The sequence below is a fragment of the Chryseobacterium formosense genome, assembly GCF_900116415.1.
Classification (GTDB): domain Bacteria; phylum Bacteroidota; class Bacteroidia; order Flavobacteriales; family Weeksellaceae; genus Chryseobacterium; species Chryseobacterium formosense.
In genome coordinates, this window is sequence record NZ_FPAP01000003.1 from 230687 (window position 1) to 461372 (window position 230686).

Sequence of the window (230686 nt, forward strand, 5' to 3'; positions counted from 1 at the left end):
AAACGGCTTCGTTATTTCCTTCTCACACAAACCAAATGGGTTACGGAATTCTGAATTTTGGGAATTTCTATAATTCAACTTTAAATACTTCTGAGCTTGTCAAAAAGAAAAACATAGCAATCTTCCCAAATCCCGTAAAAAACATTTTGAATATTGCTACTGAGGCGCAAGTTAATTCTGTTGAAGTGTACGACAATCTGGGAAGACTGATTCTAAAATCCGCGCTAAAATCAATCAAAGTAGAAGATTTTGCCAATGGAACTTATTACCTTAAAATTCAAACGAAGGACAAAGCTTACTATGAAAAATTCTTGAAAGAATAATCTGCTTACTTTTTCATAAATTCTAAAATATCCTGATTGAGTTGCCCGGCATTTTCAAAAGGAATCATGTGTGTGGCTTCTTTGTAAATTTTCAATTCAGAATTGGGCATTTGCTTGGCCATAAATTTGGTATGTTCCTCAGTAATTACATCCTTTTCTCCGGCAATCACCAAAACTTTATTTTGAATTTTATTTAATTGCTTTTCAGTGATTTCCGGTTCTTTCAGCATTAATTTAAGTAATCTGCCTTCATTGAAACTCTCAGGTTTGTTTTCCAACTGCGAAACTTTATATTTTATTGTAAAATTATCAATCAAATCTTTATCAACCCCTTCTGGAAAAGCATTTGCGCCAATTGTAATGAGTTTATTTAAACTTTCCGGATATTTTATGGCAAATTCCAGTCCTGTGTTTCCGCCATCACTCCAACCTACAATATTGATTTTTTGTAACCCTAAATGATTTGCCAAAGCTTTCACATCATCTGCAAAAATCTTGTAATTGAAATCCTTTTTAGTTTCATCAACACTTTTTCCCTGTGCTCTTGTATCCATCACAATCACCCGGTATTGTTTTGAAAGCACCGGAATCTGCTGATAAAAATCTTTGATGCTTCCTGAATTTCCATGTAGTAAGAAAACCGGCTCACCTTCGCCATAAACTTCATAATAAAGATTGGCATCTTTCAATTTTAAAAATTTCCCTGCCATTTCATTTTTTCCATAAATCTCTTTGTTTGATTCCTCAATATATTTACTTACATCCCCGAAATCATAGGCAAGGGCTTTATCATCAACTTCTTCCTGATTATTATCGTCTTTAGCATTTTTATCTACTTTTACATCGATATTAATAGCAGGAGCAGCAATTTTCATCTTTTGCCAATCTCCATAAAACTTTCTCAAATATCCCGTTCTGAAAAGTGCGGCACTAATATTTAAACGTCCTTCAAACTCTTTTAAAAACTGAATACCGACAAAAAAGTTACCCTGAACCCAAATATTTTTATCATTCACATCCAAAGAAAATGTCTGGTCAATAATTTTATCTTTCGTTAATTCAATTGTAATTTCTTCATCCAGAATACTTTCGTTCGGGAAACCATTTTTTTCGTTATAAATCGTGTAACGCATTACCACAGGCCGGTCTGCCGTGATGCTTGCAATATTAAGATTGATGGCTTTAATCTTCGACTTTTTACTTGCTTTAAATGCTAAAGCCGTTTCACCCAAAAAATCTTCTTTTTTAAAGGCAGGATTTACCGAATACATCACGCTTTTTGTTTTCGTATTCACGCCCCAGTTTTTATCAACTAATTTTTTAGGTTTAAGCTTAACTTCCTGAATATTTTTAATCTTTTCTTTCAGATAAATCTTTTGAGAACTTTGTTTGATGAAATCAGAAATATTTTCAGTAAAAGGCTCATAACCCGCGACTTCAACTTTAATTTTTCCTGAAGCAGTCGCCTTAGAAAGGTCAATACTGAATTTTCCATTTTCATCAGTGATTACACCGATATTCTCCTTGTCAACACCGATTTTAGCATACGCAACCGGCTGATTTTCATCTTTAGAAAGAATAGTCCCAGAAATGGTTTGAGAATAGTAAAAACCTGCGATAAAAACACACAAAAGAAGATTAAGTTTTTTCATGATTATAATTTTAGCAAAATTCAAGAATCTCTATATAAAACGCTCTTAAAATCCTATTAAATTTAAATTCGATATCGTTAAATATTATCTAAAAAATCACAATAACGTGAACCGAATCTTAATTTATTTAAAAGGTTTTCTCTGCAACCACTCTACTTTAGGATTTAGTGAAGAAAAAATCTTTTCTATAAAAGTATTAATTGCCTTATTGTTGTGTTTGATTAATCCGAAAATCTCAACAGGCTCTGCTCCAATGGTCGATTTTATTTCTAAAGCGGTTCTTCCGAAAATAATTCGCTTAAACTGGTTGGTAATTCCGAACTCGGTCATATCAAAAAGCATATTCAGGTAAATCTGTTTTTCTTTCTGAATTTCTTTGTTGTAGCCTAAAAAGTAAGTATCAATATCCTGATTATTAATAATTAAAGTATAAAAACCGATAAGTTTATCATCAGAAAAATATCCAAAAACTTTAAAATTTTCCTGAAGATTCTGTTTTATATTTTCAAAATGATGGTTTGTAAGAAAAAAAGTATTGAATGGCGCATTTTCAGCGACATTTTGATACAACACATTCATTTCTTTCTGATGCATTTTTACTGCTTCAAAATCCAATTCAATTTTCTGAATTCCTTCCAGTTTTTTCTTGGCCGATTTCAGTCTTGCCCTGTATTTTTTAGAAAAATCATCAGCATAATTTTCGAAAGCTTTCCATTCCGGTTTTATATTTAAAATCATATTAGGCTGAACCGAAAACCTAAAGAATCGTTTGAACTTTCTTTCATCAAAATTCTTTAAAAATGGTTTCTGATAATCTTTAAAAATAATCAAAGAAGATCTCCTGTATTTGCTTTGTAAAGTTGTAGATGCATCATTTAACAAAGACATTGCTTTATCTGTATGGATTTTTGAGGTATCAAAATAAAATCCGTTTTGGCCCGTCAACATATTATTTCCCAGAATCATCACGTCTTTAGTGAATTTCTTTGCTAAAAAATTTCTGACACTGCACAAAACTTCATCCTTCTGAAACGTTTTATGTTCAATGAAGTTCAGATATTGAAATAAAGCTCCTCCGATCAGAGTTTCATTAGCAAAAAAACCGACAAAAAAACATTTCATATTCTCAGGTTTTGACTCTTCTAAAACATGAAAATATTCTTCTGACAACATAATGTTCTGTTGCCCGATAATTTCATTCCAATCTGTCGGAAGTTCTTTTACAGAACCAAAAATTTGAAAAGTATAAGACATAAAAAAGGCCACAAATGTAGCCTTATAATTTATAATGTAAAATTATTTCTGAGTTACCCAGTTGAATCCGTCCATTGCATACCAACCGCAGATAATACCGCCCATTAAAGTTATGGTGATTGTCCAGTAACCAGTATTGATAAAAACATATTTCCAGGATTTTCTTTCGAACATCGCATTGATTGCAATTAAAGGAAACACAAAAAAGATTCCTGTCATAAAAGAATGTAAAGCACCATGACCAAAAGAACGGTAAGCATTTCCGTAATCATGCATAAAAGCTGTATAAGAAGGCTTTGCTAAGGTTTCATCACCTCCGATCATTCCTAAAGCTCCAAACTGATGAATCGTCACAAATTGAAGAAACATCCCGATCAAAACAGATAAAATAATCGACAAAACAAAGACAACACCCATGTTTGCAGATTTCATTTTTTCTTGAGTCAAACCGGATTCTTTCATCCAAACATTCCCGAAAAGTTTAGGATTATACCAGATAAATCCCATGACCAAAGGAATCAAAGCGGCAAAAAGTATTGCCAGAAAATTAATTTGCACCATAGTATTTGTAATTAGTTTAGTTTCTCAAATCTACATTAAAAATTAATGTTGGCAAATTGATAAATCATTATGTAAATTTTAGCTAAAAAATATTCCGCAACGCAGACATCAGCATTTCTACATTTTTTACAATATCTTCAGGAAATATGATGTAGTAATGGATAATTTGAGGAATAGACGATAAGAGACTTAAAACAACGGCAAACACAGGAATCGCTAAGTATAATAAAATTGGGAATTTTAGCTTCACAGAAAACTTTTTTACCATTGCATTCCAAATTATTTTTACTCTTTCTCTGTCATTCCACAAAATCAAAAAACATAGAAAAAAGTAGAAAATAAATCTATAAGTAAATGCAGTTCCCATAGCACTATCCATAAAGCTAATGTCCATCAGTACAATATTTGCAGCAACAGGAATAAAGAAAACTACACCCAAAATAGCGGTCGCTTCAAACAGCAAAAGTATCCCTGTAATAATTTGAAGTATTCCTACAACTGTTTTAAATGGTTCATGGTCAAATAAAAACCACATTATCTTAAACAAAGATGAGTCTTTTAAAGGAATCAGTAAATCATCAGCTGAAACTCCAAACTGATTACCGTCAAGTTTACTATAACCATAGCCTATAAAAGTATAAGCCAATAAAAATCTTGAGACTAAAATAAAATAATCCCAATATCTTTTTTTAGAAATCGCACGTAATTTTGCTATCATATTTTTAAGGTTTAAATTTTGTACTTTTGCGGCTCACTTGAAATTTCAATCAAAAGCTTCACTCTAAAATGAATTACGTTTCTGTCGAAAACCTTACCAAATCATATGGCATCAAAACTTTATTTAAAAATGTCTCATTTCATGTAAATGAAGGTGACAAAATTGCCATCGTTGCCAAAAACGGCAGCGGAAAATCTACCCTTCTGAAAATTTTGATGGGGAAAGAAATCGCAGACAGCGGAACAGTTATTATTAATAAAGATATCCAGGTGGTTTTGTTTGATCAGGAAATTGATTTCGAATCTGATCTTACGATTGACGAATTTATGATGACTTTGGATTCTGCACCGATTTTAGCATTAAAAAAGTACCATCACGCTTTACTTTCCGGAAATCCGGATGAAATGGAAACAGCACTGGCTGAAATGGAAATTCACAAAGCCTGGGATTTGGAAAACGAAATGAGCCAGATTCTTTCCCAGCTGAAAATTACAGATTTGACTGCCAAAATGGGAATGCTTTCCGGTGGACAAATAAAACGTGTTGCCTTGGCAAAATTGCTAACGGAAACAAGAGCCGAACATCGTCATACGCTTTTGATTATGGATGAGCCGACCAACCACTTGGATGTGGAAATGGTAGAATGGCTTGAAAATTATTTAAATAAAGCAAAAATTACGCTTCTTCTCGTAACGCACGACCGTTATTTTTTGGATGCGGTTTGCGGAATTATTTGGGAAATGGAAGATCAGAATCTATATTTTCATAACGGATCGTATGCAACTTATCTTGAAAATAAGATGATTCGTGAAGATAATTTGAATTCAACCATTGACAAAGCGCAAAACCTCTACAGAAAGGAATTAGAATGGATGCGAAGACAGCCCAAAGCGAGAACGACGAAGTCAAAATCCAGACAGGACGATTTTTATGAAACGGAAAAAATAGCAAAAACAGATACCCGAAAGGAATCTTTAGAGCTTGATTTCGAAATGAAAAGGCTTGGAAATAAAATTTTGGAACTGAAAGATATTTCAAAAAGCTACGGCGATAAATTATTGCTAAAAGATTTTAGTTATTCGTTTCAACGTGGCGAAAAAGTAGGAATTGTAGGAAAAAACGGAGCCGGAAAATCTACTTTATTAAATATTATTCAAGGTTTTGAGCCAAAAGATTCCGGGGAAATTGAAACCGGGGAAACCATCAAATTCGGATATTTCTCCCAAAAAGGTTTACAATATAAAGAAGACGAAAGAGTAATCGATTTTATCAGAGAAATTTCGGAAAACTTTCCTTTAGCTAATGGAAGAACCATCTCTGCATCGCAGTTTTTAAGGTTATTTTTATTCGACGACCAAACTCAATATTCTCCAATATCAAAACTTTCCGGTGGGGAAAAAAGAAGATTGCATTTGATGTATATTTTATATCAAAATCCAAACTTTTTGATTTTTGATGAGCCAACGAATGATTTAGATCTTCCTACGCTAACAGTTTTGGAAAATTTTCTTTTAAATTTTCAGGGAAGTTTGATTATCGTTTCCCACGACCGTTATTTTATGGATAGGATTGTTGACCACATTCTGGCTTTCGAAGGCGAAGGAAAGATTAAAGACTTTATCGGAAACTTCTCTGAATATAGAGAGCATAAAAAGTTGGAAGATGGAAGTCTTAAGCAGGAAGATAAAAAAGTGAAAGCAGAGGAAAAAATAGTTGAAAAACCTGTAGAAATTGAGATTTCAAAACCACAGGCTCCAAAAAAGAAGCTTTCTTTTAAAGAGCAACGGGAATTGGAAACAATTGAGAAAGAAATACCTGATTTTGAAGAAAAAAGGGCAAAAATATTAGACCAATTGAATGATGAAGCGGATTATGAAAAAATCTCAAAGCTTTCTGCCGAACTTGAAAGTATCTCTGAAAAATTGGAAATGCACGAAATGAGATGGCTGGAAATTCAGGAAATCATGGGAGAAGCCTAAGTCATTAGGATTTAAGATAAATAAAAGAGCTATTCAGTAATTGGATAGCTCTTTTTTTTAATAAATTGAATACTTATTTCCTCCTGATTATCGTAAAAATGCTGTAGAAAAGAAACGCAGTTCCCACAATTAGAAATCCGTATCTCAAATATATATTATCTTCAACCAAAGTCATTGTGATTCCTATAAACAGCAAACCTATAATGATAAAACTTGAACTTCTCTTCTGCATTTTTAGGTTTTAATTTAAATCAATAATTTTTCCTTTATCTGAACTTTCAAGGGCAGCTTCGATGATTTTCATATTTTGAACCACCTCATTTCCAAGCGAAGGTAAAGCATATCCGAAAACAATATGTTCATAAATCTGCTGATAGTAATTCATGTAATTTCCGGGCTCACTTGAAGTTAAAATTCTTTCTGTCACTGAATTTTCATTAAAATAATTTAAGATTCCGTCGGCTTCTTTCAAAGGTTTCATCCAGTTTTCACCGTAGGTTGGAATTGCTCCTGCAACCAGTTCGTTTTCCTGATCATCAGTTCTTTCCTGTAAAAAGCTTCCGTTGCTGCCATGAATTTTGTAAGCATAATGATCTTCTTTGGTAAATACCGAAGATTTTAGTCTTACTCTTAATTTATCTTTATAGTAAAGAATAATTTCAAAATAATCATTGGCAAAATTTTCACCTTTCATAGAGAAAACGTCGGCAAAAAGCTTTTCAGGATAGCCAAAAAACTGTGTTGCCTGATCTACAAGATGCGAACCTAGATCATGCACAGAACCCGAACCGCTTAACTCAGGATTTTCTTTGTGCTCTTTTGCACTAGGTTCAGTTCTGAATCGGTCAAAACGGATTTCTACCTCTTTTATATTCCCTAGTTTTCCTTCAGCCAAAATTTTCTGTACCTGAAGATAATCACGATCGAATCTTCTGTTTTGATAAACACTTAGAAATAGATTTTTGCTTTCAGCTAAATTAACCAGTTCCTGAGCTTCAGAAACAGTTACCGTGAATGGTTTTTCAACAATAACATTTTTTCCTGCCTCCAAAGCCATTTTCACATATTCATGATGAGTTTGAACCGGAGTATTTACCACCACAACTTCTAGATCTGCATTTTTCAGCATTTCTTCTACCGAACGATAGATTGTTGCATCCGGATAATCAATTTTAGATTCTTCTTTTGAACGTTCTACGATTGCTGTGAGAAAAAATCCTGGATGTTGCTTTAAAAATGGTGCGTGAAATACTTTACCACTCATTCCAAAAGCACAAAGACCTACTTTTACCAATTGCATAAGATTTATTTTTAACAAAGATATTTAAATTAAAAACAAATAATTTGACGAATTTTTATACTGATGTGGTATGATAAAAATCAGAAATTTATTTTGAATTATTCTAAACAACAATCATACATTTGCGCATTATTTAAAATCACTCTAAATAACTAATGAAAAAACAAATTACCACATTAGGTTTTCTGATTATTTCGATAACAATCGGTGCACAACTAAAAAACACAGAAAGAGACACAATCAGAATAGAAAACATTGAAAATGTAAATATCTATAAAACCGGGAATCCTAATAAGATTACCCCAACCTCTACTAAAACCAATTTTACGGTAATGGAAACTCCGCAGCCAATTGCCATAGTTTCCCATGATATTATTGAGCAGCAACAGGCAAAACAGCTAAGTGATGTACTGCAAAATGTAAACGGAATGTATGTTACTTCTTCCAGAGGAAATTCTCAGGATAGTTTCGGAGGACGTGGTTTCATTTTGGGTAATGATAATATGTTTAAAAACGGATCAAGAATCAACAGTGGTGTTTTTCCGGAAGTAAGCGGATTAGAAAGAGTGGAAGTTTTAAAAGGTGCGAATGCCATGCTTTACGGAAATACTGCTGCAGGAGGCGTGATCAACATGGTTACCAAAAAGCCGAAGTTTGATTTCGGAGGAAGCATTGGTTTGAATGCTGGAAGCTGGAACTCTTATAAACCAACCGTTGATATTTACGGACCGTTAACAAAAAATATTGCATTCAGAGTAAATGGAGCTTACGAATATGCTGAAAGTTTCAGAGACGTTGTACAATCTGAGAAATATTATTTTAATCCTTCTTTTCTTTTTAACTTGAGTGCGAAATCGCAATTAATTGTTGAAGCAGATTATCTTAAAAATAATTTCACACCCGATTTCGGAATCGGTGCAGTTGAAAACAAAGATAAAAGCTATTCCCTGAATACGGGATTAGGAAGAAATGTATTTCTGGGAACAGACTGGCAATACCAAGATGTTGAGCAGGTTTCTACCAACGTAACATTTAATCATCAGTTCGACGAAAAATGGTCGTTGAATTCTACCGTTTCTTATCAGAATTATACAAAAGATTATTTTTCTACAGAAAGAGTTCAGTGGGGTTACACGGCAAATCCTAACCGACTTTCATGGAACAGACCGTTAAACAGAACTTATAATGAGCAAAATTATACTTCAGCACAGGTGAACTTGAATGGTGAATTCAATACCGGAAGCATTAACCATAAAGTTTTGATCGGAGCTGATGCAGATTATGGTGTTGCTGATTCTTACACTTATTTTAATCCTGCCAATAATAAAAATTACGGTACTAATTATTTTTATGGAACAAACGGAGGAACAGATCTTCTTTATTTAGACAATCCTGCAACCTGGGCAAGCGGAAGTATGCCTGATTCTCAGAAATTGGAAAAAACACGAGTTAATACCAGAAGAATCGGAGTTTACGCTCAGGATTTTGTAAGTCTTACCAAAGAATTTAAAGTAATTGCAGGATTGCGTTGGTCTTACATTGAAAATATGCCGACATTAAATACCAAATTCAAAACAGGAGTAAAAAGCGAAGTAAACAATTCGGCAACTTCTGATCAGGCTGTTTCACCGAAAGTAGGTATTGTTTATAATCCTAATGAAAATCTTTCGGTATTTGCAACGTATACCAATTCTTTTGCAGCCAATACAGGATTAGATGCTTTCACCCTACAATCTTTAAAGCCATCAATGATAGACCAGTATGAAGTTGGTGCAAAGAAAAATATATGGAACAATGCACTTGCTGTAAACCTTTCTGTTTATCAGATTTCATATAGAGATTTTTATCAGGCATATGTAGATCCTGCAACCAATTTAGCATCCACCGACCCAAGAAATTTAAAAGAATTTGTCGGTAAAATGAGAAGCCGAGGAGTAGAACTGGATATTACAGGAAATCCTACAACTAATTTGTCTATTATCGGAGGATTTTCTTACAACAATTCTGTGTATTTAGATACTCCTGAAAAAGTTGGCTATGTTGAAAAACAGAGATTGGTAAGAACACCTGCAACAACTGCAAACCTATCTGTATTTTATACATTTACGAGAGGAATAAAAGGATTAAAAATCGGAGCCGGAGCTTATTATATCGGTGACAGACTTGCAGGTTGGAATGATACAAAAACCGGAGCCAACAGTTTAGCGACCAGAAACGGAGTCAGCAGATCTTTTGAGTTAAAAGATTTTACGACAGTTTCTATATCGGCAGGTTACGAATGGAAGAAATTCATGATTCAGGCGAAAGTCGGAAATTTATTTGATGTCGAAAATTACAATGTTCACGAAAACTATTCAGTAAATCCTATCACACCAAGAAATTACTATTTCACATTAACATACAAGCTTTAAATTATTATTAAAATAATTTTTCAGTTCAGAGTGGAAGTTGCAATTTTGCAGCTTTCACTTTTGAATTTTTACAACCTTTATTAAATATGGATAAAATTAAAGATACAAGAAGTTTCATGAGGATTACCCACCGTTATCTGGGGTATTTCATGGCAGGAATAATGGTAATCTATGCTTTGAGCGGAGTTTTACTGATCTACAGAGATACAGATTTTTTGAAGAGAGAAAAGATTTATGACAAAATAATCGCCAAAAACCTGTCTGAAAAAGAGCTTGAAAAAGAACTGAAGATCAAGAATTTTGAAATCATTAAAACTGAAAATAATATGGTTCAGTTCAAAGAAGGATCTTACAATTCTCTTACAGGAAAAGCACACTACACAAAAAAAGAACTTCCACTTTTTTTAGATAAAATGACCAAGCTTCATAAAGCAAAATCTGCTGATCGCTTGTCTCCGTTAAATGCATTTTTCGGGATCTGTTTATTTTTCTTTGTACTATCAAGTTTCTGGATGTTCAATCCTAAAAGTAAGCCTTTTAAAAGAGGAATTAAATTTGCCATTGCTGGTTTAGTGATATCTATCATACTTCTGTTGGTATAAATGTACTTCCTGATAATTATAACTGTACTTTTTATTTTTTTAATAATAAACTTATCTCAAATAAATGAAAAAATCTCCCTGAAATTAACTGAGTGGCACATTAATTGGATTTCAGTTTTCATCAAAAATAATAAACATTAATTATTAAAATTATAAATTATGAAAAAGTTAATCTTTACAGGAATATTAGCTATCGCAGGTTTAGCTACTACAGCAAATGCACAGATCCAAAAAGGTAACTGGATGGTAGGAAGTAGCTTGCTTTCAAGTAATTTCGGTTTAAATACAGGAGCTGGATATGATATTAAACTTCAACCGAGAGCAGCTTATTTTGTAGAAGATAATGTTGCTGTTGGGGGATATGTTACTTTAGGATTTTCAAAACCGGGAGCAGGACAATCTACACAGTTTGATTACGGAGTTGGAGCTTTAGGTCGTTACTTCCTTTCTCCGGGTGAAAAAGGAGTTGATAATTTATTAAACCATGGTCGTTGGTTCTTCGAAGGTAACGTAGGTGTTGGAGGTTTCAATGTTGAAAACGGTATTTCTACTACAGGTTTAGATTTCGGAGTGGGTCCTGGTTATTCATACTTCATCACACCAAATATCGGTGTTGAAGGATTGGTAAAATATAATGGGGTAACAGGTTTTGGTAATGAAGGACTTACTTCAAGAATCAGTTTTAATGTTGGTTTCAGTATTTACTTGCCAACTTCAAAAGCTAAAGACGTTGCAAACGACGTAAGATAAGGATAAACTATTATCATAATAAACTACAAAAGCGGTTCAGAAAATTTCTGAGCCGCTTTTTCAATTAAAACTAAACTATATATAATAAATAAAAAATCTAAGCCTATTTATTGGGTTGCGGTGTATATCGCAAATAAGGTTTTATTTCGGTAACCCCTTTCGGGAAAATATTTTTGGCATCTTCTGTAGAAATTGCAGGTGGAATAATGACGTCATCACCATCATTCCAGTTTACGGGAGTTGCGATTTTATGAGAATCTACCAATTGTAATGAGTCTAAAACTCTATTGATCTCATTAAAATTTCTTCCTGTAGAAGCAGGATAAGTAATGATTAATCTAACTTTTTTCTCAGGATCAATAATCAATAAAGAACGAACAGTTGCCGTTGCAGAAGCATTTGGGTGAATAAAATCATAAAGCTCTGAAACTTTTCTGTCTTTATCTGCAATGATCGGAAATTTCACTTCCGTGTTCTGAGTTTCATTAATATCTTCAATCCATTTTTTATGATCTTCTACTCCATCTACACTCAAAGCAATCACTTTCGTATTCTTCTTTTCAAAATCAGCCTGTAATTTTGAAGTAAAACCTAACTCTGTCGTACAAACCGGAGTAAAATCTGCAGGATGAGAAAACAAAATTCCCCAGGAGTTTCCTAAATATTCATAAAAATCAATATTTCCTATTGTTGAATCTGCCTGAAAGTTGGGTGCGGTATCTCCTAGTTTGATTGACATAATATTTTGTTTTATTAGTCTACAAATTTAATAGACTTTTTGTAACTGGCAAAATTTTTGCTTAAAAAAAATCTTAAAATAAAAATTTATTTCACATTTATGGAAAATGGCTGGAGTTATATTGATACGGTTTACAAAGTATTAGAAAACTGGTATTTTGCTTTTGCGAAGATTACCCCAAAACTTGTAGTAGGAATTCTGGTTTTCAGTTTTTTCTTAATAACAAGTAAATACCTGAGTAAGCTTGCAGTGAAAATCATGCACAAAGTATTTCCCAAGAGCAGAAATGAAGGTTCGGTTTTAACGATAATCGGTGTTTTCAGATTTATCATTATTCTGATGGGAACTTTTATCGCCCTTGAAATTATGGGATTCAGCGGTTTTCTGTGGAAATTTATCGGAAGTTTAGGAGTTGCAGGGGTTATTGCGGGAGTCGCTTTGAAAGATCTTGTTTCCAGTATTTTTTCAGGAATGTTGATTGGCATTGATAAAGCTTTTAAAGTAGGTGATTATATTATTCTCGGAAACAACTCAGGAACAGTGATGGATATTGGTTTTCTGACAACAAAAATTATCAGTGATGACGGAAAGAAGGTATATATTCCGAACCAGGTGATTTTTAATGCTCCGTTCTCAAATATTACAGCATCACCGCAAAGAAAAATCATTTTAGACTTTGAAATACCGGCAGATGAAGATATTGCAAAAGCACAAGAGGGAATTTTAGATGTAATTAAAAATCTTGACAATATTGATCGCATAGAAACTTCTGAAGTAATTTTCACAAGCTTAAAGCAGGGAATTTTCACCCTACAGGCAAAATTCTGGATTGCTGTAGGTTCTAATATGGTTCATATAAAAAGTGAAGCATTGATGAAAATAAAACAACGGCTGGATAAAGACGGAATTCCTTTGGTAACACCGACCAGCATAAATTTGATTAGTCAAAATAATGATCAGCAAATTGCTAAGGATTAGTTCGAAAGTTAAAAATCCGTCTCAGCTTTGGCCGAGACGGATTTTTTTATGTTGTTTAATTTTTTAAGCCGAATTTCTGCTTGCGTTGATATTTCCAAACAATGACCGTGTCACCAGTTTTTCATACGCTTCTTTGTTACCTTCGCCCTTCTGAATCTTCATCAAAGCATATTGCTGAATACTCAATAAAGGCAAAACAATGCGCTCACGGATCTTAACAGATTTTCTGGAAAGCGGATCTTCCTGCTGAAGTAATTTAAATCCGGTCAATTCCAACATAATATCTTTAGAAAGTGAATATTCATCAAATAAAACATTCCAGAAAGCCCCGAATTTCGGATTATCCTTTATATAATAGGTCAGCGGAAAATACGTTTTATTCATACTCATCATCGAGTTTAAAACAAGTGTTTTAAAGAAGTCTGAACCTTTGTAAAGTTCTCTTACTTCTTCAAATCTTCCCTGCTCTTTCATCTCCTGCATTGCAAATCCGAAACCGAAAAAACCGGGAACATTTTGCTTCAACTGAGACCATGACCCCACAAATGGAATTGCACGGAGATCTTCAAACTTCAGCTCATTACCACCTCCTCTTTTTGAAGGGCGGCTTCCGATATTTGTTTTTCCGTAATATTCGAGGGTACTCATTTCCTGAAGATAAGGAACGAACATCGGATGCGCTTTTAAATCTGAATATTTCTGATAGCTGATTTCAGCTAATTCTATGATTAAAGCTCTTTCTTTTTCCGTTAAATCTTTTTTGGAATTTTTGAAAACATCATTTTCTATTCCGGCCGTCAGAAGCTGTTCAAAATTGTATTTCGCCTGTTCTTTATTTCCGAAAATACTTGTAATCGTTTGCCCCTGAATGGTAAGTTCAATTTTATTATTGGCAATTGTTTTTCCCTGGGAAGCGTAGAAATCATGGGTTTTCCCACCACCTCTTGCAGGCGGACCGCCTCTTCCGTCAAAGAAAATGACTTTAATTCCGTTTTCTTCTGATAATTTGGTTAAAACTTCTTTTGCTTTATAAATTTCCCAGTTCGCCTTCAGATAACCGCCATCTTTTGTCCCGTCTGAGAAGCCAAGCATAATGGTCTGTTGATTTCCTCTTCTTTCCAAATGTTTTTTGTAAATAGGATTCTGATATAATTCGTTCATTACATTTTCAGCATTTGCAAGACCTTCCATTGTTTCAAAGAGCGGAACAATATCCATATTGATTTCCTCGTCATGATAACCGCAAATTTTAAAAAATGCATACACATTCATCACATCTTTTACCGCATCGGAATTGGAGATAATGTAACGATTCATACCTCTCAATCCGTTCAGTTGCTGAATTTCTGAAACCTGAGAAACCGTCAGTAAAGTATCTTTTACAATATCTTCAAAATCATCAGGATTCACTTTTTCTGAGGTTTGAATTAATTGGTTAAATTTATCTTCAAAAGATGAATTGCTATTCCCATTAAGCTTTTCAAAAACCGTATCGATCACTTTCTGATGAATTCTGCTGTCTTGTCTTACATCTAAAGTTGCAAAGTGAGTTCCGAAGATTTTCACACGATCCTTAAAATCAAGCAACACCTCGATAAATAATGAATTATGCTGTTCTACTAGAATCTTCTCTGCTTCTTCAATTCTATTTATGATATCGTCTGCTGTTATTTTTTCACTTCTGAAAATAGCCGAATACAGCTCATTGCTTAGCTTGGTTAAAACATCAGAAACCCCTCTGAAACTCAATCTTCTTCTAACCGATTTCAAATGGTTATAATATGCTTTCAAAATGGCCGAATGAAGCTCTTCTGCCACTCTTTTTGTAACATCTGCCGTTACAAACGGGTTTCCGTCGCGGTCACCTCCCGGCCAGAATCCAAGCTGGATCAGATCTTCATGCAGACGAAAGTGATCATTATTGAATGTTGATTTTATTTTGGTGAAAAGTTCACCAATCGAATCATAATACACATATCTCAGATAATAAATGATGCTCATTGCTTCATCAATCGGAGTGGGTTTTTCTTTATTAACAAAAGGAGTTTTTCCCAACTGTTGTAAAAGTGCATCAATGTTCGTAATTGAATCGGTCGTTATTGCATTTCTCAGATCATGCAAAATTCTCTGAACGGAATTCGGATAAAACTGAGTAGGATGTGCCGTAAAAACAACTTTCACAGAGAAATCCTTCAGTTTTTCACGTACTTTCTCAAGCTTGTGGTCGTGATATGATCTTTCGTAAAGATTGATAACCGTTCCGCTGTCACTTTCTGAATGGAGATTAGGAAATGCCGCATCTTCAATACTATCAAACAAAACTACCTGTCTTTCAATATATTGAATAATTTTAAAAAGCAATTCAAGCTTTTGCTCCTCAGTTTCTAAATCAGTGTGATTTTTAAAAAATTCTTCGACAATTTCTACCGGAGTTTTTCCCTGATCGTAACCAATTTTACTTTCTTCACAGAGAAACGGAAGCAACATCCCGATATTCGTCATTTTATCATAAGGAAGGCTCATAAATAATGAATTGTAGATCTGGAACTTATTTTCCACGATCTGCCTGAATTTTTCTGCGCGTTTGTCGTGTATCATATAACAAATGTGGGAATTTTACAGGTAAATAACAATAAGAATTTAAAACAAATATTAAATTATTGCATTAATATTAATTAATTTTGGGAATAACTCTCGTTAGCAATCATATAATAAAGCATCAATCCTATGAAAAAAATATTTGCTTTCTTTTTAATCACTATTCTTCTCACTGCTTGTGGCACAGAATGCTACAATCCACCACTACCAATCGTTTTCGAGTTTGTTGATTCTAATGGTGAAAATCTTATCACAAACGGAACACTTACCACTTATACCATTAATGAAGAAAATCAGACAGGAGTACAGCTCAGCAAAACTGATGATGATAAAGTTCTTCTGGAAAACGTGGGCGCTTACAATGGTACAAAAAATTATAACTTCTTTTCTAATATCAAAAATTTTGACTTTTCAATAGAATCGTCAGAATTTAAAGGAGGTTGCGATGGCTATCAAATCAATAAACTGACATTTACCGGGATTGCCATTGATGTGATTGATTCAAACGGATATTATAAGATTGTACTGCAATAATTTTATTTATGAAATAATTTATACCTTAATAAGAGCGATTTAATAACAAAATAAGATCAATATTTTTTCAATATTAAGGGAATTTTAATTTAAAAATTCCCTTATTTTTTTGTATTTTCGTAAGATTCAAATACAAAATATCCAGATTATGCTCAAGAAAGTCATGCTGTTGCTGTGTTTTTTCTTATTTTTTATTTCATGCAAGAAAGATTGCTACACTGCTCCGGAAAAGGTTGTTTTTGAATTTGTGAATAGTTCTGGAGAAAATCTTATTGAAAACAATCAGCTTGGTAGTTTTGCCATACAGGAAGATGCAGGAAACGGGAATTATACCGGGATACCTCTTACAAAAACAGCTGATTATAAGGTAATTGTTGAAAAAATAGGATCTTACAACGGAACCAAACATTATCAATTTGCTTCAGGCATCAAATTATTTGATTTTTCAGTTCAATCTTCGTCTGTGACAACAGATTGCGACGGCTTTCAGATTGATGAGATTTATTTTGAAAATGTAACAGCTACAAAAGAAAACGGATATTATAGAATTGTATTGGATTAAAATGATGAAAGCAAATAAATTATCAGAACGAAGTTTGGAAGAGTTAGAATCTAAGAAAAAAATGATTCAGGGTGCAGCAATAGGAATTGGTATCGTAATGCTCATTGCCTGTTTCATACTTTTTTATTTTGCGGTAATTACAGGTAATTTTGCGCTGATTGCTGTAGCGTTTGGCAGCTTTTTTACTTTGATGCCCACCTTGATGATTCTCAACCAAATCAATGCTGAAATTAAATCCCGAAAATCTAAATATTTGTAAATAAAAATTCATTCACCATGAAAAAACTTATTTTATTTTCCATTTTCGCATTCTTTACATCCCAAATGAATGCTCAGTATAAAAAGATTTACTCGTATGGTGATTATAAAGAAAACTGGGCTTTGGTAAAAACAGATTCAGGAAATTATGGTTTTGTCGATCAAAACAAAAAGCAGATTGTATCTCCGATCTATTCAAAAATTGAAAAGTTTGGAAAAATTCACCCTGATTTTGCAGTTGTGAAATCAGTTACCGGACTCTATGGTTTAATTGATAAATCCGGTAATTTGGTAACACCCGCAGAATATGATAAAATAGAAGTTTTTGGCAATATTCATCCTAACTTGGCAGTTGTAAAATCAATTGCAGGGCTTTACGGATTCATTGATAACAAAGGGAAGGAAATCGCCCGCCCGCTTTATCTTAAAATCGGAAAATTTGGTGAAATCACAAAAGATTTAGCCTTGGTAGAAAATTATACACATGGTTTCGGGATGATCGACACCAACGGAAAAGAGGTTTTGCCAACTACTTATACTTTAAATGAAATCAAAGCAAAATATCAATAGTTTGCATAAAATTAAATCATTCAAATTTTAAAATTTTATTAACTCAGATTTTGTGAATGTCTTCTTACATTTGATAAAAATAAATTAGACAATGCTTAATTTCGAGTTTAAAAATCCGACAAAAATACTTTTCGGAAAAGGTGAAATTGCTAAAATTTCAAAAGAAATCCCAACTGATGCAAAAATTCTAATGATCTATGGCGGCGGAAGTATTAAGAGCAACGGCGTTTATGATCAGGTAAAAGAAGCTTTAAAAGATCATCAGTTATATGAATTTGGTGGAGTTCCTGCCAATCCTGAATATGAGGTTCTTATCGATGCTTTACGGTACATTAAAGAAAATAATATAACTTATCTTCTTGCCGTAGGAGGCGGATCTGTGATTGACGGCGTAAAATTTCTTTCAGCAGCAGCAAATTACGATGGAGAACCATGGGAAATTCTTAAAAAATCTGTAAGAACTTTTGAAGGAGAAGGAATGCCTTTCGGAACGGTTTTAACCTTACCGGCTACAGGTTCTGAGATGAATTCCGGATATGTAATTTCTAGAAGAGAAACTAATGAAAAGTTATCTTCTGGCGGACCCGGATTGTTTCCGCAGTTTTCAGTTTTGGATCCGGAGGTTATAAGATCAATTCCTAAAAAACAAATTGCCAATGGAATTGCTGATGCTTACACTCATGTTTTGGAACAGTATATGACCGCACCTTCTTCTGCTGATCTTCAGGAAAGAATTGCCGAAAGTATTTTGATAAGTCTTGAGAATGCCGCTCCAAAAGTGATGGCTGAAGAATTTGATTATGATGCCGCAGCCAATTTCATGTGGTGTTGTACAATGGCTTTAAACGGATTGATTCAGAAAGGAGTAATCACCGATTGGGCTGTTCATGCAATGGGACACGAATTAACCGCCTATTACGGAATCGATCATGCAAGAACTTTAGCCGTGATTGCACCATCGCATTACCGTTATAATTTTGAAACAAAAAAAGGTAAACTGGCGCAATATGCAGAAAGAGTCTGGGGAATTTCGGAAGGCAGCACAGAAGATAAAGCAGAACAGGCGATTACAAAGCTGGAAGAATTCTTCCATAGTTTAAATATTCAAACTAAGCTTTCAGATTACACCAAAGATTTTACAGGAACAGCTGAACGCGTTGAAAAAGCCTTCACAGAAAGAAATTGGGTTGGTTTGGGTGAATATAAAAAACTTACCCCGCAAGATGCTTATAAAATTGTTGAAATGAGTTATTAGTCGACAGATGATGCTTGATAAATGTTAAATTACAGAGTTTACAAACAATATCTGATGTTAATCTTCCTACATCAAACAGAAATTTATCTTTTATCTAAAATTTAGCTTAAAAAACCTCAATTTCATTACTGATATTACAAATTTATTTATATTTTAGCACATTCTTAAATTTGTGAAAATGAAAAAACACCTACTTTTATTTGCCTTTTCTGCATTAGCATTAACATCATGTGAAGATGACGACGTTCAGGGATATGAATTGGATATGCTAAAAGGTGAATGGAAAACTGTAAAAACTGAAGTAATTTCCGGAGCTGACAATAAAACGGTTATCAATACCATGATTCCATCAGGTTGCGAAACAAAAAACACTGTCGAGTTCAGAACAGATTATTATCTTTCTTACAACGCTTTTACAGGAGTGGGTGCAAACTGCAACAGTACAAAAACTGAAGGTACATACAGCTATGACAGCGAAAAGAAAGTGCTTGTAACGAAATTCGATAATGATAACGAAAGACCTTACCAAGTAATTATCCTAAGCAATTCTGAACTGAAAACAATGACGATGAGCGACAATATCGATCAGGACGGAGATCTGGTAATAGATTACACGTACACAACGTACAAAAGATAAACGAGACTCCCGGTAATTCCGGGAGTTTTTTATTATCTTTATTCCTTTAAAATTTAGAAACAATGAAGAAGATTTTTTCAGTATTATTACTGATTTTCGCATGTACCCTGATTTTCTCTCAGGAAAAAAAGCCAATGTTCTGGCAAGATATTCAGGATTTCAAAAAACTTGATCAGGAAACTCCACCACCACAAAACTCAATTCTTTTATTAGGAAGTTCATCTTTCACCAAATGGCAGGATGTTTCAGATTATTTTCCAGGTAAAGTTATTATCAACAGAGGATTTGGAGGTTCAAGATTAACGGATCTTAATTACTTTTCAGAAGATCTGCTAAAACCTTATCAGCCCAAACAGATTATTGTCTATTGCGGGGAAAACGATTTTGCTGATGATGCCAAACTCAAAGCAGATGTTGTCGTAGAACGATTCAAAACATTCTACAAAAAAATCCGTGAGAAGTTTCCGAATATTCAGGTGGACTATATTTCGATAAAATATTCTCCGAGCAGAGAACATCTTTGGCCACAGATGAAAGAAGCCAACAAAAAGATCGCAAAGTTTATGAAAAAAGAAAAAAATGCTGATTTCATAGACATTACCAAAGTGATGAACGATGCAAACGGAAATATCAGAAAAGATCTTTTCGTAGAAGATATGCTGCATATGACTCCTGAAGGTTATCAACTTTGGACTTCAGTGATGAATCCATATATGAAATAAAATATGGATCGCCCCTCGAGAAATACCCCCATTTTTAAAAAAGCTGAAGAAATTTACAAAGCTTTAAAAACCATTACTGATCTCATTCCTGAAGACAATGAGTATTTGAAAGATGTAAAAATGAATCTTTTAGGAGACAGCATGGTGATGATGGCTAAAATTTCCGGTGCCGAAGCCGTAAAGCTTTATGATATTAAAATGGAAAATGCAGCTATTATAAGAAAAGCGGCACGAGATATTTTGGTAGGTGGAAATACTCTGGAAATGTTTGGTTTTGAAGATGCCAAATATTATACAATTGTGCGTGATCTGGTAGAAGAATTTAAAATACTTTTTGCTGAATGGGTGGAAGGTTTTAATCCCAAACATTTTATTGTAGACGGTTGGGGACTTTTTAATCCACCTGGAATTTCAAGAGATTATATACAGCGCGACGATGAACTTAATTTTCTTTACGAAGATGATGATGAATAATTAAAAATTCACATTTATTGGATAAAATTTCATTTATTTGTACTTCAAAAAATTTATTATGAAAAAGTTTTTTTTATTTGCCATTATTTCTTCAGGATTTGTTTTTAATTCTTGTTCCAATGATGATGACGATCAAACTGAAGAGTTTTCAATCGTAGGAGTATGGCATCCTTCAAGGGAAATCGTAGTTTCGGGAAATAACGGAGTTACACTATCAAATACATCTTATTCAGGATGTTATTCAACAAGTACATTTGATTTTAAATCGAATAATACTTTGGTTTCGAACATATTTGAATTAAATACAAGTGATAATTGTGTAAGCACAGGTATAGATACGGTTCCTTATACTTATGATCATAATGCAAAAAAATTAGTGATTGAGGGTGAAGATATTGAAATCGTAAGCCGTACAGTAAATGAACTACAAATAGTGAGTGAATATGACGACAGAAATGGTGACGGTATAGATGATAAAGTCATTTTTGTTTTAGCAAGATAAAAAAAACACTTCCAAATGGAAGTGTTTTTTGTTTATTTTTTTCTCTTAGATTTCGAAATCGCTTTTTGTTGCGCTCTGTTGGCTCCGAATTTCTTAGGAGCTTTTCTTTTAGAAGGGCCACCCCAGTTTTCTTTTTTGTTTTTATCCTTTTTCTCATGGAAAGCACCGCCTCCATCAAAAAGTTTTACCTGAGCCGGATTTTTCATCACGATCTGATCTTCTTCAGCTGCGATTTTCTTAGGATTAATTTTCACTGTTTCAGGGAAGTTAACATAAGCCAATTCCTTATCCATCAATAATTCTATATCCAGTGCTAAAGTTTCTTCTTTCTTTGTCACGAAAGTGATTGCTTTACCATCTTTATCTGCTCTACCTGTTCTACCGATTCTGTGAATGTACTGTTCCGGAACTTCAGGTGTTTCGAAGTTGACTACGTGTGTAATATCTGAAATATCCAAACCTCTCGCCATTACATCAGTGGTAATCAAACCTTTGATTTCTTCATTTTCAAAGCGTTTCATTGCTTTTAAACGATAATTCTGAGACTTGTTGGAGTGAATCACATCAAACTGTTCAGGAAAGATCTCATCGATTTTGGTAAATAAAAGATCTGCATGTTTTTTATTATTCGCAAAAATCAAAACCTTCGACATCTCTTCATTGCTCTTCAGTAAATGCTCAAGCAAATTAATCTTAGTATTAAAATTCTCAACTTTTATAGCAGTCTGCTCAATTTTCTCAAGTGGAGTTCCCGATTTTGCGAGTGAAATTTCAATAGGTCCTGCAAAATATTGATCGAGCATATCATCAACAGCTTCCGTCATCGTTGCCGAGAAAAGAATATTTTGTCTTTTATCTCGCATCATTTCGAAAATATGTGTTAACTGCGGTCTGAAGCCCAGATTCAACATTTCGTCAAACTCATCGATGATTAATTTCTGAACTTCTTTTAACGAAATTGCGTTATCAATCGCCAAATCCATGATTCTACCGGGAGTTCCTACCAAAATATCGCAGCCATTATTAAATAATAATTTTTGTGTGTTGATATTTTTTCCACCATAGATCCCTATTACTCTTGCAGTAAGATTTTCTGTAAGTTTTTCTACGATTTCAGTTACCTGAACCACTAATTCTCTTGTAGGAACTAAAACAACAACCGTAGGATTTCCACTTTTGTTGTACTTCCAGGTCTTTAAAACCGGTAATAAATACGCTAATGTTTTACCCGTTCCCGTCTGTGCAATTCCCATTACATCTCTGCCCGAAAGAATCGGACCAATACTTTTTTCCTGAATCGGTGTAGGCTCAAATAAATTTAAATCTGCTAAAACATCAAGAACTTTAACCGGAAGGTCAAAATCTGCAAAAGTGAGTTTTTCCATTTTGCAAAGATAGGTAATTAAATTTTGTGTTTTAAGCAGGAAGATGGATGTAAGGAGATGGAAGTCTTTACAGATGTTTTAATTTTAAGTTTGTCATTCCGTAGGAATCTAAGCTAACCTCTCTCTTGTAAACTTATAAAGAAGATTTTACAAATTTCATTTGCGCGAAACTCTCAACAAAATAATTATTAAAAGTATAATCGAAAACAAAAACCCTAAAACCGCCACCAAAGACATTTCGCCAATTCTCGGCCCCGATTCCGAAACAAAAACAATTGCCGTTGCAATCATATTTGCTCCCAAAACCATTGCTAAAATCAGATTCACAATACTTGACTTGATTAACTGATTGGTCTTTTCAATATTTTTAATTTCACTGGAAATCGTAAAACTGTTATCATCCAGCTTCTGCAGAACAGAACGTAATTCTTTGGGAATTTCATCAACGTTATCCGTGAAAGCCAACACCTTTTCCATTCCTGTTTTTAGGAGTTTTTTAGGGCTGATTTTCTTGGTAAACATTTTTTTCGTGTACGGATGAAGGCTTTTTACAATGTCTAAATCCGGATTAATGGTTCTACCTACACCTTCGATTAAGCCGATTCCTTTAAATAGAAGATAAAAATAATCAGGCATATACAGTCTGTTATCTTTCAGAACGTCTTTCATTTTATTGATAATCACATTCGGATCAATATCTTTTAAAGAAGTGCTGTGAACGAAATTTAAAACTTCTTCCACATCATTTTCAAATCTTCTTTCATCCGGAATTTCATAGCTTACTGCCATTTTTTTCAGATAACGAACAATTTTATTGGAATTTTTTGCAACAAAAGCCACAATCAGACTTTCAAGAATTTCTTTATCATTTGGCTGAATTTTTCCAACTGCACCGAAATCGATAAAAACTACTTTTCCATCTTTTTTAACCAAAATATTTCCGGCATGCGGATCTGCATGGAAAAATCCGTAGTCCAAAATCTGAGAAACAAACAATTGTAAACCTCTTTCAGAAATCACAACAGGATCGATACCGTGTTTCAGCAGTTCTTCTTTATCGGTTACTTTTATTCCGTCGATAAATTCCATGCACAACACATTGTTGTTGGAAAATTCATCGTAGATTTTCGGAACGTAAGTTTCTTTATTGTTTTTAAAATTTAAAGCAAACTGATGGATGTTGTTTCTCTCATTAACCAAAGAAACTTCTTCAAGCAAAGACTTTTCAAAGGTTGAAATTGCCTGTTTTAAATTTAATTTAGAACCAATTTCAGAATAGGTTGAAATCAATTTAACCAGATCTTTGATCAGCAACAAATCATCCTCAATCACCGATAAAACATCAGGTTTTTTAATTTTTAAAATAATTTCATCGCCGTTAATCAAAGTAGCTTTGTAAACCTGCGCAATGGATGCGGTCGCCAAAGGTTTTGGGTTGATTTCTAAAAAATGTTCTTTTGGAATAATATTGAATTCATTTTCAAGAATTTCTTCAACATTCATTTCCACCACTTCTACTCTATCCTGCAGCTTTTGAAGTTCCTGAATCAGTTCCGGTGGAAGCAGATCTTCACGATTGCTGAATGTCTGTCCGAGCTTCACAAAAGTTGGCCCCAATTCTTCCAAAGCAAGACGGATGCGTTCGTAAACAGTTCCTTTTGAAATAATTTCATCAGATTGCACAAAATTTTCTTCCGGTTTTTTGCCCATTCTGGCAATCATATCTTTGAAACCGTATTTACTTAAAACGGAAATCAGTTTTGCCGATCTTTTTAGTTTTCGTTGCTGCTTGTCGAACATATTTTATAAGAGTAAATTGAACTGCAAAGTACGCTCAAAAATCATTCCTATTGAAATTTTTAGTATTGGATTCCGATATTTTAATCAATGCGTTTGTATATTTTTAAAGATGTTTTAAGCGAACGATAGTTGTTCTTTGTTATGTGAAATCGGAAAGTAAAACATAGTCAAATTCCATTATTAATCTTAAAAAAGAATCTATCTAAAAACTTTGTCTTTCTTAACGATTAAAAAAACGCAAGGACAAACAAAGGTTCTGTAATCTATTTTCTGAATTAAGTTAAACAAAGGCGTTTCACTTATCTCCGAAATACAAAATTTAAAATTATAACGAGTTTCAATCGATCTATATCACTTTAAAAACTGTCAACAACAAAATCAAAGTTTGCCAACCCAAAATCAAATAGAAAAATAGTCTGCTTGGTTCGGAAATATCTTTTAGTTTATCAATGATTTTATTCTTCAAAATCTCAGTAAAACTAACATTTTCATTTCTAAAATCAATTTCATCAAGTTCAACTTTCTTGAAACCGTAACTGATGATTTTCTTGAACCATTTATTTTCTTTAGAATCTCTTATTTCCTGTAAAATTTTTAACTGAAGCTTAGCTTTATCTGTCCCTTTCTGAAATAGTTGTGGCTGATTGGCTTTTACTTTATTTAAAATCCTGTCAATCATCGGGAAAAGTAATTGTTCCCCTTTATCAGCAATCAGTCTGTTGATGGTACGAAACATTACATATTTATTTCCCAATGTAAATAAAAGAAATGGACCACCTAAGATTGTGATGAGGCTTAACCCAAAAGAAATTGGTCGTGCTGCAAACAGTACTAAAACAGCAGCTTGTCCGTTTGTATGAACAGGGCCGCCTCCATTATTAAAAGTCTTGCTGATGATTACAACAATTGTTATAATGCATAAAATAGCTATTGCAATCTGACCGAAAAGGTTGATTTTCAGAAAACTCAATGTCGCACGACTCAGAAGTTTGGCAGCATATTTTACTTCATCACTTATTGTATTTTTTGATTTTAATTTATCTATCATCTGTGAAAATTTAGAAGATGTAAATTAAAAAAAATTTAGCAATTATCGCATATTGAGCCACTCTAAATTACTCTGAGAAAGCATATTCATTATAATGACCTAAAAATTTCACATTAGAACCCAACGAAATAATCTCATCGATGGCATTTTGTGACAGAACATGATGCCATTCACTGGCAACGTTGATAAAGAAAAAGTAATTTCCTAAACCGGTTTTCAGAGTGCGGCTTTCAATTTTTGAGAGGTTCATTTTTCGCCATGCAAATACAGATAAAACCTGATGAAGACCTCCCGCATGATCTTCGGGAAGTGTGATAATTAAAGAGGTTTTCTCAGAAGTTTTTGGTAAATCGAGATTTAAATTTTCCTTACTTTTTGAAATCACAATAAATTTGGTGTGATTCTGCTCAAAATCCTGAATGTTTTCATGAATGATTTTCAAACCATATAGTTTTGCAGAATATCGATTCGCAATTGCCGCCCATTTTTCTTGTGGGTTTTCAGAAACCAACTTCGCTGAAGCTGCTGTAGAACTGAAATCCTGAGACGGAATATCTTTAAAATGATCATATCTGAAATGGAAAGTCTGCGCCAAAGCTTGTGGGTGCGAAATGACTTTTTCGAAAGTTTCGTTATCAGGGTGAATCATTAAATGATGTGCAATCGGCATAATTAACTCTGTTTCAATAAATACCTCAAAATCATAGAGATAATCGAGTGTCATCGAAACCGTTCCTTCAATAGAATTTTCTAAAGGAACAACGGCTTTATCAACTTCATTGTTTTTCACTGCATTGAAACAATCTAAGATACTCGACTGAGGAACCAATTCTTCATTCGGAAAAATCTGAGATGCTGCCAATTGCGTGAAACTTGCTTTTGGACCGAGGTATGCTATTTTCATAAGGCAAATGTAGAAAATATTTAACATTTAACATGAAAACAAAAAATCCCGCCAAAGGCAGGATTTTATATTTAAAATTCAAAGGCAAAATTATTCCCACTCAATCGTTGCAGGTGGTTTGCTTGAAATATCGTATGCTACTCTGTTGATACCTCTTACTTCGTTGATGATTCTGCTTGAAACCGTATCTAAAAACTCATAAGGAAGTCTGCTCCATGTTGCTGTCATGAAGTCGATGGTATTTGCAGAACGAACTACCGCTGTGTATTCGTACGTTCTTTCGTCACCCATTACTCCTACAGATTTTACCGGAAGTAAAACTACGAAAGCCTGAGAAACTTTTTCATACAAATCGTTTTTGTACAATTCTTCAATGAAAATATCGTCAGCTTCCTGTAAAATTCTCACTTTTTCAGCATCAACTGCACCCAAAACTCTGATTCCTAAACCTGGACCAGGGAAAGGATGTCTGTGTACCAAATGATGAGGAATACCTAGTTCTTCACCTACTTTTCTTACTTCATCCTTGAATAATTCTCTCAAAGGCTCAAGCAACTCGAATTCCATATCTTCAGGAAGTCCACCTACGTTGTGGTGAGATTTGATTACTGCTGAAGGTCCGTTTACCGACTGACTTTCAATTACATCAGGATAAATTGTTCCTTGTGCTAAGAATTTTGCTCCTTCAATTTTATGAGATTCTTCATCAAAAACATGAATGAATTCGTTTCCGATAATTTTTCTTTTTGTTTCGGGATCATCAACTCCGGCTAATTTTGAAAGGAATCTCTCTTTAGCATCAACCAGTTTAATGTTCATATGGAAATGTTCTCCATAATTATTCATCACTTTTTTATCTTCGTCTTTTCTTAAAAGTCCAGTATCAACGAAAATACAAGTCAATTGATCACCAATCGCCTTATGAATTAAAACGGCAGCTACAGAAGAATCTACTCCTCCTGAAAGTCCTAGGATTACTTTTTGATCACCTACTCTTTCACGGATTTCTTCAACTGTTTTTTCGATATAGTTGGTCAGTTTCCAGTTTTTCTCTGCATCACAAATTCCGAAAACGAAATTCTCCAACATTTTGCCTCCTTCTTCAGTATGAGAAACTTCCGGGTGAAACTGTACACAATAGATTTTTTTATCTTCATTTGACATCGAAGCGATAACTCCCGATGTTGCGTTTAATTCAAAACCTGCAGGTAATTCTCCCACTTCATCGAAGTGGCTCATCCAGACAATAGAATTGTTGGTAACACCTTTTAATAAAGAAGATTCTTTTACGATTTCTAAGTGTGCCTTTCCGTATTCTCCTTTTACTCCTTTATGTACTTTACCGCCTAAAAGGTGTGCTGTGAGCTGCATTCCGTAACAAATTCCCAACACAGGAATTCCCTGTTCGTATAATTCTTTTTGAACTAAGTGAGCGTTTTCTGCATTTACAGAACTTGGCCCACCAGAAAGGATAATTCCTCTCGGTTGTTTCTCTAAAATTGTTTCTAAAGGTGTATTGAAAGGCAAAATTTCGGAATATACCCCCATCTCGCGGATTCTTCTTCCGATAAGCTGGTTGTACTGTGAACCGAAATCTAATATGATAATACCGTTGTTCATTTTTATTATTGATAAATGATGATTGATAATTGATGAGTTTTTTTTAATGATTTTAAAGAGTTAGTTTTCAAGCGTTTTGTCATTCCGTAGGAATCCAAGCTCTTCAAATTTTATCATCACTGCAAAGATTTCTACGGAGTGAAAAAATTGTGTTTATTAAAATCAAGTCAACTCAAATATATTTTAAATTAATCTTAAGTTTTGGCTAAAGCCAAATTTGTGTCACTTTTTTTGAAATCGGGCTAAAGCCCGATCCTATTGATGAAACCTTTATAAAAAAAGACCTGGATTGCTCCAAATCTTTTTTCGTGATTTATATTAAAACTTTCCGATGTCTTCTCTGTAGAAGCCGTAGTCAAAATGTACGTGACTTGCATCTTCATACACTTTTTTACGAGCATCGTCATAAGTTGCTCCTGTTGCAACGATATTCAGAACTCTACCACCGTTTGAAACTACTTTATCGCCTTTTTTGATTGCTCCTGCATATAAAAGCTGACTGTGTCTTACTTTTTCTTCGCCAGTAATCTCAAAACCAATTTCGATGTTTCTTGGATAACCTCCTGAACACATTACCAGACAAACTGCTTTTTCGTCCTTGAATTTGAGTTCGATGTCTTTTCCGTTCATACAGTCGGTGATAACATCCAACAGATTATTTTCCATCAATGCCATTAAAACCTGAGTTTCAGGATCACCGAATCTCATGTTGTATTCTAAAAGATAGGTGCCGTTTTTGGTAATCATCAAACCAAAGAATATCATTCCTTTGAATGTGAATCCTTCAGCTTTTAGACCTTTTACGGTTGGCTCAAGAATATTTTTTTCGAAATCTGCGTAATGCTCTGAATTAAATTCAGGACTTGGAGCTACTGAACCCATACCTCCTGTATTTGGTCCTGTATCGCCATTACCTACTTTTTTATAATCTTTTGCAGCAATACACGGGAAAAGTTTTTCACCGTTAGAGAATGCAATAATTGATGCTTCAAAACCTTCAAGATGTTCTTCGATAACCAAACGGATTCCTGCATCACCATAGATTCTTCTGATCATGAAATCGTGTACCGTAGCTTCTGCTTCTTCTAAAGTTTCGCAGATGACAACACCTTTTCCGCCTGCAAGACCGCTCGCTTTGATCACCAAAGGATATTCCTGAGTCTGGATGTATTCTTTAGCTTCAGGATAAGAATCAAATACTACAGCTTTTGCTGTTTTAATATCATAGGTTTGCATAAATTTCTTAGAGAAAGCCTTACTTCCTTCAAGACTTGCCACTTTCTGGTTTGGCCCGAAAACTTTAAGATCATGTTTCTTAAATTCGTCTTTCAAACCTGCAACAAGCGGAGCTTCAGGACCTACGATCGTAAGATCTACCTTCTCCTTAATTGCAAAATCTCTCAGTTCTTTAATCTCTGATAAATGAACATTTTTCCCAATCTTGTCGGTAGTCGCATTTCCGTTAGCAAAAAACATATGACTCACTCTTGAATCTTTTTGAAGTTTCGCTGCCAAAGCAGATTCTCTTCCACCTTCACCTATGATTAATATTCTCATACTTTATTTATTATCTAGTCTAACTCTACAAATATATAATTTTGAATGCTATAAATACAATCTCTAATTATTTTTTAATTCTATTTTAATTAGTGGAAGAAATGTCTGATCCCGGTAAACATCATCGGAATCTTGTGCTCATTAGCAGCTTCAATGCTGTCCTGATCTTTTACACTTCCACCCGGCTGAATAATCGCCGTAATACCTTCCTGAGCGCAAAAATCTACCACATCACGGAAAGGAAAAAATGCGTCTGAAGCCAAAACCAAATCTCCTGAAAATTTTTCTTTTGCTCTTTCGATCGCCTGTTGAGTAGCCCAGATTCTGTTTACCTGGCCACCTCCGATTCCGAAAGCCTGAATTCCGTTGGAAACTACAATTGCATTAGATTTTACATATTTTACTACTCTCTGAGAGAATAACAATGCTTTTTTCTGCTCTTCTGTAGGCTGAGTTTCAGTTACGACTTTAATATCGTCTGAGAAGATGCTGTCGTTGTCCTGAACTAAGATTCCACCATCAACTTTTACCCAAGTTTGCTTATCTGAAACAGGGTTAACGATTTTTATAATTCTTAAATTCTTTTTCTTTCTTAAAATTTCTAAAGCTTCCTCATCAAAGTCAGGAGCCATAACGATTTCCAGGAAAGTTTTGTTTAGTTCTTCAGCTGTTGCAGCATCGATTTTGTAGTTCATTGCAACAATTCCGCCAAAGATAGATACAGGATCACACTCGAAAGTTTTTGTGTATGTTTCCAATGCTGAAGTTCCGATCGCAACTCCACAAGGTGTAGAGTGTTTTACTGCACAACAAGCCATTTCTTCTTTGAATTCAGTTACCACTTTCCAGCAAAGATCCATATCACGAAGATTATTGAAAGACAATTCTTTACCTCCCAACTGTTCGAAATCTTTCATTGCCCCGTTTTCGAAAGTTGAAGCATAATAAGCTGCCGTCTGATGAGGGTTTTCACCGTATCTAAGGTCAGCTACTTTTTTGTAAGAAGCACTTAAATATGTCGGATATTCTTCATCCAAAAGCATTCTTGAAATCGCTGCATCATAAGCAGAAGTAAGATTGAATACTTTTCCTGCCAATCTTTTACGGGTTTCGATGAATGTGTCACCGTTTTGCTCCATTTCGATTTTTACTTTTGCATAATCTTCCACATCCGTAATTACCGTCACAGAATCAAAGTTTTTCGCTGCAGAACGAAGCATTGAAGGACCTCCGATGTCGATAAATTCTACCTTTTCGTGAAGAGAAATGTCTTTGTTTACATTTTCAAAGAAAGGGTAAAGATTTACAATTACCATGTCAATCAGACCAATTCCGTGTTCCTGAACTGTTTTCATGTGCTCTTCGTTTGAACGAACTGCCAACAATCCACCGTGAACTTTCGGGTGTAATGTTTTCACTCTTCCGTCCAACATCTCAGGGAAATTGGTAACCTCATCAATCTGAATTGGATTTAAACCAGCGTCTTTCAAATGTTTGAACGTCCCTCCTGTAGAAATCAATTCATAGTTCTGGGCTTCCAAAAACTGTGCGAATTCGATCAATCCGCTCTTGTCAGAAACACTGATTAAAGCTCTCTTTTTGCTCATTTTACTTTCGATTTTTTTACTTTTTACAGCTATTTCAAACTGTAGACCGGGTCTTTCACCTCCGGCCTTACTTTATTTTTACTTAGATTTTTCTTGTTTTCGAAATAATTAAAATCTAAATGTGTTTTGTTAATTACTATTTTTAACGCAAAGGGCGCTAATTTTTTTTAATTTCTTGCTGAATATTTTCGTTCGCAAAGGCGTTTCACTCAGCAAAGATTGGATGCTTTATTAACTACCCCGTCAAAAATTCTTTGAATTTTTGCCACCCCTCCAAGGGAGGGGAATTTTCTTATTGCTAATAATTGGGAGCTAATTATTATTCAATACTTTATTTATTGCTATTGGGAAAATTTCATATTCAACTAAATGAACTTTTTCCGCAACGGTTTCGGGAGTGTCTTCTTCTGTGACTTCGAATGATTTTTGAAGAATAGCCTCTCCTTCATCGATTCCTGAAGTTACAAAATGTACGGTTGCCCCGCTTTCTTTTTCTTTTGCTTCAATCACCGCGCTATGAACGTGATATCCCCACATTCCTTTTCCTCCGAATTTCGGAAGCAACGCCGGATGAATATTGATGATTTTTCCGACCCAATTTTCACAAAACTCAGGTTTTAAGATTGATAAAAATCCTGCCAATACGATTAAATCTGTATTTTCCGGGATTATTTTGCTCAATTCGTTGCTGAAGTTTTTTCCTCTCGGAATCAGAACATTATCTATGTTATGATTTTTTGCTCTTTCCAATCCGAAACATTCTCTGTCGGCAACCACTAAAGATACTTTTGCATTCTGGATTTCTCCGTTATCAATAGTATCAATGATTCTCTGAAGATTGGTTCCTGAACCTGAAACTAAAATGACAATATTTTTCATTTTTATTTTGTGAGCCTTGTCAAGGTTTAAAACCTTGACAAGGCTTTCTCTGTTATTAACTAGCCCCGATTGCAACGGCATCCTTTTTCTGAATGGCTTTGTAAAAAAGCGCTGGCGAAAAAGATATAGTGGAAAGCGGGATTAAGCTCCTAAAATTTTAAATCTATTTTTTCGCTTCCTTCTGTAATTTCTCCGATTTCGTAAGCATCATCTAAAAGGTGCAATACTTTTTCAGCGTGTTCTGCATCTACAACCACGATCATTCCGACACCCATATTGAATGTTCCGAACATTTCTTCGTGAGCTACACCACCTCTTTTTTCCAATTCTACCATGATGCTTGGAATCTGGATTTTTGAAGCATCAATCGTCGCACAAAGTCCTTCACCGATAATTCTTGGGATGTTTTCGTACAATCCGCCACCCGTAATATGAGCAATACCCGCAACCTGAACTTCTTCAATTACTTTATGAATATCTTTATAATATAATCTCGTAGGAACTAAAAGCGTCTCGTACAAAGGCTTTCCTTCAAATTCTTCATTGAAATCAGGGAAAACTTTTCTTACCAAAGAGAATCCGTTTGAGTGGAATCCTGAACTTGGAAGAGCGATGATTTTATCACCTGTCTTAATTTTTGAACCGTCAATAATCTGGTCTTTTTCAACGATTCCTACACAGAATCCTGCAACATCGTAATCTCCAGGCTGATACATTCCCGGCATTTCGGCAGTTTCTCCACCAATTAATGCGCAGTTGTTGTCTTTACAAGCTTCTACCATTCCTAAAACGATTTCTGCAGCGATTTCAGAATCTAATTTTCCGCAAGCCAGATAATCAAGGAAAAATAATGGTTTCGCCCCGTGACAAAGGATGTCATTCGCACACATTGCGAAGCAGTCTACCCCAATAGAATCGTATTTTTTTGAATCTAAAGCTACTTTCAGCTTCGTTCCTACACCGTCTGTTCCGGAAACCAAAACAGGGTTTTTGTAACCTCCGATTTCGTAAAAAGCTCCAAAACTTCCCAAATGATTCAATACATTGGAATTGTGAGTTTCGCCTACCGCTTTCTTGATCTTGTCAACGGTTTTGTATCCTTCTTCTTTGTCTACTCCAGCTGATTTGTACGTGTTGCTCATGCTTTTATTTAGGTTTTCAGATTCAAGATTCAAGATTTCAGATTTCGCAAATCATCTATTTCAAATCTATCTGTCTTTTGTATATTAAATTTAAATTTCGAAAATAAAAAAGCCGACAATCTTGGTAGATTATCGGCCGTTATTTTATCTCAGAATTTCAGAGTCCACAGTTTTCCCTTTTTTGAAGGAATATTCTTTAAAAGTGGTCTGAATTTTCATTTCTAATTCTTTTTGCAAAGATATTAATTTTATGTTAATATTCAAATGCTATTTTTCTAAGATTGTTTCAACAGCAGAAATCTTCTGAATTTTTTCTTTTAACTCATTGTCTTTCTCCACATTAGATACTTTATTGGCTTCTTTATCGAAATTATCATTAAAGAATGGAAGCGTGAAAGTGTCAATAATATTTCCTCCATGCAAAGGAAAACGTTTTTCTGCCGCCTCCAAAACTCCTAAACCACCTCTTCCACCAGGAGCTGTAGCCATCAACAACATTGGTTTTTCATTCCAAACTGCTCTTTCTTTAATTCTTGACGTCCAGTCGAAAACATTTTTAAATGCTGTAGAATATGTTCCGTTATGTTCTGATAATGAAATTAAAAGTATATCTGCTGAATCTATTTTTGACGCAAAATCTACTGCTTGTTGCGGAACCCCGCTTTCTACTTCTCTTTGATGCTTATAAATCGGCATTTCAAAATCGTTCATGTCTACGACTTCTACTTCTGCATTTTCGATTAATGATGCTGAGTAAGAAACTAAGAGTTTATTGATTGATGTCTCGGAATTGCTTCCGGCGATTGCTAAAATTTTCATTGTATAATTTGAATTTGTCTGATTTTTATGTTATTTATATTTTTTTGACCACCCCGTCAAAAATTCTATCGAATTTTCGCCACCCCTCCAAGGGAGGGGAATTTTTAATGAGGCAAAATTAGGGATTATTTCAGGTAAGAAGGCAATTCCATCGGAACTTCCATTAAAAGGATTTCTGTATCTTCCGTTGCTTCGATGTTGAAACTTTGGGTGTCCCAAATTCCTAAACCGTCTCTTTCATTCAGAATTCTATCGCCCACTTTTGCACTTCCTTTTAATACAAAAGCGTACACCCCATTTCCTTTTTTGTTCAGTGTATAATTTTTACCATTTCCTTTGGTAAAATTAGCCAGATTAAACCATGCATCCTGATGAATCCAAACTCCGTCATCGTTTTTATTGGGTGATAAAATCTGTTGGAATCCGTTAATTTTTTCGCCTTCTTTAATGCTCTTTTGATCGTATCTTGGTTCAACACCAACCTCTCTCGGGAAAATCCAGATCTGTAAGAATTTTACTTCTTCATCTTTATTTTTGTTGTACTCGCTGTGCTGAACTCCGGTTCCGGCACTCATTACCTGAATCTCACCTTTTTTGATTACCGCAGCAGTTCCCATCGAATCTTTATGCTCCAGATCACCTTCTAATGGAATGGAAATAATTTCCATATCTCTATGAGGATGCGTCCCGAAACCCATTCCCTGAGAAACAGTGTCGTCATTCAACACTCTCAAGACTCCGAAATTCTGTCTTTCTCTATTTTGATAGCCTGCAAAACTGAATGTATGGTAAGAATTCAGCCATCCATGATTGGCGTGACCTCTTGAATCTGCTTTGTGATATACTGTTTTCATATCCTTTATTTGTCATTTAATTATTATTGCTATTAATTATGATACAAAGGTACCGCTTACAGGATTTAGAGTTGTTGATCTAAGGTAAGAAAGGATTTTTGTCAATTGTGAATGGCTAATTTTCTTAGAAGTGAATTTTAAACCTTTTAGATTTGATGTAAGTTTTGGCTAAAGCCTTTATTCCTTCAAAATAAGAAAGCGGACTAAAGTCCGCTCCTATTGATGATTTTACTAATTCTTTCAATGCTGTTTTATTTTTTAGAAGACTTTAATTCCTGTAACAAAACATCTTCCAAAGCTGACTTTTCAGCAACTACTTTATCGACCACATCGTTTGGAACTGTTACCGAAAGTACATACTGTTTTACTTTCCATTGTCCATTGATTTTTTCTAAAACCCCGGAACCTCGGCAAATTTTCATTTGTGTATCTAATAATTCATCAAACCAAGCCATTTTTCCATCTTTGCTGAAATAGACATTTCTTTTAACCGATGTAAAATTCCAGGTCTTTTTTTTATCAAAATGGGGTTTTGCCCAGGTTTTAAATTCTTGTTTATTCCAGATTTCCGTTGCATCGGTTCCGATAAACGTAGATTCATCAGCAAAAAAACTGAAGTATTTTTCAAATTCCGCATTCGCTGCAGCAACGTTGAAATCATCAAGCATTTTTGAAATGGCTGTTTTTTCATTTTCAAATTTTGCGTCTTTAGATTGCGCTGAAAACTTTGAAAAAGTAAATAGAAAGATTGTTAAAGCAAAGAATAATTTTATTCTATTCATAATCATAATTTTCTTTAAATATAATCAAATTTAAAATTCGACCAATTCCATACGTTTTGCAATTCTGTTTGCCAACCAACTTACATAAAACAACTGGAAACTGTGATAAACCATTACAGGAAGCAGAAACAACACTTTTTGTTCATCCGGAATTCCTAAAACCAACAGAAACAAACTTCCGTGAACCAGTGATTTTTTTGAACCGCAAAATGTTGTTGTAATAACATCTTTTGCTTTAAAATTTAATCTTTCAGCGAAAAATTTAAGGATATAATAGACTGAAAAGAACAGGAAAACCACGCTGAAAGCCAAAATAACAAACACCAAAGAATGAACCGAAGCAAAAATATTTTCTATAAATGCACTCGAAAAACTTTCATACACAATCAATAAAATAATCAGTCGGTCAAATTCTGCGATAATATTTGAATATTTTGTTACCCATTTTTTCAGTAATGGATTTAATAAAACCCCTAAAATAATCGGCAATAAGACTTTGATTAAAAGCTGCTCGATAATTTGCGTCTGATTTCCTGAAGATGCATTCGAAACTAAGAAAAAACTCATCAGAAGCGGTGTCATAATAATTCCAATCAAGCCTGAAATTGACGCATTAAAAATCGCTGAAGTCACATTTCCTTTAGCAATCGAGACCATGACAACAGACGAAGAAACCGTTGAGGGTAAACTCGCCAGGAAAAATACAGAAAGCCAGATATTGTAATATTCTGAATCTTTGATGAATGGATAAAAAATCAAAACCAATAAAGGAAATAAGAGGAAAGTTCCAGACTGAATCAACAAATGCAATTTCCAGTTGGAAACATCTTTTACAACTTCTTTTAAATTTAATTTTAAACCATATAAAAGAAAAATTCCGGCAATTCCCCAATCGATAAATCCGGAAAGATTAAAATACTGGTTGTAAGATTGTTCGAATGGAAAGATTTTCGCAAGTAAAACCATGGCAACAAGCAGAAAAAGAAAAATGTTCTGTTTGGTAAAAATTTTAGTCATCAGCTTCATTAAATATCATTTAAAATAAAATTTTTGGTGTCTGACAAAAACTTAAAATGTCTTTTTAACCGCAAAAGAATCAAAAGTAATAATTGAAAAAATTTAGAATTTCAAAAATTTACAAAATGTAAAGGTTTCATTTATGTTTTGTTTTGTTAGCTTTTGAATAACTTATTTCATTATAAATCTTTTGTGACTTTTGCGGTTAAAAAATATCATGCACTAGAAAGAAAAATCCTTAAAGTTTTTGGCTTTAAGGACTATAAAATTATGAATTATTTATTTTATTGGTTTTATAGAAACGGCAAAACCTCCACTTCGAGCCAATTTGAAATTGATTTTGGATTTGTTTGTAATCTGTTTTTTGTAGATGTTATAACTCTGAGGATTGTCGATATAATCTGCATCTTTTCCGTCTTCATAGATTATTGCTACATACTTTTTTCCTTTGTCTAAAAATGAAAAATCTACGGTATAATCTCGTTTATTCTCATCGGTAATCCCGCCGACAAACCAATTTTCGGTTCCTTTCGCTTTTCTTGCCGTGATTACATAATCTCCCGGTTCTGCCGAAAGAATTTTTGTATCATCCCAGTCTGCCGCCACATCTTTGATGAACTGAAACGCATCCATGTGTTTTTTATAGTTTTCAGGTAGATCTGCAGCCATCTGCAAAGGCATATACATCGTCACGTACAACGCTAACTGTTTTGCCAAAGTTGTTTTCACAAAACGTTGATCTCCCGGAAAATAATAATCTAATTTCGTTTGGAAAATTCCCGGTGTGTAATCCATCGAACCACCTATCCATCGTGTGAACGGAAGAATTGTCTGATGGTCGGGATTGTTTCCTGCAAAAGCTTCATATTCAGTTCCACGGGCGGCTTCTGCTGAAATATAATTCGGATAGGTACGGCTTTCTCCTCCCGGACGAACCGATTCATGAGAATTGACCATGATTTTATACTGATTTGCTTTTTCTATAATTCTGTAATAATGATTGATCGTCCACTGCGAATAATGATGCTCTCCTCTCGGAATAATATCGCCCACATAGCCTGTTTTCACAGAGGTATAACCATATTTATTCATCAACTGAAAAGCTTGGTCTGCCCATCTTTCGTAATTGGTTGCCGAACCGGAAGTTTCATGATGCATGATTAATTTTAAACCTTTAGATTGAGCATATTCATTCAACATTTTAATATCAAAATCAGGATAAGGCGTCAGAAAATCAAAAACAAATTCTTTCGAATGACCAAACCAGTCTTCCCAACCAACATTCCAACCTTCAATCAACAATCCCTGAAAACCATTTTCAGCGGCAAAATCAATATATTCTTTAACTTTTGTATTATTGGCTCCATGTTTTCCGTTGGGTGTTAATTTAGAAAAATCAGTTGTTCCAAGATGCACATTATCTGCTGTAGAATAAGCCCACTGCGATTTCCCGATAATCATTTCCCACCAAACTCCCATGTATTTTGTAGGTTTGATGTAAGAAGTGTCGGTGTATTTTGTAGGTTCATTCAGATTGAAAAGCATTTTTGAATCCATCAACTCTTCTGCTTTTGGTGAAACGATAATGGTTCTCCAAGGCGTCACAGAAGGCGTCTGAATGTACCCTTTTGCGCCTTGCCGGTCCGCCGTAAGATGGGTTTTAAATTTAAAATTCTGAGCATCAACTTCAAGATGGGAAGCTGCATAATTGAGAACCGCCGCTTCTGCAATATTGATGTACAAAGGTTCTTTTCCGTTCTTTTTTAACATTAACGGAGACTGAACCGCATTTTTAATTAATTTCTGAGAAGCATTAGAATCAAAAGCCTTATCCCATTTTTGTGGAATTTCAGAGATGTTGGTTTCCTGATATTTGTATTCCTGAGAATCGTAATCGGCAACCATCCACCAGGCTTTCATATCCGTCGGAAAATCAAATTCCGTATCTTCTTCTCTGATGACAAAATAATTCAGGTTTTTCTGCTGCGGAAATTCATATCTGAAACCAAGACCATCATTAAACAATCGAAATTTAACCACAATACTTCGGTCGGTTAAATTTTGATTCAGCGTAACCGCCAATTCATTATAATGGTTGATATAATTTTTCTTTTCGCCTAAAACCGGTTGCCAAGTTTCATTTTTTGAGTCTCTTTTCTCAGAGGTTTTAACGAAATCATTATTTAAATCAAATTTCGCATCTTCAGTTTTAGCAATTTCTGAAGCAAATGTTACCGAAGTATCTTTAAAAAGCCTTAATCCTAATTTGGAATCTTCAACAACCGTAGATCCGTTATATTTTAAATTGTAAAAAGGAACTCCATTTTTCAGCTGGAAATTCATTTCAAATTTTCCGTCAGGAGATTTCAACGACTGCGCATTTGCACCTGCAAACATCATCGTAAGTAAAACTGCGCCAATTGTAATTTTCATCTTATTGAATTTTATAAAGTTTAAAAGTAAAAAAATACCGTCAAGAAATAGCAATATTTACAAAAGATTCTTTTCACAGGTTTAAGTTACAAACAACACAATTATTTAAACGCAGTGAGCGCAAAGATCTTTTCAAATCAAATTGCATATTTCCGTCCGAAAAGGCGTTTCACTCAGCGAAAAACGCAATTGGCTTTTGCTGAAAGGTGCCTTAGCGAACGGAAGATAAACTACTTCATTTAAACAAAACTTTGCGAATGTTACGTTTAAGACAATACCTAAATATTATAACGTAATCTATTAAACATATTTAGATATAATAGCCTTAAATCGAAGAATTTTGGCAGATTATCTTTATCTTTGCAGACTTAAAACTATACTATAAATGTCAAACAGAAAGATGATTACGGCGGCTTTGCCATATGCAAACGGACCGGTTCATATTGGGCATTTGGCGGGAGTTTACATTCCTGCAGATGTTTATGCAAGATTTCAGAGAAGATCGGGAAAAGATGTTGCTTTTATCTGTGGATCAGATGAGCACGGAATTCCTATCACCATAAGAGCTAAAAAAGAAGGAGTTACCCCACAGGATATAGTCGATAAATATCATGAAATCATCAAAAAATCTTTTGCAGATTTAGGGATTTCATTTGATGAATATTCGAGAACAACATCGGCTAACCATCGCGAAACAAGTCAGGATTTCTTTAAAGTGCTTTACGAAAAAGGAAAGTTTACAGAAGAAATGTCTGAGCAGTATTTTGACGAACAGGCAAATGAATTCTTAGCTGACCGATATATCGTAGGAACTTGCCCGAACTGTGGTAACGAAAACGCTTACGGAGATCAGTGCGAGAGATGTGGTTCTACCCTTTCTCCGTCTGAACTGATCAATCCAAAATCAATGTTGAGCGGAAATGTTCCTATTTTAAAAGAGACTAAAAACTGGTATTTACCATTAAACGAATATGAAGATTTCTTAAACGAATGGATTATTGAAGGTCACAAAGACGACTGGAAACCCAATGTTTACGGACAGGTAAAATCTTGGTTGACTGACGGTTTAAAGCCTCGTGCAATGACCAGAGATTTGAATTGGGGAGTTCCTGTTCCACTTCCTAATGCAGAAGGAAAAGTTTTGTATGTTTGGTTTGATGCACCTATTGGATATATTTCTTTCACAAAAGAATGGGCTGAGAAAAACGGAAAAGACTGGAAAGATTACTGGCAAAGTGAAGAATCTGATTTGGTTCATTTTATCGGAAAAGATAATATTGTATTCCATTGTATTATTTTCCCGGCGATGATGAAGGCTCACGGAGATTTCAAAATGCCGAAAAACGTTCCCGCTTTTGAATTTTTAAATCTTGAAAACGATAAAATTTCAACTTCAAGAAACTGGGCAGTCTGGGCACACGAATATGTGGAAGAATTCCCGGGACAGCAGGATGTTTTGCGTTACGCATTGCTTTCTTCAGCTCCAGAAACCAAGGATAACAATTTTACATGGAAGGATTTCCAGACTAAAAACAATTCTGAGTTAGTGGGAATTTTTGGGAACTTTATCAACAGAGTTGCGGTTTTAATTCATAAATATTATGATGGAATTGTTCCTCAAGGCGACGTTAATGCTCCGGAACTACAGGAAATCAATAAATCAGCAAAAGAAATTTCAGGATTCTTGGAAAATTATGAATTCAGAAATTCTTTGACCGCCTTGATGAATTTAGCACGTTTCGGAAACCAATATCTTCAGGCTGAAGAACCTTGGAAAACCATTAAAGATAATCCTGAAAAGGCGGCACAGTCATTATTTGTTGGAGCTCAGATTGCAGTTGGTTTAGCGCAGTTATGCGAACCATTTATGCCTTTCAGTTCTGAGAAATTATTGAACATGTTCAACGTTGAAAAATCGAACTGGAGCGATGTTGAAACGAAGTCTGTCTTAATTGAAACAGGTCATAAAATTAATGAATCATCTCTTCTTTTCTCAAAAATTGAAGATGATGTAATCGAAGCTCAAATCCAAAAACTGGAAAATACAAAACAAAGCAATAAAAAAACAAACCCTAACGCCAACCCAATGAAAGACGAAATACAGTTTGATGATTTCACAAAAATCGACTTGAGAACAGCAACCATTCTTGAAGCTGAAAAAGTAGAAAAAGCAGATAAATTATTAAAACTGACTGTTGATACCGGTGTTGATGTAAGAACTGTGGTTTCAGGAATTGCAGAAAGTTTCACTCCGGAAGAAGTAATTGGAAAGCAGGTGATGATTTTATTAAATCTTGCTCCAAGAAAAATCAGAGGAATTGAATCTCAGGGAATGTTGTTATTGACAACAAAAGCTGACGGAAAATTATCTTTTGTGACGCCGGATGAAACGGTGGAAAATGGTATTGAGATAGGATAATTTAATATTTAGATAAACGAAACGACGCAAATTTTTTGCGTCGTTTTCTATTTATTTTTACTCAAAATCACTTTACTTTTTTCGCCATATAATCGCTCTCATTTCCTAAACGGTCTATTGCTTTGATCGCAACTGCATTTAACGTTTTACCATCTTTAAACTTAAGAATTTCTTTTGAAAGTGTTTCTAAAGTCAAAATTTCAGTTTCCCAAATTCCGTTGTATTGTGTGAAGAGAACCCATTGAAAGACGTTTGCTATTTTCTTCGAACTCCAACTTGTCTGTATAAAATTCCCGTTGTCATTTATAAATAAACTTGGTTTTTCTAAAGGAATCGTTTTAATCCATGGACTTTTCGGGGTTAAAGCCTTTTCTTTATACGGTCCGTTTTTCAAAGTCGGAAGCATGTTTGAATTTTTCGTCAAGCCTGCAATGCTCCAATGAATTTCTCCAGCATCATTATTTAAGATTTGTCTGGAAAGCTCAACCTGATTTTTAATTTCGGTTGGTCGGTCAGCAGTTTTTATCTCAACCGTATTTAATCCGGGCCAAAGATGACGGTTCATTGTGTTTTCAGATTTCCACCAGTTTAATAAAGACGCAAAACCCTGTCCTTTTGAATCAATCGGCCAGTACAATTGCGGTGAAAAATAATCAACCCACCCCTTATTTAACCATAATTTAGCATCAGCAAACAATTCGTCATATTGTGAAGAACCGACAATTCCTTCAGGATAACCGGGTTTCCAGATTCCGAACGGACTGATCCCGAATTTCACATGATTTTTCTCTGCATGGATTTCCTTGTAAATTCTTTCAACAAATTTATTCACATTATCTCTTCTCCAATCTCCTCTCGATAATGTTCCGCCTGAACTTTGGTAAGCTGCCCAAGTTTTGTGATCTGGGAAATCTGCACCTCTGTTGTAGGTTGCATAAGGATAAAAATAATCATCAAAATGTACTGCGTCGATATCATACCTTTTCACAATATCTTTTACAACATTCGAAACGTGCCCCTGAGTTTTCGGATCTGCAGGATCAAACCAATACATCCCGTTTTTTAATCTGATCGTAATATCAGAAAGCTTACTCGCCATCGATTGACTGGTTACTGCCCCACCGTTAGAATGATGCGCTCTGTAAGGATTTAACCAAACATGAAGTTCCAAACCTCTTTTATGAGATTCTTCAATCCAGAATTGTAAAGGGTCGTAATTCGGGTATGGCGGTTCACCTGTTTTTCCTGTTAAAAAATACGACCATGGTTCTAATTCACTGGTGTACAATGCATCTGCAGAAGGTCGAACCTGAAAAATTACCGCATTAAAATTATTTTCCTGAAGCATATTCAACATATTGATCGCTTCCGCTTTTTGTTGCTCTACAGAAAGATTATTTCTTGATGGCCAGTTGATATTGGCAACACTCGCAATCCAGACTCCGCGAAATTCGCGGTTAATCGCCGGAAGATTTACTTTAAAATCTTCTTCAACAGGTATTGCTGCAATTGGCGGAACAGATTTCGGATCTGGTTTTTTAACCGTACTTTTTGAATTGTTTGTCGTTTTTCCAGACTTGTTTTTTGGAGCATTTTCTCTTACAGCACATGATGTAGTGAAAGAAGCGAACAAACCTAGTATACAGATTAATTTTATTTTAGTGATTTTCATATTTTATTCTAAGAAAGAATTTCAAAGTTGCTAAAAGACAAAACTAATGATATAAAGGTAATTTCGGAAATCTCATACTGTAAAATTTAGTTAAAACAATAATATACACGAGTTTAAAATTGTGGCTAATAAAAAAAGCCCCGAAAAATCGAGGCTTTAGATATATTATTAGAGTTAAAATTAAGCTTTCGCTCCTCTTTCTACTCTTTTTCTTTCTTCTTCAGAAAGTAATTTCTTTCTCATACGGATGAAATTCGGAGTTACCTCGATTGCTTCATCAGCCTGAATGTATTCCATACATTCTTCAAGAGAGAATAAGATTTTTGGTGCAACACCTGTATCTTTATCTTTCCCTGAAGCTCTCATGTTATTCAACTGTTTTGCTTCAACAATGTTTACAACCAAATCTCCCGGCTTGTTTTGCTCACCGATAACCATCCCTGCATAGATTTCCTCGCCCGGATCAACATAGAACTTACCTCTATCCTGTAATTTAGCAATAGAATATTCAGTTGCAGGACCTTGAGTTTTAGAAATCAATACGCCATTACTTCTTCCAGGAATCGCACCTTTGAAAGGCTTGTATTCTGTGAAACGGTGTGCCATGATAGCTTCACCAGCAGTAGCAGTCAACATTTGAGAACGCAATCCGATCAAGCCTCTTGAAGGAATTTCGAATTCCATGTGCTGCATTTCTCCCTTAGTTTCCATGATGTGAAGATCTCCTTTTCTCTGAGTGGCCAAATCGATAACTCTAGAAGCAAATTCTTCAGGAACGTCTACAACCAAAGATTCATAAGGCTCTAATTTTTGTCCGTTTTCATCTTCTCTCAAGATAACTTGTGGCTGTCCGATCGTCATTTCGTAACCTTCTCTTCTCATTGTTTCAATAAGAACCGACAAGTGAAGAATACCTCTACCGAATACCAGGAATGTGTTGGCATCATCAGTCTGCTGAACTCTTAGTGCCAAGTTTTTCTCTAATTCTTTGTAAAGTCTTTCTTTCAGGTGGTTTGATGTAACATATTTACCGTCTTTACCGAAGAAAGGTGAATTGTTGATTGAGAAAGTCATGTTCAGAGTAGGCTCATCAATAGCCGTTCTCTCCAATGGCTCAGGATTTTCAAGATCTACGAAAGAATCTCCGATCTGGAAAGCATCGAAACCTACTACAGCGCAGATATCACCTGCCTGAACTTCAGTTACTTTTTTCTTTCCTAAACCTTCGAAAACATATAGTTCTTTTACTTTTCCTTTCACAATTTTTCCGTCTGCCTGGGCAAGACCGATCCACTGAGATTCTTTAAGCTCACCTCTCGTTACTTTACCGATTGCAATTCTTCCTAAGAAAGAAGAGAAATCTAATGAAGTAATCTGCATCTGAAGATTTCCTTCAGTTACTTTCGGTTCAGGAACGTATTGTAAAATACCATCTAATAATGGCATAATGTTGTCAGTTTGCTCTAATGAAGTATTGAACCATCCTTGTTTTGAAGATCCGTAGAACGTTGGGAAATCCAACTGCTCTTCAGTTGCTTCAAGATTGAAGAACAAATCAAATACCTGATCGTGAACTTCATCAGGACGACAGTTTGGCTTATCAACTTTATTGATGACAACCAAAGGTCTAAGACCTAATTCTAAAGCTTTTTGCAGTACGAATCTTGTCTGCGGCATAGGTCCTTCGAACGCATCTACCAACAAGATAACACCGTCTGCCATTTTCAATACTCTTTCTACTTCCCCACCAAAATCGGCGTGACCAGGAGTATCGATAACGTTAATTTTTGTATCTTTATAAGTAACAGAAATATTTTTTGATAAAATGGTAATTCCTCTTTCTCTTTCAAGATCGTTGTTATCCATTATTAATTCTCCACTTTCCTGATTTTCTCTGAAAATGTTTGTAGCATGAATAATCTTATCAACCAAAGTCGTTTTACCGTGGTCAACGTGTGCGATAATCGCAATATTTCTAATGTTTTGCATGAATGATTTTTACGGGTGCAAAATTAATGATTTTTAATGAATTAACCATCATCAATATTAATTAATTAACAAATTCATAATGAGAGATTTGCCTTCAACGGAATTGTCTGAATTTGAAAATCATTAATTTAAGATAAAAAATACTTTAGTTTATTGAGAGTTTATCCTATTCTCAATTTATTAAAACTTAAATAATTAAATCAATTCTTATGGAAACTTATAATGTAATAACAACGGTTTAGTATAAATCATATGTAAATTAAAAACGAAAGTGTTATTTAATCATAAAATTGAATATTGGTAACCTCTTTTTCACTAATTTGCGCACTCATAATGCCGTAGATCATGAAAAGAATAATTATATTCTGTTTTGCTCTGGCTTCTTATAGCCATGTTTATTCACAACAATCTGCCGATAAGGCTCTTCAATATTTAAACGAAAACTTCTCACAGGAGAATATTTATGTACTCACTGATAAAGATTTGTATCTTTCGGGAGAAACGGTCTGGTTTAATGCAATGGTTCTCAGAAACTTCAGCATATCAGACATTTCAACAAATTTCTTTATTGAGCTGTACGACCGAAATAAAAAGCAGGTTTTAAGAAAGAGATTTCCAGTTTTCAATGGCTCTGTTCAGGGCAGCTTTCAACTTGCGGAAAACCTTAATGAAGACATCTATTTTGTACGAGCTTATACTCCGATGATGAGTAATCTGAGCGAAGAATTTCAATATCTGAAACAAATTCCGGTTTACAATCCGTCTTCAACGAAAAAACTGATAAAAGATAAAACCTCATCGTGGTCTGTAACATTACACCCGGAAGCAAATACCTTTATACAGGGCAACCCATCCAAAATTGCTGTAAGACTTCACAGTAAAGGTATTCCACCTTCTCAGTGGGAAGGTTATGTTATTGAAAAAGATCATCCTGAAAAGAAAATTACAACCTTCAAAGGATTAGACGGAAATGTCGGTGTTTTCTCATTTACACCTGAAAAAGACAAAATTTACGAAGCTGTAGTGACCGACAACAATGGATTACAGAAATCCGCAGTACTTCCCAAAGCCTCCGAAAAAGGAGTAAGTCTACAGGTGATCAGTGAAAAAGACAATATTAAGTACAAAATAAAAAACTCCGGAGAAGCGTATCCTTATCTTACAGTAATTGCAAATATTGGAGAACAGGTTGTCTATAAGGCTAAAGTGAATCAGCTGAAAGATGCATTCCAGTCTATACCAACAGATCAGCTCATCAATAGCGTTATGCAAATCACGGTTTTTGACGATAACGAAAATCCTTTAGTAAGCAGAATGTGCTTTGTGATGCCACAAAATTTACATATTGCCGCTCCTGAAGTAAAGCCCGAAAAATTAAGCACCGAAAAAAGAGCTTTGAATTCTTTTGACGTTAAACCTTTAAAGGATGTTCCGAGTTATTCTATAGCTGTATTTGATCCTGAATATAAAAAATCATTACAGGACGAAAACTTTTTGAGTTCTTTATGGCTGACCAGCGTCATTAAATCTAAAATAGACCGTCCCGCACAATATTTTTCCGACAAGATGAACCCGGAAGCTTTGGATGCGCTTTTGATTTCCGAACAGTGGAAAATGTTTGACTGGAAAGAGATCATATCGGGGAAATATCCTGAAATTATTAATAATTCATCAAAATATATTTCTTACAAGGGAAAAGTTACCATCAATGCAAAACCGGCTCCACAGCAAACCCTTATTATGTTTGTGGAGGGAAACAAATCTGACCGCGAAATTCTTCAGGCAGAAACAGACAGCAACGGAGAGTTTTTCTTTGACAATATGATTTTTGAAAAACCAATAAAAGTCACTTATCAACTAAATGGCGCAAATGCTTCGTTGAAAAGCAGAACGAACGTATTTGTAAATCCACTTAATACATTTATCCCTTTGAAAAAAGATTTACCTGAAGTAGAAGGATATGAACTTGTGGAAAGAAATACAACATCGGAAACTTCTCAGCCCGCCGAATTGACAAAAATCATTGAGGCGAAAAAGTCTAAAAAAGAATATGACGAGAAAATCATCAATATTGAAGAGGTAAAACTAAAAGCCAAAAGAAAAAATCTTACGGAAGATCTTAACAAAAAACTCAGCAGTCCGCTTTATCAAAGCATGAATGAAGTTGTTTTCGATTTTGTAAATGATAATCAGTCTGCAGCAAGTTCACCGAATATTTTGCAATGGCTTCAGGGACGTGTTGCAGGATTAACAATTAACAATGAAAACGGAAATCCAACTCCTTACATTAGACAAAGCAAAGCAAACATTTATCTGGATGAAATGTTAGTGGATGCTAGTTCTCTCAACGGAATAGCTGTTGCCAATATTGCTATGGTTAAAATCATAAAAGATGGTGGTCTTGGGATGAGCGGCGGCGGAAATGGCGGTGTGCTAATTTACACTAAGCGTGGAGATACCCAGAGTCCCATTGAAAATAAACTTTCTACGATGGTCGATTTAAATTTTTTCGTGATGGAAGGTTATAATGAATCTGAGAAATATCCTGATTCCGATTATGGTAATTCTGAGCTCTCAAAAATCAGCACCGATTATCGCCCTGTATTGTTTTGGAATCCTACTCTTGAAATTGATGAATCCGCTCCTGCCATAATTAACTTTTACAATAATGATTCAGCGAAAAAATACCGATTTATGATTATGGGATTCGATGCTGAAAAATATATACCGGTTTATTATGATAAATTGATGCCTTGATGATCAACGCATGAAATATTGCCAATCATTTTGTGAATTTAAGATGCTTTCATTTTTGAGTATCTTTGAGATATTACACAACTCTCCATCTGGTATATAATCATACTGAACAGTTGTGAATTGCTTTCATTTTTGAGTATCTTTGAGATATTACACAACGAGTGATAGTATTCTAATCCTAACGGTATAGTTGTGAATTGCTTTCATTTTTGAGTATCTTTGAGATATTACACAACAGAAAAGGAGGTTTGAAAAACTTCATTCAAGTTGTGAATTGCTTTCATTTTTGAGTATCTTTGAGATATTACACAACTGTGTAGCTAAATACACACAGTTTGCTAGAGTTGTGAATTGCTTTCATTTTTGAGTATCTTTGAGATATTACACAACAAAGATGCTAATATTAATCCTCACTTAGCGGTTGTGAATTGCTTTCATTTTTGAGTATCTTTGAGATATTACACAACCGTAAACAAGAATGATATTTCCGATAATCAGTTGTGAATTGCTTTCATTTTTGAGTATCTTTGAGATATTACACAACGACGATAAATATTATATCTCTACAGACCCTGTTGTGAATTGCTTTCATTTTTGAGTATCTTTGAGATATTACACAACCAACGAAAGAAGATGAAGCGCCATTTAGCAGTTGTGAATTGCTTTCATTTTTGAGTATCTTTGAGATATTACACAACGCAATGACATTTCAACATAATCAATCATCAGTTGTGAATTGCTTTCATTTTTGAGTATCTTTGAGATATTACACAACTTTTACTTCTTTTGTCGCCATAATTTTTTAGTTGTGAATTGCTTTCATTTTTGAGTATCTTTGAGATATTACACAACTAATGACTGCTCCAGGAAACACAAGCTTTAGTTGTGAATTGCTTTCATTTTTGAGTATCTTTGAGATATTACACAACAAAATAATAATTTACTACACAAGCGATACAGTTGTGAATTGCTTTCATTTTTGAGTATCTTTGAGATATTACACAACGACCTTGAATGTTGCTCCACTGCAATGTTAGTTGTGAATTGCTTTCATTTTTGAGTATCTTTGAGATATTACACAACTTAATTAAAAATGAGCATGGTGTTTACATGGTTGTGAATTGCTTTCATTTTTGAGTATCTTTGAGATATTACACAACTTATTCTACTACCTATTGACACGTCACCAAGTTGTGAATTGCTTTCATTTTTGAGTATCTTTGAGATATTACACAACAGTCATGCGGAGATCTTCTTCATTACCACAGTTGTGAATTGCTTTCATTTTTGAGTATCTTTGAGATATTACACAACTTCTGCAAGTTTATTAATCACTGCTCTTGAGTTGTGAATTGCTTTCATTTTTGAGTATCTTTGAGATATTACACAACTCTTTTATTCTGGATAATGAATGTTTGATAGTTGTGAATTGCTTTCATTTTTGAGTATCTTTGAGATATTACACAACAGAGCTTTGTATTACAAACTTGAAAATTGGGTTGTGAATTGCTTTCATTTTTGAGTATCTTTGAGATATTACACAACAAATACCAGATAAAAAACAACCTAAAAAAGGTTGTGAATTGCTTTCATTTTTGAGTATCTTTGAGATATTACACAACATTCCAATTTTGAAAGGTTTTGAAATTCAAGTTGTGAATTGCTTTCATTTTTGAGTATCTTTGAGATATTACACAACGACCCACTAAATGCCTGCATAAGATTTATAGTTGTGAATTGCTTTCATTTTTGAGTATCTTTGAGATATTACACAACTGAGTTCCTGCCAAGATTTTGCGACAGTGAGTTGTGAATTGCTTTCATTTTTGAGTATCTTTGAGATATTACACAACTATAACCATATTTCTATATATGCAAATAAAGTTGTGAATTGCTTTCATTTTTGAGTATCTTTGAGATATTACACAACACCCGTTGTCTATATGTCTGCTAGGATCAAGTTGTGAATTGCTTTCATTTTTGAGTATCTTTGAGATATTACACAACCACCAGTGTTAATTCAACTCCTTGTTGACAGTTGTGAATTGCTTTCATTTTTGAGTATCTTTGAGATATTACACAACCATAGCTAACGGAACAGATGACTCTATATTGTTGTGAATTGCTTTCATTTTTGAGTATCTTTGAGATATTACACAACTATAAGTAAATTTGAAAGTTTAAGTAAACCGTTGTGAATTGCTTTCATTTTTGAGTATCTTTGAGATATTACACAACTCAGCGGATAATATACCTTGATTTTGGATTGTTGTGAATTGCTTTCATTTTTGAGTATCTTTGAGATATTACACAACTATAAGTAAATTTGAAAGTTTAAGTAAACCGTTGTGAATTGCTTTCATTTTTGAGTATCTTTGAGATATTACACAACATTTTTAATCTAAATTCTTTATGTTTTTCAGTTGTGAATTGCTTTCATTTTTGAGTATCTTTGAGATATTACACAACAATATTTTTGTGCTTAAACTTTTCATGCTAGTTGTGAATTGCTTTCATTTTTGAGTATCTTTGAGATATTACACAACATTCAATCTCCATGGTACGCTATGAATACTGTTGTGAATTGCTTTCATTTTTGAGTATCTTTGAGATATTACACAACAATAGTATTGAATTACCATCAGCATACATAGTTGTGAATTGCTTTCATTTTTGAGTATCTTTGAGATATTACACAACACCAAGCAAGACGAGTTATCGAAAAAATTAGTTGTGAATTGCTTTCATTTTTGAGTATCTTTGAGATATTACACAACAAATTTGCATATATAAATTTTCTTCATCCAGTTGTGAATTGCTTTCATTTTTGAGTATCTTTGAGATATTACACAACGAAACAGATATAGAAGACATTAACGAGATAGTTGTGAATTGCTTTCATTTTTGAGTATCTTTGAGATATTACACAACTTGCATATAACTTGCCAATTCTTTTCTCTAGTTGTGAATTGCTTTCATTTTTGAGTATCTTTGAGATATTACACAACTTTATATAATAAAAGTATTTTGGATGCACAGTTGTGAATTGCTTTCATTTTTGAGTATCTTTGAGATATTACACAACAATTCATTAGATATTTCGTCAAGCCATCCAGTTGTGAATTGCTTTCATTTTTGAGTATCTTTGAGATATTACACAACTCTTGGGTTACACTCTATGAATTCTGGCGAGTTGTGAATTGCTTTCATTTTTGAGTATCTTTGAGATATTACACAACCTCAAAATTTAATCCGTTGATTATCAACGGATTTTTTATTTATTTAGGATTCAAAATTTAGAATAATTCAAGTTGTTGGAAGGTCGGTGGTGGTTCTTCTTTATTCCTGGCAAAGAAAATTTCAATATCCCCAAACTGCTTATCCGTAATGCACATAATGGCAACTTTACCCGCTTTAGGAAGCATAAACTTGACTCTTTTAATATGAACCTCAGCATTTTCACGGCTTGGACAATGCCGAACATACATTGAAAACTGAAATAAAGTAAAACCATCATCCAACAAAGATTTACGAAAGCGGTTGGCATCTTTCATATTGGCTTTAGTTTCTGTCGGCAAATCATATAATACTAAAACCCACATAATTCGGTACGCATTAAACCTTTCGGCGTTCATATCAGCTCTGGATAAGAAATCAGTCGTTTTTCTCCTGTGTAACATTTATAAAGCGAAGTAGCAGTTGTTTTTACGGCTACCAACAATGGTCTTGTTTTACTTTCTATCAATACATCTTTTGTTGCGATTTGTAGAATGTGTGATTTGAATTCTTTCGTCAGTTCCTCAATATTTGGATTCTTTGTCAGCCAATCCATTACCAACAAATCTACAAATGGTCGATAGGGTTCCATCAAATCATCTGCGAGACAATAAGGATTGTATTTATTTTTATGGAAAATTCCGAGTACTGGAAGCAATCCTGTCTCAACAATTGCTCTCGCTACAATACTTCTGAGAACGGAGTAACCGAAATTAAAAAACTGATTGGGTGAATCTCCAAAACGCTGTCTCAGAAAATCGAGGCTGATGAGGTATTTCCAGTAATGTTGGGCTGCAATACCTTCCATATTGGTAATATCTCCACTTTTAACGTTGTTTTGATAATCAATCATCGGTTCATAATAGTTTCCTAATCTTCTTAATAATTCTTTCTGATTTTCAATTTTGCATTCGATGGTTTGTTTCCAAAGTTGTTTTTTCAAAGGTTCACTGGCTTCCAATTGATCTTTTACCCTATCAGAATGTTCAGTATGGCCATAAAGCGGTAACATCATTCCGTGTGGCAAATGATGATTGTCACAACTGACCACAACCACATTATTTCCCATCATTTTTTGAATGAGCTGATGTGAAATGGTAATCTGAAAATGATCTAACATCAGCAAACCCAAATCTTCCACAGGAACCTTTCCTTTCATCTCGTTTGAGGAAGGTTCCATAATGCACATTTGCTCGTCTTTGAGTTTGAGATAAGCGGGATTGCCGATGTAGATGGAGCGGGTAATCATAATTAATATTCTCCTATTTTAGTGATTTCTCCTAAATGATTTAACCTAACTTTTACAGGGTTTAAATCAATAAGTCCTTTTGTGCTTAATCTAAAGTATCTTTTGCTTTCTTTTGCACCATTGGTTTTCTTTAACTCTGTATTTTTTGTTTCCAAATGATGTCTAAACCAATAATCTCCTTCTGCAATACTCCAAACTAAATACAAGTATTTACTCAATAAAGATTTATCATTATCTTTTATTGCTTTATCAAATTCTTCTTCTAATAAACCAAGAATAAACATTTCATTTTGTTGCATACTGAATTTTAAATTGAGCTTATCAGCAGGTAATCTATTCAAAAATGATTCTGGAAGTTTTTTGTCTAATACTTGATTCCAAACTTCCGATGAGTTTTTGATGACAGTAGGAATATTATATTTTTTCCTTTCTACAGCGTGCCAAAATGTACAACTATACTGTATAAGTTTTCCGTCGTTATCTTCGTATATTGCAATATGATGATTATTACCTGTTTTTACCAATGTTATAACTTCATTTTTTTCATTCAAACGAAGTGGTACTACCGAATCTTTCAAACCTGTTTTTAATTTTATTGACAAAATTTTTATTCCTTTACTTTCATTATACCACAATGGGTCTTCATCAAGATTTTTAAAATTATTTAATGCTTTTTTGACATCTATTCTGTAATCTTCCTCATTATTAAATCCTCTATTTAGTCTATTAAGAACTACTTCTTTAACTTTGTTATCTACTATACTGTCTAAAACTATTTTTATTTTATCATCAACTTTTTCATTCCCATTTTTATCTTTTTTTACTGAATAAGTTTCTTTTCCTGTAAATATGTGGTCTTGTGCAGAAACCCCTACTTTATATTTTTTAATAATATGTTTCTCTGCAATTCCTCCTTTAGAATATATCGTTCTTATACCATAAAGTCCAGCTTCGTGCAATGCTCCTCTTGGAACAATTACTCCAGTGTCTTTATTTTTTCCGGTAGCTTTAAATTTAGTTATTGTCGCAACTTTTTTACCTGCTTTAAAAGAAACTAAAACCTTGTCAGCCTCTTGCTCCACATACTTTGTATCGAATTTAACAGGTTTCTGCAAACGCAAATAATCATCTAATTGAGATAGTCTTTCTTTGTGATTTTTAACAAACTCATTATCATTTTCAAATTCTTTTTCGTTATAATTTTCTCCTAAGAGTTTTTTTGCTTCTTTAATTTCTCTTTGCATCAAATCTTTAGTATCACTAGAATTCAAAGTATTTATCCGTTGAATAAAACCTTGCTTTGTACAAGCAACAACTAAAGCATCAATGGCGTGATGGCGGTGGTCATCTCTTTTTGTCCAGTTTTCTATTTCTTCTTTTTGGTGCTTTCTTTTTCCGTGTTCGCTTGTCCATTCTTTGATTACGGTTTGTCCTAATTCTTTGTATTTAGGCATTTGCAGATTCATCAAGACATCGTCCCACCCCCAAAGATTACGAAGTTTTGCAGTAACTCCACCTTCTGTTGTTGTCACATTATTGCATACTTTCTGTAAAATTTCTCTTGCCTTTCGAGAAATATATTGAGTATCTCTCAATTGTCTGTCGATAAAGTTTTCCCAAAGTTTTTTATCGGTCTCTGTTTCTTTTCCTAGTTTTTTCCTTTCCAAATATTCTTTGTGCGAAACTTTTAACCTTTGCATTTTACTGTAAGAAATAATTCCTCTTTTGAACCAATCATCTATTCGCTCAGAATATACCCTAACTTGCTCCTCTCCTTTTGTACCAATATAATCGTACGCAGTTTGATTGGTTTTTGTTGAATTACATTTTCTGTGAACCAAAACTTTATTGGTTTGAGAATCATCAAATAACAGAGCTTTCGGCACTATGTGGTCAACATCAAAAGCATCGCCGCTCAAAGCTTCTGTTAAATTAAATGTTTCACCACAATAAATACATTGATTATTGACGTGAGCATCTTTCAGATTTTTGCTAAGCGACGGGAAAATGAATTTATATTTCTGAATATATCGCTTGGTTACAGGTAATCCCAGTTCAGCTAATCGTTTTCCAATTTCCTCATTGAGTTTTTTATTTTTTGAATTTTGCAAATCGGCATCATTTCGTTCGTCTTTACTTTGTTTAAGTTCTCGTGCAAGCTCGACTCTTATTTCAGATAGTTTTCCATATTGTTCAAGGATTGCGTTGACCACATTAATCATCTGATTCAGAATTTTCTCGACAATAGGTTGTCTCAAACTATTTTTAGAAAGAAGTTCTAATCTATCTAAAGTAATTTGTTGTTCTCTTTCATCCTTCGTCAACGAATTAGAATGATTGTAACCAGCCAAACTACAGGATTGGGAATAATCATAGCCTTCCATCAGAAAAGGCAGAATTTTCCGCATCGATTTGTTTGATTTATTCCCGAAAGCCTGTTTATTAAAATCAATGTGAGATAACTTTTCAGCAGTTTCATCATCAAAACCAAACCTTTTGATTAAAGCATTTTTACATTCATCCAAATCTTTTAGAGAATAAATGGTGTGCCACAATTGATACAAAGGTTCTTTCTCCAATGAAGCATCCAACTCTAAACCAGCTCTTTCTTCCAGAATTTCTCCAGTCTTTTTATCGACCAACATTGAAGTATGATTTGATGGAATAATGGAAACATCAAAATTCAAAAGTTCATTATCACCTAAAACCGTATGAAGAGTTGAAAAAGTTTCATTTCCTTTAATGCCTTTTAGGATTTGCTTATTCACATAAACATCATTTTTATTTAAGTCTAAAATTTCAAGAAGCTTAGTAAAACTTAAACTATCATTTTTAAATAAATAATCTGCTAATATTTGTTTCTCCTTTAAATTGGGAATTTTTTCGCCCCACTTATATTTGCTTCCTTCTGGATTTTTTATTTTTAAACTAATCGTGTTGACAACTTCCCAAATCCGACAGAGCTGAAATAAAGGAGAAGTTTTCGGCGCAACTTTCGGTCCTACAAAAACCACTTTATCTTTATTTTTTTCTTTATCGAAAACAGTTTTCTCAAAACCTTCAAATTCACAAATACTGACTAACCCTTTTTGAGATTTTAGTTTTCTTTGAAAATAAATAATTTCATTCCTTAATTGATGAACAACTTCATCCGTAAGAAAATCGTGTTTATTTTTTTGAGCATTAATGATAGTATCAAACTCTTCTGTATAAGCTTCTCGTGGATAAACTTCTTCTTTGATTCTGAAATAAGAATTGTTTGTGTTTGCATTGTATAATTCTTCATAAAAATACTGTCCAATAGTTTGATTTCTCTCTTTCAACTGAGCATAACGACCTTTTACGGCCTGAACATAGTCGGTATCTTTTTTATCAGCATTGGCTTCACTTCTTGCAGATTTATAACCTCTTTTCTGATTAAGCATATATAAAATACGCCCTAATTGTTCAGCAGAAATATTTTCATTAGGATTAGCTGAATCACTTCTAAGCTTCCACAAATCGAGCATTGGGAGCTTTAATAATTCCTCCGATGGAAAAATATTGTATTTATTTAGGATTTTTTTTAAATCACTTTTCTTTAGTTGCTTTCTGTCATATCCTTTTCTCTGAGTACGGCTTACCGTTCTGCTTTGATTCTTTGTAATTGACAAACCTCTTTGAAATTCTTCTTTATCACTGGTGGATAATGGAATTATTCTAGAGCCCATTGCAATAATGCGAATAGGGGTATTGTTTTCGTCAACTTCTATTAATGCCCAACCAATAGAGTTCGTGCCTAAGTCTAATCCAAGTATATTTTTAGTCATAGCTATTTTAGTTTTGATAAAGCATAAAAATAAAGAGAAAAAAAATAATTATTTTACGGAAAACCATAAAACGTTTAAAAAAATAATTTATAGATTTGTAACCGAAAGCAATTCACAATAAGGATTATTCCGTTGTGAAAACATTTAGCGCCTCGCCTATCTGCGGGGCATTTTTAATTAAAAAAATATTTCGAATACAATATACCTATCAATATTTGGGGTTGGAATTCAAAACGTTCTATCAATCAAAAAGCTCCCATTTCTGAGAGCTCTTTTTGTTAAATTATGAATTGTTTGATTATTCTTCTTTGATAAACTTCTTCTGTACTTTTCCTTTTACATCTTCTATATCAATAATATAAACTCCACTAATGAGTACACTTACGTCAATTTTATTGTTAACAATAAATCCGCTTGAAATTAATCTTCCAGCTGCACTGTAAATTTTATAGCTCGCCTTTTCACTGATATTCTTTACATTCAGTATCGATTTTACAGGATTCGGATAAATCATTATAGAAGTCTGATCTAATGAATTTGGTGCCGGAACTTTTGAAATTCTAACGGTATAATCCTCTACTTCCCCATCAGCAAAACTAATACAGTTTACAGGAATTGCATCTTTTGCCATTGCCACTCTCATAACCACATATTTATGATCTGTCATGCTGATAAATGCATCAGAAGGTACATTAAATACTGCACTTGCAGTTGCATTTGTATTCGGCCCGTCTGCCAGAATTCTCTCATCAAGATCGAAAGTTCCGTTTCTATCGAAATCTATCCAGACAGCTACACCAGCTTTTCCTCCTGAACTCAGGTTTTTATCAATAATAATCTGATTTCCTGCAGAGCCTTGAACCATTTCAATAAATTTCTTAGGATCTCCCGTAAAGTCAGAATAAGTAGTTCCTGTGGATTCATTGATCATTTCAGGCTTACCGGTTGGCTTAGCAGTAACTTTTGAAATAAATTCATTAGCAGAATTTGCAGACTGCATAGGACAATATATTACTGTAGGAGTTACGAAATAATACAATGGTGTGAAATTTCCCGGTTCACCGTTACAAATATTAGCTACCTGCATTTCATACTTGGTGACTTCTAATAATCCTGTAATGGTGTACGTATTTGTATTTACCGAAATATTTGTCCAGCTCGGAATCCCAACTTTTCTGTATCTTAAAATATACGTTGCACCCGGGAACGGATCCCACACAACTTCAACGCTTGTAGGGTTCAGCTGAGTAATTGTAAATCCTGGAGGAGGAACTTCACACACTCTTTCTGTTGTAAATACCTGAGTATTTGACCAGGGGTTTGGTGTAGTTTCACCATTACAGATACTTGCTACTACAACTTCGTATGTTTTATAAGAATCAAGATTCGGAATCGTATAAGTATTAATTGGCGGCGGCGGTAATGCAGGAGTATTCCAAAGTATAGTTCCTTGCTCACGCCACTGTAAAACATAGGTTGCATTCGGTACAATCGGATTCCAGGTTACCAATGCAGAATTTGATGTAATGTTGGTTACCGTCACGTTTGGCGGAGTCGGATCACATCTTGTTGTAAAGGTAGTAGTTGGAGTAAAAATTCCAATTCCGCCGGCTCCACAAGTTGCAGCTACTCTTACTTCATATGTAGTAGCCGGAGTGAGTGCATTCACCGGTACAGGCGGATTACCTGCTAAAGTGGAAACATTCAGTGTAGTCCATGCAGAAGCTGGGTTTGTCACAGGTCTGTATTCTAAAACAAATGCAGTATTATTAGTAGCAGAAACCCAATTAATAATCGCTGAATTATGGGTTATCGTATTAAATGTTGGTGTAGCCGGAGTATCATTGCTGCACGGTCTAAGTTTCACAGCATAATCCTCCACTTCACCATTTACCGGATCTACACACATTACCGGAGCACTTCCTCTTTTCAGCACTACTCTCATGGTCGTCGTATTTGGCCCGGTATATACTCCGGTTGCCGGAACATCGAACGATAATGTAACGGGACTTAAAGTATTAGAAGCAGTACTCATGATTCTTTCTGAATCAGTAAATATACCATCTCTGTTCCAGTCAATCCAGGCATGTACCGCATCTCCAAATGTAGTTCCTACCCATCCTTTAGAAACAGAAAGCTGATTTCCTATTGATCCTATTTCTAAATTGATCAATGTTGCAGCTGTCGTATAATTTGTATAGTTATCCTGCAAAGTCGTATTAGTCATCACCGGAAAGTTTACCGGAGTTACCGTAACATTTGATATGTAGTCATTAGTTCCGGTACCTATCATACTACAATAAGTAACAGGTGGCGTTGTAAAATTAAGTGATGGAGAAAAAGCACCCTGATTACCTCCGCATATTGTAGCGATCTGTACCTGATAAGCAGTTTGTTCAGTAAGATTTGGTATTGTATAAAAACTTTGTCCTACAGGAAGTGTTAATCCTGCTGCACTTGGTAACCACGCTCCTGTAGTTCCTTCTCTCCATCTGATAACATAGGTCGCATTTGCAGTTGGCATCCACGAAACATAGGCTGAAGTATGTGTCATATTACTCACCGCAATGTTTGTTGGAGGATTCGTAGTACATGGCTGAAGATCAATAAATTTAATTTGATAATCCTCAACTTCTCCGTTACTCGTAAGGTTTGCACATGCATCCGCAGGAGTTACCCAGTACACAATAACACGCATTTTTATTTTACTTGTTCCAACATAAGCGTTTGCAGGAACATCAAAATTTCCTGTGACAGGAGTTGTGTTTGAAAGCCCCATACCCATTATTCTCTCTCCACCAGGTGTAGTAGAAGGATTATTGTTAAAAATACCGTCTCCGTTAAAATCAATCCATGCGTACGTTGTATAAGTACTCGATGCAATTGTTCTTCCTACAGAAAGTGTATTATTAACTGAGTTTCTAAGAAGTGTAATGGTTTTGGTAGGATCATTGGAATAATCCGTATAGGTACTCGCTCCAGAATTATTACTTGTCATCGGAACGTTGGTTCCTATCATAGTCACATTATTAATAAAACCATTGGTAACCGTTGCAGTTCCCGAACTACAATAAGTAAGCGCTGGTGTGGTGAAAGTAACTGGCGGAGAAAATACTCCCTGTGTTCCACATATTGTCGCAATTTCTACTTCGTATTGTGTTTGCTCTGTAAGCCCCGGAAGAGAAATATTATTCGTAAAAGGGGTTGTTACATTAATGGTTTGCCATGTTCCCGAAGGCAATACTCTGTACCTTACGACATAAGTTGCATTCTGAGACGCCGTCCATGTTACCGAAGCTGAAGTAGCCGTAATATTATTTACCGTAATATTTGAAGGAGGTACATTTGTACACGGAGGAAGTACAGTTCCTACAAGTTGAAGACGCGGCAATACCGCATATCTGCTTGTAGCAGTAGGAGGATTAAGAGGATCCGGATTTGTTGTCGTATTATAATAAATCATTCCTCTGTTTGCTCCCGCAGAATAACTGCCCCAGTTTGCGGTACAAGATGTTCCCGGTGTATTTTCATCTACAGCAATCACTACATTACTCGTCCCATCCCAAAGGAAAGGTGTTGAAAGCGGAATTTCCACCCATGTTCCGGCCGTCATTGCAGGCAAAGTCCCGGAGTAAACCTGAGTTAAAGATCCTGCAGGAATCCAGCTTGTTGTGGTGGCAAAATCAGTCTGAGAAGTATTCCCCATATACACTACCCATTGATTATAATTTGCCTGAGTAGCTGCTGTACTTGATACAAAATATCTAATGGAAGTAATTAAATTATTCGTTCCTACGGCACCTGCAATTTCAGCATTAGTATAAATCATCTGAGAATAATTATATCCCGAGCATGAATATACCGGTAAAAATCCGTGCGTTGCTGTTCCACCTCCAATTTGTCCCGGTATAAAGCTGTCACCTTCCACCCACTGAGATTTATCTGAAGCAGAACATACGGAACGTACCCACCAGTAATAAGTAGTTCCAGATACTAAAGGCGAAATATTTGCTGAAGTTCCCGGTATAATAGTACCGACAGTTGCCGCAGTCGGAGGCGTGTTGGTCGTACTATAATAATATTCATAACCACCTGCCGGTGCAGGAGCTGGTGAAAGAGGAGGCGACCAGTTAAGCGTTGCCGAAGTTGGTGCAATATTAGTTGCCGGAGAAACCAAAGGCACAAAACACGTTGGAGCCTGAATTACCTGTACTTCATCCAGCAAAACATCATCATAGAAATTTCCATTGTCAGCAACATCTTTATCAACAGTAAATTTAAGCTGAATTGTTGCGCCGATATAACTCGCTGCCAAAGGAATACCTACAGTTCTCCATTCAGAACTGTTGCTATTGTCTGTCCAGATCTGAACCCATCCACTCCCGTTATTTACAGCAAGCTTTAATACATTATGCTCAAAAGCAGGAACGGTTCCTGTTGCTGAAGTAAGGTGATTTTTAAACCACTCAAATTTCACATATGGGTTCGTAAGTCCTGTAAGATTAATCTGAGGACTTATTAATTCTACATTATTTTCATCCTCGTAAGGAGCACTTGCATCCACCCAGGCAAAAGTTCCTGCGGGTTTTCCACCGTTTCCTGTAGCTCCATAACCCGCTGAGCCAGAAAATTTCCATTTTACATTAACGTTCGTAGATGTTGTTGTAGGATTTTGATTGGTCCAGCAAGTGGGCACTGCTCCCGTACTAAATGATTGTAAAAACGGTACGGGAACCGCATTACACGTTTGCGCCGAGACATTTATCTGTATACACAGCAAAAGTCCCAGAACCATTAAAAGTCTGTTCATATAATCGGAATTTGGTAAGTTAATAAAATTGTGAGTGTATCTTTTTCTCAAAAAAAGATTAAAATTTGAAATGATAAAATAGATAGAATAAGTAGAGTTTTTCCTCATAGGCATAAAATATTTTGGTTTGAATAACAAATATAGTTTTTTTATTTAAAAAGACAATATGATTACAGAAATTAAAACTAACACAAGTTATAATTAAAAATTAAACACGAAATCAGCCTATTTCATATTCAAACAATAATTACTATTTTCTACATATAAAATCCATAATTCAAAAATTTATTACAAATTCCTATTAAAATGATCTGAAAAAAGTCAGTATTTTAGCCATTCTAAAAATGCCGCATGACCATAACAGAATTTGTAAACAAAGAATTAAATATATCCGCTAAAAGCATCAATGCTACTTTAAAATTATTGTCTGAAGACTGCACCATTCCGTTTATTTCCCGCTACCGAAAAGATGCAACCGGAAATTTAGATGAAATTCAGATTGAACAAATATTTAAACTCAATAAACAGTTTGAAGAGCTCATAAAACGAAAAGAAAGCATTTTGAAATCGATTGAGGAACAAAATGCCTTACATCCTGAATTGAAACAGAAAATTGAAGCCAGTTTTGATATTCAAGAGTTGGAAGATTTATATCTACCCTTCAAAAAAAGAAAAAAAACGAAGGCAGATGCTGCAAAAGAAAAAGGACTTGAACCTTTAGCAAAAATTATCATGAGTCAGAAAGCTCAGGATATTCAGTTTTTAGCTTCTAAATATTTAAATGATCAGGTTTCTTCTGAAGAAGATGCTTTGCAGGGCGCAAGAGACATCATGGCAGAATGGATTAACGAAAATATGTATGTCCGTAAAAATCTGCGTCGCCTTTTTCAACGTAAAGCATTAATTACCTCAAAAGTTGTAAAGGCTAAAAAAGACGAAGAAGACGCACAGAAATTTTCACAATATTTTGAGTGGGAAGAAAGTCTGAACCGAACACCCTCTCACAGACTTTTGGCAATGCTCAGAGCAGAAGCCGAAGGTTTCGTAAAAACAAACATCGGAATTGATAAAGATGAAGCCTTAGATTTTATTGAAAATGCTATTATTAAATCTAAAAATGAAAGTTCAGAGCAAATCATTTTAGCCATAAAAGATTCCTACAAAAGACTTCTCGAACCCGCTATCTCCAACGAAACTTTACAGGAAGCAAAGGAAAAAGCCGATAAGAAAGCCATCGAAATATTCTCTGAAAACTTAAGTCAACTTTTACTCGCACCACCTTTGGGAGAAAAAAGAATTCTGGCGATTGATCCGGGTTTTAAAAGTGGTTGTAAGGTAGTTTGTCTTGACGAAAAAGGAGATTTGCTGCACAACGAAACCATTTATCCTCATGCTCCGCAAAACGAAAGCGGAATGGCGATGAAGAAAATCCGATCGATGGTGAATGCTTACAACATCCAGGCAATTTCTATCGGTAACGGTACAGCAAGTCGCGAGACCGAATTTTTCATAAAAAAAATTGCTTTTGATAAGCCTTTGCAGGTTTTTGTGGTTTCTGAAGCCGGAGCGTCGGTGTATTCTGCAAGTAAAATTGCAAGAGATGAATTTCCGAGTTTTGATGTGACTGTTCGTGGTGCGGTTTCTATCGGGAGACGACTTTCGGATCCATTGGCTGAGTTGGTTAAAATTGATGCAAAATCCATCGGTGTCGGACAATATCAACATGATGTCGATCAAACCCAGCTGAAAAATGAGCTGGATTCTACCGTTATGAAATGCGTAAATTCAGTCGGAATTAATTTAAATACCGCTAGCAAATCACTTTTAAGCTACGTTTCGGGAATCGGTGAAAAGATGGCCGAAAATATAGTGAATTACCGCGCTGAAAACGGAGCTTTTGAAAACAGAAAACAATTGAAAAAAGTTCCAAGATTGGGTGAAAAAGCCTATCAACAGGCTGCAGCCTTTATCAGAATTACCAACGGAGAAAATCCTTTAGACAACTCGGCAGTTCATCCCGAAGCATATGGAATTGTTGAGAAAATGGCAAAAGATTTAGGCATAAAAACCAATGATTTAATTGCCAACAAAGAGAAAATCAATCTAATTCAACCTGAAAAGTATATAACCGAAACCATCGGAATTTTAAGTATTAAAGATATCTTGAAAGAATTGGAAAAACCTGGACTAGACCCAAGAAAAGCTGCCAAAGTTTTTGAATTTGATCCAAATGTAAAAAAGATTACCGACTTAAAAACAGGAATGATCCTTCCCGGAATTGTTAACAACATTACCGCTTTCGGATGTTTTGTAGACTTAGGAATTAAAGAAAGCGGACTGGTTCATATTTCTCAGCTGAAAGATGGTTTTGTTTCTGATGTGAATGAAGTGGTGAAGTTGCATCAACATGTTCAGGTAAGAGTAACGGAAGTGGATGAACAGAGGAAAAGAATTCAATTGAGTATGATTTTGTAATTTTCTCTTGTACTACTAAGCCAAACTGAAATGAAAAAAATATCGGAGCTTAAAATAAAGAAAATTATTCATAGACCGACTCAAAATTTTGATGAGGAAGGAAAACGTATTTATAATGCTTTTGAATATGATTTATCCTACAATCCCACTCATATAGGAAATGAAAGAGAACGTTTGTATGCTAAGATAATTGATTTGCTTCCTTTTTTCTTATTATTTCAGCTTGGATTTCACATGATTTTTTTCGCTTCATTGCTTCTGTCAATTTTAAGCGTACTTGTAATAGGAACGATTACAGAATCAACCTTAGGAACTACTGTCGGTAAGAAATTTTTTAAATTGAAAGTGATTGATGATTTTGGTAAAAATCCTAAAATTCTAAAATCAGCATTAAGAAATTTTTTATCTTTCATTAATTTCTTTCCTGTTTTTTCTGACTTTGAACCCGGACCAAATGAATACTGGGCAAAATCTGGAACTAGACTCAATTTCAGCATGCATCTCAACAATCAAATTGCTAAAACTTTTATTGTTAAAGAAGATAAGATTCCTGAAATCAAAAAACTGTTAGCAGAAAAAAAGTAGCCTGAAAATCAGGCTACTTTTACTTTTATTTAAAATCTTTAGAATCTCTTCTCGGCTCTTTCAATTCAGGCCATTTTGCGACTTCGCCTTTGTCATTTTCAGGCATTGTTCTGCGCTCTCTGCTTGTAAATTCAGGATCTTCAGAAGCCATGTATGCTAAAGTTGCGGTAAGAATCACGTTGTTTTTCACCTCATCAAAAACAATTTTATCATACGTGTCTTTCGTGGTATGCCATGTGTAACCGAAATATCCCCAGTTTAATGAACTCAAAGAAAATCCGGGAACTCCTGCTGCAACAAATGAAGCATGATCTGAACCGCCTCCACCCGGCATTCCGGGAAAATCGGTCTTGATGTGATCTCTTACATTTTTTGGTACAGCATTCAGCCATTTTCCGATGTAATCATAAGATTTTACAAAACCTTGTCCGGCAATATTCACTACTCTACCCGTTCCGTTATCTTGGTTGAAAACCGCCTGCGTTCCTTTGATGATTTCCGGATTATCTGCTACAAAACCTCTTGAACCGTTAAGTCCCTGCTCTTCACTTCCCCAAAGTCCGACAACGATGGTACGTTTAGGATTCGGATAATATTTTTTTAGAATTCGCATCGTTTCAAGCATTGTTAAAACTCCCGTTCCATTATCTGTTGCACCTTGAGCGCCATCCCAGGAATCCAAATGGGCAGAAAGAATCACATATTCATTCGGTTTTCCAGTACCTTTAATCATTCCTACGGTGTTGAAAGTTTTTGCTTCCGGAAGGATTTTAGACTGTGCATCAACCTTAATTCTTGGTTTTGAACCTTTTTCAGCCATTCTGTACAGCATTCCGTAATCTTCTACATCAATGTCAAACATTGGGATTTTTGAAGTTTTAGCTCCGAAAATACGGTTGGCTCCCATAATTCCTGTCCAGTTTGAAATCGCAATTCCTGCCGCATCTGCTTTTTCTAAAGCTTCAGGAAGGGTGTTGTTATCATAACCGATGTTTTTCACATAGTCACGGAAATCTTTTGAAGCCTGCTCTTTTTCTGCCTTTAATTTTTCGTATAATTCAGGGGTAGCAAATTCTTTGATCTGTTCATCGGAACGACCAATTTTCTGGTATTGCGCCATCAAAACGATTTTACCTTTTGAAGAAGGAAGCCATTGATCAAACTCCGCTTTAGTAGAAACTTTAGGCAGAATAATCACTTCAGCTTCGACTGCTTTTTTCGTTGACGGACTCCAAGCCAATTGCGTTGCGGAAAGAGATTTCACTCTCGGATGAACCATATCGACATGTGTTGTTCCTCTTTGCCAACCTTTCCAAGTTCCAAACTGTTGAAGATTAGCTTCAATTCCCCATGATTTTAATTTATTGACCGTCCATTCATTAGATTTCAGCATTTCAGGAGTTCCGACAAGACGAGGGCCGATTCCGTCTAATAATTCGAATGCCATATCTTCCAACTGAGAATGGTTATTCGTTTCATTAACAAAATTCTGAACAATAGGATTTAATTTCTGTTCCGTGGATTGTGCATTGACAAACTGACTCGCCAAAACCACTGCAGGAACTGCAAAAAACGTGTTTATCTTCATACTTTTTATTGATTGGCATAAAGATAAAGTTTATTAGTGAAATTAAAATTTTGATCTGTAATTAAAATTTTCAAACCATTAAGAATATTGAGTTTTCAAGATTAAATAAGCTAAATATCTTTTAAGATTAATCAAGATTAATGATTTAGCAGAACGCTTTTTAATCAATTTCATCAATCATTAAAAGAACTTAAAATTTCAATATCCTTAATGGTAAAAAAACTTGGAACAATTTTTATGTTTTTTTTATAAAATTTCACTAAAAAAATCTGTGTAATCCTTAGGCAAAATTTTATCCCACGGATTTCACAGATTTACACAGATGTCATTTGGTATTTTCTCTTTTACCTTTTTACTTATTTCTTGTTTCTTTTTATAACGGATACTTTATCGCCTTATCCAGCTCAATCGGATTATTATACTTTCTGATATTTTCTTTGAGCCTTTCATTCACTTCGCGAGAATTGTTTTGTCCGACTTTCGTCCCGTCATTAAGATAAAATTCGTCACTTGAACGGGTTTGCTGGGTTGCATTTCTCAAATAACCAACCGGAGAATCATAATATTTCAGCTTGGAGTCTCTGTATTTTTTATCATCAACCGAAATACTGTTTTCAATCATATAATCGATATACATATTGTTTTTAGGCTTTTCAATTTTCTGCGATTTTACCAGTTCAAATTTGTAATCTTTTTTATCATCAGAAAGTTCCACAATTAAGCCGGGAAGTCCGTGAAATTTGTAAGGCCCTTCCTGAAAAGGAATATCAGTCGTAAACCACGCCGTCCATTTTCTTCCGCCCCAATTCGTTGTGGCTTTTTGTAAATTTAAATATTTAACCTTTCTTTTCTCATTGGTCAGTTTCCAGTTCTGAGAATCTTTTGAAGAAAGTTTCAGAACAACATTTTCCAGAACATCATGATAATCATAATCTGCAGAACCTGGTTTATGGGTTACAATATGAGAAGTATTAAATTTTGAGCCATCTGTAACAGGCAAATTGTTTGTAACCAAAGAATCTCCGATATAAAAATCGCGCGGATAGTATTTTACTAATTTAGGTTCGATATCAAGATGATAATTTTCTTTTGTTGTGATATTTTGCGTAGAATCTTTTTTATATTCCACATCATAGATAAAACGATGAGTTTGGGACTTTGCTACAAAACCGGCAATTAGAAAAGTTGATAATAGTATATTTTTCATGTATTAATTATATCTGATTATTTTTCGTTAACAAATTCCTGTTCCTCCTTCGAAAGTAAAATTGTAGTTTCTTTTTCATCCTTAACGGGAATACCCTGCCAAATACTTTTAGTAAAATCAACTTTTGGGTCTAAACCTTTTTCATCAGCTTTTGTAAATGTGTTGTAAACAATTTCTCGCATCGATTTTTTTACGTGCGTTTCATCTTTATAAAAATAGGTGAATTTATCGCTTTCCACCCGCGAAACTGCTGGAATATATACTCCGTCTTTCTTATAAAATTCATAGGTGTAGGTCGCAATTCCGCCTTTTACCGTATACTCTTTTCCATCTGCAGATATTTTTTTTTCTGCTGCCAGATCTTCCTGATTGTATATAATCTGGTAAGACGTGATGACTTTATCAATCTTATTATATCTCAGGTTTCCGTCTAATGTTACGCCGTAAGAAGTCTTTAGCTTAAAGTTTATCAATTGGTCATCCTCTTCTTCACCGACTATTGTTCCTGAAAATTTAGCATTAGAAGTTTTCATAAACCGCAATACTCTATCGACTTCATGATTAAAAAAATAACTTCCGATGTAGTCGTGATTAACCTCTTTCGTTTTTGCAGAGAATACGCTGTCGGTAGCATTTCTCTTCAGATATTTAACATTGTTCAGCTGTAGCTGGATAATGTCGTCGTATCTTTTGTTGTATCCGTCTTTGAAATTATACCAGTTGGTTTTGCTCCAAAGTTTGGCTTCAGAAATTGCCATAAAATACAGTTTATCATTATTAGAATATTTATTTTTCATGACAACATCATAGACGGAAGGCTTATCATAATATCTTTTCTCGTAATTTTTAAATACATCCTGAAAAAGCTTTTTAATGTCGATACTTACAATTTTCACTTCTTCAATTTCTTTAAAAACAGGTTGAAGTTTAATTACAGAACTGAAGTTTTTAATTTTTTCTTTTTTAAAACCCGAAGCAGAAACCTCAAAGTCTTTTGAAGTTGCATCAACAGGAGCAAAACCATCCTCATTGGTATAAACAAGCTGTTCCGGTAAAACAATTCTTGCGTTTGAAACAGGTTTTTCCGTTTCGGAATCAATAACCTGTAATTTTTGTGCATTTAAGCAAACTGATAATAAAACAAACAGAAAGTAAAAATGTTTCATAAAAATTATTTTACATTAATAAACTCCTGCTCTTCTTTGGAAAGTAATACAGTCGATTCCTTGTCGTCTTTTACAGGCACATTCAGCCAAATGCTTTTATTGAAATCTACCTTCGGATCGAGACCTTTTTTATCAGATTTTGTAAAAGTATTATAGATAATTTCGCGCATAGATTTTTTCACATGTGTTTCGTCTTTGTAAAACATAGTGTAATTATCACTCTCAAACCGTGTTAAAGCAGGAACATACACCCCGTCTTTTTTATAAAAATCATACGTTAGCGTCGCCTGTCCGTATTTATAATCAAATTCCCTTCCGTCAGTTGAAACCTTTTTTTCAACCGGTAAATCATCCATGATGTAATTCGCCTGAAAAAATGTAATGACTTTATCAGCTTTATTATATTTGATATTTCCTTCTACATTCGTACCTCTTTCTGTTTTAATTTTAAAGCTGATTGATTGCTCATCTCCTTCTTCAGAAATAAGCGTTCCGGAATATTTAGTCTTATGGAATTTTATGTTTTGAATATTTCGGTTTAGCTCGTAATTGAAAAAATAATTTCCCAATTCTTCATGTGAGAATTCTGCAGTCTTAGCAAAAAATATACTGTCTGAGTTATTCTTTTTCAAATATTTTACGTTATTAAGCTGCATCTGGAGAATATCATCGTATCTTTTGTTATAACCATCCTTGTAATCGTACCAGTTTTTTCTGCTCCATAGTTTGACTTCAGTAATAGCCATAAAATGGAGTTTATTATTATCAAAATACTTATGCTTCATCACCACATCGTATAAAGAAGGTTCGTCGTAATATCTTTTATGATAGTTTTTAGACACATCTTCAAATAGCTTTTTAATATCTACACTCACGATTTTCACTTCTTCAATATCCTTAAAAACAGGTTGAAGCTTAATTACAGAACTGAAGTTTTTAATTTTTTCTTTTTTAAAACCTGTAGCCGAAATTTCAAAGTCTTTATAAGTATTATCTACAGGTGCAAAACCATCTTCATTGGTATAAACGAGTTGATCTGATAAAATAATTCTTGCATTTGCAATAGGTTTTCCCGTTTCGGAATCAACAACCTGTAATTTTTGTGCGCTTAGAAAAGCTGATAATAAAACAAATAAAATAGAAAGATGTTTCATAATAAAAGTTCCGCTATTGGTTATTAGCGGAACAAATATAGATTCAAAAAACAATACAATTCTACATGAAATGATTTATTTAATATTATTTGTGAATATTTTACTTTTTTTAAGGATATTTTCTGAAAAATTGCTTCTGTAATCATCATCTGATTCAGAGAATTCATTAATAACAAGATTGGTTTCTTACTGAATGTGTATTATAAATATAAAAAAAGCCGACTGAATCAGTCGGCTTTATCTGTTTTTATTTTTTTGATTCTTCAACAGAAACTTTTCTGAAGTCTTTGAACAATTTGCTTAGTTCCAAAGCTGCTTTACGAGCTCTTGTTCCAGCTGCTTTGTTTCCTTTTTCTACTTGTTGGTTTGCTTCAGTTGTAAAAGCTTCGAATTCCGCGTTGATTTTTTCAATAAGTTCTTTCATGTCTATAAAATTTAGGCTGCAAATATATGTTTTCAGACAATTCCAGCCTAATGGTTGAGGTTTTTTTTAAGCCAATACATGAAAATATAACATTAAAAACAAAAATATAACGAGAAAATGCTGCTCTCAGGCAAATATTAACATAATAATTCACTTTTCAAGTATAATTTATTAACATTTAAATTTAACTCAAAATAAGTTCGTGTGCCTTTTTCCCTGCTTTTTCAATTAAAACGAGACTTTCAGAATTCAAATAATCAGAAAACACAACTCTGAAACAATGTTGATATTCATTCGTCACAGAAAAAGTTGTTCCCGGAGTAAAATGAATCTTCTCAGCTTCACAATAATTGTAAAATTCTGTCATATTTATTTCTTTCGGTAATTCGCACCAGATACTATAACCGCCTTTTGGCTGATGAAAATAAGATGTTTCAGGGAAATACTTCTTTAAAGCTGATAATAAAAGCATAGCTTGCTGATTAAGTTTCTTTCTAAACGAGCGAAGATGACGGCCATAGCTATTATTTAGTAAAAGTTTTACGATTAATTCCTGATAAATTGGCGAAACAGATCTTCCTAAAGAAAATTTTATCTTTTCTACCTGCTGAAAAAACTTTCCCGCATTTAACCAACCCAAGCGAATTCCCGGTGCAAGGCTTTTAGAAAAAGACGAAAAAGTCATTACATTTTCATCATCATCAAAATTCTTGAGACAAGTTGGTCTTTGTTCGGTAAAATAAAGGTCGCCATAAATATCATTTTCAATAATCGGAATTTTATGCTTTGCTGAAGTAGCCACCAAATTCTTTTTATCAGAATCGCTCATTAATTTTCCTGTAGGATTATGAAAATTCGGAGTAATGACTAATGCTTTTATGGTATGTTCATCACAAATTTTTTCAAAATAATTGATATCAAAACCATTTTGAATATCCATCGGAATTTCAATAATTTTAAGCTTTAAACTTGCTACAACTTCAAGCACAGAAAATACACACGGACTTTCTATTGCAATCACATCACCTTCATTCGTTATCGAACGAAGAGCAATATATAATGCCTGTAATGCACCGTCTGTGATTATAATTTCATCCGGATGAATGTTGGTTCCAAACTTTCGCATTCTGTCAGAAATAAGATTTCTCAATTCTTCTAAACCATTTGAAGGATAATACCGAAGTAAGGAAGCGCCTTTTTCTCTGATGATATTCTGCATGGTCCGAAGAATCAGTTTTTGCGGAATCAAAACATCTCCTGGAACTGCATTGTTGAAAGAGTTAGCTTCCGAAGATTTATTCCTCGCTGAAGTCAGTTCAAGATTATGGATAAAATCTACATCTCTGGATATTGGAAAAAAGGTTTTTGGCGATGCCTGAATACTATATTCAAAATCTTTATCAACAAAATATCCTCGTTTCGGAATACTTTTCACAAGACCTTTCATGATAAGACTTTCATATCCGCTCTGTATCGATACAATGCTTAGACCGAATTCTTTTTTAATTTCGCGGATTGATGGTAATCGCTCCCCTTTCAGCAAAACTCCTTTATTGACTTTATCTTCTATAACCGAAGTGAAAATTTCATATTTATATGAAAACATTTTTAAAATCTATACTGCACAAATTTATAAAATTAAAATCTGTACTGATTATTTTTAAAGAATCTGTATCTATATAATAAATCATATTCTATTTACTTTTGATAAAAAATAGGAAATGAAAATAATTTCAAAATTTGTAATCGGTTCTGATCAGGGTGTTTCTGATTTTTTATCTGTAAAAAAACAGGCTTTCAGTTATCTTCATAAAAATTTCATTGATAAGCAACAAATTGATGATTATACTGAAAAGCAATTTGATGAAAGAAAAGTAATTACACAACTGAATGATCTATCGAATCAGCTTATCATAACTTATAAGGATGATTTACCCATTGCATATTGCCTCTTAAAAAGCGGTTCAAATAATTCTGCAGTTTCTGAAAATAAAAGAACAACAGAAATAGATTTCGTTATTCTTGAGGATCACGACTCAGAAGAGGTAAGAAATTCACTTTACAATAAGTTTATGACAGCTGCAAAATTCACGGATATTGTGTGGATTAATATTTTACAGCAAAATACGCTTAATGATTTCCTGAAAAATAAAGGCTTTATACATATTGAAAATTCATTAAGCCAAGAATTTGGTCTTCCAACTTACATTTTAAGCCTCGATATAAAAGCTTTGCATTGATAAAAAATCAGATAATCAGCTTTAATTCTTGACTAATTTCAAACATATCACTTTATCTATTAAATATAATAGAAAATATTATCAATATTAACATTATTTATGATTAGTAAATGTATTACATTTGACAAATAAAACTATTACTAATATCCCTCATAATTAAATGTATCAAGTAACTGATGAATTAAAGAAAAATGGCTTTAGCATTAATCTTGTTTCAAAAATAATCGAACGAAATAATTTTTCGAAAAAGTTTAATACAGCAGACTATTTTTGTATTTATCTGGTCACCGAAGAATTCAATATTATAGTTGAAAACGAAAAATATGACGTTCCGCCCGGCAATGCCGTTTTTATCGGTCCACAAAAAAACGTGGAGTTTGGAAATATTTTGGGAAAAGAAATTTATGTAATTGCATTTTCAAAAGAATTTTTCGATAAAACTTCCAAAGACAGCATATATCTCAATTCAAATATTTTTTTCAATTACAGATCTCATATTTTTGTTGCTCCTTATTTTGGAACAAATGAATACAACAAAATAATTCTTGTTGAGAGATTAAAAAGGTTTGCGGAAACAGGTAATCACAATCTTTACATTTCTGCTGCACATAATGCCATTGAAAGTTTAATTTTAGACGCCCACCTCTATATTGACCATAAGAATGATCAGAAAGAAGAACATCTTGAATCTGTAAGTTTAGTAAACCGATTTACCGTAATTCTGCAAAGAGATTACAAAACACAAAAAAAAGTTTCCTACTACGCAAGTGAATTGAGAGTTTCTGCGAGAAAACTGACAGAAATGACAGAATTCGTTTATGGGAAATCTGCAAAGCAAATGATTATTGAAAAGGTTGCATTCGAATGCGAAAAAGCAATTAAATTTTCAAAGAATACATTATCGGAGATTGCATTCGAACTTGGGTTTAATGATGAAGGAAATTTCACAAATTTTGTAAAAAAACACACCGGCAAAAAACCATCAGATATGAGAGAAGTTGCTGTATAATCTAAAATTTTCACTTAAAACACATACAAGAAACCACTCTATCTAAAGAGTGGTTTTATTTTTTATAACAACTATCAATCAATTGATAACCAATTATATAAATTTTATTTTTACGTAAAAATTTATAAATTTTTACGTAAAAATTATTAAATCAAACCCACAGTAAATTGCACTACGTATTTATACTGATTAGATTTGCAGTATAAGATTAGAACAACAGATAAAAATATTTCATTATAAGAAAATAAAAGAACACCAAATCACAAAGTTTTTATTAGTATTTATTTATTCTTTTCAATCAATACATTCAAATAATATTAATAAACTTTTCATCATCAGTTTTTAGAGGTAACAGGATTCAATATTAATTTAATAATGAGTCCTGTTACCGATTTTTTATTAAACACAAATATTATTCAACAAATATCCAATTTTAACGATATTTTTACATGAAATTGGAAATTATAATTAAAAATATACTTTAATTATTCAAAACACAACACCTCACACCCATTTCTGTAAAAATTCACAAAAATTAAACACATTTTTGCAAATCCCAATCTCTAATTGTTGTATAAATTTGCATCCGAAAAGAATAGATAAACATCTACATTAAAACTGATTGAAATGAAACAATTTTTATTGACAGCATTAGCTCTTGTAGCTTTTGCAACATCGAAGGCTCAACAAGTTAAGCTGAATGTAATCTTAAAGCCTATCCAGACTCTTGTAGTAAACGATGAGCAGAAAACTGTGAATCTTGAGTACACTACTGCGAATGATTACCTGAATGGAGTTGGTAAGACCAACCAAGATCACTTAACAATTTACAGTACCGGAGGTTTTCAGGTAAAAGTAAAAGCAAACAATGCAAACATGCAACTTTCCGGGAAAACTATGGCTGTAAATACAGTAAAACTTACTGCTTCTGCAGGTTCACAAGCATTGATTAATGCCACATACCAGCAAGATATGGAGCTTACTGGGGGTGAAACTACTTTAGTTTCTTCTGGTAATGGTGCTGTAAACAAAAACGTTACCGTAAAATACCAAGGTGCAGGAGCTAATACATATATTGATAATTATGTACCAAACCAAAACCCTTCTACCTATACTGCTGATTTGACTTACACTATCATTAGTGCATAAAAATAATTGAAAACTGATTTGATGAGGAGTGTTACAATATTATGTTGTAGCACTTTTTATCGTAAATAATTAGCTATGAAAAAAGTTGCTTTGGTATTCTGCTTTTTGATGATTCAAATCAGTGCTCAAACCGGAATTTCTGTTTCTCCGCCGAGGGTTTACTTTGATACTACTCCCGGAAGCAGCAGCACCCAAAAAGTTACAGTAACAAATGTAAGCGCCAAACATTCTCTTGATCTTGCAGTAAACTTAGGAGATTGGGAATATGACGAACGAGGTGAAAATGTAATGCATCCCGCAAATACACTCGAAAATTCGTGCGCTCAATGGATTAGTATCAATAAAGAAGACACTTATTTTACACTGGCTCCCGGAGAAAGAAAAGACATCAATGTAACACTTACCACTCCCACTCTTGAAAAAGATAAGCTTGCAGCACATACAGCCTTACTTTTTGTTAGCCAGATGAATCCGGTAGACGGAACCGATAGTAAAGGAGCAAAAATAAAAGTAAGTGTGAAATCGGGAATTAAAATATTCCATAAAAAACCGGAAACAACAGCCCGAAAAATTGAAATTCAGGATCTGAAGTTTGACACTGCTAAAAAAATACTAAATCTTCAATTTGCAAATCACTCTGAATTGTGGACTGACGGTAAAATCAGCACAGATCTTATCAACACTACAACAGGAAAAAAAATATCAATCGACCCGACTGTATTTTATACACTTCCGGGAGATGTCAGAAAATTAAGCATTCCGGTAAATGCTCTTGAAGAAAAAGGATCATACAATTTATCAGTCTTAATCGATTATGGTGATGATAGTGTTTTGGAAATGGCTGAACTGAATTTTAACTATGAATAAATACTGCATTCTTTTTTTCATCATCTTTAATTTTGCTTTTAAAGCTCAGGTTTCTGTAAGTTCGTGGACAAATTCGTATATGCAAATCAACAATTACAACGGAAATACTAATCCGGATTCATATACAGTGACTTTCGCAGGAAACGGAATTTTTAATGTTTCTCACTGGAGACTTTCTGCACGTCTGCAACAAAATATAGTCTCCGAAAACGGACAATATACCATTCCGGGAAATAAAGTTTCTTTCCAGCCGGTGTCAACAACCGGGCAAGCTACTCCGGGACCAATACCTTCTATGGCACAGATCGGTGCAGTATCAAATGTTTTTTTGCAGGAAAATGTTGAAGCTTTTTTAGTTCCGCAATCCAATGCAGCCATTTACAACAATCCGTCGAGTCCGAACGGATATTACAGTTTATCATTAAAATATGCCATCACTTTAATGGGCGGTGCATATCTCGGAACTTATCCCGCATGGACGAGATTCAACGCAACCGTAGAATTTACAGCGTATGACCAATACAATAATGTGATCGGAAGAATACCGCATACATTCCAGTTTCACATTGCAACGCTTTCGGGAACTCCACCCGTAACTCAGGAAATGTCTATGATATTAGATTCGAATGCATCAAACGGAACACTTGTCTTCGATAGTATGCAGGACTACAGCAACGGAAACAGCATTACTTATTCCAATGGTCTTAAAGTAAATACCAATACTAACTTTCAGGTAAAAGTACGATCTGTACAAAGTAATATGACTTCAACGCTGGGTTACACTCTTCCGGTATCTGCTATTCGGGTAAGATTGCAGCCGTTATCACAGGGAAATCAGACCATTTATCCGGTTACACTTTCTACAACGAGCCAGATTTTGGCTAAAGGAAATGCTACCCAATCGACATCCTATAACTATGATTTGATCTACTACTCTGTCGCCCAGGATCCTAATCTGATTAATGCAAAACCCGGAGAATATTCTACGACTTTGCAATATGAAATTACGCCTCAATAAATTATCTGATGAGCCTTAACTGCAGAAATAAATTTCTGTTTTTTATCTTATTTGTAGTGTCTTTTATAAAAATTGGCGCACAGTTCAGTCAGTTTCCTGTAACAATGGAGATTGAAGAAGATCATAATCCCTCAAAATCACGGCTCATCAATATTGTTATTGCGTTTCAGAATAATGGCTCTGAGACATTTACCGGAAAACTTCATACCATTTTACCTCAAGTTTACAAAGTAATCTCAGGGACTGATATTCCAATTAATCTGCAAAAAGGAGAAAAAAAATATATTCCGATAAGACTGATTGCCGAAACCAATGCAAAAGCAGGAAGTTCGGAACTTAGGATTCAGCTGTTAAGTAATTCCGGCGTTATTCTGTCTGAAAAAATCACCACCCATACGATCGAAGTAGATAATAATCTGACCATGACTTCATTGTCACCCATTATTTTCAGAAGTGCAGATAATGAGCCTGTTTCAGTAAAAATACGAATTGCCAACACGGGAAATATTCCTCAAAGTATAAGTTTAGTATGTAAATTTCCTGATGCAGACAAAGGAAACGTTTTCGTTGAGCAGCAAGCCAAAATTGGTGTAAAGCGAGATTCTGTGTTTACATTTACGTATCAACCATCAAAAAGTCTTTCAGGTACAGCAAACTATGTAATCAATATTTCAGGATTTAGAAATCCGGAAAAGGAAATTTTTAATACAACCAGCATTACCGTACAAAATATCGCCAGCAAACAGCGTTATCAGGAACCTCAATACAGCAGTATTACTGATCCTTTTAAAAATGAAATCACAACATCTTTCAGAAGAGTCGGGCAAAATCTGAATATGTATCAGATCTACGGAAACGGAGGTTTTAATCTTCCTTCCGGTTATCTTTTTTTGAGAGGAAATGCTTCCATCTTCAGCAATCAGCAGCTTCCTGTTATTACCAATACCAACATCAGTATGTTTCAGGGAAATAACGAATATCATGTAGGTTCTGTAAATAAAATGTTTGAAACAACGCTTTCCGGAAGAGGTGCAGAGTACATCCGTCATTTTGGTACCGGTAAAAAAATAGAAATCGCCTTTGTAGACCAAAATTTTAATCTGATCGAGAAAAATGCTTTTTTAAAAAACGGCTACGGATTTTTTGCAAAAGGAAGCCTGAATACGAATAATGATGATAGAAATGCATCTGCAGCCTACATTTACAGATATGACCCTTTTGAAAAAGCGAAACATCATATTTTGGGAACTGAAGGCAATTATGCTTTTAATAAAAAATGGAAGCTTAACGGGAAACTCAATACAGGATTGAGCTCATACGAAGAACAGGATGTTCTGAAACCTTCTTTGGCGTTTGAAACCAATTATAAAGGTGCTATAGATGAATATGGCATCAATGGTAATTATTTTTACAGTTCTGCTTATTTTCCGGGGAACCGTAGAGGAAGTATGCAGATACAACAGAATATTACCAAAAATTTTGGCGATTATAATATTTTTACAAGCTTTAATTACTCTAATTTTTCTCCAAAGTTTTACTTCTTTACCCGAAGTCAGATTTCGGATAATACCAGATTTGATTTAGGTTTAAAGTTTCCCAGTGTAAAGAAGCTCAATTTTGGCTTGATTTATCAATATCAAAACGAATCTTCAAACAGTTTCAATAATTTTTTTGGAAACTGGATGAGCGAGGAAACTAAACAGATGAGCGCACACCGATTAATAGAATCTTTAACGTGGTCCGACAATAAAACAAGACAATCTGCAGTGCTTTCTCTTGAAAACGGATTTGTGCAGTACCCGCTTCAGGATTCTCCACAGTTCCAGCTGAGATTTAATGCAAATTATAACTTCAGGAAGCTGAACTTTAATGCAATTTATCAGAAAGGAAGCTATTATCTTTCCGAGTATGCATTTACATACCGCATCAATAAAGATGTAGAGTACAAAAAATTGGCACTTTCTCTGTTTTACAACGAACAGTTTTTAGAACGTAGACTAAGTATAAGCACCGGAGCTTCTTATGCAGATGACATCATTTACGGAAAAGCACCGTCTGCTTTTATCAATGCAAAATATAATGCGAAAAAATTCGGAGCGTTTTTCAATTCGTCGTGGTATAATTATTCTGTAGGAAGTTTATCAAACAATATTCTGACACTGGAAATCGGAATTACGATAAACCTTAAGAAAGCCGTACTCGATCCCGGAAAAAAAGGAAAAATTCAGATTTTTACTTTCTATGACGAAAACAATAACAATATTTACGATCCTGAAGAAAAACCTGCGAATGATTATATCGTAAGCATCAATAATGTTGTGCTTAAAACGGATGCGTTGGGAACAGCATTGTACAAAGATGTTCCTTTCGGAAGTTTTGAACTCAAACAATTGATACAGCAAGGTTGGTATTATGATGAGCAGAAACTGGATCTTGATAAATACAATTACCCACTGCAAATTCCGCTTCACCAAAACGGAACAATGACCGGAAAATTATTTCTGGATTATAATGCTGCAACATCTTTGGAATTTGATATTAAAACCTCCTCTATTTATTTTAACATCCTGAAAGACAACCGACTTATTGAGAGATTCAGTGCAGATGATGAAGGTAAATTTACATCATTCCTTCCGACAGGAAATTATACCGTCATTATCGACGAGGCTTCTCTTCCGAACAATGTTTATTGTGAACAAAAAATCAAAGAAGTTAACATTAAAGCCGGTGAAATAACAAAAATCCCTGATTTTGTCATTAAGGTTAAAGAAAAAAGAGTTAATAAGAAAACCTTCAGCAATTAAGCCCATCTAAATTTTACTTAAAAAAAAATTCATTAAAAATTTGCGTAGCTAAATAACTACATATAAATTTGTAGTCAAATAACTTCATAATGAATTTAAGAAGAGATGTATTTCAGGCAATCGCAGATCCTACAAGAAGGGCAATTCTGCTTTTGGTAGCTTCACAATCGATGACTGCAGGTGCAATAGCCTCTAATTTCGATACGGCAAGACCTACCGTGTCTAAACATTTGCAAATACTTTCAGAATGCGAACTCCTGACTCCCGAACAGAACGGAAGAGAAATCATTTATCATTTGAACCCAAAAAAAATGAAAGAAATAGCTGATTTTATAGAACCTTTCCGCCAAATGTGGGATGAAAGATTCAATAAACTGGAGTCGATCATGAAGAACTACAAAAACAAAGATTAATATGGAACTGAAAACAAAAATTAAAGCTGAAGAAAATTCACAGGAACTTTTCATTACAAGAGAATTTGACCTTCCATTGGAATTGCTTTTTAAAGCTTATGAAGATGCTGAAATCGTAGAGCAATGGATGGGAACAAAGGTGATCAAGCTCGAAAACCAAAAACACGGAAGCTGGAGATTCGAAACCTCTCACGATGGGCAGGTTGTATTTTCTGCAACAGGCGTGATTCTGGAATTCTTTCCCAATGAAAAAATCACTCGGACTTTCGAAATGGAGAACAGTCCTTTTCCTGTACAGCTGGAATTCCTGACTTTTGAATCAACAGATGAAAATAAAAGTAAACTGACGATTCAGCAAATCTTTAAATCAATTGATTACAGAAATCAGCTTCTGAAAATGCCTTTTGCAAAAGGTTTAAGCATGGCGCACGACAGACTTCAGGAAATTTTTAACCCCTCAAAATAATTCAAAATGCAAAAGAGAAATAAAATCATCTATTGGATTTTAACCCTATTTTTATCTGTTGGAATGTTGGCCGGAGGAATTCAGCAAATGTTACAAATCGGCGGTTACAACGAAATTATCACTAAGTTACATTATCCGCTATATCTTTTAACGATTTTGGGAGTATGGAAAATTTTAGGAGTTATCGCCATTTTAATCCCTAAATTTCCGTTGTTGAAAGAATGGGCTTATGCAGGATTTTTCTTTGCCATGTCCGGAGCTGTAATTTCACATTTGGCAGTAGGACAGAATTTTACAGAGACAATTCCTGCTCTAATTTTATTGACAGTAACCGTTTTGTCATGGTATTTCAGACCAGAAGACAGAAAAATAACAAATTATAAAAATAATCTATCATGAACGAGCAGGCAGAATTATTTTTCGGAAAAGCTAAAAAATGGAAAGAAGAATTTCTATTCCTGAGAGAAATCGTTTCTGAAAACAAATTTTTGGAAGAAGACTACAAATGGATGCATCCTTGCTACACTTTGGAAGGAAAAAACGTAGTGCTTATTCACGGTTTTAAAAAATATTGTGCTTTACTTTTTCATAAAGGCGCTTTGATGAAAGATCCTGAAAATATTTTAATTCAGCAAACCGAAAATGTACAGTCAGCAAGACAATTGAGATTTACCAATATTCAGCAGATTATTGACCTTAAATCGGTCATCAAAAGTTACATCAAAGAAGCTGTAGAAATTGAGAAATCCGGGAAGAAAATAGAAATGAAAGCGGTTTCAGACTACCCTATTCCGTCAGAATTTCAACATGCATTAGATGAAGATAAAAATTTGAATGAAGCGTTCTATTCATTGACTCCCGGAAGACAAAAAGCTTATCTTTTTTATTTCAATCAAGCTAAGCAAGCTAAAACAAGAGAATCAAGAATTGAGAAATATTACCAGCAGATTTTAGCTGGAAAAGGGATTGATGATTAAACAAACTATCATGCATTTTGAAACGTAGTTTTTTTTAACTTAAATATATTAGAGATTCAAAATGCAAATTGAATTAAGGTATTTGCAGCTTAAAAGGTCCTTCAAAATACGTCTGATAAGAATCGATTAACTTCCCTTTCATGTCATAAACTCCAATCGTAATATTTTGTTTAGACAAATTCATTTCCGATTCTGGGAAACTGATATTGATCGTTCCTTTTGAGATTTTATCCCGATCAACGGTGATTTTGCTTACTGTACTGTAATTTATTTCTGCATGAGCAGGTTCAATCACTTTTATCGTCACTATTTTTTTCTCATTGGTTTTATTTAAAAAAGTATAGTTATACGTATTCGTAATTTTTCCCTCTCTTACGAAGAACGTACTTCCTGCCGGTTTGATGAATTTTGCTTCCATCTCGCCACGGCTGTAGAGCAGAAATCCTAAAAACCCTACTAATAAAAACAAAATCACAGCAAAACCTTTCATCTTTCCGGTAAATTTATATGGAGCTCCGGTTTCAATTTCTTTTTCGGAGGCATAACGGATTAAGCCTTTCGGAAGTCCTACTTTCTCCATTACTTCATCACAGGCGTCAATACAAGCGGTGCAGTTTACACATTCCAATTGTTGGCCGTCTCTGATGTCGATTCCGGTCGGACAAACCACTACACACTGATAACAATCGATGCAATCACCTTTTCCAACCGCTTTTCGATCTTCATTATTTCGCCATTTTGAGCGGTTTTCACCTCTTTTAAAATCATAAAAAACATTAATGGTTTCTTTATCAATTAAAACGCCCTGCAATCTTCCGTACGGACAAACCAGCGTACAAACCTGCTCTCTGAACCACGCAAAAACAAAGTAAAATGCTGCAGTAAAAAGAATCATCACAATAAAGTTGGTAAGTTTAGCAAACGGGCCTTGAGAAATAATATTAAAAACTTCTTCATATCCAACAATATACATGAACATAAAGTGAGTGATAATCAAAGAAATTACAATATAAACCGACCATTTCAAGCTTCTTTTCCAGATTTTTTCAGAATCCCATTCCTGTCGGTCGAGTCTCATTTGTTTGTTTCGGTCGCCTTCAATCATGTATTCAATTTTACGAAAAACAGATTCCATAAAAATGGTTTGTGGGCAAATCCAGCCACAAAAAATTCTCCCAAAAGCAATGGTAAAGACGATAATAAAAATAAGCGAAGCGATCGCTCCCAACGTAAGAATGAAAAAATCCTGCGGGTAAAAAGGCTGCCCTGCAATGAAATATTCGCCATCGATAACATTAAACCTAAAAAAAGGATTTCCATTGATTTTAATAAACGGAATTGCAAAATAGACCAAAAGCAAAACATAACTTACAAGTTCTCTTTTATTGGTATATTTTCCTTTTGGCTTTCTTGGAAAAACCCATTTTCTTTTCCCGGATTGCTCCATTGTACCAATAGAATCTCTGTAAGTTTCAGGGTCTAAAACCTGTCCTTGTCCGCCACGTGCGATTTCTTCGTCTACTTTTGACATTAATTTTTCAGTTTTCAAATATTTATGGAAGAGTACATTTTGAATTATACCTTTAACAGAATTCCAGATCTTACCTTTCTTATGTAAGAAAAATTTAATGATTAATTTTAAAATTCTGATAAAGGGATAAGATTAAAAAGAAAATTCGCGGGTGATAGCCAATTTTTTGTACTTCCATATTTCATTTTTCTAAAAGAAATTCTCATATTTATATTTATACCGCTCTATTTTTCAGATTAAACTTTAGAATAAAGAGGATTTTATTGAATTAAGAGACTATTAAAAATTAATAAATATAAATTTCAGATTGGTTTTTCGCAAAGACGCAAAAATTGTTTAACTATAGTTTGTTTTAAGGCGCAAGGATTTTATCTTCGATAAAATTGATCATCAGCATTATAAAAGAAAATCTATGATTTTCTCCTTGCGCCTAAAAAAAACAAAGAATTATGTCAAACCTAGCGTCTTTGCGTTTTTCCAATAAATTTAAACAGGCTCTTAAAAAAATAAATTATTTTAGCATGAAAATTTAACTTTTCAAATCTAAAACAGCTATACTTAGTATTTATGGTATTTTTCATTGAAAAAATAGTCATTTTGATGACTGCAAATTATTATTGAATTTAAAAATGAAAGATTTATATCCTACGTTTGACATCAACACTTTGTCGACCTGCAATTCAATCAACGAAATCTTCAGTATTGATCGGTTTTCCGAGTATCTTGAAGGCAATCCGAAAACAACGAAAGTTCACCGTCATGCTTTCTATCATCTGACCTATTTCGTGAAAGGGACTGGGGAAAATATCATGGATTTTAAATCATATGAAGTTGTTCCCGGAAGTATTTTTCTGATGCGTCCCGAACAGGTTCACAACTGGATTTTAGATGAAAGCGTTGAAGGATATGTTGTCAATTTTTCATCCACTTTTTTTGATCAGCTGCAAATTAGTTCTTCTCTGATTGATCAGTTTCCCTTCTTTAATCTTTTTCCGAGTGACCAGATGATTGTTTTATCTGAAAATAATACGGATAAAATGAAAACTTATTTTGAAGATATCATTTCAGAATCTTCCAATCCGAAAGGAAGTTCGCAGATTATGATTGCTGCTATTTTACTGCAGATTTTTGCGCTCGCCGATAAAGAAATTGATTCTAAAGCTGCCTTTAACAAAACAAATTATAATTCTCTTATTTTCAAAAAGTTTACAGAATTAATTGAAGCCAATTTTCAGGAGATTAAATTACCGAAAGATTATGCAGCTTTATTAAACATAACTCCTAATCAGCTGAATTTCATCTGTAAACAGCAAATCGATTTATCTGCCGGAGAAATTATCCGAAACAGAATCATTCTAGAATCAAAAAGGCTTCTGGTTAATTTTGATTTATCCATTGCCGCTATTGCAGAAAAAATGAATTATTTTGATACTTCCAATTTCGTAAAGTTTTTCAAAAAATATACAGGATTTACTCCCGAAGCTTTCAGAAAGCAGTATTATAATAAATCTAATTAACAATTTGAGCAGATTACTCATCAAAATATAAACGAGTAAATTTGTAAATTCTTAATTGAAAAATCAACAGTATTCATGAAACTCTTTTTTGGTTTTTTATTCTTTTTCTCGGCTTTATTTTATTCTCAGAGCAATCCGGAGCTTCTGAAAACATTGACCAAAGAGATCAGTCAGAAGAAAATGTACAGTGATAAAAAAGAAGCTGCTATTGAAGATTTAAAAAGAAATAAATCTCAGAATCCGAATCAGGAATATATTAATAATGAAAATATTTACAGACTGTACAAGCAATATCAGATTGATTCTGCGGTGCATTATGTGAAGAAAAATATGGCAATTTCGGAACAGCTAAATAATCTGAAAATGAAAGCTGAATCGAGTCTTCAACTGGCACATCTCTACTCTACTTTAGGGAAATATAAAGAGTCTGAAAGGCTTTTAAAAAGCATTAATAAAAATACGTTAGACAACGAAACCAAAGCAAATTATTACGATACGTACAGTAAATTTTATGAACATTACACCACAAATATTAATGATGTGAATGGCATTAAAAATATTGAATTGTATCGGGATTCGCTATTGATGGTGCTTCCCACATCTGCTGTTCAGTATAAAATCAATCTTTCACAAAAATTTATTCACGAAGGAAAACTGGATAATGCTGAAAAACTTCTGCACAATCTGATAAATATAGCCAAGAAAAAAAATCTCGATTATGCAATGTCGGCTTATCTTTTGGGAGATGTCTACAAACTGAAAAATAAAAAAGATGAAGAGCTGAAATATTACCTTATTTCAGCGATTACCGATACCCAAAATGCCATTAAAGACAATGCTTCTTATCAAAATTTGGCGCTTATTTTTTATCATAACGGAGATATAGACAATGCTTATCTTTTCACAAAATCTGCCATTGAAGACGCTATTTTTTGTAATGTGAAATTCAGAACGCTGAATATTTCTGAAATGTATTCCATCATCAATAAAGCCTATGTTGATAAAGAAACGAAATCAAAAAGTCAGCTTAAATTATATCTTATTTTCATTAGTTTGTTATCAGTAATTCTTGTTGGATTGATTATTTACATTTATCGACAAATGAAAAAGGTAACGAGAATTAAAGAGCAGCTTTCAAAAACGACTGAACAATTAGAGCTTTCCAATTCTGAGATTACAAAAACCAACGAAAAACTACAGCTTCTCAACCATCAATTATCAGAATCAAACCTTATTAAAGAAGAATATATTGCCTATTTTTTTGATACCTGTTCGTCTTATATCAATAAATTAGAAGATTACCGAAAAAATTTAAATAAAAAGGCGAAAGACAATCAGCTTGATGAACTTTTCAAAACATTACGTTCAAATACATTAATTGAAAATGAGCTGGAGGAATTGTACCGAAATTTCGACCAGATTTTCCTGAATCTTTATCCGAGCTTCGTCACCGATTTTAATTCTTTATTAATTCCGGAAGAAAAAATTGTTTTGAAAAAAGGCGAACTTCTAAATACCGAACTGAGGATTTTTGCGCTCATCAGATTGGGAATTACCGACAGCGTAAAAATTGCAGCCTTCCTTAGATATTCTTTAAGCACGATTTACAATTACAGAACCAAGACCAGAAATAAGGCCGCTGAGTCCAGAGATTTGTTCGAAAATAGGGTTGCAAACATCGGAGAAATCGCCTCAAAATAGCTCATTTTTTTATATTTTCGCTACATTTTCTATCTTATTTAAAATTGCAAATAATTAATTATCAATTATTTAATTTTTAAAACCACTACTTTTTAGCTTTCCAATCCAAATCCGCTTCTATTAAATTTTAGTTTTGCCTTAAACGGTTCAATTAACATTTAATTTAAATTATTTTACTCATGAAAAGGATGGTTATCGCAGCTTGTATGGCGGCAAGTATTTCTCAAATCAATGCGCAGACAGTTGCTCAATATGAAAAGGTAAAAATGGATAAATTCATCACGGAACTGATGAGCAAAATGACGGTTGAAGAAAAAATCGGTCAGCTCAATTTTCCGGGAGGCGGAGATGTCACGACAGGACAGGCAAAAAACAGCAACATCGCAGATAAAGTAAGGAAAGGAAATGTAGGAGCAATTCTTAATCTTAAAGGTGTTGAAAAAATAAAAGAAATCCAAAAAGTTGCCGTTGAAGAAAGTCGTCTGAAAATTCCTTTATTTTTTGCTTTGGATGTGATTCACGGTTACGAAACCGGCTTTCCGATTCCTTTAGGTTTGGCTGCAACCTGGAATCCGAAAATGATCGAACAATCTGCGAGAATTGCTGCAAAAGAAGTAAGCGCAGACGGAATTAGTCTGACTTTCAGTCCGATGGTCGATGTTTCAAGAGATCCGCGTTGGGGAAGAGTTTCTGAAGGAAATGGCGAAGACCCGTTTTTGGGTGGAGAAATTGCAAAAGCTTTGGTAAAAGGTTATCAGGGAGACAATACCTATAAAACCAATTCCCAGATTATGGCGAATGTGAAACATTACGCTTTATACGGAGCGAGTGAAGGCGGAAGAGATTACAACACGGTTGATATGAGCCGCCAGAGAATGTTCAATGAATATATGTATCCTTACAAAGCGGCTGTAGATGCGGGAGTTGGAAGTGTGATGACTTCATTCAACGATATCGACGGATTGCCTGCTTCAGCCAACAAATGGCTTTTGGATGATGTATTAAGAAAACAATGGGGTTTTACAGGTTTTATTATGACCGATTACACTGGTATGAGCGAAATGGTTGATCACGGAATTGGAGACCTTCAAACCGTTTCTGCAAGAGCCTTGAAAGCCGGAGTCGATTTGGATATGGTCAGTGAAAGTTATTTGGCTACTCTGAAAAAATCGCTTGACGAAGGAAAAATAACGATTGCTGATATCGATAAATCTTGCCGTTACATTTTGGAAGCTAAATATAAAATGGGCTTATTTAAGGACCCTTACAAATATATTGATGTTAAAAGACCTGCAAAGGAAATTTATACCAAGGAAAATAGAGAGTTCGCAAGAAAAATTGCGGCTGAAAGTTTTGTTTTGCTTAAAAATGAGAATGTTTTACCCTTAAAAAAACAAGGAACTATAGGTGTTGTCGGTCCATTGGCAAATACAAAATCGAATATGCCCGGAACGTGGAGCGTTTCTGTGGATTTGAAAAAACCATCGACTTTGATAGAGGGAATTCAATCTGTTGCAGGGAAAAACACGAAAGTTCTTTACGCAAAAGGAAGTCATTTGACCTCTGATCAGGAATTAGAGAAAAGAGCTACAATGTTTGAGCGCGGATTGGGAAGAGAAAACGAAAAACGCAGCGATGAAGAAATGATCAAAGAAGCTTTAGAAGTCGCTTCAAAATCTGATGTGATTGTTGCTGCTTTGGGAGAATCTTCAGAATTCAGTGGAGAATCGAGCAGTAGAACTGATCTTAATATCCCTGATGTCCAGCAGAAATTATTAGCGGAATTATTAAAAACCGGAAAACCCCTGGTTTTGGTTGTTTTTAACGGAAGACCTTTGACTTTAAACTGGGAACAGAAAAACGTTCCGGCGATTCTGAATGTTTGGTTTGGAGGTTCAGAAGCCGGTCCTGCTATTGCAGATGTTTTATTTGGAGATGTAAATCCAAGTGGAAAATTACCGATGACTTTCCCGCAAAATGTTGGTCAAATTCCGATTTATTACAATCATAAAAATACAGGAAGACCTTTGGCGGAAGGAAAATGGTTTGAAAAATTCAGGTCAAATTATATTGATGTGAGCAATGACCCACTCTATCCTTTCGGATATGGTTTGAGTTACACAAAGTTTGACTACGGAAGTATTAAATTAAGCTCAAATCAATTAAACCAAAACGGACAAATCTCAGCAAGTGTAGAGGTTACCAATAAAGGTTCTCTGGAAGGTCAGGAAGTTGTGCAATTGTACATTCGTGATATTGTAGGAAGTATTACCCGTCCCGTAAAAGAGCTGAAAGGTTTTGAGAAAATTTCTTTAAAACCAGGCGAAACGAAAACTGTTACTTTCAAAATCACTCCTGAACTATTGAAATTTTACAATTATGATTTGGAGTATGTTGTAGAACCGGGAGATTTTGATCTGATGATCGGAACCAACAGTAAGGATGTTGAAAAAGTAAAATTTACTTTTAAATAATCGCTTTAATAAGCTTTAAGCTTATCTATTTTGATATTTACAGTCTGATACTGACTTAAATATATTCTATACAGTTTTTTGAGACGCAGAAAGTTAATTACTTTTCTTCGTCTCTTTTTTTATATTTATTGACCACGGGATTTGCATACATCGCCAGAAAACTCTCTTTTAAAACAGTTTCAGAGCTGTCGATTCTCATTTCAAGACGACGTTCGAAGAGCTGCTTTTCTTCTTCTGTATAAAATTCAGAATATTGATTGGATTCATTCAGCAAATCAAACGCAATATAATTCGTTGGCCAAAGTTTGTAATTTTCGATGATAGAATCGTCAATAATCTGTGCGATTGCCTGAAGCTGTTTGTTTTTATTATCGGTGGTCAAAGCCACTTCATCAAGCTCATGTTCCAATACTTTTCCTGCATGAAGATGAATTCGTTTTTTCTGTCCCAGAACTCCGCTCAGAATGGTTTTAAAATCTTCATTTTCATCTTTTATATAGACTTCATTTTTAGATTTTGCCATGACTTGAGGCATTTTCAGGGCATCAGTAGGATCATATTCATAAGAAATCGATAGCGGAACAATTTTAAGTGAATTAAAAAAGTCAATTAAAGAATGATTTTCGGATGCCATCGCCAACATTTTCAGAACGCCCTGTTGGGTTGCATCATTTCCATCTTTTGTACGACCTTCGCGTTGCGCAATCCAAACAGAACGATTTTCCTTGTGCAGCAAATCATTAATATACTCCGACATAATTTTTGAACTATTCAGTTGCTCGCGAATCGACAATCCTCTCTGAACCAAAAAGTTACGGTTTAATTTTGCTAAAACGTGTAGAAAATTCTTTTGAACAAGATTATCTCCGATTGCAGAAGCAGTCATAATCAAGCCTTTATCCAACAAAACCAAGTTCAGCAATGAAGTATCCAAAACAATATCTCTGTGATTGGAAACAAATAGGTAGGCCGTATTTTTATCTAAATTTTCAAATCCTGAAGTTGTTAATCCTTCAGAACTCTGCTTCAGAATCTGGCGAATCGTCTGAGAAATACACTGATGCTGAAAATCACTTATAGAATGGATGCTTTTAAACTTGTCAAGCCAAAAATCTTCGTCAGAATCAGGAAAAGTAAACTGCATGAGTGCCTTCATCATCGGATGCCTTGCTATATTTTGCAAAGCCTCATTCACTTCATGATCATAGAAAGACCTGATCTCATCAAATTTCGACATAATTTTATTTAAAAATTTCGATTTGCAAAAGAACAAAAATTTTGCCGAGTAAATGAATGAAACAAAATTATAATTATGTTTTGAATAAAAATTAACATTTACATGAGAAAATGCAGACTATCAGCCTTTTAAAAAAAATTAATTCTGAAATTTAAAAATAAAAATCATTTTAAAATGCTAATTTAATGTAACAAATAATAATCAATTTTATTTTTCATTTATAAATACATACCTTTATCCAAGGAAATTTAAATTTTTCACAACATTTCCTTCAATTCTCTAAAATGAGACTATTTTTATATGAAAAGTAAAATCACAGGCGTAGGCAACTATATACCATCAGAAACCATCACCAATCTATTTTTTGACAGGCATATTTTCATGAATGAAGAAGGTGAGAATTTAAAAGAAGACAATTCTGTAATCACCAATAAACTAAAGAAAATTACAGGCATTGAAGAACGAAGATATGCAAGTAATGATCAGACAGCTTCTGATCTAGGATTTATTGCTGCAAAAGCGGCTATTGAAAACTCCGGGATTGATCCGGAAACTTTAGATTACATTATTTTCGCACATAATTTTGGAGACGTAAAATTCGGAACTATACAGTCTGATGCCGTTCCCAGTCTTGCTTCAAGAGTAAAACATCTGCTACAGATAGAAAATAATTTTTGTGTAGCCTACGATTTGTTATTTGGCTGTCCTGGCTGGATAGAAGGAGTTATCCAGGCAAATGCATTTATTAAATCAGGAATAGCAAAAAAATGTTTGGTTATCGGCGCCGAAACGCTTTCGCGCGTAGTCGATATTCACGACCGCGACAGTATGATTTATGCAGATGGAGCCGGAGCAGTTGTTTTGGAAGCCAATTCTGATGATGATTCAGGGATAAAATCTCATTTATCTGCTTCTTATACTTTAAAGGAAAAAGATTTTCTAAATTTCGCCAAATCTTATAATAACGACAGCTGTCAGGATACAAAATATATTAAAATGGATGGTCGCAAAATTTACGAATTTGCGCTGATCAAAGTTCCGGAAGCGATGAAACAATGTTTTGATCAAAGTGGCTATTCTATCGATCAGCTGGATAAAATTATTATTCATCAGGCAAACGAAAAAATGGATGAAGCAATTGTTCAAAGATTCTATCAATTGTACGGCGTTCCGACTCCTTCAGACATCATGCCGATGGTGATCAGCAAACTTGGAAACAGCAGTGTCGCAACGATTCCTACTCTTTTGACAATGATTTTAAATAACGAATTGCCCAATCATCAAATTAAAAAAAATGATATTGTTTTGTTTGCATCTGTTGGTGCAGGAATGAACATCAACGCATTTGTGTATAAGTTTTAGAATTAATTTTCATAAATTATAAAAGAGAAACAACCAGATTGTTTCTCTTTTTTTATTGTTTCGTATTTTTACTTTTCAAACTTTACAGTGGATTTTTGCGCAATCGATTACAAAAATTAAAAAATAGACAGACAGTGCAGGATAATTAATATTATCAATTAATTTAGATTGCAATAAATAAGAAATCACAGTATTTCAAAACAAAATACCTGAAATTATGAATAAGATTGTACTAACCTTTGTAGCATTCCTACTTTCAATGTCGTTATCGGCCCAGTACAAACCGTGGACTTCCGCAAAGCAGCCTTTAAAAGAAATCAAAGCATTAAAAAAGCAAATCAAAAAGCCTGAATTCAGAAAAGTTGATTACCTGATTACCGATTTCGGAGCTGTAGGTGACGGAAAAACAAAAAATACGGAAGCTTTCAAAAAAGCAATTGAAAAATGCAGTGCTGAAGGTGGCGGAAGAGTTGTCGTTCCCAACGGAGTTTTCCTGACTGGAGCAATTTATTTAAAATCTAATGTCAATCTTCATTTAAGTGATGGTTCAACGATTTTGTTCAGTCAGGACAGCAAAGACTACCCTATTGTTTTAACACGTTGGGAAGGAATGGAATGTATGAATTATTCCTCTTTAATTTATGCATATGAAGAAGAAAATATCGCCATTACTGGAAAAGGAACTTTGGATGGAAATTCAGATTTAGACAACTGGTGGTTTTGGTGTGGCGCTACAAAATATGGTTACAACACCTCTCGTCCGGGAAGACAAAACCCTGCAAGAGCCAAACTTCACGAATATATGGCGAACAGAACGCCTGCCAGAGAAAGAATTTTTGGCGACGGATGGTATTTAAGACCGAATTTCGTTCAGCCTTACAAGTCTAAAAACTTTTATATGGCGGATGTTTTGGTAAAAAATTCTCCGATGTGGAATCTGAATCCTGTTTTGTGTGAAAACGTTTTGATTGAAAGAGTAAAAGTTATCAGCCACGGACCCAACAACGACGGATTCGACCCTGAGGCGTGTAAAAATGTATGGATTAAAGATTCATATTTTGACACAGGAGACGACTGTATCGCCATCAAATCCGGAAGAGACGAAGACGGTAGAGATATCGGAAAACCAGCCGAAAACCATATCATCGAAAACTGCGAAATGAAAGACGGTCACGGCGGTGTTGTGATTGGAAGTGAAATTGCGGGCGGTGCTAAAAACATTTACGCCATCGGAAACGTGATGGACAGTAAGAATCTTGACCGAGCGTTGAGAATTAAAACCAGTTCAAGCCGTGGCGGAACGATAGAAAATGTATTTTTTTACAACACAAAAGTGGGTGCTTACAAAGAAGCTGCTGTGCGTTTCAATATGCATTATGAAAAGCCGGGAAATCACATTCCGACCATCAGAAATATTTGGGTTGAAAATTTAACCGTTGACAAAGGCGGTAAATACGCCGTATTTTCTGATGCTTATGAATCTTCGCCAGTGACAGATTTTACAATGATTAATGCTAAAATGGTTGGCGTTCAGATTCCTTACAAAGTGGATTACTTGAAAAATGTGACTTTAAAAAATGTAACCGTTAACGGACAGCCATTAACCGAGTTAAAACCATAAAATGCGAAAAAAAACCATTTTCGCCGGACTTCTGGTTTTATCGGCATTCTCACTCTCCTATTCCCAGTCGAAACACTGGCAGAATAATGAGCGTGAGTTGCATTACAAGGAAGACAAAGGCGACTTTTTATTGGTCAACGGAAAGTACAGATTCAACCGGGCTTTGTATGGTGACAACCGTGCATCGAGAGTTGAAGCCGGAGATTTGCCGGAATTCGCATTGTATCTTCCGGGAATGGGTGGCAATCTTCAGTTTGTCATTCAGAAAGGAAATTCGATTAAGAAATTAATTCAGGCTGATAAAATTGAAACACGTTACCGACCGGGTTCGATGTTGTATGAAATCAAAGACCCAATTCTTGGAACCGGAACTTTAAAACTGACCGTTTTGGCACAGGCCAAAGAAGAAGGTTTGGTTTTAAAAATGGAAACTGTAAATATAGATTCTTCAACAAAAATCTATGCGGTTTACGGCGGTGCGAGCGGAACGACTTTTAGCAGAAACGGCGACATCGGCGCAGACCCGGAATCGGGATTTTATCTGTTGCCTGAATATTGTTTTAACAATCAGTTTCAATTAAATAAAAATCAGTTTCAGCTCAATTATTTAAATAAGAAAAAAGAAACTCAAACCGTCTACGGAAGTTTTTCTAATGTCAATTCATTACGGCAAACTGATGCTGAGACTTTGGAAAAACTAACTGAGTTTACTCAAAATAAAACAGACAAATCTCCTATTGTTTACGCTTCGTATTCTTCACAAAAGCAACCGGTTTATATTCAGGTTGCCAAAGGAAAATCAGATAAAACTTTTTCAGATAAAGATTTGAAAAACATCTTTGACGAAGCGGAAAAATCCCGTTTAGCATTAACGAACAGAATTCAACTAAAAACTCCGGATGCAGATTTAAATAATTTCGGAGCCAATTTAGCCATTGCTGCTGATGGAATTTGGGAAAGTCCGACCTTCCTTCACGGCGCCGTTGCCTGGAGAATGCGTTTGAATGCGTGGCGTGGCGCTTACACAGCCGATGCATTGAACTGGCACGACCGAGCGAAAGAACATTTTGAAAGTTATGCCAATTCGCAGGTTCTGAAACCCGATTCTGCACCTGTCGAAATGGATACGATGCGTCATCTTGCGCGACACGAGGAAAAAATGGGAACTTCTGTTTTTTCCAGCGGATACATTTCCAGAAATCCGAATGATAACACAAAACCGCATCATTACGATATGAATCTGGTATTTTTTGACCAGATGTTTTCGCACTTCAATTACACCGGCGACAAAGAATTCCTAAAAAAAATGTGGCCGACAATGGTTCGCCATATGGATTGGGAAAAACGGAATTTCAAACGTGGTGATTTGTATGATGCTTACGCTGCAATTTGGGCAAGTGATGCACTTCAATATTCTGGTGGAAAAGTGACGCACACGTCGGCTTATAATTACAGAGCTAACCGTGAAATGTCAAAACTGGCGAAAATCATTGGCGAAAATCCTCAACCTTACGAACAGGAAGCTGATGCGATTTTAAAAGCAATGAAAAACCAGCTTTGGATAAAAGAAAAAGGTTATTTTGCTGAATACAAAGATGCTTTAGGCAATCAAATCGTTCACGACAAACCTGGAATTTGGTCAATTTATCACGTTTCCGATGCGTTTATTCTGAATGAATTTGAGGATTATCAGAATTTGCAATACATCAACAATCACACGCCGAAAATCCCGATTACGGTAAAAGGTGCAGATAATAAAGACTATTTCACTTTAGCAACTACAAACTGGCAACCTTACGACTGGTCGATTAACAATGTGGCTTTGGCGGAAAATTTACAGACCGCTTTGGCGTATTGGCAAGCAGGAAGAACTGAAGATGCCTATCAACTTTGGAAAGGAAATTTGGTTGAGTCGATGTATTACGGCATCAGTCCGGGGAATTTCGAACAGCTTTCTCATTACGATGCGTTCCGTGGAGAATTGTACCGTGATTTTGCCGACCCGATTGGTGTGGCATCAAGAACTTTGACGGAAGGACTTTTCGGGGTTTATCCGAATTTATTGGAGAATAAAATCAGCATCAAACCGGGCTTCCCGAAAGACTGGAATTCTGCCGAACTGAAACTTCCGGATTGGGAATATCAGTTTACCAGAACTTCGAAGAAAACCGAATATATATTTAAATCAAAATATCAAAATCCGGTGACTTTGGAAATGCAGATTCCTGTGAATTATTCCAACATCAAATCGGTGAAAGTGAACGGTAAAAAAGTGGATTGGAACATTAAACCCAATTCGATTTCACAACCATTTATTCAGCTTGAAACGCCGAAAGGAAAAGATTTTAAAATTGAAATCAACTATTCCGGAGAAGAATTGAAAAATGAGCAAACCGATTACGTTAATTATATTTCTGAAAATCTTCAGTTAAATTTTGATTCAAAAAAGAAAATTAAAGATGTTCTTGACCCACAACAATTGATTAAAACCCGAAACGGAAATCAGTTTAACTTAACTCAGGAAGAAAGAAAAGGAACTTTCTTCGTTCAGGTGGAGCAAAATGGAACATCTTGGTGGCAACCTGTGAACGTCGATATTCGTTTTCCTTTGGAGACAAAATGGGTGAATAAAAAATTGCAGATTCAGTCGAAATCATCCAATCCAATTAGTGGAAAACTGACGGTTAATGGTTTAAACAAAACTTTTCCAATTCAAAAAAATCAAAATGCGAACATTGAAATTCCGGCGAATATTTTAAGCAAAGGAACCAATTCAATCACTCTTGATTACAACGGAATTAAACAGAATATTGAAATAACAGACTGGAACATTGAGAATCAGGGTCAGTTTAACAATATATCATTGGCTTCAAAATACAATGAAAAAGTGACTGAGATTTTTAATCAAAAATACCTTTCACCGAGACTGGAAGTCCCGACTTTACAGCTTCCGTGGCAGGGAATCGGAAACTGGTGTTATCCTTTAATCACAGCTCAAATCGATGACAGCGGATTGATGAGCAAAAGAAAAAATGGCAAAGTTGATTTCCTTGGAATTCCATTTTTAATTGATAAAACGGATAAAAACATTGCGTTTGTCAGTCAGTGGGACAATTATTCAGATGCTCTTGAAATTCCGATTTCAGGAAAAGGAAAAAAAATCTATTTTCTGATGGCAGGTTCTACTAATCCGATGCAGTCACAGATTGTGAATGGAAAAATTACCGTTCAGTATGTTGATGATTCGACAACCGAATTGGAGCTGAAAAATCCGACGAACTGGTGGCCGATTGAGCAGGATTTGTTTGATGATAATTTCGCGTTTGAAATTCCGGATGATAAAATTCCGTATCGCGTGAAACTGAAGACTGGAGAATTGTACAAGGGTGGAACTTTGAGCAAATATTCAAGTATTAAAGGATTTACAGACCGTCAGGTAGATGGTGGTTCTGCAACAATTCTGGATTTGCCAATTGATGCGAGTAAGGAATTAAAATCAATAAAACTAACGGCCGTGAGCAATGATGTGGTGATTGGAATGATGAGTGCGACGGTTTTGAAATAAATTTAAAATCAATAGGGACGGGCTTTAGCCCGTTCTGAAAAAATAATTATTCATTGGCTTTAGCCAAAACTTAGTTTAGATTTTGGCTAAAGCCAATGATTATTAACCATTAATAAAATGGGCTAAAGCCCATTCCTATTGATAAATATTCGAAAATAACAATCAAAATGAATGATGTTCTATTTTGATACGTGAGATATTGCAGCCCGACTTGAACGGAAATCCTTTTGCGAGGAGGAACGACGAACAAAAGATTGGGAGTGGAAGGCGGAAATGTCTGCCATAAAAAAAATAAATTAACATTCGAGGTAGTCAATAGCTGCCCAAAATATAACATTGAACAAATTTATTTACTGAAATAAAAGAAAAATGAAAAAAATTACAATATATCTAGGGATTTTCCTGATGGGATTTTCTTCCCTGAATGCCCAGAAAATCGACCGAAAGAAAGTCGTTCAGCGACATAATGTGGTCAACACAAAAGCCGATACCCTTTCAACTTTGACTGTTGGAAACGGAAAATTTGCCTATACGGTTGACATCACCGGAATGCAGTCGTTTCCTGAATATTACAAAAACGGAGTTTCTCTCGGAACCCAGTCTGAATGGGGCTGGAACAGTTTTCCGAATAAAGAAAATTACAAGTTTGAGGAAACTTTAAAGCCTTATGATTTCAATAATGACGGTCGAAAAGCTTTGTACTCTGTACAAATCAAAGAACCGGAAAGGAATAAAGGTGCTGTGGAATATTTCCGTGTGAACCAACACCGTTTGCAGTTGGGAAATATCGGGATTGAGCTGACGAAAAAAGATGGTCAGAAAGCAAAAATTTCAGATTTGACCAACATTAATCAGAAAATTGATTTGTGGACGGGAATTATTACCAGCGAATTTTCTTTGGAAGGAACTCCGGTAAAAGTCTGGACGGCTTCTTTCCAAAATTCAGATAAAATCGGGGTTAAAATTGAATCTGATTTGGTGGCGAATGGCAAGCTTAAAGTTTTTGCCAAATACCCGCATCCATCGGGACAGTTTTTGGATGATGCCGCATTTTATGGAAGAGAAAACGAACATACAACGAAAATTGTTTCTTCTCAGTCGACGCAGGGTTTGATTCAGCATAAATTACAAAGCACGGATTATTATACTCAATTCAATTTTACGGAAGGAAAACTTCGTGAGGCAGGAAAACATTATTTTGTTTACGAGCCTTCTTCGAAAAATAAAACCGTTGAGTTAAGTGTAGAGTTTTCGGCTAAAAGTCCGAAATCTAACAGAACTTTATTCGGTGATGCTGAAAAAGAAAGTACTACTGGCTGGAAAAACTTCTGGGAAAGCGGTGCTGCTGTTGATTTTGAAGGAAGTACAGACCCAAGAGCCAATGAATTGGAGCGCAGAGTTGTATTGTCAGAATACTTAACGAAAGTTCAGTGTGGTGGGAACAATCCGCCACAGGAAACTGGTTTGACGTTCAACAGTTGGTACGGAAAACCGCACACCGAAATGCATTGGTGGCACGGTGTTCACTTTGCTTTGTGGGGAAGACCGGAGATTTTAGAAAAACAACTCGATTATTATTTCAGGTCATTTGATAAAGCTAAAAAATTAGCAGAAAGACAGGGTTACAAAGGCGTTCGTTGGATTAAAATGTCGGATAATGAAGGTAACGAAAGTCCATCTTCTGTTGCTGCATTTTTGATTTGGGAGCAACCGCACATCATTTATATGACCGAACTTTTGTACCGCAACAGCAAGGATAAAAAAGTTCTTGAAAAATATAAAGATTTGATTTTTGCAACGGCTGATTTTATGGCTGATTTTGCAACTTATGATAAAGAAAAAAACCGTTACAACTTAGGGAAAGGAGTCATTCCTGCACAGGAAGTTTTCCCTGCAAAAGATACGTACAACCCAACTTACGAAGTGGCATATTGGGATTGGTCGTTGAGAATCGCTCAGGAATGGAAAGAAAGATTGGGACAGCCTAGAGATAAAAAATGGGATGATGTCATCAATAAATTAGCTCCGCTTCCGGTTCAGGATGGGGTTTATTTATCGACAGAATCTGCAAAGGATTCATTCACATTTCCAAAATGGATGACCGACCACCCTGCCGTTTTAGGTGCATTGGGAATGGTTCCTGAATCTCCGAAACTGGATAAAAAAATAATGAAAAACACGCTGGATATCGTTTGGGAAAGATGGAACTGGGAACATACCTGGGGTTGGGATTTCCCGATGACAGCAATGAATGCAGCAAGATTGGGACTTCCAAATAAAGCGTTGGATGCTTTGTTTATGGATATTCAAACCAATACGTACCTGAAAAACGGACATAATTTCCAGGACAAACGTCTTAGAATTTATCTTCCCGGAAACGGCGGTGTTTTAACAACCGTTGCAATGATGCTCGAAGGTTGGGACAGTTCAACTGGACAATATCCAGGTTTCCCGAAAGACGGAAGCTGGAAAATAAAAGCGGAAGGTTTTAAAAAGATGCCTTAAAAAATTTCACATTCATATTAATTGAAGTCTGTCCTGAAAAAGGCAGGCTTTTTTAATTCAATATTCAAAGCTTTTAGTAAATACTTTTTTGGTTCAAAAGTCTTATATTTCAATCTACATCAAGAAATTGGTGATTTATTTGATTTAAACATAATTTAAATAAAAATAAAAACACACTGAAAATCAAATATTTAAAAATAATTAAATATTTAAACATGACGATTATCAGTTATTGTAATTTTTTGTAACTTGTCTTCTGTCACAAAATCATTTTTTGAAATTAAATTTTGTTAAACTAAAATAATTTCATTACGACAAGTCATGGCTGAAACATTCGAAATAAACATCAACGAAAACTCCAGAGTTCCAAAATATAAGCAGATCGTCGATTCTATTCTGAACGGAATTGATGGTGGCGAAATCAAGATCGGAGAGAAAATCCCTTCGATCAACGAACTTAGCGAATCATGTTTTCTTTCGAGAGATACTGTTGAAAAAGCTTATAAAGAGCTTAGAAAAAGGCAGATCATCGAGTCGGTAAAAGGTAAAGGATACTATATTTCACGCATCAATAAGAACGACAGCATTAACATTTTCTTCCTCATTAATAAACCAAGCACTTACAAAATGATGATCTACAATTATTTTGTGAACGCTATCGGTAGCAAAGGAAATGTAGAAATGTACATTTACCATTGTGATGAGACCCTTTTCATCAATTCACTCAAAAAAAATCTTGGAGGTTTTGATTATTATGTGATTATGCCGCATTTCCGTGACGAGCAATCTAAACATACAAGTTCCACCAAAGAAGTTATTGATATTATTGAGAAGATTCCGAAGAATAAATTATTAATGCTTGATAACACGAAACCTGATATTTCGGGAGAATATGGTTCTATTTTTCAGGATTTTGAGAATGATATTTACAACGCATTGAAAGAAGGTTTAGATAAAATTCAGAAGTACGAGAAGATCATTTTGGTATATCCTGACAAAGATATTCACCCCTATCCTTTCCGAATTGCACGAGGTTTTGAGAATTTCTGTAGAGACTATAAGCTTGATTATGAGATTCTTGATGAAATTTATCCCGATATGGAATTACAGGATAGAGATATTTTCATCACCATTCGTGAACGCGACCTTGTAAATTTAGTGAAACAGATCAGACAGAAAAACCTGAAATTGGGCGAAGACATTGGAATAATTTCTTATAATGAAACTCCACTGAAAGAATTACTTGGCATTACAGTTATCACTACAGATTTCAAAGCGATGGGCGAATCCGCTGCTTATATGATTCTTAAAAATAAAAAAGAATCTGTGAATAATGTATTTAAATTTATTCAAAGAGATTCATTATAAACCAAGATTTATTAATATTTAAAACAAATTCATGCAATCGATTACACTAAATCGGTTCATTAAAAAAAATATATTTAATTATGATCAAAAAAATAATTTTTGCATTTAGTTTTTTAATGGTAATTTCTATTTCTGCTCAAAAGAAAGATGATACACAAGCTGTCACCGAAGCAGCAGAAAAGCTGAGATTAGCTATGGTGAATGGTGAAAAAACAGAATTGGAATCTTTGATTTTACCGGAACTGACTTACGGACATTCTGGCGGACATGTTGATGATGCGAAAGAATTTGTTGAAAAACTCGTCAGCAAGAAATCTGATTTTGTTACGATTGATATTACGAATCAAAAGGTTCAGATTGTAGGAAACACTGCGATTGTTCGTCATCATTTTTATGCAACGACTGCTGATTTGGGAAAGGAGCCGGGTGATGTGACTTTGGATATTTTATTGGTCTGGACAAAGGTGAAAAACGACTGGAAATTACTGGCGAGACAGGCGGTGAAAGTGGAGAAGAAAAAGTAATTTAACTCTATAAAAATGATTCGTAAAGTAAACTTTATGAATCGTTTACTTTAAAATATTAATCTTTATTGAATATGAAAAAACAATTACTGCTTTTCATAACTTTAATTTTAATTACCAACTGTATAAGCAAAAAAATGATTTCGCCAAAAGAAGATGAAAGACAATATGATGGGAAATTATATTTTGCGACCTATAATGAAGCTAAATATCCTAGAGATACAATCAATAATGGTCCAAATGATTCGCTTTCATTATTCAGAAACAAATGGTATTCAAAACATTTGAATTCACTAAAAGAAATATCTCTTTTCGATAAAAAAGATGAAAATCTAAAAATTGTTAGATATACAAATTTAGGCACTTGGTCAAATCCATTTGTTTATAAAATGGAAAATCAAACTGGTCAGATAATTTTGACTTATAAACAAACTGATGGCTTAGGAGGATATCAAACGGGAAAAATAATAAAGGAACACACAAAGAAAGTTAATTTAGAGAAATGGAATAACTTTATTTCGAAAGCAAATGATATTAATTTTTGGAACATGGATACACATGACCCCAATATTGTTTTAGATGGTGAAGAATGGATTTTGGAAATTTTGATTGATGGAAAATATCATTTAGTTACCAGAAATAACCCTGAAAATAATGATGATTCAGAATTTGCAGAACTATGTAATCTATTGATTAACTAATTAATATAAAAAATAGACCGTCTCTTTTGGAACAGTCTATTTTTTATTAATTTCTCAGAATATTTTACATCAAAACAGTTCACTATTCGGTTTCTACTTCACCCTAAAATTCTGCAACTGTTCCGGTTTATCACAGCAAACCTGCTCCATAACCTGTCTGAACTGCATTTTCAGCATTTCAATAACGTGATCCCCACCTTTTTCGCCTAAAGCTCCGACGGCGTACATAAAAGTTCTTCCCATAAAGGTAAATTCAGCACCACAACTCAAAGCTCGGGCAACATCCGGACCGGTTCTTACCCCGCTGTCCATCATGATTTTAATTTGACCTTTATATTTTTCGCTGATATCTTTCACCACAGCAATCGTGGATTCTCCGGCGTCTAACTGTCTTCCGCCGTGGTTGGAAATAATCATTCCGTCGAACCCTAAACGTACTGCTTCTGCAGCGTCTTCGTCTGAAGCAACTCCTTTAATGACCAATTTCCCTTTCCATTTGTCACGAATCGCTTTAATTCTGTCTGAATTTAATCTTCCTGAAAAAGTAGAGTTCATGAACTGTCCCAATTGCTTCACATTCATATTTTTATCCATGTATTTTTCCATGGTTTTAAAACTTGGAACACCGTGTTTTAACATTTCTAAACACCACTGCGGTTTTACCAACGCCTGAGAAACATTTCTAAGATTCAGTTGAGGCGGCATTGCCAAACCATTTCGGATTTCTTTAGCTCTGTACCCAAAAGTCGGAACATCAGATAACACACACAGCACATCATAACCCGAAGCCTCACAACGGTCGAGAATATCGTCTCTTAACCATTCTTCTCTCGGATGATAAAGTTGAAACCATGCGTTACCTTCCGTCAGTTCAGCAATTCTTTCGATACTGCTTGTCGTTACGGTACTTAAAATGAAAGGAAGATTATGTTTAAAAGCAGCTTTTGCTAAAATTTCAGGAGCATTCGGCCACATTAATCCCTGTAAACCTACCGGAGAAATTCCGAAAGGTGCAGAATAGGTTTTTCCGAATAATTCGGTTTCCATATTGGCTTCTGCGTAGTTGTTGTTCAGATATTGCGGACGAAGCAAAACCTCTCTTAGTTCACTTGTATTTCGGTCGCGGTTGATGTTTTCATTACAGCCTCCGTCTAGATATTCAAAGGCAAAACGGGGCATTCTTTTTTGAGCTTTTTCAATTAAAAGTTCAAGCGATGCATATTTGGTATCAAATGGAAATGCCATAGTTTGTTTGATGTTTGATGTTGGTTGATGGATGTTTGATAATAGACGATACAAAATTAATTAATATGTATATTTTCATTTAACTTCCAGCATCTGACTTCCAGCTTCCAACAAAATTTATAAATTAAAAATTAACGGTTGAAGCACTTTCATCTGATAATGCTGCTGTAAAAAAGTTTCGTCTATTTTTTTGTTGGAAATTACCATGGAAGCTCCCAAAGCAGAACCCAATGGAGAATGCGTAGACATTACATTGTAGTGGTGGAAATGATGCGACATCAGTTTCATAAACACATCATTATCTGTAAATCCGCCGTCGATGTAAATGTTTTGAATTTCAGAATTTCCGATGGCATTTTTGATGGTGTGAATCTGTAAATCCATCAACTCAATCATTAACTGATGATATGCTTCTTCAAAGGTTGAAAAAGAGTTCAAATCTGTTGCGCTTATCATTTTTCTCTTTAAAATAATGCCTTCAAAACGGAAATAAACTGCTTTATGCTTCATCAAACGCAGATACAAGTCCTGATCAAATTTTACTTCTCTGTGATAACCATATTCTTTTCCGTAATGAGCACACAGTTTTTCAACCTGAATTTTATATTCATTCCCCATGAAAAAACGGGATGCTTTTACACGTTTCCCATCAATTCTCATATAGTTCAGGCAATTGTTTTCGATGTCTTCATCGGTTAAACTTTCATCATTAAAAGGATTCAGAGAAATACTCCACGTTCCGGTTGAAAGCAGTAAAAATGGCTCTTTTTTACTTAAAATATAAGGTAAAAGCGCTGAAGAACTGTCGTGAATTCCAACACCGATTTTCATTTTTTGATTTCTGTACGAAGTATTGATACTTGCAGAAGTAGGAACAATCGGAGGTAACATATGATCGATTTCCTCTTCATAAACCCAGTCGTGATAATCTGCTTTATCATAATCCCACAAATTGGTGTGGCAGCCTATCGAAGTGAATTCCGACACACAAATTCCGGTAAACAGATATGATAAATACTGAGGCAAATGAAGACTGTAGCGAATCTTTTTAAATACTTCTGGATGTTTATATTTTAACCAAAACAGCTGCAATCCTGAGTTGAGCATTCCTGCTTGTGGAGAAGCTGTTTCACGGGCAATTTTCAGTTTGCTGCCGTGTTTTTCGTAGAATAAATCCAGGATCTCCTCTTCGATTGGTTTTGTGTAATTGTACAATGGTGTGAGAACATTTCCTTTCTGATCCAGATGTACAAAACTTGCTCCGTACGTAGAGAAATTAATAGCCTTAACTTCAAAATTTTCATCATCAAGAATGGCATTAAAATTATCTTTGATCCAGTTTTGCAAAGCAACTAAATCTTCCGTTGGATAACCGTCTTCATCGGTCGTAAGTGGTAATTCTGTATATTCACGAACAACTTCTTTGTAATTTTTATCAAATAGAAAGAATTTTTTATTGGTTTTCCCAATATCAAATACAATGGTTACCTTTTTTTTCTTGGACATTCCTGTGATGAATTATTTATTTAAACATAAATAGCGCAGATGTTTTGACTAATGGCGCTAACTTGTTTACTTTAATTAAAAAAACAAAATCATTAAGGAGTGTTCAGATATTAAGAAAAACTTAATAATCTAAACACTTTCCCCTTAACGAAACTATATAAGGATACATATAATAAAAACTTTCGATTGCACCTGAAAGTTAGAATTATCAAATTAAAACAGGGTTTATAATCCTGTTGCTTTTACATTTAAACCTCTTTCGGAGATTAAATTTTCTCTTACTTTAAGGTTTCTGTATGCTGCGATCGGGTCTAATGCTGCACCGGTTTGTAATCTTGCTGCTTTTAATAACGGACGAACGTCTGTTCTGTATGCATTCTGCAAAATTTCCTGAGCACGAACCACATCGTTATTCAATTGAGCATCTTTCAATGATTTCTGATCTACTAAAAGAGCCTGTGCATAAGCAATTAAAATCGCTTCTAAAGACTGAATCAAATCTTCCAGCGGATCTTTGATGTTGTGACTTGCATCGATCATCCAAGCCGGATATGGGTTATTCGGATTGTTCTCGATTCCGTAAACCAATTCGTTGAAAATCAGGAACAGCGCGTAAGGTTTGATAGAACCTACTGTTAAATCATCATCTCCATATTTACTATCGTTGAAATGGAAACCTCCTAATTTCCCTTTATACATCAAGGTTGCAACGATTTGCTCAATGTTTGAGTTTGGCAAATGATGTCCTAAATCTACCAAAGTATAGGCTCTTTCACCACAAGCATTTGCCAACATGAAAGATGTTCCCCAATCCTGGATTGTTGTTGAATAGAAATTTGGTTCGTAAGGTTTGTATTCGATGAATAATTTCCAGTCTTCCGGTAAATCCGAATAAATTTCTTTTAAACTCTGTTCAGTTTTTGACAAAGCCGTCTGGAAATTCAACTGTCCCGGAAAACTTGCTCCATCCGCCAACCAAACAGTTAAGCTTTTTGAATCTAATTCTTTTCCGATTCTGATTACTTCTTTATTGTGTTCAACTGCATACGCTCTTGCTTCTTCATTCGCTGCATTCAAAGAACCGAATTTGTACGATTGTTTTGCATTAGGCTGGTCTTGGAACGTGTTTGAATTCATCGCATCGAAAATCAATCCGTGAGAAGCTGCTTTTTCTTTAATCGCCGCTACATCATTTGGAATATCCCATGGAATATGCAATGAAATTGCTCCTGCAGAATGTGTCAAAGCATGAATTAGCCCTACATCATCTAATTTTTGTTCTAAAGAAGAAGGTTCGCCACCGTAAGAAAATCTTCCGAAACGGGTTCCACCTGCTCCTAAAGCCCAACTTGGAATGGCTACCTGAAAGTCAGCAATTTTGTTGACAATCTCAGAAACATTAGCTCCCGATTTTGTTAGTTTATCTGATAAATATGCGAAGTCTGAATTGAAATTTCCTACTTCGATTTTATTGTTTTGTTGAATAATATCTTTTCCTATAATCATACTTTATTTTTACATTTTTAGATTAAATTAATATGTTTAAAATATTGAATTTAAACCATTAAGATTATTTAAGTTGTTAAGTTTTTTTAAGAAAAAATCAAATAGATTTTTTAAGCATATCTTTTAAAGCGAAGCTAAACTTAACCATTCTAAACTTCTTAATAAAACTTAATGGTTAAAATATTTTAATTCATCAATTTAAAATAATTTGCTTTAAAAATTTATCTTGGGAATGCATTTGCCATTCCGCCATCTACATTGATGATATTTCCTTTACATAGGGCTTCACCCTATGCTGTATTATGTCGCCACTTCGTGGCTTGGAGAGAAACAATTGATTAAACTTACACAAATGCAGTTTAACCAATTACTTATTCTATAGTTTTATCTTGGGAACGCATTTGCCATTCCGCCATCTACATTGATGATATTTCCAGTACTTTTATCTAAAATTGCCACACAAGCAAAAACTCCGTTTGCGATATCTTCAGGTAGAATAATTTCGTTCAGAAGATTTCTTTTTGCGTAGAAAGCAGGCAATTCTTCAACGGTGATTCCGTTTGCTTTTGCGCGACCTTCTGCCCAAGAACCTTCCCAGATTTTACTTCCGACGATTACTCCGTCCGGATTAACCACATTGACTCTGATCTTATCTGCTGCCAATTCTGCCGCCAATAATCTTGTCATGTGTTGCTGAGCTGCTTTTGCAGTTCCGTACGCTACGTTATTAGGTCCTGCAACCAATCCGTTTTTACTTGCAATATTCACGATGTCACCACCTAAGTTCTGCTTTTTGAAAATTTCAGTTCCTGATTTAGCCATCATAAACTGACCTTTAACTAAAACATTTTCAAGCAATTCCCAGTCTTTTGTAGTAGTATCTTCCAAAGATTTAGAAATCGCCAAACCAGCTGAATGAACGATGATATCTACTCCACCGAAAGCCAAAACAGCTTCTTTGTAAGCATCTGCAATACCTTCTTCGCTTGTAACGTCACACTGAACAGCGATTGCCTGATCTTTGCTGTATTTTGAAGTAACAGATTCTGCAGCTTCTTTGTTTAAGTCTGTGAAAACCACAACTGCACCTTCAGCAACCATTTTATCCGCAATGGCCTGTCCGATTCCACCTCCGGCTCCGGTTACGATTGCAATTTTTCTGGATAATGGCTTTTCTTTCGGCATTCTCTGAAGTTTAGCTTCTTCCAACAACCAGTATTCGATGTCGAAAGCTTCCTGTCTTGGTAGTGATGTGTATTCTGAGATTGCTTCTGCACCACGCATTACGTTGATTGCATTTACGTAAAATTCGCTTGCAACACGCGTTGTCTGCTTATCTTTTGAGAAACTGAACATTCCCACTCCCGGATAAATGATGATTACCGGATTCGGATCACGCATAGCAGGGCTGTTTGGATGTTTGCAAGTTTCGTAATATTCTTTGTACTCGTTTCTGTACTGTTCGAAAAGTGGATTTAATTTTTCTAAAATTGCTTTAGAATCCGTTAAATCTTCATTTTTATCTAAAGTTAAAACTAAAGGCTGAATTTTCGTTCTCAAGAAGTGATCCGGACAAGAAGTTCCAAGCGGAGCCAATCTTTCCAAATCATTACTGTTGATGAACTCCAATACGACATCGCTGTCTGTGAAATGACCCACCATTCTGTTTTCAGAAGAAGCCAAACCTCTTAATAAAGGCATAATTTGAGCTGCCTTGTTTTTACGTTCGTCAGCAGGAAGTGATTCTACTTTTTGTCCGCCAAAAACCTGACCTTTTTCTTCAATTTTTTTAGCAATATATTCAGAAGCCATTTCGATAACTTCTAAACTGTTGATATAAGATTCGTAAGAAGTGTCTCCCCAAGTGAATAAACCATGACTTCCTAAAACGATTCCTCTGATTCCAGGATTGTCAGCCAAACATTTTTCTAACTGTAAACCTAAATCGAAACCTGGTCTTTGCCAAGGAACCCAACCCATTGTATCGCCCCAGATTTCTTTGGTAATTGCCTGGCTGTCTTTTGCTGCAGCTACTGCAATTAAAGCATCCGGATGAAGGTGATCGATATGTTTGAATGGAAGAAGTCCGTGAAGCGGCGTATCAATAGAAGGTGCTTTGCTGTCAAGATCGAAGATACAGTGATCGAACAAGCCTACCATTCTGTCTTCGTCTGCCAAACCTTCGTAAACATTTTTAAGATTTCTTAATCTTTCTGTATATAAACCGGCAATTCCTTTTCTTGTCAAAGTTCCGATGTCACCACCTGAACCTTTTACCCACATTACTTCAACTTCTTCATTCGTTAAAGGATCTTTTTCGATGGTTTTGCAGCTTGTGTTTCCACCCCCGTAGTTTGTAATTCTTAAGTCTGCTCCTAAAATGTTTGAGCGGTATAAAAATAAAGCAACCTGGTCATCACCGAAAGATGCTGCTTTTTCATCATCCCACAAATAGTCTACGTATTTGAATGTTTTTACTTTTTCCATTGATTTCTTTTGTTTTCTGAATTTTAACCCAAATTTAGACTGTAATATTTTCAACAGTATCCCGCACTATACTGCTGAATCTATGATTTAAAGATAAATTAACAGTGACATTTATCATGTCTAAGATTCAGCTGCACGGTATTTCATTTAGGTAAATGGTAAATTAATATTATGATTTGGTGTTTTGTAAATTTCTTAATACCCAGGAAGCTGAGTTAAGTTCGGATTATCAACCATTGGATGACCTGCAGATTGCGCTGCAAACGGAAGTAATTCTGTCTTATTCGGTACAAATCCGTAGAAAAGACCATCTCCTCCACCCTGAATCCAGTTTGGATAAGTTCCTCCGTTTTCTGCTGAACCAGTTGGTTTGGTGTAGATGATGTTTCCGATTTGTAATGTGTTTACCGCACCTGTACTAAAGCCAACTGTTCTTCTTGCATTAGCATTAAAAGTACTTGTATATGCCTGGAACATATTTACAGGGTACCACTTGTCATCAGTTGTTGAAGTCTGTCCGTTCGCTAATGCTATGCTTTTTAAAGTTGTTTGATATGCAGCATAGTTAGCCGAGTTCGTTGGAATTGCCGAAACCGTTGCAATTTGTGCAGGATCTGTAATATTGATGTAGGTTACCGCTAAGAATGGATCACCGTAAACCTGTGCATTTTTATGAAATTTATACAAACGAATCGCAGGCGTATTGGCATAAGCACCTGTTTTATCTGATAAATTTTTCATTGCCTGTCTTGTAGCATTGATTTCGCTTTCAAGTTTATTCATTCTGATTAAATCAGTACGAAGGTTAAACTCGCCCGCAAATTCCCATTTACGCTCCTGAACAAGAGCCTGCTCAAATGCAGCCTGACCACTTGGAACAGGCATTGAGCCAATTCCCGCACGATTTCTAACCTGCATCAATGCAGCAATCCCCTGTGCTGTAGGACCTCCGTTTAGATAGTTTTGGGTTTCTGCATACATTAACAATACATCTGCATATCTTATTAATGGAATATTTAGATTTCTTGCATCTGCAGCCTGTGGTTCTACACACCACGAAATTCTGAATTTACCCGGCATAATACATGAGAATGTAGTTCCCACATCTACGAATGTATCACCAGCATTTCCGTTATTTAAGAAATAAATGCTGTATGATGTACAAGAAACGTCTCTTCTGGTATCTCCGGGAGCAAAAGATAAGTAATAGGTCGGTAAGACGAACTGAAGCGCTTTACGAGATCCATAAGTTCCCCCTCTTGTTCCGGGATGTGCATATACTCCAAATGCCGAATTGGTATTTTGTCCGTACTGAGCGATCTGCCAAATAATTTCATTATTTACTGCCGATAAATTTCTTCTGCAGAAATTAAACCATAAGTTTTCGAAACCGCTTTTTCCTCCAGAAGCCTGCATTAAAGAATGTCCTCCTCCGTTGATGACCGCCGCAGCTGCATTGTCTGCAATCTGATATAATTGCTGAACTCTTGCATTATCCGGACGTCTTGACATTGTTCCGGGAGTTGAAGAGTTTAACGGCCAACGAAGAGAATATCCTGCAGCATATAAAGCAATTCTTGCAAGCAAAGCATTTACTCCAGGTTTTGTTAATCTTTCTGTAGTAGGAAAACCAGGCTGTCCTAAACTAGGCATTGCGTTTACCGATTCCTGAAGATCAGCAATGATACGGTCGTATATTTCATCACGTGAAGCACGTTTCGGATATAATGTATTTGGGTCATTCGGATCTAGTTCTAAAAGCTGTGTCCAGATTGCAGGAACATCACCATAAACTCTGATCAAATTATAATAGCAATATGCTCTGATGGCTTTTACTTCTGCCAATAAAGCATCTCGCTTTTCGCTTGCAGGCATTTGTCCTAATCTGCTGATTGCAATATTTGTTCTCTCAATGGATGCATACATTGCTGCATAAATTCCTGTAACCGTATTGGGCGTATAAGCATCATACTGATAATTACAGATATTGTATTTTGAATTGTTTGTAGAACCATCTTCGCTGGAATGAATTACTGTATCACCAGCTCCTAACTGATAGTACATTTCTGTAGGAACCAAACTTCTGTAGCAACCCTGAACAAATATATCTGCAGTAACAAGATCTGCAAATACAGATTCGGTATCGGCCGCATCATATGCAGGCTGATCTAAAAAATCATCACTGCATGAATTTATCATTTGTGTTGCCAAGATTAAAGACGGAATAATGATCAGTCTTTTTAAAAGTCTTAATTTATTATTAGCATTTTTCATGATCTAAAACATTTTTTTCTTAGAAGGTTAAATTTAAACCAAGAACATAACTTCTTGAACGTGGATAGGTAGAACTATCAAATCCAGGGGTAACTGCAACACCACTTGCTGCTGTAACTTCAGGATCATAACCTGAATATCCTGTAATTGTCGCCAGATTATTCACTGTAAAATAGATACGAGCATTACTTAGTTTCACATGCTCAAGAAAATCTCTCGCAAAGCTATATCCTAATGTTACCTGTGCAATTCTCAAATAAGAACCATCTTCTACATAATATGATGAAGGATAAGTAATGTTTTGAGAGTTGATCGCACTTAAACTCCAAACACGAGATCCTTCGTCGGGATTCAATTCTCTCAATCTTGCAAGATTATTGGTAATTAAACCTGTATTAGGATCAATTAAACGGTAGTAATTATCTCCAAATTCTGAAGGCACGTTCTGAAACATCGCATACGGACTTAAGCTGTGTTTTGTCGCATTATAAATGTCGTTTCCTACACTGAATTTCATGAATATATTAAGATCAAAACCTTTATACGAAAAACTATTACTGATACCTCCAATAAAATCAGGAGTACCATTACCAATTTTTTGCATTTTTCTTGTAAATTGATCACCTTTTTCATTGTCTGCAGCAAATTTCATATCACCAGGTTTTGGAGTTCCAGTTGCAGGTTTTACAACACCCGGTTTTAAGCTAAGAGATCCATCGGCGTTCTGAATAAAATCATCAGTTGTATAAACTCCCTGATAAACATATCCGTACATATCTCCTAATTCTTCGCCTACTGTGGCATAATAGGTAACCATACCCGTTCTGTTTCCTCCTACACTGAATGTTCTGTTCGTTTGCCCCTGTTCCAGAGACATTACTTTAGATTTGTTGAATGAAATATTGAAATCTGTTGACCATCTGAAGTTTTCAGATTTAATGTTCACAGTGTTTAAAGTAAATTCCAGACCTCTGTTTCTTAAAGAACCAATATTCTGATACTGTCTTGAATAACCTGTTGAAACCGGAAGTAAACTTTGCAATAACATTCCGCTTACATTATTATTATACCATTCTGAAGTTAATTTAACTCTGTTATTAAATAATGCGATATCAACTCCTAAATTCGTAGCTTTCAATTCTTCCCACCGAAGTAAAGGGTTACCTAAATTCGTACTTGTTACATATGCAGGATTTCCCGGCGTATTATTCATCGGATAATCGCTTAATGAAAGATTTGTTACAAATAAATTGTTTCCGATATCATTATTACCCGTAATACCATATTCAAATCTTAACTTTAAGTCATTAATGAATTTTTCAATTTTAGAATCCTGCCAGAAACTTTCCTGAGAAACACGCCATGCTGCCGCAACAGATGGAAATACTCCCCATTTATTGCTTGGTCCGAATTTAGAAGAACCATCTCTACGCACTGTTGCAGTTAATAAATAACGATCATCATACGTATAGTTTACACGACCGAAATAAGACAATAAACTGTTGCTCGAACGACCTGAAGATTTCTCCTGTACAAATGCATTAGATATATCATCAAGCCCAAAGTTTGGGAATGGGAATTTTGTTAGTCGCATACTGTTACTTTCAGATTGTGAATAAACAATTTCGTAACCCGCTAATACATTCACCCTATGTTTTTCTGCGAAAGTTTTATTGAACGTTAAAGTATTGGTAATCTGATACCTGTAAGACTCACTATTCCCAATACTACCATTGATACCTGTATTTACAGGATCTGTAAGATACGCTCTAGAATTTTCATCTGAGAATGAAGTAGATTTGCTTTGGTTCCAGTTGTACTGACCTGCAGTTCTGAAAGTGAAATTTTTCAGGAAGTCAAACTCAATCCCTGCGTTGGCAATAAAAGTTCTGGAACGGTTGTTTGAAGTTGACGCACTGGTTTCCACAAAAGGGTTTTCTGTATCAAAACCTGAATCAAGACTTGAGAAGTCCGGGAAAGTCTGGGTATTAAACAACTGATCCTGGTTGAAAAGTGTACCGCCCGTGATCGGCTGAAGTAGGATTTTTTTCATTCCGCTATAAGCTCCACCTCCATTGGTTGAATTCGAATTAAACATTGAGTTAAAATCTACTCTTACCCCTTTGTATAATTCTGAATTGATGTTTGCACGTAATGAATTTCTTGTTTCACTGGAATTTTGCAATAAACCCTCCTGCTTATTGTAGTTATAACTAATGAAAGCCTGAGTTTTTTCGTTTCCTGTAGAAATATTAACATTCTGATTCTGAGTTAACCCTGTTCCGCCCAACATTTTATCTTGCCAGTCTAAATCCGAAGCCGATGCATAACGATTGGAAATTCTGTTGAAAGCACCCGAATAGAATCCCGGAGTATCTAATGGAAGACCATTGTCGAAAACACTGCTCCATCCTGTCATTTTATTCTGAAGCTGGGCAAATTCATACTGATATTTTACATATTGCTCTGCGTTGGAAATCATATCCAGCTTTTTAGAGAGCATATCAAACATCATGAAAGAATTATAATTGATGGTTGTTCGCCCTTTTTTACCGCTTTTAGTTTTAATTACGATAATACCGTTAGATCCACGAGCTCCGTAGATTGCAATCGCAGAAGCACCTTTTAGAACGTCAATACTTTCAATATCATTTGGGTTGATTACGTTTAATGCATTATCAAGCTGGAAACCATCAACGATATATAATGGTGAAGTTCCCTGTGTGATTGATGCTCCTCCACGAATGGTAACATTTGCACTTGCTCCCGGCGCTCCACCTGAAGTAACGATATTCAAACCTGAAGCTCTACCCTGCAAAGCCTGTAAAGCGTTCATTGCCGGTGTTGCGGCCAAGTCTTTAGCTGACACGGATGCTACAGATCCTGTTAAATCAGACTTTTTAACTTTACCATAACCTATTACAACGACCTCTTCAATATCTTTTGTATCTGTTTTAGCAGTATCACTTACCGCTTTTTGCCCGAACATAAAGCCGGACGCAAGCAGAAATAGCGGCGCAATGAGTGGCTTAAAATTCGTCTGTTTAATTATCAAACACATATCTATTAATTTTTTATGTTACCAAAGTACACCGTTACAAAAGTTTTGGCATCCTGCAATATCCTGCATAAGAAAATTCATAATTTATCATAAATAATTATATAAAAACGCTTTAATAAATACAAATATTATCGATTTAATTATGAAAAATAAAATTAAATATCAATTTTTAAACATTTATTAACCAGTGTGTGTTAAATTAATATAACCAAAAACGATCACCGGAATTCATTTTTAATTAACACAAAAAAAGACACCAGAAAATTTGGTGTCTTTGAGCTTCTAACTCTTAACTATATGAATATGATAAAAAAAATAAACTATTTATCTTAAAATGTTGCAATTCTTATTATTCCAGATAAAATACCTCTTCTAAACTGATACTTCTCGGAGAATTATCTTTGTTGGTCTGCATAATGTCTTTATTATGTTCCCACCATTTTTGCATAACAGGCTGTAATGGTAAATTTTGATATTCCATCTCTTTACTGCATTTTAAAACACCAAATAAAAGATGTGTTTCTTCGTCTAAAAAAATCGAATAATCTTCCACTCCAGATTCTTTTAAAAGAACTTTAAGCTCTGGCCAGATTTCTTTGTGACGTCTTTTATATTCTTCTTCGAAACCTTCATGAAGAAACATTTTAAATGCAATTCTTCTCATCATTAATTATCTTAATGAATTCCCGTATCCTACAATTAAAATAGAAACAAACATTACAATCATCCCGACAACAATTGTAGAAATTGTTTTTTTGGAAACACCTTTCCATTCTTTGATGACAACTCCCCAAAGATTGGCAATCAAAATAATAAATGCCATATGCAGAATCCATGAACTTGGGCCGTTCCCCATTTTACTTTCCCCCATTCCGTAGAAGAAGAATTGTAAGAACCACATTGTTCCTGCTAAAGCGCAGAAAATGATATTTTTTACAACGGGAACATTTTTCTTAGAATAATCAGTATATGATTTATTTTTAAATGAAAGATAAAGACAACCAATAAGATTGGAAGCCATCCCACCCCAAAGCACAACGATATAGGTAACATTATTCTGAAATAAAAATTCTCCCTGTCCCGGATTTGCCAGTTTCCAGGCTTCGTTTGCCACAGATGCCATTGGTTTTCCTGCCTCAAGTCCGAAATTGAAACAGGCACTCAAAACACCGGAAATAATAGCAACGGTTAATCCTAAACCAAATTTATATTCAGTTTTTACTTCCACTCCATGTGGATCAATAGATTCAGTTTGAAGCTCTTTGTCTTTCATCACACCCGCTTTCCCGCTGATGATAATCCCGACAACACAAACTAAAAGTCCCAATAATACAAACTGTCCCCAACTGCTGGAAAACATGAGACCGATATTATCTTTTCCTGCTTCAGGAGAAAATTCATAATAAATAGATGGAACGAGCGAACCAATAACCATCGTCAACCCCAACATGATGCTGCTTCCAAGTGCCACTCCTAAATAACGGACACCCAAACCGTACATAAAACCGCCGATTCCCCAAAGCGCACCGAACAAAAAGGTCAATCCTAAAATTGATGAAGATTCATTCTGAATGATTTCCCAAAAATTGGGAATGGTAAGAAATGCAGCCAAAGGCGGAACAATAATCCACGAAAATACGCCGCCAACCAACCAAAAAGTTTCCCATTGCCAACCTTTTACTTTTTTATAAGGCATATAAAAACTGCCCGAAGCAAAGCCTCCGAGAAAATGGAAAATCACTCCTAATAATGCATTCATAATTTATTCTAATTGATTGATGTTGAAAATTACCAAGATGAAACCGATTGCGCATCTTGTAGTGTCATGCTAAAATTTTCGATAAAATAAGAATTTTTGCAATGTCTCAAAAAGGTTATTTAAAACACTATCTTATTGACACTTACACAGATTTCATATTAATTTTAAACCTAAAATATTTCCCAAAACATAGAGCAGTGTGCATTATTTGACCTTATCATATAAAAAAATGTTATGAGATCAAATCTCCAAAAATGAAATAAAGGTAAAAGTATTTTAACGCAATGTTCGCAAAGTTAATGTTTGAATGCTTTATTTTTTCTGTTCGCAAGGGCGCTCCGCTCAGCAAATGACAACTGAAAACATATATTAAAATTATTGTTTACAAAAAACCTTAGAAAAACGCTTAGGTTTGAGGAAATAAAAAAACCTGATGAATTAAAAAATCCATCAGGTCAAATTATTTAAAAACCATGTAATCATACTTGGTTCTTTTTACTTTTTACTTGTTTCTTTAAACCTACTTCAATTTATAAACCTCACTTCCCGCCAATAAAAAGCATCCCAATCCATAATCTTCAAAATCAGGAATTTTATCAACCGCTAAAGGTTGTCCGTCCTTAGGCTCCTTTCCGGTTCCCTGAACCCAACCTAAAAATCCGTTGGGCTGAACTGAATCTTTTACCATTGCGTTCCATGCTTTTACTAAAACCGGTAAATAAGTATCTCTGTCAATTAAATTATTGTTCACTCCATAAGCCATTCCATACACAAAAAGTGCAGTTCCTGTCGTTTCTTTTCCGCCATAATTGGTTGGATCATGAAGACTTACATTCCAGAAACCGTCTTCTCTCTGAATCGGAAGTAAGGCTGCCAACAAATCTTTATAATCCTTCAGATATTCCTGGTAATGAGGATCTGTTTTCGGAGTATCCTGCAGCGTTTTCGCTAATGCAGCCACTACCCAACCGTTTCCACGGCTCCAGTAACAATCTTCACCATTCGGTTCTTTGTAAGGCGGGACAAAACTTTTGTCTCTCCACCAGATTTTGTCCTGTTGATTATAAAGTCCGTTTCCACCGTGCTTGTATTTCGTATAAGCGTACATTTCGTAGTTTTTATCAAAATACTTCTGCTCGCCTGTGATTCTACCCAGTTTAGTAAAAATCGGCATCGACATTTGTAGCGCATCAATCCACCACCAATCATCAACCTTTGGTGTTGCAATCATACTGTCCATCGCTGATTTCACGTTTTTGATTCTTTCAGGATTTTTTCTTCCGTCGATTTCATACAAATCAATGTAGGTCTGTCCACAAGCCTGATGATCGGCATTTCTGGTGTACGTTCCACGTTGTAAATCCCAATTATGATTGTTTGCCCATGACATTGCGTAATCGTAATATTCTTTTTTCGGATCTACCGAATACAAAGCCATCAAACCTTCATAGTAAACCGCTCTCGTCCAAAGATTACTTGGCCATACTTTTTTTCCGACAATATCTTTTTTTGTATCCGGCCACTTGTTCATAAAATATTGGTTGGCTCTTCTCGAAACTTCCAAAACTTCTTTTTTGTTAGGAAGTTCAACCTTCGCAGTGGTATTTTTCTGTACTGAACAGGAGGTCATTCCTGCGATAATCAGTGCGAAAAAACCTGTTGTTAATAGCTTTTTCATAAGTATTATATATTTATTTTTCTTTATTATTTTCTTTAACGCTAAGTTATATTTAACAAGACAATGCATATTTCCGTTCGCAAAGGCGTTTGACTGCGTCGAATCTCCCGATTTCACTCAGCTAAGGTATATGCTATCATTTGCTGAACATAAACTGAAAGTTTACGAACGAAGTTCTGCCCTTGCGAACGAAAACATTTGCTGATTCTTTTTTTTAATTCCTTGCGATCTCAGCGTTTAAAATCATGTGTTACTTTAAGTATCTTCTAAGTTCACATTTCTTTAAATCTTTAATTCCTTTCGCCACCAGTTCAGCATTTACAATTGCTCCTTCTTTGTTGGTATGCGTATGATCTTTTGGGAAATAAGCATTTACTTTTTCAACGCCCATTTTCTCATATTTTTCGATAACCATTGTATTTAAATCTAAAAAATAAGCTCCGGTTTGCTGGGCGACTTCTTTTGCCCAAACTCCGTACTGATCCTTTTCTATTTTTCCTTTATCATTAAATTTATTCCTCGGAACTGGCGAAACAATAATAGGAACCGCTCCTTTTGATTTCGCTTCGTTCGCATATTTTCTCATATAATATCCGAAAGTATAAACAGTTTCATTTACCTTTCGAATCGGATTGTAAATATCTTTCGATTCTTCTCCAATACCTTTGATTGTTCCTCTTGCTCTTAACGTATCCGCTAATTCGCCACCATCATTATGACCAAACTGCATCAACACATAATCACCTTTTTTAATGGTTTTCATAATGGAATCCCAGCGACCTTCTGTTAAAAAAGTTCTGCTGCTACGACCACCTTTTGCATGATTCTGAATTTCAATTTTATTGGTATTTAAAAATAAACCCATAAAACTTCCCCATCCCCAAAGTGAATCCGCACCTTTTCCAGAACCATTTTGTACGGTAGAATCTCCTATGATGTAAAGCACCGGTTTATCCTGGAGTTTTTGAAATGATGCACCAATCAAAATGACCAAAGCAATAATTGGAATGATGAATTTTATTTTCATAATACTTTTATTTTTTGAACACGAAGCTCAACAGAGTTTTTATTTAAATATTCTTTTTTCGTTTCACAGAGCCGCTTCGCTTATAGAAGGTCAATATGAAAATCTTTGATTTTCAAAACTTATGTGTTCTTTTTAAAATTCGAATCATAAAACTTAAAAATAATTTATGTATTTAAATCTTTTGTGACTTTTGCGGTTTAAAATACAGCCTATTTTATTTCTTTCTAGTAACAATATTCGGTTTCGGCATTTCCTTAATCGATTCATCCAAGTAGTAATCTGTATGTGGCGGCTGGTTGTACCCAACATTTTGCCACACAATGCTCAATCGATATTGAGGATTGTGCATCAAAGTGTATAATCTGTGTTTTGTCGGAATTGTTGTAGAAAAAATCCTCAATTCCTGATTATCGGCTGTTCTGTAAATCAATTCCTCACGCCAATCTCCGAATAAATCGGCAACTAAAGCAGGATTTTTCTTCGTCCCGTTATTCGATTCACACTGATAATTTTTAGCATCAAAAATGACATTTGATTTCTCCTTTTTCCAATCCCATTTTGAAACAACTGTTCCGTCTAAAATTTCGCTTAAAAAATCTCCGTCCCAATAAATTCCCATATTGGCAGGCGGATTTTTATCACTTATTTTTTTTCCTTTTGCGTTGTAAACACCTTTCAATCCAGCTCCGGCTGCCCAAGATTCTGAACCTTCGTAACGAGGATCGATATTGAGAGATAAACCTCTTCCGGGCCCCTGAAACTTGCTTGCCTGACTGTAAACACTAGAAGGTAATTTCCACAAGACTTTGCCCGATTTTCCATCTCTGAAATGCGCTCCCGCATCATCAAATCTTTCCTGAATATCAAAAATTTCCAATCCCGGATTGGTTGGGTCTAAATCTCCGACGTGCAAAGCATCGCCATGACCGTAACCTGTACTGTTCAAAACTTTTCCGTCATCATCAACGGTCATTGCACCGAAAACAATTTCATCTTTTCCGTCATTATCAACATCGGCAACCGTTAAATTATGATTTCCCTGTCCACGATATTGTTTATTTTCTTCCGAACTTTCGGTATCAAAAAGCCATCGCAAACTGAGTTTTTTATCTTTAAAATTCCAAGCTGCAATCGCTGTTCTTGTATAATAGCCTCTCGACATAATCAAACTTGGCGTTTTTCCATCGAGGTAAGCAACAGCACCTAAAAATCGGTCGACGCGGTTTCCTTTCGCATCGCCCCAAGTTTCGGTCATTTCTTCGTTGTTTGGGTTTAAACTTCCTGCAAATCGTGGAACTACATAATTAACGGTGTGAATTTCAGCACCGGTTTGTCCGTCAAAAACTGTCAAATATTCCGGTCCGGAAAGAATCATTCCGTTTTCGTTGACGTAATTTTTGTTTGGGTCTCCAATGAATTTTCCCTTTCCGTCTTTGCTCCCATCAGCAGTTTTCATTACGATTTCTGCTTTTCCGTCCTGGTCTAAATCATAGACTAAAAACTGTGTATAATGTGCGCCTTCCCTGATATTTTTTCCTAAATTAATTTCCCATAAAAATGTTCCATCTAATTTATAAGCCTGAATAATCGGCGGGTCTGTTTCTCCTTTTTGACTGTTATCTTTCGACCTTCCGGTTTGGTGAAGAATAATTTCGTATTCTCCGTCCCCATCCAAGTCGGCAATCGAAGCATCGTTTGGAGTGTAACCTTGCGGCGTTTTCAATGGAATTGAAAAATAAGGTTTTTGATTTGCCGTATATTTTGCAAAATCCTGGTCAACTTCCTGATGTTGTGTATTTGATTTTACAAAATACGTATAGCTTTTCCTTTTGTCAGCGGTTTTATCTAAAAAATTCGTTTCGTTGAGCAAAGGTTTTTCATTCAGCTTTTTCGTCTGATTATTTTCTGTACGATATACATCGAAATGGGTATTCTGAGCTTCTGTTCCCAGCAATCGCCAACTTACAAAAACTCCTGAATCTGCCGGAATGGCAACAATTCCTCTTTTCAGGTATTCCATTTGTCTTTGGGCAAAGAATGTTTGCGAAAGAAATAATGCGGATGTAATAAATATGTATTTGATTTTCATAATTATACCTTTTTTCACTTTTTTCTATAAAAAAAGAAGAAGTAACGGGTCGCTCCTCCGGAGCTTGTTTTTATGGTCTTCATTTTTCTACTAACAGTAAATCCCGATGGGATTTCAAGACGTTCCACTAAGAACGGACTGTTAATAGAAAATAATCATTCAATGAATTAAAGCTCTAGAAGAGCGACCTGTTAATTGTATTTCGATTTTTTATCACTTTACCTTTTACCTAAAGCCAGATTTTAACCGTAGCCTTTCGAAATAAACTTCCTATTCTTCGATTTTTTTTGCATTGAATTTATCTCTATTGTTTTATTTTTACTTTGAATCGATGAATCTCGTTCCTCGATTTTTCGCAGCCCGACTTGAACGGAAATCCTTTTTTGCTATGACTTTAATTTCTATCTAAACCAAAATCGTCGTGCAAAAAAGATTGACTTCGTCGAACCACTTCGTTAGGTTTGGGAGTGGAAGGCGGATTAAGCTGCCCAAATAATACCAATCACTAAATTTCAATCGATTGCACAAAATTGTTTATTTTTGAGAAACTTGCTTCAACAACCATTTAACCCATTCTTCAGTTCCCTGATAATTGGTAAAATCTGCGGGTAATTTTTTGCCGTCGATATATTCGTTATAACACCACGGGTCACCCAATGCGAAAACAGTTCCTTTACCAAATTTTGCAATGGCTGCAATATTTTTACCTTCCGCCGACAACAATTCTTTTGCCGGACTTTTTACAGAAATCGTCGCCACTTCTTTCATATACAATTTTTGCTCAGAGAAAATTTCGTTTCCGGCAGGAACCATAACTTTTCCTTGTTCAAATTCTCTTTTCTGGACTCTGTTGTAACTGTCTTCATTGAAATGAATGCCGAATTTTTCTGCTAAATGATTGAAATGTTCGAACTCAGAATTTCCTTTATCGTTGCTTAGCAAAACCAAAACACCTCCTTTTTCAACCCATTTTACTAAATTTTTAATAGATTTTGCATCAATCAAATTGGCTTTTCCACCGTACGCTTCTTTGTCGATATCGGCATCTACAATGATGTAAATATTGGCATTTTTTAAATCATTTTTTGAAGGAGCTGTTGTTAATGTACTGATTTCCGCACCCTGCTTTTGGAAGATTTCGCCCAACAAAGAAAATCCTCCATAGGTTGTATCATTCCAAGTATAATGAGAGGATTCCAAAACTTTGGTTTCTTTATTTTCTCTTTTTTCGTTGTTGAAAAAGTTGTCTAAAACAACTTTCGGTTTGTTCTGAGCACTGGAAAATCCGAATGCGAGAAGACTTCCTAATGCAAATGTTTTTACGATATTTTTATTCATAAATCTTTATTTTTATTTCTAAAAGGCTTCGACAATCTCAGCCTGACAAAGCTAAATATAACGTTTATTATTAGAGATGTCACACTGAGCTTGTCGAAGTGTCTCTATTTATTAATTCCTTCTTTTAAAATTATTTTGAGAAATATACAGGAATTAATTGAATTTCACCATCCAATCCTGAAGGTTGCACTTTCCAATTGGATGCATCAAAAGGCTTATAGTTAATATTCACAAAGTTAATTTCGTGGTAATTTCGCCATTGGATTTTATTCTGGTCCATATAACTGATTCGGTTTGCCATCAGATTTGAAACCTCAATCTGAATGGTATTTTTCCCTTTTTTCAAATATTTTCCGACATTGATTTCAAATGGATTGCTCCAAACAATTCCAGCGTCTTGTCTATTGACAATCACTTTTGCACTTTCGTAGAGTTTGTCAAATTTCAACTGATAATCATCTGCATTTTTCTTTTTTAAATTCAAAGTTGTTGTATAAATTCCAGTTCCGGAGAAGCTTTGCGTTGAAGGTTCTTCTGTGAAATTCGTCCAAGGTTGAAGTTTCGTTAACGTTCTGGATTTCGGAAGTTCAGGACCGCCTTCTTTGAAAGTTAGTTGCCAATTTTGGTTTAAAATAATTGGAGCTTCTGTTTTTTCAACATATTTCCATTTTGGAATCGATGAATCTGTATTTTCTGAAGCTTTTATAATTAAAGATTCTCCTGATTTTAATTGAATCCTAACTGAATTATTCTGAATTTCAGAAATTCCAAAATCTCCATTTTCAGGATTCATTAAAACGACTTGTTTTCCAATATAATTTAATGGAATATTTTGATTCATTTCTTTCGAAGTATGATTGACAATGTAATAAAATTTCCCGCCATCGAATTGTCTTCTGACAAACTTCAATCCAGTATCGGTTAATTTTTCTCTTTCAATTTTTAAATATTCTAAACCTTTTTTGACATCAGAACTTAATATGATTTTTCCTTTTCCGAAAGTTGCCAATTTTAAATTCCCATTTTCCTGAAAAGGAATTGATTTCCATAAAGCCTGTAAATCTGATTTTCTTTTTTCGGACTCAAAAAATCCTGGAATATTTTTCGGCTCGTTTTGAAATATGATAGATGCGCCGTTTTGAGCTAAATTTAAAATGTTTTTTAAGGTTGATTCAGGTAAATAATCAAGCTGAGGAATGATGAGAACTTGGTAAGAACCTCCTTCTTTTGAAACCTGAATATTTTGATTATCCAGTTTTGCTTTGCCAATCATTTTGTCAGAAACCATATCCAAAGAATATCCGGATTTACCTAATTTATCGAGGTTTTTATAGAATTCTGTCGGCTGTAACCACTTTTCAATATTGTGAATTTTAAACGCCACATCTTTACCTTTCGGATTTGCCCATTGGTCATATATTGGCCAATAAATCAACAGTTCATTATCCGATTTTCCGCTTTGTAAAACACTTTGCGTTCTCGCAACGTAAGAATTTAATCCCGTTAAATGTGACCACAAACTGTTTTCAGGAACAAAATTGGTCGATGCATAAAAAAGCCAACCCGGGAATTTCACATCCGCCGGAGTGTAAGTCGTTCCGTGATAGAAAACGTGATTAATTCCTGATAAAAACACCTGCTCAACTTCCGGTTTTGCCTGTGACCACGAGGTTTTAAAATGTTCAGTCAGCCAAGTAAAAGTTTCGTTTGAAATCAGTTTTTTTCCCATCACATTTGCTGCCGAAGAAGAAAATTTTAGCATATTAATATCCGGAACATCAGATTTCTGAATATCTGCGCTGTCTCTTTTCAAACCTACGACATCGAAAGGCGTACTTCCAAAAGTTTCAGATTCGGGAATATCGACTGCAGCGTATAAATCCAGTAAATTCCCTGGCGAACCGTGCGCCTGATTGGTATTTTTTGAGTTTTTGGAATGCGCCCAATTCGTGAAATTTTCTGTAAAATTATCAATAATCAGTTCGCTCATCGTTTCACGGTAATCCGATTTTATCCTTCCGGCAATCTCACTTTCATTATCCTCTACCAAATATTTGATGTAAGGAGCTAAGTCATATCCTCTTCTTTTTTTGAATTCATCTTTAAAATCGGCAGTCCAATCTGCATTGTAAACCTCATAACTATCATTAAAAAACGAACGCACTCCATAGTTTGAATTTCCAAAAGCTGTATCGAATGTTTTCAGATAATCTTTGGTCGCATCGGGAGAAAAATGGTCTAAAGTATAGCCATCGCCACCAGGAGCGGCACGTTTTACCTTTTGTAAAGTTTTACCGATAAAAACTGCATAAATTTTCCATTTTCCAGAGGTTGGTTTCCAGTTTAACGTTCCGTCTGGAGACACTTTATCTGTTAAGATTACCGCTTCATTTTTCTCGTTATAAGCGGTTACAATATCGAGTTTTATGGTTTTTAAATTTTTCTGTTTTTCGTCTTTCAGAACAATTCTTTCAGAAAATTTTTCATTCGACTGAATTGTGTAGGTCTGAACAACCATTTTTGTTGCAGCATCCTGCTCGTCAACCTGCGGACCGCCGATTGGCCAACCTGTTCCGACTGCCATATCAACGCCCATTTTCAAACTTTTTGCTTTATCAGTCGTAAACTGGAGCATTTTCATCCATTCCGGAGAAAGATAATTGATGTATTGGCTTTCAAACCCTTTTGCTCCGTAAATCGGAACAATTTCAACGCCTCCGAAACCTGCATTAGAAAGGGTTGTCAATTGTTTGTCTAAACCTTTTTCGTCAACAGCACTTCCCATCCACCACCAACGTGTCCATGGTTTTGCGGTCTCGGTGGTTTTTGGCCACGGATTTTGTGCGGAGAGATTTCCGAAGGCAAAACAGAGAACGCTGAGTTTGACTATATTTTTAATTTTCATTTTTTAACTTTTAATTTTTAACCACAAAAGTCACAAAAGATTTAACACATAAGTTATTTTTAAGTTTGTGATTCGACTTTTGAGAAGAACACATTAGCTTTAAAACTTGGGTGCTCATTTCTAAACCTTTGTTTTTAGCATTTGTCATTTCGAGGAACGAGAAATCTATTTAAAATTAAGATTCTTCACTCCACTTCGTTTCGTTCTGAATGACAAGCTGCATATTATTACTCACAAAAATTTTAATTTCCATCCGGTTTTAAAGATTCCATATAGACAGATTCTGGCCAATGGAATTTTTCCACATCATCAGGTTTATTTGGGTTAAAATTTTTATAATGCTTTGAAATATATTTTTTTAAAGATAAATTTTGATCTACAATTGATTTTACAACGCATTGCGCCAATTCGTAAGCTCCGTAAGGATTGAAATGCGTATCATCCGCCAAAGCAGTTTTTTGATTCGGATACGAATTTGCCGGATAATGAACGAAAGCTTTCTTTGCATTTTCAGGTCCCATGGCTTCGAATAATGTTTTGCTTAATGCATTCAAATCAATTAAATCTACTTTTTCTTCTTTGGCAATTTCTCTCATTGCATCTGGAAAATCATCTAAAGTATTGACGATTTTATTATTTTCATCAAAAACTCTGCGGTTCATTGAAGTAACCAAAACAGGAATTGCTCCCAATTCTTTGGCCTTTAAAATCCATTCTTTCAATCTTTTTCTGTAACCTGATTTTGTACTGTTGCCTGCTTTTTGGTCGTTGTGTCCAAACTGAATGAAAAGATAATCTCCGGCCCTTATTTTATTCCAGATTTTATCGATTCGGTGGCGGTCTTCAAAGGCTTTCAAAGTTTCTCCACTTTCAGCATAATTGGCAATGACAAGTTCATTCGGAACAAAAAAATACGGTAACATCTGTCCCCAAGAAGCCCATGGTTCATACTGCGCGTCCACAACTGTGGAATCGCCCGTCAGGTAAATCGTCTTCACTGTTTTGTTGGCCTGAATGATTACCGAACAAACTTTTGGAGCTTTATCATTAAATTCAATCGTTAAAAGATTGTCCCAATGTAAATATTTTGTTTCTCTTGGCTTTAATTTTACAATTCCGATATTTTCGCCGTTTTGATTTCGAATGATGCTGTCTTTTACGTGAACAGTGATTGTTTTTTCAACAATTTCACCTTGTTTTGTTTTGATATCATTCAATATCAATCGACGGTTTTCTACCCGAACTGTTGTTTCTGAAATTCCTTTTGTATCGCCTAAATTCAATTTAATATCATAATTTCCTTCAGGAATTGCCACCGAAAAATAGAAAGGTTTGTCGTTCGTAATAAAATCTCCCGTCAAAGCATTTCCTCCATTGTCAACAGATTTTAAACCGGAAATATCCATAAATCCGTAACCCAGTTTCTTATCAAATTTTGAAGTTGGATTAATTGGAATAAATCCTTTTTCCACTCTTTCGCCACCAAAATCAAACTTGAAAGTAGTTTGTTGAGAAAACATCCACGAACAAATAAAAATCATTAAAAATCCTACTCTATTTTTCATAATTTAATCCGTTAATATATTTTCTTTTGGCATTGTAAACTGCTTGTTTTCATCTCCTAAATCCGGCAATCCGAAGTAGAAATATAAGGTTCTTTTGAATGTCCCATTCAGATGATTGGGTTCGCTTTCTAATCCTAAAGATTCGGTTTTATCGTTAATGTTAAACGCTAAAACAGTTCCCAAAGGTGGAATTGCATCCAAAAATGAAATATTTCCGCTTGGCAATTTCGGATAACCTTCCGCTCCGTAAATTCCGTAAAAATCAAAAAGTCTGACGAACATTTTTTCTTCTTTGGTTCCGACCGTAATTTTTCCTTCTGCTGTATCCAATTGCAACCACGAAACATCATCAAAATAGCCTTTAAATTCAGGATAAATCCAAGGTGAAAAACCAGTTCTGGTTGAGTTTTTCAGATTTTGCCAAACGTTGTAAGTCTGTCCTTGAGTTCTGTTTTTCCAAACGTGGTAAGGTCCTTTTCCGAGCCATTTTGAATTGATAACGTAATTCTCAGGATAATCGAAGCTTACGCCTGAAAACGGATAATCTCCTGATAAAGAATATTCATAATTTAATTCTAAAATTCCGTTTGGATTGAGTTTCCAAATTATTTTATTTCCGTTTTTGTAATTGACTTCAATCAGTTGATTTTGTTCTTCTGCAAAAGATTTTATGGAAGATAATTCCATTGTTCCGTTTACGAAAACAGGGCCATTTTTGAAGGTCATTTTTTTGCCTTTTTTATCAACAATCACTGACTTTAAAAGTCCATCTTTTTTTCCAATAGCAAATTCTTTTTCGTCTGATTTTAAAATAAATAATGAATCATTTTCAACAACAGAAACCTGATTTGTCTTAATTAAAGATGTAGAAAACCGTTTTGAAATTTCATCATTAGACTTCAATTTCCAAGTCCACGTGTAAATTTCTTTTCCGAAAGAATCGGTTGCCGTTAATAACAAACCTTCATTTTCTTTCCAGTTTGTAGGAAGATTTAAATTGACATTTCCTTTTTCAGTTGGTTTAATATTTGGCGATTCTGCTTTTCCTGTTTTAATAATATCAAAACCAGATTCAGACGAAAATGGTGTTTTAAACTTAATTAATTTCCATTCAAACTGACACTCCTTTAGATTCGTAAAATGATACCGGTTTTCCACAGGAATATTTCCGTTAAAATTATTAGGCAAGGTTTTTAAATCAATTTTTACCGGACTGTAAATTTCACGGATAGCATAAAAACTTCCCTCTTTTTCACGATGCGGTCCCAAAACTCCGTCGGGTGCATTGATTGCATTCACATCAATCTGATTATTGAAATCTGTTCGCACCAAACCCTCATCTACAAAAGCCCACAGAAAACCGCCTGCTCCTTTTTTAGAATTCCAGTGAAGTTCCCAATAATCGGCTAGAGAAGTTCCGCCACCGCCATCGTCCTGAGCGTGAAGAAACTCAGTCGGCATATAAATATTTTCACCTTCGAGGATTTTTTTTGTGCTGTAATAATCTTCGTAATGATTGCAGTCTATTCCGTTGAAAGCGTTTCCTGGCTTGTGATGCGCGTGAATTACTGGTCGGTTTGACAGGTCATATTTTGCATATTCTGAATCCAAATCAAAATTATGTCCGCCTTCATTTCCGTTGCTCCAGAAAATGATGGATGGATGGTTTGCATCTCTCGCAACCATTTCTTTCACAAGCTTTTTGCCAACTCCGGTGCTGTATTTTTTTTGCCAACCCGCCAATTCATCCAAAACATATAAACCGAGAGAATCGCAAATTTTCAAAAACGATTTATTCGGTGGATAATGAGCACAGCGAACGGCATTCATATTCATTTCTTTGATGAGTTGAACATCCATCAAATCTACATTTTCCGTGACTGCTCTACCCGTTTCCGGCCACCAGACGTGACGGTTGATGCCTTTCATTTTGATTTTGGTTCCGTTGATGTAAATGCCGTCGCCTTTGCGGATTTCAATCGTTCGGAAACCGAATTTTTCTTCGGTGTGGCTGATTGTTTTTTTGTTTTTATTTAAAGTAAATTTTGCTTTGTATAAATTCGGAGTTTCAGCCGTCCAGAGTTTTGGATTTTTAACTGAAAACTGAATCTGTTTTAAAGTATCGCCTTTCTGAATGGTCACCTGAGATTCGCCAACCAGATTATTTTTAACATCAAAAATTTCAACTTTTAAACTATTGACAGAGTTGATTCCTTTTAAATGAATATCAGAACGGAAAGTTCCATCTGCTTTGGCATCGATTGATGTTGATGAAATATGTTCTTTTGAGTTGGCTTCTAAATAAACAGGACGGAAAATTCCACCTAAAATCCAGTAATCTGCTAACCTTTCTGCATTGTTGACAGATTTATCAGCCGACATTTTGGAAACTTTTACTTCAAGAATATTTTCTTTTCCGAACTGAATTTTATCTGAAATATCATATTTAAATTCGTAAAAAGCGCCCTCATGAATTTCTCCGGCCAATTTTCCGTTGATTTTCACTTCGGTATCGGTCATCGAGCCTTCAAAAACGATGTTAATGGTTTTTCCTTTCCAGGAATTAGGAACGGTGAATTTGTGTTCGTACAAACCGGTTTCGTCGTGAAACTTGAAGTTTTTACCATACGTTACATAATCCCGACCGTAATTGTAAGAACCGAAACCTTGTTGTTCCCAATGAGAAGGCACGTTTATTTTGCTCCAACTTCCTGATTTTCTCCCTGAATTTATCCAAAAATCCCATTCTTTGGTGTGTTCAGCGTCTTTCCCAGTTAAGAATTGAATTTCTTTAGACTGAGAAAACAAAAGCTGTGAACAGACACATAAAAGAGCAAATATTTTGGAAGAAAAACTCATTATTTCGCAGCAATGTCGGAGTCGTCTTTTTTGTCGTAAGATTGCGTAAGAGAAGCTACTTTCGTTACATTAACTTTGGTTTGCTTTAAATTTTGAATGTTACTTAAATTTTCAATTTCTGGTTTTAAAGCCTTGATTTTTAAGTTTTCAAAAGTGAAATCTTTTAAATCAAACAAATCTGACTTTTCAATGGAAAATGCCGTTTCGCAAATTAAATCGATGTTTTTAACCGTAATATTATTTGCCAAACCTTTTCTCGGTCTTGCTTCACCTTTTAAATCAAAAAACTGATTCCATCCTTTTACATAAATAAAGGTTTTTACGTTTCCTTTAATATTGTCAACAGTAAGATATTCGTAATGTTGAGGCGTATCGGGACGCATTTTTAAGTGTAGCAATCTTGATGCATCTTTCACGGTAGAATTTCTTAAAATCACATTGTAATTGTGAATCGATTCACTTCCACAAGTCAAAACCGAGTGGCAAAATCCGAAATTGTTGTCTTCAATCAAAATATTTCTGTTTTCTCCGTTGTTTGGATCAACATCGGCTTTCGGACCTTTTCCCCCTTTTAATGCAATGGCGTCGTCATTTACCGACATATAACAATTTTTAATCAGAAAATTCGTGCAGGCATCGATATCTACGGCATCTGTACTTGGTGCCTTTACTGGTTCTTTCGGGGCTACAATTGTCAGGTTTAACAATTTAACAAAATGAGATTTGTAATAATGTGTGCTCCAGAACGGCGAATTTTTGACGGTAATTCCTTCAATCTGAATATTTTTTGAGTTTGAAACATAAATAATTCGAGGTCTCATTTCATCCATATTGGTGCATTTAGGATTCCACTCTCGTCTTTTCCAGAATGATTTCCAGAAACGAAGTCCGTTTCCATCCAAGGTTCCTTTACCTGAAATTGTGAAACCATCTAATCCGTCTGCATTAATTAAAGCCGGAAAATATTTTACGGTTTGTCCTTCCATTCTGGTTGTCATTACCGGAAAATCGTTGATATCATCGCTTCCTTTCAGTTTTGCTCCGTTTTCTAAATATAAATGAGTTCCCTGTTTAAAGAAAACCGAACTGATCAAGAAGGTTCCTTTCGGCACGAAGATGACACCGCCTCCGTTTTTCGCAGCTAAATCAATAATCTCCTGAAGCTTTTTGGTCTGAAGAACCGTACTGTCATTCTTCATTCCGTTTTCAGTAATGATGTATTTTTTTCCTAATTTACTGATGTCGGTTGGTTTGTTTTCTTTGAACCATTTCGGAATGGCTGTTCCGTCCGGGAATTTATCCTGGCTTTTTAATTCCGAAAAAGAAAAGAACAATGAAAAAGCTAAGAAAAGCTTTGATATATTTTGAAATGTCATAATCGATTTTGTATAGCTAATAAACGAAAATAAAAATAGAGTTTTTGGCAATTTGAAGCATCCTGCTCTTTCATGTTGGGAATTTTAAACTAAAAAAAACAATTTAAAATATAAATCCCTTCAAATAGCTTTGAAAGGATTTATTAATATAATATGAATGAAATTTAAGTAGATTATTCAAAAATTATTTTAAAATTACTGTTTAGATTTTCTCCGGAAACATTCAGGATGTAGTTACCAGATATTTTTGTGTTGGCGATATTCAGTTTGAAAATACCATTTCCATCAGTATTGATTTTTTCTTTCATCATAATTTTCCCGCTCATATCGAGTACTGTAGCGGTAAGATCTGATCTTTTATAATCCGGTAGTTTGATGAAAAGCTGGTCTTTAACGGGATTCGGATATACTGTTCCTGCATTTTTACTGATACTGAATTCTGCATTTCCTAAGACTGCCTGATTGTATAAAGCATTTATTTCCGTAGAAGTTAGCGCATAGTTATACATTTTAAGCTCATCAAAAGCACCTTTATACGGAGCAGAAGCATTAGCGGTTGATAAAAATTCCAGCTCGCCGATATTTCCAAGAACCAGATCACTTGGCTCACCGATACCTGTAACTACAGTTTCATCACCTTCACTGCTAAGAACACCGTTTGTATAAATTCTCATTTTATGCGAAGTAATATCTCTCTGGATTACCACATGAACCCAATTGCCTGTAAAATAATTGGCGATCGGTGAAGTGATTTCTTTTTTCGTAATGTCATCATCAATCGCATATCTAAGCTGACCGCCTTTAATTTCTATATTAAAACGTTTTCCTGTTGCACCAGTCGTTATATTTTTAGTAAATGATCCTTTACACAACACATAAAGACTCGTGGAAGACGACGACGGAATCATGGTTGTCGGCGCTTTCATCCAGAAAGAAATCGTAAAAGAGTTATTGTTGAATAAGATCTGATCCTGATGCGGAATACTTGCGATATACATATTATTTGATGCTGTTGCAAAATCCAGTGCATTATTTTCTTTACCCGGTATTCTTACACTGCTGTTATCAAAGGCAGTATCTAAAACTCCGTGATTGGCAAATGAACTTATATCTGCGATCTGTGCTCCTGTAGCTGGTGCTTCTGAGAATGGCCAGTTCCCAACAAGAACTGGAGTGAGTGCACGGAATTTCCAAACATCTCCTGTAGTTGTACCAAGATTATTTACTGCATCAATTCTCCAATAATAATCTGTTGATGTGTTTAAATTGTTAAGTTGATATGAAGGTATCGCACTGTAAGTCACTGTTCCAACATTAACTAAATTCTGAGGATCTGTTCCTAAATAGACAGAATATGTGGTTGTGTTTGTACTTCCTGACCATTTTAACGATAAATTACCGTTTGTAAGCTCTACCTGATTATTCATATTTGCAGGAACAGGATTTGTTGCTTTTGTAGGCGCAGACGGAATTGGCGGAGTAGTAATTGAAGCATTGGATGTGTAAACCGATGACTCCGTAGCATTTGTAGCTTTTACCCTGTAATAATATTGGGTATTGGGCGTTAATCCCGAATCGTTATAACTTGTTGTATCAGCCGGAAGTGTTGCAATTACGGTAAAATTTGTTCCATCCCCTGAACGTTCAACGATATAGTTGGTTTCATTATTTGCATTATCCAACCAATTCACTGTTAAAGAACTTGAAGGGGGAACCTGAGTTGAAACGGCATTGGTAAAATTCAGATTGGTTGGCGGGATGATAAAAGCAGGAGGTGTGCTGTTTGGCAAACTGTTGATGTAAACCTCGATATTCAGATACGGAGCATGAGCTGTACTCACTGCCAAAGCATCAAAAACATTTGGATTCAGTCCATTTGCAGTTTCCCATGCATCGGGCATACCGTCATTATCTGTATCCAGCGGAGCCGGAGCGCCATAAATATGTCCTGCTCCGCCATTGGTAAACCCAAACTGAGTTGTAAGATCACTTTGTATATATACATAAGTTGCTGTTGTTCCTTTAGACATCAGATCTGAAACCATCAACTGATCTACCTGATCACGCTTTGGGAAAGAAGCTCCTACTTTTGCAACAATATTATCGAACGCAGCCTGAGCGGTTAACACAGGATTTTTCATCGGATAATCATAAGCTGTTGACTGTATTGCTGTTAAATCTCCTACAGGATAACCTGTTAAATCCTGAGGAACTAAAGCTCCGTCTAAGATTCCGTTTTTGTTATTATCAAAATAATTTCCTTCGCCGTATAAATTAAAATTAGCATTTCCTACACTGAAGGGTGTAAAAACTGTACTGCTTGTATTGGGACCTCCAATAAAATAATTGTTGATGATATTAGCATATGATGCACCCGCCGAATCTCCACCCATAATGTATGCTTCACCAGATTGCGTGTGTCCATAAGTATTTCCGTAATTTCCCCAGTTGTATACGACGTTGTTTACAAATTCGTTAATTCCTTTTATTTTATTATTTCTGGTTTTATTGCATATATATAAATTTCCGATCAGACTGACTTTTCCGCCTGCAGGAGGCTGAATTAATCCACCTGCTGAATGATTATGACGATGCAATCCCTGTCCGATAATAGAATTCTGAATGGTGATATTATCCGGGCTTGTTCCGTTATTGTCCCAATTTATAGAAAATACCTCATCCGTACCCCAACTGAAAGTCATGTGATCCAGAATGATGTTTGCGCCGTTTGCAATTCCGGAAGCGTCCTGATTCTGAGAAGTTCCACCATAACGAAGACGAAGAAATCTTGCGATCGTGTTGTTGGCTCCAGAAAAAGATACTCTTGGTCCTAAAAACAAAACACCTTCTCCGGGAGCGGTTTGTCCCGCAATGGTTGTATTGCTTGCTACCGCTACTACGGATTGTAAATTGATAATTCCTCCGACTTTAAAAATAACAAATCTGCCCGGTTGGCTTACTGCGTCACGAAATGAACCGGGACCGCTGTCATTTAAATTCGTAACCAAATAAATTTGTGGATTCGCAGCCCCTCTTGCTCCTGTTGTAAATCTTCCGAAACCCGTAGCTTCAGGAAAAGCGAGCGTCTGAGCGTGTAATTCTGCAGTGGAAAATACTAATCCACAAAACAGCAAAGATTTGAGAACTTTACCAGATAGTAGTGATTTTTTCATAATATTAATTTTGTGTTAACTAATCTAACAACAAACGTAAAGTGCAGCATCCTGCCCCATCCTGTCTACACATTAGAGATCAACATATTACAACAAAAACACAGGTAAAAAGGTGATTTATCGACCTATTGAATAATTCAGAAGATAAAAATTAGGGTATGATTTCTTACGAAGAAGCCTTTGTAAATAAAAATTTAAGCAAAAAAAATCTCACAATAAATGCAAGAAATCATTAAAATAAGAAATTTAGCTAAATTTATTTATCGAATGTCACTTTAAAAAGCTTTTTGAGAATTAAGAATAAAACAATACAATACTTATTATTTATAAAAAACATATTCCATTATATATACTTTCAGACAACATTATTATCTATAAAAACCACCTTCTTAATATATTTTAAAAGTGAAAAATATTTTATTCTAATATACCTCATGACCCATTTTTTATTTTAGCTAATGGTTACAAATAGTGTACCACAGTTTTTATCTCATCCTGGGATTTGAAGTTTAAGCCAACTTAAAATAGCGTTGTCAATTCATAAATCATTGATAAAAGATTAAATATTAATTAGTTTTAACTGTTTGCGTAGGGCTATAGCCAAAATATTTTTTGAATGCATATGAAAAATGCGACAGGTCTTCAAACCCAAGATCAATAAAAATATCGGATGCTAATTTTTCTTTTTCTTTGATCAAAAAGTGAGCTTCATCCAGTCGTTTTTGAAGAATCCATTGGTGGGGTGAAGTGTGAAATGTTTTTTCAAAATCTCTTTTAAAAGTTGCCAAACTTCTTCCTGTAAGATATGCGAAACGTTCAAGATGAACATTGTAACGATAATTTTGAATCATAAAAGCTTCCAAATCAATTTTATGCGGCTCAGAAAAATTAAAAAGAATATTTTTGAGTTCCGGTTGAGACTGCACCAAAATAAGTATGAGTTCTTTTATTTTCAGATCGACAAGATGTTTATTATTAAAACTGTCACTTTGAATGATACTTTTTAAAGAAATAAAAAAACTCTCAATCAGTTCATTAATTGTAATGGAAACAAGCGGTTTCGTCTCTTCAAAAAGTTCGGACGTGAAGTTGTATTCTTTTGCAGCATTTCTAAGATTTTCTTCGCTCAGATAAATATTCATGCTCTCAAAAACACCATTTTGGGGTGGATATTTTACAAATTTCACGAGCTGGTTTTTACGGATCAGGTTCAGATGCCCTTCTTCAGCAAGATATGTTTTTTTACCATCTGCCAATGCAAAACTTCCCGACAACTGATACGAAATTGTATGTTGAGGAACAAAATTTTCACCTTTCCTGCTGATTTCGTGATAACAGGTATACAGAATGTCTGATTTTTCGCTCATGATTTTAATAATAAACGATAAAACGCTATCGTTGAGATAACGCTTTATCAAATTTACACATTATTACTTTAGAATAGCTTTTGTTTCTAAATAAGGCATTAATCCATATTCACCGTATTCCCGACCGATTCCCGATTGTTTAAAACCACCAAACGGAACCATCGGATCATGACGGAATCCGTTGATGCAAATTCTTCCTGCATCTATTTTTGAAGCTACCTTTTCTGCTCTTTCAGGATCTGCCGAACTGATATAAGCTGCCAAACCATAGGGAGTATCATTGGCAATTTTTATCGCATCTTCTTCATCTTTGTAAGGAATAATACATAGAACAGGGCCGAAAATTTCTTCCTGAGCAATTCTCATTTCGTTTTTTACATTGGTAAAAATAGTTGCTTGCACAAAATTTCCAGCTTCTAGTCCTTTTGGTTTTCCCAGACCGCCAGTTAATATGTTTGCGCCTTCATCAATTCCTATTTTAATATAATTCTGAACCCTTTCAAATTGTTTTACGCTCACCATAGGTCCGATGTTGGTTTCTTCATGATCCGGTAAACCTACAATGATTTTTTCAGCTACAGATTTTGCAATTGCATTCACCTCATCAAGTTTATTCTGAGGAACTAAAAGTCTGGTCGGAGCAATACAGGCTTGTCCGCTGTTCATGTACGCTCCATAAATTGCCATCGGAATTACCTGATGCAGATCTGCATCATCCAGAATAATATTTGGAGATTTCCCACCCAGTTCTAAGGTGACACGCTTCATAGTATCGACTGCATTTTTAGCAATTAATTTTCCTACAGCCGTTGATCCGGTAAAAGAAATTTTAGTAATATCGGGATTGTTAGTTAATTCTGTTCCTACAACATTTCCGAGCCCGGTCACAAAATTCACGACTCCTTCTGGTAAACCTGCATTGTGAAATGCATCCATCAGAACCTGTGTTTGCAAACTGCTCATTTCGCTTGGTTTTATGACAACAGTACATCCTGCTGCAATTGCCGTCGCTACTTTGCTTGTTATGGAACTGTTGCTTGCATTCCATGGAGTAATAATGGCAACTACACCAACCGGTTGTAATTTTATAGTTGAAGAATTGATATTTCTTGTAAATTCAAAATTCTGAAGAACATCAATCATACTGTCGAACCAACTTCCGGTGTGTTGATTACTCATTGTTACAAACTGTCGTGTTCCTCCATATTCTTTAATCATGACTTCAATAAGTTCCTCCTTTTTTTCATTCACTGCTTTTTTCAACTTTTCAAGATAATGAATACGTTCGGAAACAGTGGTTTGTGAAAATGTTTTGAAAGCTTGCTTTGCTGCGGTAATTGCTTTTTGGGCATCCACTTTATCAGCGAGTATCACTTCACCAATTTTTTTATTATTTGAAGGATTAATGAGATCGAAAATTTCCGTTCCTTGTGGTGTTACAAATTCACCATTAATGTAAATTTTATTTACCTTTTTCATTTTATTTAATTTTAATAAAACAAAGGTAAAGCAGGCACAATTCTTTCATTTTGTAAAAAAGCTCAATCTCCTTTGTAAAAGAGCTCAGATATAAGTAGAATATCGGCTAAAGAAAATATTATAGTTGGTAAGTTTTAAACTCAATAAAAATTTATTAAAACAAAAAGTTATTCCGAGGTTGCCGATAAAATCAGTTTTCCTCAGAATAACTTTTATCATTAAATAAGATTAAATCCTGCGATTTTGATCTGTTATTTTACTGCTGCTTTTGTTTTTTCAGATTCCATTAAATGATGCTCAAGAGCAGGAATTGTTTTTTCCGCAAAAGATTTTAATGAAGCTTCAGTTCCATCAGCAGCTTGCTTTTTGAAATCTGCAATTGTTGTTTTGTGATCATTGACCATCATATCAGCATATTTGCGGTCGAAATCAACGCCTTTTTTGACTTTCAGATCATCATACGCTTTTTGCTTCTCTGCATCTAAACCTATTGGCAACTGGTAACCTACTTTCGCAGCCCAGCTTTTCAGTTCATCATTTGCTTTTGTGTGATCTTTTACCATCATTTCGCCAAAAGCTTTTACTTTTTCGTTTGTTGAATTGGTCGCGGTAAGCTGTCCTGCCATTACTTCCATCATTCCTCCTTTGGCAGTTGCATCTGCAAATTTTTTGTCCTGATCACTTAGTGTTGTTTGTGTTTCTGTATCATTAGAAACAGCTGTAGAATCGTTTGTCATCGCGCCTGTATCAGCCGGAGCTGTAACAGTTGAGGTGTCAGTTAATGATTCAGTGTTTGTTGTGTCGCTTTTTTTGCATGCAACGATGGCTGTAAACGCCAGAATGCTTAAGATTGAATTTTTCATATTATTATTTAAAATGGTTTTGGTGAAATGCAAATTTTGCATTATCGTAGCAGTAACAATTTATCTGCCAAATCATTAGAAAAAAATTACAATCGTATAAGATGTGGTACAATTTTACAGAAATATCGGGGAGCGGCTATTTTTCTTCAGAAATTATAAAATCATACAATTTATTAAACAAAAATCTTTCTGTTAACAATCTTCAACGCACCTTCTTTCTCAAGTTTCTTTACTGTTCTGATTACTGTTTCAACTCTTAATGCAGTGAGGGAAGCCAATTGCTGTCTCGTTAAAGGGATTTCATAAGAGAATTTCTCTGTTTTGCCAGTATAACTTTTATAATAATCTAAAGCGCCCTGTACACGAACATCAGGACGCAATGAAGAGTTATTTTCCAGCATAATATATTTATAATACAGCCTTTCTGACAGAAATTTATTGATATCACGCGAAACAGCAGGGTTTTCATCCAGCATTTTCTCAAAACTCAATTTTGGAAGTTTTATCACTGTACATTTTTCAAAAGTAATGGCATTTACCGGATACGTTTTGTCGATAAATAAAAGCAACTCACAAACGCTGAGCCCTTTGTCTAAAATGGCAAAAATAAGCTCCTTGCCGTCTTCATTATAATTATTCAGCTTAATTCTTCCTTCCAGCACCTGATAGTAATATTTAGGAATGTCTCCTTCATTAAAGATTATATGAGATGGTTCAAAATCTTCAGTTTCAGCCCCGTATTTTTTTAAGAGTTCCGGTGATATAAGCATAATAATAATTTTTATGGTTTGTTAAGAATTATTTGTAAACGGTAGATCATATTTTGCAACAATTATTCCATTACCAATAAAAGCTTGGATGAATAACAAATAAGTTTTTTCATCATTTTATTGAATATTTAATAATACAAGTTCGCTTCAAAATAACAGTATTTAAATTAAAATAGATTAGTAGAATAGCATATTAGATTTAATAAATTCATCATAATTTTATTTAATCGTAATGATTTATTTTTTTTCTGAACTAATGATTTAAAATTTTAGATTCTTCCAGTCATCTAAAAGCAAAGCAAATTCAAAAATCATTAATAAAATATTTCCGACACCTCAAGAGCAGGATACTTTATTAAGATACTCATAGTAACTTAGCTGTAAATCAATTTGATGCAAAAATTGAATCTTTGATCTCTTTAGATTTTTTTTAAATAACTAGGTATGCTTAGAAAATTATATTTGTCCATCATCTTATTAAGTTCAGGTTGTGGATTATTTCAAGCCCAACAATTGGCTTTTCCCGGAGCGGAAGGTTTTGGGCGTTTTGCTATAGGCGGTCGTGGTGGTACTGTTTATCATGTAACCAATCTTAATGATTCAGGAGCGGGTTCATTCAGAGATGCAGTAAGTCAAAGCGGGAGAACAATTGTTTTTGATGTTGCCGGAGTCATTAAAATTAAAGAAAAGATTTCTGCCGCACCCGAAATTACGATCGCAGGTCAGACCGCGCCCGGAAACGGCATTACCGTCTATGGTAACGGTGTATCTTTTAGTGGCAACAGTATTATAAGATATATGCGCTTCCGGGGAAGCATTAGTATGCCGAAAGGTGCATGTACTGTTGTAGCAGATGATCTGAAAGATATTATATTTGATCATGTTTCTATTGAATGGGGAAGATGGGATAATCTGCATATCAAAAACAGCACAAATATTACCTTACAATACTGTCTTGTTGGAGAAAGTATAGATCCTCAGCGTTTCGGAGCTCTTCTGGAAAATCCTGTAGATATTACCGTACATCACAGTTTGTGGACTGGAAACCAAAGCAGGAATCCGAAAGCAAAAGCAAAGATCGAATACCTTAATAATGTAGTCTACAACTGGGGAAAAAGTGCTTTCGTGGGAGGACATTCTGCTACAGACCATTACCAGGATATTGTGGGAAATTACTTTATTGCCGGACCCAGTTCAACGGATGAGTTTTTAAGCATGTTCAGTGCTACAGATCATGTTTACCATAAAGATAATTATGCCGATCTCAATAAAGACGGCAAAGTAAATGGTCGATTGATTACCGATGAAGATTTCATAAAACAAACCGCAACACTGGTAAAAGAACCATCGGTTATCTCAAGAAGCAATGTTAAGATCAATGCTGCTGCAGATTCCTGGAAAGTGGTCATGAAAGAAGCCGGTAGTTCCTTAAAACGGGATGCGGTTGATAAGAGAATCATCAGTTATTTTAAAAGTCTTGGCAAAAAGGGTCAGATTTTTAAAACTGAAGCAGCTGCCGGTGGACAACCAGAAGTAAAACCACAGATTTTAAAACTAAAAGATTCAGATGGTGATGGCATACCCGATAAATGGGAAACGAAACACAAACTCAATACAAACGATGCTTCCGATGCAAAAATTATAACATCAGCAGGCTATACCAATCTGGAAAACTACATTAATAGCTTAGCAAATAAAATTTAATAGTTAGAATTAAATCACTCACAGCCTAGAAGCGGATTTTCATTTTATTTACTTATTAAAATTTAAATATTGATAAAACATTATTATCACTCAGTTTTTAAAATATAAAAAATTCCAAGTAAAGTGAAATTTCTTTTGATAAACCAAACAGTTGTTTTAAATTTGTCGTCGCTAATCTTTTCCAAGAAATTACAATGAAAAAACAAATAAGTTTAGCCTTAATTATAATAGGCAGCTTAGCTTTTGCACAAGAGAATACAACATCACCCGTTCAGGATTCGGTACAGAATACAAAAGACATCCAGGAAGTCCTGATAAAAGCACAACGCAAAAAACAATTTGTAGATAAAGCAGTCTACAGTTTTGATGAAGAAGCTTTGAAAAAAGCACGATATGCAAATGACCTGTTGCAAACTTTACCTGAACTTCAGTTCGATCCCATATCGAGTACAATTACCAGTATTAAAGGTGGTAAATTTTTACTTTTAATCAATGGTGTGGAATCGACAGAGCTTCAGGCAAGAGGAATCCGACCGGAAAATGTGGTTCGGGTTGAATATTACGACAATCCTCCCACTCGATGGGCAACCAGAGCAGATACTGTAGTGAATATTATCACCAGAAATCCTGAAGTCGGTTTTGCAGCGGGAGCTTCGGTGAGCAGTGCACTGACAACAGGTTTCGTGAACGGACAGGCGTATGCCAATTACACCAACGGAAGAAACAATTTAGGGCTTGAATATGGGATCAATTTCAGAGATTATGACAATCGGGTTAGCAACAGAGTGTACGATTACACGCTTCAGAATTCTCATTACAATACCAACGAAAACAAAACAGATCATTTCGGATATACCTATCAGGATATTGCTTTAAGATATACAAATTCACTGATGGATAATTATGTTTTTCAGGCAAAATTCTCAATGAATATCTTCAATTATTTCTCTAAAGGAAACGGTCAGAGTATTTTCACAAAAGACAATAATTCTGAGCTGCACGGAACTTCACAATACAGCGGCGAAAACTATAATCCACCCAAACTTGACCTTTATTTTTCGAAAAAACTGAGCAAAAAGGACGAAATCAGCTTTAATGTTGTCGGATCTTCCTACACAAGTGAAAGCTTCCAGATTGATAAAGAATGGGTAATCAATACAGGAAATATTGTTTTCGATAATGATATGAATTTACAGGCAAAACAAAACAGTATTGTAGGAGAAGTTGCTTATACTCATGATTTCAAAGCGGGAAAATTAAGCGCAGGATACAGAATCGATAATAATAATGTAGACAACAACCTAAAGAATTTAGCCGGAAATTTTGATTTTTCGGTTAATTATTTAACTCAATATTTATACTCAGAATTTGCCGGGAAAAGTAAAAAGCTGATGTATCGGGTAGGTTTAGGTTTAACCAATATCCACAATAAAACAGCCACAACAACGGATGATGACTGGACGATTACTCCTAAAATTATTCTTGGTTACGAACTTAAAAAAAATCAAAGCTTACGATTAACGAGCAGCTATACTCCATACAGCCCGGGAAGTGCCACATTGAGCCCGAATATCAATCAGGTGGTTCCCAACATTGTATCTACGGGAAACCCTTTTCTCACTATACAAAAAGCATGGAATAACAATTTAAACTATTCTTACAACAATAAGTTTTTTGATTTTAACGCTAATGCTTTCTACAATTATGTAGATAATGCTATCAATAGTATGTATGTTTTGTATAATAACTACACACAATATGCTTTAACCTATGAAAATGCACAGTTTAGTTCTCGTGCCGGAATTCAGCTGACTGGTTCGGTAAAGCCATTTGGGAACAGATTATTGGTCATTAAGGCCAATATCTATCCTACTATGCAGCGTGTAAAAACAAATGCGGGAGTTTTGCTGAAAAACAATTATTTCGGAAATAATTTTACCATTTCTTCCGAGTATAAGAACCTGAGCGTAACGTATATGTTTAATATTCCTGTCTATACGCTGAGTGGTGCATTTTTAAATACAAATGAAAATCAGAATCACATTTTTGCCAACTATAAACTGAAAGATTGGACGCTGACAACAGGAATGTACTGGTTGGGAATGCCTTCAAGATATAAAACAAAAACTCTTGACGAAAGTTTAGTCAACTATGTGGGAACAACCAACATTTACAACAACAGAAATATGTTTATAATAGGAATCGGCTATGATTTTGCCAAAGGTAAAAAGAATGAAGTCAACAGAAAACTGAATAATGATACTGCTCCTGCAGCGACATTCTAAGACCTATAAAAACAAATTGCTCATTAAATCTTTATTATTGAATTTATAAAGATTTAATGAGCAATTATCTAGTGATAAAAGTTCATCGCTTATTTTACAATCATCTTAAATGATTTAATCAACATTGTTCCATCGGATATTTCAAGAATATAATTTCCTTTTTGCAGTATAGAGTGCATTTCAAACGTTTGCTTTTTCTGATTGCTTAGCTTTTTTGTATCAATTAATCTTCCCGAAGCGTCGTGAATCTTCATTGTGCAGTTCTTTTTAGCCAAAACAATACCTTCTAACGTAAAATTTCCGTTATTTGGATTATTGTACAGCATCAATTCATTTTCTTTTTTTGTTTCATTTACAGCTAATGTTGTTTTATTAAATTTTGCCATAAAACAGGTTAATCCACTCGTATTCGAGGGATTTCTTGCTGGCATCCAAGCTCCTTCTGTAGTGTAACCGTTATTTGAATTGGTGCTTCCAAACAGATACAGTGTATTATTCTTGAATGCTACATTAATGGGTATAGCAATACCCGCAGCTGCTGAAGAGCCTCCATAATACGATGCCCAGGACAAACTTCCTGATGCGTTGAATTTTGCAAAATAAAAATTGTGCGATCCCACACTATTAGATTCCGGAGCAGACTGATAAGAATTGGGAGTCGCAATATTATTTCCTCCTCCAAACGTAGTTCCGGTAATGTAAATCTGATTACCATCGAGAGCGATTACTTTGTCGAATTCATTCATATCTTCACCGGATGATCCGAAATAGGTACTCCATTCACGATTACCAGATAATGAAAATTTCGAGAGAAAAATATCTGAGCCTCCGGTTACATTCTGCTTAAAACTGGCTGGAGTTCCGAAAAAACTTGAACCATCAAAATTATAATCTGTACCCGTTACATAAAGTCCGGTTTCATTTACGGCTAAATCAGTAAACATTGCAAATCCGACCGATGGAGCTCCGCCGTAGTAAGTGCCCCACATTCTTGTTCCGTCCGAAGTATTCATTTTGGTGATAGAATTATTTGACGGAGATGTCTGAAATGCGCCGGAAGTCGCCATTGTACTCAATGCTGAATTAGTATTCATACCGGTAAGCATATACAATGCTCCGTTAAAATATTGCATAGAAATGCTTAAACCTGTAGGCATATACGTACCCCAAATTTTCTGCCCGCCTGGAGAGAGTTTCATCAAATAGCCGCTAGGAATTAATTGTCCTGCAGAATCATAAATAATATCGTAATTTTCCTGCAATACACCCGGATTTGAAATATTCTGCAGCATTTGTGTTTCTCCAGATACGTAAACATTGCCTGCTTCATCCAATTCAAGATTTATAGCTCTGGAAATAGATGGTAAATACGAAGCCCAAATCAAAACTCCTGCGGAAGAATACTTCGCCAGTATTACCTTATGAGTAGAAGATGGTTGTGGATCATTGGGTAAATATACTCCTGCTGTAGTTTGTACTGATGGCGGACTTCCAAAAAACAAGTAATATTTATTATCCTGCTGATCAACTTTTTCTAAAGATTTTGAATCTAATGCATTGAGATATCCATAATAAGAAAGCATACCCGATGAAGATAAATTTGCATCAAAACCGTAAATATCATTTTGTTGATTGCCCCAAGAACTACCACCGCCTAGTAAAAACTGATTAAAATAGCTACCAGTCATGTTTTGCTGATTCCACATACTGCCTCTTACATGAAGATTTTGTTGAGAATCAAATAAAATTCCTTTTGTGGTATGTATACCGGCTATCTGACCGCCATTTGCTCCGAAATAAGTTCCCCAGCTACGTTCAAATTCAAAAACACTTTGCGAATAGAAAAAATTAAAAATAAATAAAAGTGCTACAATAAAAGTGCTTTTCATAGTAATTTGTTTTTTGGTTTTCGATTGAATAATGGATCAATCAAATCATGGGCTAAAAGTATTCGTATCACTACCCTATTGTTTTCAAAGATAACGAACCTGTTTGTAATCAGCAACTTTCAATAATAAATATCAAAATTAAGTGATATATATTAAATAAAATATACTTAATTAATTAGATGGAAATTCAAGTTATCTGTATAATTTTCAATTAAACCCAACTATAAGCCGCAAAAATTTTTCATATTATTTCTTCACCACTTTTTCTGTCACTACAGATTTATCAGTTCTAATCTTTAAATAATAAATACCAGCACTAAACGAATTGAAATTAATTTTCGCATTATTATCTTGCAATTTACCGCCAGAAATTCTCTGTCCTACTGAAGAATACAATTCAAAGCTTTCCAGCTTATTTTTGCTTCTTATATTTAAGATATCTGTAATTGGATTCGGATATATATCAATTCCGGCAACATCAGCTTTAACTTCACCAGTATTGAGTGAACAATTGGAGCTACTTCCCAATTTGGCAATAAAGAATTGAGAATACCCGGTCATACTTGTACTGTATAAAGTAGGAATCCCATCATTAGAAGCAGCAAATAATTGATCGGTAAAAAAACCTCCGACAATATAATTCCCATCTTTATCAACTGTAACAGCCGTAATCTGATCCTCGGTAGAATAATTACTTTCAATTTCATGTGTTGCGATGACAGCTCCGGTTTGAAGATTCAATCGTACCATAAAGGGATCTGATCTTGCATTTAATGGTTTTGTCAGCGGAAAATTAGCCCATTTTTCACGAATTGCTCCTTTTGTAAAAGCTATTTCATCACCATTGATCGCCAAGCCTCCAATGAAATTTACGGAGAGCGACTGGTCATCATGAATACCGTTTAATCCGTTCTCAAGCGGCACTGTCATCCAAAGCACATTTCCTGAAGGGTTCATTTTAGCAACAAAAGGAATTGTATTATTCAAATTGGTTGAGGGCAAGGTGAAATTGCCAAAAGTACAGGTTGGTGACCAGCCATTTACATTATTTACCGGAAATTTAGAATAGTGCCCACAAATATAAATATTGGAGTTTTGATCTTTTTTGATGTCGAAAATTTTTTCGAACTGCTTCTGCCCCGGTCCCATGAATGGAAACACAAATTCTTTCCTCCATATCTCGTTTCCTGTAGCTCCGTCAAACGTAAAAATAAAACCTTCATTGTTGAATGGTAATCCGCCATAAGATAGATTGGTATATTGAAAACTACCGGTTCCGTACATTCTCCTGCCTGTAATATAATATCGATTCAGATTTTCATCATACAGCAATTTTGCCTGACCGTCAATAGATGTTCCTCCAAAATCACCGGTAATAGGAAGCAACATCGGATTTGGGGCAACGGTCATATTTCCATTGTCATAATTAAATTTTACAAGATAATATTGAGGACCTACATTGTTATTCCCTAAAGCCATATCATAATCAAACGAATTGGGTACCGTAATTTTCCCATCAAGATGAGTTCCTTTGTAAAAACCAAGAACAGCATGAATATTTTTATTGCCATCCATGTCCCAAAGACCGTTATCACCTCTTCCTACAGGAAACGTTACATCTCCCTGCAAAGCTTTATACCAAACCAAATTACCGGTAGCAGTATTGTATTTGAGAAGGTACATTGTTTTAAAAGCGGGATCTATTGCATTACCGTACGGATAAGGCGGTGCAGGAAGAGCAGAAATAACCGGCAATGTAACATTCGTATCCAAATGTGTTGGGCTGAAGTTCGAAGGAGAATCCACAGCGACATTATTTGAAAGATTGGCCATTAAATATATTCCGCCGTTGTTATCTACTTCTATTTTCATGGCAAATTCTGAATTGGTATATCCACCAATAACGGTTTTCCATCGCAGATTCCCAACACAATCCGTAGAATATAACAACAAATCCCGAGTCCCATATACTGTTACAGGAGAGTCATTTACTAATGGCTGGTTATTATAAATCCAGGTAAGAAAATAATAATTGCCATTATTGTCAGTCGTAATCGCTTTGATATTTTCATCTGCAGAAGTAGATGCGAAAACATCATGACCATTATTGCCTCCACCCTGTTTAGCCCATTGCCATTGATAGGTCTGTGATAGGAATAAACTTGCCTGAAATAAAAAATAAATAATGAGTAGGTTTTTTTTCATAAGATGATCTGGTTATTAGTTTTTACGTATCTCATAATCTTAGGAACGAATAATTACAAAAGATCCCGGGGTAAAAATATCAAAAATATGTGAAATATTTACAATTCATATTAGTTTATTTTTAACATTAAAAAATTTAATTATCCTATAAGAAGCAACTGTAAAAAAGAAGAGCAATGCACCAGAAATGGATCTGCAAAATCAAACTTAACTCACAAAAATATTGAGATCAAAGAAGAACTTGATCAAGAGATGAAATTTCAAAAAAAACTCACTAAGATCAAAATAAAGATGATGAAGACAAAAAAACTGTGCTGTAATCTATTTTAAAACTAAAATTCTATGAAAATGCATTTCAAACAACACAATTAAACTTTGAATTATTAAAAAAAAATTGATTAGCAATTAATTCCAACATAAAAAAAGAGAAAGCATTATTTAAAAATGCTTTCTCTTATTGGGTGACCTCGGAGGGATTCGAACCCCCAACCCTCGGAGCCGAAATCCGATATTCTATCCAGTTGAACTACGAAGCCTATTTTTTTATAAGTGATGAGGAATTAGTAATAAATAATGCAAATATTGCCCCATTACTAATTACTCATTACCCATATTTAGAACGTGATCTTCACACCTCCCAAAATCTGTGCACCAAGAACTTTATATCCTTTGTACGTTTGATATTTTGAGCTCAGAAGATTGTTTCCGAGTGCGAAAATACTGAAATTTTTGTGAATTTTATACTCTGCAGACAAGTTTAAATCTGCATAACCACCAACTTTATCATTGGTATCTTCCGTAGACTGGAAAATTAATGCAGGACTTCCCGTTCCTTCAAGCATGTAAGAATTTGTCGTTCTGTCTGTTGCAAAAATTCCTTTGAACCCTAAAGACAATTTTTTCTCCAACATCGTATATTTTGCACCAATACTTCCGCTCACTAAAGGAACATTATAAATGTTTTCATAATTCTTCAGATCATACTTCAAAAATCTCACATCAGCATCCACAATAAGATTTTCTAATGGGAAATACTGCAAACTACCTTTAATATCGCTTACATTTCCGTCATCATAAATGGCAGAAAAAGTATTTGCAAAATCATATCCCGGTCTGTCTAAAGTAAATTCATTATTGAAAAGATTATTGGCTCCGAAGAACATAATATTTCTCATTTTTCCGAATCCTGCAGAAACATCATATTTGAAAGTCTCATCAATATCTCCTCTCAAACCTGCATAAATATGATATTGGGTTTCTGTTGGTCTCAACATCTGGTCAGATACCAAAAAAGGATTTTCCTGCAAAAGTTCAGCGTATGTGTTTAATTTTAAACCACCGTCAACTCCACCATAGAATTTGAATTCTTTTGAAGCAGCCACCTGAAATTCAGCCTGCGGAAACCAATATGTTTTGTTATTCTTTAATTCTTCCGCTAAAATTAAGTTTGAATTTCTTGCATTCAGGAAAGTAATTCCAGAACCGAGCATCAAATAAGATTCTCCTTTGGCAAAAGTCAGTTTAGGCGTAATATTAGCGTTGAAAAATGTTGCAGAATTTTTATTTAAAAGATTAAAATCAGTCTTTACCGTTTCTAAGCCTAAACCTAAGTCAGCATTCATCACGATTCCACTTTTTGCAATCTCAACCGCGTGTTTTGAGAGGTTTGCCAATATGGAAGCCTGATTTTCTTTTGCATCAAAATGATCCGATAAAAATGAAGATTTTACTCTTACGTCATTCAGAATTTCATTTGAATAAAAATCATAATAACCGTTTACCTTAAACTGGTTCACTTTCTGTTTCAAATCAACATCTGCTGAAGGTGTTAAAGCATAAATTCCATAGTAATTATAGTTATTTAAACCATATTCAGCATTCACATTGATCTTACCTTTCTCTCCGTAAGAATTTAAAAAAGCTCCAAGAGTTGCAGAACTTTGTTTGGAATCCCAATCGTAGTCTTTTTTCAGACCGTTGGTTGATAAAACATGAACATCTGCACCCACTTCCAGTTTATTTTCAAGCGTTGTAGAGACATTAGCATCCGCTAAAATCTTCCCATAGTTCCCCATTCCGAGCTGGAAATAGTTATTCTGAGCCGTTCCGTCAAATTTCGGAGCTACATCTTCACCCTGAATCGTAGAAGTTTTAAAATCTGAAACGGCAGGAACATCCGTAATGGTATATTTCACAGGATTTGCTGATTTCTCTTCCGGCGGATAATTTTTTTCCGTCACCACAGAAGTTTTTTTCTTCTCGATTTTCTTTACTTCCGGCTCTCTTTTTTTATTAAGAATAAGCTTCTCTTCTTTGATCTGAGAAAACGCTACCGACGAAATTCCTAAGAATAGTATAGATAATATTTGAATTTTCTTGTTCATTGCTTATTGTATTAAGTATTGATGTACAAAGGATTAATGATTTAAAATTAATAATCTGCTGTACTGAATACATGAGTACATTTTACTTTTTAATAGTCTTTTTAACCTCTTTCGCTTCCGCTACAATTTCAGGGAAATCAGCATAGTTTGCAATAATCTGGTCACAGGTATAACTTGCCTGATAATTATCTTTCAGACCGACATAATTTTTAGCCATCAACACCAAAGCTTTTGCTCCCCAATAATCTTCTGATGCGTAATTGTTGGCAATTTTAAAGATGGTCTCGTTAGATGATTTAAATGCTTTTGCTTTATTCTGATAGAATGCTTTTGCGTAAAGTGCTTCAGCTGCAACTTCGGTGTTTGATGATTTTTCAAGAGCCGTATAAGCCGTCTGAGCGTCTTTTTCTTTTCCTGAATTCATCAGACTTCTCGCCTTGATTACTTTTGCAGTTTCAATTACCGCTGCAGAGTTTTTGTTGTTGCTGATTACGGCATTGGCTAATTTTTCTGCTTCTGAGAAATTCTTTTCTTCCGCATACACTTTCATCAATTCTACATTCGCATAATTTTTCACATTAACGTCTGACGAATTTCTGATATTCTCTAAATACTTCTTAGCTTCTGCAGAATTCCCCTGAGCCAAATAAATTTGTGCTAAACGGGTCTGCGCATCATCCTGATAATCGTTCTGAACATTTCCTACTTCCTGAAGAACCAAGAGTGCTTTTGTAGGATTATTGGTCTGATAATAACTTTCTCCTAACTCGTATTTAGCCTGATAAAGACCTTCTCCGGTAGGATTTTGGGTTAAATATTTCTCGTAATAAGAAATTGCATTTTTGTAATCTTTCTTTGTGAAGTACTGTTTTCCGGTTGATAGGTTGATTTCATCGATTTCTGATGCTTCAACATTCACCCCGATATTTCTTGCAAAACTTTCATATCCTGAAACATCACCATTTTTCGTAAAAATAGGTTTTGCTGCCTGAACAATTTTTTGTGCATAAGCTGTATTTTTATACTGTTCGCCTAAAGATTTCAGTTCAGATAGCGCTTTATCATTTTGATTCTGATCGATATAATTCTGCGCTCTGTAAATCGCTGCATTTGCCACCAAATCTCTGTCTGAAGAAGATTTAACAACTTTTCCGAAGAAATCGTTTGAATTGCTGTAATCATTCTGAGCTGCATAAGCTACTCCGATTTCATATTGCGCATCATCGATGTATTCGGAAGCAGGATATTTTGAAATCAATGATTTTAAGTTCGTGATTTTCGCTGCATGATCATTTTTAAATCCTAAAGCCAAAGCTTTTTGGTATAAAGTATAATCTGTAGCGTCTTCGTTTTTATCGTAAATCGCAATTGCCTGATCCAGATCGTTATTAGCATAATTAATGTCTGCTAAACGAAGCTCAGCATCATTTTTAAACTCAGGTTTTGGATCTTTTAAATATTGGGTGAAATACTGTTCAGCCTGATCGAATTTTTTAGATTTAAAATAAGCGTATCCCAAATCGTAAGGTAACTGCTGTTTTTCAGGGAAACTTTCATTCGCTAATTTCTCGTAACGGGCAATTGCCGAAGGATAATTTCCTTTCTGATAATACACCTGACCCAACCAGTATAACGCTCTGCTGTGGAATTCTTTATTTAAATCAAACTCCAGACTTCTTAAGAAATATCTTTCCGCTTCGTCAAAATTACCTTTGTTGAATTCCTCAGTTCCCAATAAATAAGAAACTTCCTGATCTACTTTATCGGTTTCAGGGGTAGAATTCGGCAATTTATCGATCGCATTCAATGTCTCTTTAAAGTTCCCGGAATACAGATACGATTTCACCAAAAGTGATCTCATTTCCGAAGTTTTCGCATCATTATTGTTGATGGTAATATAGTTCTGGATAACGTTTGTAGGATTTTCAAACGGGTTTCCGATGTCGTAGCTTAATTTTGCATACTGTTCGTGCGCCAGCTTTTTCACATTCGCATCATAATCCATCTGATAAGACGAACGGAACGCGGAAAGAGCTTCCTGCTTTTTGTCAACCGCTAAATAAGCATTTCCTAACTGATAATATGCATTCTGAGCCAAAGCTGAATTGCTGTTCAGTAACTGGTTGTAATATGAAACGGCTTCATCATACTTTTTCAGCTGTGCCGCTACAAATCCCATTTCGTACAAATCATTTTCTGAAGGATTCAATTGTACCGCCAGATAATCTTTCAGATGCGGATAAGCAGAATTGTAATCATTCTTCATGAAATAAGATTCACCGATGATTTTGTGAACCTCTGCTTTGTATGATTCTGAAATATCTTCATTTAATAGAGCAGTTCCTTCCGAAATCGCTTTATCATAATCTTTATCGTTGTAGTACATCTGTACATAATACGGACGCACCAGTTTTGAAAATTTAGGCTGATCTTTTACCGAATCAAAATATTGGAACGCCTGAACGTTGTCTCTTTTGGAATAATACAAATGTCCCAACATATAAGCAATATCACCTTTCTGCGATTCATCGGCAGTTTTGTAAGCTTCTTCCAATGCATCAATCGCACCTTTTGCGTCGCCCATCATAAATTTAGCATACCCCAGTTTCAGAATATATTGCGTATTTTCTTCACGGGTCAGCTGATATTGATTAACTTTCTTTAAAGTTTTTAAAGCCTCCTTAAAATCTTTTTTAGCCAGATAATAATCTGCCAAAGGTAAATTCGCCTGTGCAAAATAAGCCGAATTAGGATATTCTTTCATAAAAGCCGTTAAACCTTCTTCCGCATGATTTTTCTGAAGGATAACGCCAATCACATTATCAAAAAACTGCGCTGCTTCTTTTTTAGACTGCACCAGATTCTGATTGTAGAAATACTGTCGTGCATATTCGTATTGGGAAGCGTTGTATATTTTGGTCTGATAAAGATTCTGGGCAAGATTAAACCTGTAGTTTTCCTTTTGGGTAAAGTATTGAGACTGTTGCGCTTCGGAAACTCCAAAATAGAAAACAGCAGCCGCTAAAAATATTTTTTTTGATTTCATTAATATCAAATTTTAAAATGGGAAGGCTTCAAAAATGAGACCATTTATTTTAAATTTCAGATAAGATTTTATCCACAAATTATCAACGAAAATATCGAAAAGATATTGTATAAACAAGTCTTTTTACATAATGTTAGTATGTGGATTATTTTTTAATACTAATTAACTTTTGTATAAGAAATATTAAGAAAATATTAATTATTTAACAGAAATAATTACATTTGTTTTTTTCAACTTATATATCATATTTCATGAATCAACTTTTTAGAAGGAAACCATTGAGTTCTACAACTTTGGATGAGAATAATGGTGAAATCCATTCTTTGAAAAAGGTTTTAAGCGTAAAAGATTTAACTTTTTTTGGTATTGCTGCCATTATTGGTGGTGGTATTTTCAGTGCAATTGGTAATGCCTGTTTTTCCGGCGGTCCGGGAGTTATTTTCTTATATGCTATTTGTGCAGTTGCCTGCGGATTTACGGCAATGTGTTATGCAGAATTTGCATCACGAGTTCCCGTTTCTGGTAGTGCTTATACGTATGCTTATGTTTCTTTCGGAGAAATTTTTGCGTGGATTATTGGTTGGGCTTTGATTATGGAATATTCTATCGGAAATATTTACATCGCCTTTTCATGGAGTGGTTATTTTACCAATTTATTAGATACATTTGGGCTACACTTACCGGAATGGCTTACGATAAACTATAAATCTGCACATTCAATTTTTGATAACAATACCGCTTTTGTTCAAAGCATTAATGATTATCTCGCTAATAAAGCAAGTCTTGTAAAAGATTCGGCTTTAGGAAATTACTTAGCTTCAAATGAAGTGAAAGAAAGCCTTAAAGAAGGGCAAAACATGACATCTATTCTGCAAAAAAAGGCAACAGCTCTACAAAATGCTGAAGGTTTTTTAGCATGGAAAAACTCACCTCTTTTGGGAAGCTTAAAAGTGATTTTTGATTTACCCGCTTTAATGATTAATGTTTTAATTACGTATCTGGTTTACAGAGGAACGAAAGAATCTAAAAACTTGAGTAATTTAATGGTTTACATCAAATTGGCTGTAATTGTTTTGGTAATTATTGTTGGTTTTATGTATGTTGATATTGATAATTGGACGCCTTTTATGCCGAATGGTTTTGGAGGTGTTATGGCGGGAGTTTCTGCAGTTTTCTATGCCTATATTGGTTTCGATGCTGTTTCTACTTTGGCGGAAGAAGCCAAAAATCCTCAGAAAGATTTACCGAGAGGAATGATTTATTCTTTGGTAATCTGTACCGTTGTTTATATTATTTTGGCCTTGGTTCTTACCGGAATGGTTTCTTATACAGAATTAGGAGTTTCAGATCCTTTAGCAGAAATATTTGCTTTAAAAGGGGTGAAATGGATGCTTTTCATCGTTTCAATCTCTGCAGTTGTAGCGATGACCAGTGTTTTACTGGTTTTCCAAATGGGACAGCCAAGAATCTGGATGACAATGAGCCGAGATGGTTTGATGCCCAAAAAATTATCTGAAATTCATCCTAAATATAAAACGCCGGGGTTTGCAACAATTCTTACCGGTATTGTTGTGGGGCTTCCCATATTTTTTACCGATGAAAATTTAATTTTAGACTTCACCAGTATCGGAACTTTGTTTGCATTTGTACTTGTTTGCGGTGGAGTTTTGATGCTTTCGCCACAAAGTGAAGAAGAAATGGAGGAAAGAAAAGGAAAGTTTAAAATCCCTTACATCAATTCAAAATTCATTTTCCCGATTGGGTTCGTTTTGAGTTTGATCTTGGTTAATTACCTATTCCCGACCTATTTTTCAGACATTTTTAAAGATGTTATCGCAAACATTCCGGTCATTAGTTTTTACTTAGTTTGTGTGGTTATTTCGTTTTTAGCCTTCATTAAAAGATTGTCTTTAATTCCGATTTTAGGATTGGTTTCTTGTTGTTATCTTTTGACAGGAATGAGTACCGAAAACTGGTCTTGGTTCGGAATCTGGCTTGTTTTAGGCTTGATTTTCTATTTTATTTATGGCAGAAAAAACAGTAAGCTTAGAAACAGTAAAGCTTAAAAAAATAAAAAAACGAGTCATCATATGATTCGTTTTTTTCTGAAATGGCTGATTTATTGCTTTGAGATATTTAAACTAAATCTTAATGCCATGTCTGAAAGAATAAAAACCTTCGCCGAGTTTTATCAGTTTTACCTTACTGAGCACAGCAAAATCGGAACACGAGTTTTTCATTTTATTGGAACGCTGTTGGTATTTTTTGTAATTGGATACGTTATTTATTCAGGGAAAGAGCGGTTTTTATGGTATGTTCCGATCTTCGGATACGGTTTTGCATGGTTGAGTCATGTCATCATTGAAAAGAATAAACCCGCCACTTTCAAATATCCGCTTTGGTCTTTGATTTCAGATTTCAGGTTATTTTTTGAACTTCTTACAGGAAAACAGAAGTTTTATTCAAACTAAAATATTCAGTATGAAAAATATAGCAATGCTTTTAAAAGGAAGTTTAGCAGCTTCAGTTTTTTTGATCTTCTCTCAATGCAAACCTATGCCAAGTGAATCCGGAAAAGATGAAAAGACAATGATCATCGCTTCAGAAACAACAGATTGCACAGGAGTTGCTCCCATGAAATGCCTTCAGGTAAAAGAAAAAGAATCTGACAGTTGGGGGAATTTCTATAGCAATATCGAAGGCTTCACGTACGAACCGGGATTTGAATATGTTTTAAAAGTAAAAACAGAAAAAATTGAAAATCCACCGATGGACGGTTCTTCAATAAAATACACTTTAGTAAAACAGGTTTCAAAAACCAAGAAATAAAAAAAACCTCTCAGTATGAATTTCTGAGAGGTTTTTTATTTTAGTGTCCAGATTGTCCAAAATCTTTCGGCGGCTTCGGATAATTAGCTGTATTTAGTTCATCCATTTTCTGCGTTGCAGCCATTGAGACAACCAAATCATTCAGCATTGAACTCGCTGCTGTGGGAGAATTCGGCAGTAAAACCAAATTACTTCTGTTATTAGCTCCAATAGAATTCAAAGTATCGTAATGTTGTGTCACAACAATCAGCGCAGAAGCTTCCTGCGCATTGATGTTTGCGGCGTTCAGCATTTTTACAGACTCTTCCAGACCTTTTGCAATCTCCCTTCTTTGGTCTGCAATACCTTGTCCCTGCAATTTTTTAGATTCTGCTTCAGCTTTTGCAACAGCTACAATCCTAATTCTTTGTGCTTCAGATTCGTATTCTGCGGCAGTTTTTTCACGTTCAGCAGCGTTGATTCTGTTCATCGCATGTTTTACCTGTTCATCCGGATCGATATCGGTTACCAAAGCCTTAATGATATCATATCCGTAACTTTGCATTGCTTCCTGCAATTCACTTTTTACAGCAATTGCAATATCATCTTTTCTTACGAATACATCGTCTAATTTTGTTTTGGGAACTTCAGCTCGTACAACATCAAATACGTAAGAAGTAATCTGATTTTCAGGATTTTCCAAACGATAATAAGCATCTTTCACATTTTCTCTGATTACCTGATACTGTACAGAAACTTTCATTTTAATGAATACGTTATCCAGAGTTTTAGTATCAATAATAACGTCTAATTGCTGAATTCTAAGATTCAGACGCTTTGAAATCTGATCAAAAAAAGGAATTTTCAAATGCAAACCGGCGTGGCTTACTTTTAAGAATTTGCCTAATCTTTCTACCACTGCAGCAGATTCTTGCTTTACCGTAAAAAAAGAAGCGAATAATGTGATAAGTCCGAAAAAGACTAAAATACCAAGATAGATCATAAATTTTAACTTTTTAAATGTGTCGTAATAATTTTTATTTTTTAAAACACCTTACATTTGTGTTTTGTTTAAATATACTAAAAATAAATATAAGTTCTGTTGTGATCGATTAACTGACAATTAATTTAAAAAATCATTTGATATTTTAAACTAGAAAATATTTGGGAAAAGTTAATTTTGAATTACAAAAAATATGTGATTATAAAATCGAAGATCTGTCTTACTACCTAAAAATTGGTATTTCTTACAACAATCTTTATAAGGAAATTTATAATCAATACTAAAACGATAATTTATAACTATAATTTCTTAACCAATATCATCAAATCATGTGGAATAAAAACAGAATTACAGAATTATTGGGAATCGATTATCCCATTATGCAAGGTCCTTTTGGCGGAGGTTTATCAACGGTTGAACTGACAACAACAGTAAGCAATCTTGGCGGTTTGGGCGGATTTGGAGCCTATACTTTATCACCTCAGGAAATTTATGATATTCATAAAGAAATACAGTCGAAAACCGACAAACCTTATAACCTTAATCTTTGGGTGAACGATCACGACATCATCGATGAAGGACACACTAAAAAGCAATACGAAAAGGCAGTTGAGACTTTCAAACCTTATTTTGACATTTTAAATACTGAAATTCCTGCACCTCCACCCTCTTTTGAATCAAGATTTCAAAACCAGCTGCAAGTAGTTTTTGATATTAAACCCAAAGTTTTCAGTTTTATGTTCGGACTTTTAGATGTAAACATTATTGAAGACCTTCACAAACAGGGAACTATCGTTTTCGGAAATGCCACAACGTTGGATGAAGCCATTGCTCTGGAAAAATTGGGAGTTGACGTAATTGTTGCTTCCGGTTTTGAAAGTGGCGGTCATCGACCTTCATTTTTAGATCAATCCGAACTTTCTACAACGGGAACTTTCGTTTTAATTCAATTAATTAAAGATAAAGTGAAAATCCCGGTTGTTGCAGCCGGAGGAATTGCCAACGGGCGCGGAATTGCCGGAGCATTCACATTAGGAGCTGAAGCCGTACAAATCGGAACTGCATTTTTGGCAACCGAAGAATCCGGAGCTTTACCAATTCACAAAGAATTTTTATTCTCCGATGCTGCAAAATCCACCACCCTATCCAGAGCTTATACCGGAAGATTAGGACGCGGAATTACCACTAAAATTACAAGAAACGTCTTAGCTGCAACTGATAAAACTTTGCCTTTTCCTTTACAGACAACATTCATGGGTGCATTGAGAAAAGCCGCCTTGGAACAGCAGAAAAATGATCTGGTTTTCTTTTGGTCTGGTCAGATTGCACCAATTTTAAAGCATAAAAAAGCTTCAACTTTAATGAAATCATTAATAGAAGAAGCGAATGAGTTACTTAATTAATTTGCTGGAAGTTTGAAGATGGAAGTCTGAAGTTTATAACGCTTGTAAAACTTCCCGCTTTCAGCCTTCATCTTCCTTACCCAACTTCCTACACCGTCATTCCGATATCAATTCCCTTGATTTTTCGGTAAAGATCGGTCGCATAATTATCCGTCATTCCGGAAACAAAGTCGATCACACCCAAAACTTTCTGATAATCGGTTCCATCCTGATACACAAATTGCTGCGGTAAAAGCTTCAGGGCTTTTTTATCATAAGATTTCCTTTCATCACCATGCTTTAGAATTGAGGGAATGAAATGATCCAGCAATTCGTACATTACATTGTAGCCTGCGTTTTCGATTTCCACCACTGCTCTGTGATTATAAATTTTTTCTATAGAGAAAGATTCTATATCCTGCAAAGCGTTATTTTCAGACTTATAAATATCCAGAAGTCCTTTATCTAAATTTCCTTCAAGAATCGTATTAAAATTATTTCTATAAAGCTCAACAGATTTATTAATTAATGCATTGATCACTTTCGCTCTCAAATAAGAAATCTGCTCATTTTCATTACCGATAGAATTCAGTTTTGAATCAACTCTTTTAATATCATCGGTTTCCGATTTTACCAGTTCAAAGAAAAGATTCTTGCAGTCTGCTGTAGATACGATTCCCAAACGGTGCGCATCTTCCATATCGATAATATTATAGCAAATATCATCTGCCGCTTCTACAAGCCAGACAAAAGGATGTCTTTTAAAAATATAGGGTTCATCATTTTCCTGAAGCAGCTTCACTCCTTTTGCAATTTCAAGAAAAGTCTCTTTTTCATTCTGGAAAAAACCGAATTTCTTTCTGTGTATAATTCCTTTTTCTTTTGCAACAGCTTCACACGGATACTTTGCGATACTTGCTAGAGTAGTAAAAGTAAGCTGCGTTCCACCAAAATCTTTTCCCTGTTGCTGGTGAGTAAGTACCCGGATTGCATTGGCATTTCCTTCAAAATTTACAAGATCTGCCCACTCTTTCTCTGAGAATTTAGATTTTATCTGATTTTCATTTCTTTCAAAATAACTCGCAATTGCATCTTCACCTGAATGCCCGAAAGCCGGATTTCCGACATCGTGACACAAACAAGCCGCTGCAATTACGTTTCCTAAATTATGAAGGTAAAAACTTTTAGAATCTTCATTAAGATCATTCTTAAAATTATCATGAATAAACTCTCCAATCACACTTCCCAAACTTCTTCCAACAGACGAAACTTCAAGCGAATGCGTAAGACGGTTGTGCACAAAAACACTTCCCGGAAGCGGAAAAACCTGGGTCTTATTCTGCAGCCTTCGGAATGCCGATGAAAAGATAATTCGGTCAAAATCTCTCTGAAAATCTGTTCTTGAAGCAATAGTATTAGGATTATTACCTGTTCTCTGACTGGTAAAAATCTGATTCAAATTCATCATTTTCCAAAATTACTTCAAATTTTATTTTTAAAGGAACAATATTTGAATTTTTCTTAAAAACAAAGTCATGCCTGAAGGTCCAACAATTGTTCTTATGAAAGAAGATCTGCAAAAATTTGTAGGTGAAAAGGTCATTGAAGTTAGCGGAAGTGAAGTCCCGGACAACTTCGAAATTGAGGGAGAAATCCTCCGTGAGATCAAAACTTTTGGAAAACAAACGTTTCTAATTTTTGATAAGATTATTTTCAAAATTCATCTCATGATGTTCGGTTCTTATAGTTTATATAAAAGAAAAGATATTGACACGTTACGGTTTGGACTGACTTTCGAAGATGGCGGAATGTATTTTTACACCTGCGTGGTAAAAGTCGTTGATGAAAGTTTTCTATTAAAAATCGATTGGGAAGCCGATATCATGAGTAGGAAATGGAATCCTGAAAAAACTGAGCAAACTTTAAAAGCAGCTCCTAAAATGATGATCTGTGATGCATTGATGAATCAGGATATATTCTCCGGCGTTGGGAATATTATTAAAAATGAAGCTTTGTTCAGAGTGGGAATTCATCCGGAAAGTCTGATTGGAAATTTACCTCCTGAAAAATTAAAAGAAATTATCACAGAAGCTAGAAATTACGGTTTCGATTTTAAAAAATGGAAAAAAGCCAATGTCCTCAGTAAACATTTTCAGATTTATCACCAGAAAAATTGCCCGATTTGTGGCGCAGAAGTCATTAAAAAAGATACCGGAAAAAGTAAACGGACAAGTTTCTTCTGCATAAATGATCAAGTCCTACTGTAGAGAATCTAATATTAAAATTCTTTCAAATGTATATTAACACTCTCTTAAAAATTACATAATTCTAAATGCAAGGCATACTATTTTGATAATTTTTAAATTATCAAATCTCCAACACCCCATGTATAATAATTATCAATTTTACATATTTTTATCAATTAAATAATCAAATAATAAGTTTAAATCACTTCAATTATCATAAAAACTCAATGTAAACAACTCTTAAAACAGCCTCAAAACTAACTAAAACAGTGACAAACATCATATGAGAGAGTTTGTGGATTACAAAAAATGCCGTAAATTTGCATTATAAAATTCGCAACAAAATTTAAATTAATTAAAAATTCAATAATTATGATCGCTTACATCGGTATTGCAACATGTGCTATTTTAGTTACTTCATATTTTGCAACAGTAAAAAGAGAAGGGAACTAGTTTTTTATTAAAAAACATTCAGCCTATTAACAAATTTTATTATTTTTTATGTTTGCAGTTTTAAACTGCTGCTCTTTTACTCACCCGGAGTAAAAGAGCCCAAAACATAAGACTCTCACATCTTTTATTTTTTAAAAGATTTTTCAATACTTACTTTTCATAATAATGCATTTTGAGAAAAAATTCTCGAAATGAATTATCTTTGCAAATCAATATAATGTTTTGTAACTATGAATCTGTACGATCTTATCATTCAGGATAAAGAAGCAGTAACGCTCAACGAAGTTTATCTTGAACCCCAAAACAAACAGCAATTTGTACAGCTCATCAAAGAACACACCTATATTAAAGAGCTACAGGAATACGGTCTTCCTGTCAATAACAAAATCCTTTTACAGGGAAATTCGGGTTGTGGTAAAACCATGACAGCAAAAGCCATTGCCAATGCTTTAGGCAAAAATATTATTATTCTTAATCTGAGCAATATCGTCTCCTCCAGAATAGGTGAAACTTCTCAAAATATCAAAATGATTTTCGATAAAGCGGCAAGAGAAAGATCCGTTCTTTTTCTTGACGAGTTAGACCAAATCGGAAAAGCTCGTGGAAGCGACGATAAAGATGTCGGAGAAATGAGAAGACTCGTCAACACCTTGATTCAGCTCATTGATTATTACCCTGAAAATGCGCTTTTACTTTGTGCGACAAATCATGCAGAAATTATTGATACTGCTCTACTGCGACGTTTTCAGCTGAAGATTAACTACAAAATGCCATCAAAAGATTTTCTGGATGAATATTACAATCATCTTTTATCTCAATTTCCTGAGAATTTGAGAAATATGGAGAGGAAGTATGAAATTTCTTTTGCGGAAGCTAAGGATCATACTTTCACGTTGGTAAAGGGGAATTTGATTGAGAAGTTGGAAGCAAAAAATTCAATACAATTATAATAATGGGATAAAGATTTTTCTTTTAGTGTTGAATTAAATTGTTTTGAAATTGAAAATTATTACTTTAGCGTAATTATAGTTTTGATTGGCGCATGTGTAAAGCCAGATGTTAGCGGTTAGCAGAAATTTTAAACCAATATTACGTAATGAAACAAATTTTACAAATTTTAATCTTATTAATTATTTTTTCCTGCAGCAAAGTTGAAGTTTCTAAAACTGAAGTTGAAGCGGTTGATAAAGTTCTTCAATTTTATGGAGGGCAAGTAAATCGTTCAATAGGATTTAAAATCGCAAATGGAAAAAAAGCAAATTATTTTGAATTGCAAGTAAGTAAAAGTGATTTATTGAATAATGAACAAAGATATCTAACAGAGCAAGCTGGAAATGTTGCTTATATATTTTACACCAATTTAAAAGATGAGAAGTCAAATTATAATGAAATACGAGTTAAAATCGATTTAGATAACGGAACTTCTCATGAATATAATTTTTCCACCACAGAATTGAAAGAAATTGAAGAATTATATTCTGAAATTGAAAAAACAAATAATTTTATTAGAGATGCTGATTATAAATCTCTTATTAGAGATTCTGATTATAAATCTCTTGCAACTCAAAATGGAGAAATTAGTGTTGGTATTACTGAAAATAAATTAAAAGATATCTTTGATCAACGAAAATCAAAATTTGGAAATATTAAAGAAATTCAAAATCAAGGATTTAGTTTCCATAAATCTGTATATCGTGGAAACTTTATAAATGTAAAAGAAGTAATACTTTTTGACAAAAATGCTGAAGACATGATTTTAAGTTATGATCGTAAAACAAAAAAATTAATTGCAATCCATTAACCATAAAAAAACTTCTGCTAACATTGTATTGGCAAAATGCGAGGTTTAAATCAGAGTTGAACTATTTGTAATAATTAGCAGCCGCTATTTTTCGTTCCATAGCTTTTTTGAAAGTTTATTCCACGAAAAAAATATCGGCTACGATTGGAAATTCTTGAACTAAAGTTCTTCGAAATCCCGCACTTCACCAATACTTTTTCCGTTATTTGTAAGATAAACCAAAAATAGAAATGAAAATAAAAAAAATAGTATTCAGTATATTAATCGCTCTTGTTTTAATAATATCAATATTCCTTTATATGAATAGAGATAAATTTGTCTATGTAGGTTCAGTAGATATTATTGAAGTTGATTGCAGCAAAAAACGTCAAATCTTGAGCGAAGTTTTAGAAAGTGACCAAAGGATTAGAAAATCAAATGAACTCATCAAATATGCTAAAGAAGATCATAAAAATCAAGAATTAGTGATTAGCATTATTGAAAAGTGTGGTATGCCAACATTGAAGGAGGTGGATCAAAAACATATGGATGCAATCTGGTTGGGATTGCAACATAGCACTGAAGAAATCAGGAAAAAGTATTTTCCACAAATAGAGAAAGCGGTTGAAAATGGAGACTTATCTAAACCACAATACGCATTGATGAAAGACAGGATTCTAATGGACGAAGGAAAACCTCAAATATATGGTTCACAAATAGAAAATGGTAAATTGTATACATTAGAAAATCCTGAAACTGTAAACAAAAGAAGAAAAGAAATGGGATTGGAACCCATAGAGGATTATTTAAAGAGATTCAATATTCAGTTCAATCCTAATTAAAATACTACACATAACATTGTATTTGAAAAAGGCGGGGTTGAGAATAAAGTTTTAAACTTAGTTATATCTAGTCGCAAATACTTTTTCCGTTAGCAGAAATTAATCTCCAAACAGAATGCCATCAAAAGATTTCTGAATGAATATTACAATCATCTTTCATCTCAATTTCCTGAAGATTTTAGACATATTGAGCGGAAGTATGAAATTTCTTTTGCAAAAGCGAAGGATTATACTTTTATGGTGGTAAAGGGGAATTTGATTGAGAAGTTGAAAGAAGGTCATTAATCTAAAATCAACATTTAAAGTTATTATTATATCTATAATTATTGAATTACAATAATTTTTATTATTATTTTAGCAAAATTACTTTACAGAAATATAGATCTTAACTGAGATACAGTATGAAAATAAAAAATAAAAATATTAATGTACAAGAATTAATTAATGAAGGAAATAATTATTCTAGTGAAAATAATTGCAAAATAAAATATGGTGAATATTTCAGTGATGCTACACCTGAATTTTTAGCCTGGATTTCAAAAGTTGAAAATTTTATATACACAAATTTTGATGAAAATAGTGGACCATACAAAATGTTACAAACAGCTGATAAATCTAAATTTAGCGGTTATTATTTATCGGAATTCGATAGAGAATTACAAAAATACAAGGGAGCCATTAAATCTTGTGAACACTTAAAGCCAAATAAATCAAAATCTGAAAATGTGATAATTAGTTTAATAAAAAATCCTGTATTTTGGACGACTTTAGTTGTAGTTATTGGTGGATCTTATAAACTTGGGTTTGACAACGGAAATTCTAAATTTGATAAAGAAAAACAAGAATTTATAGATATAAATAAAAAATTAATTGATAGTGTAAAACTTCTTAAAATCGAAAACAGTAAATTAAACAAAGAAAATTTTATATTGACAAAAAAAGGATTTCAAAATTGAAATCCTTTTTTATATTTTCTTAAATTTTACAATCCGATTACCGGCATTGAAAGCATTAAGATATTTTCGTTTTCTTCAAGACCATCAAGAGGCTCGATGATTCCTGGTCTGTTTGGCTGAGACATTTTCATTGTAATATCATCCGCTCCTAAAATACCCAACATTTCTGTTAAAAATTTAGAGCTGAAACCGATGTTGATGTCTTCACCATTGTAATCGCAAGGAATCTGCATATCTGCTTTGTTTGCATATTCTGTGTCTTCTGCGTGAAGGTGAAGAATATTGGCAGACAATTTAAATCTAACCTGATTTGTCGATTTATTCGACATGATCGACGCTCTCTTGATTGCACCCAATAAAAGGTTTCTGTTAATCGTCAATACATTCGGATTCTCTTTCGGGATTACTGCAGTATAATTAGGATATTTTCCGTCAATTAATCTACAAATCCAGATATGTTTACCAAAAGTAAATTTAGCCATATTCTCGTTGAAGTCGATGGTAAGATCTTCGTTTGAGCTTGCTAAAATATTTTTGAAAATGTTCAAAGGTTTTTTAGGCATGATGAATTCCATTGGCTCGGCATTCATCAGGTCTGTTCTTTTATACACCACCAATCGGTGAGAATCTGTAGAAACAAAGTTGGTTTCGTTCTCTCCAAACTGGAACAAAACTCCCGTCATTACCGGACGAAGAGAATCGTTACTTGTTGCAAAAAGAGTGTTGGTTAAAGCTTCAGACAAAACTCCTGCAGGCATTGTTACAGACTGTGCAGCATCAAATTCAGGAAGTTCAGGATAATCATCTGCGTTGTCTAATGCAACAGCAAAGTTATCTTTCTCATCCAAAATCTCAAGCTGACTTCCAGTTCCTTCAGCATTATCTTTCACTGCCAAAGTAAGAGGTTGCTCACCATACGTTTTGATAAAATCTTGAAAAATCTTGGCAGGAACAGCAAATTTACCTGAATCGTCCGACTTTACCTCCAAAGAAGTAATCAGCGTAGTTTCGCCATCAGATGCAGTAATGGTAAGGTTGTTTTCGTTTAGTTCAAAAAGATAGTTTTCTAAAATCGGTCTCGACTGAGAACTTGATATTACGCCACTTACAGTTTGCAAAGCCTTCTGCAGTTCACCACTTGAAATAATAAATTTCATAGATTTAAAAATAAGTTTTTACAAATATAATAAATAGAAAACAGATAGAAAAGAATAATCCTTCGAGTTACTAACAACCATCAAAATAAGTTTATCTTTGAAGTATGGATGTAGGAAGATAGAAGATGGGTGTCAATTCTTCCTTAAAATCAATTTCTATTTTAAACTTAATCATGCGTAAACCGCCTATTCATAAAAGTTTTGAGAATGCCTTCAACGGGCTTTGGCTTATGATAAAATCCGAAAGGAATTTTCAGCTTGAATTGTTGGCATTCGCTGTAAATGTATTTCTAATTTTTTATTTAAAACTTTCATCTGTTGATACGATTCTGATTCTTATTGTTTCTTTTGGCATTTTTGCTGCGGAAATTTTCAATACTGCAATAGAAAAAATCTGCGACATCATTCAACCTGATTTTGACAAAAGAATTGGTTTTATAAAAGATATTGCTGCCGGAGCGGTTATTTTAATGGCTATTCTGTCCGTGATTGTCGGGGTTTTGGTGTACTGGAAATATATTTTTATTTAATTTTTCCCACAGATTACTCAGATTTTCACAGATGTTTGTGATATTTGTGAAAAACATTTATGTTATTTGAGTTTAAAAATCAGTCTAAAATCAATTGTATATTTTGATGTGAATCGATAATTTCAACTAAAATCTCAAAAAGAGTCTGTCCGTTTCCCGCAATCAAATCATCCAACTTTTGCTGAATCAGTTTTATGTTAAACGGCTTTCCCTGACTGATTTTATTTTCATAAAATTCTCTGGTTGCTTCAAAACCCAAATCTTCTTTTGATTTCTGAGAATTCTTCCAGGTAATATCAGAATGAATTCCATACAATATATCATCAAAACCATCCAAAGTTCCGACTTTCCAATCTTCATCTTTCATAAAAAGCAGGGAAATTTCTTCGTAGAAACCCTCCAGATCCGAAAAATGACTGCCATTGATGACAGTCATTTCTTTGTTTTGTTTTTTATTAATCATTTCGCAATTTCTCAGATAAAGAATGTTATCATAACTAAAATACGAAAATCATCCGAATCATTTCCATTAATTCCTGATCTATTGATAATGATTTTATTTTGCTCTTAAATACACTTTACTGTAGTCAGAACGGACTTCAATATTCGTTCCTCCACCATTTATTTTTCCTGCTAAATCATTTCCATGACTGGCTAAATCTTCTTTTTTCTCGACATCAATTTTAAAATCCGGAGACATATAAATTTCACCATATGAGGTTGTCGTTTTAAGGTTCGCTTTTACCGATTTTGGAAGTGTAACGTCGGCAAGTCCGTATACAGAAATTATCGACAAGGGCCCTTTTACATTCTGACTGAAAGCTGCTTCAATTTTACCATAAATAGAGTTTATGGTTGCAGGTCCTGTAATATTTTCCAGTTGAATATTGTTAAAAGTGGTAGAAACCTCAATTTCATTCTGCATATTTCGGAAAACAACATTTCCACCGTATTTTGACTGATGTTTAAAAGAAACAATAATATCTTCAGGAACCAGGATTTTAATCTCAGGGAAAGACATTTTTTTCAGAGAATTGACTTCCATTACCTCATTTTTTTCACTAACGTTGATCCCAAGTCCTGTATTATCGGCAAGTCCCAAAGCATTAACGATCTGAAGACCTTCTGCACGCTTGTCGACAGCCGAAGTTCCGCCTTCCAGTGAAAAAACAATCTCATTTCCTTTATAGCCTTCTACGGTTACTTTACCAAGATTAAGAAGTAATTTGCCTTTATTTTTTTTGATTTTATAGGTTTTAGGAGTTACCTGTGTGGCATCAGCTTCTCCATCGTTCTCCTGTGCGTGGAAAGAAATTGCCATTAATGCAAACAAGATTAAATATATCTTTTTCATGAAGTTTAATTTGAAAAATTTAAATTATTGGTTTTATATAAAAGCTTTTAATATCTCATTAAAACAGCATAGGCTTCATCTTTTACGAAATCTGCTGTCGTAGGGTTTGAAGTAAGTTCTTTCAGTTTTTTATTCACTTCTGTATTGAATTCTGATGATTTTTGGTTCGCCAAAATTGCAATTAATTCTTTCTGAACCATCGCATCATCCTGCTGAAGAAAAATCAGTCGGATGTTTTTACCGATTTCAGGATTTTGAATATGAGCCGACAAAGTTTCTACTGCAGCCAGTCTTACATTCGTATTTTCGTCTGAAAGTGCTTTCTCAGATAATATTTTTACAACTTGTCTATCAGAAGTCGAAAAATCTTTCAACAAAGCAATTCCGTGTAATCTTGAACTCGCAGAATATTCATTATTTAATAGTTCTAAAGCTTTAATTTTATTAAAACCATTTTCGTTTTCAGAAAGGTTATTGTATTGAACTAAAATTTTCGTTTTCTCTGTTTTTTTTGATAAAACTGAATCATTGCTTACAAAAGATTCGCTCCTGTTTACTTGTTTAGCTGTTTCTATTTTTGCATTTTCTGATATATTTTTTTGGCTTAAAATATCAACTAAACCCTTATCTTCCGCTTTACTTTTTTCCTGAATTGAAACTATCTGTTTTTCGCTTTCTTTCTGATTCCAAAAAGTATAAAGACCAATGCTGAAAAAGATCAGTACAGAAGCAGCTGCGACCCATTTTTTCAAGGCAAACAATGGAACTGTTTTTTCATCTGAAGCGTTCCGTTCGTTCAGCCTAAGCATGATTTTGTCAAACGTTTCATCGGGAACTTCAAGTGTATCAAATTCCTCACGATGATTTTCTATATATTCTTTAAGCGTATCTTTCATTTTGGCATTTTTGAGTGAGTTTTTCAAAAATTTTCTTTTTAGCACGATGATAATAACTTCTCACCGTACCTGCGGGAATATCCAGTGTTTTTGCAATTTCTTCCTGCGGCATTTCTTCAAAAAGAAAAAGATTCACAATGGTTCTGATTTGTAGCGGAAGTTCTGCAATCGCATTTTGAAGTTCTTCAATTCGAAATTCCAACGCCAGTTTTTCTTCCAGCTCATCATCTTTTACATCGTACATTTTATCATCCTCAATCCCTGTAAAATAGATTTTTTTTTTTCGAAGAAAGGTAAGCGAATGGTTAATAGCAATTCTTTTAATCCAACCTCCAAAACTATCCGTATTTTTTAAAGATCTGATTTCAGAAAATGCTTTTACAAAAACTTCCTGAAGAATATCTTCTGCATCTTCCCTGTCATTCACAAGACGAAAAACAGAATTGAAAACCGCTTTGGAATAGCGCTGATAAAGCAGAGAATACCCTGAATTGTTTCCGGAACCGCATAGCTCCAACAATTCTTTATCACTGATATTTACCGTTGCTGTTTTCAATAATTATTAAGTCCTATTATACTTTCTACTTAGTAGACGTAATTGTTTTTTAAATGTTGCAATTTATTTTAAATATTTTTAAAATTTTCACTCACATTTGAATTTTAGCTAAAGTACTTATAATTGCTATTACTATTCACAGGATTTAAGTTCAATTGGAATCTTAAAAACATCTATTTTCTCCTTTTCCGATTTATTGTAAGCATCTTTCGCTTCCTTACTGTCAACATTTTTCCCGTAATAAACATAAGTAAATGTAGCTGTTGCAGAATTTAGATTGGCAAAGATCATAGACGGATCTTTTTGATATTGAGCCCAAAAAGTTTCCCACTGCTTAGGTGTGAAATTTACTTTCGCGGTATTAGCATTTCTTTCTTCAATGTTATTTTGCTCTTTGGTGAGTCCTTTGATTTCGAAAATAAAATTTTCCTCGGAATCATATATTTTCAAGATCAATCCTGGTAAGCCATAGAATTTATGTGGTCCGTCACTGATCGGAATTTCGTTAGTAAACCATGCTATCCACTTTCTTCCGGCAAAATTCGTTTCTGCCTTTTGTACATTATAGCTAAACAGTTTACTTTTCTCCTGCAGAATTTCCCATTCTGGTCTGCAATGATATGTTGTTAAATATACTTTGTCGAAAAAGTTTTCTTCAGTAACGGTAGTTTGTGATTTTAAATCTTTGAAAATTAAAGTCTGTAATTTCCATTGTTGTTTTGGTGCGGGAAAACTTCTGCTTCCCTGATTCACAAGCTTTGTTTTTACTGAATCATATTTAAATTTCGCTAAAGATTCAAAATAAGAATTCTCATCATTTTTCAGAAGAACAGTTAGTTCCGAATGGTAGTCTTTGCTTTGCTTTTCGGTCTTCCATTTGAAATCATAAATAATTTTATAGGATTGCGAAAATGCTTTTAAAGAACAAATCAGAGCAGAGAAAATGACCAATAGTTTGAATTTCATGATAGATGTTTTTGATTTTCTTACTATTAAAATGATGCAGAATTTGAAAAAATGTTGCAATTTTTAATAAAAAATGACTGTCACTAATGACAGCCATTTTCCTAATATTATTTGTTTAATTAAACTTAAAGATTATTTAAAATACTCAACTCCGTTTTTAAAGATATTATGGTAATTCGCTGTTGGAATGTTTTTCATCAATCCTTCTGCAAAACGTTCCGGGTGTCCCATTCTACCGTAGATTTTTCCGTCCGGACTCGTGATTCCTTCAATTCCGAATAATGAGTTATTTGGATTAAACGGCATTCCATGAGCGATGTTTCCATCCAAATCTAAGTATTGAGTAGCAATCTGTCCGTTCTCATACAACTTCTGAATTTCCGCTTCCGAAGCCATAAAACGACCTTCACCGTGAGAAATCGGGATTGTGAAAACCTGGTCTTTCATTCCTTTCAGCCAAGGAGATTCGTCGTTTAGAACTTTCACATTCACCATTTGAGAGATATGTCTTCTGATCGCATTGTGTGCCAAAGTCGGAGAATTTTCATCCAAGTCCTTGATTCTTCCGTAAGGTAACAATCCAGATTTTACTAAAGCCTGGAAACCATTACAGATTCCGACGATCATACCGTCTCTGTCGAGTAGTTCATGAACTGCATTTCTCATCTTCTCATTCTTCAAAACATTAACGATAAATTTCGCTGAACCGTCCGGTTCATCTCCCGCAGAAAACCCTCCGGAGAATGCTAAAATTTGCGACTGTTTAATTTCTTCCACCCATGCATCGATGCTCTCATCAAGCAACTGATGATTGATATTAATCAAAGGCAAACTGCTTACAATTGCACCTTCTTTTTGGAATGCATTCAGCGTATCGTATTCGCAATTTGTTCCTGGAAAAACCGGCGCAAAAACTCTTGGCTGAGAAATGCCGTGTTTTTTAATAATGATATTTCTTGGATTAATTGAGTTAAGTTTTGAATCCAATTCAACAACTATTTTTTCTTTTTCAACCGTTGAAAAAAGGTTTTCGAAAGTTTTCGTATTTGCTTCAAGTAATTTTTCGATTTCAAAATCCAAATTACTGATTTTCAAAATATTTGAATTTTTAACTTCACCGATTAATTGAAGATCAACAGAACTTAATTCTTCAGTTGATTCTATAATTAAACTTCCGATATTTTTTGCCAATAAAACGTTCTCATCAGCAATATTTATTTCAGCTCCCAACCTGTTTCCGAAGCTCATTTTTGCCAAAGCAACCGCAACGCCACCTTCTTTCACAGTCTTTACAGAAACGATTTTTCCAGCTTTGATATTTTCGAAAATAAGTTCGTAAACTGCTTTCAATTTATCATAGTTCGGAAGTCCATTTTCCTGCGGAATATGATTAAAGAAATACAGTTTATTACCTGCCTGTTTAAATTCTGGAGAGATAATATTTTTCTTTTCTCCATTAGCACAAGCGAATGAAATCAATGTTGGCGGAACATTCAAATCCTGATACGTTCCACTCATAGAATCTTTCCCTCCAATTGCTGCTAAACCGAAATTGATCTGAGCATCATAAGCACCCAAAAGAGACGCCAAAGGTTTCCCCCACTTTTCTGGATTTTGTCCTAATTTCTCGAAATATTCCTGGAAACTGAATCTAATATTTTTGTAATCGCCACCCATCGCAACGATTTTGGCAACACTTTCAACAACTGCGTAAGAAGCTCCTAATAATGAATTCTGCTTAGAAATCTCCGCATCAAATCCCCAACTTGCCAAAGAAACTGTTTCAATATTTTTTGCTCCGATAATCGGCAATGTCTGAACACTTCCATCCATTAAAGTCTGCTGATATTTTCCACCTAAAGGCATCGCAACCGTAGTCGCACCGATAGATGAATCGAACATTTCCAATAAACCTTTTTGAGAAGCAACGTTTTTATCACCTAATATTTTTAAGAAATTCTCTTCATTGAATGATTGAGTTTCTTCTTTTATTTCATTGAGGTGAGTGATTTTAACTTCCTGGCTTTTAGAACATCCATTTGTATCTAAAAATGCTCTTGAAAGGTCAACAATTTTATCACCTTTCCAGAACATCTGCATTCTTCCTGAATCTGTTACTTTTGCAACCTCAACAGCCACAATGTTTTCAGCTTCACAGAATTTGATGAACTGTTCTTTATCTTTTGGTTCAACCACAACCGCCATTCTTTCCTGAGATTCAGAGATAGCAAGCTCAGTTCCGTTCAAACCTTCGTATTTTAAAGGTAAAACATCCAAATTAACTTCCAATGAATCAGCGATTTCACCGATCGCAACAGAAACTCCACCCGCTCCAAAGTCGTTTGATTTTTTAATCAATCTAGTCACTCCAGGATTTCTGAATAATCTTTGGATTTTACGTTCTTCAACGGCATTTCCTTTCTGAACTTCAGAACTCATCGTGTGGATCGAAGTTTCGTCCTGTTCTTTTGAACTTCCGCTTGCTCCACCAACACCGTCACGACCCGTTGCACCACCTAAAATAATGATAGAATCGCCAGCTTCAGGTTTTTCACGTCTTACCCAATCCACAGGAACTGCGCCGGCAACGAAACCAACTTCCATTCTTTTTGCTTTGTAGCCTTCATCATAGATTTCGGAAACCATCGTAGTCGCCAAACCGATTTGGTTACCATAAGAAGAATATCCATTCGCCGCCTGTTTTGTGATTGTTTTTTGAGGTAATTTACCCGGTAACGTTTGGTCAACCGGTTCCAAAACATCAGCAGCACCCGTTAATCTCATCGCCTGGAAAACGAAAGAACGCCCAGACAAAGGATCTCTGATCGCTCCTCCTAAACAGGTTGAAGCTCCACCAAAAGGCTCGATTTCCGTCGGGTGATTGTGGGTTTCGTTTTTGAATAATAAATACCAAGGTTCCTTTTTACCATCGTATTCAGCTTCAATTTGGATTGTACAAGCATTGATTTCGTCAGAAACCACCAAGTTCTCCAAATTACCTGTTTTATGGAAATATCTTCCGCAAACGGTTGCCAAATCCATCAAAGAAATTGGTTTCAATTCGCGTCCTAAGAATTTTCTTTTTTCGATATAATCATTGAAAATCGTTTCCAATGTATGTTTAAACTGTCCTTCAAATTCAATATTCGACAATTCTGTTTCAAACGTTGTGTGACGACAGTGGTCACTCCAATAAGTGTCTAAAACTTTAAGTTCCGTTTCTGTAGGATTTCTCTGTTCAGTTTTAAAATATTCCTGAATGAATTTTAAATCATCCAAACCTAATGCAAAACCGTGATTGTTAAAGAATTCCTCAAGCTGCGCATCATCAAAATTGATAAAACCTTCGTGAACAATCACTTTTGATGGTGTTTCTTCTGCAGGAATATCTAAAATTGATAAATCTTTTTCTTGAGATTCTACTTTATTAATTAAAAGGTCTTTGATTTTAACTAAGTCAGATTCAGAAACACCTTCGAATTCGATCAATTTTCCACTTCTCACTTTAGACTTCTCATTTTCGGTCAGTAAGGCGATACACTGTTGAGCAGAATCCGCACGCTGATCATATTGTCCAGGTAAAAATTCCATTGCAAAATGGATTCCTTTTGCAGGATTTTCTTCGTTTAAAATATCAGTAACCGGATCTACGAAAGTACTGTTTACTACTTTTTCGAATTCACCATCGTTCAAATTGAAAATATCGTACACATTGTACACTTTTACGCTTTGGATCGACGGAATCACCGCTTTTACTTCATCAAAAATTTTTGGACTTTCTACATCGAAAATTCCTCTTTTTTCTACGAAAATTCTTTTGTTTTGAGACATTAGATGTCAGATATTTATTAGGTTTATTTTTAATTTTTAACTGAAATTTATTTTATTGACAAACCTTTGCAGCCCGACTTGAGCGGAGCTCTTTTGCCGAAACGAAGTGCAGGCAAAAAGCGGGAGCGGTAGGCGGATAAAGCTGCCCAAATAATTATTTCATTTATTCCAAACTTTACCAATCACAGATTGAACAAAGCAAAATATGCAGCCCAAAAAGACTGCATATCAATTTATACTTTAAGATCAGCTTCTAATCCTATCAGATCTTTGTTGGCATCAATAATCGGCTGAACTTCATTGGCAATGAATTCTTCCGTCTGAATTGGTGCAAAACCAATGAAATTTTTAGGATCCAGAACTTCTTTTAATTTTGATTTATCAAGTTTCAGAGAATGGTCATTTAAGATTCTTTCGATCAAATCGTTTTCTTTACCTTCTTCTTTCACCTGTTTAGAAGCCTCCATTGAGTGAACTCTGATCACTTCGTGGATTTCCTGACGGTCGCCACCAGCTTTCACCTCTTCCATGATGATGTATTCTGTCGCCATGAAAGGAAGTTCTTCCATAATATGTTTGTTGATTCTATTCGGGTACACCACAATTCCGTTCATGATGTTGTTCCAGATCAATAAAATGGCATCAACTGCTAAAAACGCTTGAGGAATCGTTAATCTTTTGTTTGCAGAATCGTCCAATGTTCTTTCGAACCATTGAGTTGAAGCCACCATTGCAGAACTCGTTGTCAATGACATAACGTATTTTGCCAACGCTCCGATTCTTTCACTTCTCATTGGGTTACGTTTGTAAGCCATTGCCGATGAACCAATTTGGTTTTTCTCGAATGGTTCTTCAATTTCTTTCAAATTTTGAAGAAGACGTAAATCGTTGGTGAATTTATGTGCAGATTGAGCGATATTTCCTAATAAAGCCACCACTTTTGCATCTATTTTTCTGTCATAAGTCTGTCCGGAAACTCCGAAAACTTTCTCAAAACCAAACCTTTTTGAAAGTTCTTTATCTAAATGTTTTACTTTAGAATAATCACCGTTGAAAAGTTCAAGGAAACTTGCAGCAGTTCCTGTCGTTCCTTTTACCCCTCTGAAACGTAGTGTTTCTAAGAAGAAATCAAGCTCTTCAATGTCTAAAACCAGACTCTGTAACCAAAGTGTTGCTCTTTTTCCAACAGTCGTCAACTGAGCCGGTTGGAAATGGGTGAATCCTAAAGTCGGTAAATCTTTATATTGAATCGCAAAATCCGAAAGATTTTTCATCACATTCACCAACTTTTTCTTTAAAATTAAAAGTCCGTCACGGATTTGAATTAAATCTGTATTGTCTCCTACAAACGCCGAAGTTGCTCCCAAATGAATAATTCCCTTTGCTGAAGGCGCCACATCACCATATGCGTGAACGTGAGCCATCACATCATGACGGAATTTTTTCTCATATTCTGCTGCTTTATCGTAATCAATGTTTTTAGCATTAGCTTTTAGTTCAGCGATTTGCTCGTCTGTGATGTCAAGACCTAAATCTTTTTCGATTTCAGCAAGAGCAATCCAAAGCTTTCTCCAGTTCTGGAATTTATTGTTATGAGAAAAGTTAAACAACATTTCTTCGCTTGAATAGCGTTCTTCCAAAGGATTTTTGTAGGAATTCATTCTTTTCTTTTACTTTTTTATAGATATGCAAAAGTAAGGTTTTTTGATGAGAGATAAAAATTGTGAAGATGGATTTGAATTTTGTTTAAATGAAAACTATTTTCATTGATTTATCTACTGTTTTTAATTTAGATAAATCCCGAAAAACCACGTCCAGCCTATTAAAATAATCTGCATCGGGATTCTTTCTTTGTACAGATAACCCATTCCCGGACCAGAATAATCTGCTTTAAAAATATTGATATTCTTTTTGGATGAATTTATATTCGCAATAAAAATTAAAATAAAGAAAATAATCAGTAAAACGGCAGTCAGTTCACGAGTTGAAGGTATCATTAAACCAATTCCTGCAGCAATTTCTATTAAACCTGTAAAATAAACCCAAAACATTTTTGCCGGAACAAATTCAGGAATCATCAGAGCCATTCCTTTTTGAAATTTAAAATGGGCAAATCCAGTGAAGACAATGAAAACTGCCATTCCTAAATTTCCTGAAAACAGAAAATTCCAGTTTCCCTGAAAGATTTTTGTTCCAATTAAAGCTAAAATAAATGTAATAAATAAGATGGTAAGTAATTTCATGATACTTTGGTTATTTTATCCTCTTAAAAAATGCTTTTAAAATTAAACAAAAAAAAGAGGTTCCCATAAAAACCTCCTGATTGAAATTATTCAGTTCATATTAATTTGATTCTGAAAGATTCTTCACAACCTCTAAACCTTTTGTAAAACCTTGATCTATATGTTCCCGCCAATCTTTTTCGGTCTGAACTTCAGCATGAAGTTTTGTTTTCCCATCAAAATCAATCAAGATGTACTTTTCGTAACAACCGCTCCATTGTTTTACTTCCATGCTTTCGGTGTCTTCGTTTCCTTCTTTATCTACCATTCCCAAATGTTTAAAGATGATCTGATCCGGCTTTTCAAGACTGTCGATGGTAGAAACCATTCCTTCGCCTTCAGCATTTGTAAAATAGGTTTTTCCGCCAACCTGCCAATCTGATTTCATGATTGATGCAGATTTAGGATTGAAAAATTTCGTCCACTCGCTGTATGTATCGTTTCCCCACAGAACATCCCAGATTTTCTGTTTTGGAGCGTTAATGATAATTTCGTAAGATAAGGTTTCCATATTATTTTAATTTTTGATTTAGTTTAAACACAAATTTTTAGCACAAATAACACAATTTAAAACTAATTGTAATGAACAAAGATTATGTTATTAGTGAAATTCATTAGTGTCATTTGTGGTGATTTATAACTGATTTTCAGCTAAATTCTTTACATTCTGAAGTGCCTGTGGAAATTTACCCTCAAAAAACGCTTTGAATTCTTCTGACGTTTTAATTCTGGCTTTAAGTAAAGTGCCGTCATCTGTTTTCTCTAAAAGATAAGTTTCTGTGGCATCACCCCAATCCTGTGGAGTTTCAACGCCATCATAAATTTCACCCAGGTGAAGGAAAGACATTTCCTTATTCGGATCATTTTTCAAAACACGGCTGTACATCCCATTATTATTAGGATCAAAAAATTTAACAATACTTCCCTCGTCCCAGGTTCCTACATAAAAAGAACCTTTTGTGAACGCAGAAGTCCATTGTCTGTAGTGGGTGTCTTCCCAAAGAACTGTCCAGACTTTTTCAGGAGAGGCATTTATTTTAATTTCAAATTCTAAAGTTTCCATATTTTTAAGATTGAGGTTTAAGTTGAGATTGAGAAATATTATTATCCACCTACAAAATCGCCGCCATTGATATGAATAATTTCTCCTGTTATAAAACTCGAATCATCGGAAGCAAGAAAAACATAAGCCGGAGCAACTTCTGAAGGCTGGCCTGCTCTTTTAAGTGGGGTATCTTTACCAAATGAAGCAATATCTTCAAAAGTCTCTTTCACCAAAGGTGTCCAGATCGGACCGGGAGCTACTCCGTTTACCAAAATTTTCTGATCGGCAAGATTCACAGAAAGTGAACGGATAAATGTTGCAATAGCGCCCTTTGTAGCCGAATAATCAACCAAATGATCACTTCCACGATAAGCGGTGACGGATGTTGTACAAATAATTCTTCCGCCTTTATTTATTAAAGCTAAACAATCTCTTGTGAAAGAAATCATTGAAATGATGTTGACATCGAATGTTTCTTTAATTTGCTTGTCACTTATTTTGGTTATTTCATTTTTCGGGAACTGAATTCCCGCGTTATTCACCAAAACATCAATTGTTTTCCACTCTTTTTCAATCTTTTCTAAAGTTTTATCTCTAAAAGTTTTTTTCGAAATGTCCCCTTTAAGGAGAATACATTTCCCGCCTTCCTTTTCGACCAGCTTTTGTGTTTCTCTGGCATCTTTTACATTTTCTTTATAAATGATGGCAATATCGGCTCCTTCTCTTGCAAAATGTACAGCAACGGCTTGTCCGATTCCACTGTCACCTCCTGAAATTAGAGCTTTTTTGTTCAGTAGTTTTTTACTTCCTAAATAATTTTTTCTGATAATTTCCGGATACAATCCGTCTTTCGGAACTTTTGATAATGATTTTGACTTGTTCTGTGTCTTCATAAGCAAATCTTTTTCAGAAATGTATCAAACAGTAAGCCGAAGAATAAATGCTGGGAGTTTTTGACACCCTAAAAATAATTTCTAACATCCAGCTTTCATCATCCAGCTATGAAACATAAGCTTCTTCCAAATCCTGAATGACAATTTTCTGCATTTTCATCATCGCCATTATCACTTTTTGTGCTTTTTCCGGATCGGAGTCACTCATTAATTCGATCAATCTTTTGGGAACAATCTGCCAACTCATTCCAAATTTATCTTTTAACCAGCCACACATGCTTTCTCTTCCTCCATCAATAGTTAATGCATTCCAATAATTATCAGTTTGATCCTGACTATCAGTCATCACAACTATTGAAATTCCTTCATTAAAATCGAATTGATGATCATAAGAATTATCCATACAGAAGAAACTGTAACCGTCAATTTCAAAATGGGCGTGCTGTACATTCTCAGGAATTTCGTGAGTTTCATTCCCAACTCCGTCTCCGTACTTCAGGACATTACCAATTTTTGAATTTGGAAAAATCTGAGTATAAAGCTTCATTGCTTCCATCGCTTTTCCGTTGTTCTGATGAATGAACATTAAGGTTGGTATAATTTTCTGTTCAACATCACCATTTTCTCCCAAATAAACTTGCCAAGTAACACCAAATTTATCCCGAACCCAACCGTATTTTTTGCTCCAGGGATATTCTCCAATTTCCATTAAAGCAATTCCTCCGTCTATCAATTGATCCCAATATTTCTGAACTTCAACTTCAGTTTCACAAATTATCATGAACGAGACTGAAGCATTTTTTGTAAAATGTGGTCCGCCGTTCAACAGCATCAGTTTCTGACCAAAAAGATCTATGTTCATTACCATCGGAGTATCTGCCGTAATTTTTCCATTGAAAACCTTGCAGTAAAACTCAGCAGATTCTGTGGCATCACCATCGTACCAAAGACATGGGAAAATATTATTATTCATACTTAATTAAGATTTTAAAGAAAAATTATTTTCTTTCATATAATTTTTAAGCTTCAGCATTGTATTTTTTCCGAAACCGTGAAATTTCATCAGCTCATTTTCAGAATAGTCTGAAAGCTTTCCGAGAGAATCTATCTTCTCTCTTGCCAGTGCTCTTCTTGCAGGCATAGCTATAATTCCGTGTAAAAAATTGTTTTTCACAACATGATGCTCAGTGCAAATGGGTTTTAAACATTTTGCCATTATTACCAAATTGATCATGACTAAAGCTTTAGATTTAATGATTTTCTACGTACTTATGAAAATTATTCAGAATCGCATACCATCCGTCTCGCTGCATTTCCACTGAATTTTGCTGTTCAGGATCAAAAGTGATATTTACTTTTGTAGTATTTTCATCAATTTTCTGAAAATCAATATCAACATTTCGCCCGTCTTCCATATGATATTTTATTTTTTCATTGGAAATCACTTCGTCATAAGTTCCTTCAAAATCAAACCCGAAGCTTCCGTCTTTTGCTTCCATTCTGTTTTTGAATTTCCCACCGACACGAAGATCGTTTTCGGAACTTGGGCATTGCCATGTTTCATGGGCAAAATTCCATTTGGTGATGTGTTTCGGGTCGTTGTAATATTCCCAAACTTGCTGAACAGGTTTTAAAATCGTAATATCAATTTTAATTGGTTCCATATCGTATAATTTTGTGGTTGAGGCAAAAAGGGCAACCCATAAAGCCACCCTTTTCATTATAATTTAGTTTAAAGATAAGACTATTTTGTGTATTCTTCGTTATAGTTTATCATCCAGTGAACACCATATTTATCCTGAAAACTTCCGAAATAATCTCCCCAAAACTGGTCTTCAATCGGCATTTCAATATTTCCGCCTTCAGAAAGACCTTTAAACAATCTGTCTGCTTCATCTTTAGAATCCGGAAAAATGGAAACGTAATTGTTGTTTCCTACTGTGAGGTTTTGTCCGAAACTCGGAACAATATCTGATGCCATCAGTAAATCTCCGCCAATCGGAAGTGCAATGTGCATCACTCTGTTTTTCTCTTCGTCGGATAGGTTTTCAGTTCCGGGAGCATTTCCCATTTTATGAATTTCACCCACAAATTCTCCACCAAAAACAGATTTGTAAAAGTTGAAAGCTTCTTCTGCTTTTCCGTCAAAATTTAAATAAGGATTTAATTTAGCCATGATTTTTATTTTTTTAATTAATATTTTTTTTGTTTGTTTTGTGTCATTGCGAGGAGCTCGCGACGTGGCAATCTTATGCTACTTTTAACGCAAAGTCCGCAAAGATTTTTTTTAATGTTTGAAAATATTTTTCGTTCGCAAAGGCGTTTCACTCAGCAAAAGACAACAATGTATATTGTTTATTCGGTTTGTCATTCAGAACGAAGCGCAGCGTAGTGAAGAATCTATTTAATAAATATATTTAAATTTTGTCTTACTAATTATTCAAGAACTTTTCAACCTCACTAACCGTAAAATCGATCAGTTTTTCATCGGCATTTCCGTCAAAGTCAGCCATCATGTAAGAACCGTGGGTTGCAGGAAGAATCATCAGTTGAGAATCTTTCACCAAACGCCACATTTCGACAATGTGTTCCGGTTTCATCACATCTTTATCACCTGAAATGAACAAGATTGGAGAATTTATACCTTTTAAAATATCTTCATTCCAATCTTTGAAAGTCTGCATTCTTTTGCTGTCTTTGTCGAACATATTTTCCAGTGCTTCAACGCCCGGATTTAGGTTTAGAAAATTAATTTTCAACGGTTCGGGCATTGAATCCAAAGTTGCTTCCATCATGCCTTCGAAAAAACCATCTATCATACCACTTCTTTTAAAAAATGCAGAGGCGACAACAAGTTTTTCAACCATTTCAGGATAAAGATGAGCAATCTGCATGACTGTATTTCCGCCATTACTGAAACCCCAGAATGAAGCTTTTTCAATATTGATTTCCTTTAAAAGAGCAGCAACATCATTTGCATCCTGTTCAAAAGTTTCGGGAATATCACGATGTTCTGACATTCCGTGATTTTGCAGATCTATCCCAATTAATTGAAATTTATTTTCCAACCTTGAAATAACCTCTTTAAAATCAAACAAAATCGAACTTCCGCCTCCATGAATTAAAACCAAAGGTTTTCCCGAACCATAGATCTCGTAGTACATCCTGATTCCGTTGACCTGTTTATGACCTTTTTCAACCGGAGCCATATTAATATTTTAAATCTTTATCGAAGTCATATTTCATGCCTTCATAGTTAAGAATTCTGCGCATTAATCCGATCTGTCCGCACAGATAATCTTCACGGCCGATGCACATTCCGACGAAATTCAAAACTGTTTCAGGAAAGAAATCGATGTTCATTCCCATCGGAAAAGCTTTGTCCAATTCTTCATCGCTTACTTCCAGTAATTTCTGATAAACTAACGGCGAAATTTGATGAAAGCTCTCTTTCAACTGTTGTAAAGAGGGATAATTTAAATTTTCATCCAGTGCTTTTCCCTGAAAGAAAAAATCTTTGAATTCAAATTCTTCATTTAGTCCTAACACATTTCCCATTGCGTAACGCATGTCAAGGAAATTCCCGACCATCCAAGTGATATGATTGGTTCGTCCTTCAATTCTTTTCAAGGCATCTTCTTCTGAAATTCCGTCAAGAACCATCAGAAAGCTCTGACTGTGACCTCGAAATGCAGGAATGATGATGTCTAGTTTTTTTGATTTTGGTGTATCCATTTGTTTGTTTTTTCGATTTTTATTTTTTCCACAGATTTCACGGATTTTCACAGATGATTGTGACTGTTTAATTTTTCTCGCAGATTTTGCTGATTACGCAGATGTTTAGGTTTACTTGCAAAAAACACTTGTGAAATTTGTGGAGAATATTGGTAATATTAGTGTTTAAATTATTCTGTTGGTATTTGAGAAGGATCTGCAAAGATCACATTCCAGCCGTGTCCGTTGATATCCCAAAAAGAATTTTGATACATCCAACCGTGATCCTGTGGTTCTTCATGCTGATAAGCTCCGTTGGCGACCGCTGCATTTACAATCTGATCAACTTCTTCACGGCTTTCTAAACCGATGGCCACCAAAACCTGTGTAGTATCACCTTTCGGAACCGGTCTTTCTGAAAATGTCTGAAAATAGTCTTCCTGTAAAAACATGATCTGAATATTGTCGTTCATCATCACACAAACTGCTTTTTCATCAGTAATCTGTTCGTTGATAGAGAATCCTACTTTTGTCCAGAATTCCTTAGTTTTCTGAACATCTTTTACCGGAAGATTGACATAAATCTGATTGATTTTCATTTTTGTAATTTTTAAACTTAGAAATAATTATTCCGCAGGAAACTGAGAAGGATCAGCAAACATTACTTCCCACTGATGGCCATTCAAATCAGAAAAAGCGCTTTGATACATCCAGCCATGATCTTGTGGTTCACTGTAGGTAGAGCCCCCGTTTTCAACAGCCGTTTTTACCATACCATCTACTTCCTCACGACTGTTTACACCAATCGCAAGAAGCGTCTGAGTTGTTTCACCTTTTGCAACAGATCTGTTTGTAAAGGTTTTGAAATATTCTTCCTTTAGAAACATCGTGTAAATATGATTTTCTTTCATGATTACACAAATAGCATTATCGTCTGAAAACTGTTCGTTTACCGAAAATCCTAATTTCGTCCAGAATTCTCTTGTTTTCTGAACATCCTGTACAGGAAGATTGACATAAATCTGATTGATTTCCATTTTGTAATTTTTTTAGTGTTAAACTTTAATTCAAAATTACCAAGTCACAATGAAAATCAACTTGCCATAAGACAAGATTTAAATTTTCTTTGGATGTGAAACCAATTCTTTACGGATTCGGCTCAAGGAAGTGTCTGTCACACCAAGATAGGAAGCAATTTGTTTTAAGGGAGCAAATTGTATAACATGAGGTTTTTGCTTTAAAAGATTGAGATAACGCTTTGTTGCAGATAGCGTAAACATTTCTACTGAACGTTGTTTGTAGACGAAAAGCTGTTGCGACATCCATGCTCTTCCCCACTCCCTGAGATTCGGGATTTTATGAAATAATTCCTGAAAAGTTTCAAAATCGAATTTCCAACATTCGCAATCGGTAATACAGACAATGTTTTCCTGAGTCGGAATTCTCTGAAAAATTGAAGAAACTTCAATGATAATTTCGTTATCAACGAAAAAATTAGTTGTTACTTCATTTCCGTTAAAATCATTGACAAAAGAACGAGCCAAACCTTTCTCCAGAATATAATATTCATTCGCCGTTTTTCCTTCTTCAAGAATAAAATCTCCTTTTTGAAAAATTACTTTTTCATGAGCATTAAATATCTCTTCAAGCTCTTCATCCAGAAAAAAAGGGAAATCATAGCAGATTTCTAAGGCTTTGCTGATCATCAAGTAAATGTTTTTTAAGGCTTTAAAAATAGAATTTTTATTGGAATTGATGAAAGAACTGTTAAACAAAATGCTTATTTGTCTCAGTTAATTTTTGTGTAATCCTTTACACATTAGTATTAGAGGTTGTTTGTATTGGTTATAAATTATTAAACATTGTTAATTATTTATTAAAGCTATCTGTTTTGTCATTCTGAAAGCAGCAAAGCAGATTGAAGAATCTAATTAAAATACGAAGTCTAGATTCTTCCTTCGTCAGAATGACAAACTTTATGGATAAATTTTATGTAAGAATAAATTTGCTTGATTACAAAATCAAAACAAAGAAAGTTGAATTGGTTTTGGTGAAGCTGGTTTTTCTGCGTCTCCGAAAACAGTTTTTCCACCGAAGCGCCAAGAGTTTTGACGTTCTTCTTCAATCACATCATTAATGTCGAAATTAGGGGTGAAATTTTTCTCAGCTTCAGAAATTATGGTGTGAAGCTTATTAATAGACTGTAATTTGTCTGAATTTCCCAGTTTTGATTTTTCAATTCCTTTCTGTAAAATGGAAATCGTTTCATCATATACATTAATCGGGACAGGAAACGGATGACCGTCTTTTCCACCATGAGCAAACGAAAATCTCGCAGGATCTCGAAATCTTGAAGGGGCACCGTGAATCACTTCGCTTACCAAAGCTAAACTTTGTAAAGTTCTTGGTCCGACTCCTTTCAGTAATAATAATTCTTCGAAATTTTCAGGCTGGTTTTCTCGCGTCATATACAACAATGTTCCCAGTTTTTTTAAATCAACGTCGGAAGCACGGACATCATGATGATTAGGCAAAATTAAATTCGCAAAATCCTGCATTATTTTTTCTGAATTGGTGTGGGAAATCTCTAAAATCCCTTTTCGATTTTCCTGAGCTTCATGTGCTGTTAAATTCAGGATATTTCCACGGTTGGTTCCTTGGATTCCTTTATGTGGTGCATCGACAAAAGATTCCAGATTTTCGGAATGCCAATGATAACGCCGTGCCGTTCCGTCAGAATCGTTCATTCCCTGCTGCACCACCGACCAACTTCCTTCATCAGACAAAATAAAATTATGCAAATACAGTTGATAACCATCCTGAATCGCCGTATTATCAACCTTTGCAGACAATTTGCTTGCCCGAACCAAATCATTTCCGTTGAGTCCGGTCTTATCGGCAATGATTAATAATTCATTTGGAGTTTCTTTTGAAAACCTTCCTTTTCCACCACAGATATACAATCCAAGCTCTTTAGAATTGGGATTAACACTGCGTTTTAAAGCACCCATCACGGAAGTTGTGATCCCTGAAGAATGCCAATCCATTCCCATCACCGCTCCAAAACTCTGAAACCAAAATGGGTCTGCCAATCTTTTCAACACTTCATTTTTTCCATAATCTGCTAAAATTACTTCAACAATGGAAAGTCCCAGAATAGACATCCTTTCATACAGCCAAGGCGGTACTTTGCCGTAGTGAAGAGGTAATGTTGCGGTTCCGGATCGTTTCATTGCTTAATTGGTTGTTGGTTGTTGGTTGTTGGTTGTACAAAATTAAAGCCTTACGAATTAAAATCATAAGGCTTTAAGCATATTTTTATTTTTTAAACGCAAAAGATTCAAAAGAAACAATTGAAAGAAATAGTAATTCAAAGTTTACAAAATATAAAAGTTATCTCTTTTTACAAACTTTTGAACAGCTTTAAAAGCAATAAATTCTTTTGCTCCTTTTGCGGTAAAATTATCTCATTATAATTTAATGTTTTACAATTTCCTTCACAATTCCACCTTGAGGTTCTCTTACCGTTTGGGTAAAAATGAAAGCTTTAGGATCGATCGAACGCACAATATTCTGTAGTTTTCTTACTTCCAATCTTGTAACGATCGTGAAAATAATATCTGCATCCTGGCTTTGCTCAAAAGATTCTTTCATAAAACCTCTTTCTCCTCTGTAAACCGTAATTCCTTTATTCATCGTTAAAACCAATGCTTTTTTTATTTCTTCACTGTTTCCTGAAATGATCGTAACTCCGGTATATGCTTCAATTCCTTCAATCACATATTTGGTTATCTGACTTGCTACAAGGTACGTCATAATCGCATATAAAGCGGTTTCAAATTTAAGAAAAACAGTTGCGATGATAAAGATAATCACATTCATTCCCAAAATAATTTCAGTAATACTGAAACTGCTCTTTTTGAATGTTAATAATGCTAAAACTTCCATTCCGTCGAAAGTTCCACCACCACGCATGGAAAGTCCGATTCCTATTCCCATGAAAAATCCGCCAAATACAGCAACCAATAGTTTGTCGTGTGTCACTTCCGGAAAAGGAACGAAAAAAATGGTTACAATGATTAATAAAATCGTCAAAAAACTTCTGATGGCAAAATGTTTCCCGATCTGAAAATATGCTAAAACGATGAAAGGAATGTTTAAAACTAATAAAATAACACCAAGATTCCAGTGGTAAACTTCGTGAAGTAAAAGTGAAATTCCCGTCACACCACCATCTAAAAAGTGGTTGGGAACAAGAAAAGATTTTAAAGCAAAACTTGCCGAAATTACCCCCATAACAAGATAAATAACATCTGAAATGGTAAATAGCGGGCCATGTTTAGTTGCTGAGCTCATAAAATGATTAGTCGTTTTTTAATTTTGTTTTAATGATATTCAGGTTGTCCTGTTTTTTATCTTTTCTGCTATTAATAGCAGTTTTTGTGAAATAATGATGACTTTCCAGGAATTTCTCCTGCAACAAGTTCCAGTCACGCTCAGAATTGACGATTCCAAACATCGAAAGTTCCTCGAATAATTTATCTCCAATTACAAAGAAATCGTTTCTTCCCAAATAATCTAAATCGGCATCAGCTAAAATTTGTTCCAAATGATTATGCGGAGTCTGTGGAATTTTCGTTGCCATGATCATTCCTTTTATTTTATCGAGTTGCTCCTGAGAATAGCCATAATCTAAAAGATATTCAGCTGCAATTTCACAAGATTTTTCTTCATGATTTTTTGAACCAAATAGAAATCCTGTATCATGAAATAAAGCAGCTGTTTTCAGCAATAATAAATCTTCATCGTTTACACCTTCGGATTGTGCAATTTTTTCGACGGAATCGATGACATCCTTCACGTGCATTACGCTGTGATAAGAAAGATGCTCAGGAAGGTTTTCTTTGAGCCTGTTTAATATGATTTTTTTTAATTTTTCGTATTCCATATTTAAATAGAAAGTGTTTTTTTAATAATAATACTAATTTTTAAACGCAAAGAGCGCAAAGATTTTTTTTGAATACTGCATGTTTTTAAGTTCGCAAAGGCGTTCTACTCAACAAAGACCACAGGGCTATTATATATTGTTTTTAATTTCCAATGCAAAGTACATATCCATATCACCTTTTCCTTTGGTGTGGATTTTTCCTCTGTATTCGCAGACAATTTTATCTTTCACCAATTGGTAGGTAGATTCCGATATATTTATTTTTCCTTTTTCGCTGTTCTGCTCCATTCTTGCCGCTGTGTTTACCGTGTCACCCCAAATATCGTAAGCGAATTTTTTCACACCGACAATTCCCGCAATCAAAGAACCCGAATTGATTCCAATTCTGATGTCTAAAACGTCAGGATTGGTCTTTTTTCTTTCTTCAATAAAATCTATAATATCCAAAGCGACCAAAACTGTTTTGTAAGCATGACATTCATTTTTAATGGGCAAACCACAAACTGCCAAATAAGCATCACCAATGGTTTTAATTTTTTCTAAACCATGTTTTTCCATGATTAAATCGAAAGCGGTAAAACATTCATTCAATTCAACCAACATTCTTTCAGCACCCATTTTTTCTGAACTCTGAGTAAAATTAACAAAATCCGTAAATAAAACACTGACTTCGTCATAATACTTGGCTTCTGAGCTTCCGTTCTCTTTCAGTTCTTCAGCTACTTCATGCGGAAGGATATTCAATAACAAATTTTCTGTCTTCTGCTTTTCTTTCTGCAGTTCAAAAGTTCGCTCGTCGACCTGTTGTTCAAGCAAATCGTTTTGATCCTGAAGTATCTGCTGTTTTTCCTGTTCCTGCTTTAAATTGATATCCGAAAGTCTTTTCACTTCGTCCAACTGTCTCACCAAACTCAAATTGGTAGATGCAAATTCCCAAGCCAGGTAAGCCGAAATTGAAATCGGAAAACTGATAAATATAAAGCCTAAAACATATCCCATAAAATCATCTCCGAAAAGCTGATCAGGATCAACAATATTTAAAGAATCTAAAATCTGAAAAACAATCAGCATAATGACGAAGAGAAAGAAAGTCAAAACTCCTCCACCTACAATAAATGCAGATTTTTCTCTTCTGATCATTGCCCTTACAATCAGGAAAAAAGATTCTATTGCAGCAATAAATATGTAAAAAAACACGAAGCTTACCGCAACTGCCGCACTGAAATAAAAGAGAATAAGAAACACTCCTGCAATACCGAGCATAATTTTCAGCCTAAGCTTGCTTTTTCCAAACAATGTATTGACAAAACCGGTTAATGATGCGCCAAATACCACAATTGATAAAAATGACAGGAAAGAATATGTATTAATTTTATCAGGATCTGTCATTTCGTAAAATGCAAGCACCATATAACTCAGCAAACCGATGGACAGATTGTATGTTGAGAAATATAAATTGTAAATCGCTTTCCGGTAAAATAAAAATAACAGTAAATGAACAAAACCGAGTGCGAAAAAAATACCGCAGATAAGCATGGCAACAAAATTAAACCCCTGCATCATCTCTACCTTCTCATCCATAAAGTCATTGGCAGCATTTAACTCTACATCTAATGCAACCGGGCTGTAATTGACTACCGTTTTTTTGGTTTTAGTGATGGGAAGAAATCGTATTGCCAAAACATTTACCCCGGTATCGTCCAAAGAAAACAGGGACGGAACTTCATTTTTGATCCTGAATTCAGTTGTTTTTGCATTCCCTATTTTGCCGATAGTTTCTATTTTTTTTCCGTTTAAAAAAATCTCCGAAGCACCAAGCTGACTGATATTGAAGCACAAAGATTCATTCACCATGGCAGAATCTATCTTAAAATAATATCTGATCCAGTGAGGCTCATCTTTATGATAAACTTTTTTAGAGGTAAAATTGATGTATTTCCATGCTGAATCATCAAAATCAGGTAAAGCAAAAGCAGGATTATCACCTTCATAAAACTTGCTTTCTTCTTCAATTGAAACTCCTTCTTTGATTTGCTTAGCGGTGAAAACTGTTGGTTTCTCAAATGAATTTTGCGCAAAACAGAAGTTCTGCAGTGCTGCAAATACAAAGAGTAAAGATATAATGAGTATATTTTTTTTCAAAATTTTATAATTTTAAGATGAAACCTGATTCACAAAATACATCTCCATTGCGCCTTTACCTTTGGTTTCTATTTTTCCTCTGTGCTCAAAAGTAAAGTGGTCTTTCACTAACTGATAGGTTGTTTCAGAAACATTCAGCTTTCCTAAAACACTGTTCTGTTCCATTCTTGCAGCCGTATTTACCGTATCACCCCAAATATCGTAAGCAAATTTTTTCACACCTACAATCCCGGCAATCACAGATCCGGAGTGAATTCCGATCCTGATATCTAAAGCATTTGGGTTGTCTTTTTTCCGCTGTTGAATATAAGAAAGAATTTCCAATCCTGCATCAACAGCATTTTTTGCATGTTGCTCATTCGAAACCGGCAATCCACTTACAGCCAAATACGCATCGCCGATGGTTTTTATCTTTTCTAAATTATATTTCTCCATGATTCTGTCGAATTCGGTGAAACAATCATTAAGCTCAGCCAACATTTTTTCAGCACCCAATTTTTCTGAACTTTGAGTAAAATCAACGAAATCAGTAAATATTACAGTAACTTCATCATAATATTTGGCTTCGGAACTTCCTTTTTCTTTTAATTCCTCAGCAACTTCATGAGGAAGAATATTCAGTAAAAGATCTTCAGTTTTCTGTTTTTCTTTTTGCAACTCCCGAGTTCTTTCGTTTACCTGATTTTCAAGCAATTCATTTTGATTTTGAAGGATCTGTTGCTTTTCAAAAGACAGATTTTTTACCTGCTCAATCTGTAATTGAAGATTTTTATTATCATTGGCAGAACGCCATGCAAGAAAAGTCGAAAGCGTAAATGGAAGACTGAAAATAAAAATGATGAAAATGATAAAAACAGACATTTCACCTAAACTGTTTCCAGGGTTAATCTGTAAGTTACCGCCTGAATAAATTAAATAAAATACAGTACCAATAAGAACAATGAAGAAAAAAAGCAAACCAATGCCTATTATTCGTGAACCTGGTATTTTTTTTATAATTGCCCGAATTATAAGGTATAAAGCTTCTAAGCATACGGAAGTTATTATGAAAATAAATAATGGCTTTTCAAAACCGAATCCGATGCTTGGGAATAGTATTAAAAAACATAAAATCGCTGATAAGACGACTAAAATTTTAAATCTTAACCCTATTTTACCGAAAAGACTATTCAACATTACACTTAACAAAACAGCTGCACCCAAACCTGCAAAAGAACTAATGTAACCAAGTTGCGCATTCATATCAATATCGTCTGTTTCATAAGAGAAAAACCACGATAGCAAAAATACAGACATTCCAAAATTAAATAAGGAAAACAGTAGATTTGAACGGTCTTTTCTATAAAATAAAAACGCAAGAAAATGAATTAAAAATAATGTTAGAAAAATAAAAGCAATTCCCTGAATAAGTACTCCTCTAATGAGAATCTGGCTCATCATTACCGCGACCGTCGAATTGGGATTTGAAAGCGAAATCTGAAATCCTTTTATTATCTGCTCTGCAATAGGTTGCGTATTTTCGTATCTAACGGCAAGTACATGTCTACCTGCATCGCCACCATTAAGGATAAGCGGAAGAGTCGGGTTTACGTATTTTGCTTCTCCTTCTTTTGCAAATTTGCCATATCGTCTGATCAACTTTCCGTCCCAATAAATATCCATTGCAGCACCACTTTTAAACTCTAAAGCGAGTGCTTGATATTCTGCAGTAGAATCTATGCAGACTACAGTTCTTAACCAAACGATGTCCTTCGGATTTTTCTTTTGAAGTTTTGAATTTACAAATTCATCAGTAAGCGAATCTTCCCATTTCGAATCATCTAAATTCTTACTTGCCCAGATTTTATGATCTCCGATTTTGAATTTCCATGATTGATTGAGATTGATGTATTGATTTTCTTTAAAAAATTTATCAGTTATTAAAACACTGCACGAATCTACGGTCAGTTTTTGTGACGATAAAAATGATGAAATCAGAATGAAAAGAAATAAATAAATATTTTGCTTGTGTTTCATAGAAATTAGCTCAGTCTGATAATATTAAGATTCATTTACAAAATACATATCCATTGCGCCTTTACCTTTGGTTTCGATTTTCCCACGATACTCAAAACTAAAGTCATTCTTTATTAAATGATAGGTGGCTTCGGAAACATTTAATTTTCCTAAAGAACTGTTCTGTTCCATTCTCGCCGCCGTATTTACCGTATCGCCCCAAATATCGTAAGCGAATTTTTTCACACCGACAATTCCTGCAATCACCGGTCCTGAATGAATTCCGATTCTGATATCTAAAGCATTTGGGTTATTTTTTTTTCTTTGTTGAATATAAGAAAGAATTTCCAGACTTGCATTGACTGCATTTTTTGCGTGCTGCTCGTTGGAAACAGGCAATCCGCTTACTGCCAAATAAGCATCGCCGATGGTTTTAATTTTTTCCAAACCATATTTTTCCATGATTCTGTCGAATTCGGTAAAGCAGATATTTAATTCATTTAAAACTTCCTGAACGCCGATTCGCTCTGAATTTGCCGTAAAATTCACAAAATCGGTAAACAAAACGGAAACTTCATCAAAATGCTTTGCATTGGTTTTACCTTTCTCTTTTAATTCTTCAGCAACTTCGAAAGGAAGAATATTCAGAAGTAAATCGTCTGATTTTTTCTTTTCTTCGGCGATTTTTTTGTTGTCTTTTCGCTTTTGATTATATGAATATCCTGCAAAACCTAATAAGAGAAGCGACAAACTAGCTCCGACTGCCCAAATATTTTTCTGATTTTGAGAACTTTCTAACTCGGCTTTTGCGATGGCATCTTTTTTCTCCTGATTGATTCTGGCAATATTTTTTTCCTGATTGTACCTTAATGTAACCGCTTTTTGCTCTTCTTCGAATTTGATCTGAATTTCCTTTCTTTTTAGATCTTCTTCAAGGGCTAATCTTTTTCTCTCTTCCTCAGTTTTTGCAGCAGCCTGTTTTTTTTCATATTCAAAACGGAGTGCTTTTAATTCGATTTCCTTTTGAAGTTGGATGCGTTTGGTTTCTTCAATAACTTGTATGCGAAGTCTTTCATCATTAAGCTCTTGCTCTCCCTGAACTTCAGAAAGTGCTCTAATTTTTTGTACGCTATACGATTTCTCTTTTTGCTTTACTGTTTTATCTAAATAATAATAAGCTTTATTGTAATCTCCAAGCATTCCATAAGCATCTGAAAGTAAATTATAGTTATGTATAAGTACCCCTGATGTCATTTCATCTTTATTTGCCTCAATTTTTTCAAAATTATCTGATAGCTCTTTTGCAATTTTTTCTAATTCATTATACTTCGATTTATCAGTTTTTATGTTTATGCTATCTGTTTGCATCAACATTTTATACTTAATAGTTCCTAAGTAGGCTTTATTATAAAGATTAGCCTGAGCTGTATCCGGAATAATTTTAATCGCATTAAGAATATGTTCTTTCGATTCGGCAAGTTTATTTTCTCCAAATGCAATATGAGCTAATAAATTATAAGTATGAGAAAGAGAAGGAACATCTTTTATTTTTGTATAATAATCAAATGACTCTTGAGCATAATTTTTTGCTTTAGCAAACTCTTTCATATTCATATAGTTCGCTCCCAAAGTACGTTTGATAGCATAAATATCTTTCTCTCTGCCTTTCTGATTCTCATAAAGCTTTATTGCTTTTTCAAATTCCTCAACACTTTTTTTATTGAATCCTACTCCCCAATAAATGCCTCCCAAGTAAGCATGCACGTCTCCTAACTTTTCTGGAAATTCTTTTTGAATAAAATGCAGGTAATCGTTTGTAACATTGAATGTTTTAGCATAATCATACTTTCTGTAATAATATAAAGAGATGATAGTTTGATAGGTTTCATCAATTTTCTGCGTGCTTACTTTTTCATCTATTTTATAGAATGTAATATTTCTATTATAATAATCCAGTGATTTATCGTAGTTTTTATTGCTGTATTGAAAAAAACCACCAATATCATTTAGACGCACCTTATTTTCCAAAGTCAAATCATTATAATACTTTTCAGCATTTTTGAAATGTAAAATTTCTAAGTCTTTTTTGTTGAGAGCATGGTAAATACCAACTAAATTTAATTCTATGTTTCCGATTTTAGCGCGATCATTCATCCTTTCGTAAAACGGCAACATCTTATTCGTATAAACAACAACACTGTCTAATTTTTTTTCATTTGAATAAGTGGCAATTATTTTCCTTCGAATTTCTTGCTTTTCGCTGTCACTACTGGTTTTTTCTATTTTTTTCTTCAATTCTAAAACCTCTTTAGAATCTTGTGCCTGAGAAAAGAAAATCCCAGAAAATAGTGAGTATAAAACAAGAACTGGAGTATATCTATTTTTCAATGGCTTGTTATTGCGTTGATGCACAAAAATAAAAAAATCATTCTGTTAAACAACAGAATGATTTCAATTTATTGAGAAATATTTTTTACTATTTCAAAGCGGCCAAAGCAGCCTCATAATTAGGCTCGTTAGCAATTTCAGAAACCTGCTCGGTGTAAAGCACTTTATTGTTTTCGTCAGTTACAATTACAGCGCGGCTTAAAAGGCCCTTCATCGGAGAATCTGTGATCGTTACTTCATAATCATCACCGAAACTTCCTCTAAAATCAGAAAGTGTTTCCACATTATTTAAACCTTCAGCAGCACAAAATCTTGTCAATGCAAAAGGAAGATCTTTAGAAACATTAATAACAACAGTGTTTTCAAGATTTGAAGCTTCTTCATTGAATTTTCTTGCGGAAGATGCACAAGTCGGTGTATCGATACTCGGGAAAATATTGAATACCTTTTTCTTTCCTTCGAAGCTTTCAAGAGTTTTCACATTCAGGCCAGAATCTACCAATGCAAAATCCTTTATTGTAAAACCAACATGAGGAAGGCTACCCAATGTGTTTACCTGATTTCCTTTTAAAGTAATTGTAGACATAATTTAAATTTTTAAAGTTTCTCAAATTTATTCAAATTTCAAGTGTTTTTGTTTGAAATAAAGGTTAAATAATTCTTAAAGTGGAAAATCTCATTGATTATTAAAGTGGAAAAAATTAAAATTTAACTAAATTTGTGAATCTTAAAATTAAAACAATAAACTAACATTATAATGTCAGAAAAATCAAAAATCTATTACACCCTTACGGATGAGGCTCCAATGTTGGCGACACACTCGTTTTTACCGATTGTAAAAGCATTTACAAAATCAGCAAACATCGAGATTGCAGTTCCGGATATTTCTTTGGCAGGAAGAATTTTAGCAAACTTCCCTGAATTTTTGAATGAGAATCAAAAAATCGGTGATGCTTTGGCTGAATTAGGTGAATTGGCTACTCAGCCTGATGCAAACATTATCAAATTACCAAATATTTCAGCTTCTGCACCTCAATTGGATGCTGCTATCGCTGAATTGCAAGGAAAAGGTTTTGCAGTTCCAAATTATCCCGCTGAACCTAAAAATGATGAAGAAAAAGCAATCAAAGCTAAATATGCTAAAGTATTAGGAAGTGCTGTGAACCCTGTGTTAAGAGAAGGAAATTCTGACAGACGTGCTCCAAAAGCCGTTAAAAACTACGCAAAAGCAAACCCTCACAGAATGGGTGATTGGGCTTCTGACAGCAAAACTGACGTTGCTCATATGGAAACTGGAGATTTCTACGGTACAGAAACATCTACAACGCTTGAAAACGCTACAAAATATAAAATCGTTTTCAAAGGAAATGACGGTGCTGAAACTTTATTAAAAGATTTTGCAGGTCTTCAGGCCGGAGAAGTAATAGATTCTTCTGTAATGAACTTAAATTCATTGAAAGCTTTCGTTCAGCAAGCGATTGACGAAGCTAAAAACAGAAACGTTCTTCTTTCTGCTCACCTTAAGGCGACGATGATGAAAATCTCTGATCCAATCGTATTTGGAGCTATTGTTGAGACTTTCTTCAAAGATGTTTTCGTTAAATATGCTGAGACTTTTGATTCTTTAGACGTAAATCCAAACAACGGTCTTGCAGATCTTTTTGATAAAATAAAAGGAAACGCTCAGGAAGCTGATATCAAAGCTGATATTGAAGCTGCTTTGGCAAACGGACCAAGAGTGGCGATGGTAAATTCTGACAAAGGTATTACGAATTTCCACGTTCCATCTGATATCATCGTTGATGCTTCTATGGCTGCTTTGGTAAGAGGCGGAGGAAAAATGTGGAACAAAGACGGAAACGAAGAAGATACGGTTTGTATCATTCCAGACCGTTCTTATGCAGGTTTTTATCAATCAGTTATTGATGATATGAAAGCTCATGGAAAATTAGATCCTACTACAATGGGTTCTGTTCCAAACGTTGGTTTGATGGCTCAAAAAGCTGAAGAATACGGTTCTCACGATAAAACTTTCCAGGCTTCTGCGGAAGGAATAGTTGAAGTTCAGGACGAAAACGGAAATGTTCTTCTTTCTCAGAAAGTTGAAGCGGGTGATATTTTCAGAATGTGTCAGACTAAAGATGCTCCAATCCAGGATTGGGTAAAATTAGCTGTAAACAGAGCAAGATTATCTGATACGCCTGCCATTTTCTGGTTAGATAAAGGAAGAGCACACGACAGAGAAATGATCAAAAAAGTTGAAAAATATTTAGCTGATCACGATACAACTGGTCTTGATATTAAAATTCTTGACGTAAAAGATGCAATGACGGAAACTTTAAAAAGAGCAAGAGAAGGAAAAGATACGATTTCTGTTTCAGGAAACGTATTGAGAGATTATTTAACTGATCTTTTCCCAATTCTTGAACTTGGAACTTCTGCTAAAATGCTTTCTATCGTTCCATTAATGAACGGTGGTGGTTTATTCGAAACAGGAGCTGGAGGTTCTGCTCCGAAACACGTTGAGCAATTCGTCGAAGAAGGTTATTTAAGATGGGATTCTTTAGGTGAATTCCTGGCTTTACAGGCTTCTTTAGAGCATTTAGCACAAACTCAAAACAATACAAAATCTCAGGTTTTAGCCGATGCATTGGATGAGGCTAATGCTAAATTCTTAGCTACCGATAAGTCTCCTGCAAGAAAAGTCGGGCAAATCGATAACAGAGGTTCCCATTTCTATTTAGCAATGTATTGGGCTGAAGCTTTAGCAAACCAAACTGCTGATGCTGAATTGGCTAAACAATTTGCTCCGGTTGCCGCTGCAATGCAGGAAAATGAAGATGTAATTAATTCAGAATTAATTGGTGCTCAAGGTAAACCTCAGGATATTGAAGGATACTACAAAACTGATAAGTACAAAACTTACGCAGCAATGAGACCAAGCACAGTTTTAAATGAAATTATCGACGGAATTTAATTTTCGGATTTAATATAGATTGAAAGCTCCTTTTTTAAAGGGGCTTTTTTTAAGTAGTAATTTTTAAACGTCCCGTTTGTCATTCTGACGAAGGAAGAATCTAGGCAAAGTATTATTTTAAGTTTTGGCTAAAGCCAATTGATATTATGTAAAAATTTAAACGGGCTAAAGCCCGTTCCTATTGATATTTAAATTCATTATCAATAAAATCATTATTTTTATAAAACTAAATTTTATCCTCCACAATCACTCTTCTATGCTCCCTTCCCCAATTGATCATTTCCGAAATAATATTCCCGAAAGTTCTGCAATACCCGGTCGGTTCATATTCAATTAAAACAGGAGTTTCTGGATAAACGGTTCGCTTTACCAGCTTATTCATTTCCATTTCTTTCAACTCTTTTGAAAGCATTCTTGTGGTAATTCCGGGGATGCTTCTTTCAATTTCGCGGAAACGTCTGTTGCCGTTGCAAATGGCATTAATAATAGGAATTCTCCACTTTCCGCCAATGAAATAAAGGGTATCTTGTAAAGCTCTAAGCTCTTCTGTCTGATCTCTTTCCATGAGTGCAAAGTTAAATGATATAATTGATGATACTGATATACTCTGTGATACTGATTACAAAAGTATACCAATTTACAATAGCTTTGTCAAAAAATTTAAAACAATGAGTACATTTAATAACAAACTAGCCATCGTAACTGGCGGAAACAGTGGAATTGGATTTGCAACCGCAAAAGAATTAATTGCAAATGGTGCAAAGGTAATCATCACGGGAAGAAGAAAAGAAGCCATTGAAAAAGCAGCAGAAGAATTAGGAGCAATTCCGTTTGTGGCGGATCAGGGAAAACTGGAAGACATTGAAAGTTTTAAAACAGAAGTTGAAAATCAATTCGGGAAAGTTGATATCTTGTTTATCAATGCAGGAATCACCGGAACTTTGAATTCAATAGAAAATATGGACTCTGAAAACTTCGATCAAGTGATGAATATTAATTTCAGAGGAGCGTATTTCACTTTAAGCAAATTTACTCCGCTCTTGAATGACGGTGCTTCTGTTGTCTTTTTATCATCCAACGTTGCAACAACTTTCAAACCCAACAGTTCGGTTTATCAGGCAAGCAAAGCAGCACTGAATTCAATTGCAAAAACAGCCGCTGCAGAATTGGCGCCAAGAAAAATCCGAGTCAATATGGTAAATCCGGGACCTACGAAAACGGAAATTATGACTAAAGCAGGATTAGACGAAAAAACTTTGAAAGGTCTTGATGCTTGGCTGACCGATTTAATTCCTTTAAAGAAAATGGGAACTGCTGAAGATGTAGCAAAAGCAGTTGTTTATTTATCGGATAATAATGTAGCGAGCTTCATGACAGGAACTGAAATCCTTATCGATGGCGGAATGATTTTGTAGTTTGAAAATACGAAAAAATCCCATGATTTAAATCTGATTTAAAATAAATCCTCCTTTATTCGGGAGGATTAATCGTATAAAACTATGTCTAAAAGTTCCAGGTATTTGAGATTAAAACAACTATTAAACATGTGCCTTTCTTAATTTAATCATACTTAAAATAAATAGTCCTAAAATTCCCAATACGAAATATCCTTCTGCTACTTCCAGCTGAACCTGAGGTTTGATGATCGCAACAATTCCGTAACTGATGGCGGATGTGATGATAAAGGCAATTCCGCCTGTTAAACCACCTGCAATCCCTGCTGAATTCGGGAATCTTCCGATACAGTAGGAGAAATAATTATTAAAGATAAAGCCGGCTGTCACGTGAATTACAAAAGCAAATGCCACCAGACTGTAAATATTATTTGAAAAATAGGATGCAATAAACATCAAGACAATTAAAAATAACTGAATGAAATTAGCATAACGAATTTTGGGTAAAAAAGCTTTATTAATCAATGCTTTTCCTAAAAAACCACCTGTCATCCAAGCAAATCCTAGGATTAAAGAAACGTACCCTGCAACCACTTCAGAATACCCCATTTTATGTTCAATAATAAATGATCCGCAAAGATTGAAAAACATAATCATCGAATAACTCAATCCGCACATCACCATTCCATAAAAGAAATCTTTGGCTTTAAACATGGAGTTGTATTCTTTCAGCAAAAATTCAATGTGGAAAGGATTTCTTTTCTTCAAAGTTTCGCCTGAAAAAAAGAATTCAAGAATAAGAAGAATTAAACTGTATCCTGCCAACACATAAAAATTCGACTGCCATCCGAAAATTTTCTGCAGATAACCTCCAATAAATGGCGCGATAATTGGCCCGACCGACCAGACGATTGTCATAATGCTTAAGTAATGTTTCCGCTCGTCTCCTTCATAAACATCGACAAAAAATGCCCTCTTAGAAACCACTGCAAATCCTGACAAAATACCCTGCAACACACGCATCGCATAGATTACAAATAAGTTCTGAGTGGTTGCAGTAATAATGAATGAAACGACAAATAATGCCAAAGAAGCCATGGAAACCTTGTACCTTCCGAAAGAATCGACAATACTTCCTGCAAAAAACTGCGTCAAACCATAACTAATCAAAAATATCGATAAAGTAAGCTGAATATTACTTTCCGGCTGATGAAGTTCGGTTGCCATACTCGGCATCGAAGGCAGATAAATATCGGTTGCAAGACCCGACATTGGAATTACGGCAAATGCAAGAATGGTTGCTAAAAATTTGTTTTTCTCTTTTAACATCTTCATAGAAATTTCAAGCGACAAAAGTCCGACATTTTTTCGCTGTTAATGCTGTTTTAAGATAAATAAATCTTAAATATTCGATATTTAAATTCAATCGGAAAAGACTGTTGATTTCCTTATCTTTTTTCTCTAACTTTATCTCATTACCAAATCTACCTATGGAAATTTTCATCATCATTCTTCTCATTCTCCTCAATGGGATATTTTCAATGTCGGAAATGGCATTGGTATCTTCCAGGAAATTCAAACTCAACAGCATCAAAAAAAAAGGAAACTCCAATGCTAAAACAGCAATTAAGCTATCTGAAAATCCGAATAAATTTCTTTCCACTGTTCAGATTGGCATTACGCTTATCGGTATTTTGCTGGGAATTTATTCCGGAGATAAACTTACCGCCGATTTTGCAAAATACATTTCTCAATTTGAGGTTTTTTCTGAGTATTCCAAAGGTATTGCTTCTGTTTTAATTGTTACCTTCGTAACCTTTCTATCCATCGTGTTTGGTGAATTGATTCCTAAAAGATTAGGTTTGAAATTTCCTGAAAGAATATCTATCTTCATTGCAAAACCAATGTATTGGCTTTCTGCAATCACTTCGCCTTTTGTCTGGCTTTTAACGATTACGAACGAAGGAATCTTAAAACTTTTCGGAATTAAAAATGATAAAAAAGAAACCGTCACCGAAGAAGAGATTAAATCAATCATTAAAGAAGGAAATGAAGGCGGGATTATTGAAGAAAAAGAACACGATATTCTTAAAAATGCATTTGCTCTGGGTGACAGAAAAGTAAATTCTCTGGCAACGCACCGTTCAAGAATTGTAGCTCTTGATGCAAGTGACGATTACGAAACCATTAAAACAAAGATTAAAAGCTGCTCCTACTCTACCTATCCTGTAACTGATGGAAACAATCTCGACAATATCATCGGAATTGTAAAAATGAAAGACCTTTTTGATTTTTCGCAACAGAATTTTTCGTTGAAAGAACATCTAAAAAAAGCTGTCTTTGTGAGCGAAACCTCATTCATTTACCCACTTTTGGAAAGTTTTCAGAACAACCGATCACATATTGCCATTGTCATCGATGAATACGGAACGACCAAAGGAATTATTACACTGAATGACATTCTTGATGATTTGGTTGGAAATATTCCCGACGGAAGTGATAACGAGCCTGAAATTATTAAACGAAATGAAACTTCATGGCTTATCGACGGAAAATGCTCCATTCATGACTTTAAAAAATACTTTAATATCGAAATTGATCAGGAAGTTGAAAAGAAATTTGTGAGCGTTTCAGGATTGTTTTTTCATGATTATGATGATATGCCCAAAACCGGCGATACGGTGAAAATCGGAAATCTGCTTTTAGAAATCGTAGATAAAGACGGAAACCGTGTTGATAAAATTTTAGCCAGCAAAATTCTGAACGTTGATGAAACTATTCTGAACGAATAACTTAATTTAAATCATTATAAATTATTTTAAAATCTCTTAAATCTTCGCTGCGTAAAATTTTAATTTGTAATTTTAAGGGAGAGTTTCACCAATAAACATCAGAAATTATGGAAAATATAACGTTTGAAATAACACCTTATCAGGACGAACTGCAATTATTAATTGACGGTAAAAAGGTCGGCTACATGTCGATTTCTGTTGACGGAAGACTCCTCAATGTGTATTATACCAAAGTCAACGAAGATCTTGAAGGTCACGGTTATGCAAAATTGCTTTTAGATAAATTGGTAAATTATGCCGAAGAAAAAGATCTGATGATCGATCCGGAATGCGATTTTGTAAGACAGCAGCTTGAAAATCATCCGAAAAGATACAAAGGAATCTGGCATGAATAAATTATTCCCACCAGTTCTGAAAATGTTGATCTGATTTATTTAAATCTAAAATCTCTCCGATTTTCGGAGTGAGAATGTGCAGATTTTTCTTTTTTCCGAGTGTGGTTACTTTCTGCAACGGCTCATTCCAAGGATGTAACGCCAATGCAAATTTCCCGGAGTGAACAGGAATAATATTTTTCGCCTGAATATCGATACTTGCCTGAATTACATCTTCCGGTAAAGCATGGATGTATTTCCAGGCAGGATTATATTGTCCGTTTTCCAGGATGGCGTAATCAAACGGACCGTATTTTTCGCCAATTGTTTTAAAATGATTGTCATAACCACTGTCGCCACCTAAAAACAGTTTTTTTGTTGGCGTTTCAAGAACATAAGAAGTCCATAATGTATTGTTTCTGTGGAATTTTCTTCCTGAAAAATGTCTTGCAGGAGTAAAAGTAATTTTGAAATTATTTTTTAAATCGACAACAGTTTCCCAATCTTCTTCAATCAACTGTTCTGGAGAATAGCCCCATTTTTCGAAATGTGCACCCACTCCTAAAGGCATAATAACCTTTCCTACTTTCTCGCGGATTGCTTTTACCGTCGGAAAATCTAAATGATCGTAATGATCATGTGTGATAACGAGATAATCGATATTGGGAATATCTTTAGGCTTAAATAAATCTGCACCTTCAAAAGCTTTATTGAAAAACTTAAAAGGTGAACCAAAAGTGCTTAAAACAGGATCTATCAGAAAAGAAACACCATCGATTTTTATGAAATAAGAAGAGTGCCCCATCCAGATAAATACATCTTCATCCTCAGGAAGGTTTTTCAAATCGGTTTGTACATTCGGAATTATATGTAAAGGTTTCAGTAAAGGATCTTTTTTGGAAAAGAAAAAATCAAACATTACTTTCGGCATGCTGTAACCTTCCGCAAAAGATGGTGTAAAACTCTGATTCTGGAATTGTTTGTTTTTATAATTCTTAGATTTCAGCATTCTTTCCAGGCGTTTACCTTTCGGTTCTGCTCCAAAAACATCCATCGATAATACTAAATATGTTGCAATTGCAATAACCGCAATCAATATGATAAAATAAATCATTGTAAAAATTTCAAATTCAAATGTAAAAAACTTTCTAAGAGCATCTGATAATTTTGTAAAACATTTTTAAACATTAAGATCATTAAATATTTAAGATGTCTTAAGAATCAATAAATTGATGTAAGCATACTTTTAAATCGATCACTTTAGTGAATCTAAATAAATCTGAATTACTTTTGTGCTTAAAACTCAACAATCTTAATAGCAAAAAAAAAATCTCTCAAAATTGATACTCTTCCATCAATGACGCATGAAAATGAATTTTACTTTTTATTTCTGAATATATTTAAAAGTTTTTTAATTTCGTTTGACTAAAAAAGTTCATATTTTGAAATATATATTATTCATAATCCTAATTTTGTCAGTTTTTTCATGCACTTCCGTGACAAAATATAACGAACAAAGATTAAGCTTGATTCCGCCTGAAAAACTTCGTGAAGATGTAGATTTTACATATCTGAAACTTCAGGAAATGCACCCAAAGCTTAATTGGTATATTTCAAAAGAAGAACTTGATTTTAAATTTGACAGTTTAAAAACCACCATTACGAAACCTTTAACTCCGACTCAGTTTTACTTTAAATTGCAGCCGGTTATTGCGAAAATCCGTGAAGGACATCTCTCGTTGAGAATTCCTGCAAAAAGGTTTTCAAAAAAAGAAATTAGGGCGTTAAAAAACAAAAAAGGACTTTTTGGAAGATTTGAGTATCATGTGAAAGGAGATCACTTGTATTTTATAGAAAATAAAGATTCCATACAAAATATAAAACCGGGAACTGAACTGTTAAGTATTAATAATGTTCCTGTTTCAGATTATCTTAAAAAATATCGTGAATTAATCAGCAGTGACGGTTACAATAAGACTTTCTATCCTTATTATCTGAAAGATGTTTTCTTCAATTTTTTTGTTGCCGAGAAAGGAATTATGGACAGCGCAAAAATCGAAACGCTTTACAATAACGAAAGGCAGATTTTGACTTTAAAACGCGAGACCAAAGATAAAAAAGACCTTGAGAAAGACAAAGCCGAGAAAAAACGCAGTCCTGAAAAAAAGCTGAATGATTATGTGGTTTCTACAAGTTCTTACAACAGGAACTTTAAATTTCTCGACAAAGACAGTACAATTGCTTACATGAAAATTAAAAGTTTCTCAAGATCTTTTGCCGACAGGTTCTATAAAGAATCTTTTGCGAAAATAAAAAATGCAGAATCTTCATATCTCATCATTGATATTCGTGAAAACTACGGCGGTTCGCTTTATGAGATCAATCAATTGTACTCTTACTTAGCTCCCGAACCTTTTGTATTGATAAAACCTTCGCAACTGGCTTCAAGAGTTACCCCTTTGAAAACCAATTACTTCAAAACATCAAATCCGCTTCAATATGCCTACAAAAGTCTGACTTATCCCGGGTATTTTTTATATCAGGCTTTTAATGTTTATAAAGGAAAAGACGGAATTGCTTATTATAAAATGAAGGAAAACAAGTCGACGAAACCAAAAGATAATGCTTTCAAAGGAAAAGTGTATGTTTTAATTAATGGCGGAAGTTTCTCAGCATCATCGATTATTTCATCTAAATTAAAATTTGATCAGCGCGTCACCTTAGTTGGTGAAGAAACAGGTGGTGCAAATGACGGAACGGTTGCAGGATTTTATTCTTATCAGAAACTTCCGAATTCTAAAATCGATTTACCGATCGGATTACTTTTGGTACAGCCAAATATCACGTTTGAAAATAAGCAAAAAGGTGTTGTTCCTGATGTAGAAATTAACGAAAATATGCAGGATATTATCGATAAAAAAGATGTACAACTGGATTGGGTAAAAAATGATATTCAGAGACTGAAAGACAGTAAAGTTGAGAATTAAATTATTTCTGTTTTGAGAAAATTGCCGACATATTCTACTCAATAATTTCTTAAAGAAAAACGGTTTCGGCGGGCTTTCAGCCCGCCGAAACCGTTTAAACCTTATTTTCTAAGATCATTCAGAAGATTCTCAATCTGGTTAACATATTTGCCGTAAAAACCTTTATACCAATATTTTCCGAGCAAAAAAAGTCCGAAAAGACCAATTGCAAGTGTAGAAATAATCGTTGTTGCAATTTGAAAGTCACTCAAAGGAACACGATGCGGAATAAACTCAATCACAATAATCAGTTCACAAACCAAAAACGGGACAAATGAAAGCATAAAAGACAGATAATACTGTTCATTCAATTTAAACTGAAACATCAGATCCTGAAGAGATTCATATGTTTTCTGCATCGGATTACTGATGTCTCTATACAATTTAAAAAACTTGCTGAAGAAAAACGAAACCACGATTACCATTGAAAACAGCAAGACCGTTAAATAAAATTTAAACTTAAACGGAGCTTCAGGAACCGGAACCCAGACTACCAGAAACCCGAAAATTAAAATTCCGACCGTTGACCAAAATTCCATTCTCATATTTTTTCTGATTTTTTCTAAAGGAAGGTTGATCTTGTTTGTATGTTCGGTGCTGATTTCCGGTGTTTCGTCTGAAACATCTTCACTCCATGCATTTTTTAGTTCATCTATATTCATAATGTTTGTTTTTAATTCTTTGCTGGAAGTTGGGAGATGGATGTTGGAAGTCTTCCAGCTTCAAACTTCCGGGTTCCAGCTTATTTATTACTTAAAATTTCTTTCAGTTTATTTTTTGCGCGGTTCATTTTCACTCTCACGTTTCCTTCAGAAATACCCATTTGTTCGGCAATTTCTCTTCCGGAAAAATCTTCGAGATAATAGAAGATGAATGCTTTATCGATTGGGCTCAGCTGATTGATCGCTGTATACATTTTGTTTAATTTCTCTTCTTTTTCATGATCGTATTCATCCTCTATAATTTTATAATTCGAAAAGTCTTCATTAGCAATAAAACTTCTTTTTTTCTTAGATTTCAAGAAAATAATTGAGGTATTCAGCGCAATTCTGTACAGCCAAGTCGAAAATTCACTCTCGCCTTTAAATTTCGGATAAGCCTTCCAAACCTGGTACGTAATCTCCTGGAAGAGATCATCCCGGTCGTCTTTATCGTCCATGTACATTTTAGAAATCTTAAAAATGATTCCCTTATGCTTTTCGATTTTGTTTATAAATTCCTGTTGTGAGGTCATTGTTTTTTCTTGTGCTCTGTAGAGTTAGTAACGCATCAAAATAATTGTTACAGTTTTTATTAAAAATTTCAAATAAATTTAAAACAAAGTACCACATCTTTATTTAAAATCATCTCATGGCTTAAAATTTGTGTTTTTCGTATCACACCAAAAAAATATAAATATGCCTTACATTAAAAAACAAGACGACAAAAGTTTTGAACTTTATTATGAAGATTTCGGTTCCGGACAGCCGATTATTCTTATTCACGGATGGCCTTTAAGCGGAAAATCATGGGAACTCCAGATTCCTGTTCTTTTAAATTTAGGATACCGAGTCATTTCTTATGACAGAAAAGGTTTCGGAAAATCTGTCCCGACTTTAGAAGGTTACGATTATGATGGTCTTGCAGCAGATCTGCATGAAATTATTACACAATTAGATCTAAAAAATGTTATTCTTTTCGGCTTTTCAATGGGCGGAGGCGAAGTTGTTCGTTATCTAACAAATTATGGTTCTGAAAATGTGGATAAAGTAGCTTTAATATCTTCTATCATTCCTTTGGTAAAACAAAAAGATAACAATCCGCAAGGCGTTCCGCAGGAAGATCTTGACGGGATTATGGAGAATCTGAAAAAAGACAGGGTTACCTTTCTGGAAACATTCCACAAAAACTTTTACAATTACGGATTGCTTTCCCAGACAGTCAGCCAGAAGCAGCTCGACTATGATTGGAGCATTGCATCATGTGCTTCTCCTATAGCAACAATAAGATGTGCAGAAAGCTGGGCAAATACAGACTTCAGACCAGAACTTGGAAATGTGAAGGTAAAAACACTAATTGTACACGGAGACAATGATCAGATTGTACCTATAGAAACTTCTGCACAACAAGCTGCAAAAGGAATTGCAGACAACGATTTCGTAACGATAGAAGGCGGTCCGCATGGATTAAACATTACGCACGCTGAACACCTGAATCAAATTCTCACCAAATTTCTGACAAACAATTAAATCTTTTTTCAATATATTCTGATTTTAATGATCAGAAAACCGCAGTAGGTTTTACTGCGGTTTTATATTTTATGTCGAAATATAAATGCTTAAAAAATATAATCCGTACTCAGAAAATTAGAATCGTGATCTCTTACAATCGTATTCAGCAACTCTTTGTTGGAATCTGTCACTTTCGCAGCAACCAAAGAACGAATTGAAAACGAACGAAGCGCATCAAATACAGAAAGTGTACCTTCCGCACTGTCTTTTCTTCCGGTAAACGGGAAAACATCCGGCCCTCTCTGAGCCTGACAATTAATATTTACACGGCTTACCAAATTCACAAAAGGATCAATTAATTGTGAAACTTCTTGAGCATCTTCACTGAAAATACTTACCTGCATCCCATGATCTGCATTGACCTGATAATCGATCGGCTCTTCAATATCATCAAAAGGAACCACCGGAATTACGGGACCAAATTGTTCTTCATGATACAGCTTCATTTCACTGTTCACAGGATAAACAACCGCTGGAAAAACGAAAGATTCTTCCGTAAATCCACCATTTTCATTCAGAACTTTTGCACCTTTTGACAAAGCATCATCAATGCATTCTTTTAAGTAAGGAGGTTTATTGACTTCCGGAAGCGGCGTAATTTTCACATCTTTTTCCCAAGGAAGTCCAGGCTTTAAAGCAGAAACTGCAGCTGTTAATTTTTGAGTGAATTCTTCTGCAACATCCTTTTGAACAAAAATAAGTTTCAAAGCAGTACATCTTTGCCCGTTGAAAGAAAGCGCTCCAAGAATAATTTCATTCACGGCAATATCAAGATTCGCATTCTTCGTAACAATGGCAGCATTTTTTGCATCAAGACTTAAAATTGCTCTTAAACGGTTCACTTTCGGATGTAATTTTTTTAAACCATTCGCAACTTTACTTGAACCGATGAAAGCCAAGACATTTACTTTTCCGCTTTCCATAATCGGAGTAATAATTTCCGAACCTTTTCCGTATAAAGTATTCACCGTTCCTTTTGGGAAGGCTTCTTTAAATGCTTTTAATAAAGGATAATGTGCTAAAACACCGTGTTTTGGAAGTTTAAACAAAATCGTATTTCCCATAATCAAAGCAGGAATCAATGTTGTAAAAATTTCGTTTAAAGGATAATTAAACGGTCCCATGCTCAAAACCACACCAAGTGGGGCTCTTCTGATTTGCGCAATGGTTCCTTCTGCCTGTTGAAAACGCGAAGATTCTCTGTCTAAATCTTTCAGTGCGTCAATAGTCTGGTTGATGTAATCTACCGTTCTGTCGAATTCTTTTGTGGAATCTGCTAAAGTTTTTCCGATTTCCCACATCAGTAATTTGATAATTAAATCACGCTCTTTAATCATCAGATAAACGAACTTCTGCATGCATTTGATTCTTCCCTCTACAGACATGGTCGGCCACTCTCCCAACCCATTGTCATAAGCTTTTACACAGGCATCAAGAACTTTCATTGCTTCTTGAGGACCGATATTCGGAATGCTTCCCAACAACTTTCTCTCTAAACCGTTCTCTGTCTGAAGGCAAACCGGCGAGTAGATATTTTGAACCTCTCCTTCCCATTCTACCAATTCTCCATTAAGGAGATATTCTCTCTGATGGATTTCTGGAACTTTATATTCTTCTGGAATTTCGTTTTCGGATTTGAAAAGGTCAAGAAATGACCTATTATTGGCTAAGCTCATACATTAAAAATTTAATAGTTTGAAATTTGAAAGAATAAAGTTAGCCGTAAAAATCCGTTTATAAAAGAGGAAATTAATAGATTCGCTCTATCTAAAGGGTATTTGAATGAGAATTAACATTAGATAAATTTTAATTCATTTCAACAAAATCAAAAATTACTTCTTCTTTTTAAATTTCTTTTTTGTAGTTACTACAATAACGCCGTTCAAAGCCTTTTGACCATATAATGCAGTTGCAGAATGATCTTTCAGGATATGTATATCTTTAATTGAATAAGGATCTGTTTTTTGTAAATCATTAAAATCAATTATTTTCCCATCTAAAACTACCAGCGGTTTTTCCTCATTTATCAAAGTTGTTTGTGCCCCTCCGATCCTAATCTGTTTTTTATTTAAACTATCTTTTGGTGGATTTATCTTTAGACCTCTCAAAATCGAAGGATCAACTTTTGAATCAATTTTTTGAGCTTTAATTAAACTTTCTTGTGGAATAATAGTAACTGATCCGACAAACTTTTTCTTATTTTGATATGTATCCGGAAATATCACTACATCACCAATCTCTTCTACCTTTAAAGTATCATTTGTTATATTTTGTGCCTGTACAGAAACTAAACCTCCAGTGGTAAGAATAAAACCCACCGCAAATTTTACAAAAACAGAATTGATAGAAGAATATTGCATATTTCTGTTCAGTTGAGATTCATTGAACTTGCCGCAGATTTCTTCAGTAGAATTAGAAAACACATTGATTATTTCATTATCAGGAACAATTGTAAAATCTCTCACTGTTTTTGAGCAAACCGAACAGAATCTTCCTTTTTCCTGGGGAGTCATTGTTTCCCAATTTTCATGACAAGGCTTTGGTATTGTAATTTTCATAGAGGCTTTTTTATTAAAGATGCTTTGTTTTATAAAAAGGTTGGAATGTTAATCAATAATCTTCCAAACTTGTTCATTGAGCCTCTTCAAAATCTTCATAATTTAATTTATATTTGAAATATTTAAAACTAAGCAAACTGAAAATATAATCCAATGAAAGAAGAAAACATCAGCAGACTGAATCATTTGTTTCATAACTTAAAGACAGAAGAGCAAAAGCTTAAGGAAAGTCTGGAGAAAAAGAAAAGTGAAGAAGATCTTTTCATTGAAGATTTCAGAATGTTGTGTAAAAATCTCATCGATCCTAAAATGCAGGAATTCCGAAGAATGTTGAGAGAAAACGGATTTGGCTGTAAGATTTCATTCAATGAAGAGGTTAAAAATGGTTTAGGTATTCACTCTCAAACCCATATCAGATTACAAATCTCTCGAAATGTAGATTCTAATTTTTATGCGAATGATAAGTTTCCGCACATTATGTTTGTTGCTGATAAAAATTTAAAAAGAATCGGCATTCATCAGGATACGATTTTTCAGAACGGAACCGGTTTCGCAGCGATGAAAGAACAGACTTATACGTTTGAAACGATTAATGAAGAAATTATCGAAAAAGAAGTTCTGGAGTCGGTTGAAAATATTTTGATGAATAAATAATGTGAAATTTTTCTTAGAATTTTATTATCCATTAATCACTACCACCAAGACTGTTGAATTCTTTTGTTGAATAATGCAAGAAAAGTAAAATCAATAAATCTTCAACAGAATCATCTGCTTTTATATCTAAAATGGATTCTTTAGTCTCTTTCTTGATGTTTTCTACAATCTCAATAAGCAATTTCCCTTTTTCAAAAAGCTGATTGATCTTGGCTAATTTGAAATAATATATTCTTACACCCTGCCCTGATTTAATAATTCTGTCTTTTTCTAAATCAGTAAAATAAATAACACGTTTTGAAAGACTTAGCTCAACATCATTTTTAAGAAAACCAACATTTTTTATTTCGTAGGTGCGTGACAAATAATCTATAGAATGCCGTATCTTAAACCATGTACATTCATCAACAATTTTCCCAACTAATTTTTGACTTTCATTAGTAAGAAGAATATCTTTTTTTAAGTAGTGAGCAGTATAATTTTTCAATTTTTTGTAGTTTACAAATTATTTCACCTTTTGATACTCCACATTAGAAACCAAAACAGAATCATTCAAAGCAGCTAAAAAAGCCAATAAATCTTCTTTTTCCTTTACATTAAAAACAATCGGTTTTTCCAGCTGTTTGGCTAAATTCGGATTTCTCTCAATTCCTTTTTCATAATGATCGATAACATCGTACAATGTTTTGAATCTTCCGTCGTGCATATAAGGATAAGTGTATTCAAGATTTCTCAGACTCGGAATTTTAAACATCATTTTATCGGCTGGTTCAAAGGTTTTGTTCCATTTTCCGTAATCTTTTAATTCCGGATCGTACGAAAGGCCGTTGTTGGCAAATTCATACGTTGAAAACAACGGTTCCTGATGACATGAACTGCAGTTTCGTTTAAATAATTGATACCCGTTTTTTTCAGATTGAGAAAACTTTGCTCTTCCCTGTTTCACTTTATCATATTTAGAATTCGCTGAAACAATCGTCAGTTGAAACTGTGAAAGTGCTTTCATCAGGCGTTCTGAAGTTGCCATACTATCGCCAAAGCTTTTGTAAAAAAGTGTTTTATATTCTTTCGATTTATTGAGTTTTCTTACGACCGCATTAATATCTTCCCCCATTTCCGCCGGGTGATTAATCGGCGCTAAAGCCTGAACATCGATATTCACAACCGAACCATCCCACATAAATGTTTTTTGCCAAGCCAGATTGAAAATCGCCGGAGAATTTCTGTCGCCAATCCCATTTTCAATACCTTTGCTTAAATGGTTTCCGACGTGCGAAAAAGCCTGATTGGATAAATGGCACGACGAGCAGGAAATAGTATTGTCTCTCGATAAAACCGGATCATAAAACAATTTTCTGCCCAATTGAACCATTGATGATTTCAAAGGATTTTTCTTAAAATCATAAACCGGTTTCGGAAAATAAGACGGATAAATCAATGATAAATCCTGCAAACTGTATGAAAATATCAACAGCAGAAAACAGATGGTAAGAAAAGGTTTTAAAATGGATTTAATCATTCAGAGATTGGTAATTTTCATCAGGATCTTGGAAGTTTTGGAGGATACGGACAATATTTATTTCGTTATTTTCAACTCTATAGATTATTGTATTATGCTTTGTTAAAAGATATTTTCTAAAATCAGTATTATGATACTTTTCAAATTGAACATTTGCCGTTTCTAAAATATCAATCGCATCAATTAATTTTTGGTAAAAATTATCTGCTACTTCTTCGTTCCATTTATTTAATAAATATTCTTCAATTCTTATTAAATCTAACTTTGCTTTCGAAGAAATTCTAACCTTTCGCATCTTTTAAAGTTTTTAATCTCTCTCTGCGCTCAGCCACAAATTCATAAAAATCTGTAGTATTACCATTCTTAATATCTATTTCAGCTTGTTTCAAAGACTCCAAAATTTCTTCCTGAGTTTCGTTTCTCCACCGAGGTTCAATTGTTTTTGAAATCACCAAAAGTTCTTCCGGAGTAAATCTTTTCTCTTTTAATTTTTTAAAGAATGTTGGTTTCTTAATTCCTGATTTCTCAATAATATAAGACATTTTAAAAGGTGAATTTTTCAGAATCTCATCAATATTATTTTGAATCTCAATATATTTTTCTATTTCAGCTATCATAATTTTATAAATTTAGTATCAATTTATGAGACAAATTTAATAAAAATATTTAATCAATATAATTTAAGCTAATAATTTTTAGCGTTAGACTCGCAAAGTTTAGTTAAATGATTGAGAATATTTTTTCGTCCGTAAAGGCGTTTCACTCAGTAATGATTGACCAAAGCCTTAGCTGAACAAAGTGCCTTTGCGAACGAAAAAACATGAAGGTTTTAAATAAAAATCCTCGCGAACGTTGCGTTAGAAAATTCTACAAATGAAAATACCTCGGATCAGGATATTGAAATTCGAAATTCAGCTCTTCTATTAATCTTTTAGGAGAAATCGTCCTTCCCTGATCTGTTCTTTCTCCTGAATACGGTAAATCTTTCTGCGCATTAATCACTTCCTCTTTGTTTGGATGAATCGGAGCGACAACATTATATACTTTATATTCAGAATGATTGTCAAGCATTTTTTCAACGACCGAACAAATATCTGCATAATGAATATGATTCACCAGTTGATCCAGTTGAGAAATATTGTAGTTTTTTAAAAGTCTCTGATCGCCCATTAATCCTCCTAATCTCAAGATATTGGTTTGAGGAAATTTCTCTAAAATAAAATTTTCACTTTCCACATCTTTTGCAGGAACATCATCTTCTTTGAAATCTTTTTCGGTTTGTGGATAAACGCCTGTTGAACTCGTGTAAAATAATTGTCCTTTATAATCTCCAAGAAAGTTTAGCAGATTTTGACGCTTTTCAGTCATCGAAATCTGCGCTCCTCTGATTCCGGAGAAAGGAACACTTACCATAATAGCATCCAATTCTGATGCAACTTCCCACTCTTTCATTCCGGTATCAATTTCATCAGAAAAGCTTACTAAATCGGTATGAAAATTTTTAGATTTTAATCTTTCAATTTTTGATTCTGTCGTTGTTGTTACAAATATTTCGTATTGGTTTGATAATCGTTCTGCGATATGTGTTCCGAGCCAGCCGCAACCGATGATTCCTAGTTTTTTCATACTTTAATATTATCTATTGAACTGTTAATGAATTATTAAAAGCAGCCAATCTTATGAATTCGAAAGTTTTTTGCCAATTTTCTTCAAATAGGTTAAATTTCAATAAAATATTTCCATCTTCTAATTTTTCCGTAATCATTGGGTTTAGTAAGAATTCTTATTTATTACCAAAAAAAATATTCTTTCCTACATTTAAATGGGAGTATTTTTTTAAAAAATCCTGCCCATTTTTATTTAACAAGATAGTTATGAAAATGAATGTTCCATCAGAATTTATATTATTCTCTGGTCCAAAATCAAAGCTAACAATAGAATTTATAAGATTCTTTTCTAATTCGGTAGTGTTTTTTACAAAAAATAATTTAGAAAAAACATCATATTCTTCCCCGTCGTTTAAAAGAAAACTTATCTTATTTGAGTCAAAACATTTTGAATGCTTATAAGAATCTCCAAATAGATTTGCATCGTCTTTATAAATAAGTAAATAATTTTTCTGTTTTTTTAAATAATTATTTTTAACCAACGAATCATTTTCTTTCATAAAACAATTCTGTATTTTTTCTAATTCATTGTTTTCAATCTCATTATGAAATGTCAATCGGTTATTACCAAATAAATCTTGAGCTTTTTCAAAGTTTGCTTTGTCCGAGAAATCTATTGAAAATCGATTATAATCTGTTGAAACAATTTTGAAATTAGTAATTCCAAAATTCTTAAAGGCTTCTTCCAAAAATTCTGTACCAAAATTTGCTTTCACGGCACTCTTAAAGATCTTAATAAGATCTCCATTTTTTATTTCAGCATTTAAAGAATCATATTCTATTCGTTCAGCTTTAGTAAATTCTTTGTTGTAGATAACATTAATGTTTGCTCTTAAAGTAGCATCTAAAATATCTATATAATTTCTACTTTTATCAAATGTAGATACGGAATCACTTTCTTTGAATACTTTTAATACAAACTCATTTGTTGTCTTACTCGTGATAAAGTTTGAAAGAAAATATTTTTCTTCAAACTTTAGTTTCAAAGTATAATTTGTTTGGGAAAAACAAAAATTAAAGATAAGAATGAAGATAATTCCCAGTTTTTTCATTTAAATACCTAATTATTAAATTATGATGATTATTTATGATTTCAAAAGTATTAATTAATTTTTATACAGTTTATAATTTCAAAGAAATATAGTATTTCTAGACAACCTTTTAGAAATTCCAGAGTCTTATGAGTAAGAGAAATAACAAATATTTTAAGTATTTTTCATTTCCTTTTAAACCCTAAAATTCTGAATCATGAAAAAAGTATATCCATTTTTAGCGTTTTTACTGAGCTGTCCCCTATTTTTCGCACAAAAAGAAAAGCTAGCTTTCTATTTTGGAGCAGAATTGCAACCAACCATTTATAAGCACCAACCTGCAATACATGTTAACGGGAGATCATACATCAATGACCGTATTTCATTGGGTGGAGCATTAAGCTTTACCAGTAAAAGATATAATGAAAATTTCGGTTATGCCGCAGACAGAACCCGATCCAATCATATTATTCTTAATTTTCTGGCGCAAAATGATTTTATCAATACCAAAAAAGTTGTTTTCAGTACCTATCTTTCTACAGGTTTGTACTTTTTCAGTCTCGTCAATCCGGATGAAAAAACTACCGAAATCACCCACAATGAAGTCGATGGAGTGTGGTATGAAAATGAATATGAAGTTCCTAAAAAACTCAGCCGCAGCATTTTCTACAATATGCAGGGCGGACTGGATTTTTCCGTAAAATTAACTTCTATCGACGACGATGATCTTGGCATCTACCTCACCTCCCGCGCAGGTTATCAGTTCGTTTTCGGGAACGGTGATTTTATTAATGGAAACCAGTTTACCAAACCTGTTTTTTCTTTGGGTGTGACGTTTAAAGGGAATAAATAATTTTCTTACACATGCTTTATATATTATTTCTCATTCATTGTTATCAACATAGTATTTGAAAATTACTTGGCAAGATTCGCACTTAGATCCTCTCAGGATGACAAAGAGTGTATTTATCTTCTTGCACAAATAATAGAATATTCAAAAACTTCCACACACAGTTTGTCATCCCGTAGGGATCTCAACGTAGTATTAAAAAAGTAGCATGTAAAGATTCACTCATAAGTACTTTATTTCATTCTCGCAATGGCAATTAAAGTTCCAGTTGAAACAAATCATTCAAAAAACCCATATTGGGATTTTGAATTCTTATCAGCTCTAATTTCTTAATCCGAGATAAATTTTTTATTTCTTTTTCCCGTTCAATTGCTTGCTGAATCCACCCAAATTTTTCATAGTAAACTAAGAATTCGACATTGTATTTTGCGGTAAATGAATTAGGATTTGACTTTGTCTTATGTTAGTGTAACCTTTTATGCAAATTATTTGTAACACCCGTATAGAGAACAGTTTCGTTTTTATTAGTAAGAATATAAACGTAAAAAGTATATATTCCTTCTGTAAATTCAATCATTATGTGTTTATTTAAGTAAAACAAATATATCTAATTTGTAATAAATACTTAGCATGAAAAGATTCGTGTTCAGATCCTTAAAAGATAACAAACGTTATCCTTTTTTTTGCTAAACTCAAAAGTCAATATTCACAAACATACTTCTGCGCACACTTTGTCATCCCGTAGGGATTTCTATATAGCATTAGAGAATTGCTTGGAAAGATTCGTGCTTAGATTCTTTCAGAATGACAAACAGTGTGGTTATGTTTTCTCCGAACAAAGGCAACTTCTACACCCAATTCTGCGCACACTGTGTCATCCCGTAGGAATCCCAACATAGTATTAGAGAATTACTTGGAAATATTCTTGCAGGATGACAAACTAAGTGCCCTATTTTTTCTAAACAAAAAACTCAGCTTTCCTCTGAGTTTTTCTACTATTTATTCTGTTTTTTTCTTCTACTACTTTTGAACCTCCGAATTTTTCGCTGCTTTTACCAGCTCGTTGGTATCGCTGTAGAGCAGTTCCCAACCCGGAACTTCTTTCATGGCTGTTAACAGATTGAGATAGGCTTTCAGGTTTTTCTCCAGATCTTTTCGAATGGCAGATGCACTCGTCATTTGTCTGAGGTCTGCATTGGCTTCTGCCTGATCTGCAAACATCACTTCAAAATCTTCATGCTTTGTTTTTATTTCGTTAAAAGCAGGAGTAATAGAAAGAACGGCTATTTTCTGCAGATTATCCGGGGTTTCCAGTTCTTCGATCAGCTTTTTCATCTGAGCGGTTTGTGATGAATAACTTAAACGGTCAAGATTCAGTCCGAAGGTTTTGAATACGCCGTACAAATCTTCTGCCGATTGATAATTGGGTGCTGTAGAAAGCTGTCGGTAACCGTTGAGAAAGGCTTTCAGATTGGTGTAGGCAACATCCCTTTCGTGGTCTGCCGTGGCAACATCTTTTCCTTTTCCGCTGTAGATTTGTTTGGTATAGACCTGATCGTAATCGGTGTAGGAAGTCTGCATAGTCGCAGCAAGTGGATGATTGGAAATCACAGGATATTTTCCTGACTGAATGTTTGAAATAATTCTCTGAGCCAAAGTCGCAAGATCTTTAGTGCTCAACTTAGTGAGTGCAATTTTCATCTGTTTGTATTTTTAATTAATAAATTATGAACCAAATATATAAAAATTTAATTTCTATGTATTATACGTTTTCTATTTAATAGGCAAAACACTCGCTCGAGCGAAAACAAGCTTCAATAAAGTATCAATTATTTTTTATATTTGAATGATATTCAAAATATTGTGTTTGAATTGATTTTAAAATTATTGTTCCAAGAAATCATAGAAAATGAAATTTATAATTAATGATGATAGTGATGATCCTAATTTTATACATAATTGCGAAAAAATTATTGGGAATAGGATTAGTTTATGGAAGCCCAGAGAATTGTTTATTATTAAGACTATTGACACGTTTGATAGTGGATGGGCAGAAAATCCTCAAGAAAATGTATTTGCTTTTTGGACTCTCAGTGAAGAACTCATAATTTCTTTATTTCATCCTGGATTAATAAGTTCAATTTCTATTTATAATAACAGCTATAGAGGTTATTATATACCAAGTACAGTTTCAGATTACATAAAAAAAAGAAAACAGGGAGAATATCTTTTTATTCAATCAGATCATTTAAGTTCAAAAAATTATAAATTTCCTCCTGCTGAGTATTGTCTTCTAGTTTGGTATAGTAATAAATCTGCAATCAATGATAAGGGAACAATAATGTTTTTTTACACTATTAATCAGCAGATAAAGACCATACATATAACTTTAAGTGAAAATGAAGATTGGAATATCTCTGAAAGTTTTGGTATATCTAAATCTGAAATTCAGTCTATACTTAATAAATAATCAAAAATTTAAATTAACTCTTATGTGCTAAGATTTAAGAGAAGTTATTATCTATACATTATCAGAAAAATTCCTGTGATTATAAATAGTATTGCTTTAAACAAACGTAGTACTACGGAGATTACAAACAATCTTATTTTAAATAAACGGAGGGCTCCGAAGGTTTCCTACAACTTGCAGGAAACTTACTTAGTCCTCCAGAAGTCTCAAACACTATTGTTTTAAACCAAAGAAGCTCTCCGGAGGTTCCCCGCAACTTGTGGGAGACTTCTGGAGTTATCGGGAAGTTATAAACAAGCTTGTTTTAAACCAACGGAGGGGTTGGGAGGTTTGTTTTAAGGGCTCTCTTCTGAGTTAAAAAACATATAATGTTTTCTTATATTTGGTTAGAAGATTTATATTTTAGAAGAATTTCAATTTAATAATATTTTTATAAAATAACTATGGAAACAATAACTCTCGAAGATTTAAAATTTATCAATGAATTGAGTAAAAGAAAATATCCTGGAAAAAAACTCACATCCAACACAAATGAATTGGAGCGAATTAAATTTAATTCGATAAAAGTCAAATTAAGAAATATTGCATTGTATTTTGCAAATAAATATGAATCTTTTTATGGTCCTTTTAGTACAAACGTTTCTCCAGAAGCTAATCCAATAACACTTGGAGAGACACTTCACAACGTATGGTCAACTTTATTCAAGGGCTCTTCTAACAAGCAATATGCTGCTCAAATAAGTTTTGTAATTGAAAAAGGATCTCCATACTTAAATGTCGGCTTTTATTTTGGAAGATCTTCTACTAGAAGTAAAAAACATAATGAAAAAAAGGTTTTAGAAAATGAACTAAAAAAACTTGGGCTTGAATTATCATATACATTACAAAATAATTTAGAATTTAGAAATCAATATAATTCACTTTTTGAAATAGGATTCAATGCATATTCAAACGGTGAAGTATTACCTGATAAATGGATAAATTCAATTAAATATAATCCAGACAACTCTCAAATAACCGTTAAAGTTTTTACTAATGAATTTGGAGTCATTGAAAACTCAATTTTGGATTTTTATGTTTCTCAAATAATTTTCTTAATGAATGCAATTACTTCAACTAATTCAGAAAAAAAGATAAAGCCATTAACGCCAGAACAAAGCGCAAAAAAAGCTGAAAGAAATGCCCAAATTGGTCTAAAAGGTGAGTTATTCATATTAAAATATGAAACAGAAAGACTAAATAAATTAGGACTTTTAAAAAAAGGATACCCAAGACATCTTGCATTAGAATCAGCTCATTATGGATTTGATATTTTATCATTAGATGATAATGGTAATGATCAATTCATAGAGGTTAAAACAACAACAAGAAAAAAAGAAGACCCACTATCAAAACAATTTTATATAACTAATAATGAGTATAATGTCCTAAGCAATAATAGGGATAAGTACAAAATCAAAAGAGTTTATAATATTGAAAATATTGCTGATGTTGATGATTTAAATATTGATTTGATGGAAAGAATTCCTAATGGATATATAGTCTTATATAAGTAAAAACAAAAAAACCTGCCTCACAGCAGGTTTCCATATCTAAAAAGTTTTAAAACAAACTTTCATCTACAAAATTCGGCAACGTCACTTTCAGATTAGGTTCGGCTTCCATTGCTCTTTTAATGGCGAAAACAGCGCCTTCATTTCTTGCCCAGCTTCGTCTGGAGATTCCGTTGTTCACGTCCCAGAACAGCATAGATTTTAATCTTCTGTCGGCATCATCGCTTCCATCGAGCAACATCCCGAAACCTCCGTTGATCACTTCTCCCCAGCCAACGCCGCCTCCATTGTGAATAGAAACCCAAGTCGCCCCACGAAAACTATCGCCAATCACATTGTGAATCGCCATATCTGCCGTAAATCTCGAACCGTCATAAATATTGGAAGTCTCTCTGTACGGAGAATCCGTCCCCGAAACATCATGATGGTCTCTACCTAAAACCACCGCTCCGATTTCTCCGTTTTTGATTGCTTTATTAAAGGCTTCTGCTATTTTCATTCTTCCTTCTGCATCGGCGTATAAAATTCTTGCCTGTGAACCTACTACCAATTTATTTTCTTGCGCACCTTTGATCCACTGAATATTATCCTTCATCTGCTGTTGGATTTCGCTTGGAGAATTTTTGATCATTTCCTCTAAAACCTGACAGGCAATTTCGTCTGTTTTCTGTAAATCTTCCGGTTTTCCACTGGTACAAACCCAACGGAACGGCCCGAAACCATAATCAAAACACATCGGTCCCATAATATCCTGAACGTAGCTTGGGTATTTAAACTCTCTTCCCAACGTAGGGTTTTCTGCCATTACGTCGGCTCCGGCTCTTGAAGCTTCGAGTAAAAAGGCGTTTCCATAATCGAAGAAATAAGTTCCTTTTGCTGTATGTTTGTTGATTGCCGCTGCGTGTCTTCTCAAGGTTTCCTGAACTTTTTCTTTGAATAATTCAGGGTTTTCAGCCATCATGGTATTAGATTTCTCAAAGGTTTGTCCGACCGGATAATAACCTCCCGCCCAAGGATTGTGAAGCGAAGTCTGGTCTGAACCGATATCGATTCTTAAATTTTCTTTATCAAACTTCTCCCAAACTTCTACGATATTTCCAAGATAAGCCAGAGAAACCGTTTCCTGATTTCCCTGAGCTTTTCTGACTCTTGCAACCAATTCATCCAGATTTTCGTGGATTTCATTCACCCATTTCTGGTCGTGACGAATTTTGGTAATCTTTGGATTCACTTCTGCAATGACCGTAACACATCCCGCAATATTTCCTGCTTTCGGCTGAGCTCCGGACATTCCTCCCAAACCTGAAGTAACGAATAATCCGCCTTTTGGTTCTTTATTTATTTTTCTGAACGCATTTAAAACCGTAATCGTTGTTCCGTGAACAATTCCCTGCGGACCGATGTACATATAACTTCCCGCCGTCATTTGTCCGTACTGCGTTACTCCAAGTGCATTAAATTTTTCCCAATCATCCTGTTTGGAATAATTCGGAATCATCATTCCGTTCGTCACCACAACTCTCGGTGCATCTTTGTGCGAAGGAAACAATCCCATTGGATGACCTGAATACATGGTTAATGTTTGTTCGTCCGTCATTTCAGACAGATATTTCATCGTTAAAAGATACTGTGCCCAGTTGGAAAAGACAGCACCATTTCCACCATACGTAATCAATTCGTGAGGATGTTGCGCCACCGCATAATCCAGATTGTTTTGAATCATCAGCATAATCGCTTTTGCCTGCTCAGATTTTCCGGGATATTCTGCAATATCTCTCGCTTTCATCTCATAATCCGGACGAAAACGATACATGTAAATTCTTCCGTATTTTTCTAATTCTTCTTTAAATTCCGGTAATAATTCCGCATGGAATTTTGGTTCGAAATAACGTAAAGCGTTTTTCAGAGCGAGTTTTTTCTCTTCGTCCGTTAAAATTTCTTTACGTTTTGGAGCATGATTGATGTTTTGTTCGTATGGTTTTGGCTGCGGTAATTCGCTTGGAATTCCCTGCTGTATCTGTTCTTTAAAAGTCATTATCTCGTCGATGGTTTTTTGTTGATGGTTGTTGGATTTTTGTGGTTTTAAAGATATTCAAATTAGAAAATCCCTGCAAATAAAGAAAGAAAATATACAGAGTAATGGAAATTCGTATTTTTTTTAACTCTACTGAGTGTTTGTCATTCCGCAGGAATCTAGACTGCTTTTTAAACTTTGCTTAGATTCCTGCGAAATGACAAAAAGAATGCTGATTTATAAATGTTTTACTAAAAGGAAATACCTCACTGAATTTCAATGAGGTATTTATTATTATCCAAAAAAGTCTTAATTATTATTTTTCACCAAGATCCATCCTGTAAACGTTCTTCCGTCCGGAAGTGTGATGACGTACCAATAACTTGAGGTTGGAATTGGTCTTCCGGAAATTGTTCCGTCCCACACAATCTGAGTATTGGTATTCTGTTCGAAAATAAGGTATTGATAACGGTCAAATACTTTTACATTCGTCATTCTGGTTCCGAAAACGTGAAGGTTTCTGACAATCCATTTATCGTTCTTTCCGTCACCGTTTGGAGTGATTGTATTTTTAATATCTAAAATTACTCCATCCTGTTTTACGATACATTCGCCTTCAACATATTTTACATAGAAAGTGATTATTCCTGTTGGTAAATTAAGGAAAACATTAGATTCCTGCCAGTTTACCCCATCGATGGAATAAACGATCGGCTGTGAACCTGTCGCAGTTATCGTGTAAGCATTCCCGTTTGCCACCATATTCTGAATAACCGGGACATCATAATGTTTCGCTTCAAACGTAGTTGTGTAAGAACATCCGTTGCTCGATGTTGCCGTTACGGTGTATGTTCCTACCATTCCGACGCCGCTAATTGTATCTGTATTCGAAACGACCTGTCCCGCAGGATTTGTCCAAACATAACTTATAATTGTATGGTCTTTTACCACTAAGGTATAGGTAAATGTCGCATCCGGACAAAAATATTGTGTCGGAATCGTAAAAATTGGCACCTGCTTCAGCGTGATTTTTATGGTGGCTATTTCAGGACAAAATCCGGGAACGCTGACTTTAACATAAACAATATCTGATCCCAAATTCTGATTAAAAGGATAACTGGAAGCATTTGTAATGGCATTTGTTCCTGCATTCAGGTCAGCTAAAGAAGCATAGTAGGTAAAAGTCGCATTACTTCCTGAGTAAATCTGTGGTTGGAATTGGGTAAGATTCACATTTTCAATTCCGTCATTTAAAGTATCACAAACATCATTCAACAAAAACGGACCGGAATTTTGAAGCACCACTTTGGTTCCGATCACAAAATTAATACTTGCAATATCGTCACAACCAGAAATATTCATCACCTTAACCCAAATCTGCTGTGGAAAAGGATTTGCTGTAAAAATTTGCGGATTGGTAATGGCATTGGTTCCGTTCTGAGCATCGGTTTGAGTCAAATAAAATGTGAAAGTATTAATTATATTGGGAATATCCACATAAAGATTGGTGTAATTCATCAGATTAACCTCATAAATTCCGTCAAGATTATCGTCACAAACCGTAATACTGGAGTTGATCGCTTTCGGTGGGAAATAGGTATTCAGCTGAATGGGCGCAACTGAAAAACAACCCGTTGTTTGTGATTGAAATCTTGCCCAAACCTGAACGGTTGAAACATTCGTCACAATACTGTTCCCGATCTGAGTAGAAGGATTGCCGATATTCGCTTCTGCAGCAGTATAATAATATGAGATATTCATATCAGAAAGCGGATAGGTGTTCTGAGAAGCCGAAAACATCTGCGGAACTGCATCATTCAGCTGGAAAGTTTCGCTCAGATTAAAATCTTCGTCACAGGTATTCAGAACTGCATTGGTTAAAACTACTGTCGGTAAAAAAGTCATTTGAATATTCAGTTGAGATGCAGAAAAACATTCATTATTATTAAATTTCACCTTTACATAAACCGTTGCATTTCCTGTAACCGGAAAAGTATCGGGGTTGGTTATTTCATTCCAGAAAGTGTGATCCGTAGCATTGTAATTTTGATAATAGGTGAAGCTCACGCCTGATGTTCCGGAATAAATCTGCGATTGGGCAGAAAGAAGATTATAAACCTCTACTCCATCATTATTGTTATCACAAATATTCGTGAGCGAAATATTTACCAATGGATTTACAGATGGTGTTGATACCAGACTGATGTTAAACGGATAAATTTGTGTACAGTTGTAAGAAGTAATTTTCACAAAAAGCTGTTTCGTTCCCACAACATCTGTACTGGTTACAGGATTTGTTCCGTTCTGAGCATCAGACTGAGTAAGATAGAATGTTGTTGCTGCATTCTGGTTTCCGATAATTGCAGATGAAAACTGTGCTAAAGAAACGGTTTCCGTATTGTCATTGTTAAAATCGCATACCGTAAAATTTGAAGTGACGATTACAGGATGAACCAGATTTACATTGATGGCTCTAATCGTGTAGCAAGTGGCACTCTGCTCAAATCTCACATAAAAAGTTTTGGTTACAAGATTTCCGTTTTCAGTAATGGTTTGCGTTGCAGAAATCGTATTTACATCCAAAGTGGCATCATCAAAATTAGCATAAAACTTTGTAAAAGGAACTGTTGGTGGTGAAATAAGCATATTTGCAGACAACGTATTCAGATTCACCGTTATATCATCAGTTCCGTTGAAGCAGATATACTCATTTTTAACGTTGGCTATAATTTTTGTGAACGTAATATTTAAATTTACCGGAACCACTGTAAAACATCCGCCCGGAATCTCCACTCTTACAAAAACAGTATAAATTCCTTCTTTAATTGTTTGAATGGTTGTACCTGAATCATTATAGGCTTCTGCAAAAGTCTCATAAACAGTAAATGTTGCTCCGGATTGTGTACTAATCAGCGGGCCGATATTTAATGTAAAATCAAATATTTCCTGATTATCCGCATTGATATCACACATTGTGTAGGAAAAATTAACAGGTGAATTGGCATTAACACCCATCTGAAAAGTAAAAGTAACAGGTCCTAAAACATACGTACACGTTCCGTCCTGAATTCTAACCCAGAGATTGGTATTGGCCGTAATATCAGCTGTAGTGACAGCGTTCGTATTGTTTTGTGCATTTGACTGGCTCAAATAATAAGAAGCTGATGTTGTTCCTGAAGGTAAAAGCAGTTCATTGAAAAGACTCAGATTATAATTCTGCTCAATTCCGTCATTATTGGTATCGCAAAGTAAAAGAGAATTGGTGAGAAGGTTTTTCGTAAGGAAATTTAAAGTAAGCACCGCTACCCTGAAACATCCCGGAACATTCGGATTCTGGATTCTTACATAAATGACGGTATTTGCAGTTAATGAATAATTGTTTGAAATATTATTCTGATTATTCTGAGCATCAATCAAAGAATTATGGAACGTAAAATTGAAATTAGCCGGGTTTTGCGAAGTCAGATTGGGCTTAAAATCATTTAAATTAAGCTGAACGGGTGCATTTCCGCAAAAATCCTGGGCATAATTTCTTGCAACGGGATAAGAAGGATCAAAGTTAAGCGTAAAATCATCAGTGAATGTAAGGTTACTGTTTCCGCAGACATTAAAATTGACATTTGCCGTATAAACTTCGTTCTGAGTCGGGCATAAAACCGTCTGAATACCTGTTCCTACAGTCTGTCCTGCAGAATTTGTCCAGGTTACGGTTGGCTGAATAACATTTCCGGTTGGGGTAAAAACCCATGATTCCTGCAAAGCCTGCCAGTTTCCTGTATTTCTGGATGCCGGAGAATATCCCACAGTTCCGTCATTATTCATTATTCCGATCAAAGCATTTTCAAACTTTCTTGTAGGGCAGGGTGTCAGTTTTTTATCTACAAAAACCTCAATAATATTGGTGGTTTCGTGAAGAACGATTTGTGAAGAAGAGCGATCGGTACAACCTGCTACCCTTCCGTCATAAAAGCTTACCACAAATTTTCTGTACGGTGCTGTTCCTATGACAGAATAATAAATTTCGGAACTGTCGCCTGATGAAAAAACCATATCGTGATATACTCCGAAAATGGAATTTTTCGGCAGATTCATATTCGGATTTTGCCATGCAACATTTGGATAATTGATGTTTCCCTGCTGATTCAGATCAAAGCTGACCATCCCGTTTGAACCAATGACCAAAGATTCAAAATACTGATTAAAAAAACAAAACTTGAAAGGAAGATCTATTTTTGAAGTGAAAACATCATCAAAATTGGCATTGAGAGACGTCCCCTGATTCAACGGAACGGGAGGATTATAAGTTCCCTGTGTAATCTGATAATTGGTAGCCTGTCTTATAACAGGATACTCTACATGAAGAGCAATACAACCATTGGCATCAAGATCGTTGGTACAAGTCACATTAAAATTTTCATTACCTGAAGAATCTTTAATGGTAACACTTGCCGGAACCTGAGAAAAGACATAAAAACTGATAAACAGCAAAAAAAACTGTAAATATTTCGTCATTGATTTGGTGTAAAAAATTATTATTTATAATAAATCGATTACCGATAATTATTTTACAAAATTAACACTTTTTAACTATAAAATATATAAGCATAAATATTTATTTATAATTTATTAAAAATCAATTAATACAAAACTATACATCATTCTTTTACAGCTCTTTCATAATAGATCATTATGTAAAAATTCCTCTAAACAGCTTATTAATTAATAATAATTTCATTCCCAAAACAAAAAAAGTGGAAATTTTTCAATTTCCACCTCTGTAATTTCTATATTTTTTTACTAATCTTTATCTGCAAACATAGAATTGGCAAGTGATGTAATGATAGAAAGCAAAATACTGAAAATAAATGCCCACCAAAATCCATCAACGGTCATGCTGTCGATAAAATAATCAGCAATCAGGATAATGATCGCATTAATGACCAAAGCAAAAAAGCCTAAAGTAATAATTGTAAGAGGCAAACCAAAAAGACTCAAAACAGGTTTTACAATAAGGTTTAAAAGTCCTAAAACAATAGCAAAAATAACTGCTGTAGAAAAGCCTTCGAAATGCACGCCCGGTAAAATTTTAGTCAACAGAAAAGCGACTATTGCAGTGATCAGCAAACGGATAATTAAGTTCATAGTGTGTAATTTTTATGTTATGGATTCTTGAGCAACAAAACTTATTCCAATCCAATTTAAACATTGATGAATACTAAGTTTGTAAGATTTTATTACTTTATTCTCATCATCGTTACCAACGAAGTTGCCACGTGACTTTCCGAATGATGATTTTCATTCACTGTATAAATTTCCGTGCGAATCACAGAAATTTTTGCACCGCCTTTCACCACATAAGATTTTGAAACCAAAGCATCTCCGATTGCGGGTCTTAAATAATTTACTTTCAACTCTACCGTTACCACATAACAATCTTCTTCATAATGACTCACTGCTGCGTAACCTGAAGAAACATCTACCAAAGAAGCAATCATCGCTCCGTTGAACATACCCGCTTTTCTCGTCATCAGTTCCATTTTTGGAATTTTAATAGAAACGAAATCGGTTTCAACTCCCAATAATTCGGCTTTATAGAATTTTAAAGTTTCGGAACGGATGAAACTGTCGGTGATAAGTTTTGTTTTTTCGGGAGACATAGGTTTAGGTTTAGGTTTAGGTTTAGGTTTAGGTTTAGGTTTAGGTTTAGGTTTAGCAAATTTCTTTAAATTATTTTGAATTCGGTTAGTAAATGATTTAATTTTATTGCTTTGAATTATTGATTATATTTAAACAAACTATTATAGAGAAATTGCTGTTTAATAACTAAAATATACTAAAATTATGACAAATGAAATTTGGAATGCAATTAAAAATCAAGCTTATGACTTAGAATTTGATTGGTTTGGAATTGACAAAGCAGGACAGATTTCAGTTTTTTCATCCTTTAACAGAGGTTATGTTCCTAAAAAAGTTCTTTTATCGTTGGAAAAATATTTAAAGCTTCAACAACTGATTTTAGATTTACCTAAAATTACAACAGCTAAAATATACACCCAAGAAAAAGGGAATTTTTCAGATTGGATCTCATATTCTGAGAAAGGAATTTTTGGTTTTGATTATCAGGATGCACACAGAGTAGATAAAATTAATCAGTATGATTTAATTACACAACCTGACAAATCTTTGATGGCCGAAAATATTAAAAATGTAAATTATTTCAACGACATAATACCCATATTTGATTTGACTTTTGAAGACGATATCTCTTTCGAAAAATTAAAGTATTGTGAAATTTAAAAAAATCGCTTTTAGAGCTATTAAAGATTTCCTCCCAAAATGCCCTACCTTTGCATCATGGATTTACAGTCAATTTATCAAAAGCTTCAGATTCAGGAGATGAATCAGATGCAGAAATCTACTTTTAAAGCAACCGAGAACAACAACGATGTTATTTTACTTTCTCCGACAGGTTCGGGAAAAACACTGGCTTTTCTTCTTCCGGTTTTAAGAAATCTAAAAAAAGAAGCAAAAGGAATTCAGGCAATTGTTTTGGTTCCGGCGAGAGAACTGGCTTTACAAATCGAGCAGGTTTTCAAATCGATGGGTACTGATTTTAAAGTGACGGTTTGCTACGGTGGTCATGATAAAAAGATTGAAATGAACAACCTGATCGAAGCTCCCGCAGTTTTGATCGGAACTCCCGGAAGAATCAGGTATCACCTTCAGAATGAAAATTTTGATCCTTCAACCATTAAAACTTTGGTTTTAGATGAATTTGACAAAGCTCTTGAACTTGGTTTTCAGGAAGATATGGATTATATCATAGGAAGATTAAGAGGCTTATCCCAAAGAATTCTTACTTCTGCAACAGCAATGGATGAAATTCCGAAATTTACCGGACTTCAGAATGAAAAAATGGTTGATTTCCTTAAATTAGGAGAAAACAAACCGGATATTCAGCTGAGAAAAGTAATGACCATTTCTGAGGAAAAACTCGATACTTTATTCCATCTGATTTGTAAAATTGGTAATAAAAGAACGTTGATTTTCTGCAATCACCGAGAAGCAGTTGACCGAATTTCAGAACTTCTGCGTGAAAAAGGAATCGACAGAGAAACCTTTCACGGCGGAATGGAACAGGACGAAAGAGAGCGTGCTTTACTAAAATTCAGAAACGATTCTGCGAGAGTTTTAATTACCACCGATCTAGCTGCAAGAGGTTTAGACGTTCCAGAAGTTGAATCTATCGTGCATTATCAGCTTCCGCCAAAAGAAGATGCTTTCATCCACAGAAACGGAAGAACGGCAAGGATGAATGCGAAAGGTTTTGTGTATCTCATTATGAAGGAAGAAGAAAATTTCCCTTTCATTAAACACGATGTTCCTGTAGAAAGCGTAATTGAATTTACAAAAGTTCCTGCAAATTCGCCATTTCAGACGATTTATATCAGTGCAGGAAAAAAAGATAAAGTCAACAAAGTTGATATTGTAGGATATTTGCTTAAAAAAGGAGAACTTCAAAAAGAAGATTTGGGGCTGATCGAAGTAAAAGACACCACTTCTTATGTTGCGGTTTCAAGAAATAAAGTAAAAGATTTACTCAAAAAATTAAGCACCGAAAAACTGAAAGGCAAGAAAGTAAAAATGGAAATTGCTTATTAATCTGTACAATTTTTCACCACAAAATTCACAAAAGAATTTTTTAAAGTATAATGAATTATTTTATAAAGATCAAAAAAGCTTAAATAATAATTTACCTTTTTTGATCTTTCATTCTTATAGATTAAAATTTAATCTTTAAAAGCTTTTGTGACTTTTGTGGTTAAAATTCACCTACTTCAAAGCAGAAGTTTTCGTCGGCAAAGTATACACCGATTTCGAAGCGGTAATAAACAGAATATTATTTTTCTCACCGCCAAAAGTGACATTTCCCGTCCAGTCTTCAGTAATTTTGATGTGATGAATTTTCTCGCCTTTAGGATTGAAAACAGTTATTCCATCTCCCGTAAGGTATAGATTTCCTTCTTGATCCAATGTCATTCCGTCTGAACCCATTTCGCAAAACAATTTCTTTTCAGAAAGTTTTCCTTCACCTAAAATATCATAAACGTAGGTTTTTCCGGCATCAATATCCGAAACGTACAGTTTTTTTGACTTTGTACTTCCGATAATTCCATTCGGTTGAACAAAAGTCTCAAGCTTTGAAATTTCTCCGTTTTTATTTCGGTAATACAGATTTTTTTCAGGAATTTCAACTTTAAAATTTTCCCAGTAATCTCTTTTATACAAAGGATCAGTGAAATAAATTCCTCCCTCGTCATCAAGCCAGAGATCATTGGGTCCGTTTAATCTTTTTCCTTCAAAACCTTTAGACAAAACCTTTATTGATTTGTCTTTCGAAATTTTCCAGATCTCACCCTGGTTATCGGAACAGGTAATCAAATTGTCGTTTTCATCAAAATAAGTTCCGTTGGCACGACCTGTTTTATCCATAAATAAAGAAATCTTATCCGTTTTCCAATCCCAGACATAAATTTTGTCATTAGGCTGATCTGTAAAATAAACATTTCCTGATTTATCCGTTGCCGGACCTTCCGTAAAAGTAAACTGATCCGAAACTAATTTCGGCTCTGTATTTTCATAAAACATAGTGGTATAATTTGTTGATTGGCAACCCTGTAATGCGAAAACCAAACCAACTACGCCCAAACTCCATATATTTTTCATGCTGCTAAAATTTAAAGTTTACAATTTACGATTTGCTGTGTAGTTTAAAAAATAATTATCTTTGAATTTTCTGTATAACGACAATGAAGATCAATTTACCCGACAAACTGTATTATTCAATAGGAGAAGTAGCCAAAGCATTCGACGTAAACGCTTCATTGATAAGATATTGGGAGCAGGAATTCCCAATCATTAAGCCTAAAAAAAATAAAAAAGGAAACCGTTACTTCACTCCCGAAGACATTAAAAACCTACAGATCATCTATCATTTGGTGAAAGAAAAGGGTTATACACTTGACGGTGCAAAAATTGCGTTAACAACAAACTCGAAAATTTCGGAAACCGTTACTTTAATCGATCGCCTAGAATTTGTAAAAGCCGAATTATTAAAACTAAAAGAATCTTTAGCAGACAAAGATTCTGAATAAAAGATTTCTTATGATTAATTTAAAAAACCGAAAGCATTTAAAAATCATTGCAGGAATCTCATTATTGCTCATCATTTTGGGTGCCATTTTTAATGTTAATAGATTTTTAATGAGTGCAACGATTGGAGTTTTTGTAGGTTCACTTGTACAAATGTTTATTCACAAGAAAAGAATATCTTAATCAGATAATCTTCATAATTCATTTATTCCCAATACCAAGTTTGCATCACAAATCACTGTATAACAACCCTTTAATTATCTTTTTTTCATTTAATTGTATTTTGAATTAAAAATTAATTCATAACTTTATCTTATGATGATTTCGAGAAATTGAAATCTTACCAAAACATAAAACACGATGAAAAAAACTTACTATCAGAAAATGGCAGTTTTAGGAATGCTGCTTTTGGCATTAACTGTCTTTCAAAATTACACCGATAAAAGTGATGAAAAATTTCCTGAACTCACTTTTATTTCCGAAGATTTACCCTCAGAATCCCTCTCTGAATTTGATCCAAATGACCTTGATGAAGCTCAATGGCAAAAACTCGGATTTTCAGAAAAACAAACGGCTACAATTTTAAAATACAAAAAAATTGTCGGTGGAAAGTTCCTATCGAAACAACAATTCAAAAAATGTTTTGCGGTTTCCGAAGAGAAATATGCTCAGCTTGAAAACCTTATTTTACTTCCTGAAACAAATACTGAAGCGAAAGGAAGTTCAAATTTTAAGAGTTTTGAAAAGAAATCTATAAACGTAACAAAGAAATTTAATCCTGACCAACTTTCACAAATTGATTGGGAGAAAATAGGCTTTTCGGAAAGACAGGCTGCAGCAATTTTAAAATATAAAAATTACCTTGGTGGAAGCTTTGTGAGCAAAGAAAAATTCAAAGAATGTTTTATTATCAATGATGAAAATTATCAGAAACTTGAACCGTATCTCATTCTTCCTGCAAAAACTCCAGTGAATTTCAATCCTTATTTAGTAAAATCAGGTTCATCAAAAAATAAATTTCAGCATACCAATTTTGACCCCAATCTTTTAAATGTAGAAGATTGGATAGCTTTAGGATTCTCCGAAAAACAGGCGAATGTTATCGTTAATTACCGTGACAGAAATCTGAAAGGTAGTTTTAAAACTTTAGAGGATATAAAAAACTGTTTCGTTATTTCTCCTGAAAAGTTCGAAGAATTAAAACCATTTATTAGATTAAATCCTTCAACAATGTCAAAAAAATCTGATGATAAAAAGCCTGAATTCAAACAGGAAAAAACAGATTTCTCTAAAACAGAACTGAATTCTATTACTTTTAAACAACTTTTAGAATTTGGCTTGGATGAAAAAAGTGCAGGTTCGATGATTGGTTTCAGAAAAAAATTAGGCGGATTTATGACGAAAGAGCAGATTTTGGAAACCTATAATATTGATAAAGAATTGGTTCAAAAACTTTTAAGTATTGCTCCACTCGACAATTCAAAAGTGGAACGGTATTCTTTGGTTAATGCTCCCGAAGAATGGCTGAAAAATCATCCCTATTTTAAATATTCTGCCGACAAAATTATTTATTACAGAATCAGCAATCCCGATGACAAAAAGATTTGGAAATTATTGAAAACTAAGCCGGAATATGAGGCGAGGATGAGGCTTTACGTTAAATAGTTGATAGTTGATAGTTGATAGTTGATAGTAAAATTATTTAAAATTTAAGCATTAAGATTTGTTTAGAAATTGAGATAGTTTAAGAAAAATCTAAAGATTTTATAAGCATATTCTTAAAGCAAAGCTCAACTTAATTTATCTAAAATACTTAATAAATCTTAATGGTTCAAAATCTTTAAAGCTCTATAAAAGTTTATTAATTATGAACTGAGAATGATTTGAAATTCCGGAGATAAAGTAACAACACCTTCCGTTACATTTTCAGGATGGCCAGTAAAACCTTTTAACTTTGAAGTTTTACCTTTTAAAACCAAATCCATTAACTGTTTATCGGAAAGTTTTTTGCCGAAAATTTCAAATGAAACTTTAAAGCCGCAGTTTTTAAAATCGGAACATCCGACTGCAGTTTTACCTTTCATCAGATTGTGGTTTTTACATTTCGGACATTGCGTTTCTTCCCAAGACTGCAGTTCTTTTTTCACAGCAGGTTCACGTTTTTTCTTTTCTTGAATTTGAGGTTTTTCTTCTTCAAGATTAATGACTTTTCCCTTCCCATCGACTACTTTTTTGGTTAATTCTGTCACCATCTGAATCAATTCGTCTTTAAACTGATTGGCTTCATATTCTCCGCTTTCAATTTTACGAAGCTTAAATTCCCATTCTCCCGTTAATTCAGGGCTTTTCAAGAGTTCGTCTTCAATCGTGTCGATCAATTGAATTCCGGTTTGAGTAGCGATAAGATTTTTTCTTTTCTTTTCGATATATTTTCGTTTGAAAAGTGTTTCGATGATATTCGCGCGGGTTGAAGGTCTTCCGATCCCGTTGTTCTTCATCATTTCGCGAAGTTCTTCGTCATCAATCTGCTTTCCGGCAGTTTCCATGGCACGAAGAAGTGTTGCTTCGGTGTAAGGTTTGGGAGGCGAAGTTTTTCCTTGGTGAATCATCGGTTCGTGTGGTCCTGTTTCTCCGACCACAAATTCAGGAATCGTCTGTTCTTCTTCCTTCTCTTTTTCTTTATCAGTCGATTCTTCTTTCGGTTCTTTCGCATAAACTGCTCTCCATCCCGGTTCGAGGATTTGCTTTCCACTGGTTTTGAATGGAATTGTTCCTACTTTTCCTTCCACCAAAGTATTTGAAATTTTACATTCAGGGTAAAAAACAGAAATAAAGCGTTTTGCAATTAAATCATAAATGAATTTTTCTTCTCTCGTTAAATTCTGAGCAGGCGTCACCTCAGTCGGAATAATGGCGTGGTGATCGGTTACTTTGGTATCATCAAAAACCGCTTTCGATTTTGGAATTGGTTCCTGCAACAAAGGGACTATCAAATCCTGATATGGAGTCATTTTCCTTAGAATTCCTTCGATTTTCGGATACAAGCTTTCGGATAGATAGGTTGTATCGACACGAGGATATGTCACATGTTTTTTCTCGTAAAGACTCTGAATATAATTTAAAGTATTTTCTGCAGAATAACCGTATTTTTTATTGGCTTCCACCTGAAGTCCGGTCAAATCGAACAGTCTCGGATTTTTTTCTTTTCCTTCTTTAATTTCAAATGAAACAATTTCAAAAGGATTGACTTTCAGATATTCTAAACCTTTTTCGGCACGTTCTAAAGTTTTGAGACGGTCGATTGCAGCGTTAAAGATGACGTCGCGGTATTTTGTTTTCAGTTCCCAATATTCTTCCGTGGTAAAAGCATCAATTTCTTTCTGACGCTGAACCAGCATCGCTAAAGTTGGCGTCTGAACTCTTCCAATGGACAAAACCGCTTTATTTCCACCAAACTTTTTGGTAAAAAGTCGTGTTGCATTGATTCCCAACAACCAATCTCCTATTGCTCTTGCATTTCCG

Annotated in this window: 176 protein-coding genes, 1 tRNA gene, 1 pseudogene and 1 CRISPR repeat array (2 of these 179 cut by a window edge); of the genes and pseudogenes, 65 read left to right on the top strand and 113 right to left on the bottom strand. The window is 34.5% G+C overall.

The window, feature by feature from the left end; translation table 11 throughout:
* Positions 1–323 carry the 3' end of a S8/S53 family peptidase gene (locus BM371_RS12630; RefSeq protein ID WP_034673465.1) on the top strand. It extends 1279 nt beyond the left edge of the window, so 323 of the gene's 1602 nt are visible here — the last part of the coding sequence; the start codon falls outside the window, past its left edge; the stop codon is at positions 321–323.
* A 5-nt stretch (positions 324–328) separates the two neighbouring features.
* On the opposite strand, the gene BM371_RS12635 is transcribed toward BM371_RS12630, so the two are convergent.
* From BM371_RS12635 to BM371_RS12650, 4 genes are all read right to left on the bottom strand, one after another.
* Entirely contained in the window at positions 329–1975 is a 1647-nt protein-coding gene (locus tag BM371_RS12635) for an alpha/beta fold hydrolase (RefSeq protein WP_051882551.1), read from the bottom strand.
* A gap of 123 nt (positions 1976–2098) precedes the next feature.
* Positions 2099–3229 (bottom strand): hypothetical protein, encoded by a 1131-nt coding sequence (locus BM371_RS12640; protein WP_034673463.1) that lies wholly within the window; start codon positions 3227–3229, stop codon positions 2099–2101.
* A gap of 42 nt (positions 3230–3271) precedes the next feature.
* Complete coding sequence (locus BM371_RS12645) at positions 3272–3790, bottom strand: DUF1761 domain-containing protein (protein WP_316931455.1); 519 nt, start codon at positions 3788–3790, stop codon at positions 3272–3274.
* Between the two features lie 82 nt (positions 3791–3872).
* Positions 3873–4508: a hypothetical protein gene (locus BM371_RS12650; protein WP_051882549.1), complete on the bottom strand. Its 636-nt coding sequence runs from the start codon at positions 4506–4508 to the stop codon at positions 3873–3875.
* A 68-nt stretch (positions 4509–4576) separates the two neighbouring features.
* Between BM371_RS12650 and BM371_RS12655 the strand changes: the two genes are divergently transcribed.
* Complete coding sequence (locus BM371_RS12655) at positions 4577–6487, top strand: ABC-F family ATP-binding cassette domain-containing protein (RefSeq protein ID WP_034673461.1); 1911 nt, start codon at positions 4577–4579, stop codon at positions 6485–6487.
* A 73-nt stretch (positions 6488–6560) separates the two neighbouring features.
* Here the strand turns inward: BM371_RS12655 and BM371_RS20575 are convergent, their stop codons facing one another.
* Both BM371_RS20575 and BM371_RS12660 read right to left on the bottom strand, forming a co-directional pair.
* Entirely contained in the window at positions 6561–6719 is a 159-nt protein-coding gene (locus BM371_RS20575) for a hypothetical protein (RefSeq protein WP_165571762.1), read from the bottom strand.
* Between the two features lie 9 nt (positions 6720–6728).
* The gene (locus BM371_RS12660; protein ID WP_034673459.1) at positions 6729–7787 is read right to left on the bottom strand and encodes a Gfo/Idh/MocA family oxidoreductase; all 1059 of its coding nucleotides are present in this window, start codon (positions 7785–7787) and stop codon (positions 6729–6731) included.
* Between the two features lie 155 nt (positions 7788–7942).
* On the opposite strand from BM371_RS12660, the gene BM371_RS12665 reads away from it, so the two are divergent.
* From BM371_RS12665 to BM371_RS12675, 3 genes are all read left to right on the top strand, one after another.
* The gene (locus BM371_RS12665; protein ID WP_034673457.1) at positions 7943–10198 is read left to right on the top strand and encodes a TonB-dependent siderophore receptor; all 2256 of its coding nucleotides are present in this window, start codon (positions 7943–7945) and stop codon (positions 10196–10198) included.
* Between the two features lie 86 nt (positions 10199–10284).
* A complete protein-coding gene (locus BM371_RS12670; protein WP_034673455.1) occupies positions 10285–10800 on the top strand; it encodes a membrane protein in 516 nt (171 codons plus the stop codon).
* A gap of 159 nt (positions 10801–10959) precedes the next feature.
* Positions 10960–11550: a hypothetical protein gene (locus BM371_RS12675; RefSeq protein ID WP_034673453.1), complete on the top strand. Its 591-nt coding sequence runs from the start codon at positions 10960–10962 to the stop codon at positions 11548–11550.
* 103 nt (positions 11551–11653) lie between these two features.
* Here the strand turns inward: BM371_RS12675 and BM371_RS12680 are convergent, their stop codons facing one another.
* Positions 11654–12289 (bottom strand): peroxiredoxin, encoded by a 636-nt coding sequence (locus tag BM371_RS12680; RefSeq protein ID WP_034673451.1) that lies wholly within the window; start codon positions 12287–12289, stop codon positions 11654–11656.
* A 99-nt stretch (positions 12290–12388) separates the two neighbouring features.
* Between BM371_RS12680 and BM371_RS12685 the strand changes: the two genes are divergently transcribed.
* Positions 12389–13267 carry a mechanosensitive ion channel family protein gene (locus tag BM371_RS12685; protein ID WP_034676959.1) on the top strand — a complete coding sequence of 293 codons (879 nt, stop codon included), beginning with the start codon at positions 12389–12391 and terminating at the stop codon, positions 13265–13267.
* 63 nt (positions 13268–13330) lie between these two features.
* On the opposite strand, the gene BM371_RS12690 is transcribed toward BM371_RS12685, so the two are convergent.
* Complete coding sequence (locus BM371_RS12690; RefSeq protein WP_034673449.1) at positions 13331–15865, bottom strand: phosphoenolpyruvate carboxylase; 2535 nt, start codon at positions 15863–15865, stop codon at positions 13331–13333.
* 129 nt (positions 15866–15994) lie between these two features.
* Between BM371_RS12690 and BM371_RS12695 the strand changes: the two genes are divergently transcribed.
* The 9 genes from BM371_RS12695 to BM371_RS12735 all read left to right on the top strand — a co-directional run bounded on the left by BM371_RS12695 (position 15995) and on the right by BM371_RS12735 (position 21379).
* On the top strand, positions 15995–16399 hold the full coding sequence (locus BM371_RS12695; RefSeq protein WP_034673447.1) for a membrane lipoprotein lipid attachment site-containing protein: 405 nt from the start codon (positions 15995–15997) through the stop codon (positions 16397–16399).
* A 148-nt stretch (positions 16400–16547) separates the two neighbouring features.
* Positions 16548–16961, top strand: coding sequence for a hypothetical protein (locus BM371_RS12700; RefSeq protein WP_034673446.1), 414 nt, complete (start codon positions 16548–16550; stop codon positions 16959–16961).
* Positions 16962–16965: 4 nt separating this feature from the next.
* Positions 16966–17220 (top strand): hypothetical protein, encoded by a 255-nt coding sequence (locus tag BM371_RS12705; protein ID WP_123947155.1) that lies wholly within the window; start codon positions 16966–16968, stop codon positions 17218–17220.
* Positions 17221–17237: 17 nt separating this feature from the next.
* On the top strand, positions 17238–17789 hold the full coding sequence (locus BM371_RS12710) for a WG repeat-containing protein (protein ID WP_051882547.1): 552 nt from the start codon (positions 17238–17240) through the stop codon (positions 17787–17789).
* A gap of 91 nt (positions 17790–17880) precedes the next feature.
* The gene (locus BM371_RS12715; RefSeq protein WP_034673444.1) at positions 17881–19044 is read left to right on the top strand and encodes an iron-containing alcohol dehydrogenase; all 1164 of its coding nucleotides are present in this window, start codon (positions 17881–17883) and stop codon (positions 19042–19044) included.
* Positions 19045–19222: 178 nt separating this feature from the next.
* Positions 19223–19681 carry a lipocalin-like domain-containing protein gene (locus tag BM371_RS12720; RefSeq protein ID WP_034673442.1) on the top strand — a complete coding sequence of 153 codons (459 nt, stop codon included), beginning with the start codon at positions 19223–19225 and terminating at the stop codon, positions 19679–19681.
* A gap of 62 nt (positions 19682–19743) precedes the next feature.
* Entirely contained in the window at positions 19744–20403 is a 660-nt protein-coding gene (locus BM371_RS12725; RefSeq protein ID WP_034673440.1) for a GDSL-type esterase/lipase family protein, read from the top strand.
* Positions 20404–20406: 3 nt separating this feature from the next.
* Entirely contained in the window at positions 20407–20877 is a 471-nt protein-coding gene (locus BM371_RS12730; RefSeq protein WP_034673438.1) for a hypothetical protein, read from the top strand.
* A 58-nt stretch (positions 20878–20935) separates the two neighbouring features.
* Entirely contained in the window at positions 20936–21379 is a 444-nt protein-coding gene (locus tag BM371_RS12735) for a lipocalin family protein (RefSeq protein WP_034673436.1), read from the top strand.
* 32 nt (positions 21380–21411) lie between these two features.
* Here BM371_RS12735 and BM371_RS12740 read toward each other — a convergent pair whose 3' ends face one another.
* The 14 genes from BM371_RS12740 to BM371_RS12805 form a co-directional block, all read right to left on the bottom strand.
* The gene (locus tag BM371_RS12740; protein ID WP_034673434.1) at positions 21412–22764 is read right to left on the bottom strand and encodes a DEAD/DEAH box helicase; all 1353 of its coding nucleotides are present in this window, start codon (positions 22762–22764) and stop codon (positions 21412–21414) included.
* Positions 22765–22920: 156 nt separating this feature from the next.
* Positions 22921–24564, bottom strand: a complete 1644-nt coding sequence (locus BM371_RS12745; protein WP_034673433.1) for an ABC1 kinase family protein — start codon at positions 24562–24564, stop codon at positions 22921–22923.
* Positions 24565–24910: 346 nt separating this feature from the next.
* Complete coding sequence (locus tag BM371_RS12750) at positions 24911–25612, bottom strand: hypothetical protein (protein ID WP_034673431.1); 702 nt, start codon at positions 25610–25612, stop codon at positions 24911–24913.
* 67 nt (positions 25613–25679) lie between these two features.
* Positions 25680–26516, bottom strand: coding sequence for a prephenate dehydratase (pheA, locus tag BM371_RS12755; protein WP_034673430.1), 837 nt, complete (start codon positions 26514–26516; stop codon positions 25680–25682).
* Positions 26517–26606: 90 nt separating this feature from the next.
* Positions 26607–28136 carry a glutamine-hydrolyzing GMP synthase gene (gene guaA, locus BM371_RS12760; RefSeq protein ID WP_034673428.1) on the bottom strand — a complete coding sequence of 510 codons (1530 nt, stop codon included), beginning with the start codon at positions 28134–28136 and terminating at the stop codon, positions 26607–26609.
* A 318-nt stretch (positions 28137–28454) separates the two neighbouring features.
* Positions 28455–29693 (bottom strand): phosphoribosylamine--glycine ligase, encoded by a 1239-nt coding sequence (gene purD, locus BM371_RS12765; protein WP_034673426.1) that lies wholly within the window; start codon positions 29691–29693, stop codon positions 28455–28457.
* Positions 29694–29782: 89 nt separating this feature from the next.
* Entirely contained in the window at positions 29783–31300 is a 1518-nt protein-coding gene (purH, locus tag BM371_RS12770) for a bifunctional phosphoribosylaminoimidazolecarboxamide formyltransferase/IMP cyclohydrolase (RefSeq protein WP_034673424.1), read from the bottom strand.
* Positions 31301–31612: 312 nt separating this feature from the next.
* A complete protein-coding gene (gene purN / locus BM371_RS12775) occupies positions 31613–32179 on the bottom strand; it encodes a phosphoribosylglycinamide formyltransferase (protein WP_034676956.1) in 567 nt (188 codons plus the stop codon).
* Positions 32180–32328: 149 nt separating this feature from the next.
* The gene (gene purM / locus BM371_RS12780; RefSeq protein ID WP_034676955.1) at positions 32329–33321 is read right to left on the bottom strand and encodes a phosphoribosylformylglycinamidine cyclo-ligase; all 993 of its coding nucleotides are present in this window, start codon (positions 33319–33321) and stop codon (positions 32329–32331) included.
* A gap of 267 nt (positions 33322–33588) precedes the next feature.
* On the bottom strand, positions 33589–34140 hold the full coding sequence (locus BM371_RS12785; protein ID WP_034673422.1) for an NADPH-dependent FMN reductase: 552 nt from the start codon (positions 34138–34140) through the stop codon (positions 33589–33591).
* A gap of 125 nt (positions 34141–34265) precedes the next feature.
* Entirely contained in the window at positions 34266–34994 is a 729-nt protein-coding gene (locus BM371_RS12790; RefSeq protein ID WP_034673421.1) for a pirin family protein, read from the bottom strand.
* A gap of 251 nt (positions 34995–35245) precedes the next feature.
* Positions 35246–35776 (bottom strand): nuclear transport factor 2 family protein, encoded by a 531-nt coding sequence (locus tag BM371_RS12795; protein WP_034676952.1) that lies wholly within the window; start codon positions 35774–35776, stop codon positions 35246–35248.
* A gap of 30 nt (positions 35777–35806) precedes the next feature.
* Positions 35807–36802, bottom strand: a complete 996-nt coding sequence (locus tag BM371_RS12800; RefSeq protein WP_034673419.1) for a bile acid:sodium symporter family protein — start codon at positions 36800–36802, stop codon at positions 35807–35809.
* 270 nt (positions 36803–37072) lie between these two features.
* The gene (locus tag BM371_RS12805) at positions 37073–39226 is read right to left on the bottom strand and encodes a glycoside hydrolase family 97 protein (protein ID WP_034673418.1); all 2154 of its coding nucleotides are present in this window, start codon (positions 39224–39226) and stop codon (positions 37073–37075) included.
* Positions 39227–39611: 385 nt separating this feature from the next.
* Here BM371_RS12805 and metG point away from each other — a divergent pair, with 385 nt between their 5' ends.
* Positions 39612–41645 (top strand): methionine--tRNA ligase, encoded by a 2034-nt coding sequence (gene metG, locus BM371_RS12810; RefSeq protein WP_034673416.1) that lies wholly within the window; start codon positions 39612–39614, stop codon positions 41643–41645.
* A gap of 67 nt (positions 41646–41712) precedes the next feature.
* On the opposite strand, the gene BM371_RS12815 is transcribed toward metG, so the two are convergent.
* A complete protein-coding gene (locus BM371_RS12815; RefSeq protein ID WP_034673415.1) occupies positions 41713–43317 on the bottom strand; it encodes a glycoside hydrolase family 10-like protein in 1605 nt (534 codons plus the stop codon).
* Positions 43318–43497: 180 nt separating this feature from the next.
* Positions 43498–45306 (bottom strand): translational GTPase TypA, encoded by a 1809-nt coding sequence (gene typA / locus BM371_RS12820; RefSeq protein ID WP_034673413.1) that lies wholly within the window; start codon positions 45304–45306, stop codon positions 43498–43500.
* 345 nt (positions 45307–45651) lie between these two features.
* On the opposite strand from typA, the gene BM371_RS20580 reads away from it, so the two are divergent.
* Positions 45652–48063 (top strand): hypothetical protein, encoded by a 2412-nt coding sequence (locus BM371_RS20580; RefSeq protein WP_034673412.1) that lies wholly within the window; start codon positions 45652–45654, stop codon positions 48061–48063.
* 34 nt (positions 48064–48097) lie between these two features.
* Positions 48098–51302: direct repeats of the CRISPR family, unit length 48 nt; unit sequence AGTTGTGAATTGCTTTCATTTTTGAGTATCTTTGAGATATTACACAAC.
* A gap of 57 nt (positions 51303–51359) precedes the next feature.
* On the opposite strand, the gene cas2 is transcribed toward BM371_RS20580, so the two are convergent.
* The 4 genes from cas2 to BM371_RS12845 all read right to left on the bottom strand — a co-directional run bounded on the left by cas2 (position 51360) and on the right by BM371_RS12845 (position 61207).
* Complete coding sequence (gene cas2, locus BM371_RS12830; protein ID WP_034678328.1) at positions 51360–51698, bottom strand: CRISPR-associated endonuclease Cas2; 339 nt, start codon at positions 51696–51698, stop codon at positions 51360–51362.
* Entirely contained in the window at positions 51695–52588 is an 894-nt protein-coding gene (cas1, locus tag BM371_RS12835; RefSeq protein WP_034678331.1) for a type II CRISPR-associated endonuclease Cas1, read from the bottom strand. The genes cas2 and cas1 overlap by 4 nt, the downstream gene beginning before the upstream one ends.
* Before the next feature lie 2 nt (positions 52589–52590).
* Positions 52591–56397, bottom strand: a complete 3807-nt coding sequence (gene cas9, locus BM371_RS12840) for a type II CRISPR RNA-guided endonuclease Cas9 (protein WP_034678332.1) — start codon at positions 56395–56397, stop codon at positions 52591–52593.
* Between the two features lie 298 nt (positions 56398–56695).
* Positions 56696–61207, bottom strand: coding sequence for a fibronectin type III domain-containing protein (locus BM371_RS12845; RefSeq protein WP_165571792.1), 4512 nt, complete (start codon positions 61205–61207; stop codon positions 56696–56698).
* A 351-nt stretch (positions 61208–61558) separates the two neighbouring features.
* Here BM371_RS12845 and BM371_RS12850 point away from each other — a divergent pair, with 351 nt between their 5' ends.
* Positions 61559–63682 (top strand): Tex family protein, encoded by a 2124-nt coding sequence (locus tag BM371_RS12850; protein ID WP_034678334.1) that lies wholly within the window; start codon positions 61559–61561, stop codon positions 63680–63682.
* 30 nt (positions 63683–63712) lie between these two features.
* Positions 63713–64267, top strand: coding sequence for an RDD family protein (locus tag BM371_RS12855; RefSeq protein WP_034678335.1), 555 nt, complete (start codon positions 63713–63715; stop codon positions 64265–64267).
* Between the two features lie 25 nt (positions 64268–64292).
* Here BM371_RS12855 and BM371_RS12860 read toward each other — a convergent pair whose 3' ends face one another.
* The 6 genes from BM371_RS12860 to BM371_RS12885 all read right to left on the bottom strand — a co-directional run bounded on the left by BM371_RS12860 (position 64293) and on the right by BM371_RS12885 (position 71412).
* The gene (locus tag BM371_RS12860) at positions 64293–65855 is read right to left on the bottom strand and encodes a M20/M25/M40 family metallo-hydrolase (RefSeq protein ID WP_034678337.1); all 1563 of its coding nucleotides are present in this window, start codon (positions 65853–65855) and stop codon (positions 64293–64295) included.
* A gap of 373 nt (positions 65856–66228) precedes the next feature.
* Positions 66229–67062 carry a GLPGLI family protein gene (locus BM371_RS12865; protein ID WP_034678338.1) on the bottom strand — a complete coding sequence of 278 codons (834 nt, stop codon included), beginning with the start codon at positions 67060–67062 and terminating at the stop codon, positions 66229–66231.
* Between the two features lie 17 nt (positions 67063–67079).
* On the bottom strand, positions 67080–68228 hold the full coding sequence (locus tag BM371_RS12870) for a hypothetical protein (RefSeq protein ID WP_034678339.1): 1149 nt from the start codon (positions 68226–68228) through the stop codon (positions 67080–67082).
* A 5-nt stretch (positions 68229–68233) separates the two neighbouring features.
* On the bottom strand, positions 68234–69382 hold the full coding sequence (locus BM371_RS12875; protein WP_034678340.1) for a hypothetical protein: 1149 nt from the start codon (positions 69380–69382) through the stop codon (positions 68234–68236).
* Between the two features lie 247 nt (positions 69383–69629).
* Positions 69630–69806, bottom strand: coding sequence for a histone H1 (locus BM371_RS12880; RefSeq protein ID WP_034678341.1), 177 nt, complete (start codon positions 69804–69806; stop codon positions 69630–69632).
* A gap of 184 nt (positions 69807–69990) precedes the next feature.
* Positions 69991–71412, bottom strand: a complete 1422-nt coding sequence (locus BM371_RS12885) for an aminotransferase-like domain-containing protein (RefSeq protein ID WP_034678342.1) — start codon at positions 71410–71412, stop codon at positions 69991–69993.
* A 115-nt stretch (positions 71413–71527) separates the two neighbouring features.
* On the opposite strand from BM371_RS12885, the gene BM371_RS12890 reads away from it, so the two are divergent.
* From BM371_RS12890 to BM371_RS12935, 10 genes are all read left to right on the top strand, one after another.
* Positions 71528–72046, top strand: coding sequence for a hypothetical protein (locus tag BM371_RS12890; RefSeq protein ID WP_034678344.1), 519 nt, complete (start codon positions 71528–71530; stop codon positions 72044–72046).
* 160 nt (positions 72047–72206) lie between these two features.
* Entirely contained in the window at positions 72207–73055 is an 849-nt protein-coding gene (locus tag BM371_RS12895; RefSeq protein WP_034678345.1) for a helix-turn-helix domain-containing protein, read from the top strand.
* Between the two features lie 627 nt (positions 73056–73682).
* The gene (locus BM371_RS12900; RefSeq protein WP_051882946.1) at positions 73683–74204 is read left to right on the top strand and encodes a hypothetical protein; all 522 of its coding nucleotides are present in this window, start codon (positions 73683–73685) and stop codon (positions 74202–74204) included.
* Between the two features lie 75 nt (positions 74205–74279).
* Positions 74280–75071 (top strand): fimbrial biogenesis chaperone, encoded by a 792-nt coding sequence (locus tag BM371_RS12905; protein ID WP_034678348.1) that lies wholly within the window; start codon positions 74280–74282, stop codon positions 75069–75071.
* On the top strand, positions 75064–76089 hold the full coding sequence (locus tag BM371_RS12910; RefSeq protein WP_034678350.1) for a hypothetical protein: 1026 nt from the start codon (positions 75064–75066) through the stop codon (positions 76087–76089). Before BM371_RS12905 ends, BM371_RS12910 begins: the two co-directional genes overlap by 8 nt.
* Positions 76090–76097: 8 nt before the next feature.
* A complete protein-coding gene (locus tag BM371_RS12915; RefSeq protein WP_034678352.1) occupies positions 76098–78893 on the top strand; it encodes a COG1470 family protein in 2796 nt (931 codons plus the stop codon).
* Positions 78894–78982: 89 nt separating this feature from the next.
* Complete coding sequence (locus tag BM371_RS12920; RefSeq protein WP_034678354.1) at positions 78983–79306, top strand: ArsR/SmtB family transcription factor; 324 nt, start codon at positions 78983–78985, stop codon at positions 79304–79306.
* A 1-nt stretch (position 79307) separates the two neighbouring features.
* The gene (locus BM371_RS12925) at positions 79308–79772 is read left to right on the top strand and encodes an SRPBCC family protein (protein ID WP_034678357.1); all 465 of its coding nucleotides are present in this window, start codon (positions 79308–79310) and stop codon (positions 79770–79772) included.
* Positions 79773–79778: 6 nt separating this feature from the next.
* On the top strand, positions 79779–80171 hold the full coding sequence (locus tag BM371_RS12930) for a DoxX family protein (RefSeq protein ID WP_034678358.1): 393 nt from the start codon (positions 79779–79781) through the stop codon (positions 80169–80171).
* Positions 80168–80749: a YdeI/OmpD-associated family protein gene (locus BM371_RS12935; protein ID WP_034678359.1), complete on the top strand. Its 582-nt coding sequence runs from the start codon at positions 80168–80170 to the stop codon at positions 80747–80749. Before BM371_RS12930 ends, BM371_RS12935 begins: the two co-directional genes overlap by 4 nt.
* Before the next feature lie 73 nt (positions 80750–80822).
* On the opposite strand, the gene ccoG is transcribed toward BM371_RS12935, so the two are convergent.
* Entirely contained in the window at positions 80823–82280 is a 1458-nt protein-coding gene (gene ccoG, locus BM371_RS12940) for a cytochrome c oxidase accessory protein CcoG (protein WP_034678360.1), read from the bottom strand.
* A 629-nt stretch (positions 82281–82909) separates the two neighbouring features.
* On the opposite strand from ccoG, the gene BM371_RS12945 reads away from it, so the two are divergent.
* The 3 genes from BM371_RS12945 (at position 82910) to bglX (ending at position 87972) form a co-directional block, all read left to right on the top strand.
* Positions 82910–83797: an AraC family transcriptional regulator gene (locus tag BM371_RS12945; RefSeq protein ID WP_034678362.1), complete on the top strand. Its 888-nt coding sequence runs from the start codon at positions 82910–82912 to the stop codon at positions 83795–83797.
* Between the two features lie 75 nt (positions 83798–83872).
* Positions 83873–85498 carry a DUF6377 domain-containing protein gene (locus BM371_RS12950; RefSeq protein ID WP_034678365.1) on the top strand — a complete coding sequence of 542 codons (1626 nt, stop codon included), beginning with the start codon at positions 83873–83875 and terminating at the stop codon, positions 85496–85498.
* Positions 85499–85677: 179 nt separating this feature from the next.
* A complete protein-coding gene (gene bglX, locus BM371_RS12955) occupies positions 85678–87972 on the top strand; it encodes a beta-glucosidase BglX (protein ID WP_034678366.1) in 2295 nt (764 codons plus the stop codon).
* Positions 87973–88069: 97 nt separating this feature from the next.
* On the opposite strand, the gene BM371_RS12960 is transcribed toward bglX, so the two are convergent.
* Positions 88070–89209, bottom strand: coding sequence for a 1-acyl-sn-glycerol-3-phosphate acyltransferase (locus BM371_RS12960; protein WP_034678368.1), 1140 nt, complete (start codon positions 89207–89209; stop codon positions 88070–88072).
* Positions 89210–89509: 300 nt separating this feature from the next.
* Here BM371_RS12960 and BM371_RS12965 point away from each other — a divergent pair, with 300 nt between their 5' ends.
* The 7 genes from BM371_RS12965 to BM371_RS12995 all read left to right on the top strand — a co-directional run bounded on the left by BM371_RS12965 (position 89510) and on the right by BM371_RS12995 (position 100855).
* Positions 89510–90571 (top strand): 3-oxoacyl-ACP synthase III family protein, encoded by a 1062-nt coding sequence (locus tag BM371_RS12965; protein ID WP_034678371.1) that lies wholly within the window; start codon positions 89510–89512, stop codon positions 90569–90571.
* A gap of 217 nt (positions 90572–90788) precedes the next feature.
* Complete coding sequence (locus BM371_RS12970; RefSeq protein WP_034678374.1) at positions 90789–92192, top strand: glycoside hydrolase family 28 protein; 1404 nt, start codon at positions 90789–90791, stop codon at positions 92190–92192.
* A gap of 1 nt (position 92193) precedes the next feature.
* Positions 92194–95757 carry a DUF4450 domain-containing protein gene (locus BM371_RS12975; RefSeq protein ID WP_034678378.1) on the top strand — a complete coding sequence of 1188 codons (3564 nt, stop codon included), beginning with the start codon at positions 92194–92196 and terminating at the stop codon, positions 95755–95757.
* Between the two features lie 369 nt (positions 95758–96126).
* On the top strand, positions 96127–98262 hold the full coding sequence (locus tag BM371_RS12980; RefSeq protein ID WP_034678380.1) for a hypothetical protein: 2136 nt from the start codon (positions 96127–96129) through the stop codon (positions 98260–98262).
* Between the two features lie 321 nt (positions 98263–98583).
* Positions 98584–99630, top strand: coding sequence for a GntR family transcriptional regulator (locus tag BM371_RS12985; RefSeq protein ID WP_034678383.1), 1047 nt, complete (start codon positions 98584–98586; stop codon positions 99628–99630).
* 80 nt (positions 99631–99710) lie between these two features.
* Positions 99711–100154 (top strand): nuclear transport factor 2 family protein, encoded by a 444-nt coding sequence (locus BM371_RS12990; protein ID WP_034678387.1) that lies wholly within the window; start codon positions 99711–99713, stop codon positions 100152–100154.
* A 74-nt stretch (positions 100155–100228) separates the two neighbouring features.
* Positions 100229–100855, top strand: coding sequence for a hypothetical protein (locus BM371_RS12995; RefSeq protein WP_034678388.1), 627 nt, complete (start codon positions 100229–100231; stop codon positions 100853–100855).
* Positions 100856–100948: 93 nt separating this feature from the next.
* Here the strand turns inward: BM371_RS12995 and BM371_RS13000 are convergent, their stop codons facing one another.
* The 21 genes from BM371_RS13000 to BM371_RS13100 form a co-directional block, all read right to left on the bottom strand.
* Positions 100949–102100 carry an alpha-hydroxy acid oxidase gene (locus tag BM371_RS13000; protein ID WP_034678389.1) on the bottom strand — a complete coding sequence of 384 codons (1152 nt, stop codon included), beginning with the start codon at positions 102098–102100 and terminating at the stop codon, positions 100949–100951.
* Positions 102101–102217: 117 nt separating this feature from the next.
* Entirely contained in the window at positions 102218–103606 is a 1389-nt protein-coding gene (locus tag BM371_RS13005; RefSeq protein ID WP_034678390.1) for an FGGY-family carbohydrate kinase, read from the bottom strand.
* A gap of 225 nt (positions 103607–103831) precedes the next feature.
* Entirely contained in the window at positions 103832–105112 is a 1281-nt protein-coding gene (locus BM371_RS13010) for a sugar isomerase (protein ID WP_034678391.1), read from the bottom strand.
* Positions 105113–105496: 384 nt separating this feature from the next.
* Positions 105497–107599, bottom strand: a complete 2103-nt coding sequence (locus tag BM371_RS13015) for a bifunctional rhamnulose-1-phosphate aldolase/short-chain dehydrogenase (protein ID WP_034678393.1) — start codon at positions 107597–107599, stop codon at positions 105497–105499.
* A 195-nt stretch (positions 107600–107794) separates the two neighbouring features.
* Positions 107795–109873 carry a RagB/SusD family nutrient uptake outer membrane protein gene (locus BM371_RS13020; RefSeq protein WP_034678395.1) on the bottom strand — a complete coding sequence of 693 codons (2079 nt, stop codon included), beginning with the start codon at positions 109871–109873 and terminating at the stop codon, positions 107795–107797.
* A 19-nt stretch (positions 109874–109892) separates the two neighbouring features.
* The gene (locus BM371_RS13025) at positions 109893–112934 is read right to left on the bottom strand and encodes a SusC/RagA family TonB-linked outer membrane protein (RefSeq protein WP_034678396.1); all 3042 of its coding nucleotides are present in this window, start codon (positions 112932–112934) and stop codon (positions 109893–109895) included.
* A 349-nt stretch (positions 112935–113283) separates the two neighbouring features.
* On the bottom strand, positions 113284–113601 hold the full coding sequence (gene rhaM / locus BM371_RS13030) for an L-rhamnose mutarotase (protein ID WP_317039980.1): 318 nt from the start codon (positions 113599–113601) through the stop codon (positions 113284–113286).
* 3 nt (positions 113602–113604) lie between these two features.
* Positions 113605–114693: an L-rhamnose/proton symporter RhaT gene (rhaT, locus tag BM371_RS13035; RefSeq protein ID WP_034678397.1), complete on the bottom strand. Its 1089-nt coding sequence runs from the start codon at positions 114691–114693 to the stop codon at positions 113605–113607.
* A 520-nt stretch (positions 114694–115213) separates the two neighbouring features.
* Positions 115214–116371 carry a glycoside hydrolase family 88/105 protein gene (locus BM371_RS13040; RefSeq protein WP_034678400.1) on the bottom strand — a complete coding sequence of 386 codons (1158 nt, stop codon included), beginning with the start codon at positions 116369–116371 and terminating at the stop codon, positions 115214–115216.
* Between the two features lie 250 nt (positions 116372–116621).
* On the bottom strand, positions 116622–117398 hold the full coding sequence (locus tag BM371_RS13045) for an SGNH/GDSL hydrolase family protein (protein WP_034678402.1): 777 nt from the start codon (positions 117396–117398) through the stop codon (positions 116622–116624).
* Between the two features lie 214 nt (positions 117399–117612).
* A complete protein-coding gene (locus BM371_RS13050) occupies positions 117613–119487 on the bottom strand; it encodes a rhamnogalacturonan lyase (protein ID WP_034678404.1) in 1875 nt (624 codons plus the stop codon).
* Between the two features lie 534 nt (positions 119488–120021).
* Entirely contained in the window at positions 120022–120825 is an 804-nt protein-coding gene (locus BM371_RS13055) for a lacto-N-biose phosphorylase central domain-containing protein (protein WP_051882950.1), read from the bottom strand.
* A gap of 130 nt (positions 120826–120955) precedes the next feature.
* A complete protein-coding gene (locus BM371_RS13060; protein WP_034678407.1) occupies positions 120956–123730 on the bottom strand; it encodes a glycosyl hydrolase in 2775 nt (924 codons plus the stop codon).
* Between the two features lie 242 nt (positions 123731–123972).
* The gene (locus tag BM371_RS13065) at positions 123973–125295 is read right to left on the bottom strand and encodes a rhamnogalacturonan acetylesterase (protein ID WP_034678409.1); all 1323 of its coding nucleotides are present in this window, start codon (positions 125293–125295) and stop codon (positions 123973–123975) included.
* Between the two features lie 3 nt (positions 125296–125298).
* Positions 125299–128154 (bottom strand): glycoside hydrolase family 2 protein, encoded by a 2856-nt coding sequence (locus tag BM371_RS13070; protein ID WP_034678412.1) that lies wholly within the window; start codon positions 128152–128154, stop codon positions 125299–125301.
* Positions 128154–129530 carry a rhamnogalacturonidase gene (locus BM371_RS13075; RefSeq protein ID WP_034678413.1) on the bottom strand — a complete coding sequence of 459 codons (1377 nt, stop codon included), beginning with the start codon at positions 129528–129530 and terminating at the stop codon, positions 128154–128156. Before BM371_RS13075 ends, BM371_RS13070 begins: the two co-directional genes overlap by 1 nt.
* A 173-nt stretch (positions 129531–129703) precedes the next feature.
* Positions 129704–132703, bottom strand: a complete 3000-nt coding sequence (locus tag BM371_RS13080; protein ID WP_034678414.1) for a LamG-like jellyroll fold domain-containing protein — start codon at positions 132701–132703, stop codon at positions 129704–129706.
* A gap of 566 nt (positions 132704–133269) precedes the next feature.
* A complete protein-coding gene (locus BM371_RS13085; RefSeq protein ID WP_034678415.1) occupies positions 133270–134070 on the bottom strand; it encodes a helix-turn-helix domain-containing protein in 801 nt (266 codons plus the stop codon).
* Positions 134071–134133: 63 nt separating this feature from the next.
* A complete protein-coding gene (locus BM371_RS13090; protein ID WP_034678418.1) occupies positions 134134–135549 on the bottom strand; it encodes an aldehyde dehydrogenase family protein in 1416 nt (471 codons plus the stop codon).
* 251 nt (positions 135550–135800) lie between these two features.
* On the bottom strand, positions 135801–136412 hold the full coding sequence (locus BM371_RS13095) for a DUF4142 domain-containing protein (protein WP_034678831.1): 612 nt from the start codon (positions 136410–136412) through the stop codon (positions 135801–135803).
* Positions 136413–136585: 173 nt separating this feature from the next.
* Complete coding sequence (locus BM371_RS13100) at positions 136586–137182, bottom strand: Crp/Fnr family transcriptional regulator (protein ID WP_034678420.1); 597 nt, start codon at positions 137180–137182, stop codon at positions 136586–136588.
* 444 nt (positions 137183–137626) lie between these two features.
* Here BM371_RS13100 and BM371_RS13105 point away from each other — a divergent pair, with 444 nt between their 5' ends.
* On the top strand, positions 137627–138886 hold the full coding sequence (locus tag BM371_RS13105; RefSeq protein ID WP_034678422.1) for a pectate lyase family protein: 1260 nt from the start codon (positions 137627–137629) through the stop codon (positions 138884–138886).
* 194 nt (positions 138887–139080) lie between these two features.
* On the top strand, positions 139081–141171 hold the full coding sequence (locus BM371_RS13110; RefSeq protein WP_034678424.1) for an outer membrane beta-barrel protein: 2091 nt from the start codon (positions 139081–139083) through the stop codon (positions 141169–141171).
* A gap of 89 nt (positions 141172–141260) precedes the next feature.
* Here BM371_RS13110 and BM371_RS13115 read toward each other — a convergent pair whose 3' ends face one another.
* From BM371_RS13115 to BM371_RS13135, 5 genes are all read right to left on the bottom strand, one after another.
* Positions 141261–143060 (bottom strand): T9SS type A sorting domain-containing protein, encoded by a 1800-nt coding sequence (locus BM371_RS13115; protein ID WP_034678425.1) that lies wholly within the window; start codon positions 143058–143060, stop codon positions 141261–141263.
* A 246-nt stretch (positions 143061–143306) separates the two neighbouring features.
* Positions 143307–145265 (bottom strand): T9SS type A sorting domain-containing protein, encoded by a 1959-nt coding sequence (locus tag BM371_RS13120; protein ID WP_034678426.1) that lies wholly within the window; start codon positions 145263–145265, stop codon positions 143307–143309.
* A gap of 462 nt (positions 145266–145727) precedes the next feature.
* Positions 145728–145801, bottom strand: a tRNA-Arg gene (locus BM371_RS13125).
* 78 nt (positions 145802–145879) lie between these two features.
* A complete protein-coding gene (locus tag BM371_RS13130) occupies positions 145880–147649 on the bottom strand; it encodes a TonB-dependent receptor (protein WP_034678427.1) in 1770 nt (589 codons plus the stop codon).
* A gap of 82 nt (positions 147650–147731) precedes the next feature.
* Positions 147732–150695, bottom strand: coding sequence for a tetratricopeptide repeat protein (locus BM371_RS13135; RefSeq protein ID WP_034678429.1), 2964 nt, complete (start codon positions 150693–150695; stop codon positions 147732–147734).
* 251 nt (positions 150696–150946) lie between these two features.
* Here BM371_RS13135 and BM371_RS20750 point away from each other — a divergent pair, with 251 nt between their 5' ends.
* The 3 genes from BM371_RS20750 (at position 150947) to BM371_RS13150 (ending at position 153524) form a co-directional block, all read left to right on the top strand.
* Positions 150947–152761, top strand: a complete 1815-nt coding sequence (locus BM371_RS20750; RefSeq protein ID WP_034678431.1) for an APC family permease — start codon at positions 150947–150949, stop codon at positions 152759–152761.
* 90 nt (positions 152762–152851) lie between these two features.
* Positions 152852–153166, top strand: a complete 315-nt coding sequence (locus BM371_RS13145; RefSeq protein WP_034678433.1) for an Mpo1-like protein — start codon at positions 152852–152854, stop codon at positions 153164–153166.
* 10 nt (positions 153167–153176) lie between these two features.
* The gene (locus BM371_RS13150) at positions 153177–153524 is read left to right on the top strand and encodes a DUF4377 domain-containing protein (protein WP_034678435.1); all 348 of its coding nucleotides are present in this window, start codon (positions 153177–153179) and stop codon (positions 153522–153524) included.
* A 40-nt stretch (positions 153525–153564) separates the two neighbouring features.
* Here the strand turns inward: BM371_RS13150 and BM371_RS13155 are convergent, their stop codons facing one another.
* Entirely contained in the window at positions 153565–154506 is a 942-nt protein-coding gene (locus tag BM371_RS13155) for an SPFH domain-containing protein (protein ID WP_117601841.1), read from the bottom strand.
* Between the two features lie 329 nt (positions 154507–154835).
* On the opposite strand from BM371_RS13155, the gene BM371_RS13160 reads away from it, so the two are divergent.
* Entirely contained in the window at positions 154836–155909 is a 1074-nt protein-coding gene (locus BM371_RS13160) for an NAD(P)H-dependent flavin oxidoreductase (RefSeq protein ID WP_034678437.1), read from the top strand.
* A gap of 88 nt (positions 155910–155997) precedes the next feature.
* Here BM371_RS13160 and BM371_RS13165 read toward each other — a convergent pair whose 3' ends face one another.
* Complete coding sequence (locus BM371_RS13165; RefSeq protein ID WP_034678438.1) at positions 155998–157353, bottom strand: deoxyguanosinetriphosphate triphosphohydrolase; 1356 nt, start codon at positions 157351–157353, stop codon at positions 155998–156000.
* Positions 157354–157423: 70 nt separating this feature from the next.
* Here BM371_RS13165 and BM371_RS13170 point away from each other — a divergent pair, with 70 nt between their 5' ends.
* From BM371_RS13170 to BM371_RS13190, 5 genes are all read left to right on the top strand, one after another.
* Positions 157424–158155, top strand: a complete 732-nt coding sequence (locus BM371_RS13170; protein WP_034678439.1) for a DNA-formamidopyrimidine glycosylase family protein — start codon at positions 157424–157426, stop codon at positions 158153–158155.
* Positions 158156–158817: 662 nt separating this feature from the next.
* Positions 158818–159537, top strand: coding sequence for an AAA family ATPase (locus tag BM371_RS13175; protein WP_034678441.1), 720 nt, complete (start codon positions 158818–158820; stop codon positions 159535–159537).
* Between the two features lie 146 nt (positions 159538–159683).
* Positions 159684–160388, top strand: a complete 705-nt coding sequence (locus tag BM371_RS13180; protein WP_034678443.1) for a hypothetical protein — start codon at positions 159684–159686, stop codon at positions 160386–160388.
* A gap of 230 nt (positions 160389–160618) precedes the next feature.
* Positions 160619–161209, top strand: coding sequence for a DUF6624 domain-containing protein (locus BM371_RS13185; RefSeq protein WP_051882952.1), 591 nt, complete (start codon positions 160619–160621; stop codon positions 161207–161209).
* Between the two features lie 401 nt (positions 161210–161610).
* The gene (locus BM371_RS13190) at positions 161611–162165 is read left to right on the top strand and encodes a hypothetical protein (protein ID WP_034678445.1); all 555 of its coding nucleotides are present in this window, start codon (positions 161611–161613) and stop codon (positions 162163–162165) included.
* A gap of 26 nt (positions 162166–162191) precedes the next feature.
* Here BM371_RS13190 and dnaN read toward each other — a convergent pair whose 3' ends face one another.
* Positions 162192–163322: a DNA polymerase III subunit beta gene (gene dnaN / locus BM371_RS13195; protein ID WP_034678447.1), complete on the bottom strand. Its 1131-nt coding sequence runs from the start codon at positions 163320–163322 to the stop codon at positions 162192–162194.
* Positions 163323–163495: 173 nt separating this feature from the next.
* Here dnaN and BM371_RS13200 point away from each other — a divergent pair, with 173 nt between their 5' ends.
* Positions 163496–163852 carry a diacylglycerol kinase family protein gene (locus tag BM371_RS13200; protein WP_034678835.1) on the top strand — a complete coding sequence of 119 codons (357 nt, stop codon included), beginning with the start codon at positions 163496–163498 and terminating at the stop codon, positions 163850–163852.
* Between the two features lie 79 nt (positions 163853–163931).
* Here the strand turns inward: BM371_RS13200 and BM371_RS13205 are convergent, their stop codons facing one another.
* From BM371_RS13205 to tpx, 27 genes are all read right to left on the bottom strand, one after another.
* The gene (locus BM371_RS13205) at positions 163932–164315 is read right to left on the bottom strand and encodes a barstar family protein (RefSeq protein ID WP_051882954.1); all 384 of its coding nucleotides are present in this window, start codon (positions 164313–164315) and stop codon (positions 163932–163934) included.
* Positions 164316–164408: 93 nt separating this feature from the next.
* Positions 164409–165206, bottom strand: a complete 798-nt coding sequence (locus BM371_RS13210) for a DUF4097 family beta strand repeat-containing protein (RefSeq protein WP_131431003.1) — start codon at positions 165204–165206, stop codon at positions 164409–164411.
* 47 nt (positions 165207–165253) lie between these two features.
* Complete coding sequence (locus BM371_RS13215; RefSeq protein WP_034678450.1) at positions 165254–166102, bottom strand: HEAT repeat domain-containing protein; 849 nt, start codon at positions 166100–166102, stop codon at positions 165254–165256.
* On the bottom strand, positions 166086–166658 hold the full coding sequence (locus BM371_RS13220) for an RNA polymerase sigma factor (protein ID WP_051882956.1): 573 nt from the start codon (positions 166656–166658) through the stop codon (positions 166086–166088). Before BM371_RS13220 ends, BM371_RS13215 begins: the two co-directional genes overlap by 17 nt.
* A 132-nt stretch (positions 166659–166790) precedes the next feature.
* Positions 166791–167624, bottom strand: coding sequence for a GLPGLI family protein (locus BM371_RS13225; protein ID WP_034678452.1), 834 nt, complete (start codon positions 167622–167624; stop codon positions 166791–166793).
* A gap of 132 nt (positions 167625–167756) precedes the next feature.
* On the bottom strand, positions 167757–171455 hold the full coding sequence (locus BM371_RS13230; protein ID WP_034678453.1) for a phosphoribosylformylglycinamidine synthase: 3699 nt from the start codon (positions 171453–171455) through the stop codon (positions 167757–167759).
* A 233-nt stretch (positions 171456–171688) separates the two neighbouring features.
* Positions 171689–173116, bottom strand: coding sequence for an adenylosuccinate lyase (gene purB, locus BM371_RS13235; protein WP_034678455.1), 1428 nt, complete (start codon positions 173114–173116; stop codon positions 171689–171691).
* Positions 173117–173239: 123 nt separating this feature from the next.
* Positions 173240–173698, bottom strand: coding sequence for a DoxX family protein (locus BM371_RS13240; RefSeq protein WP_034678456.1), 459 nt, complete (start codon positions 173696–173698; stop codon positions 173240–173242).
* A gap of 100 nt (positions 173699–173798) precedes the next feature.
* A complete protein-coding gene (locus BM371_RS13245; RefSeq protein ID WP_034678458.1) occupies positions 173799–174248 on the bottom strand; it encodes an SRPBCC family protein in 450 nt (149 codons plus the stop codon).
* 123 nt (positions 174249–174371) lie between these two features.
* On the bottom strand, positions 174372–174800 hold the full coding sequence (locus BM371_RS13250; RefSeq protein ID WP_034678460.1) for an SRPBCC family protein: 429 nt from the start codon (positions 174798–174800) through the stop codon (positions 174372–174374).
* Between the two features lie 41 nt (positions 174801–174841).
* Positions 174842–175675: an SDR family oxidoreductase gene (locus BM371_RS13255; protein WP_034678462.1), complete on the bottom strand. Its 834-nt coding sequence runs from the start codon at positions 175673–175675 to the stop codon at positions 174842–174844.
* Positions 175676–175781: 106 nt separating this feature from the next.
* Positions 175782–176648, bottom strand: a complete 867-nt coding sequence (locus BM371_RS13260; protein ID WP_034678464.1) for a VOC family protein — start codon at positions 176646–176648, stop codon at positions 175782–175784.
* 6 nt (positions 176649–176654) lie between these two features.
* Complete coding sequence (locus BM371_RS13265; RefSeq protein ID WP_065721051.1) at positions 176655–176891, bottom strand: DNA-directed RNA polymerase subunit alpha C-terminal domain-containing protein; 237 nt, start codon at positions 176889–176891, stop codon at positions 176655–176657.
* 34 nt (positions 176892–176925) lie between these two features.
* Positions 176926–177339, bottom strand: a complete 414-nt coding sequence (locus BM371_RS13270; protein WP_034678838.1) for an SRPBCC family protein — start codon at positions 177337–177339, stop codon at positions 176926–176928.
* An 80-nt stretch (positions 177340–177419) separates the two neighbouring features.
* Positions 177420–177851 (bottom strand): VOC family protein, encoded by a 432-nt coding sequence (locus BM371_RS13275; RefSeq protein ID WP_034678467.1) that lies wholly within the window; start codon positions 177849–177851, stop codon positions 177420–177422.
* Positions 177852–178107: 256 nt separating this feature from the next.
* On the bottom strand, positions 178108–178884 hold the full coding sequence (locus BM371_RS13280) for an alpha/beta fold hydrolase (protein ID WP_034678469.1): 777 nt from the start codon (positions 178882–178884) through the stop codon (positions 178108–178110).
* 1 nt (position 178885) lies between these two features.
* Positions 178886–179410 (bottom strand): hypothetical protein, encoded by a 525-nt coding sequence (locus tag BM371_RS13285; RefSeq protein WP_034678840.1) that lies wholly within the window; start codon positions 179408–179410, stop codon positions 178886–178888.
* 170 nt (positions 179411–179580) lie between these two features.
* On the bottom strand, positions 179581–179988 hold the full coding sequence (locus tag BM371_RS13290) for a VOC family protein (RefSeq protein WP_034678470.1): 408 nt from the start codon (positions 179986–179988) through the stop codon (positions 179581–179583).
* A 27-nt stretch (positions 179989–180015) separates the two neighbouring features.
* A complete protein-coding gene (locus BM371_RS13295) occupies positions 180016–180426 on the bottom strand; it encodes a VOC family protein (protein ID WP_034678471.1) in 411 nt (136 codons plus the stop codon).
* 78 nt (positions 180427–180504) lie between these two features.
* The gene (locus BM371_RS13300; RefSeq protein WP_051882993.1) at positions 180505–181095 is read right to left on the bottom strand and encodes a Crp/Fnr family transcriptional regulator; all 591 of its coding nucleotides are present in this window, start codon (positions 181093–181095) and stop codon (positions 180505–180507) included.
* Between the two features lie 315 nt (positions 181096–181410).
* Positions 181411–182622, bottom strand: coding sequence for a DUF763 domain-containing protein (locus BM371_RS13305; protein WP_034678472.1), 1212 nt, complete (start codon positions 182620–182622; stop codon positions 181411–181413).
* 244 nt (positions 182623–182866) lie between these two features.
* The gene (locus BM371_RS13310; RefSeq protein WP_034678473.1) at positions 182867–183745 is read right to left on the bottom strand and encodes a YitT family protein; all 879 of its coding nucleotides are present in this window, start codon (positions 183743–183745) and stop codon (positions 182867–182869) included.
* A 7-nt stretch (positions 183746–183752) separates the two neighbouring features.
* On the bottom strand, positions 183753–184337 hold the full coding sequence (locus BM371_RS13315) for an HD domain-containing protein (RefSeq protein ID WP_034678474.1): 585 nt from the start codon (positions 184335–184337) through the stop codon (positions 183753–183755).
* Positions 184338–184466: 129 nt separating this feature from the next.
* Positions 184467–186479, bottom strand: coding sequence for an adenylate/guanylate cyclase domain-containing protein (locus BM371_RS13320; protein ID WP_051882958.1), 2013 nt, complete (start codon positions 186477–186479; stop codon positions 184467–184469).
* Between the two features lie 12 nt (positions 186480–186491).
* Positions 186492–188495: an adenylate/guanylate cyclase domain-containing protein gene (locus BM371_RS13325; protein WP_051882960.1), complete on the bottom strand. Its 2004-nt coding sequence runs from the start codon at positions 188493–188495 to the stop codon at positions 186492–186494.
* A 24-nt stretch (positions 188496–188519) separates the two neighbouring features.
* Positions 188520–190862, bottom strand: a complete 2343-nt coding sequence (locus BM371_RS13330) for an adenylate/guanylate cyclase domain-containing protein (protein WP_051882962.1) — start codon at positions 190860–190862, stop codon at positions 188520–188522.
* Positions 190863–190950: 88 nt separating this feature from the next.
* Positions 190951–191448 carry a thiol peroxidase gene (tpx, locus tag BM371_RS13335; RefSeq protein ID WP_034678475.1) on the bottom strand — a complete coding sequence of 166 codons (498 nt, stop codon included), beginning with the start codon at positions 191446–191448 and terminating at the stop codon, positions 190951–190953.
* Between the two features lie 171 nt (positions 191449–191619).
* Here tpx and BM371_RS13340 point away from each other — a divergent pair, with 171 nt between their 5' ends.
* Positions 191620–193839 (top strand): NADP-dependent isocitrate dehydrogenase, encoded by a 2220-nt coding sequence (locus BM371_RS13340; RefSeq protein WP_034678476.1) that lies wholly within the window; start codon positions 191620–191622, stop codon positions 193837–193839.
* Between the two features lie 226 nt (positions 193840–194065).
* Here BM371_RS13340 and BM371_RS13345 read toward each other — a convergent pair whose 3' ends face one another.
* Positions 194066–194404, bottom strand: coding sequence for a winged helix-turn-helix transcriptional regulator (locus tag BM371_RS13345; RefSeq protein WP_034678478.1), 339 nt, complete (start codon positions 194402–194404; stop codon positions 194066–194068).
* Positions 194405–194507: 103 nt separating this feature from the next.
* Here BM371_RS13345 and BM371_RS13350 point away from each other — a divergent pair, with 103 nt between their 5' ends.
* Positions 194508–195254 carry an SDR family oxidoreductase gene (locus tag BM371_RS13350; RefSeq protein WP_034678847.1) on the top strand — a complete coding sequence of 249 codons (747 nt, stop codon included), beginning with the start codon at positions 194508–194510 and terminating at the stop codon, positions 195252–195254.
* 123 nt (positions 195255–195377) lie between these two features.
* On the opposite strand, the gene BM371_RS13355 is transcribed toward BM371_RS13350, so the two are convergent.
* Complete coding sequence (locus tag BM371_RS13355) at positions 195378–196562, bottom strand: MFS transporter (protein WP_228376793.1); 1185 nt, start codon at positions 196560–196562, stop codon at positions 195378–195380.
* A gap of 161 nt (positions 196563–196723) precedes the next feature.
* Here BM371_RS13355 and BM371_RS13360 point away from each other — a divergent pair, with 161 nt between their 5' ends.
* Together BM371_RS13360 and BM371_RS13365 are read left to right on the top strand one after the other, a co-directional pair.
* On the top strand, positions 196724–198025 hold the full coding sequence (locus BM371_RS13360) for a hemolysin family protein (RefSeq protein ID WP_034678483.1): 1302 nt from the start codon (positions 196724–196726) through the stop codon (positions 198023–198025).
* Between the two features lie 107 nt (positions 198026–198132).
* Positions 198133–198420: a GNAT family N-acetyltransferase gene (locus tag BM371_RS13365; protein WP_034678486.1), complete on the top strand. Its 288-nt coding sequence runs from the start codon at positions 198133–198135 to the stop codon at positions 198418–198420.
* Between the two features lies 1 nt (position 198421).
* On the opposite strand, the gene BM371_RS13370 is transcribed toward BM371_RS13365, so the two are convergent.
* Positions 198422–199513, bottom strand: a complete 1092-nt coding sequence (locus BM371_RS13370; RefSeq protein ID WP_051882966.1) for an MBL fold metallo-hydrolase — start codon at positions 199511–199513, stop codon at positions 198422–198424.
* 358 nt (positions 199514–199871) lie between these two features.
* Here BM371_RS13370 and BM371_RS13375 point away from each other — a divergent pair, with 358 nt between their 5' ends.
* Positions 199872–201386 (top strand): S41 family peptidase, encoded by a 1515-nt coding sequence (locus BM371_RS13375; protein WP_228423583.1) that lies wholly within the window; start codon positions 199872–199874, stop codon positions 201384–201386.
* Between the two features lie 101 nt (positions 201387–201487).
* Here BM371_RS13375 and BM371_RS13380 read toward each other — a convergent pair whose 3' ends face one another.
* Both BM371_RS13380 and BM371_RS13385 read right to left on the bottom strand, forming a co-directional pair.
* Positions 201488–202087: a hypothetical protein gene (locus BM371_RS13380; protein ID WP_034678488.1), complete on the bottom strand. Its 600-nt coding sequence runs from the start codon at positions 202085–202087 to the stop codon at positions 201488–201490.
* 80 nt (positions 202088–202167) lie between these two features.
* Positions 202168–202659: an RNA polymerase sigma factor gene (locus BM371_RS13385; RefSeq protein ID WP_034678489.1), complete on the bottom strand. Its 492-nt coding sequence runs from the start codon at positions 202657–202659 to the stop codon at positions 202168–202170.
* A 163-nt stretch (positions 202660–202822) separates the two neighbouring features.
* Between BM371_RS13385 and BM371_RS13390 the strand changes: the two genes are divergently transcribed.
* The gene (locus BM371_RS13390; protein ID WP_034678491.1) at positions 202823–203653 is read left to right on the top strand and encodes an alpha/beta fold hydrolase; all 831 of its coding nucleotides are present in this window, start codon (positions 202823–202825) and stop codon (positions 203651–203653) included.
* A gap of 89 nt (positions 203654–203742) precedes the next feature.
* On the opposite strand, the gene BM371_RS13395 is transcribed toward BM371_RS13390, so the two are convergent.
* Positions 203743–205371 (bottom strand): NADP-dependent glyceraldehyde-3-phosphate dehydrogenase, encoded by a 1629-nt coding sequence (locus tag BM371_RS13395; RefSeq protein ID WP_034678493.1) that lies wholly within the window; start codon positions 205369–205371, stop codon positions 203743–203745.
* A gap of 156 nt (positions 205372–205527) precedes the next feature.
* Complete coding sequence (locus BM371_RS13400) at positions 205528–206253, bottom strand: TonB-dependent receptor plug domain-containing protein (protein WP_034678494.1); 726 nt, start codon at positions 206251–206253, stop codon at positions 205528–205530.
* Between the two features lie 153 nt (positions 206254–206406).
* Between BM371_RS13400 and BM371_RS13405 the strand changes: the two genes are divergently transcribed.
* Positions 206407–206907, top strand: a complete 501-nt coding sequence (locus BM371_RS13405) for a hypothetical protein (protein ID WP_034678496.1) — start codon at positions 206407–206409, stop codon at positions 206905–206907.
* A gap of 31 nt (positions 206908–206938) precedes the next feature.
* Here the strand turns inward: BM371_RS13405 and BM371_RS13410 are convergent, their stop codons facing one another.
* From BM371_RS13410 to BM371_RS13435, 6 genes are all read right to left on the bottom strand, one after another.
* Positions 206939–207394: a hypothetical protein gene (locus tag BM371_RS13410; RefSeq protein ID WP_034678498.1), complete on the bottom strand. Its 456-nt coding sequence runs from the start codon at positions 207392–207394 to the stop codon at positions 206939–206941.
* 18 nt (positions 207395–207412) lie between these two features.
* Positions 207413–208426: a cytochrome-c peroxidase gene (locus BM371_RS13415; RefSeq protein ID WP_051882968.1), complete on the bottom strand. Its 1014-nt coding sequence runs from the start codon at positions 208424–208426 to the stop codon at positions 207413–207415.
* Positions 208419–208721, bottom strand: a complete 303-nt coding sequence (locus tag BM371_RS13420; protein WP_034678499.1) for a type II toxin-antitoxin system RelE/ParE family toxin — start codon at positions 208719–208721, stop codon at positions 208419–208421. The genes BM371_RS13415 and BM371_RS13420 overlap by 8 nt, the downstream gene beginning before the upstream one ends.
* The gene (locus BM371_RS13425; protein ID WP_034678500.1) at positions 208708–209043 is read right to left on the bottom strand and encodes a hypothetical protein; all 336 of its coding nucleotides are present in this window, start codon (positions 209041–209043) and stop codon (positions 208708–208710) included. The genes BM371_RS13420 and BM371_RS13425 overlap by 14 nt, the downstream gene beginning before the upstream one ends.
* Before the next feature lie 250 nt (positions 209044–209293).
* Positions 209294–210052 carry a Rossmann-fold NAD(P)-binding domain-containing protein gene (locus BM371_RS13430; protein WP_034678501.1) on the bottom strand — a complete coding sequence of 253 codons (759 nt, stop codon included), beginning with the start codon at positions 210050–210052 and terminating at the stop codon, positions 209294–209296.
* A 157-nt stretch (positions 210053–210209) separates the two neighbouring features.
* A complete protein-coding gene (locus tag BM371_RS13435) occupies positions 210210–211145 on the bottom strand; it encodes a hypothetical protein (protein WP_034678502.1) in 936 nt (311 codons plus the stop codon).
* A 196-nt stretch (positions 211146–211341) separates the two neighbouring features.
* Between BM371_RS13435 and BM371_RS13440 the strand changes: the two genes are divergently transcribed.
* Entirely contained in the window at positions 211342–211977 is a 636-nt protein-coding gene (locus tag BM371_RS13440) for a hypothetical protein (RefSeq protein WP_034678505.1), read from the top strand.
* A 253-nt stretch (positions 211978–212230) separates the two neighbouring features.
* On the opposite strand, the pseudogene BM371_RS13445 reads toward BM371_RS13440, so the two are convergent.
* Both BM371_RS13445 and BM371_RS13450 read right to left on the bottom strand, forming a co-directional pair.
* Positions 212231–212551: pseudogene (locus tag BM371_RS13445) on the bottom strand (GIY-YIG nuclease family protein).
* 443 nt (positions 212552–212994) lie between these two features.
* Positions 212995–213675: a DUF6261 family protein gene (locus tag BM371_RS13450; RefSeq protein ID WP_034678507.1), complete on the bottom strand. Its 681-nt coding sequence runs from the start codon at positions 213673–213675 to the stop codon at positions 212995–212997.
* A 208-nt stretch (positions 213676–213883) separates the two neighbouring features.
* Between BM371_RS13450 and BM371_RS13455 the strand changes: the two genes are divergently transcribed.
* Positions 213884–214444, top strand: coding sequence for a hypothetical protein (locus tag BM371_RS13455; protein ID WP_034678510.1), 561 nt, complete (start codon positions 213884–213886; stop codon positions 214442–214444).
* A 443-nt stretch (positions 214445–214887) separates the two neighbouring features.
* Complete coding sequence (locus BM371_RS13460) at positions 214888–216000, top strand: protein NO VEIN domain-containing protein (protein WP_034678520.1); 1113 nt, start codon at positions 214888–214890, stop codon at positions 215998–216000.
* A gap of 46 nt (positions 216001–216046) precedes the next feature.
* Here BM371_RS13460 and BM371_RS13465 read toward each other — a convergent pair whose 3' ends face one another.
* From BM371_RS13465 to BM371_RS13480, 4 genes are all read right to left on the bottom strand, one after another.
* The gene (locus BM371_RS13465) at positions 216047–218032 is read right to left on the bottom strand and encodes a urocanate hydratase (protein WP_034678524.1); all 1986 of its coding nucleotides are present in this window, start codon (positions 218030–218032) and stop codon (positions 216047–216049) included.
* Positions 218033–218320: 288 nt separating this feature from the next.
* Positions 218321–222523, bottom strand: a complete 4203-nt coding sequence (locus BM371_RS13470) for a T9SS type B sorting domain-containing protein (RefSeq protein ID WP_034678526.1) — start codon at positions 222521–222523, stop codon at positions 218321–218323.
* Between the two features lie 285 nt (positions 222524–222808).
* Entirely contained in the window at positions 222809–223153 is a 345-nt protein-coding gene (locus BM371_RS13475) for a phage holin family protein (protein ID WP_034678528.1), read from the bottom strand.
* 92 nt (positions 223154–223245) lie between these two features.
* The gene (locus BM371_RS13480) at positions 223246–223668 is read right to left on the bottom strand and encodes a PaaI family thioesterase (protein WP_034678531.1); all 423 of its coding nucleotides are present in this window, start codon (positions 223666–223668) and stop codon (positions 223246–223248) included.
* 184 nt (positions 223669–223852) lie between these two features.
* Here BM371_RS13480 and BM371_RS13485 point away from each other — a divergent pair, with 184 nt between their 5' ends.
* Together BM371_RS13485 and BM371_RS13490 are read left to right on the top strand one after the other, a co-directional pair.
* Entirely contained in the window at positions 223853–224308 is a 456-nt protein-coding gene (locus BM371_RS13485; protein ID WP_034678533.1) for a hypothetical protein, read from the top strand.
* A gap of 57 nt (positions 224309–224365) precedes the next feature.
* Positions 224366–225673 (top strand): DEAD/DEAH box helicase, encoded by a 1308-nt coding sequence (locus tag BM371_RS13490; RefSeq protein ID WP_034678535.1) that lies wholly within the window; start codon positions 224366–224368, stop codon positions 225671–225673.
* A gap of 171 nt (positions 225674–225844) precedes the next feature.
* Here BM371_RS13490 and BM371_RS13495 read toward each other — a convergent pair whose 3' ends face one another.
* Positions 225845–226738 (bottom strand): SMP-30/gluconolactonase/LRE family protein, encoded by an 894-nt coding sequence (locus tag BM371_RS13495; RefSeq protein ID WP_034678536.1) that lies wholly within the window; start codon positions 226736–226738, stop codon positions 225845–225847.
* A gap of 83 nt (positions 226739–226821) precedes the next feature.
* On the opposite strand from BM371_RS13495, the gene BM371_RS13500 reads away from it, so the two are divergent.
* On the top strand, positions 226822–227166 hold the full coding sequence (locus BM371_RS13500; RefSeq protein ID WP_034678537.1) for a MerR family transcriptional regulator: 345 nt from the start codon (positions 226822–226824) through the stop codon (positions 227164–227166).
* Between the two features lie 358 nt (positions 227167–227524).
* Complete coding sequence (locus BM371_RS13505) at positions 227525–228829, top strand: helix-hairpin-helix domain-containing protein (RefSeq protein WP_034678539.1); 1305 nt, start codon at positions 227525–227527, stop codon at positions 228827–228829.
* 200 nt (positions 228830–229029) lie between these two features.
* On the opposite strand, the gene BM371_RS13510 is transcribed toward BM371_RS13505, so the two are convergent.
* A protein-coding gene (locus BM371_RS13510; protein WP_034678541.1) for a type IA DNA topoisomerase crosses the window boundary here: on the bottom strand, positions 229030–230686 show its 3' portion. Its footprint extends 470 nt past the window's final position; the window shows 1657 of its 2127 coding nt (coding positions 471–2127); its start codon lies beyond the right edge, outside the window; the stop codon is at positions 229030–229032.

What these genes read in the sequence shown, in the direction of transcription:
- BM371_RS12635 (WP_051882551.1), bottom strand. Translation starts at nt 1,975, where the DNA reads ATGAAAAAACTTAATCTTCTTTTGTGTGTTTTTATCGCAGGTTTTTAC.
- BM371_RS12640 (WP_034673463.1), bottom strand. Translation starts at nt 3,229, where the DNA reads ATGTCTTATACTTTTCAAATTTTTGGTTCTGTAAAAGAACTTCCGACA.
- BM371_RS12645 (WP_316931455.1), bottom strand. Translation starts at nt 3,790, where the DNA reads ATGGTGCAAATTAATTTTCTGGCAATACTTTTTGCCGCTTTGATTCCT.
- BM371_RS12650 (WP_051882549.1), bottom strand. Translation starts at nt 4,508, where the DNA reads ATGATAGCAAAATTACGTGCGATTTCTAAAAAAAGATATTGGGATTAT.
- BM371_RS12655 (WP_034673461.1), top strand. Translation starts at nt 4,577, where the DNA reads ATGAATTACGTTTCTGTCGAAAACCTTACCAAATCATATGGCATCAAA.
- BM371_RS20575 (WP_165571762.1), bottom strand. Translation starts at nt 6,719, where the DNA reads ATGCAGAAGAGAAGTTCAAGTTTTATCATTATAGGTTTGCTGTTTATA.
- BM371_RS12660 (WP_034673459.1), bottom strand. Translation starts at nt 7,787, where the DNA reads ATGCAATTGGTAAAAGTAGGTCTTTGTGCTTTTGGAATGAGTGGTAAA.
- BM371_RS12665 (WP_034673457.1), top strand. Translation starts at nt 7,943, where the DNA reads ATGAAAAAACAAATTACCACATTAGGTTTTCTGATTATTTCGATAACA.
- BM371_RS12670 (WP_034673455.1), top strand. Translation starts at nt 10,285, where the DNA reads ATGGATAAAATTAAAGATACAAGAAGTTTCATGAGGATTACCCACCGT.
- BM371_RS12675 (WP_034673453.1), top strand. Translation starts at nt 10,960, where the DNA reads ATGAAAAAGTTAATCTTTACAGGAATATTAGCTATCGCAGGTTTAGCT.
- BM371_RS12680 (WP_034673451.1), bottom strand. Translation starts at nt 12,289, where the DNA reads ATGTCAATCAAACTAGGAGATACCGCACCCAACTTTCAGGCAGATTCA.
- BM371_RS12685 (WP_034676959.1), top strand. Translation starts at nt 12,389, where the DNA reads ATGGAAAATGGCTGGAGTTATATTGATACGGTTTACAAAGTATTAGAA.
- BM371_RS12690 (WP_034673449.1), bottom strand. Translation starts at nt 15,865, where the DNA reads ATGATACACGACAAACGCGCAGAAAAATTCAGGCAGATCGTGGAAAAT.
- BM371_RS12695 (WP_034673447.1), top strand. Translation starts at nt 15,995, where the DNA reads ATGAAAAAAATATTTGCTTTCTTTTTAATCACTATTCTTCTCACTGCT.
- BM371_RS12700 (WP_034673446.1), top strand. Translation starts at nt 16,548, where the DNA reads ATGCTCAAGAAAGTCATGCTGTTGCTGTGTTTTTTCTTATTTTTTATT.
- BM371_RS12705 (WP_123947155.1), top strand. Translation starts at nt 16,966, where the DNA reads ATGAAAGCAAATAAATTATCAGAACGAAGTTTGGAAGAGTTAGAATCT.
- BM371_RS12710 (WP_051882547.1), top strand. Translation starts at nt 17,238, where the DNA reads ATGAAAAAACTTATTTTATTTTCCATTTTCGCATTCTTTACATCCCAA.
- BM371_RS12715 (WP_034673444.1), top strand. Translation starts at nt 17,881, where the DNA reads ATGCTTAATTTCGAGTTTAAAAATCCGACAAAAATACTTTTCGGAAAA.
- BM371_RS12720 (WP_034673442.1), top strand. Translation starts at nt 19,223, where the DNA reads ATGAAAAAACACCTACTTTTATTTGCCTTTTCTGCATTAGCATTAACA.
- BM371_RS12725 (WP_034673440.1), top strand. Translation starts at nt 19,744, where the DNA reads ATGAAGAAGATTTTTTCAGTATTATTACTGATTTTCGCATGTACCCTG.
- BM371_RS12730 (WP_034673438.1), top strand. Translation starts at nt 20,407, where the DNA reads ATGGATCGCCCCTCGAGAAATACCCCCATTTTTAAAAAAGCTGAAGAA.
- BM371_RS12735 (WP_034673436.1), top strand. Translation starts at nt 20,936, where the DNA reads ATGAAAAAGTTTTTTTTATTTGCCATTATTTCTTCAGGATTTGTTTTT.
- BM371_RS12740 (WP_034673434.1), bottom strand. Translation starts at nt 22,764, where the DNA reads ATGGAAAAACTCACTTTTGCAGATTTTGACCTTCCGGTTAAAGTTCTT.
- BM371_RS12745 (WP_034673433.1), bottom strand. Translation starts at nt 24,564, where the DNA reads ATGTTCGACAAGCAGCAACGAAAACTAAAAAGATCGGCAAAACTGATT.
- BM371_RS12750 (WP_034673431.1), bottom strand. Translation starts at nt 25,612, where the DNA reads ATGATAGATAAATTAAAATCAAAAAATACAATAAGTGATGAAGTAAAA.
- pheA (WP_034673430.1), bottom strand. Translation starts at nt 26,516, where the DNA reads ATGAAAATAGCATACCTCGGTCCAAAAGCAAGTTTCACGCAATTGGCA.
- guaA (WP_034673428.1), bottom strand. Translation starts at nt 28,136, where the DNA reads ATGAACAACGGTATTATCATATTAGATTTCGGTTCACAGTACAACCAG.
- purD (WP_034673426.1), bottom strand. Translation starts at nt 29,693, where the DNA reads ATGAGAATATTAATCATAGGTGAAGGTGGAAGAGAATCTGCTTTGGCA.
- purH (WP_034673424.1), bottom strand. Translation starts at nt 31,300, where the DNA reads ATGAGCAAAAAGAGAGCTTTAATCAGTGTTTCTGACAAGAGCGGATTG.
- purN (WP_034676956.1), bottom strand. Translation starts at nt 32,179, where the DNA reads ATGAAAAATATTGTCATTTTAGTTTCAGGTTCAGGAACCAATCTTCAG.
- purM (WP_034676955.1), bottom strand. Translation starts at nt 33,321, where the DNA reads ATGAGCAACACGTACAAATCAGCTGGAGTAGACAAAGAAGAAGGATAC.
- BM371_RS12785 (WP_034673422.1), bottom strand. Translation starts at nt 34,140, where the DNA reads ATGAAAATTTTAGCAATCGCCGGAAGCAATTCCGAGACATCAATCAAT.
- BM371_RS12790 (WP_034673421.1), bottom strand. Translation starts at nt 34,994, where the DNA reads ATGAAAACAGTATATCACAAAGCAGATTCAAGAGGTCACGCCAATCAT.
- BM371_RS12795 (WP_034676952.1), bottom strand. Translation starts at nt 35,776, where the DNA reads ATGAATAGAATAAAATTATTCTTTGCTTTAACAATCTTTCTATTTACT.
- BM371_RS12800 (WP_034673419.1), bottom strand. Translation starts at nt 36,802, where the DNA reads ATGAAGCTGATGACTAAAATTTTTACCAAACAGAACATTTTTCTTTTT.
- BM371_RS12805 (WP_034673418.1), bottom strand. Translation starts at nt 39,226, where the DNA reads ATGAAAATTACAATTGGCGCAGTTTTACTTACGATGATGTTTGCAGGT.
- metG (WP_034673416.1), top strand. Translation starts at nt 39,612, where the DNA reads ATGTCAAACAGAAAGATGATTACGGCGGCTTTGCCATATGCAAACGGA.
- BM371_RS12815 (WP_034673415.1), bottom strand. Translation starts at nt 43,317, where the DNA reads ATGAAAATCACTAAAATAAAATTAATCTGTATACTAGGTTTGTTCGCT.
- typA (WP_034673413.1), bottom strand. Translation starts at nt 45,306, where the DNA reads ATGCAAAACATTAGAAATATTGCGATTATCGCACACGTTGACCACGGT.
- BM371_RS20580 (WP_034673412.1), top strand. Translation starts at nt 45,652, where the DNA reads ATGAAAAGAATAATTATATTCTGTTTTGCTCTGGCTTCTTATAGCCAT.
- cas2 (WP_034678328.1), bottom strand. Translation starts at nt 51,698, where the DNA reads ATGAACGCCGAAAGGTTTAATGCGTACCGAATTATGTGGGTTTTAGTA.
- cas1 (WP_034678331.1), bottom strand. Translation starts at nt 52,588, where the DNA reads ATGATTACCCGCTCCATCTACATCGGCAATCCCGCTTATCTCAAACTC.
- cas9 (WP_034678332.1), bottom strand. Translation starts at nt 56,397, where the DNA reads ATGACTAAAAATATACTTGGATTAGACTTAGGCACGAACTCTATTGGT.
- BM371_RS12845 (WP_165571792.1), bottom strand. Translation starts at nt 61,207, where the DNA reads ATGAACAGACTTTTAATGGTTCTGGGACTTTTGCTGTGTATACAGATA.
- BM371_RS12850 (WP_034678334.1), top strand. Translation starts at nt 61,559, where the DNA reads ATGACCATAACAGAATTTGTAAACAAAGAATTAAATATATCCGCTAAA.
- BM371_RS12855 (WP_034678335.1), top strand. Translation starts at nt 63,713, where the DNA reads ATGAAAAAAATATCGGAGCTTAAAATAAAGAAAATTATTCATAGACCG.
- BM371_RS12860 (WP_034678337.1), bottom strand. Translation starts at nt 65,855, where the DNA reads ATGAAGATAAACACGTTTTTTGCAGTTCCTGCAGTGGTTTTGGCGAGT.
- BM371_RS12865 (WP_034678338.1), bottom strand. Translation starts at nt 67,062, where the DNA reads ATGAAAAATATACTATTATCAACTTTTCTAATTGCCGGTTTTGTAGCA.
- BM371_RS12870 (WP_034678339.1), bottom strand. Translation starts at nt 68,228, where the DNA reads ATGAAACATTTTTACTTTCTGTTTGTTTTATTATCAGTTTGCTTAAAT.
- BM371_RS12875 (WP_034678340.1), bottom strand. Translation starts at nt 69,382, where the DNA reads ATGAAACATCTTTCTATTTTATTTGTTTTATTATCAGCTTTTCTAAGC.
- BM371_RS12880 (WP_034678341.1), bottom strand. Translation starts at nt 69,806, where the DNA reads ATGAAAGAACTTATTGAAAAAATCAACGCGGAATTCGAAGCTTTTACA.
- BM371_RS12885 (WP_034678342.1), bottom strand. Translation starts at nt 71,412, where the DNA reads ATGTTTTCATATAAATATGAAATTTTCACTTCGGTTATAGAAGATAAA.
- BM371_RS12890 (WP_034678344.1), top strand. Translation starts at nt 71,528, where the DNA reads ATGAAAATAATTTCAAAATTTGTAATCGGTTCTGATCAGGGTGTTTCT.
- BM371_RS12895 (WP_034678345.1), top strand. Translation starts at nt 72,207, where the DNA reads ATGTATCAAGTAACTGATGAATTAAAGAAAAATGGCTTTAGCATTAAT.
- BM371_RS12900 (WP_051882946.1), top strand. Translation starts at nt 73,683, where the DNA reads ATGAAACAATTTTTATTGACAGCATTAGCTCTTGTAGCTTTTGCAACA.
- BM371_RS12905 (WP_034678348.1), top strand. Translation starts at nt 74,280, where the DNA reads ATGAAAAAAGTTGCTTTGGTATTCTGCTTTTTGATGATTCAAATCAGT.
- BM371_RS12910 (WP_034678350.1), top strand. Translation starts at nt 75,064, where the DNA reads ATGAATAAATACTGCATTCTTTTTTTCATCATCTTTAATTTTGCTTTT.
- BM371_RS12915 (WP_034678352.1), top strand. Translation starts at nt 76,098, where the DNA reads ATGAGCCTTAACTGCAGAAATAAATTTCTGTTTTTTATCTTATTTGTA.
- BM371_RS12920 (WP_034678354.1), top strand. Translation starts at nt 78,983, where the DNA reads ATGAATTTAAGAAGAGATGTATTTCAGGCAATCGCAGATCCTACAAGA.
- BM371_RS12925 (WP_034678357.1), top strand. Translation starts at nt 79,308, where the DNA reads ATGGAACTGAAAACAAAAATTAAAGCTGAAGAAAATTCACAGGAACTT.
- BM371_RS12930 (WP_034678358.1), top strand. Translation starts at nt 79,779, where the DNA reads ATGCAAAAGAGAAATAAAATCATCTATTGGATTTTAACCCTATTTTTA.
- BM371_RS12935 (WP_034678359.1), top strand. Translation starts at nt 80,168, where the DNA reads ATGAACGAGCAGGCAGAATTATTTTTCGGAAAAGCTAAAAAATGGAAA.
- ccoG (WP_034678360.1), bottom strand. Translation starts at nt 82,280, where the DNA reads ATGTCAAAAGTAGACGAAGAAATCGCACGTGGCGGACAAGGACAGGTT.
- BM371_RS12945 (WP_034678362.1), top strand. Translation starts at nt 82,910, where the DNA reads ATGAAAGATTTATATCCTACGTTTGACATCAACACTTTGTCGACCTGC.
- BM371_RS12950 (WP_034678365.1), top strand. Translation starts at nt 83,873, where the DNA reads ATGAAACTCTTTTTTGGTTTTTTATTCTTTTTCTCGGCTTTATTTTAT.
- bglX (WP_034678366.1), top strand. Translation starts at nt 85,678, where the DNA reads ATGAAAAGGATGGTTATCGCAGCTTGTATGGCGGCAAGTATTTCTCAA.
- BM371_RS12960 (WP_034678368.1), bottom strand. Translation starts at nt 89,209, where the DNA reads ATGTCGAAATTTGATGAGATCAGGTCTTTCTATGATCATGAAGTGAAT.
- BM371_RS12965 (WP_034678371.1), top strand. Translation starts at nt 89,510, where the DNA reads ATGAAAAGTAAAATCACAGGCGTAGGCAACTATATACCATCAGAAACC.
- BM371_RS12970 (WP_034678374.1), top strand. Translation starts at nt 90,789, where the DNA reads ATGAATAAGATTGTACTAACCTTTGTAGCATTCCTACTTTCAATGTCG.
- BM371_RS12975 (WP_034678378.1), top strand. Translation starts at nt 92,194, where the DNA reads ATGCGAAAAAAAACCATTTTCGCCGGACTTCTGGTTTTATCGGCATTC.
- BM371_RS12980 (WP_034678380.1), top strand. Translation starts at nt 96,127, where the DNA reads ATGAAAAAAATTACAATATATCTAGGGATTTTCCTGATGGGATTTTCT.
- BM371_RS12985 (WP_034678383.1), top strand. Translation starts at nt 98,584, where the DNA reads ATGGCTGAAACATTCGAAATAAACATCAACGAAAACTCCAGAGTTCCA.
- BM371_RS12990 (WP_034678387.1), top strand. Translation starts at nt 99,711, where the DNA reads ATGATCAAAAAAATAATTTTTGCATTTAGTTTTTTAATGGTAATTTCT.
- BM371_RS12995 (WP_034678388.1), top strand. Translation starts at nt 100,229, where the DNA reads ATGAAAAAACAATTACTGCTTTTCATAACTTTAATTTTAATTACCAAC.
- BM371_RS13000 (WP_034678389.1), bottom strand. Translation starts at nt 102,100, where the DNA reads ATGGCATTTCCATTTGATACCAAATATGCATCGCTTGAACTTTTAATT.
- BM371_RS13005 (WP_034678390.1), bottom strand. Translation starts at nt 103,606, where the DNA reads ATGTCCAAGAAAAAAAAGGTAACCATTGTATTTGATATTGGGAAAACC.
- BM371_RS13010 (WP_034678391.1), bottom strand. Translation starts at nt 105,112, where the DNA reads ATGATTATAGGAAAAGATATTATTCAACAAAACAATAAAATCGAAGTA.
- BM371_RS13015 (WP_034678393.1), bottom strand. Translation starts at nt 107,599, where the DNA reads ATGGAAAAAGTAAAAACATTCAAATACGTAGACTATTTGTGGGATGAT.
- BM371_RS13020 (WP_034678395.1), bottom strand. Translation starts at nt 109,873, where the DNA reads ATGAAAAATGCTAATAATAAATTAAGACTTTTAAAAAGACTGATCATT.
- BM371_RS13025 (WP_034678396.1), bottom strand. Translation starts at nt 112,934, where the DNA reads ATGTGTTTGATAATTAAACAGACGAATTTTAAGCCACTCATTGCGCCG.
- rhaM (WP_317039980.1), bottom strand. Translation starts at nt 113,601, where the DNA reads ATGATGAGAAGAATTGCATTTAAAATGTTTCTTCATGAAGGTTTCGAA.
- rhaT (WP_034678397.1), bottom strand. Translation starts at nt 114,693, where the DNA reads ATGAATGCATTATTAGGAGTGATTTTCCATTTTCTCGGAGGCTTTGCT.
- BM371_RS13040 (WP_034678400.1), bottom strand. Translation starts at nt 116,371, where the DNA reads ATGAAAAAGCTATTAACAACAGGTTTTTTCGCACTGATTATCGCAGGA.
- BM371_RS13045 (WP_034678402.1), bottom strand. Translation starts at nt 117,398, where the DNA reads ATGAAAATAAAATTCATCATTCCAATTATTGCTTTGGTCATTTTGATT.
- BM371_RS13050 (WP_034678404.1), bottom strand. Translation starts at nt 119,487, where the DNA reads ATGAAAATCAAATACATATTTATTACATCCGCATTATTTCTTTCGCAA.
- BM371_RS13055 (WP_051882950.1), bottom strand. Translation starts at nt 120,825, where the DNA reads ATGAATAAAAATATCGTAAAAACATTTGCATTAGGAAGTCTTCTCGCA.
- BM371_RS13060 (WP_034678407.1), bottom strand. Translation starts at nt 123,730, where the DNA reads ATGAAAATTAAAAATATAGTCAAACTCAGCGTTCTCTGTTTTGCCTTC.
- BM371_RS13065 (WP_034678409.1), bottom strand. Translation starts at nt 125,295, where the DNA reads ATGAAAAATAGAGTAGGATTTTTAATGATTTTTATTTGTTCGTGGATG.
- BM371_RS13070 (WP_034678412.1), bottom strand. Translation starts at nt 128,154, where the DNA reads ATGAGTTTTTCTTCCAAAATATTTGCTCTTTTATGTGTCTGTTCACAG.
- BM371_RS13075 (WP_034678413.1), bottom strand. Translation starts at nt 129,530, where the DNA reads ATGACATTTCAAAATATATCAAAGCTTTTCTTAGCTTTTTCATTGTTC.
- BM371_RS13080 (WP_034678414.1), bottom strand. Translation starts at nt 132,703, where the DNA reads ATGAAAAAATCACTACTATCTGGTAAAGTTCTCAAATCTTTGCTGTTT.
- BM371_RS13085 (WP_034678415.1), bottom strand. Translation starts at nt 134,070, where the DNA reads ATGAGCGAAAAATCAGACATTCTGTATACCTGTTATCACGAAATCAGC.
- BM371_RS13090 (WP_034678418.1), bottom strand. Translation starts at nt 135,549, where the DNA reads ATGAAAAAGGTAAATAAAATTTACATTAATGGTGAATTTGTAACACCA.
- BM371_RS13095 (WP_034678831.1), bottom strand. Translation starts at nt 136,412, where the DNA reads ATGAAAAATTCAATCTTAAGCATTCTGGCGTTTACAGCCATCGTTGCA.
- BM371_RS13100 (WP_034678420.1), bottom strand. Translation starts at nt 137,182, where the DNA reads ATGCTTATATCACCGGAACTCTTAAAAAAATACGGGGCTGAAACTGAA.
- BM371_RS13105 (WP_034678422.1), top strand. Translation starts at nt 137,627, where the DNA reads ATGCTTAGAAAATTATATTTGTCCATCATCTTATTAAGTTCAGGTTGT.
- BM371_RS13110 (WP_034678424.1), top strand. Translation starts at nt 139,081, where the DNA reads ATGAAAAAACAAATAAGTTTAGCCTTAATTATAATAGGCAGCTTAGCT.
- BM371_RS13115 (WP_034678425.1), bottom strand. Translation starts at nt 143,060, where the DNA reads ATGAAAAGCACTTTTATTGTAGCACTTTTATTTATTTTTAATTTTTTC.
- BM371_RS13120 (WP_034678426.1), bottom strand. Translation starts at nt 145,265, where the DNA reads ATGAAAAAAAACCTACTCATTATTTATTTTTTATTTCAGGCAAGTTTA.
- BM371_RS13130 (WP_034678427.1), bottom strand. Translation starts at nt 147,649, where the DNA reads ATGAACAAGAAAATTCAAATATTATCTATACTATTCTTAGGAATTTCG.
- BM371_RS13135 (WP_034678429.1), bottom strand. Translation starts at nt 150,695, where the DNA reads ATGAAATCAAAAAAAATATTTTTAGCGGCTGCTGTTTTCTATTTTGGA.
- BM371_RS20750 (WP_034678431.1), top strand. Translation starts at nt 150,947, where the DNA reads ATGAATCAACTTTTTAGAAGGAAACCATTGAGTTCTACAACTTTGGAT.
- BM371_RS13145 (WP_034678433.1), top strand. Translation starts at nt 152,852, where the DNA reads ATGTCTGAAAGAATAAAAACCTTCGCCGAGTTTTATCAGTTTTACCTT.
- BM371_RS13150 (WP_034678435.1), top strand. Translation starts at nt 153,177, where the DNA reads ATGAAAAATATAGCAATGCTTTTAAAAGGAAGTTTAGCAGCTTCAGTT.
- BM371_RS13155 (WP_117601841.1), bottom strand. Translation starts at nt 154,506, where the DNA reads ATGATCTATCTTGGTATTTTAGTCTTTTTCGGACTTATCACATTATTC.
- BM371_RS13160 (WP_034678437.1), top strand. Translation starts at nt 154,836, where the DNA reads ATGTGGAATAAAAACAGAATTACAGAATTATTGGGAATCGATTATCCC.
- BM371_RS13165 (WP_034678438.1), bottom strand. Translation starts at nt 157,353, where the DNA reads ATGAATTTGAATCAGATTTTTACCAGTCAGAGAACAGGTAATAATCCT.
- BM371_RS13170 (WP_034678439.1), top strand. Translation starts at nt 157,424, where the DNA reads ATGCCTGAAGGTCCAACAATTGTTCTTATGAAAGAAGATCTGCAAAAA.
- BM371_RS13175 (WP_034678441.1), top strand. Translation starts at nt 158,818, where the DNA reads ATGAATCTGTACGATCTTATCATTCAGGATAAAGAAGCAGTAACGCTC.
- BM371_RS13180 (WP_034678443.1), top strand. Translation starts at nt 159,684, where the DNA reads ATGAAACAAATTTTACAAATTTTAATCTTATTAATTATTTTTTCCTGC.
- BM371_RS13185 (WP_051882952.1), top strand. Translation starts at nt 160,619, where the DNA reads ATGAAAATAAAAAAAATAGTATTCAGTATATTAATCGCTCTTGTTTTA.
- BM371_RS13190 (WP_034678445.1), top strand. Translation starts at nt 161,611, where the DNA reads ATGAAAATAAAAAATAAAAATATTAATGTACAAGAATTAATTAATGAA.
- dnaN (WP_034678447.1), bottom strand. Translation starts at nt 163,322, where the DNA reads ATGAAATTTATTATTTCAAGTGGTGAACTGCAGAAGGCTTTGCAAACT.
- BM371_RS13200 (WP_034678835.1), top strand. Translation starts at nt 163,496, where the DNA reads ATGCGTAAACCGCCTATTCATAAAAGTTTTGAGAATGCCTTCAACGGG.
- BM371_RS13205 (WP_051882954.1), bottom strand. Translation starts at nt 164,315, where the DNA reads ATGATTAATAAAAAACAAAACAAAGAAATGACTGTCATCAATGGCAGT.
- BM371_RS13210 (WP_131431003.1), bottom strand. Translation starts at nt 165,206, where the DNA reads ATGAAAAAGATATATTTAATCTTGTTTGCATTAATGGCAATTTCTTTC.
- BM371_RS13215 (WP_034678450.1), bottom strand. Translation starts at nt 166,102, where the DNA reads ATGAAAGATACGCTTAAAGAATATATAGAAAATCATCGTGAGGAATTT.
- BM371_RS13225 (WP_034678452.1), bottom strand. Translation starts at nt 167,624, where the DNA reads ATGAAATTCAAACTATTGGTCATTTTCTCTGCTCTGATTTGTTCTTTA.
- BM371_RS13230 (WP_034678453.1), bottom strand. Translation starts at nt 171,455, where the DNA reads ATGTCTCAAAACAAAAGAATTTTCGTAGAAAAAAGAGGAATTTTCGAT.
- purB (WP_034678455.1), bottom strand. Translation starts at nt 173,116, where the DNA reads ATGAATTCCTACAAAAATCCTTTGGAAGAACGCTATTCAAGCGAAGAA.
- BM371_RS13240 (WP_034678456.1), bottom strand. Translation starts at nt 173,698, where the DNA reads ATGAAATTACTTACCATCTTATTTATTACATTTATTTTAGCTTTAATT.
- BM371_RS13245 (WP_034678458.1), bottom strand. Translation starts at nt 174,248, where the DNA reads ATGGAAACCTTATCTTACGAAATTATCATTAACGCTCCAAAACAGAAA.
- BM371_RS13250 (WP_034678460.1), bottom strand. Translation starts at nt 174,800, where the DNA reads ATGGAAACTTTAGAATTTGAAATTAAAATAAATGCCTCTCCTGAAAAA.
- BM371_RS13255 (WP_034678462.1), bottom strand. Translation starts at nt 175,675, where the DNA reads ATGAAGACACAGAACAAGTCAAAATCATTATCAAAAGTTCCGAAAGAC.
- BM371_RS13260 (WP_034678464.1), bottom strand. Translation starts at nt 176,648, where the DNA reads ATGAATAATAATATTTTCCCATGTCTTTGGTACGATGGTGATGCCACA.
- BM371_RS13265 (WP_065721051.1), bottom strand. Translation starts at nt 176,891, where the DNA reads ATGGCAAAATGTTTAAAACCCATTTGCACTGAGCATCATGTTGTGAAA.
- BM371_RS13270 (WP_034678838.1), bottom strand. Translation starts at nt 177,339, where the DNA reads ATGGAACCAATTAAAATTGATATTACGATTTTAAAACCTGTTCAGCAA.
- BM371_RS13275 (WP_034678467.1), bottom strand. Translation starts at nt 177,851, where the DNA reads ATGGCTAAATTAAATCCTTATTTAAATTTTGACGGAAAAGCAGAAGAA.
- BM371_RS13280 (WP_034678469.1), bottom strand. Translation starts at nt 178,884, where the DNA reads ATGGCTCCGGTTGAAAAAGGTCATAAACAGGTCAACGGAATCAGGATG.
- BM371_RS13285 (WP_034678840.1), bottom strand. Translation starts at nt 179,410, where the DNA reads ATGGATACACCAAAATCAAAAAAACTAGACATCATCATTCCTGCATTT.
- BM371_RS13290 (WP_034678470.1), bottom strand. Translation starts at nt 179,988, where the DNA reads ATGAAAATCAATCAGATTTATGTCAATCTTCCGGTAAAAGATGTTCAG.
- BM371_RS13295 (WP_034678471.1), bottom strand. Translation starts at nt 180,426, where the DNA reads ATGGAAATCAATCAGATTTATGTCAATCTTCCTGTACAGGATGTTCAG.
- BM371_RS13300 (WP_051882993.1), bottom strand. Translation starts at nt 181,095, where the DNA reads ATGATCAGCAAAGCCTTAGAAATCTGCTATGATTTCCCTTTTTTTCTG.
- BM371_RS13305 (WP_034678472.1), bottom strand. Translation starts at nt 182,622, where the DNA reads ATGAAACGATCCGGAACCGCAACATTACCTCTTCACTACGGCAAAGTA.
- BM371_RS13310 (WP_034678473.1), bottom strand. Translation starts at nt 183,745, where the DNA reads ATGAGCTCAGCAACTAAACATGGCCCGCTATTTACCATTTCAGATGTT.
- BM371_RS13315 (WP_034678474.1), bottom strand. Translation starts at nt 184,337, where the DNA reads ATGGAATACGAAAAATTAAAAAAAATCATATTAAACAGGCTCAAAGAA.
- BM371_RS13325 (WP_051882960.1), bottom strand. Translation starts at nt 188,495, where the DNA reads ATGAAACACAAGCAAAATATTTATTTATTTCTTTTCATTCTGATTTCA.
- tpx (WP_034678475.1), bottom strand. Translation starts at nt 191,448, where the DNA reads ATGTCTACAATTACTTTAAAAGGAAATCAGGTAAACACATTGGGTAGC.
- BM371_RS13340 (WP_034678476.1), top strand. Translation starts at nt 191,620, where the DNA reads ATGTCAGAAAAATCAAAAATCTATTACACCCTTACGGATGAGGCTCCA.
- BM371_RS13345 (WP_034678478.1), bottom strand. Translation starts at nt 194,404, where the DNA reads ATGGAAAGAGATCAGACAGAAGAGCTTAGAGCTTTACAAGATACCCTT.
- BM371_RS13350 (WP_034678847.1), top strand. Translation starts at nt 194,508, where the DNA reads ATGAGTACATTTAATAACAAACTAGCCATCGTAACTGGCGGAAACAGT.
- BM371_RS13355 (WP_228376793.1), bottom strand. Translation starts at nt 196,562, where the DNA reads ATGTTAAAAGAGAAAAACAAATTTTTAGCAACCATTCTTGCATTTGCC.
- BM371_RS13360 (WP_034678483.1), top strand. Translation starts at nt 196,724, where the DNA reads ATGGAAATTTTCATCATCATTCTTCTCATTCTCCTCAATGGGATATTT.
- BM371_RS13365 (WP_034678486.1), top strand. Translation starts at nt 198,133, where the DNA reads ATGGAAAATATAACGTTTGAAATAACACCTTATCAGGACGAACTGCAA.
- BM371_RS13370 (WP_051882966.1), bottom strand. Translation starts at nt 199,513, where the DNA reads ATGATTTATTTTATCATATTGATTGCGGTTATTGCAATTGCAACATAT.
- BM371_RS13380 (WP_034678488.1), bottom strand. Translation starts at nt 202,087, where the DNA reads ATGAATATAGATGAACTAAAAAATGCATGGAGTGAAGATGTTTCAGAC.
- BM371_RS13385 (WP_034678489.1), bottom strand. Translation starts at nt 202,659, where the DNA reads ATGACCTCACAACAGGAATTTATAAACAAAATCGAAAAGCATAAGGGA.
- BM371_RS13390 (WP_034678491.1), top strand. Translation starts at nt 202,823, where the DNA reads ATGCCTTACATTAAAAAACAAGACGACAAAAGTTTTGAACTTTATTAT.
- BM371_RS13395 (WP_034678493.1), bottom strand. Translation starts at nt 205,371, where the DNA reads ATGAGCTTAGCCAATAATAGGTCATTTCTTGACCTTTTCAAATCCGAA.
- BM371_RS13400 (WP_034678494.1), bottom strand. Translation starts at nt 206,253, where the DNA reads ATGAAAATTACAATACCAAAGCCTTGTCATGAAAATTGGGAAACAATG.
- BM371_RS13405 (WP_034678496.1), top strand. Translation starts at nt 206,407, where the DNA reads ATGAAAGAAGAAAACATCAGCAGACTGAATCATTTGTTTCATAACTTA.
- BM371_RS13415 (WP_051882968.1), bottom strand. Translation starts at nt 208,426, where the DNA reads ATGATTAAATCCATTTTAAAACCTTTTCTTACCATCTGTTTTCTGCTG.
- BM371_RS13420 (WP_034678499.1), bottom strand. Translation starts at nt 208,721, where the DNA reads ATGCGAAAGGTTAGAATTTCTTCGAAAGCAAAGTTAGATTTAATAAGA.
- BM371_RS13425 (WP_034678500.1), bottom strand. Translation starts at nt 209,043, where the DNA reads ATGATAGCTGAAATAGAAAAATATATTGAGATTCAAAATAATATTGAT.
- BM371_RS13430 (WP_034678501.1), bottom strand. Translation starts at nt 210,052, where the DNA reads ATGAAAAAACTAGGAATCATCGGTTGCGGCTGGCTCGGAACACATATC.
- BM371_RS13435 (WP_034678502.1), bottom strand. Translation starts at nt 211,145, where the DNA reads ATGAAAAAACTGGGAATTATCTTCATTCTTATCTTTAATTTTTGTTTT.
- BM371_RS13440 (WP_034678505.1), top strand. Translation starts at nt 211,342, where the DNA reads ATGAAAAAAGTATATCCATTTTTAGCGTTTTTACTGAGCTGTCCCCTA.
- BM371_RS13450 (WP_034678507.1), bottom strand. Translation starts at nt 213,675, where the DNA reads ATGAAAATTGCACTCACTAAGTTGAGCACTAAAGATCTTGCGACTTTG.
- BM371_RS13455 (WP_034678510.1), top strand. Translation starts at nt 213,884, where the DNA reads ATGAAATTTATAATTAATGATGATAGTGATGATCCTAATTTTATACAT.
- BM371_RS13460 (WP_034678520.1), top strand. Translation starts at nt 214,888, where the DNA reads ATGGAAACAATAACTCTCGAAGATTTAAAATTTATCAATGAATTGAGT.
- BM371_RS13465 (WP_034678524.1), bottom strand. Translation starts at nt 218,032, where the DNA reads ATGACTTTTAAAGAACAGATACAGCAGGGAATTCCAAGCGAATTACCG.
- BM371_RS13470 (WP_034678526.1), bottom strand. Translation starts at nt 222,523, where the DNA reads ATGACGAAATATTTACAGTTTTTTTTGCTGTTTATCAGTTTTTATGTC.
- BM371_RS13475 (WP_034678528.1), bottom strand. Translation starts at nt 223,153, where the DNA reads ATGAACTTAATTATCCGTTTGCTGATCACTGCAATAGTCGCTTTTCTG.
- BM371_RS13480 (WP_034678531.1), bottom strand. Translation starts at nt 223,668, where the DNA reads ATGTCTCCCGAAAAAACAAAACTTATCACCGACAGTTTCATCCGTTCC.
- BM371_RS13485 (WP_034678533.1), top strand. Translation starts at nt 223,853, where the DNA reads ATGACAAATGAAATTTGGAATGCAATTAAAAATCAAGCTTATGACTTA.
- BM371_RS13490 (WP_034678535.1), top strand. Translation starts at nt 224,366, where the DNA reads ATGGATTTACAGTCAATTTATCAAAAGCTTCAGATTCAGGAGATGAAT.
- BM371_RS13495 (WP_034678536.1), bottom strand. Translation starts at nt 226,738, where the DNA reads ATGAAAAATATATGGAGTTTGGGCGTAGTTGGTTTGGTTTTCGCATTA.
- BM371_RS13500 (WP_034678537.1), top strand. Translation starts at nt 226,822, where the DNA reads ATGAAGATCAATTTACCCGACAAACTGTATTATTCAATAGGAGAAGTA.
- BM371_RS13505 (WP_034678539.1), top strand. Translation starts at nt 227,525, where the DNA reads ATGAAAAAAACTTACTATCAGAAAATGGCAGTTTTAGGAATGCTGCTT.